Origin of the sequence: Streptomyces sp. NPDC058812 (genome assembly GCF_042744565.1) — a bacterium.
Taxonomy (GTDB): Bacteria; Actinomycetota; Actinomycetes; order Streptomycetales; family Streptomycetaceae; genus Streptomyces; species Streptomyces thinghirensis.
Genome location: NZ_JBHYOB010000006.1, coordinates 1 through 227,197, shown reverse-complemented (window position 1 = coordinate 227,197; position 227,197 = coordinate 1). Strand labels below are relative to the sequence as shown.

At 70.8% G+C, this 227,197-nt stretch carries 200 protein-coding genes, 4 tRNA genes, 2 pseudogenes and 1 riboswitch (1 of these 207 cut by a window edge); of the genes and pseudogenes, 88 read left to right on the top strand and 118 right to left on the bottom strand.

The window, feature by feature from the left end; all coding sequences use genetic code 11:
- The 5 genes from ACFW48_RS14905 to ACFW48_RS14885 form a co-directional block, all read right to left on the bottom strand.
- On the bottom strand, positions 1-337 hold the start of the coding sequence (locus ACFW48_RS14905) for an extracellular solute-binding protein (protein ID WP_386314906.1). It extends 1,022 nt beyond the left edge of the window; only the first 337 of its 1,359 coding nucleotides appear in the window; it begins with the start codon at positions 335-337; its stop codon lies beyond the left edge, outside the window.
- A 116-nt stretch (positions 338-453) separates the two neighbouring features.
- Positions 454-3,108, bottom strand: coding sequence for a substrate-binding domain-containing protein (locus ACFW48_RS14900; RefSeq protein ID WP_386314456.1), 2,655 nt, complete (start codon positions 3,106-3,108; stop codon positions 454-456).
- Between the two features lie 7 nt (positions 3,109-3,115).
- Positions 3,116-3,478 (bottom strand): hypothetical protein, encoded by a 363-nt coding sequence (locus ACFW48_RS14895; RefSeq protein ID WP_386314453.1) that lies wholly within the window; start codon positions 3,476-3,478, stop codon positions 3,116-3,118.
- Positions 3,479-3,582: 104 nt separating this feature from the next.
- A complete protein-coding gene (locus ACFW48_RS14890; RefSeq protein ID WP_386314449.1) occupies positions 3,583-4,662 on the bottom strand; it encodes a hypothetical protein in 1,080 nt (359 codons plus the stop codon).
- 219 nt (positions 4,663-4,881) lie between these two features.
- Positions 4,882-6,123: a PP2C family protein-serine/threonine phosphatase gene (locus tag ACFW48_RS14885; protein WP_386314446.1), complete on the bottom strand. Its 1,242-nt coding sequence runs from the start codon at positions 6,121-6,123 to the stop codon at positions 4,882-4,884.
- A gap of 68 nt (positions 6,124-6,191) precedes the next feature.
- Here ACFW48_RS14885 and ACFW48_RS14880 point away from each other — a divergent pair, with 68 nt between their 5' ends.
- The 4 genes from ACFW48_RS14880 to ACFW48_RS14865 all read left to right on the top strand — a co-directional run bounded on the left by ACFW48_RS14880 (position 6,192) and on the right by ACFW48_RS14865 (position 9,299).
- On the top strand, positions 6,192-6,671 hold the full coding sequence (locus tag ACFW48_RS14880) for a hypothetical protein (RefSeq protein WP_386314443.1): 480 nt from the start codon (positions 6,192-6,194) through the stop codon (positions 6,669-6,671).
- Between the two features lie 153 nt (positions 6,672-6,824).
- Positions 6,825-7,763, top strand: coding sequence for a hypothetical protein (locus ACFW48_RS14875; protein WP_386314440.1), 939 nt, complete (start codon positions 6,825-6,827; stop codon positions 7,761-7,763).
- A 62-nt stretch (positions 7,764-7,825) separates the two neighbouring features.
- The gene (locus ACFW48_RS14870) at positions 7,826-8,179 is read left to right on the top strand and encodes an ADP-ribosylation/crystallin J1 (protein ID WP_386314437.1); all 354 of its coding nucleotides are present in this window, start codon (positions 7,826-7,828) and stop codon (positions 8,177-8,179) included.
- Positions 8,180-8,279: 100 nt separating this feature from the next.
- Complete coding sequence (locus ACFW48_RS14865) at positions 8,280-9,299, top strand: endonuclease/exonuclease/phosphatase family protein (RefSeq protein WP_386314434.1); 1,020 nt, start codon at positions 8,280-8,282, stop codon at positions 9,297-9,299.
- Positions 9,300-9,327: 28 nt separating this feature from the next.
- On the opposite strand, the gene ACFW48_RS14860 is transcribed toward ACFW48_RS14865, so the two are convergent.
- Complete coding sequence (locus ACFW48_RS14860; RefSeq protein WP_386314430.1) at positions 9,328-11,418, bottom strand: PhoX family protein; 2,091 nt, start codon at positions 11,416-11,418, stop codon at positions 9,328-9,330.
- A 265-nt stretch (positions 11,419-11,683) separates the two neighbouring features.
- On the opposite strand from ACFW48_RS14860, the gene ACFW48_RS14855 reads away from it, so the two are divergent.
- From ACFW48_RS14855 to ACFW48_RS14845, 3 genes are all read left to right on the top strand, one after another.
- A complete protein-coding gene (locus tag ACFW48_RS14855) occupies positions 11,684-13,066 on the top strand; it encodes a VWA domain-containing protein (protein ID WP_386314427.1) in 1,383 nt (460 codons plus the stop codon).
- A 91-nt stretch (positions 13,067-13,157) separates the two neighbouring features.
- Positions 13,158-14,774 (top strand): methionine--tRNA ligase, encoded by a 1,617-nt coding sequence (gene metG / locus ACFW48_RS14850; RefSeq protein WP_386314424.1) that lies wholly within the window; start codon positions 13,158-13,160, stop codon positions 14,772-14,774.
- A gap of 101 nt (positions 14,775-14,875) precedes the next feature.
- Positions 14,876-15,241, top strand: a complete 366-nt coding sequence (locus ACFW48_RS14845; RefSeq protein WP_055418861.1) for a PH domain-containing protein — start codon at positions 14,876-14,878, stop codon at positions 15,239-15,241.
- Between the two features lie 65 nt (positions 15,242-15,306).
- Here the strand turns inward: ACFW48_RS14845 and aspS are convergent, their stop codons facing one another.
- Complete coding sequence (gene aspS / locus ACFW48_RS14840) at positions 15,307-17,070, bottom strand: aspartate--tRNA ligase (RefSeq protein WP_386314420.1); 1,764 nt, start codon at positions 17,068-17,070, stop codon at positions 15,307-15,309.
- Between the two features lie 189 nt (positions 17,071-17,259).
- Here aspS and ACFW48_RS14835 point away from each other — a divergent pair, with 189 nt between their 5' ends.
- Positions 17,260-19,440, top strand: coding sequence for a SpoIIE family protein phosphatase (locus tag ACFW48_RS14835; RefSeq protein WP_386314417.1), 2,181 nt, complete (start codon positions 17,260-17,262; stop codon positions 19,438-19,440).
- Here ACFW48_RS14835 and ACFW48_RS14830 read toward each other — a convergent pair.
- The 3 genes from ACFW48_RS14830 to ACFW48_RS14820 form a co-directional block, all read right to left on the bottom strand.
- The gene (locus ACFW48_RS14830; protein WP_386314414.1) at positions 19,356-20,456 is read right to left on the bottom strand and encodes an AI-2E family transporter; all 1,101 of its coding nucleotides are present in this window, start codon (positions 20,454-20,456) and stop codon (positions 19,356-19,358) included. The genes ACFW48_RS14835 and ACFW48_RS14830 overlap by 85 nt on opposite strands.
- Positions 20,457-20,554: 98 nt before the next feature.
- The gene (locus tag ACFW48_RS14825; RefSeq protein WP_386314411.1) at positions 20,555-21,532 is read right to left on the bottom strand and encodes a pirin family protein; all 978 of its coding nucleotides are present in this window, start codon (positions 21,530-21,532) and stop codon (positions 20,555-20,557) included.
- Positions 21,533-21,656: 124 nt separating this feature from the next.
- On the bottom strand, positions 21,657-22,124 hold the full coding sequence (locus ACFW48_RS14820; protein ID WP_107477858.1) for an SseB family protein: 468 nt from the start codon (positions 22,122-22,124) through the stop codon (positions 21,657-21,659).
- Positions 22,125-22,286: 162 nt separating this feature from the next.
- Between ACFW48_RS14820 and ACFW48_RS14815 the strand changes: the two genes are divergently transcribed.
- The 3 genes from ACFW48_RS14815 (at position 22,287) to ACFW48_RS14805 (ending at position 25,885) form a co-directional block, all read left to right on the top strand.
- Entirely contained in the window at positions 22,287-24,113 is a 1,827-nt protein-coding gene (locus ACFW48_RS14815) for an acyl-CoA dehydrogenase (protein WP_386314407.1), read from the top strand.
- A gap of 97 nt (positions 24,114-24,210) precedes the next feature.
- Complete coding sequence (locus tag ACFW48_RS14810) at positions 24,211-25,509, top strand: M18 family aminopeptidase (RefSeq protein WP_386314405.1); 1,299 nt, start codon at positions 24,211-24,213, stop codon at positions 25,507-25,509.
- Between the two features lie 124 nt (positions 25,510-25,633).
- Positions 25,634-25,885, top strand: a complete 252-nt coding sequence (locus tag ACFW48_RS14805) for a DUF6458 family protein (RefSeq protein WP_386314403.1) — start codon at positions 25,634-25,636, stop codon at positions 25,883-25,885.
- 12 nt (positions 25,886-25,897) lie between these two features.
- Here ACFW48_RS14805 and ACFW48_RS14800 read toward each other — a convergent pair whose 3' ends face one another.
- Positions 25,898-26,290, bottom strand: coding sequence for a cupin domain-containing protein (locus tag ACFW48_RS14800; protein WP_386314400.1), 393 nt, complete (start codon positions 26,288-26,290; stop codon positions 25,898-25,900).
- A gap of 52 nt (positions 26,291-26,342) precedes the next feature.
- Here ACFW48_RS14800 and ACFW48_RS14795 point away from each other — a divergent pair, with 52 nt between their 5' ends.
- Positions 26,343-27,347, top strand: a complete 1,005-nt coding sequence (locus ACFW48_RS14795; protein WP_386314399.1) for a helix-turn-helix domain-containing protein — start codon at positions 26,343-26,345, stop codon at positions 27,345-27,347.
- On the top strand, positions 27,344-27,838 hold the full coding sequence (locus ACFW48_RS14790) for an LURP-one-related/scramblase family protein (RefSeq protein ID WP_210959909.1): 495 nt from the start codon (positions 27,344-27,346) through the stop codon (positions 27,836-27,838). Before ACFW48_RS14795 ends, ACFW48_RS14790 begins: the two co-directional genes overlap by 4 nt.
- A gap of 36 nt (positions 27,839-27,874) precedes the next feature.
- Here ACFW48_RS14790 and ACFW48_RS14785 read toward each other — a convergent pair whose 3' ends face one another.
- Both ACFW48_RS14785 and ACFW48_RS14780 read right to left on the bottom strand, forming a co-directional pair.
- Positions 27,875-28,333, bottom strand: a complete 459-nt coding sequence (locus ACFW48_RS14785) for a DUF2867 domain-containing protein (RefSeq protein WP_386314397.1) — start codon at positions 28,331-28,333, stop codon at positions 27,875-27,877.
- A 57-nt stretch (positions 28,334-28,390) separates the two neighbouring features.
- On the bottom strand, positions 28,391-29,185 hold the full coding sequence (locus ACFW48_RS14780) for a carbon-nitrogen family hydrolase (protein WP_386314395.1): 795 nt from the start codon (positions 29,183-29,185) through the stop codon (positions 28,391-28,393).
- Positions 29,186-29,403: 218 nt separating this feature from the next.
- Here ACFW48_RS14780 and ACFW48_RS14775 point away from each other — a divergent pair, with 218 nt between their 5' ends.
- Positions 29,404-30,228, top strand: a complete 825-nt coding sequence (locus ACFW48_RS14775) for a maleylpyruvate isomerase family mycothiol-dependent enzyme (protein WP_386314393.1) — start codon at positions 29,404-29,406, stop codon at positions 30,226-30,228.
- A gap of 109 nt (positions 30,229-30,337) precedes the next feature.
- Here the strand turns inward: ACFW48_RS14775 and ACFW48_RS14770 are convergent, their stop codons facing one another.
- Together ACFW48_RS14770 and ACFW48_RS14765 are read right to left on the bottom strand one after the other, a co-directional pair.
- Entirely contained in the window at positions 30,338-31,648 is a 1,311-nt protein-coding gene (locus tag ACFW48_RS14770) for a nitrate/nitrite transporter (protein WP_386314391.1), read from the bottom strand.
- Positions 31,645-32,295, bottom strand: coding sequence for a GntR family transcriptional regulator (locus tag ACFW48_RS14765; protein ID WP_386314389.1), 651 nt, complete (start codon positions 32,293-32,295; stop codon positions 31,645-31,647). Before ACFW48_RS14765 ends, ACFW48_RS14770 begins: the two co-directional genes overlap by 4 nt.
- Before the next feature lie 206 nt (positions 32,296-32,501).
- Here ACFW48_RS14765 and ACFW48_RS14760 point away from each other — a divergent pair, with 206 nt between their 5' ends.
- Both ACFW48_RS14760 and ACFW48_RS14755 read left to right on the top strand, forming a co-directional pair.
- Entirely contained in the window at positions 32,502-33,464 is a 963-nt protein-coding gene (locus ACFW48_RS14760) for a D-alanyl-D-alanine carboxypeptidase family protein (protein ID WP_386314387.1), read from the top strand.
- A 177-nt stretch (positions 33,465-33,641) separates the two neighbouring features.
- The gene (locus ACFW48_RS14755; protein WP_386314385.1) at positions 33,642-34,619 is read left to right on the top strand and encodes a Bro-N domain-containing protein; all 978 of its coding nucleotides are present in this window, start codon (positions 33,642-33,644) and stop codon (positions 34,617-34,619) included.
- A 77-nt stretch (positions 34,620-34,696) separates the two neighbouring features.
- Here ACFW48_RS14755 and ACFW48_RS14750 read toward each other — a convergent pair whose 3' ends face one another.
- The 3 genes from ACFW48_RS14750 to pdhA (ACFW48_RS14740) are packed head-to-tail and all read right to left on the bottom strand — an operon-like array spanning position 34,697 to position 38,409.
- Positions 34,697-36,163, bottom strand: a complete 1,467-nt coding sequence (locus ACFW48_RS14750) for a dihydrolipoamide acetyltransferase family protein (RefSeq protein ID WP_386314383.1) — start codon at positions 36,161-36,163, stop codon at positions 34,697-34,699.
- A 10-nt stretch (positions 36,164-36,173) separates the two neighbouring features.
- The gene (locus tag ACFW48_RS14745) at positions 36,174-37,139 is read right to left on the bottom strand and encodes an alpha-ketoacid dehydrogenase subunit beta (protein ID WP_386314903.1); all 966 of its coding nucleotides are present in this window, start codon (positions 37,137-37,139) and stop codon (positions 36,174-36,176) included.
- A 16-nt stretch (positions 37,140-37,155) separates the two neighbouring features.
- The gene (gene pdhA / locus ACFW48_RS14740) at positions 37,156-38,409 is read right to left on the bottom strand and encodes a pyruvate dehydrogenase (acetyl-transferring) E1 component subunit alpha (RefSeq protein WP_386314381.1); all 1,254 of its coding nucleotides are present in this window, start codon (positions 38,407-38,409) and stop codon (positions 37,156-37,158) included.
- 323 nt (positions 38,410-38,732) lie between these two features.
- On the opposite strand from pdhA (ACFW48_RS14740), the gene ACFW48_RS14735 reads away from it, so the two are divergent.
- Both ACFW48_RS14735 and ACFW48_RS14730 read left to right on the top strand, forming a co-directional pair.
- The gene (locus ACFW48_RS14735; protein WP_386314379.1) at positions 38,733-39,389 is read left to right on the top strand and encodes a response regulator; all 657 of its coding nucleotides are present in this window, start codon (positions 38,733-38,735) and stop codon (positions 39,387-39,389) included.
- 94 nt (positions 39,390-39,483) lie between these two features.
- Positions 39,484-39,891, top strand: coding sequence for a pyridoxamine 5'-phosphate oxidase family protein (locus tag ACFW48_RS14730; protein WP_386314376.1), 408 nt, complete (start codon positions 39,484-39,486; stop codon positions 39,889-39,891).
- Between the two features lie 70 nt (positions 39,892-39,961).
- Here the strand turns inward: ACFW48_RS14730 and ACFW48_RS14725 are convergent, their stop codons facing one another.
- Entirely contained in the window at positions 39,962-41,581 is a 1,620-nt protein-coding gene (locus ACFW48_RS14725; protein ID WP_386314374.1) for a protein kinase, read from the bottom strand.
- 359 nt (positions 41,582-41,940) lie between these two features.
- On the opposite strand from ACFW48_RS14725, the gene ACFW48_RS14720 reads away from it, so the two are divergent.
- Entirely contained in the window at positions 41,941-43,584 is a 1,644-nt protein-coding gene (locus ACFW48_RS14720; protein WP_386314371.1) for a protein kinase, read from the top strand.
- Positions 43,585-43,695: 111 nt separating this feature from the next.
- On the opposite strand, the gene ACFW48_RS14715 is transcribed toward ACFW48_RS14720, so the two are convergent.
- Positions 43,696-44,241: a bacterial proteasome activator family protein gene (locus tag ACFW48_RS14715; protein WP_386314368.1), complete on the bottom strand. Its 546-nt coding sequence runs from the start codon at positions 44,239-44,241 to the stop codon at positions 43,696-43,698.
- 160 nt (positions 44,242-44,401) lie between these two features.
- Here ACFW48_RS14715 and ACFW48_RS14710 point away from each other — a divergent pair, with 160 nt between their 5' ends.
- Complete coding sequence (locus ACFW48_RS14710) at positions 44,402-45,157, top strand: hypothetical protein (RefSeq protein WP_386314366.1); 756 nt, start codon at positions 44,402-44,404, stop codon at positions 45,155-45,157.
- Positions 45,158-45,167: 10 nt separating this feature from the next.
- Here the strand turns inward: ACFW48_RS14710 and ACFW48_RS14705 are convergent, their stop codons facing one another.
- Positions 45,168-46,157: an NAD(P)H-quinone oxidoreductase gene (locus tag ACFW48_RS14705; protein ID WP_386314364.1), complete on the bottom strand. Its 990-nt coding sequence runs from the start codon at positions 46,155-46,157 to the stop codon at positions 45,168-45,170.
- A gap of 194 nt (positions 46,158-46,351) precedes the next feature.
- On the opposite strand from ACFW48_RS14705, the gene ACFW48_RS14700 reads away from it, so the two are divergent.
- Positions 46,352-47,380, top strand: a complete 1,029-nt coding sequence (locus tag ACFW48_RS14700) for an ATP-binding cassette domain-containing protein (RefSeq protein ID WP_386314361.1) — start codon at positions 46,352-46,354, stop codon at positions 47,378-47,380.
- The gene (locus ACFW48_RS14695) at positions 47,377-48,225 is read left to right on the top strand and encodes an ABC transporter permease (protein ID WP_386314360.1); all 849 of its coding nucleotides are present in this window, start codon (positions 47,377-47,379) and stop codon (positions 48,223-48,225) included. The genes ACFW48_RS14700 and ACFW48_RS14695 overlap by 4 nt, the downstream gene beginning before the upstream one ends.
- Before the next feature lie 27 nt (positions 48,226-48,252).
- Here ACFW48_RS14695 and ACFW48_RS14690 read toward each other — a convergent pair whose 3' ends face one another.
- The 6 genes from ACFW48_RS14690 to pdhA (ACFW48_RS14665) form a co-directional block, all read right to left on the bottom strand.
- Entirely contained in the window at positions 48,253-49,350 is a 1,098-nt protein-coding gene (locus ACFW48_RS14690; protein WP_386314357.1) for a potassium channel family protein, read from the bottom strand.
- Complete coding sequence (locus ACFW48_RS14685; RefSeq protein WP_386314354.1) at positions 49,347-50,765, bottom strand: molybdopterin-binding protein; 1,419 nt, start codon at positions 50,763-50,765, stop codon at positions 49,347-49,349. The genes ACFW48_RS14690 and ACFW48_RS14685 overlap by 4 nt, the downstream gene beginning before the upstream one ends.
- Positions 50,762-51,733 (bottom strand): NTP transferase domain-containing protein, encoded by a 972-nt coding sequence (locus tag ACFW48_RS14680; RefSeq protein ID WP_386314351.1) that lies wholly within the window; start codon positions 51,731-51,733, stop codon positions 50,762-50,764. Before ACFW48_RS14680 ends, ACFW48_RS14685 begins: the two co-directional genes overlap by 4 nt.
- Positions 51,734-51,824: 91 nt before the next feature.
- On the bottom strand, positions 51,825-53,255 hold the full coding sequence (locus tag ACFW48_RS14675) for a dihydrolipoamide acetyltransferase family protein (protein WP_386314348.1): 1,431 nt from the start codon (positions 53,253-53,255) through the stop codon (positions 51,825-51,827).
- Positions 53,255-54,259, bottom strand: a complete 1,005-nt coding sequence (locus ACFW48_RS14670) for an alpha-ketoacid dehydrogenase subunit beta (RefSeq protein ID WP_386314345.1) — start codon at positions 54,257-54,259, stop codon at positions 53,255-53,257. The genes ACFW48_RS14675 and ACFW48_RS14670 overlap by 1 nt, the downstream gene beginning before the upstream one ends.
- The gene (pdhA, locus tag ACFW48_RS14665) at positions 54,256-55,425 is read right to left on the bottom strand and encodes a pyruvate dehydrogenase (acetyl-transferring) E1 component subunit alpha (RefSeq protein ID WP_386314342.1); all 1,170 of its coding nucleotides are present in this window, start codon (positions 55,423-55,425) and stop codon (positions 54,256-54,258) included. The genes ACFW48_RS14670 and pdhA (ACFW48_RS14665) overlap by 4 nt, the downstream gene beginning before the upstream one ends.
- A gap of 189 nt (positions 55,426-55,614) precedes the next feature.
- Here pdhA (ACFW48_RS14665) and ACFW48_RS14660 point away from each other — a divergent pair, with 189 nt between their 5' ends.
- Entirely contained in the window at positions 55,615-56,118 is a 504-nt protein-coding gene (locus ACFW48_RS14660) for an Lrp/AsnC family transcriptional regulator (protein WP_386314900.1), read from the top strand.
- A gap of 26 nt (positions 56,119-56,144) precedes the next feature.
- Here ACFW48_RS14660 and ACFW48_RS14655 read toward each other — a convergent pair whose 3' ends face one another.
- Together ACFW48_RS14655 and ACFW48_RS14650 are read right to left on the bottom strand one after the other, a co-directional pair.
- On the bottom strand, positions 56,145-56,756 hold the full coding sequence (locus tag ACFW48_RS14655; protein ID WP_386314339.1) for a TetR/AcrR family transcriptional regulator: 612 nt from the start codon (positions 56,754-56,756) through the stop codon (positions 56,145-56,147).
- On the bottom strand, positions 56,753-58,267 hold the full coding sequence (locus ACFW48_RS14650) for a 3-hydroxyacyl-CoA dehydrogenase (protein ID WP_386314336.1): 1,515 nt from the start codon (positions 58,265-58,267) through the stop codon (positions 56,753-56,755). The genes ACFW48_RS14655 and ACFW48_RS14650 overlap by 4 nt, the downstream gene beginning before the upstream one ends.
- A gap of 185 nt (positions 58,268-58,452) precedes the next feature.
- Here ACFW48_RS14650 and paaN point away from each other — a divergent pair, with 185 nt between their 5' ends.
- Positions 58,453-60,144: a phenylacetic acid degradation protein PaaN gene (paaN, locus tag ACFW48_RS14645; RefSeq protein WP_386314333.1), complete on the top strand. Its 1,692-nt coding sequence runs from the start codon at positions 58,453-58,455 to the stop codon at positions 60,142-60,144.
- A 33-nt stretch (positions 60,145-60,177) separates the two neighbouring features.
- Here paaN and ACFW48_RS14640 read toward each other — a convergent pair whose 3' ends face one another.
- From ACFW48_RS14640 to ACFW48_RS14615, 6 genes are all read right to left on the bottom strand, one after another.
- On the bottom strand, positions 60,178-60,945 hold the full coding sequence (locus tag ACFW48_RS14640) for a TrmH family RNA methyltransferase (protein WP_386314330.1): 768 nt from the start codon (positions 60,943-60,945) through the stop codon (positions 60,178-60,180).
- Positions 60,942-62,240, bottom strand: coding sequence for an HTTM domain-containing protein (locus tag ACFW48_RS14635; RefSeq protein WP_386314327.1), 1,299 nt, complete (start codon positions 62,238-62,240; stop codon positions 60,942-60,944). Before ACFW48_RS14635 ends, ACFW48_RS14640 begins: the two co-directional genes overlap by 4 nt.
- The gene (locus ACFW48_RS14630; RefSeq protein ID WP_386314324.1) at positions 62,237-63,181 is read right to left on the bottom strand and encodes a DUF5819 family protein; all 945 of its coding nucleotides are present in this window, start codon (positions 63,179-63,181) and stop codon (positions 62,237-62,239) included. The genes ACFW48_RS14635 and ACFW48_RS14630 overlap by 4 nt, the downstream gene beginning before the upstream one ends.
- A gap of 271 nt (positions 63,182-63,452) precedes the next feature.
- Positions 63,453-63,782: a rhodanese-like domain-containing protein gene (locus tag ACFW48_RS14625; protein ID WP_376674595.1), complete on the bottom strand. Its 330-nt coding sequence runs from the start codon at positions 63,780-63,782 to the stop codon at positions 63,453-63,455.
- Between the two features lie 49 nt (positions 63,783-63,831).
- Positions 63,832-64,683: a hypothetical protein gene (locus ACFW48_RS14620; RefSeq protein WP_386314321.1), complete on the bottom strand. Its 852-nt coding sequence runs from the start codon at positions 64,681-64,683 to the stop codon at positions 63,832-63,834.
- Positions 64,684-64,828: 145 nt separating this feature from the next.
- The gene (locus ACFW48_RS14615) at positions 64,829-66,286 is read right to left on the bottom strand and encodes a DUF2252 domain-containing protein (RefSeq protein WP_386314318.1); all 1,458 of its coding nucleotides are present in this window, start codon (positions 66,284-66,286) and stop codon (positions 64,829-64,831) included.
- Between the two features lie 360 nt (positions 66,287-66,646).
- Here ACFW48_RS14615 and ACFW48_RS14610 point away from each other — a divergent pair, with 360 nt between their 5' ends.
- Positions 66,647-67,537 carry a carbohydrate-binding protein gene (locus tag ACFW48_RS14610; protein ID WP_386314316.1) on the top strand — a complete coding sequence of 297 codons (891 nt, stop codon included), beginning with the start codon at positions 66,647-66,649 and terminating at the stop codon, positions 67,535-67,537.
- Positions 67,538-67,636: 99 nt separating this feature from the next.
- Here ACFW48_RS14610 and ACFW48_RS14605 read toward each other — a convergent pair.
- Positions 67,637-67,723: transfer RNA gene (locus tag ACFW48_RS14605), tRNA-Leu, on the bottom strand.
- A gap of 553 nt (positions 67,724-68,276) precedes the next feature.
- Between ACFW48_RS14605 and fhaA the strand changes: the two genes are divergently transcribed.
- From fhaA to pknB, 6 genes are all read left to right on the top strand, one after another.
- A complete protein-coding gene (fhaA, locus tag ACFW48_RS14600) occupies positions 68,277-69,158 on the top strand; it encodes an antibiotic biosynthesis regulator FhaA (protein WP_386314313.1) in 882 nt (293 codons plus the stop codon).
- 10 nt (positions 69,159-69,168) lie between these two features.
- Positions 69,169-69,687, top strand: coding sequence for an antibiotic biosynthesis regulator FhaB (gene fhaB / locus ACFW48_RS14595; protein WP_386314311.1), 519 nt, complete (start codon positions 69,169-69,171; stop codon positions 69,685-69,687).
- A 141-nt stretch (positions 69,688-69,828) separates the two neighbouring features.
- Complete coding sequence (locus ACFW48_RS14590; protein ID WP_386314896.1) at positions 69,829-71,376, top strand: Stp1/IreP family PP2C-type Ser/Thr phosphatase; 1,548 nt, start codon at positions 69,829-69,831, stop codon at positions 71,374-71,376.
- 27 nt (positions 71,377-71,403) lie between these two features.
- Positions 71,404-72,840, top strand: coding sequence for an FtsW/RodA/SpoVE family cell cycle protein (locus ACFW48_RS14585; RefSeq protein ID WP_386314308.1), 1,437 nt, complete (start codon positions 71,404-71,406; stop codon positions 72,838-72,840).
- Positions 72,837-74,309: a peptidoglycan D,D-transpeptidase FtsI family protein gene (locus tag ACFW48_RS14580; RefSeq protein ID WP_386314305.1), complete on the top strand. Its 1,473-nt coding sequence runs from the start codon at positions 72,837-72,839 to the stop codon at positions 74,307-74,309. The genes ACFW48_RS14585 and ACFW48_RS14580 overlap by 4 nt, the downstream gene beginning before the upstream one ends.
- 189 nt (positions 74,310-74,498) lie before the next feature.
- Positions 74,499-76,508: a Stk1 family PASTA domain-containing Ser/Thr kinase gene (gene pknB / locus ACFW48_RS14575; RefSeq protein WP_386314302.1), complete on the top strand. Its 2,010-nt coding sequence runs from the start codon at positions 74,499-74,501 to the stop codon at positions 76,506-76,508.
- 76 nt (positions 76,509-76,584) lie between these two features.
- Here the strand turns inward: pknB and ACFW48_RS14570 are convergent, their stop codons facing one another.
- The 5 genes from ACFW48_RS14570 to ACFW48_RS14550 are packed head-to-tail and all read right to left on the bottom strand — an operon-like array spanning position 76,585 to position 80,081.
- Entirely contained in the window at positions 76,585-77,358 is a 774-nt protein-coding gene (locus tag ACFW48_RS14570) for a class E sortase (protein ID WP_386314299.1), read from the bottom strand.
- Positions 77,359-77,371: 13 nt separating this feature from the next.
- Positions 77,372-78,427 (bottom strand): class E sortase, encoded by a 1,056-nt coding sequence (locus ACFW48_RS14565; RefSeq protein ID WP_386314296.1) that lies wholly within the window; start codon positions 78,425-78,427, stop codon positions 77,372-77,374.
- Positions 78,424-79,062, bottom strand: coding sequence for an aminodeoxychorismate/anthranilate synthase component II (locus ACFW48_RS14560; protein ID WP_386314293.1), 639 nt, complete (start codon positions 79,060-79,062; stop codon positions 78,424-78,426). The genes ACFW48_RS14565 and ACFW48_RS14560 overlap by 4 nt, the downstream gene beginning before the upstream one ends.
- Positions 79,059-79,256: a hypothetical protein gene (locus ACFW48_RS14555; protein ID WP_386314924.1), complete on the bottom strand. Its 198-nt coding sequence runs from the start codon at positions 79,254-79,256 to the stop codon at positions 79,059-79,061. The genes ACFW48_RS14560 and ACFW48_RS14555 overlap by 4 nt, the downstream gene beginning before the upstream one ends.
- A gap of 45 nt (positions 79,257-79,301) precedes the next feature.
- Positions 79,302-80,081, bottom strand: coding sequence for a DUF881 domain-containing protein (locus ACFW48_RS14550; RefSeq protein ID WP_386314291.1), 780 nt, complete (start codon positions 80,079-80,081; stop codon positions 79,302-79,304).
- Positions 80,082-80,202: 121 nt separating this feature from the next.
- On the opposite strand from ACFW48_RS14550, the gene crgA reads away from it, so the two are divergent.
- Positions 80,203-80,457 (top strand): cell division protein CrgA, encoded by a 255-nt coding sequence (crgA, locus tag ACFW48_RS14545; protein WP_121748040.1) that lies wholly within the window; start codon positions 80,203-80,205, stop codon positions 80,455-80,457.
- Between the two features lie 275 nt (positions 80,458-80,732).
- Here crgA and ACFW48_RS14540 read toward each other — a convergent pair whose 3' ends face one another.
- Positions 80,733-81,623 (bottom strand): rhomboid family intramembrane serine protease, encoded by an 891-nt coding sequence (locus ACFW48_RS14540; RefSeq protein WP_386314287.1) that lies wholly within the window; start codon positions 81,621-81,623, stop codon positions 80,733-80,735.
- Between the two features lie 128 nt (positions 81,624-81,751).
- Positions 81,752-82,285, bottom strand: coding sequence for a peptidylprolyl isomerase (locus tag ACFW48_RS14535; protein WP_386314284.1), 534 nt, complete (start codon positions 82,283-82,285; stop codon positions 81,752-81,754).
- Between the two features lie 337 nt (positions 82,286-82,622).
- On the opposite strand from ACFW48_RS14535, the gene ACFW48_RS14530 reads away from it, so the two are divergent.
- Complete coding sequence (locus ACFW48_RS14530; RefSeq protein ID WP_386314281.1) at positions 82,623-83,324, top strand: DUF5324 family protein; 702 nt, start codon at positions 82,623-82,625, stop codon at positions 83,322-83,324.
- 115 nt (positions 83,325-83,439) lie between these two features.
- Here ACFW48_RS14530 and ACFW48_RS14525 read toward each other — a convergent pair whose 3' ends face one another.
- The 6 genes from ACFW48_RS14525 to ACFW48_RS14500 form a co-directional block, all read right to left on the bottom strand.
- Positions 83,440-84,216, bottom strand: a complete 777-nt coding sequence (locus tag ACFW48_RS14525) for an isoprenyl transferase (protein ID WP_386314278.1) — start codon at positions 84,214-84,216, stop codon at positions 83,440-83,442.
- A 311-nt stretch (positions 84,217-84,527) separates the two neighbouring features.
- Positions 84,528-85,136 carry a D-Ala-D-Ala dipeptidase VanX gene (gene vanX, locus ACFW48_RS14520; RefSeq protein WP_386314276.1) on the bottom strand — a complete coding sequence of 203 codons (609 nt, stop codon included), beginning with the start codon at positions 85,134-85,136 and terminating at the stop codon, positions 84,528-84,530.
- Entirely contained in the window at positions 85,133-86,173 is a 1,041-nt protein-coding gene (gene vanA-Sc, locus ACFW48_RS14515) for a D-alanine--(R)-lactate ligase VanA-Sc (protein WP_386314273.1), read from the bottom strand. The genes vanX and vanA-Sc overlap by 4 nt, the downstream gene beginning before the upstream one ends.
- Positions 86,166-87,143: a D-lactate dehydrogenase VanH gene (gene vanH / locus ACFW48_RS14510; RefSeq protein WP_386314270.1), complete on the bottom strand. Its 978-nt coding sequence runs from the start codon at positions 87,141-87,143 to the stop codon at positions 86,166-86,168. Before vanH ends, vanA-Sc begins: the two co-directional genes overlap by 8 nt.
- Before the next feature lie 8 nt (positions 87,144-87,151).
- A complete protein-coding gene (locus ACFW48_RS14505) occupies positions 87,152-88,327 on the bottom strand; it encodes a lipid II:glycine glycyltransferase FemX (RefSeq protein WP_386314268.1) in 1,176 nt (391 codons plus the stop codon).
- 213 nt (positions 88,328-88,540) lie between these two features.
- Entirely contained in the window at positions 88,541-89,572 is a 1,032-nt protein-coding gene (locus ACFW48_RS14500; RefSeq protein WP_386314265.1) for an endonuclease/exonuclease/phosphatase family protein, read from the bottom strand.
- 145 nt (positions 89,573-89,717) lie between these two features.
- On the opposite strand from ACFW48_RS14500, the gene ACFW48_RS14495 reads away from it, so the two are divergent.
- Complete coding sequence (locus ACFW48_RS14495) at positions 89,718-90,425, top strand: response regulator transcription factor (RefSeq protein WP_386314262.1); 708 nt, start codon at positions 89,718-89,720, stop codon at positions 90,423-90,425.
- Entirely contained in the window at positions 90,418-91,512 is a 1,095-nt protein-coding gene (locus ACFW48_RS14490) for a sensor histidine kinase (RefSeq protein ID WP_386314259.1), read from the top strand. Before ACFW48_RS14495 ends, ACFW48_RS14490 begins: the two co-directional genes overlap by 8 nt.
- 75 nt (positions 91,513-91,587) lie before the next feature.
- On the opposite strand, the gene ACFW48_RS14485 is transcribed toward ACFW48_RS14490, so the two are convergent.
- Positions 91,588-91,660: transfer RNA gene (locus tag ACFW48_RS14485), tRNA-Ala, on the bottom strand.
- 179 nt (positions 91,661-91,839) lie between these two features.
- Between ACFW48_RS14485 and ACFW48_RS14480 the strand changes: the two genes are divergently transcribed.
- Both ACFW48_RS14480 and ACFW48_RS14475 read left to right on the top strand, forming a co-directional pair.
- A complete protein-coding gene (locus tag ACFW48_RS14480) occupies positions 91,840-92,388 on the top strand; it encodes a helix-turn-helix domain-containing protein (protein WP_386314256.1) in 549 nt (182 codons plus the stop codon).
- Positions 92,389-92,475: 87 nt separating this feature from the next.
- Positions 92,476-94,113 (top strand): protein kinase, encoded by a 1,638-nt coding sequence (locus tag ACFW48_RS14475; RefSeq protein WP_386314253.1) that lies wholly within the window; start codon positions 92,476-92,478, stop codon positions 94,111-94,113.
- On the opposite strand, the pseudogene ACFW48_RS14470 reads toward ACFW48_RS14475, so the two are convergent.
- From ACFW48_RS14470 to ACFW48_RS14460, 3 genes and pseudogenes are all read right to left on the bottom strand, one after another.
- Positions 94,077-94,359, bottom strand: a pseudogene (locus ACFW48_RS14470) (integrase core domain-containing protein); the annotation flags it as partial. The gene ACFW48_RS14475 and the pseudogene ACFW48_RS14470 sit on opposite strands and share 37 nt — an antisense overlap.
- Positions 94,360-94,597: 238 nt before the next feature.
- Positions 94,598-95,977 carry a hypothetical protein gene (locus tag ACFW48_RS14465; RefSeq protein WP_386314250.1) on the bottom strand — a complete coding sequence of 460 codons (1,380 nt, stop codon included), beginning with the start codon at positions 95,975-95,977 and terminating at the stop codon, positions 94,598-94,600.
- A gap of 211 nt (positions 95,978-96,188) precedes the next feature.
- Positions 96,189-96,317: a DLW-39 family protein gene (locus ACFW48_RS14460; RefSeq protein ID WP_003999697.1), complete on the bottom strand. Its 129-nt coding sequence runs from the start codon at positions 96,315-96,317 to the stop codon at positions 96,189-96,191.
- A 339-nt stretch (positions 96,318-96,656) separates the two neighbouring features.
- Here ACFW48_RS14460 and ACFW48_RS14455 point away from each other — a divergent pair, with 339 nt between their 5' ends.
- A complete protein-coding gene (locus ACFW48_RS14455; RefSeq protein ID WP_386314247.1) occupies positions 96,657-97,031 on the top strand; it encodes a DUF6344 domain-containing protein in 375 nt (124 codons plus the stop codon).
- A 268-nt stretch (positions 97,032-97,299) separates the two neighbouring features.
- A complete protein-coding gene (locus tag ACFW48_RS14450) occupies positions 97,300-98,067 on the top strand; it encodes a glycosyltransferase family 2 protein (RefSeq protein ID WP_386314893.1) in 768 nt (255 codons plus the stop codon).
- A gap of 19 nt (positions 98,068-98,086) precedes the next feature.
- Here ACFW48_RS14450 and ACFW48_RS14445 read toward each other — a convergent pair whose 3' ends face one another.
- Positions 98,087-99,004 carry an FkbM family methyltransferase gene (locus ACFW48_RS14445; protein WP_386314244.1) on the bottom strand — a complete coding sequence of 306 codons (918 nt, stop codon included), beginning with the start codon at positions 99,002-99,004 and terminating at the stop codon, positions 98,087-98,089.
- A 35-nt stretch (positions 99,005-99,039) separates the two neighbouring features.
- A complete protein-coding gene (locus tag ACFW48_RS14440) occupies positions 99,040-99,234 on the bottom strand; it encodes a ferredoxin (protein ID WP_375906501.1) in 195 nt (64 codons plus the stop codon).
- Between the two features lie 415 nt (positions 99,235-99,649).
- On the opposite strand from ACFW48_RS14440, the gene ACFW48_RS14435 reads away from it, so the two are divergent.
- Entirely contained in the window at positions 99,650-103,765 is a 4,116-nt protein-coding gene (locus ACFW48_RS14435; RefSeq protein ID WP_386314241.1) for an AAA family ATPase, read from the top strand.
- A gap of 160 nt (positions 103,766-103,925) precedes the next feature.
- Here the strand turns inward: ACFW48_RS14435 and ACFW48_RS14430 are convergent.
- The 9 genes from ACFW48_RS14430 to dnaA all read right to left on the bottom strand — a co-directional run bounded on the left by ACFW48_RS14430 (position 103,926) and on the right by dnaA (position 116,803).
- Positions 103,926-104,002 (bottom strand) — tRNA-Ile (locus ACFW48_RS14430).
- 99 nt (positions 104,003-104,101) lie between these two features.
- Complete coding sequence (locus ACFW48_RS14425; RefSeq protein WP_386314238.1) at positions 104,102-104,830, bottom strand: DUF3566 domain-containing protein; 729 nt, start codon at positions 104,828-104,830, stop codon at positions 104,102-104,104.
- Between the two features lie 18 nt (positions 104,831-104,848).
- Positions 104,849-107,443: a DNA gyrase subunit A gene (gyrA, locus tag ACFW48_RS14420; RefSeq protein ID WP_121748025.1), complete on the bottom strand. Its 2,595-nt coding sequence runs from the start codon at positions 107,441-107,443 to the stop codon at positions 104,849-104,851.
- A 42-nt stretch (positions 107,444-107,485) separates the two neighbouring features.
- Positions 107,486-109,546: a DNA topoisomerase (ATP-hydrolyzing) subunit B gene (gene gyrB, locus ACFW48_RS14415; RefSeq protein WP_386314234.1), complete on the bottom strand. Its 2,061-nt coding sequence runs from the start codon at positions 109,544-109,546 to the stop codon at positions 107,486-107,488.
- Positions 109,547-110,035: 489 nt separating this feature from the next.
- Complete coding sequence (locus tag ACFW48_RS14410) at positions 110,036-110,608, bottom strand: DUF721 domain-containing protein (protein WP_386314231.1); 573 nt, start codon at positions 110,606-110,608, stop codon at positions 110,036-110,038.
- A complete protein-coding gene (recF, locus tag ACFW48_RS14405) occupies positions 110,605-111,726 on the bottom strand; it encodes a DNA replication/repair protein RecF (protein ID WP_386314229.1) in 1,122 nt (373 codons plus the stop codon). Before recF ends, ACFW48_RS14410 begins: the two co-directional genes overlap by 4 nt.
- Positions 111,727-111,776: 50 nt before the next feature.
- Positions 111,777-112,652: a phosphogluconate dehydrogenase (NAD(+)-dependent, decarboxylating) gene (gene gnd, locus ACFW48_RS14400; RefSeq protein WP_376673706.1), complete on the bottom strand. Its 876-nt coding sequence runs from the start codon at positions 112,650-112,652 to the stop codon at positions 111,777-111,779.
- 200 nt (positions 112,653-112,852) lie between these two features.
- Positions 112,853-113,983: a DNA polymerase III subunit beta gene (gene dnaN, locus ACFW48_RS14395; protein WP_386314226.1), complete on the bottom strand. Its 1,131-nt coding sequence runs from the start codon at positions 113,981-113,983 to the stop codon at positions 112,853-112,855.
- 870 nt (positions 113,984-114,853) lie between these two features.
- Positions 114,854-116,803 carry a chromosomal replication initiator protein DnaA gene (gene dnaA / locus ACFW48_RS14390; RefSeq protein ID WP_386314223.1) on the bottom strand — a complete coding sequence of 650 codons (1,950 nt, stop codon included), beginning with the start codon at positions 116,801-116,803 and terminating at the stop codon, positions 114,854-114,856.
- Positions 116,804-117,179: 376 nt separating this feature from the next.
- On the opposite strand from dnaA, the gene rpmH reads away from it, so the two are divergent.
- From rpmH to ACFW48_RS14345, 9 genes are all read left to right on the top strand, one after another.
- Positions 117,180-117,317 (top strand): 50S ribosomal protein L34, encoded by a 138-nt coding sequence (gene rpmH / locus ACFW48_RS14385; RefSeq protein WP_003975051.1) that lies wholly within the window; start codon positions 117,180-117,182, stop codon positions 117,315-117,317.
- Between the two features lie 21 nt (positions 117,318-117,338).
- Complete coding sequence (rnpA, locus tag ACFW48_RS14380) at positions 117,339-117,710, top strand: ribonuclease P protein component (protein ID WP_386280127.1); 372 nt, start codon at positions 117,339-117,341, stop codon at positions 117,708-117,710.
- Entirely contained in the window at positions 117,707-118,081 is a 375-nt protein-coding gene (gene yidD, locus ACFW48_RS14375) for a membrane protein insertion efficiency factor YidD (RefSeq protein ID WP_386314221.1), read from the top strand. Before rnpA ends, yidD begins: the two co-directional genes overlap by 4 nt.
- 3 nt (positions 118,082-118,084) lie before the next feature.
- Positions 118,085-119,365, top strand: a complete 1,281-nt coding sequence (gene yidC, locus ACFW48_RS14370; RefSeq protein WP_386314218.1) for a membrane protein insertase YidC — start codon at positions 118,085-118,087, stop codon at positions 119,363-119,365.
- Between the two features lie 15 nt (positions 119,366-119,380).
- Entirely contained in the window at positions 119,381-119,893 is a 513-nt protein-coding gene (locus tag ACFW48_RS14365; RefSeq protein ID WP_310872395.1) for a R3H domain-containing nucleic acid-binding protein, read from the top strand.
- A 124-nt stretch (positions 119,894-120,017) separates the two neighbouring features.
- Entirely contained in the window at positions 120,018-120,737 is a 720-nt protein-coding gene (gene rsmG / locus ACFW48_RS14360; RefSeq protein ID WP_310872396.1) for a 16S rRNA (guanine(527)-N(7))-methyltransferase RsmG, read from the top strand.
- A gap of 299 nt (positions 120,738-121,036) precedes the next feature.
- A complete protein-coding gene (locus ACFW48_RS14355; protein ID WP_386314891.1) occupies positions 121,037-122,110 on the top strand; it encodes a ParA family protein in 1,074 nt (357 codons plus the stop codon).
- Positions 122,107-123,219, top strand: coding sequence for a ParB/RepB/Spo0J family partition protein (locus ACFW48_RS14350; RefSeq protein WP_386314214.1), 1,113 nt, complete (start codon positions 122,107-122,109; stop codon positions 123,217-123,219). Before ACFW48_RS14355 ends, ACFW48_RS14350 begins: the two co-directional genes overlap by 4 nt.
- A 330-nt stretch (positions 123,220-123,549) precedes the next feature.
- Positions 123,550-124,167 (top strand): GNAT family N-acetyltransferase, encoded by a 618-nt coding sequence (locus tag ACFW48_RS14345; RefSeq protein ID WP_386314211.1) that lies wholly within the window; start codon positions 123,550-123,552, stop codon positions 124,165-124,167.
- 95 nt (positions 124,168-124,262) lie between these two features.
- Here the strand turns inward: ACFW48_RS14345 and trxA are convergent, their stop codons facing one another.
- From trxA to ACFW48_RS14310, 7 genes are all read right to left on the bottom strand, one after another.
- Positions 124,263-124,595, bottom strand: a complete 333-nt coding sequence (gene trxA, locus ACFW48_RS14340; protein ID WP_121748009.1) for a thioredoxin — start codon at positions 124,593-124,595, stop codon at positions 124,263-124,265.
- Between the two features lie 41 nt (positions 124,596-124,636).
- On the bottom strand, positions 124,637-125,605 hold the full coding sequence (gene trxB / locus ACFW48_RS14335) for a thioredoxin-disulfide reductase (RefSeq protein ID WP_121748008.1): 969 nt from the start codon (positions 125,603-125,605) through the stop codon (positions 124,637-124,639).
- 163 nt (positions 125,606-125,768) lie between these two features.
- The gene (locus ACFW48_RS14330) at positions 125,769-126,683 is read right to left on the bottom strand and encodes an anti-sigma factor family protein (RefSeq protein WP_386314888.1); all 915 of its coding nucleotides are present in this window, start codon (positions 126,681-126,683) and stop codon (positions 125,769-125,771) included.
- Positions 126,684-126,700: 17 nt separating this feature from the next.
- Complete coding sequence (gene sigM, locus ACFW48_RS14325) at positions 126,701-127,426, bottom strand: RNA polymerase sigma factor SigM (RefSeq protein ID WP_386314209.1); 726 nt, start codon at positions 127,424-127,426, stop codon at positions 126,701-126,703.
- Positions 127,427-127,453: 27 nt separating this feature from the next.
- A complete protein-coding gene (locus ACFW48_RS14320; RefSeq protein ID WP_386314207.1) occupies positions 127,454-129,154 on the bottom strand; it encodes a protein kinase family protein in 1,701 nt (566 codons plus the stop codon).
- Between the two features lie 140 nt (positions 129,155-129,294).
- Positions 129,295-131,682, bottom strand: coding sequence for a murein biosynthesis integral membrane protein MurJ (gene murJ / locus ACFW48_RS14315; protein ID WP_386314206.1), 2,388 nt, complete (start codon positions 131,680-131,682; stop codon positions 129,295-129,297).
- Between the two features lie 44 nt (positions 131,683-131,726).
- Positions 131,727-134,132 carry a DUF6049 family protein gene (locus ACFW48_RS14310; protein WP_386314204.1) on the bottom strand — a complete coding sequence of 802 codons (2,406 nt, stop codon included), beginning with the start codon at positions 134,130-134,132 and terminating at the stop codon, positions 131,727-131,729.
- A 234-nt stretch (positions 134,133-134,366) separates the two neighbouring features.
- Between ACFW48_RS14310 and ACFW48_RS14305 the strand changes: the two genes are divergently transcribed.
- Positions 134,367-135,812 (top strand): CCA tRNA nucleotidyltransferase, encoded by a 1,446-nt coding sequence (locus tag ACFW48_RS14305; protein ID WP_386314202.1) that lies wholly within the window; start codon positions 134,367-134,369, stop codon positions 135,810-135,812.
- Between the two features lie 141 nt (positions 135,813-135,953).
- Here ACFW48_RS14305 and ACFW48_RS14300 read toward each other — a convergent pair whose 3' ends face one another.
- The 4 genes from ACFW48_RS14300 to ACFW48_RS14285 all read right to left on the bottom strand — a co-directional run bounded on the left by ACFW48_RS14300 (position 135,954) and on the right by ACFW48_RS14285 (position 139,748).
- Positions 135,954-136,499 (bottom strand): hypothetical protein, encoded by a 546-nt coding sequence (locus tag ACFW48_RS14300; protein ID WP_386314200.1) that lies wholly within the window; start codon positions 136,497-136,499, stop codon positions 135,954-135,956.
- A 103-nt stretch (positions 136,500-136,602) separates the two neighbouring features.
- The gene (locus ACFW48_RS14295; RefSeq protein ID WP_386314198.1) at positions 136,603-137,865 is read right to left on the bottom strand and encodes an MFS transporter; all 1,263 of its coding nucleotides are present in this window, start codon (positions 137,863-137,865) and stop codon (positions 136,603-136,605) included.
- 78 nt (positions 137,866-137,943) lie between these two features.
- The gene (locus ACFW48_RS14290) at positions 137,944-139,026 is read right to left on the bottom strand and encodes an inositol-3-phosphate synthase (protein WP_121747999.1); all 1,083 of its coding nucleotides are present in this window, start codon (positions 139,024-139,026) and stop codon (positions 137,944-137,946) included.
- A 44-nt stretch (positions 139,027-139,070) separates the two neighbouring features.
- Positions 139,071-139,748 (bottom strand): PadR family transcriptional regulator, encoded by a 678-nt coding sequence (locus tag ACFW48_RS14285; RefSeq protein ID WP_386314194.1) that lies wholly within the window; start codon positions 139,746-139,748, stop codon positions 139,071-139,073.
- Positions 139,749-140,412: 664 nt separating this feature from the next.
- On the opposite strand from ACFW48_RS14285, the gene ACFW48_RS14280 reads away from it, so the two are divergent.
- Positions 140,413-142,797 carry a transglycosylase domain-containing protein gene (locus tag ACFW48_RS14280; protein ID WP_386314191.1) on the top strand — a complete coding sequence of 795 codons (2,385 nt, stop codon included), beginning with the start codon at positions 140,413-140,415 and terminating at the stop codon, positions 142,795-142,797.
- A 121-nt stretch (positions 142,798-142,918) separates the two neighbouring features.
- Complete coding sequence (locus tag ACFW48_RS14275) at positions 142,919-144,427, top strand: glycosyltransferase family 87 protein (RefSeq protein ID WP_386314189.1); 1,509 nt, start codon at positions 142,919-142,921, stop codon at positions 144,425-144,427.
- 82 nt (positions 144,428-144,509) lie between these two features.
- Here ACFW48_RS14275 and ACFW48_RS14270 read toward each other — a convergent pair whose 3' ends face one another.
- The 3 genes from ACFW48_RS14270 to ACFW48_RS14260 all read right to left on the bottom strand — a co-directional run bounded on the left by ACFW48_RS14270 (position 144,510) and on the right by ACFW48_RS14260 (position 147,190).
- Positions 144,510-145,541: an alanine racemase gene (locus tag ACFW48_RS14270; protein ID WP_386314186.1), complete on the bottom strand. Its 1,032-nt coding sequence runs from the start codon at positions 145,539-145,541 to the stop codon at positions 144,510-144,512.
- Between the two features lie 60 nt (positions 145,542-145,601).
- Entirely contained in the window at positions 145,602-146,723 is a 1,122-nt protein-coding gene (femX, locus tag ACFW48_RS14265; protein WP_386314184.1) for a peptidoglycan bridge formation glycyltransferase FemX, read from the bottom strand.
- Positions 146,724-146,884: 161 nt separating this feature from the next.
- Entirely contained in the window at positions 146,885-147,190 is a 306-nt protein-coding gene (locus ACFW48_RS14260; RefSeq protein ID WP_386314182.1) for a hypothetical protein, read from the bottom strand.
- Positions 147,191-147,467: 277 nt separating this feature from the next.
- Here ACFW48_RS14260 and rpsF point away from each other — a divergent pair, with 277 nt between their 5' ends.
- The 4 genes from rpsF (at position 147,468) to rplI (ending at position 149,179) form a co-directional block, all read left to right on the top strand.
- The gene (gene rpsF / locus ACFW48_RS14255; RefSeq protein WP_003975025.1) at positions 147,468-147,758 is read left to right on the top strand and encodes a 30S ribosomal protein S6; all 291 of its coding nucleotides are present in this window, start codon (positions 147,468-147,470) and stop codon (positions 147,756-147,758) included.
- Between the two features lie 77 nt (positions 147,759-147,835).
- Positions 147,836-148,435, top strand: a complete 600-nt coding sequence (locus ACFW48_RS14250) for a single-stranded DNA-binding protein (RefSeq protein WP_375906419.1) — start codon at positions 147,836-147,838, stop codon at positions 148,433-148,435.
- 42 nt (positions 148,436-148,477) lie between these two features.
- Positions 148,478-148,714: a 30S ribosomal protein S18 gene (rpsR, locus tag ACFW48_RS14245; protein WP_003949403.1), complete on the top strand. Its 237-nt coding sequence runs from the start codon at positions 148,478-148,480 to the stop codon at positions 148,712-148,714.
- Between the two features lie 18 nt (positions 148,715-148,732).
- Positions 148,733-149,179 (top strand): 50S ribosomal protein L9, encoded by a 447-nt coding sequence (gene rplI / locus ACFW48_RS14240; RefSeq protein ID WP_121747978.1) that lies wholly within the window; start codon positions 148,733-148,735, stop codon positions 149,177-149,179.
- Positions 149,180-149,289: 110 nt separating this feature from the next.
- Here rplI and ACFW48_RS14235 read toward each other — a convergent pair whose 3' ends face one another.
- Positions 149,290-150,627, bottom strand: a complete 1,338-nt coding sequence (locus tag ACFW48_RS14235) for an MATE family efflux transporter (protein WP_386314180.1) — start codon at positions 150,625-150,627, stop codon at positions 149,290-149,292.
- Between the two features lie 460 nt (positions 150,628-151,087).
- Here ACFW48_RS14235 and dnaB point away from each other — a divergent pair, with 460 nt between their 5' ends.
- On the top strand, positions 151,088-152,566 hold the full coding sequence (dnaB, locus tag ACFW48_RS14230) for a replicative DNA helicase (RefSeq protein WP_121747976.1): 1,479 nt from the start codon (positions 151,088-151,090) through the stop codon (positions 152,564-152,566).
- A 160-nt stretch (positions 152,567-152,726) separates the two neighbouring features.
- Here dnaB and ACFW48_RS14225 read toward each other — a convergent pair whose 3' ends face one another.
- From ACFW48_RS14225 to ACFW48_RS14215, 3 genes are all read right to left on the bottom strand, one after another.
- Positions 152,727-153,305 (bottom strand): TetR/AcrR family transcriptional regulator, encoded by a 579-nt coding sequence (locus tag ACFW48_RS14225; RefSeq protein WP_386314177.1) that lies wholly within the window; start codon positions 153,303-153,305, stop codon positions 152,727-152,729.
- Between the two features lie 72 nt (positions 153,306-153,377).
- Positions 153,378-154,769, bottom strand: a complete 1,392-nt coding sequence (locus tag ACFW48_RS14220) for an amidase (protein WP_386314175.1) — start codon at positions 154,767-154,769, stop codon at positions 153,378-153,380.
- Complete coding sequence (locus tag ACFW48_RS14215; protein WP_260220923.1) at positions 154,756-154,965, bottom strand: hypothetical protein; 210 nt, start codon at positions 154,963-154,965, stop codon at positions 154,756-154,758. The genes ACFW48_RS14220 and ACFW48_RS14215 overlap by 14 nt, the downstream gene beginning before the upstream one ends.
- Positions 154,966-155,093: 128 nt before the next feature.
- Between ACFW48_RS14215 and ACFW48_RS14210 the strand changes: the two genes are divergently transcribed.
- The 3 genes from ACFW48_RS14210 (at position 155,094) to ACFW48_RS14200 (ending at position 158,974) form a co-directional block, all read left to right on the top strand.
- On the top strand, positions 155,094-156,392 hold the full coding sequence (locus tag ACFW48_RS14210; protein WP_386314172.1) for an MFS transporter: 1,299 nt from the start codon (positions 155,094-155,096) through the stop codon (positions 156,390-156,392).
- A gap of 48 nt (positions 156,393-156,440) precedes the next feature.
- A complete protein-coding gene (locus ACFW48_RS14205; protein ID WP_386314169.1) occupies positions 156,441-157,343 on the top strand; it encodes an MBL fold metallo-hydrolase in 903 nt (300 codons plus the stop codon).
- Positions 157,344-157,588: 245 nt separating this feature from the next.
- Positions 157,589-158,974 (top strand): serine hydrolase domain-containing protein, encoded by a 1,386-nt coding sequence (locus ACFW48_RS14200; protein WP_386314167.1) that lies wholly within the window; start codon positions 157,589-157,591, stop codon positions 158,972-158,974.
- Between the two features lie 80 nt (positions 158,975-159,054).
- Here ACFW48_RS14200 and ACFW48_RS14195 read toward each other — a convergent pair whose 3' ends face one another.
- Positions 159,055-159,507 carry a GNAT family N-acetyltransferase gene (locus tag ACFW48_RS14195; protein ID WP_386314165.1) on the bottom strand — a complete coding sequence of 151 codons (453 nt, stop codon included), beginning with the start codon at positions 159,505-159,507 and terminating at the stop codon, positions 159,055-159,057.
- Between the two features lie 58 nt (positions 159,508-159,565).
- Positions 159,566-160,030 carry a MarR family winged helix-turn-helix transcriptional regulator gene (locus ACFW48_RS14190; RefSeq protein ID WP_386314163.1) on the bottom strand — a complete coding sequence of 155 codons (465 nt, stop codon included), beginning with the start codon at positions 160,028-160,030 and terminating at the stop codon, positions 159,566-159,568.
- Positions 160,031-160,170: 140 nt separating this feature from the next.
- Between ACFW48_RS14190 and ACFW48_RS14185 the strand changes: the two genes are divergently transcribed.
- Both ACFW48_RS14185 and ACFW48_RS14180 read left to right on the top strand, forming a co-directional pair.
- Positions 160,171-161,382 (top strand): MFS transporter, encoded by a 1,212-nt coding sequence (locus ACFW48_RS14185; protein ID WP_386314160.1) that lies wholly within the window; start codon positions 160,171-160,173, stop codon positions 161,380-161,382.
- A gap of 111 nt (positions 161,383-161,493) precedes the next feature.
- Positions 161,494-161,913, top strand: a complete 420-nt coding sequence (locus ACFW48_RS14180; protein ID WP_386314157.1) for a heme-binding protein — start codon at positions 161,494-161,496, stop codon at positions 161,911-161,913.
- A gap of 99 nt (positions 161,914-162,012) precedes the next feature.
- Here the strand turns inward: ACFW48_RS14180 and ACFW48_RS14175 are convergent, their stop codons facing one another.
- The 6 genes from ACFW48_RS14175 to ACFW48_RS14150 form a co-directional block, all read right to left on the bottom strand.
- The gene (locus ACFW48_RS14175) at positions 162,013-162,879 is read right to left on the bottom strand and encodes a GNAT family N-acetyltransferase (RefSeq protein ID WP_386314155.1); all 867 of its coding nucleotides are present in this window, start codon (positions 162,877-162,879) and stop codon (positions 162,013-162,015) included.
- Positions 162,880-163,024: 145 nt separating this feature from the next.
- Positions 163,025-163,507 (bottom strand): NUDIX domain-containing protein, encoded by a 483-nt coding sequence (locus ACFW48_RS14170; RefSeq protein ID WP_386314152.1) that lies wholly within the window; start codon positions 163,505-163,507, stop codon positions 163,025-163,027.
- A gap of 68 nt (positions 163,508-163,575) precedes the next feature.
- Positions 163,576-164,481: a LysR family transcriptional regulator gene (locus ACFW48_RS14165; RefSeq protein WP_386314150.1), complete on the bottom strand. Its 906-nt coding sequence runs from the start codon at positions 164,479-164,481 to the stop codon at positions 163,576-163,578.
- A 229-nt stretch (positions 164,482-164,710) separates the two neighbouring features.
- Positions 164,711-165,889 carry a cystathionine gamma-lyase gene (locus ACFW48_RS14160; protein WP_386314147.1) on the bottom strand — a complete coding sequence of 393 codons (1,179 nt, stop codon included), beginning with the start codon at positions 165,887-165,889 and terminating at the stop codon, positions 164,711-164,713.
- Positions 165,886-166,380 (bottom strand): low molecular weight protein-tyrosine-phosphatase, encoded by a 495-nt coding sequence (locus ACFW48_RS14155; protein WP_386314144.1) that lies wholly within the window; start codon positions 166,378-166,380, stop codon positions 165,886-165,888. Before ACFW48_RS14155 ends, ACFW48_RS14160 begins: the two co-directional genes overlap by 4 nt.
- 5 nt (positions 166,381-166,385) lie before the next feature.
- Positions 166,386-166,763 carry a phage holin family protein gene (locus tag ACFW48_RS14150; protein WP_386314141.1) on the bottom strand — a complete coding sequence of 126 codons (378 nt, stop codon included), beginning with the start codon at positions 166,761-166,763 and terminating at the stop codon, positions 166,386-166,388.
- A gap of 59 nt (positions 166,764-166,822) precedes the next feature.
- Between ACFW48_RS14150 and ACFW48_RS14145 the strand changes: the two genes are divergently transcribed.
- The 4 genes from ACFW48_RS14145 to ACFW48_RS14130 all read left to right on the top strand — a co-directional run bounded on the left by ACFW48_RS14145 (position 166,823) and on the right by ACFW48_RS14130 (position 169,108).
- Positions 166,823-167,140 (top strand): cupin domain-containing protein, encoded by a 318-nt coding sequence (locus tag ACFW48_RS14145; protein WP_053133839.1) that lies wholly within the window; start codon positions 166,823-166,825, stop codon positions 167,138-167,140.
- Positions 167,141-167,314: 174 nt separating this feature from the next.
- On the top strand, positions 167,315-167,527 hold the full coding sequence (locus ACFW48_RS14140) for a DUF5326 family protein (protein ID WP_007388908.1): 213 nt from the start codon (positions 167,315-167,317) through the stop codon (positions 167,525-167,527).
- A gap of 330 nt (positions 167,528-167,857) precedes the next feature.
- Positions 167,858-168,571, top strand: a complete 714-nt coding sequence (locus tag ACFW48_RS14135; RefSeq protein ID WP_386314137.1) for an IclR family transcriptional regulator — start codon at positions 167,858-167,860, stop codon at positions 168,569-168,571.
- Between the two features lie 99 nt (positions 168,572-168,670).
- The gene (locus tag ACFW48_RS14130; protein ID WP_121747963.1) at positions 168,671-169,108 is read left to right on the top strand and encodes an SsgA family sporulation/cell division regulator; all 438 of its coding nucleotides are present in this window, start codon (positions 168,671-168,673) and stop codon (positions 169,106-169,108) included.
- A gap of 60 nt (positions 169,109-169,168) precedes the next feature.
- Here ACFW48_RS14130 and ACFW48_RS14125 read toward each other — a convergent pair whose 3' ends face one another.
- The gene (locus tag ACFW48_RS14125; RefSeq protein WP_386314134.1) at positions 169,169-170,668 is read right to left on the bottom strand and encodes a YibE/F family protein; all 1,500 of its coding nucleotides are present in this window, start codon (positions 170,666-170,668) and stop codon (positions 169,169-169,171) included.
- A 71-nt stretch (positions 170,669-170,739) separates the two neighbouring features.
- Positions 170,740-170,929: riboswitch (TPP riboswitch) on the top strand.
- Between ACFW48_RS14125 and thiC the strand changes: the two genes are divergently transcribed.
- On the top strand, positions 170,922-172,715 hold the full coding sequence (thiC, locus tag ACFW48_RS14120) for a phosphomethylpyrimidine synthase ThiC (RefSeq protein ID WP_386314131.1): 1,794 nt from the start codon (positions 170,922-170,924) through the stop codon (positions 172,713-172,715). It overlaps the preceding riboswitch by 8 nt.
- A 151-nt stretch (positions 172,716-172,866) precedes the next feature.
- A complete protein-coding gene (locus tag ACFW48_RS14115; protein WP_386314129.1) occupies positions 172,867-174,405 on the top strand; it encodes a VWA domain-containing protein in 1,539 nt (512 codons plus the stop codon).
- Positions 174,406-174,444: 39 nt separating this feature from the next.
- Here the strand turns inward: ACFW48_RS14115 and ACFW48_RS14110 are convergent, their stop codons facing one another.
- The 3 genes from ACFW48_RS14110 to ACFW48_RS14100 all read right to left on the bottom strand — a co-directional run bounded on the left by ACFW48_RS14110 (position 174,445) and on the right by ACFW48_RS14100 (position 178,048).
- The gene (locus ACFW48_RS14110; protein ID WP_386314127.1) at positions 174,445-175,314 is read right to left on the bottom strand and encodes a hypothetical protein; all 870 of its coding nucleotides are present in this window, start codon (positions 175,312-175,314) and stop codon (positions 174,445-174,447) included.
- A 182-nt stretch (positions 175,315-175,496) separates the two neighbouring features.
- On the bottom strand, positions 175,497-176,603 hold the full coding sequence (locus ACFW48_RS14105) for a metallophosphoesterase (protein ID WP_386314124.1): 1,107 nt from the start codon (positions 176,601-176,603) through the stop codon (positions 175,497-175,499).
- Between the two features lie 332 nt (positions 176,604-176,935).
- Positions 176,936-178,048: a LacI family DNA-binding transcriptional regulator gene (locus tag ACFW48_RS14100; RefSeq protein WP_386314121.1), complete on the bottom strand. Its 1,113-nt coding sequence runs from the start codon at positions 178,046-178,048 to the stop codon at positions 176,936-176,938.
- A gap of 392 nt (positions 178,049-178,440) precedes the next feature.
- Between ACFW48_RS14100 and hisC the strand changes: the two genes are divergently transcribed.
- Positions 178,441-179,520 (top strand): histidinol-phosphate transaminase, encoded by a 1,080-nt coding sequence (hisC, locus tag ACFW48_RS14095; protein WP_386314118.1) that lies wholly within the window; start codon positions 178,441-178,443, stop codon positions 179,518-179,520.
- Between the two features lie 75 nt (positions 179,521-179,595).
- Here the strand turns inward: hisC and ACFW48_RS14090 are convergent, their stop codons facing one another.
- Positions 179,596-179,970: a cyclophilin-like fold protein gene (locus ACFW48_RS14090; RefSeq protein WP_386314115.1), complete on the bottom strand. Its 375-nt coding sequence runs from the start codon at positions 179,968-179,970 to the stop codon at positions 179,596-179,598.
- Positions 179,971-180,180: 210 nt separating this feature from the next.
- On the opposite strand from ACFW48_RS14090, the gene ACFW48_RS14085 reads away from it, so the two are divergent.
- The 5 genes from ACFW48_RS14085 to ACFW48_RS14065 all read left to right on the top strand — a co-directional run bounded on the left by ACFW48_RS14085 (position 180,181) and on the right by ACFW48_RS14065 (position 189,221).
- A complete protein-coding gene (locus ACFW48_RS14085) occupies positions 180,181-181,686 on the top strand; it encodes a cytochrome ubiquinol oxidase subunit I (protein ID WP_386314112.1) in 1,506 nt (501 codons plus the stop codon).
- A 20-nt stretch (positions 181,687-181,706) separates the two neighbouring features.
- Positions 181,707-182,711 (top strand): cytochrome d ubiquinol oxidase subunit II, encoded by a 1,005-nt coding sequence (gene cydB, locus ACFW48_RS14080; protein ID WP_386314110.1) that lies wholly within the window; start codon positions 181,707-181,709, stop codon positions 182,709-182,711.
- A gap of 72 nt (positions 182,712-182,783) precedes the next feature.
- Positions 182,784-186,284 (top strand): thiol reductant ABC exporter subunit CydD, encoded by a 3,501-nt coding sequence (gene cydD / locus ACFW48_RS14075; protein ID WP_386314885.1) that lies wholly within the window; start codon positions 182,784-182,786, stop codon positions 186,282-186,284.
- Between the two features lie 82 nt (positions 186,285-186,366).
- Positions 186,367-188,049 (top strand): GAF domain-containing sensor histidine kinase, encoded by a 1,683-nt coding sequence (locus tag ACFW48_RS14070; protein ID WP_386314108.1) that lies wholly within the window; start codon positions 186,367-186,369, stop codon positions 188,047-188,049.
- Between the two features lie 122 nt (positions 188,050-188,171).
- Complete coding sequence (locus tag ACFW48_RS14065; RefSeq protein WP_386314105.1) at positions 188,172-189,221, top strand: peptidoglycan DD-metalloendopeptidase family protein; 1,050 nt, start codon at positions 188,172-188,174, stop codon at positions 189,219-189,221.
- Positions 189,222-189,347: 126 nt separating this feature from the next.
- On the opposite strand, the gene ACFW48_RS14060 is transcribed toward ACFW48_RS14065, so the two are convergent.
- The 6 genes from ACFW48_RS14060 to ACFW48_RS14035 all read right to left on the bottom strand — a co-directional run bounded on the left by ACFW48_RS14060 (position 189,348) and on the right by ACFW48_RS14035 (position 194,989).
- On the bottom strand, positions 189,348-190,235 hold the full coding sequence (locus ACFW48_RS14060) for an HAD family hydrolase (RefSeq protein WP_386314103.1): 888 nt from the start codon (positions 190,233-190,235) through the stop codon (positions 189,348-189,350).
- Positions 190,236-190,283: 48 nt separating this feature from the next.
- Positions 190,284-191,189 (bottom strand): LLM class flavin-dependent oxidoreductase, encoded by a 906-nt coding sequence (locus ACFW48_RS14055; protein ID WP_386314101.1) that lies wholly within the window; start codon positions 191,187-191,189, stop codon positions 190,284-190,286.
- Between the two features lie 52 nt (positions 191,190-191,241).
- Entirely contained in the window at positions 191,242-191,700 is a 459-nt protein-coding gene (locus tag ACFW48_RS14050; protein ID WP_386314099.1) for a hypothetical protein, read from the bottom strand.
- Positions 191,701-191,706: 6 nt separating this feature from the next.
- Positions 191,707-192,255: an RNA 2'-phosphotransferase gene (locus ACFW48_RS14045; protein ID WP_386314882.1), complete on the bottom strand. Its 549-nt coding sequence runs from the start codon at positions 192,253-192,255 to the stop codon at positions 191,707-191,709.
- A gap of 125 nt (positions 192,256-192,380) precedes the next feature.
- On the bottom strand, positions 192,381-194,138 hold the full coding sequence (locus ACFW48_RS14040) for an SDR family oxidoreductase (protein ID WP_386314097.1): 1,758 nt from the start codon (positions 194,136-194,138) through the stop codon (positions 192,381-192,383).
- The gene (locus ACFW48_RS14035) at positions 194,135-194,989 is read right to left on the bottom strand and encodes a M24 family metallopeptidase (protein WP_386314095.1); all 855 of its coding nucleotides are present in this window, start codon (positions 194,987-194,989) and stop codon (positions 194,135-194,137) included. Before ACFW48_RS14035 ends, ACFW48_RS14040 begins: the two co-directional genes overlap by 4 nt.
- 284 nt (positions 194,990-195,273) lie before the next feature.
- Between ACFW48_RS14035 and ACFW48_RS14030 the strand changes: the two genes are divergently transcribed.
- The 5 genes from ACFW48_RS14030 to ACFW48_RS14010 all read left to right on the top strand — a co-directional run bounded on the left by ACFW48_RS14030 (position 195,274) and on the right by ACFW48_RS14010 (position 199,165).
- A complete protein-coding gene (locus ACFW48_RS14030) occupies positions 195,274-196,236 on the top strand; it encodes an ABC transporter ATP-binding protein (RefSeq protein ID WP_386314879.1) in 963 nt (320 codons plus the stop codon).
- Positions 196,226-197,134 carry an ABC transporter permease gene (locus tag ACFW48_RS14025; RefSeq protein WP_386314093.1) on the top strand — a complete coding sequence of 303 codons (909 nt, stop codon included), beginning with the start codon at positions 196,226-196,228 and terminating at the stop codon, positions 197,132-197,134. The genes ACFW48_RS14030 and ACFW48_RS14025 overlap by 11 nt, the downstream gene beginning before the upstream one ends.
- Positions 197,131-198,042 (top strand): ABC transporter ATP-binding protein, encoded by a 912-nt coding sequence (locus tag ACFW48_RS14020; RefSeq protein ID WP_386314091.1) that lies wholly within the window; start codon positions 197,131-197,133, stop codon positions 198,040-198,042. Before ACFW48_RS14025 ends, ACFW48_RS14020 begins: the two co-directional genes overlap by 4 nt.
- 11 nt (positions 198,043-198,053) lie before the next feature.
- On the top strand, positions 198,054-198,773 hold the full coding sequence (locus ACFW48_RS14015; protein ID WP_121747941.1) for an ABC transporter permease: 720 nt from the start codon (positions 198,054-198,056) through the stop codon (positions 198,771-198,773).
- A 101-nt stretch (positions 198,774-198,874) separates the two neighbouring features.
- Entirely contained in the window at positions 198,875-199,165 is a 291-nt protein-coding gene (locus tag ACFW48_RS14010) for a hypothetical protein (RefSeq protein WP_386314087.1), read from the top strand.
- 249 nt (positions 199,166-199,414) lie between these two features.
- Here the strand turns inward: ACFW48_RS14010 and ACFW48_RS14005 are convergent, their stop codons facing one another.
- The 9 genes from ACFW48_RS14005 to ACFW48_RS13965 form a co-directional block, all read right to left on the bottom strand.
- A complete protein-coding gene (locus ACFW48_RS14005; RefSeq protein ID WP_386314084.1) occupies positions 199,415-200,257 on the bottom strand; it encodes an HAD family hydrolase in 843 nt (280 codons plus the stop codon).
- Positions 200,254-201,531 carry a serine--tRNA ligase gene (gene serS / locus ACFW48_RS14000; protein WP_386314082.1) on the bottom strand — a complete coding sequence of 426 codons (1,278 nt, stop codon included), beginning with the start codon at positions 201,529-201,531 and terminating at the stop codon, positions 200,254-200,256. Before serS ends, ACFW48_RS14005 begins: the two co-directional genes overlap by 4 nt.
- 581 nt (positions 201,532-202,112) lie before the next feature.
- Positions 202,113-203,045: a prephenate dehydratase gene (gene pheA, locus ACFW48_RS13995; protein WP_386314080.1), complete on the bottom strand. Its 933-nt coding sequence runs from the start codon at positions 203,043-203,045 to the stop codon at positions 202,113-202,115.
- Between the two features lie 80 nt (positions 203,046-203,125).
- Complete coding sequence (gene efeB, locus ACFW48_RS13990) at positions 203,126-204,442, bottom strand: iron uptake transporter deferrochelatase/peroxidase subunit (RefSeq protein ID WP_386314078.1); 1,317 nt, start codon at positions 204,440-204,442, stop codon at positions 203,126-203,128.
- A gap of 8 nt (positions 204,443-204,450) precedes the next feature.
- The gene (locus ACFW48_RS13985) at positions 204,451-206,445 is read right to left on the bottom strand and encodes a copper resistance CopC/CopD family protein (RefSeq protein ID WP_386314075.1); all 1,995 of its coding nucleotides are present in this window, start codon (positions 206,443-206,445) and stop codon (positions 204,451-204,453) included.
- A 13-nt stretch (positions 206,446-206,458) separates the two neighbouring features.
- Positions 206,459-206,944, bottom strand: coding sequence for a copper chaperone PCu(A)C (locus ACFW48_RS13980; protein WP_386314073.1), 486 nt, complete (start codon positions 206,942-206,944; stop codon positions 206,459-206,461).
- Positions 206,941-207,591 carry an SCO family protein gene (locus ACFW48_RS13975; protein ID WP_386314070.1) on the bottom strand — a complete coding sequence of 217 codons (651 nt, stop codon included), beginning with the start codon at positions 207,589-207,591 and terminating at the stop codon, positions 206,941-206,943. The genes ACFW48_RS13980 and ACFW48_RS13975 overlap by 4 nt, the downstream gene beginning before the upstream one ends.
- A 130-nt stretch (positions 207,592-207,721) precedes the next feature.
- On the bottom strand, positions 207,722-208,480 hold the full coding sequence (locus ACFW48_RS13970) for a YcnI family protein (RefSeq protein WP_386314067.1): 759 nt from the start codon (positions 208,478-208,480) through the stop codon (positions 207,722-207,724).
- Positions 208,481-208,634: 154 nt separating this feature from the next.
- On the bottom strand, positions 208,635-209,483 hold the full coding sequence (locus ACFW48_RS13965) for a hypothetical protein (protein ID WP_386314065.1): 849 nt from the start codon (positions 209,481-209,483) through the stop codon (positions 208,635-208,637).
- Positions 209,484-209,716: 233 nt separating this feature from the next.
- On the opposite strand from ACFW48_RS13965, the gene ACFW48_RS13960 reads away from it, so the two are divergent.
- Positions 209,717-210,181 (top strand): ATP-binding protein, encoded by a 465-nt coding sequence (locus tag ACFW48_RS13960; protein ID WP_386314063.1) that lies wholly within the window; start codon positions 209,717-209,719, stop codon positions 210,179-210,181.
- Between the two features lie 96 nt (positions 210,182-210,277).
- Here the strand turns inward: ACFW48_RS13960 and ACFW48_RS13955 are convergent, their stop codons facing one another.
- From ACFW48_RS13955 to ACFW48_RS13945, 3 genes are all read right to left on the bottom strand, one after another.
- Entirely contained in the window at positions 210,278-211,672 is a 1,395-nt protein-coding gene (locus ACFW48_RS13955) for a PLP-dependent aminotransferase family protein (RefSeq protein WP_386314876.1), read from the bottom strand.
- A 136-nt stretch (positions 211,673-211,808) separates the two neighbouring features.
- On the bottom strand, positions 211,809-213,266 hold the full coding sequence (locus ACFW48_RS13950) for an aminopeptidase P family protein (protein WP_386314059.1): 1,458 nt from the start codon (positions 213,264-213,266) through the stop codon (positions 211,809-211,811).
- A 167-nt stretch (positions 213,267-213,433) separates the two neighbouring features.
- Positions 213,434-214,921 (bottom strand): PP2C family protein-serine/threonine phosphatase, encoded by a 1,488-nt coding sequence (locus ACFW48_RS13945; protein WP_386314056.1) that lies wholly within the window; start codon positions 214,919-214,921, stop codon positions 213,434-213,436.
- A 637-nt stretch (positions 214,922-215,558) separates the two neighbouring features.
- Here ACFW48_RS13945 and ACFW48_RS13940 point away from each other — a divergent pair.
- Together ACFW48_RS13940 and ACFW48_RS13935 are read left to right on the top strand one after the other, a co-directional pair.
- Positions 215,559-216,224 (top strand): bifunctional DNA primase/polymerase, encoded by a 666-nt coding sequence (locus ACFW48_RS13940; RefSeq protein WP_386314054.1) that lies wholly within the window; start codon positions 215,559-215,561, stop codon positions 216,222-216,224.
- Positions 216,225-216,280: 56 nt separating this feature from the next.
- Complete coding sequence (locus tag ACFW48_RS13935; RefSeq protein ID WP_386314052.1) at positions 216,281-217,066, top strand: hypothetical protein; 786 nt, start codon at positions 216,281-216,283, stop codon at positions 217,064-217,066.
- Positions 217,067-217,310: 244 nt separating this feature from the next.
- Here the strand turns inward: ACFW48_RS13935 and ACFW48_RS13930 are convergent, their stop codons facing one another.
- The 3 genes from ACFW48_RS13930 to ACFW48_RS13920 form a co-directional block, all read right to left on the bottom strand.
- Positions 217,311-218,282, bottom strand: a complete 972-nt coding sequence (locus tag ACFW48_RS13930) for a DUF5926 family protein (RefSeq protein WP_386314873.1) — start codon at positions 218,280-218,282, stop codon at positions 217,311-217,313.
- Positions 218,283-218,567: 285 nt separating this feature from the next.
- Entirely contained in the window at positions 218,568-219,119 is a 552-nt protein-coding gene (locus tag ACFW48_RS13925) for an ATP-binding protein (RefSeq protein WP_386314049.1), read from the bottom strand.
- A 273-nt stretch (positions 219,120-219,392) separates the two neighbouring features.
- Complete coding sequence (locus tag ACFW48_RS13920) at positions 219,393-220,220, bottom strand: glycerophosphodiester phosphodiesterase (RefSeq protein WP_386314046.1); 828 nt, start codon at positions 220,218-220,220, stop codon at positions 219,393-219,395.
- Between the two features lie 270 nt (positions 220,221-220,490).
- On the opposite strand from ACFW48_RS13920, the gene ACFW48_RS13915 reads away from it, so the two are divergent.
- From ACFW48_RS13915 to ACFW48_RS13905, 3 genes are all read left to right on the top strand, one after another.
- Positions 220,491-221,996 carry a S1C family serine protease gene (locus tag ACFW48_RS13915; protein ID WP_386314043.1) on the top strand — a complete coding sequence of 502 codons (1,506 nt, stop codon included), beginning with the start codon at positions 220,491-220,493 and terminating at the stop codon, positions 221,994-221,996.
- Positions 221,997-222,058: 62 nt separating this feature from the next.
- A tRNA-Ser gene (locus ACFW48_RS13910) sits at positions 222,059-222,143 on the top strand.
- 198 nt (positions 222,144-222,341) lie between these two features.
- Positions 222,342-222,749 (top strand): hypothetical protein, encoded by a 408-nt coding sequence (locus tag ACFW48_RS13905; protein WP_386314041.1) that lies wholly within the window; start codon positions 222,342-222,344, stop codon positions 222,747-222,749.
- Between the two features lie 74 nt (positions 222,750-222,823).
- Here ACFW48_RS13905 and ACFW48_RS13900 read toward each other — a convergent pair whose 3' ends face one another.
- Positions 222,824-223,282 carry a hypothetical protein gene (locus ACFW48_RS13900; RefSeq protein WP_386314038.1) on the bottom strand — a complete coding sequence of 153 codons (459 nt, stop codon included), beginning with the start codon at positions 223,280-223,282 and terminating at the stop codon, positions 222,824-222,826.
- 110 nt (positions 223,283-223,392) lie between these two features.
- Positions 223,393-224,259, bottom strand: coding sequence for a bifunctional DNA primase/polymerase (locus ACFW48_RS13895; RefSeq protein WP_386314035.1), 867 nt, complete (start codon positions 224,257-224,259; stop codon positions 223,393-223,395).
- 419 nt (positions 224,260-224,678) lie between these two features.
- On the opposite strand from ACFW48_RS13895, the gene ACFW48_RS13890 reads away from it, so the two are divergent.
- The 3 genes and pseudogenes from ACFW48_RS13890 to ACFW48_RS13880 form a co-directional block, all read left to right on the top strand.
- The gene (locus ACFW48_RS13890) at positions 224,679-225,005 is read left to right on the top strand and encodes a hypothetical protein (protein ID WP_386314033.1); all 327 of its coding nucleotides are present in this window, start codon (positions 224,679-224,681) and stop codon (positions 225,003-225,005) included.
- 370 nt (positions 225,006-225,375) lie between these two features.
- Positions 225,376-225,981, top strand: coding sequence for a SigE family RNA polymerase sigma factor (locus ACFW48_RS13885; protein WP_386314030.1), 606 nt, complete (start codon positions 225,376-225,378; stop codon positions 225,979-225,981).
- Positions 225,982-226,227: 246 nt separating this feature from the next.
- Positions 226,228-227,046 (top strand): annotated as a pseudogene (locus ACFW48_RS13880) (AMP-binding protein); the annotation flags it as partial.
- Between the last annotated feature and the right edge of the window lie 151 nt (positions 227,047-227,197).

Below are 227,197 nucleotides of genomic sequence, written 5' to 3'. Positions count from 1 at the left end.
CCGCGGCGGCGAACTCCGGGACCCAGGTGACGTCGAGGTTGACCACGTCGTAGGCGGCGCTGCCGGACTGGAGCGCGCCGAGCAGCTGGCTGCGCTGTTCGTCCGCGTTGCCGGGGAGTTCGACGAGCCGGGCGCGGTAGCCGGTGCCGGCCTTCTCCTGCTCGGTGTTCCAGGCGTCGATGAGCCGCTGGCGGATGCCGTTCTTGCCGGTGACGTCCCGGCCGCTGGCGACCACGATGTCGCCGGGCACGTCGCCGGAGGGCGTCGCCGCGGTCCCGCCGCCGTCACCGTCGCCACTGCAGGCGGTCGGCAGGATCAGGAGCAGCGGGGCCAGCAGGACGGCGGACCGCCGGTGCCGTTGTCGCCGTCGTTGCCGTTGCCATTGCCATTGCCATTGCCATTGCCATTGCCATCGTCGTTGCCGTTGTCGTTGTCGTTGTCGTCCTCGGAGCATCAGGCTTCCCCCGTACCGGTGCGCGCGACCTCGTCGTGCAGGGCGGCACCGAGGTCGTCGTCGGCGTCCACGCAGCGGCCGCCGCTCGCCTCGGAGACCAGGGCGTCCGGCTTCCCCTCGTCGCAGGCGCCGCTCTTGAGGGAGACCATCGCGACGGGCGTCTCCCCCGCGCGGGCGAGGGCCAGCAGGTCGCCGAAGCCGTCGCCGGTGAGCCGGCCCGCGTCCTCGTCGTCGGTGACGAAGACGATCAGCCCGGGGCGCTCGTCACCGGCGCCGCGTTGCGCCATGCTGTCGAGCGCGTCCCGCAGGGCTCCGCGCGGGTCGGCCTCGGCGTCCCGGACCTCGGCCTCGCGGTCGACGGTGCGCTCGGCGTCCTTACGGGTGTGCCGGCCGAAGGGCAGCAGGGTGTCGTACGTGTCCCCGTCGGTGCCCGACACCGCCCACACGCCGTACTCGTCCCGGTCGCCGAGCCCGCCCAGCGACTGTTTCAGCAGGCCCGGACCGCCGCTGGGCCCCTCCCACTGGCCGGCCATCGAACCGGAGCTGTCCAGCAGGAACAGCACCCGCCCGGGACCGTTGGCACCCCGGTAGCCCTCCAGGGCCGCCTCCATCGCGTCCCGTCCGGCGGACTCGGTCAGCGGGGACGGCGCCCGCAGCACCCCGTCGCCGACCTCGCCGGTGTCCAGCAGGGCGCGGTCGCCGGTGCTCGCGCGGAAGCCGTCCCGGGCGAACGCGGCGCGGCCCCCCTCGCCGGTGAGCCACGTCCGGAAACCGTCCGCCGCGCTGTCGCGGTCGGCCGTGTCGCGGTCGGCGCCCTGCCAGCGGACGCGGACGAAGAGGGGCTCCAGGCCGGGTACGTCGCCCGGGTACTGCGCCATGCGCGGGGTGCGGCGGGCGCTGTCGCAGCCGACGCCGCTCTTCAGCAGGAACTCGGGGACCAGGGCCGCGGTGCGGTTGTCGACGGCGTCGTCGTCGGGCAGCGCGCACAGCAGCTCGGCGGCGGTCGGCGAGGGCGGGCCGGGCCGGGCGACCCGGTCCTCGGCGCGGCGGGGGTCCGGGGCGGCGTCGCCGGTGCCGCGGTACAGACCGATCGTGGCGAGCAGCCCGGTGTCGGCGTACTCCGGGTCGGGTCGGCGCACCTCGGTGTCCGCGTGCCGGTCGCGCAGGTCGTCGATCATCCGGGTGAGCGGGGGGCCGGTGCGCTCGTCGCGGTCCTCGGCGGCGATGTCCTGGGGGACGGCGAGCACGATCGGGGAGTACGCGAAGGGCTCCTCGTCGGGGTCGAGTTCGGCCACGGCGTCGGTGTCCTGCCCGGCGGTGACCCGGGCGGCGTCGGCGGGGGAGCCGGGTATCCACACGTCGGGCTGCGGGCCGACGTCGCGCTGCGGGTTGGTGTCGTCGTCGCGGGGCTCCTGCCAGGCGCCGGTCTGCCTGCGCAGGGCGGTGACCGCGTCGGCGGCGCCCGCGCTGTACACGGTGATGCCGCTGCGCCGGCAGCCCTCGCCGGTGGTGTTCTCCCCGGACGTCAGATACGCGTCGGCGGCGGCCCGGACGGTCGGCTCCAGGTCGGGGTCGGTGAGCACGCGCAGCTCCAGGGGCGGGGCGCAGGAGGCCGGGCCGCCGGTCCGGCCGGCGAGCTGGTGGACGCCGATGCCCGCGGCGGCGGCCAGAACCAGCAACACCGCCGCCCAGGTGACCGGCCACCGCCACCGCTCGAACCAACGTCTCACCGCCTCCCCCACCGCCCGGAGCGTCTCGGAGTCACGGATGCGACGGATCAGCGCACGCCCCGCCGCGCCCACCCCGCCCAGCAGCACGGCCAGACCGGCCCGGACGCGGCGGACGATGCCCGGCCCGGGCGGCCCGGGCGGCCCGGGCGGCGGGGGCGGCGGCGGTACGGGCGGACGAGCGGCCCTCGGCCGGGCGGCGAGGAGCAGGTCCTCCCCAGGCTCGACGCGGCTCTCCGGCTCCCAGGCGTCCCCGCGTACCGTCCGGTGGCCGGCGGCGGACATCCGGGCCCGCAGGTCGTCCGCGAGAGCGCGGAACGACACGTCGCCGCCCGCCTCCAGCAGCGCTGCGAGCTCGGCGGTGAACGGCGTCGGGGTGCCGGGCCCGCCCGCGTCGATGCGGTGATTGGCCTGCACGCTCATCAGCAGCAGCACCCGCCGCTTGTCGCGGGGCTCCGGACGGATCCAGGCGGCGTTGCCCGCGAAGCAGCAGTCGAGGACGACCACGATCCGCCGCGCCGGGCCGGCGGCGAGCACCGCCTGCACGGTGCTGAACATCTCCGCGCCGGGGAAGACCGCGTGTCCGCCCGCGACCACGCGCGCGTTGCGCATCTGCAGGAACAGCTCGTCGCCCGCGTTCGGTATCGCCCCGTGCCCGGCGAAGTACAGCAGCAGGACGCCCTCGGCCTCCTTGGCGGCCGTCCACAGCTCCCGGCCGAAGGTGACCTGGTCGGGGGAGCGGCACACCGCGATCTCCCGCTCACCGAAGACCCCGCCGTGCCGCAGCGCCTCCCCCAGCCGGTTCAGGTTGTGCTTGACCGCGGGGAGATCGCCGGGCACGCCGTCCGGCGGCGCCGTGTTGTCGTACTCGGACACTCCGACCAGCAGCGCCCGGTTCGCCTTCCCCCGCGGGTCGTAACCGGTCACCGGCCGCCTACCTGTCGTCGGGTCGCACCGGCTCGACGCGCGCCTGGGGCGGCTCGCCGTCCTCCACCTCACGGCGGTTGGCCCGCCAGGCCTCCACGGACCGCCTGACCTGGTCCACCACTCCCTGGAAGAGCGCGCCCGCGGCGCCCCCGATCACCGCCACCACGATGTCCATGCCGACGCCCATCGGGGCGCCCGCCTCGTCGGTCCGGATCCGTTCGTCGATGCGCAGTTGGTCGGTCCGGGCCAGATCGGCGAGCGGTTTCTCCCGTTCGAGCCATTTGTGCAGGGCGCCGATGTCACTCTCGCTCGCGGTCCCGTCCAGCCGGACGCGGATACCGCGCGTCACCACTCCGTCCCCCTCAGCCATGACTCACCATCATGACACCGCTGTTGCGTACAGGGGAGGGTCCGTACGCCGCTGTCGTGACGCGCACGCGGGCACGCGCACCGGGCCCGAGGCCCCCGGAGGCCTCAGCCCTGGACCTGCAACCGGCTCAGCTCCCGCCGCACATGGTCCAGCGCGCCCTCGCGCCGTCCCGGCACCCGCCCCCGCAACGCGGCGAGCGCCCCACCCAGCTCCCGGGCCCGCCCGGCGTCACGGACCTGCCCCCACTGGTGGTGGGCCCGGTCGACGGCCGCCTCCACCGCCGGTGCCTGCGGCGGCTGGCCGGCGCCCAGCCGGGCCTCGGCCACCGTCAGCCAGGTCCGGCAGCTGCGCACCGGGTCCCCCGCGAACATCGCCAGGTCGGCGCGGACCTCCGTCCAGTGCAGCGCGTCCTCGGAAGCGGGCCCGTGCGCGTGGGCGGCGGCCCGCTCGTGCCGGGCGGCGAGTTCGTCGGCGTCCGCGTGCCTCCCGGACCGCACGGCGGCGGCGATGACGGCGTGCGGGTCGCCCGCCTCCGGCCCCGGCGCGGCCAGCACCAGGTCCGCGCCGGCCGCCGCGCCACTGCTCGCGCCCTCGGCCGCGGCGCGGGCCAGCGCCTGCTGGTGCAGCTGGTCCGGCGGCGGCCGGTGCCCGCTGCGCAGGATCGTCGCGACGGCCCGCATGTACGACGGGGCCGCCACCGTCCGTCTCGACGGCGGCGGCGCGATGCGACCGTAAACGGCGTTGTTGCGCCCGGAGTCCAGCGGGCTGGCCCGCAGCCACTGCCAGGTCTCCTGGTCGGCGTGCAGGTCGAGCAGCAGCGTCGTCGCGCCGCTCGGCCGCAGCCGCAGTTCCTCGCGGATCCAGTGCCAGGGCAGGGCGGTGTAGCGGACGGTCGCCGGTGTCGTACGGGCCAGCGCCAGATGCGGCAGGCGCTGGCGCCGGTCCAGCTGGAGCTGGCCGGCGACGTAGACGGTGAGCGGCCCGGGGGCCGCCGCGGCGGCGCGCAGCCGGGTGAGGACGGCCTGCGGCTCCAGCGGGTCGGCCAGCTCGACGACGTTCGCGGTGTCGGTGCCGGAGAGCACGGCGGGCGGCACGGCCGCGAGCACGGGAAGCACGGAGGCGGCGTCCACCAGGCACCCCCTGCCCACGGGCGACGCCGCGAGCAGCAGCACGGTTCCGGGCATGTCCCCTCCCCCTGTCGATCACGTACGGCAGCACCGTAACCGCTGCGGCTGCAAAGCGGGGCACCTAGGGCCGGTCGTTCGGATCAGGGCGGCTGAGGGAGAGTGCGCCTTTCAGCCCGCCCGAGCGGGGCGTGGTGCGTGCGGCCGCAAGGCGGAGGAGGGCGTCGACGCGATGGGGCTCCCCCGCGGCCGCGGCAGAGTTCGCCGGACAGCTCCTGCTTACGGCCACTCCGGCGGCCGTCCGGTCCGCCGTACCGCGAAGACCGTGGTGTCGTCGGCCAGCCGTCCCCGGCAGTGCCGCAGCGTGCCGTCCCGGACGAGCGCCACCAGCTTCATCGGCGCCGCGTTCGACGGGTCGGCGGCGACCGCGCGGGCGACGTTCTCGGCGTGCCGGTAGAAGCACCCCTGGGCATCGCGGGCCTCGGTCACCCCGTCGGTGACCACGAGGAGCGTCTCGTCCGCGGCGAGGGCCAGCCGGCGCACCAACACCGACGGGCCGGACGCCAGCTCGCCCATGCCCAGCGGCAGCCCGCCGGCGTCCGCCAGGGGCCGCACGCCCCCGGGGCCGGCCGCCAGCGGGGGTTCGTGGCCGAAGAAGACGGCGTCCACGGCGTCGGGCAGGTCCTCCGAGAAGCCGATCAGGACGGCGGTGGCGAAGCGGTCGCCGTCGGAGCCGCCGACGGCCGCGGCGTGCGCGCGGTGGCGCCGCATGCGGGTCTCCAGACGCTCGGCGACCGTCGCGAGGTCCGGCTCGTGGTAGGCGGCCTCGCGGAAGGTGCCGAGCAGCGCGGCGGCCGTGTCCACGGCGCCCAGGCCCTTGCCCTGCACGTCGCCGACGAGGACGCGGGTGCCGTGCGGGCCGGGCTGGATGTCGTAGAAGTCGCCGCCGACGCGGGCCTCGGTGTCCGAGGAGAGGTAGACGGCGGCGTGGTCGAGGCCGCCGAAGCCCACCGGGAGCGGGCGCAGCACGGTGCGCCGGGTGGTCTCGGCGATGTCCCTCATGTGCAGCATGCGCTGCTCGCCGCCGACCCGGAGCGCGGCGGCCACCACGGCGATCGATCCGCCGAGGGCGACGAGGATCAGGCCGGGCAGCCCGGTCTGCTCGCGGTGCTGCCAGGTGGTGTCGGCGAGGACGTAGACGACGACGGCGGCCACCGCGTACACGGCCGTGGACCGCACCCCGCAGATCGCCGCGGCGACACCGGGCACGAGCACCGTCCAGGAGATGATGTGGAACGCGCCGGTGGTGATGTCGGCCGCCACGATACCGACGAGCAGCAGCAGCGGGAACAGCCAGGCCACACTGTGCCCGCGGACACTGAGCAGTTCGTGACGGGACACGGCGTCGCCCCGGCCGGCGGCCTGGACGAGTCGGCCGAGCGGCCGCCACCGGCCGCGCACCGGCCTGCGGTCGCGACTGAACACGGGGCTCAGCGAAACACGTGCCCCCGCGGCCCGCATCCTGACTTGCCGGTCGGCCCGCCCCGGTGTGCCCTGGTAGACGGGGGGCGAGGCGAGAGGAGTGCGCTATGGCTCACGCGGTACCGGCACGCGGAACATCCACCGGAACGTCTCCCGGAACGCCCCCCGGGACGGGCACGCGCGGCCGTACGACGACGCCCGACGTCTTCGGCGAGCGGGCCCACAAGGTGGCGAAGTGGGCGGTGCCCGTCGGTATCGGGCTGGTCTACGGCTACTGGGCCGCGTCCATCAACCGCCACGGCGGCCCCATCACCGGCTGGAACCTGCTGTTCGGCTTCATGACCGTGCTCGCGTTCGTCGTGCTCTACGCCGTGGTCCGGGCAGTGGCCGGACGGCTGCCGCGCGAGGGCCACGCGGTCCTGTGGGGCGCGTTCGCGGGCAGTGCCCTGGGGTTCCTGTACGCGCAGAGCGGCGTGGCCGTGTTCACCTGCGTCGTCGTGTCCCTGCTGCTCGCGGCGGCGGTGTCCGCCACGTTGTTCTACCGCTACTACACCCACGAGGACGCGAAGGGGCACCAGGTCACCTGACGGACCGCACGACCGGGAGGCCGGAGCGCCGGGCCGGGCGGCCACTCGTCCGCGGCCCCCCGGTCCGGGCGGGGCGCCCGTTCGGCTCGTCGTGGGGGGCCATATGCAGTCACGCCGGTCGCCCGCACCGCTCCCGGGGCCTTGCCTGGAAGGGTGTCCCCACGTCACCGGAACGCCCTGTCGGCCGTCCTGATCGCCCTCGCCTGCCTGCTCGCACCGTGCGGCACGCTGGCGGGCTGGGCGGTGCACGGGCCGGCCGACACCGGACGGTATGTCGCCGCCATGTCGCCGCTCGCCGACGATCCGGACGTACGGGACGCGGTCGCCGACGCGGTGGGCGACACGGTGGGCGACGGGGTCGTGGACGAGGTCGCGGCCGGCCCCGCGAGCGGCACCGTACGGCTCTTCGTGCAGGACGCGGCACGGTCCTTCGCCCGGACCGAGGCCTTCCGCGAGGGCTGGGACGCGGCCAACCGCACCGTCCACGACGCCGTACTGCGCGCCCTGCGGGACGAACGGTCGCGCGGACGCGCGGTCACCGTCGACCTGGCCCCCGTCACCGCCCGCGTCAAGGACCGGCTCGCCCACGACAACGTGCCGTTCGCGCGGCGCATCCCGGTCCGGCACACCGCGGTCACCGTGCTCCCGGCCCACGAGGTGGACCGGCTCAGGAAGGGCTACCACGTGCTCGACGTCGCCGCCTTGTGGCTGCCGCTCGCGGCCGTCGCCTTCGCGGTCACCGGCATCGCCGTCGCCGCCTGCCGCCGGCGCGCGGTCACGGCCGCCGGGATCGGCACCGCCCTCGGCGGGGCGCTGCTCGCCCTCGCCGTCGTGGTCGGCCGCCGGTTCACCGTCGCCGAACTCCCCGGCGCGGTGGACGGCGCGGTGGACGGGCCGGCCGCGGGCGCCGTCTACGACGCCCTCACCGACACCCTGCGCACGGCCTCCTGGCTCCTGGTCGCGCTCGGCCTCACGGTCGCCCTGGCCTCCTGGCTCACGGGCCGGTACGGACATCTGCTGCGCCGGCGCCGGGCACCCGCGGGGACCGCCGCCGACCCGGCACCGCCCCGGCGGACGCGGGCCCGGCTCTGAGCCGCCCGGCGCCGGGTAATTGCTTGGCCGGGCTCCCGACCGGGCGGCTAGGGTCGGCGACCATGTCCAAGACGACGACCCTGTGGCGCCCCACCGGCCCCGAGGAACTGGCGCTGGTCGAGGCCTCCGACTGGACCACCTGGCCGCCCCGCCTGCCCGAGCAGCCCATCTTCTACCCCGTGCTCAACGAGGACTACGCCGTCCGTATCGCCCGCGACTGGAACGTCCCCGCGTCCGGCTCGGGCTACGTCACGCGCTTCGAGGTCGACGCCGGGTTCCTGGAGCGCTACCCGGTACGCCGGGCCGGCGGCGAGACGATCCTGGAGCTGTGGGTTCCGGCGGAGGAGCTGGAGGAGTTCAACCGGCACATCGTGGGGCGCATCGAGGTGGTCCGGGAGTTCCACGCGGAGGCGTAGGCCGCCCGGTACGCAACTTTCGGCTCCCGGCGTCCGTCTTAGACGGAGGATTCGGGCACCGCACAGGGAGGCGCCGTACCCGCGAGCGAAGGGCCGGGACTTGAACACGGACACCGACACGGCGACCGGTGCGTGGACGGACTCGCGCGAGCGGCCGACTGCCCGCCGGGCCGGACGGCGGTTCGGTGCCTGGTGCGCGGGGCTGCTGTTCGCCGTGGTGAGCGTGGTCGTCGGCTACCGCCTCGCCGACAGCGACGGCGTCACACCCGTACCGCAGCTGCTCGCCTTCCTGCCCTGGCTGCTCGTGCCGACGGGCGCCGGGCTGCTGCTGACACTGCTCGCCCGGTGGTGGACCGGCGCGGTGTGGGGGGTGGCGCTGCTCGGGCTGCTGGCGTGGTTCATCGAGCCGTACGGCAAGACGGGCGACCCCGTCGGGCTGCCCGTCGCCGAGCTGCGGGTGCTGACCTCGAACGTCGAGTTCGGGCAGGGCACCGGCGAGCTGATCTCCGCCGTGCGGCGCGAGAAGCCCGACATCGTGTTCGTACAGGAGTGCGAGTACACGTGCGACGCGGCGCTGCGGCGCGACCTCGCCGCCGACTACCCCCACCGACAGGCCGTCGAGGGCGGCGGCTCCGAGGGGTCCGTCCTCCTGAGCGCGTTCCCGCTCAAGGCCACCCCCGGCGTCCCCGGCACCATGGGCATGCCCGGCGCCGTCGCCGACGTGCGCGGCAACGCCGTACGGCTCCAGCTCGCCCATCCGATGCCGCCGCTGCCGGACCAGGTCGGCCTGTGGCGCGAGGAGCTGGACGCACTGCGCGACGCCGCCGCCGAGGCCGAGGGCAGCGGGGCCCCCAGCATCCTCGCCGGCGACTTCAACGCCTCCCAGGACCACGCCGCCTTCCGCCGCATCCTCGACACGGGGCTGCGCGACGCGGCCCGGCTGGCCGGGGCCGACCGGACGGCCACCTGGCCGGCCCGGACCGCCCCGGCGTTCGGCGTGCAGATCGACCACGTCCTGGTGTCGGAGGACTTCACCGCGCACCGCGCCCGGTTCCTGGACCTGGCCGACACCGACCACCGCGCACTGGTCGTCGACCTCACGCTGCACAGGGCCGGCTGACACCGGCCCCGGACGACGCGGTGGGCGCTCAGACGCCGATGTCGCGGCCGTCCGCGCGCCACACGGCGACGACCGCCGGACGCACGAGCGTCCCGGGCCCGTCGGGCCAGGTGCTGGCCGGCTCCTCCACGGAGGCGCCGTCGACCTCGCCCGGGTGCTGCACGGCGACCAGCACGCGCCGGTCCTGGATGAGCGGGCCGCAGGTCTCCGCGCCGTTCGGCACGGTCAGGAACTGCTTCAGCTCACCGCGCCGGTCGCCCTTGGTCGCGACGCCGAAGAGGCCGTCGTGGGTGCCGAGCGCGTTGCCGTCGGTGGACAGCCACAGGTTGCCGTGGTCGTCGAAGGCGACGTTGTCGGGGCAGGAGATCGGGCTGACCCGGTCCTTCGGGAAGCCCGCGAAGTAGGTCGCCGGGTCCTCCGGGTCACCGGCGACGAGGAACAGCGACCAAGCGAAGGAGGTGGCGTCGGCCCGGTTCCAGCGCTCGGTCAGCTCCAGGACGTGGCCGTGCTTGTTGCTGCCCCGCGGGTTGGCCTCGTCGGGACCGGCGTAACCGGCCTTGCCGCGGTTGGAGTTGTTGGTGAGGGCGACGTACACCTTGCCGGTCGTCGGCGAGGGCTCGATGTCCTCGGGGCGGTCCATCTTCGTCGCGCCGACCTTGTCACCGGCGAGCCGCGTGAAGACGCACACTTCCTCGGCGCTCATGCCCTCGACGTGCGAGACGGCGCCGTCCTCGGTGGCGGTGACCAGCGGGATCCAGCGACCGCTGCCGTCGAACTCGCCGTCGCGCGGCAGCTTGCCCGTGCCGTCGATCTCGATCGCCGGGGAGTCGCCGCTGAGCTTGGCGACGTAGAGGGTGCCCTCGTCGAGCAGCGACAGGTTGTGCTCGCGCGCCCAGCGGCTGTTGCCGTGCCGCATCCGCTTGCTGCCGACGAACTTGTAGAAGTAGTCGAACCGCTCGTCGTCGCCGGTGTAGACGACCGGGCGCCCGTCGTGGGTCAGCCGCACGGTCGCCGCCTCGTGCTTGAAGCGGCCGAGCAGCGTGTGCTTGCGCGGGGTGGACTCCGGGTCGTACGGGTCGAGTTCGACGACGTACCCGAAGCGGTGCACCTCGTTCGGCTCCTGGGCGACGTCGAAGCGCTTGTCGAACCGCTCCCACTTGCGCTCGGTGGCGCCGGTGCCGATCCCGTACCGCTTGTCCGTCGCCCGGCCGCTGTTGGCGAAGTACTGGTTGAAGTTCTCCTCGCCGTGCAGCGTCGTGCCCCACGGGGTGGTGCCGCCGGAGCAGTTGTTGAGGGTGCCCAGCACCTTCCGGCCGGACCGGTCGGCGGAGGTCTTGACCAGGTCGGACCCGGCGGCCGGGCCGGTGAGCCGGAACTCGGTCGTCGCGGTGACGCGCCGGTTCAGGCGGTGCCGCGTGACGGGCGTCAGCTTCCCGCTCCGGCGCTCCTCCTCCACCACCACGGCGGACAGCCCGTGCGCGGCCCAGGCGATCTCGACCTGCTCACGGGTCGGGTTGTCGGGGTCGTAGCCGCGGAACATGAGCAGCTCGTCGGTGTACTCGTGGTTGGCGACGAGGACCTGCCGGCCGTGCTCACCGCGCAGCGGCAGCAGCGCGAGGAAGTCGTTGTTGTACCCGAACTGCCCGGCCTGGGCCTCGGCGGTCTGCTTCTCCGGGTCGAAGGCGGGCGCCCCGCGCAGAATGGGTTCACCCCAACGGATCACGACGTCCTGCCGGTAACCCTCCGGGACGGTGACGGCGTCGTCGGTGTTGGGCGCGACGGGCGTGAACCGCAGCCCGCGCGCACCCCCGGTTTTCGACGGCTTCCCGTGCCCGGCCCCGTCTCCCCTCCCGGCCACCGGCGCGGCCTGCGCCGACGGCGCCCCCGCCACACCCACGGCCCCGGCACCCGCCGCGGCCACGGTGACGACGGCCGCGGCACGCATCATGGAACGGCGGCTGAGCGCACCGGCGATCACGTCGCCGACGTACTCGTTGGAGCTGGTGTTGGGCACCTCGTGGAAGCAGGCGTCACCACACCGGAAACGGCAGGTCATGGCGGACCGGCCGCCGGGATGCGAACCGGACGGTGTTCCGATCAACGGCAGCAGCTTGCGCACTGTGTTCTCCCCTTGAGAATCCCTGGACGCCCTTGGTATCAGCGCGACCGTAGGTGCACATACGTGCGGGAGACGGGCGCCGCGGTGAACGGCGGGTGAACCCGCGGAAGCGGTAAGGGAATTACCGCGGCGGCTCGATCCCGCCTTGACGCGCCCGGGGTTTCATGGCAGACCCTGCACAAGATCACAATCCAGGGCCGCTAACCTTACGTGTCCGTCCTGGCCAGGGATTGACGGGCATCAACTCACGCGAAGGGTTGCGCACATGGGCATTCTCACCTCTCTGCGGAACGTGTTCGGCCGGTCACGCAAAGAACGGGCCGCCCAGGCGGAGGGTGTGACGCAGGAGACGGCACCGCCGGCCACCACGCCGGAGCCGAAGCTCCCGTCCCAGCCCACCGCACCCCCGGAGCCGACCGAGGCACCGGAGCAGACGGCGGCTCCGGAGCAGACGGAGGCCCCCGCCCCCGCCCCGAAGCCGGCGGCCCAGGTCCCCGAGCCCCGCACGGCGACCTCGACCTCGACCTCCTCCGACGAGCACGAACTCGTCAAGGCCGCTTTCGCCAACATCACGGTCCCGAAACCGACGGATTCCCCGGACACGGATCCGGCCCCGGTGGCGAATCCGGAGCCGGAAGCAAAGCCGGAGGCGGAAGCGAAGCCGGAGCCGGAAGCGAAGCCGGAGCCGGAAGCGAAGCCCGAGGCAGCCCCGACGCCGCAGGCGAAGCCCGAGGCGGAAGCGAAGCCCGAGGCGGCAACCCCGGAACCGGCCCCCGGACCCGAGGCGGAGCCGGCACCGGCCTCCGGACCGCAGCCGAAGCCGGAACCCGCAGCCGCCGACGGCGTGGAAGCCCCACAGGGGCCACCCGCACCCGACGACGAAAGCAGCACGGGCGGTGCGGGTGGGAACACAGGGGCCGAAGGCGAAGCCGAGGCCGAACCAACCCCCCAGCCGGAGGCAGACGCACCCGCCGAGGCCGCGAAGCCGGCGACCACCGCCGCCCGCCTCCGCTCCCGCGCCCCCGGCCTCGCCACCGCCTACAAGGCCGCCGGCACCGCCCTCAAGCAGCACGACCTCACCGGCACCCGCGCCAAGGTCCACCTCGTGCTCGACCGCTCCGCCTCCATGCGCCCGTACTACAAGGACGGCTCCGCCCAGGCCCTCGCCGAGCAGACCCTGGCCCTCGCCGCCCACCTGGACACCGAGGCGACGGTCCACGTCACGTTCTTCTCCACGGAGGTGGACGGCACCGGCGAGCTGACCCTCACCGATCACGAGAACAAGATCGACGAGCTGCACGGAGCCCTCGGCCGCATGGGCCGCACCAGCTACCACGCCGCCGTGGAAGCCGTCCTCGCCCACCACGCCGAGGAAGCGGCCCCCGGCACCCCCGCCCTGGTGGTCTTCCAGACCGACGGCGCCCCCGACGCGAAGACCCCGGCCACCCAGTCCCTCACCAAGGCGGCGGCCGACCACCCGAACGTCCACTTCTCCTTCGTGGCCTTCGGTGACCCGGAGAACAAGGCCTTCGACTACCTCCGCAAGCTCAAGACGGGCAACGCGTCCCACTTCCTCGCCGGCGAGACCCCCAAGGAACTCACCGACAAGGAGCTGTACGAGGGCGTACTGGCCACCTGGCGCCCGTAGGGAGCCACGAGGGCGGGCAGGGAGGAGACCCTCTGTCCGCCCCCCGAAACGCGTGTGAGTCGATCTCCATCCGACCAGTAGGATTTCGACCATGGCGGCCACTGGAAACGAGAAGCAGGGGGCGAAGGCGTTCTACGTCTCGACCCCCATCTACTACGTCAACGACGCTCCTCACCTGGGCCACGCCTATACGACCGTCGCAGGCGACGTGCTCACCCGCTGGCACCGCCAGCGCGGCGAGAAGGTGTGGTACCTCACCGGCACGGACGAGCACGGTCAGAAGATCATGCGCACGGCCGAGGCGAACGGGGTCACCCCGCAGGCCTGGGCCGACAAGCTCGTCACCGAGGCCTGGAAGCCCCTGTGGGAGCACCTCGACATCGCGAACGACGACTTCATCCGCACCACGCAGAAGCGGCACACCGACCGCGTCCAGGAGTTCGTGCAGGACCTGTACGACAAGGACGAGATCTACAAGGGCGGCTACGAGGGCCCGTACTGCGTGGGCTGCGAGGAGTACAAGCTCCCCGGTGAGCTGCTTGAGGGCGAGGGCGAGTACGCGGGCCAGAAGCTGTGCCCGATCCACAAGAAGCCGGTGGAGCTCCTCAGCGAGGAGAACTACTTCTTCAAGCTGAGCGAGTACAGCGAGAAGCTGCTCGCCCACTACGAGGCGAACCCGGGCTTCATCCAGCCCGAGTCCGCGCGCAACGAGGTCGTGAACTTCGTCCGCCAGGGCCTCCAGGACCTCTCCATCTCCCGCTCGACCTTCGACTGGGGCGTGCCGGTCCCCTGGGACGACAAGCACGTCATCTACGTGTGGATCGACGCCCTGCTGAACTACGCCACGGCGGTCGGTTACAACGAGAACCCGGAGAAGTTCGAGGCCACCTTCCCGGCCGACGTCCATCTGGTCGGCAAGGACATCCTCCGCTTCCACGCGATCATCTGGCCGGCGATGCTGATGGCGCAGGGCCTCCCGCTGCCCGGGAAGATCGCCGCGAACGGCTGGCTGATGGTCGGCGGCGAGAAGATGAGCAAGTCCAACCTGACCGGCATCAAGCCGCAGGACCTGACCTCGCACTTCGGCGTGGACGCGTACCGCTGGTACTTCCTGCGCGCGATCGCGTTCGGCCAGGACGGCTCGTTCTCCTGGGAGGACTTCTCCGCCCGCTACACCAGCGAGCTGGCCAACGACTACGGCAACCTCGCCTCCCGCGTCGCGGCCATGGTCGGCAAGTACTTCGGCGGCGAGCTGCCGGCCTCCGCGGCCGACGGGGACGCGGAGAAGGCGATCCACGACGGTCTGGCCAAGGCCGTCACGGAGGCCGACCGGAAGATCGGCGAGGAGCTGGACTTCCAGGGCGGCATCCTGGCCGTCTTCGACTTCGTCAAGCAGGTCAACGGCTACATCACCGAGCAGGAGCCCTGGAAGGTCGCGAAGGACGATTCCCCGGAGGGCAAGGCCCGCCTGGCGACCATCCTCTACACGGCCGCCGAGTCGCTGCGTGCCGTGGCCGTCCTGCTCAACCCGATCATGCCGGACACCTCCCAGAAGCTCTGGGACTCCCTGGGCGCCGAGGCGTCCCTCGGCGGCCTCGCTGACCAGAAGGTCCAGGAAGCGGCCGACTGGGGCCGGCTGCCCGCCGGTTCCACGGTCACCAAGGGCGCGGTGCTCTTCCCGCGTCTCGAGGAGAAGCCGGCCGCGTAACGCGCTCGCTACAGCATGGGGCCCGGGAGAAGCAGACCTTCTCCCGGGCCCCGCGCTTTGCGAAGATCGGACCCATCGCGAGTCCACGTGGGGGATGATCCATGGCACTGTTCGGCAACGCACACAGCATCGACCCGGCCCAGGCGCAGCAGGAGTACGCGCGCCTGCTCGGCCACGGTGAGCAGATCCACGCGGCCTACCTGCTGATCCGCGACACCATCCTCTTCACCGACCGGCGGCTGATCCTGGTCGACAAGCAGGGCATCACCGGCAAGAAGACGGAGTACCACTCGATCCCGTACCGCAGCATCACGCACTTCGCGGTCGAGACGGCCGGCCACTTCGACCTCGACGCCGAGCTGAAGATCTGGCTCTCCGGCTCCCAGGCCCCCATCCAGAAGACCTTCACCAAGGGCGTCGACATCTACGAGGTCCAGGCGATCCTGACCCAGTTCGTGGCGCGGTAGGTCCGTCACGGAACACACAGGGGCCCGGCATCGGTGACGATGCCGGGCCCCTGTGTACGTACCGCCTACTTCGGCTGCGGCTTGCGCACCGTCAGGTGCAGCTCCCTCAGCCGGGTCTCGTCCAGCTCGGTCGGCGCGCCCATCATCAGGTCCTGGGCGTTGCCGTTGAGCGGGAAGGCGATCGTCTCGCGGATGTTGGGCTCGTCGGCGAGCAGCATGACGATGCGGTCGACGCCCGGGGCGATGCCACCGTGCGGCGGGGCGCCGAAGCGGAGCGCGCGCAGCATGCCGGCGAACTCGCGCTCGACGGTCTCCGCGTCGTAGCCGGCGATCGCGAAGGCCTTGAGCATGATGTCCGGCTCGTGGTTCCGGATCGCGCCGGAGGACAGCTCGACACCGTTGCAGACGATGTCGTACTGCCACGCCAGGATGTCCAGCGGGTCCTGGTTCTCCAGGGCGTCCATGCCGCCCTGCGGCATCGAGAAGGGGTTGTGGGAGAAGTCGATCTTCCCCGTGTCCTCGTCCTTCTCGTACATCGGGAAGTCGACGATCCAGCAGAACCGGAAGACGTTCTCCTCGAAGTGCCCGGCGCGCTTGGCGGCCTCGACCCGCACCGCGCCCATGATCTTCGAGACCTCGTCGAACTCGCCCGCACCGAAGAACACCGCGTGGCCGGAGGCCAGCGAGAGCCGCTTGGTCAGCTCGGCGACGTTCTCCTCGGTGAGGAACTTCGCGATCGGACCACTCAGGGTGCCGTCCTCGCCGACGCGGACCCAGGCCAGGCCCTTGGCGCCCTGCGAGACGGCGTAGTCGCCGAGCTGGTCGAAGAACTTGCGGGGCTGGCCCGAGACGTCCGGCACCGGCAGCGCGCGGACGTGCTTGCCGGCGAAGGCCTTGAACTCCGAGCCCGCGAAGATGTCGGTGATGTCGACGAGCTCCAGCTGGGCGCGCAGGTCCGGCTTGTCGGAGCCGTACTTCAGCATCGCCTCGCGGAACGGGATCCGCGGGAAGGGGGAGGTGACCTCGCGGCCGCCGCCGAACTCGGTGAACAGCTCCGTCATCAGCCGCTCGACCGGCTGGAAGACGTCCTCCTGCTCGACGAAGCTCATCTCGACGTCGAGCTGGTAGAACTCGCCCGGCGAACGGTCGGCGCGGGCGTCCTCGTCGCGGAAGCAGGGCGCGATCTGGAAGTACCGGTCGAAGCCGGAGATCATCAGCAGCTGCTTGAACTGCTGCGGCGCCTGCGGCAGGGCGTAGAAGCGGCCCGCGTGCAGACGGGAGGGCACGACGAAGTCGCGGGCGCCCTCGGGGGAGGTGGCGGTGAGGATGGGCGTCGCCATCTCGTTGAAGCCGAGGGCCACCATCTTGTGCCGGATCGCCGAGATGACCGCCGTACGCAGCATGATGTTGCGGTGCATGCGCTCGCGGCGCAGGTCCAGGAAGCGGTACTCCAGGCGCCGCTCCTCGTTGACCCCGTCCTCGGCGTTGATGGTGAAGGGCAGCGGCTGGGCGGCGCCGAGCAGCTCGACCTCGCCCACCTCGACCTCGACCTCACCGGTGGGCAGGTCGGGGTTGATGTTGTCGGCCCCCCGGGAGACGACCTTGCCGTCGACACGGACGGTCGACTCCTTGGTCAGTTTGTCCAGCGCCTCGTAGGCCTCGGTGCCCGGACGGGCGACGAGCTGCGTGATGCCGTAGTGATCGCGCAGATCGATGAAGAGGATGCCGCCCAGGTCGCGCCGATTGTGCAGCCAGCCACTCAGTCGGACGTCGGTGCCGACGTCAGAGGAGCGGAGCTCGCCGCAGGTGTGGGACCTGTACCGATGCATCGTCGTTCATCCAGCCTTCGTGGATCGGGGATGGTGTTTCGCGTTTCACGTGAAACAACCCCAGCGTACCGGGCACCCACAGCTGTCTTCCTCCCCATTGACACGAGGGGCGGAGGCGAGGGCGGGCGTGACGGCGGACGCGAGGGCGAGCGGTGGCAGCGTTCGATCACCTCTTCTTACAGTGGGGAAATGCGCACTGGTGAGCCCCTGCCCGAGGTGGGGGACGTCCTTGCCGCTCTCGCGACCGGTCTGTGGCACTGGGACACCGCCGCGGGGGAGGTCACGGTCGACGCGGAGGCGGCCCGCCTGCTCGGGCTGCCCGCCGAAGGGGCGAGGCTCACCGAGGCCCAGGTGCGGGCCCGGCTGCATCCGGTGGACTGGAACGAGATCACCGGGGTGGTCCAGCTGGCCGTCGCCGAGGGCACCCTCGCCGAGGTCCGGATCCGGATCATGGACGAGCAGGGCCACATCGTCCGGATCGTACGCAGCCGCTCCAAGCCGTCGTTCGACCCCGTGCGCAAGGGCTACGAGCTGATCGGCACCCTCCAGGAGGTCGCCGAGCCGACGCCGGGCACGCCCGCCGGGCGCAGCGCGGTCACCGGCGACTGGCGCCGCTCCCGGGAGGCGTTCCTCCTGGACGCGGGCCGGGCACTGGCCGAGGCGCGGTCCACCGAGGAGGTGCTGCGGGTCGCGGCGGGGCTGTCGATGCCGGGGTTCTCCCCGGACGGGCTCGCGGTGTTCGGGGTTTCCGGCGACCGCCTGACGGTCATCGGCCACCACGGACAGCCGCAGAACGACATGAACCCGTTCGTGAACATGCCGCTGGACACGGACTACCCGGCCGCCGAGGCGGTCCGCACCGGCCGGGCCGTCTATCTCTCCTCCCCCGGGCAGTACCGGTCCCGCTACCCCCTCACCTGGCCGCTCGCCGAGCGCTTCGGCCGCCGCTCCTGGGCCTTCCTGCCGCTGACCGTGGCCGGCCGCCCGATGGGCGCCTGGATGGCGGCCTTCGCCTACCCGGTCGCGTTCACGCCGGACGAGCGGTCGGTGCTGACCACCGTGGCGCGGATGCTGGCGCAGGCCCTGTCCCGGGCGGGCGCCGCCGAGACCCAGCGGGAGCTGACCGACGGGCTGCAGCGCACCATGCTGCCCGTGCTCGGCCCGGAGATCCCCGGCATGGGCGTCGCCGCCCGCTACGTCCCCACCGGCGGCGGCCTCCAGGTCGGCGGCGACTGGTACGACATGATCCAGTTGCCCGGGGGACGCTTCGCCCTGGTCATCGGCGACGTCCAGGGACACGACGTACGCGCGGCCGGGCTGATGGGCCAGCTGCGCATCGCCCTGCGCGCCTACGCCGCCGAGGGCCACCGCCCCGACGCGGTGCTCTCCCGCGCCTCCCACTTCTTCCACGACCTCGCCCAGTCCGACGACGACCCCGCGGACATGCGCTTCGCGACCTGCTACTACGCCGAGGTCGACCCCGCGACCGGCACCGTGGAGAGCGCCCGCGCCGGGCATCTGGACCCGGTCGTGCGCATGGCCGACGGGACGGCGCTGATCCTCGCCACGGCGGGCGGGCTGCCCCTCGGCATCGACCCGGACTCCGACTACCCGACCACGCGGCTCGCCCTGGAACCCGGGGACACCCTGATGCTGTGCACGGACGGCCTGGTGGAGACCGGCGGCCACGACCTGCAGACCGGCTGGCACCGCCTCCGCGTCATCCTGGAGGAGCACGACGGCGGCTTGGAGGAGCTGGCCGACGCACTCGTCCAGGCCGTGCACGGGCCCTCCTCGCACCACACCACCGGCCCGCTCGCCGACCGGCGGGAGGACGACATCGCCCTGTTGCTGCTGTGCCGGCAGGGCGAGGGCTGCGGCTGCGGCGACAGCACCGTGGCCAGGCCCTCGGTGCGCCGCACGATGCTGACGGTCGCGCAGGCCGAGCCCGCCCGGATCGCCACCGCCCGGCAGCACCTGCGCGACCTGCTGCACGACTGGCCGAACGAGGAGCAGCGGGACGCCGCGGTGCTCCTGCTCTCCGAGATGCTGACCAACGTCCTGGTGCACACCGACGCCGACGCCCTGCTGGTCGCCGAGGTCGTCGGCGAGCCGGGCGAGCGGCTGATCCGGGTGGAGGTCACCGACAGCGGCGACGACCTGCCGCACAAGCGCCGGCCGGGGGAGATGGCGTCCTCCGGACGCGGCCTGATGCTGATCGAGCTGCTCGCGGACGCGTGGGGAGTCGCCCCGCGCGGCGAGGGCAAGAGCATCTGGTACGAGGTCTACGAGACCGCGGGACCGGAAGGCGGACCCGGAGACGGCCCCGAAGCCGGCCGCGGTCCCACCGGCGACCCCGAAGCGGCGTAACGCCCCTGCAACTCGTGGACGACCCCGAACGCCGCCGCGGTGAGGGGAACGGCGAGGAGCATCCCCAGGATGCCCGCCACCGACGCCCCCGCGGTGAGCGCCAGCAGCACGATCGCCGGGTGCATCTGCACGGTCCGGCTCTGGATCATCGGCTGGAGCACGTGCCCCTCCAGCACCTGCACGGCCAGGACCACCCCGAGGGCCCACAGCGCGATGACGAACCCCCGGTCGGCCAGCGCGACCAGCACGGCGACGGCTCCGGAGATGAACGCGCCGAGGTAGGGGATGTAGGCGCCGACGAAGACCAGCGCGCCGAGCCCGACGGCGCCGGGGACCCGCAGGACGAGCAGCCCGACGGTGATGCAGACCGCGTCGATGAGGGCAATGAGGGTGGTGCCCCGCATGAAGCCCTCGACGGCCCCGAAGGCCCGCCGGGACATCGCCTCGACCATGTCGGCGCCGCCGGGCGGGGCGATGGCCCGCACCGTGCCGACGGCCCGGTCGGAGTCGCGCAGGAAGAAGAAGACGAGCAGCAGGGCGAGCACGGCCATGGCGAGCATCTCGCCGACGACGCTGATCCCGGTGACCACCCCCGAGGCGGCCGTACCGCCGAACTTGCCCAGCAGTTCGCGCGCGTTGGACGCGATGTCGTCCAGCGAGGTCCCGGCCGCCCCGAAGTGGTCGGTGATCCCCTTGGCCGCGTCCCGGAGCGAGGCGATGATCTGGTCGCCGGTCTCGATGAGCGCGGACACCACGATGTACACGGCCCCGCCGACCACGGCCACGACCGCGACACAGGTGAGCCCGGCGGCCAGCGACCGCTGCACGTGCGCCTTCACCAGCCACCGGTGCAGCGGCCTGAGCAGGGCGGTGCCGAGCAGCGCGAGCAGCGCCGGCGTCACCGCGGTGCGGAACTCGACGCAGAGCCGGATCGCGACGTAGACGACACCGCTGGCGAGCAGGATGACGGCACACCAGGCGGCGAACCGACGGACCGGACCGGGAAGCAGCTGCACGCTCCCAGCCGATCACGCACCGGGCGGGCTGTCCTGCGCGGACGGCCCGCCCGGGTGACACGGCGTCAGCGTGACGTCCTGTCAGCGCGCGGCCGGCATCAGGCCTCCGGCCCCACCGCCGACATCCCGTGCACGGCCGGGACCGTCCCCAGCCGCCCCTTCTGGAAGTCCTCGAACGCCTGCTGGAGCTCTTCCCGGGTGTTCATGACGAAGGGCCCGTAGTGCGCCATCGGCTCCCGGATCGGCTGCCCGCCGAGCAGCACGACCTCCAGGTCGGGGGTGTGCGAGTCCTGCTTCTCGTCCGCGCGGACGGTCAGCGAGCCACCGGCCCCGAAGACGGCCGTCTGCCCCAGGTGGACCGGCCGCCGCTCGGCGCCCACCGACCCGCGCCCGGCCATCACGTACGCCAGGCCGTTGAAGTCCTCCCGCCACGGCAGGGTGACCTCGGCGCCGGGCGCGAGCGTCGCGTGGACCATCGTGATCGGCGTGTGCGTGATGCCGGGACCCTCGTGACCGTCCAGCTCACCGGCGATGACGCGCATCAGCGCGCCGCCGTCCGGGGAGGTGAGCAGCTGGACGGAGCCGCTGCGGATGTCCTGGTACCTGGGGGCCATCATCTTGTCCCTGGCCGGGAGGTTCACCCACAACTGGAGCCCGTGGAAGAGCCCGCCCGACATGACCAGCTGCTCCGGCGGCGCCTCGATGTGCAGCAGACCGGAGCCCGCCGTCATCCACTGGGTGTCGCCGTTGGTGATGGTGCCGCCGCCACCGTTGGAGTCCTGGTGGTCGAAGATCCCGTCGACGATGTAGGTGACGGTCTCGAAGCCGCGGTGCGGGTGCCAGGGCGTGCCCTTGGGCTCACCGGGCGCGTACTCCACCTCGCCCATCTGGTCCATCATGATGAACGGGTCGAGATGGCGGTAGTTGATCCCGGCGAACGCGCGGCGAACCGGGAAGCCCTCGCCCTCGAAGCCGCTGGGCGCGGTCGTGACGGTGAGTACGGGACGTGCGACGGCGTCGGCGGGTGCGGATACGCGGGGCAGCGTCAACGGGTTCTCGACGGTCACTGCAGGCATGTCGGTACCTCCTCGGGTACGCCCACTTTAGTTGAGCGTTGAACTTCTTGCCACCTGGAACCGAGAAAGCCCGGAGGGCATTCCCTCCGGGCTCGCGAAGCGGTGACATCCAGCCACAGCGCGTCTAGCCGTACATGCGACGCATCGCAAAATCGACCATCTGTTCGACGGCCTTCGCGTCGAACACCATCCGGTGCTCGCCCTCCATGTCCAGTACGAAGCCGTAGCCGGTCGGCAGCAGGTCGATCACCTCCGCGCCGGTGATCACGAAGTACTTGGACTCCTTGCCCGCGTACCGGCGCAGCTCCTTGAGCCCGGTGAACATGGGGATCACCGGCTGCTGGGTGTTGTGCAGCGCGAGGAAGCCCGGGTTGTCGCCGCGCGGGCAGTAGACCTTCGAGGTCGCGAAGATCTGCTGGAAGTCCTCGGCGGACATCTGGCCGGTGGTGAAGGCGCGCACCGCGTCCGCGAGCGAGGGCGGGGACGGCTCGGGGTACAGCGGCGGCTGCTGCCCGTATCCGCCGGACATCGGCTGCTGCGGCGGGGCGTACTGCTGCTGCTGTTGGCCCGCGGTCTGGTCGTAGCCGTACATGCCGCAAAGAGTAGCGAGTGACGGGTCACAGATGACCGGCTCGGGGTTGCTTCTTATTACCGACGGGTAGCATCATCGTAGCTACTGCTTGGTACGCGCAGTCGGTATGTGTACAGATGCGAGGATTCAGTGCCTCGCCGATCTCTCAACGGAGCCGTCGCCATGGGGCACTACAAGCCGAATCTCCGGGACATCGAGTTCAACCTCTTCGAGGTGCTCGGCCGTGACAAGGTGTACGGCACCGGCCCGTTCGCGGAGATGGACACGGACACCGCCAAGAGCGTCCTGGAGGAGCTGACCCGCCTCTCGGAGAACGAGCTGGCCGAGTCCTTCGCCGACGCCGACCGCAACCCGCCGGTCTTCGACCCGGAGACCAACACCGCGCCGGTCCCGGCGTCCTTCAAGAAGAGCTACCAGGCCTTCATGGACTCCGAGTACTGGCGCCTGGGCCTGCCCGAGGAGATCGGCGGCACCACCTCGCCGCGCTCCCTGATCTGGGCCTACGCGGAGCTGATCCTCGGCGCCAACCCGGCCGTGTGGATGTACTCCTCCGGCCCGGCGTTCGCGGGCATCCTCTTCGAGGAGGGCAACGAGGCGCAGAAGCACATCGCGTCCTTCGCCGTCGAGAAGCAGTGGGGCTCCACCATGGTGCTCACCGAGCCGGACGCGGGCTCGGACGTCGGCGCCGGCCGCACCAAGGCGGTCCAGCAGGAGGACGGCTCCTGGCACATCGAGGGCGTCAAGCGCTTCATCACGTCCGGCGAGCACGACATGTCGGAGAACATCCTCCACTACGTCCTCGCCCGTCCCGAGGGCGCCGGACCCGGCACCAAGGGCCTGTCCCTCTTCCTCGTCCCGAAGTACGAGTTCGACTTCGAGACCGGCGAGCTGGGCGAGCGCAACGGCGTCTACGCCACCAACGTCGAGCACAAGATGGGCCTGAAGGCCTCCAACACCTGCGAGATGACCTTCGGCGACCGCCACCCCGCCAAGGGCTGGCTGATCGGCGACAAGCACGACGGCATCCGCCAGATGTTCCGCATCATCGAGTTCGCGCGGATGATGGTCGGCACGAAGGCCATCTCGACCCTGTCGACCGGCTACCTCAACGCGCTCGAGTACGCCAAGGAGCGCGTCCAGGGCCCCGACCTGGCCAACTTCATGGACAAGTCGGCCCCCAAGGTCACCATCACGCACCACCCGGACGTCCGCCGCTCCCTCATGACGCAGAAGGCGTACGCCGAGGGCATGCGCGCGCTGGTGATGTACACCGCCTCCGTCCAGGACGAGATCCAGGTCAAGGAGGCGAACGGCGAGGACGCCGCCACCGAGCACGCCCTCAACGACCTGCTCCTGCCGATCGTCAAGGGCTACGGCTCGGAGAAGGCCTACGAGCAGCTCGCCCAGTCGCTCCAGACCTTCGGCGGCTCAGGGTTCCTCCAGGAGTACCCGATCGAGCAGTACATCCGCGACGCCAAGATCGACACCCTGTACGAGGGCACCACGGCGATCCAGGGCCAGGACTACTTCTTCCGGAAGATCGTCCGCAACCAGGGCGCCGCGCTGAACTCGCTCGCCGAGGACATCAAGAAGTTCCTCGCCCTCGGCACCGGCGGCGAGGAGCTGTCCGGCGCCCGCGAGCACCTGGCCAAGGCCGCCGTCGAGCTGGAGGCCATCGTCGGCCTGATGCTCACCGACCTCGCGGCCACCGAGCAGGACGTCAAGAACATCTACAAGGTGGGGCTCAACACCACCCGCCTGCTGATGGCCTCCGGTGACGTGATCGTCGGCTACCTGCTCCTCAAGGGCGCCGCGATCGCCGCCGAGAAGCTGCCGACGGCGAGCGCCAAGGACAAGACGTTCTACACCGGCAAGATCGCCGCCGCGAAGTTCTTCGCCGCGAACGTCCTGCCCGGCGTCACGATGGCCCGCAAGGTCGCCCAGGGTGTCGAGCTGGACCTGATGGAGCTGGACGAGGCGGCCTTCTAGGACCCGTCCGCCCCCTCCACCAATTCCACACAGCCTGACGAGGGTCCGCTCCCGCGCCACGGGAAGCGGGCCCTCGCACGTCGTTAAGGTGAACCCCATGAGCGCACCCTCCCGCTTCGACCGCGGCCACACCGACGACCTCATGTCCTTCCTCGCGGCCGGCCCCACGCCGTACCACGCCGTGGCCACCGCCGCCGAGCGGCTGGAGAAGGCCGGTTTCCGGCAGGTCGCGGAGACGGACGCCTGGGAAGGTACGACCGGCGGCAAGTACGTGCTGCGCGGCGGCGCGATCGTGGCCTGGTACGTCCCCGAGGGCGCCGACCCGCACACCCCCTTCCGCATCGTCGGCGCGCACACCGACTCCCCCAACCTGCGCGTGAAGCCCCGCCCGGACACCGGGGCGCACGGCTGGCGCCAGGTCGCCGTGGAGATCTACGGCGGGCCGCTGATGAACTCCTGGCTCGACCGCGACCTGGGCCTGGCCGGCCGGCTCACGCTGCGCGACGGCTCCACCCGCCTGGTCAACATCGACCGCCCGCTGCTCCGCGTCCCGCAACTCGCCATCCACATGGACCGCAACGTGTCCGCGGAGGGCCTCAAACTCGACAAGCAGCGCCACCTCCAGCCGGTCTGGGGCCTGGGCGACACCGTCCGCGACGGCGACCTGATCGCCTTCCTGGAGGAGGAGGCGGGTCTCGCCCGCGGCGAGGTCACCGGCTGGGACCTGATGACGCACTCGGTGGAGCCCCCGGCGTACCTGGGCCGCGACCGGGACCTGGTGGCCGGGCCCCGCATGGACAACCTCCTGTCCGTGCACGCCGGCGTGGCCGCCCTGGCCGCGGTCGCGGCCTCCGGCGCGGACCTCCCGTACATCCCGGTCCTGGCCGCCTTCGACCACGAGGAGACCGGCTCCCAGTCGGACACGGGCGCCGACGGCCCGCTCCTCGGCAGCGTGCTGGAGCGCTCGGTGTTCGCGCGGGGCGGCTCGTTCGAGGACCGGGCGCGCGCCTTCGCCGGCACGGTCTGCCTGTCCTCCGACACCGGCCACGCCGTGCACCCCAACTACGCGGAGCGGCACGACCCGACGCACCAGCCGCGGGTGAACGGCGGCCCCATCCTCAAGGTCAACGTCAACAACCGCTACGCCACGGACGGTTCCGGCCGCGCGGTGTTCGCCGCCGCCTGCGAGAAGGCGAACGTCCCCTTCCAGACGTTCGTCTCCAACAACTCCATGCCGTGCGGCACGACCATCGGCCCGATCACCGCGGCCCGGCACGGCATCAGCACCGTCGACATCGGCGCGGCCATCCTCTCGATGCACAGCGCCCGGGAGTTGTGCGGCGCCGACGACCCGCACCTGCTGGCGAACGCGCTGGTGGCGTTCCTGGAGGGCTGAGCCCCGAGCGTGCCCGGGCCGGAACACCCCTGCCTCGCATGTGTGTTCCGGCCCGGGGTACTCGCACGGAACCGGATCGACCGGAAACCCGGAACCGACCGGATCTGACAGGGAGGCGACACTCATGGGCCTCGGCGGGTGCATCATCCTCATCGCCGTGGGAGCCATCCTCACGTTCGCGACCGACTGGGACATGCAGGGCGTGAACCTCGACCTGGTCGGCGTCATCTTCATGATCGTCGGTCTGATCGGTGTCGCGACGTTCAGCAGCATCGCCCGGCGCCGTCGCGTCGTGATGCCGCCGACGACCCCGGTCGTCGAGGACCGGCCCCACCACCACACCCGGGACGGGTACCACAACGGCTACGGCGCCTGAGCCCCGCCGGCATCACGTCAAGGCGTGCCCCGTCGTCGCGTCCACGTGGTCGGGCACCTCGTCGTGCCGGTCGCCCACGGTCAGGGTCCCCGTCGGTTCGAGGAGCAGGATCGCCGTGGGGGCGGGGGCGTAGGGCTTGTGTTCCGTGCCGCGCGGGACGGTGAAGACCGAGCCCCTGGGCAGGACGACCGTGCGTTCGCCGCCGGGTTCGCGCAGGGCGATGTGGAGTTCGCCGTCGAGGACCAGGAAGAACTCGTCGGTGTGGTCGTGCACGTGCCAGACGTGCTCGCCCTCGACCTTGGCGATGCGGACGTCGTAGTCGTTGACGGCGGTGACGATGCGGGGGCTCCACTGCTCGGTGAAGGACGCGAGGGCGGAGGCGAGGGACACGGGTTCCTGTGACATGACGTCATCGTGCGGGGTGTCGTGTCCGCCGGACGAGTGCTAGAAATCGCACATGCCGCAAGGATCCTCTCAGCGCCCGCGTCCCCACCGCGTCGCCGTGATCGTCGACGAGGGCACCAACCCGTTCGAGGTCGGCTGTGCCACCGAACTGTTCGGACTCCCGCGGCCCGAGCTGGGGCTGAGCAGCCCGCTGTACGAGGTGGTGGTGTGCGGGCCGGCCTCCGGGATCCGGATGAACCACGGGTTCTTCACGCTCACCGACGTACCCGGCCTGGAGGCCGCGGACGGGGCCGACACGGTCGTCGTACCCGGCCGGCCGGACAACGTCGTACCGCGCGGCCCGGCCGTCCTGGACGCCATCCGGCGCGCGCATGCGCGCGGCGCCCGCGTCATGAGCCTGTGCACCGGCAGCTTCGCACTCGCCGAGGCGGGGCTGCTGGACGGACGGCGGGCCGCCACCCACTGGTTGTGGGCCGCCTCCTTCCGCCGGCTGCATCCGCGGGTGCTGCTGGAGCCGGACGTGCTGTTCGTGGACGAGGGCGACGTGCTCACCGCCGCGGGCAGCGCGGCGGCACTCGACCTCGGGCTGCACATCTGGCGCAAGGACCACGGCGCCGAGATCGCCAACGCCGTTTCCCGGCGGCTGGTGTTCGCCACGCACCGGGACGGCGGGCAGCGGCAGTTCGTGGAGCGGCCGGTGCCCCACGTCCCCGACGCGTCGCTGGCGCCCCTGCTGGAGTGGGCGCAGGAGCGCCTCGACGAGCCGCTGACGGTGACGGACCTCGCGGAGCGCGCGGCGATGTCACCGGCGACCTTGCACCGGCGTTTCCGGGCGCAGCTGGGGACGACGCCGCTCGCCTGGCTGACGGCCGAGCGCGTGACCCTCGCACGGCGCCTGATCGAGCGCGGTGAGGAGCGGCTGGACGTGGTGGCGGCCCGCAGCGGGCTGGGGACCGCCGCGAACCTGCGGGCGCTGCTGCGGCGCGAGACCGGGCTCAGCCCGTCGGCCTACCGACGGCGTTTCGGAGCGGGCGCCGGGGAAGCGATCACGCCATGAGATTCCTCGTGTACGACCGGCTCCTCGGCTTCGGCGACGACTACTGGATCGAGGACGACAACGGCAACAAGGTGTACCTCGTCGACGGCAAGGCGATGCGGCTGCGGGACACCTGGGAGCTGAAGGACGTCCAGGGGCGCGTGCTCATCGACATCCACCAGAAGATGTTCGCCCTGCGCGACACGATGGTGATCGAGCGGGGCGACGAGCCGCTGGCCCGGATCAAGCGGAAACGTCTCTCCCTGCTGCGCAACCACTACCGGGTCTCGCTGGCCGACGGCACCGAACTGGACGTCAGCGGCAAGATCCTCGACCGGGAGTTCGCCATCGAGTACGACGGTGAGCTGCTGGCCGTCGTCTCGCGCCGGTGGCTGACCCTCCGGGACACCTACGGCGTGGACGTCGTCCGGGACGACGCGGACCCGGCGCTGCTGATCGCGCTGACGGTGTGCGTGATCCACCTGGCGGAGAAGGAGCGGGAGGACGAGTAACGCGTGACGCGTGGCAGGCGGGCCCCCGGCTGCTCCTCACCCCGCGCGACGGACGGCGCGGCCGAGGAGCAGGGGCACGGCCAGGTGGTGCACCGGTGCGGCCAGGGACCACAGCGCCCGGCCGGCCGGACGCTCGTAGCGCACGTACGTCGCCCAGAGCAGCCGTGAGCCATCGAGGGTCAGCACGTTGCGGACGGTCAGCGACGGGGCACGGGCCTCCAGGGCGAGCCGGTCCGGCCCCGACTCCACCATGCGCCACCCCACCACGTGCCGCGCCGAGGACCGCGGTCCCAGCCGCAGACCGAGCACGCCGGCCCAGCCCGTCCGGAACAGCTCACGCAGCAGCGCCGGGGTGTCCTCGTAGGCGGCGCGCGCCCATTGCTCGGGCGTCAGCCGGGGCAGCCCGGCGGCCGGGAGCTCGAACGCCGACGCGAAGTGGGTGTCGGCGGGGTCCACCCGGACGCGACGAATGGCAGGGGTACCGGTTGGTGCCATGCGCGGGAGTCTAGGGCGGGAGCCGGGCCGCACACCGTGTGTCCGGGGGTGCGCTCGCTAGCGCCGCGGCGCCGCGAGGCCCAGCACCCGGTCCTTCAGCGCGGGGAACTGTTCCCTGGTCCGCGCCACCTTCGCCGGGTCGAACTCCACCGTGAGGACCTCCTCGTCCGCGCCGGCCTCCGCCAGCACCTCGCCCCACGGATCGACCACGATCGAGTGACCGGCCTGCGGAACTCCGGCGTGCGTCCCGGCCGTTCCACACGCGAGGACGAACGCCTGGTTCTCCACCGCCCGTGCCCGCGCCAGGAGCGTCCAGTGGGACCGGCGGCGCTCCGGCCAGCCCGCCGGGACGACGAGGGTCTCGGCCCCCGCGTCGACGAGTGAGCGGAAGAGTTCGGGGAAGCGGAGGTCGTAACAGGTCGCCACGCCGAGGGTCGTATCCGGCAGACGGACCGTCACCGGCTCGCGCCCCGCGCCCATCAGCACGGCCTCGCCCTTGTCGAAGCCGAACCGGTGGATCTTGCGGTAGGAGGCGGCCAGGTCACCGGAGGGGGAGAAGACGAGAGAGGTGTTGTACAGCTGTCCGTCGGGGCCACGCTCGGGGATCGACCCCGCGTGCAGCCACACGCCCGCGTCGCTCGCCGCCTTCGCCATCGCCTCGTACGTCGGGCCCTCGAGCGGCTCGGCCTGCGAGCCGAACTCCTCGAAGGCGAACGCGCCCGTGGTCCACAGTTCCGGCAGTACGACGAGGTCGGCACCCGCCTGTTCCCGTACGAGCGCCGCCGCTCGCACACGGCGTACTTCCGCCGACTCGTCCTCATTCACAGCGATTTGGAGCAAAGAGGCGCGCACACTACCACCGTCCTGGCATTCGAGCCGTCCACACGGGCCTACGATCGTCACACGAAAGCACTGCCGGGGTGCCGCACAGCAGCGTAACTTGGGGGTCCTCCCGGATCGAGCGCAGCCGAGAGCCGGGGGAGTCCCAAGCCGACGCCGACCGCAGCCACCTCCCACTGGCACCGCCGCCACAACCCGCCCGTGTACCGACCGCCGAGGGGTCCCGTTCCGTGAGTCTGCATCCCACCCTCCAGCCCTACGCCGACGCCTGGACTCACTCCATCGAGGCGATATCCGAGCTGGTTCAGCCGCTTGTGGAGGCAGAGTGGAACCGCCGCACCCCCTGTCCGGGCTGGTCGGTGCGCGACATCGTCTCCCACGTGCTGGGGCTGGACTCCGAGATGCTGGGCGACCCGCGGCCCATCCACACGCTCCCGCGCGACCTCTTCCACGTCACCAATGACCACCAGCGCTACATGGAGATGCAGGTCGACGTCCGCCGCCACCACACGGCACCGGAGATGACGTCCGAGCTGGAGTACATGATCATTCGGCGCAACCGCCAGCTGCGGAACGAGTCGCGCGACCCCGGCACGAAGGTGCGCGGCCCGCTCGGCACCGAGCTGACCCTCGGAGAGGCGATGCGCCGGCACGCCTTCGACGTCTGGGCGCACGAACAGGACCTGCGCACGGCCCTCGGCCGCCCCGGCAACCTCGACTCCCCCGGCGCGCACGTCGCCCGTGACGTGCTGCTCGACGAGCTGCCGGGGGTCGTCGCCGAGCGCGCGGACGCCCCTCGCAGCTCCGCCGTCGTCTTCGACGTCCACGGCCCGGTCGAGTTCCTGCGCACCATCCGCGTCGACATCCAGGGCCGCGGCACCCTGGAAACGGCCCCCGCCCTCGGCCCCGCCGCCACCCTCACCCTCGACTGGGAGACCTACGTCCGCCTGGCCTGCGGCCGCGTGACCCCGGAAGCCGCGGCGGACCGCATCAAGACGGAGGGCGACCAGGACCTGACGGCGGCGATCCTGCGGAACTTCACGGTGACGCAGTAGCGCCGGTAGTGAAACCAGCCTGTCCGGCGTTCGAGGACGAGGCCGTTCAGGCCGAAGCGGGGGTCTGGGGGCGGCAGCCCCCAGCAAGGCCCGCACCCACGCCGGGCACCTACACAGGTACGTGCACCGTCTCCACCCGGCTCGCGACCAGCCGCTCCCGCTCCCTTCGCGCCGCCCGCTTCCGCAACCGCAGAATCTGCGACACCCCGACCGCCTGGAGCACGAACACGGACGAGAACGCGACGGCGTAGTCGTCCCCGGTCGCGTCCAGCAGCACCCCCACCGCGAACAGCGTGGTCATCGACGCCACGAAACCACCCATGTTCGTGATCCCGGACGCCGTCCCCTGCCGCTCCGGCGGATTCGCCGGCCGTGCGAAGTCGAAGCCGATCATCGACGCCGGCCCGCACGCGCCCAGCACCGTGCACAGCACCACGAGCAGCCACATCGGCGCGTGGTCGGCCGGGTAGGCGAGCGTCGCCGCCCACAGGAGCGCCGTCGCGCCGACCGTGCCGAGCGCCAGCGGCAGCCGCGCAGCGTGGTGCCGGGCGATGATCTGGCCGTAGACCAGGCCGACCGTCATGTTGGACAGCACGACGAGGGTGAGCAGGCCGCCGGCCGTGGCCCGGGACAGCCCCTGCGCCTCGACCAGGAACGGCATCCCCCACAGCAGCAGGAACACCATCGCCGGGAACTGGGTCGTGAAGTGCACCCACAGCCCGAGCCGTGTCCCCGGCTCCCGCCACGACGTGGCGATCTGCCGCCGTACGTACGCGGCCCCCTGGTGCGGCAGCGGCTCCGGCTCGTGCCCCTCGGGGTGGTCCTTCAGGAAGAGCAGCAGCAGGACGAAGACGACCACGCCCGCCAGCGCGCTGCCCGCGAACGCCGCCGTCCAGCCGATGCCGTGCAGCAGCCGGGCCAGGACGAGGGTGGAGACCAGGTTGCCCGCCATGCCGACCAGTCCGGCGAGCTGGGCGACCATCGGCCCGCGCCGGGCCGGGAACCAGCGGGTGCCCAGCCGCAGCACGCTGATGAACGTCATCGCGTCCCCGCAGCCGAGCAGCGCTCGCGAGGCGAGCGCCATGCCGTACGACGGGGAGAACGCGAAGCCCAGTTGCCCGGCCGTGAAGAGCACGACACCGATGCCCAGCACCTTCTTCGTGCCGAGCCGGTCGACCAGCAGGCCGACGGGTATCTGCATCCCGGCGTAGACCAGCAGCTGGAGGATGGAGAAGGTGGACAGGGCGGAGGCGTTGACGTGGAAGCGGTCGGCGGCGTCGAGGCCGGCCACCCCGAGGGACGTACGGAAGATGACGGCGACGAAGTAGACGGCGACGCCGATGCCCCACACGGCGATCGCGCGCCGTCCGCCCGGCGGATCCCCGGGCAGGGTCTTCCCGGCCGACGTGGCCGAACTCATCGCGCCTCCCCACGGGCCAGGTGCGAGAACCAGCCCACGTGCCGGTGGACCACTCCGACGGCCGCCTCCGCGTCCCCGGCGCGCAGCGCGTCGAGGATCTCCTCGTGCTCGGCGAGGGTCTTGGCGATCCGGTCGGGGTGGGAGTGCATGACGGCGACGCCCATGCGCAGCTGGCGGTCGCGGAGCTGGTCGTAGAGGCGGGAGAGGATCTCGTTGCCGCCGCTGCGGACGATCTCGGCGTGGAAGCAGCGGTCGGTGACGGAGGCGGCGGCGAGGTCGCCGGCGGCGGCCTGCTCCTTCTGCCGGGCGAGCAGTTCCTCCAGCCGTTCGACGAGGCCGTGCGGTGCGGGTACGGCCTTCCTGGCCGCGTGTTCCTCGACCAGCAGCCGGGTCTCCACCACGTCCGCGATCTCCTGCGCGGAGACGGGCAGGACCAGCGCGCCCTTCTTCGGGTAGAGCCGGATCAGGCCCTCGGCCTCCAGCCGGAGCAGCGCCTCGCGCACCGGCGTGCGGGAGACGCCCACGGCCTCGGCGAGCTCGCCCTCGGTGAGCAGGGTCCCGCCCTCGTAGCGGCGTTCGAGGACGCCCTGCTTGACGTGGGTGTAGACGCGGTCCGCCGCCGGTGGTTGCCTCACTGCCGTGGTCATGCCGACAGGATAGATACAACAGGGACGCAATACGGGGCCCGTCCAGCATGCGGACCCACGGCCACCCATCAGGAGGACCCCGCGCCCCGCCCCGGCCACCGCACAACCATCCGTGCTATTCACGTGTCGCACAGACGCGGCCGAAGCCCGACCGACCACAACTCGGCCGCGCTCCAGGGGAATTCACCACAATCGGGGTAATCGACTTGATAAACAGCATTCACGGCATCCGGCTCCGCAAAGCCGTCGCCGTCGCCCTGACCAGCGGCGCCGTACTCGCGACCGGAGCCCTCTCCACCGCGCCCGCGCAGGCCGCGCCCGCCCAAGCCGTGCCCGCGCAGGCCGCGTCATCCGCACAGGCCGCGCCCGCACGGGCCGCCGCCGCGCCCTCGATCGTCGCCAAGGGCGGCTTCGTGATGAACAACGCGAACGGCAAGGCGCTCTACACCAAGGCCGCGGACACCCGGCGCTCCACCGGCTCCACGACCAAGATCATGACCGCCAAGGTCGTGCTCTCGCAGCCGAAGCTGAACCTGGACGCCAAGGTCACGATCCAGATGGCGTACAGCGACTACATCGTGTCGAAGAACGCCTCCTCCGCCCGCCTGATCGTCGGCGACAAGGTGACGGTCCGGCAGCTGCTGTACGGGCTGATGCTGCCGTCCGGCTGCGACGCCGCGTACGCGCTGGCCGACAAGTTCGGCTCGGGCAAGACGCGGGCGGCCCGGGTGAAGTCGTTCATCGGCAAGATGAACTCCACCGCCAAGAGCCTCGGCCTGAAGAACACGCACTTCGACTCGTTCGACGGCATCGGCAACGGCAAGAACTACTCCACGCCGCGCGATCTGACGAAGCTCGCGAGCAGTGCGATGAAGAGCTCCACCTTCCGCACCGTCGTCAGGACGAAGAAGTACACGGCGAAGACGGTCACCAAGAAGGGCGGCACCCGCACGATGGCGCCCTGGACCAACACCAACACGCTGTTGGGCAGTTACAGCGGCGCGATCGGTGTGAAGACCGGGTCGGGCCCGGAGGCCAAGTACTGCCTGGTCTTCGCCGCGACCCGGAAGGGCAAGACCGTCATCGGCACGGTCCTGACCTCCTCGTCCTCGTCCCAGCGCGCCAAGGACGCGACGAAGCTCATGAACTACGGGTTCGGCAGGGTCTGACACGCACGAAGCCGTCCGAAGGGGCTCGCCTGTGCCGGTGGGCCCCTTCGCCATACACCCGACCCACCGGCCGACGCAGCGGTACTCGATCATTTTCGCTCGCAGTCGTGAACGTCCCGGAGACCGCTGGCATATGCCATCGGTCCGGTCCTACGTTCCGCGACGGAGGTGGTTCACGTGAACGAACCCAGTAAGCGGCGGAACTCCGCCGAGCGGCACGAGGCGATCGACGTCAACGATTTCGTGTACGCGGCCACCGGCGCCCGAGTACGGAGGCTGACCATGCCGGACGGAAGCCACTGGTTCCCGGCGGCGGACGTGTGCAGGGAGTTGGGATACACCACGACCCGAAAGGCGCTTCTCGATCACGTTCCGGAGGAGCATCGAGACAATCTCGAGACTGTGACTGGAAGTCACAGTCTCAGCGTTCCCGCAGGTAGGAGTTGGCGACGAGACCTGCAACTCATTGATCTCCAAGGCCTCATCCTCCTCGTCAACGCCTGCACCAAACCGGCCTGCGCCCCCTTCAAGCAGTGGGTCGCCGAAGTCATCGAGACCGTGCAGCGCGAGGGTTCGTACTCTCTGGACGAGGCCGAAGTGCAGCCCGCCACACCCGGCGCGCCCATCGCCTACGCCATGCCGGACCAGGTGGCCGAGGCGATCGTCCGGCTGGAGGCGCACAATCTGCAGCTGGACGAGGAGCTGGCCGAGGGCCAACGTACGTCGATCGCGTTGCAGAAGGAGATGCTGTCCACGCAGCAGGCCACCCTCGCCGCCCAACAGGCCACCCTCGCCGTGCAGCAGGCCATGGTGCACGCCTTGGAGCGCATCGCGGACCGGTTCGACACCCTGGTCCTCCACCAAGGGGGAACCCTCGGCCACCTCGCCCCGGCACCCACCACGGAGTCCGTACTGGCCGACTGGCGGCAGCGGTTGGCCGTGACGGAGGACGTGTGGACGGTCGCCCTGGTCATCGCACCGGTGCTCGTCGAGAAGGGTGAGCTGCGGGAGCCGCTGGAGTCGATCGCCGCCCGTACTGGGCTCTCCGTGCGGCGGGTCAACGAGTGCCTGCGGCTGCTGCGCACCCACGCCTGCATCCGCTCGCGGGGCGGGGCCGAGAACGGGGCTCCGGTGTACGTGCTGAACCGGAGCTGAGCCCGGCACGACAAGAGGGGCGTCGCAACTGGAACTTGCGGCGCCCCTCCCAACATGAACCTAGTCGATTCGTGGCTTCACGCCCAGCTGATCAACCGCTTCGGCTGCTCCAGGATCGCCGCCACGTCGGCGAGGACCTTGGAGCCCAGCTCGCCGTCGACCAGACGGTGGTCGAAGCTCAGCGCCAGGGTGGTCACCTGACGCGGCTTCACCTTGCCCTTGTGCACCCACGGCTGGAGCTTGATCGCGCCGACCGCGAGGATCGCGGACTCGCCCGGGTTGAGGATCGGTGTGCCGGTGTCGACGCCGAAGACGCCGACGTTGGTGATGGTCACCGTGCCGCCCTGCATGGCGGCCGGGGAGGTCTTGCCGTCCCGGGCCGTCGTCACCAGCTCGCCCAGGGACCCCGCCAGCTGCGGCAGCGTCTTGGCGTGGGCGTCCTTGATGTTCGGGACGATCAGGCCGCGCGGGGTCGCCGCGGCGATGCCCAGGTTGACGTAGTGCTTGACCACGATCTCCTGCGCCGCCTCGTCCCAGGACGCGTTGACGTCCGGGTTGCGCTTGATGGCGACCAGCAGGGCCTTGGCGATCAGCAGGAGCGGGTTCACCCGCAGGCCCGTGAACTCCTTGTCCTGCTTCAGCTCCTCGACCAGCTTCATCGTGCGCGTCACGTCGACCGTCACGAACTCGGTGACGTGCGGCGCCGTGAACGCCGAGCCGACCATCGCCGCCGCCGTCGCCTTGCGGACGCCCTTGACCGGGATACGGGTCTCGCGCGCCGTGTCGTACGACACCGCGGTCGCCGGGGAGGGGGCCGCGGGGGTGGCCGCGGCGGCTGCCGCCGGTGCCGCCTCGGGCTCCGGGGCCTGTGCCGGGGCCACCGCCGCGTGCACGTCCTCGCGCGTGATGATGCCGTCCGGGCCGGTCGGCGCGACCGTGGCCAGGTCGACGCCGAGGTCCTTGGCCAGCTTGCGCACCGGGGGCTTGGCGAGCGGGCGCCCTCGGGTGACGGCCGGTGCGGATCCGTGGCCGTTCATCTCGGCCTGGATCGCGGCGGAGGCGGCCGAGGCCTCCTGGGCCGGGATCTCCGCGCCCTTGCGGGGGCGGCGGCGGGTCGCGGAGGTGGACACCCCGTAGCCGACCAGGACCGGCTGGCGGCCCTCCGGCTTCTTCTCCTCGGCCTCGGTCGCGGCCGGCGCGGTCGGCGCGGCCGACTCGGCCGCCGTGCCCGCCGCGCCCTCTACGGGATCCTGCCCCGGTTCCGGCACGGGCGCCGCCGCCGCGTCGCCGACGGCCACCGCGATGATCGACGTACCCACGTCGACCGTGGTGCCCTCGGGGAAGTGCAGCTCGCGGACCACTCCGTCGTAGGGGATGGGCAGTTCGACGGCGGCCTTCGCCGTCTCGACCTCGCACACCACCTGGCCGTCGGTGACCGTGTCACCGGGCTGGACGTACCACTTGAGGATCTCGGCCTCGGTGAGTCCCTCGCCCACGTCGGGCATCTTGAACTCGCGTACGGACCCTTCGGTCATTGTCGTCACGACCCTCTCCTCAGTACGCCAGCGAGCGGTCGACGGCATCCAGCACCCGGTCCAGATCGGGCAGGTACTCCTCCTCCAGGCGGGCCGGCGGGTACGGGGCGTGGTAGCCGCCGACCCGGAGCACCGGGGCCTCCAGGTGGTAGAAGCAGCGCTCCGTGATCCGGGCCGCGATCTCCGCGCCCGAGCCCAGGAACACCGGTGCCTCGTGGACCACGACCAGGCGGCGGGTCTTCTCCACCGACGCCTGGATGGTGTCGAAGTCGACCGGGGAGATGGACCGCAGGTCCACCACCTCCAGCGAGCGGCCCTCCTCGGCCGCCGCGTCGGCGGCCTCCTGGCAGAGCTTCACCATCGGGCCGTACGCGGCGAGCGTGAGGTCGCTGCCCTCGCGCACCACCCGCGCGGTGTGCAGCGGGCCCGGGATGGCCTCGCTGTCGACCTCGCCCTTGTCCCAGTAGCGCCGCTTGGGCTCGAAGTAGATCACCGGGTCGTCACTCTGGATGGCCTGCTGCATCATCCAGTACGCGTCCGCCGAATTCGACGGGGAGACCACCTTCAGGCCCGCCACGTGCGCGAACAGCGCCTCGGGGGACTCGGAGTGGTGCTCGACCGCGCCGATGCCGCCTCCGTAGGGGATGCGGATGACGACGGGCATCTTGACCTTGCCCAGCGAGCGGGCGTGCATCTTCGCCAGCTGGGTGACGATCTGGTCGTAGGCCGGGAAGACGAAACCGTCGAACTGGATCTCGACCACCGGCCGGTACCCGCGCAGGGCGAGACCGATGGCGGTGCCCACGATGCCGGACTCGGCCAGCGGGGTGTCGATGACCCGGTCCTCGCCGAAGTCCTTCTGGAGACCGTCGGTGACCCGGAAGACGCCGCCGAGCTTGCCGACGTCCTCTCCCATGATCAGGACCTTGGGGTCGGAGTCCAGCGCGCGGCGCAGCGACTCGTTGATCGCCTTGGCCAGCGCCATCTTTTCGGCTGCCATGTCAGACCCCCTCTGCCTCTGCGAACGACGCCTGGTAGGCGGCGAACTGGGCTCGCTCCTCGTCGACGAGCGCGTGCCCGTCCGCGTACGCGTTCTCGAAGATGGCGAACCGATCCGGGTCCGGCATGGCACGGACCACTTCGCGCACTCGTTTGCCCAACGTCTCGCTCTCCGCCTCCAGTTCCCCGAAGAATCCCTCGTCCGCGTGGTTTGCGGACTCCAGGTAGCGGCGAAGGCGCAGGATCGGGTCCTTCGCCTCCCAGGCGGCGCGCTCGTCGTCGTGCCGGTAGCGGGAGGGGTCGTCCGAGGTGGTGTGGGCGCCCATGCGGTACGTGTACGCCTCGATCAGCGCCGGGCCCTCACCGCGCCGCGCCCGCTCCAGCGCCCACCGGGTGACCGCGAGGCAGGCCAGCGCGTCGTTCCCGTCGACGCGGACGCCGGGGAAGCCGAAGCCCTGGGCGCGCTGGTAGAGCGGCACCCGGGTCTGCTTCTCGTTGGACTCGGAGATCGCCCACTGGTTGTTCTGGCAGAAGAAGACGACCGGGGCGTTGTAGACGGCGGCGAAGTTGAACGCCTCGCTGACGTCGCCCTGGCTGGAGGCGCCGTCGCCGAAGTAGGCGATCACCGCGGAGTCCGCGCCGTCCTTGGTGATGCCCATCGCGTAGCCCGTGGCGTGCAGCGTCTGCGAGCCGATGACGATGGTGTAGAGGTGGAAGTTGTTGCTGTTGGGGTCCCAGCCGCCGTTGTTCACGCCGCGGAACATGCCGAGCAGGTTGGTCGGGTCCACCCCGCGGCACCAGGCGACGCCGTGCTCGCGGTAGGTCGGGAAGACGTAGTCGTCCTCGCGGGTGGCCCGGCCGGAGCCGATCTGGGCGGCCTCCTGGCCCAGCAGCGAGGCCCACAGGCCCAGCTCGCCCTGGCGCTGCAGGGCGGTGGCCTCGGCGTCGAAGCGCCGGGTGAGCACCATGTCGCGGTACAGGCCGCGCAGCTCGTCGGGGGTGATGTCGGCGACGAACCCGGCGTACTCGGCGTAGGCGGGATCCTCGACGCGTTCGCCCTCGGGCGTCAGCAGCTGCACCAGCTCCGTCTCGGAGCCCTTCTTGGCGACAGCGGTGCGGGTGGTGCGCTTGGTGCCGGTGGTGCCGGTCTTGGCGCCGGTCTTGGCAGCCGCGGCGCCGGCCTTGGTGCCGGTGGTACCGGTCGCCTTGCTTCCGGCGCTGCGTCGCGGCTTGCGCGCGGCAGTGCTCTCGGTCACGTGTGCTCCTCCGTCGGTCCGGCCCCCGGGTTCGCCGGAAGCCAGTGCGGCTCACCTGCGGCCCGGCGGTCGCACAAGGGTGGGTGCGGCCCGATCGGGAACAGGCGTGACAGGTGCCCCGGCGAGCGCCCTGCGAACAGCACGTTACCCAGTGCTCCACATTTCTGTGAAACCCCACCTGACCTGCGTTTTTACTCGGATTTCCAAGTAAATCGGCGAAGTACGGAAGTTTTACTGGTCACAGCCTCGCAGGGGGCCGGAACAACGGCACGTTATCCCGGCCACCCCGGGCACGGGAAGAGTTGGTGTGTGAGACTGAGCCCGTGCGCGAAGACGGAAAAATCCGGGTATTCCTCCTCGACGACCACGAGGTCGTCCGCCGGGGGGTGCACGATCTGCTCGCGGGCGAGGCCGATATCGAGGTGGTCGGCGAGGCCGGCACGGCGGCCGACGCCCCGGCCCGGGTGGCGGCCACCCGCCCGGACGTGGCGGTGCTGGACGTCCGGCTGCCGGACGGCAGCGGCGTGGAGGTGTGCCGCGAGATCCGCTCCCGGGACGAGTCCGTCCGGTGCCTCATGCTGACCTCCTTCGCCGACGACGAGGCCCTCTTCGACGCGATCATGGCGGGCGCCTCCGGCTACGTCCTCAAGGACATCCGCGGCGCCGAGCTGCTGAGCGCCGTACGGGAGGTGGCACGGGGGAAGCCCCTGCTCGATCCGGCGGCCACGGCGCGCGTACTGGAGCGGCTGCGCGACGGCGGTACCCGGGCCGACGACCGGCTCGCCCGTCTCACCGAGCAGGAGCGGCGCATCCTGGAGCTGATCGGCGAGGGGCTGACCAATCGCGCGATCGGCGAGCAGCTGCACCTGGCCGAGAAAACGATCAAGAATTACGTGTCGAGTCTGCTGGCCAAACTCGGAATGCAGCGGCGTTCACAGGCGGCCGCGTTCGTGGCCCGGCTGCAGGCCGAGAACCGCTGAGAAACGCGAGCCGGACTTATTCGGGACCTATGTCCCCTCACGCCGGGGCGGGCGACTCTGTTCCCGTCGCCTCCCGCTCCCGCACGGTAATGCCATGCCCTCCGACGAACAGCTCGCCGTCGGCCTGCTCGGCCGCACCGCCCACGGCCGTGCCGCCACCAGCCTGCGTGCCCTGCCCTTCCTCGCCTTCGCGCGGCACATCGTGGCCGACGGCCGGGTCCTGCTGCGCATGCCCAGGAGCTGCGGGTACCACCAGGTGTGCGCCGGGAGCGTCGTCGCGTACGGCGCCGACAACCTGAGCTCCGCCGGGCCCGGCGAGAGCCTGTGGACCGTGCAGGTCGTGGGCCGGTGCGACGTCCACGAACCGAGCGCCGACGAGATCGAACGCTTCGGCCCCGCGCCCCGCCAGGTGGACGGCGAGCCCTTCGAGCCGGTCTACCTGCGGATCGAGCCGCAGTTCGGCTCCGTGCACTTCACGGACGGCGCCGCCGGCTCTCTGTGACCTCCCCGAAACGCGACGCGCGCGTGAAGCCCGTTTCCGGGCCGCACGCGCGCGTGGGGAGCGGTTCGGCTCAGCCCTCGCCCTCTTCGTCGCCCGGGGCACCGGTCTCGCCGCCACCGGTGCCGCCCGTCGGGGGGCCGCCGGTCGGGTCACCCGTCGGATCCGTCGTCGGATCCGTCGTCGGGTCACCCGTGGGCGTCGTCGGGTCACCCGTCGGGTCACCCGTGGGATCGCCCGTCGGGTCCTCCGTGACACTCTGCGACGGCGTGTACGACGGTGTGTACGACGGCGTGTAGTCCCCGCCGCCCGTGCCTCCGCCGCCGTTGCCCTGCTCCGTGCCCGGGTCGGTGGTCTCCTGCGTCTCCTCGTCGCTGGGCGACGGGCTGGGCGACTCCTCGTCGGAGCTCTGCGAGGTGGACGCCGACGGGCTCTTGTCGGTCTCGGTGCCGCCCTTGCCGCCGTCGCCGTTGTTCAGGGCCAGCGCGACGCCCGCCGCGATGGCGATCACCGCGAGGACGGCCAGGATCCACAGCTTGCCGCGGCCGCTGCCCTTGTTGCCGCGGCCCTCGAAGCCACCGTCGTCGCCCCCGCCGTAGCCGCCGTTCGGCAGGATCGGCTGGGGGATCTGCTGGGTGCCCGACGCGCCGTGGCCGGGGTGCGGCAGCACCGAGGTGCCCGCGAGGCCGAGGCCGGCCGCCGGGGTGTGCCGGCCGTCGTGCGCGGCGACCGGGCCGGTGTTCCAGGTGCCGGTGTGGCCGCCCTGCTCGTAGAGCATCTGGAGCCCGTACTGGACCAGGCCGCGCATCTCCTCGGCGGTCTGGAAACGGTCGTCGGGCTCCTTGGCGAGCGAGCGCATCACCAGGCCGTCGAGCTCCGGCGGAGTGGCGTCGGAGACCTCGGAGGGCGGCGTCGGGATGTCCTGGACGTGCTGGTAGACCACCGACAGCGGGGTCTCGCCGGTGAACGGCGGACGCAGCGCGAGCAGTTCGTAGAGCAGGCAGCCCGTCGCGTACAGGTCGGAGCGGTGGTCGACGGCCTTGCCGAGGGCCTGCTCCGGGGAGAGGTACTGCGGGGTGCCCATGACCATGCCGGTCTGCGTCATCGTCGTGGACGCGCCGTGCAGGGCGCGGGCGATGCCGAAGTCCATCACCTTCACCGCGCCGTTGTGCGTGATGATGACGTTGGCGGGCTTGATGTCGCGGTGCACGATGCCGTGCTGGTGGGAGTAGGCGAGCGCCTCCAGGACACCGGAGACGATGATCAGCGCCTGCTCGGGGCCGGGCGCCTCGGCGTTGAGGAGGAGGTCGCGGATGGTGCGGCCCTCGACGATCTCCATCACGATGTACGGCACGGACTGGCCGCCGACGAAGTCCTCGCCGGAGTCGTACACGGCGACGATCGCGTGGTGGTTGAGGCCGGCCACCGACTGGGCCTCGCGCGTGAAGCGGGCCTTGGAGACCGGGTCCTCGGCGAGGTCGGCGCGCAGCAGCTTGACCGCCACGGTGCGTCCGAGGCGCACGTCCTCGGCGGCGAACACCTCGGCCATGCCGCCCCGCCCGAGCCTGCGGGTCAGCCGGTACCGGCCGTCGCCGACCAACCCGCCGTTGCCCCAGGTCTCCGGCGCGTCAGCCATACCGCCGCCAGTCGCCTCGGGTTCGGACGGGCCCTGGGCGCGCTGCTGCTGTGCCATCAGTCCTCGCCGTCGTTTCTGCCCGCGGTGCGCGCGGTGTTGTTACGGTCTCCGTCGGCCACGCTACAGCCTTCGCGGGGGCCTCCGGTCCGAGATGGGCGCCGCGACCGGCATCGAGACGGACCGGTCATGAAACCCTGAATCCGTACTGTCGTGCAAATTCTGTGTACCGGCGGTACGTCGGCTGTAACGCTTCCGCGACGCTTCTTTCGCGTACGGTCACGGAACGGGCACCGCGCTTGACGTGTCAGTGCCCTGGGGCAGACTTGGCCGGGAATCGCACTTTCGATCACGATCACGAACGCGAGCGCGCGTGCCGCTGCCACCGGCGTCGCGGCGCCTATGGGGGACGCAGAGACATGAGCCAGGACGCCGGACAGGGCCGGTACGCGGGGCGGGCGCTCGCCGGCGGCCGCTACCAGCTGCGCGACTTGCTCGGCGAGGGCGGCATGGCCTCCGTGCACCTGGCGTACGACTCCGTGCTGGACCGCCAGGTCGCGATCAAGACGCTGCACACCGAGCTGGGCCGGGAGCAGGCCTTCCGCGAGCGCTTCCGCCGCGAGGCCCAGGCAGTGGCCAAGCTCACGCACACCAACATCGTCTCCGTCTTCGACACCGGCGAGGACGACCTTGGCGGCATGACGACTCCGTACATCGTCATGGAGTACGTCGAGGGCCGGCCGCTCGGCTCGGTGCTCGACGAGGACGTCCGGCAGCAGGGTGCGATGCCCGCCGACAAGGCGCTGAAGATCACCGCGGACGTGCTGGCGGCCCTGGAGATCAGCCACGAGATGGGCCTGGTCCACCGGGACATCAAGCCGGGCAACGTGATGATGACCAAGCGCGGCGTGGTCAAGGTGATGGACTTCGGCATCGCCCGCGCCATGCAGTCCGGCGTGACCTCGATGACGCAGACCGGCATGGTCGTCGGCACCCCGCAGTACCTCTCGCCGGAACAGGCCCTCGGCCGCGGCGTGGACGCCCGCTCCGACCTGTACTCGGTCGGCATCATGCTCTTCCAACTGGTCACCGGCCGCCTGCCGTTCGACGCGGACTCGCCGCTGGCCATCGCGTACGCGCACGTGCAGGAGGAGCCGGTGGCTCCTTCGTCCGTCAACCGCGCCCTGCCGCCGGCCGTGGACGCGCTGGTGGCCCGCGCGCTGAAGAAGAACCCCAACGAGCGTTTCCCCAGCGCCGAGGCGATGCGGGACGAGTGCCTGCGCGTGGCCGCCTCCTTCCAGGCGGCCCCGCCGAGCATCGTGCCCGGCGCGCACGCGTCGAGCGGCGCGGGCGTCGGCTCCGCGGTCTTCCCGCCGGTCGACCAGAGCGGACCGGTGCCCACCGGCCCCGTCCAGACGCCGTACCAGCCGACACCGGCCCCGGGCCCGAACCCGTACGGCACCCCGGCGCCCGCCCCGCACTCGCCCGCGTACGGCTATCCGCAGCAGGGCGGCTACCCGACGCCGGCCGCGTACTCCCCCCAGGGCCCGTCGACCCCGCCGCCGTACAACCTCACGCCGTCGGCCCCGGCGTCCGGTTCCCCGGGCGGTCGCAAGAACAACAAGACGGTGATCATGGGATCGATCGTCGTGGCCGTCGTGGCCGTTGGCGGTCTGGTCGGCGCGCTGATGATGAACAGCGGCGGCGGTGACGATCCCAAGGGCGGCGGAGAGACCAGCGCCAGCGCGTCGGCGTCGAAGGCGGCGGGCTACCGCGGGCCGGACAAGACGAAGACGATCGAGAAGGACGAGTGCACCGAGCCGGAGGAGTCGTACAACGACCCCGACAAGATCAAGGTGCCGGACTTCACGTTCAAGTACATCGGTTCGGTCAAGGAGTGCTTCAACGCCGCGGGCTGGCGGATGAAGGTCGTGGACGTCGACGAGAACACCTACGGTGAGGGCTCGATCCGCGACCAGTTCCCCGCGCCCGGTACGGACGTCGACCCCGAGGACATGCCGGAGATCCAGCTCAAGGTCTCGACGGGCAACCCGCCGTCCTGATCGCGCGACTCGCGTGGCGCGGGGCCCGGTGTACGGCGAAGGGCCCGGCAGCAGGTGCTGCCGGGCCCTTCGTGGTGTCGGTGGGTCGTTGTCCCTGCCGGTGCCGGCGGCCTACAGGTAGGGGCCACCCGAGCGGCCGCCGGGGTGGGGCGGCTCCTCACCGTCCTGGCCGACGCCCGGCGGCAGCGCGCGGCGCATCTGCTCCAGCTGGGCCCGTGCGGCCATCTGCTGGGCGAACAGCGTGGTCTGGATGCCGTGGAACAGGCCCTCCAGCCAGCCGACCAGCTGCGCCTGCGCGATCCGCAGTTCGGCGTCGGTCGGGGTGACGTCGTCCGTGAAAGGCAGGGAGAGCCGCTCCAGCTCCTCGACCAGCTCCGGCGCCAGGCCGTCCTCCAGCTCCTTCACCGAGCTGGCGTGGATCTCCTTGAGCCGGGCCCGGCTCGCCTCGTCCAGGGGCGCGACGCGCACCTCCTCCAGCAGCTGCTTGATCATGCTGCCGATCCGCATGACCTTGGCAGGCTGTTCCACCTGCTCGGTCACCGGGATCTCGCGGGACTCGTCGTCCCCGCCGGCACCGCCGCTGAGCGCCATTCCGTCCTGGCCGACGACCAGGATCTGGGGGTTCTCCGGCGACCTGTCGTTCCTCGGCATCTCCATGGCGCCATTCTCTCGCACCGGTGCACCGCGACGGGGTGGCGCCCCCGCGGAAGCGTGCTCCACACATTCGGCGGCGTCCGGAATGCCGGTATGGCGGGGCGGTGTGAGGCTTGTTCCGTCGATTTCTGCGACTGGTTATCACCGGGAGGGGGTCACCGACGTGACTCCATGGCTGCGCACACTTCGAGCGACGGGACTGGTGGGGGTCCTGGGGGCGAGCGCGCTGGTGTCGCCGTGCGGGGTGGGGGTGGCGCACGGCGCCGGGTTCGCGACGGTCGGGGCGGCCGGGGCGGTCGCCCCCGCTGTCGGGCCGGCCGCCGTGTCCCCGGCTCCGTCCGGGTCGGCTCCGGCTTCGGTTCCGGGGGCGGCCGACTCGGATGGCTCCGGCGGTCGCGACGGGCACAACGGTCACGAGCGCCCCCAGCACGACGACGGTCACGACGGCCCCGACAGCTCGGATGCCGGCACCGCCGCCCCGTCCAGCGAGGAATCCGGCCCGGCGGGCAGCGCGGCGCGTGGCTCCGCGACGGCCTCCCCCTCCGCCTCTGCCTCCGGGTCGGGCGCATCGACGGCCGACCCGGAGCCCTCCCGGGCGGGGAGCCGGCCGGGCGAGGGGCGGCAGCGGCCCGGGCGGCCCGAGGAGCGCGAGCCGGAAGAGGGCGGCGCGGACGAGAACGCCCGCCACCGGGCGGACGGTGACGAGGGCCTGCCCGACGATGCGGAGACCGCCGTGCCACCCGGGGAGGCCGCCCTGGTGCCCTCCCCGTCCCCGTCCCGTTCCCAGCCGCAGACCGGCACGCAGGCCGACGACGCCACCGAGCCCGTGGTGCGAGCCCTGCCCCTGGGCAGCGGACTGGTCCTCATCGGCCTCGGCCTGGCCCTGGCCTTCGTCGGCCTCCGCCTGCGGCGCGGCTGACGCACAGCCGCTACGAGGCGATCAGCAGCACCTTGCCGATGTGGCCGCTCTCCTCCACGACCCGGTGGGCGGCGGGGGCGTCGCTCATCGGGAGTTCGCGGTCGACGATCGGGCGTACACGAGCACCACTGCCGCCGTCGAGCAACGGCCAGACGTGCTCGCGTACGGCCGCCACGATGGCCGCCTTCTCCTCCCGTGGGCGGGTGCGCAGTGAGGTCGCGCTGACGGCGGCGCGCTTGGCCAGGAGCGTGCCGATGTCCAGCTCGCCCTTCCGGCCGCCCTGCATGCCGATGATCGCGAGCCGGCCGTTGACGGCGAGGGCCCGGACGTTGCGGTCGAGGTACTTGGCGCCCATGTTGTCGAGGATGACGTCGGCGCCCGCGCCGCCCGTCGCCTCCTTCACCTCGGCGACGAAGTCCTGCTCGCGGTAGTTGATCAGGATGTCGGCGCCCAGTTCGGCGCAGCGCTCCAGCTTCTCCTTGGTGCCCGCCGTCACGGCGACCTTCGCGCCGACGGCCTTGGCGAGCTGGATCGCCATGGTGCCGATGCCGCTGGAACCGCCGTGCACGAGCAGCGTCTCGCCGGGGCGCAGGTGGGCGACCATGAAGACGTTCGACCAGACGGTGCAGACCACCTCGGGCAGCGCCGCCGCCCGCTTGACGTCGATGCCCGCCGGAACCGGCAGCAGCTGACCGGCCGGAACAGCGACCTTCTCGGCGTAGCCGCCGCCTCCGAGCAGCGCGCACACCTCGTCGCCCACGGACCAGCCGGTCACGCCCGTTCCGAGGGCGGCGACGCGCCCGGAGCACTCCAGGCCGGGGTAGGGGGAGGCGCCGGGCGGGGGGTCGTAGAAGCCCTGGCGCTGCATGATGTCGGCGCGGTTGACGGCGCTGGCCGCCACCTCGACCAGGACCTCGCCCTCGCCGGGCACCGGATCGGGGACCTCGGCCCAGACCAGCGCCTCGGGGCCTCCGGGTTCGGAAATCGTGATCGCATGCATGAGGGCGACGCTACTCCTCCACCCCTGCTCGGGCCCCTCCGCCTGGGTCCCCGGTCGGAGCGCTCTCCGTCTCCCGGTCGCGGCGCCCTCCGACTTCGGGACCGTCCACCGGAAAATCCCTGTGCGCGACCGATGAGTTTGCGCGACGGTAAAGGTCTTCCCATGCGTAGCCCAAGAACGCGGAAGGACCACCAATGAGCACGCACACGTCCGGACTCGCGATCGAGACCGCGGGACTGGTGAAGACGTTCGGCGAGACCAGGGCCGTGGACGGGGTGGACCTCGCGGTACCCGCCGGCACGGTCTACGGCGTCCTCGGCCCGAACGGCGCCGGCAAGACCACCACGGTGAAGATGCTCGCCACCCTCCTGCGGCCGGACGGCGGCCAGGCCCACGTCTTCGGCCACGACATCGTGCGCGAGGCCGACGAGGTGCGCAGCCGGGTGAGCCTCACCGGGCAGTACGCGTCCGTGGACGAGGACCTCACCGGCACCGAGAACCTGATCCTGCTGGGCCGGCTCCTCGGGCACGGCAAGACGGCAGCGCGGGAGCGGGGTGCCCAGCTGCTGGAGGCCTTCGGGCTGACGGACGCGGCGACGAAGCAGGTCAAGCACTACTCCGGCGGCATGCGGCGGCGCATCGACATCGCCGCGTCCATCCTGAACACCCCCGATCTGCTCTTCCTCGACGAGCCGACGACCGGCCTCGACCCGCGCAGCCGCAACCAGGTGTGGGACATCGTGCGCGCGGTCGTCGCCCAGGGCACGACCGTGCTGCTGACCACGCAGTACCTGGACGAGGCCGACCAACTGGCGTCCCGGATCGCCGTCATCGACAAGGGCAGGGTGATCGCCGAGGGCACCAAGGGCGAGCTGAAGGCGTCCGTCGGCGCGGGCTCCGTCCATCTGCGGCTGCGGGACGCCGACCAGCGGCCCGAGGCCGAGCGGCTGCTGCGGGACCTGCTGGTCGCCGAGGTGCAGCTGGAGCCCGACCCGGTGGCGCTGACCGCGCGCCTCGGGGTGGCGGCGAGCGACACGGCCGCCGACCAGGCCGCCAAGGCGCTGGGCGAGCTGACCAGGGCCGGCATCACCGTCGACAACTTCTCCCTGGGACAGCCCAGCCTCGACGAGGTCTTCCTGGCGCTGACCGGGCACGACACCGGCCAGAGCACCGGCAACGGCACCGGCGCCGGCCCTGACACGAAGGACGAGGTGGCGGCATGAGCACGGCCACGAGCACCGAGAGCAAGGAACTCGCCGCGGTCAGCACCGAGTCGCTGGCGGCCCTGCTGGTCACCAAGGAGCGCCCGCCCCGGCCCAGTGCCCTGTCCACGTCCCTGACGTTCGGATGGCGCGCGATCCTCAAGATCAAGCACGTGCCGGAGCAGCTCTTCGACGTCACCGCCTTCCCGATCATGAACCTGTTGATGTTCACGTACCTCTTCGGCGGTGCGCTGGCGGGTTCGCCGAGCGACTACATCCAGTTCGTGCTGCCGGGCATCCTCGTGATGTCGGTCGTGATGATCACGATGTACACCGGGGTCTCGGTGAACATCGACATCGAGAAGGGCGTCTTCGACCGCTTCCGCTCGCTGCCGATCTGGCGGCCCTCGGCGATGGTCGGCTATCTGCTCGGCGACGCGCTGCGCTACACGATCGCGTCCGTCGTCATGCTCGCCGTGGGTCTGCTGCTCGGCTACCGGCCGGACGGGGGGCTCGGCGGTGTGATCGCCGGAATCGCGCTGCTGCTGGTGTTCTCGTTCGCCTTCTCGTGGATCTGGACGATGTTCGGGCTGATGCTGCGCACCGAGAAGTCGGTGATGAGCGTCAGCATGATGGTGATCTTCCCGCTCACCTTCCTGTCCAACGTCTTCGTCGACCCCAAGACGATGCCGGGCTGGCTGCAGGTGTTCGTCAACAACAGCCCGATCACGCATCTGGCGTCCGCGGTGCGCGGACTGATGGCGGGCGACTGGCCCGGCGTCGAGATCGCCTGGACACTGGGCTGGGCGGGTCTGCTCCTCCTGGTCTTCGGCCCGGTCACGATGCGGCTCTACAACCGCAAGTAGCCTCCGCGGTACGGGATCGGCGCCCCGTCAGTCGCGGGGCAGCGGGCGGGCGTCGGGGGCCACATGGGTGGCCGGCGTCGCCCGCACGATCGTGATCAGGCGGTCCGTCAGCTCCAGTCCGCCGACGGCCGGGTCGTCGTAGCCGAGCACCCGGTGTCCGCGCAGGACGCTCACCACCAGGTCGTCCGTCTCGCGCGGGTTCCTGCCCACCTCGGCCTTTATGACCGGCCGCTCGACGAGGTCCAGCCCGCTGCCCTGGCTGATGAGATCCTCCATGACCATGCCGGCGGCGGGGCTGAGCACGGAGAGCCCGAGCAGGCGGCCCGCGGCGCTGGCGCTGGTGATCACGGCGTCGGCGCCGGACTGCTTCAGCAACGGCGCGTTCTCCTCCTCGCGGACCGCGACCACGATCTTCGCCCCGCGGTTGAGCTGCCGGGCCGTCAGCGTCACCAGTACGGCCGTGTCGTCGCGCTGGGTGGCGACGATGATCTGCCTCGCCCGGTACACCTCGGCGCGGTTCAGCACGTCGCTGCGCGTCGCGTCACCCACCACGCCCGCGTAGCCGTAGGCCGTCGCCGCCTCGATGGCCTTCCCGCTGGGATCGACCACGACGACCTGCTCCTTGCGCAGCCCGGTCGCACAGACGGTCTGGATCGCCGACCGTCCCTTGGTGCCGAAGCCGACGACGACGGTGTGATCGCGCAAGGTGGACCTCCAGCGGTTCAGGCGCCACTCGTCCCGCGTGCGCTCGGTGAGGGCTTCCAGCGTGGTGCCGACCAGGATGATCAGGAACATCACGCGCAGGGGGGTGATGACCAGGATGTTGGTCAGCCGGGCGGCATCGCTGACCGGGACGATGTCGCCGTATCCGGTGGTGGAGAGGGTGACGGTGGCGTAGTAGAAGATGTCGAGGACATCGACGACGTCGTCGGAGTTGTCGGTGTAACCGTCACGGTCGACATAGACGACCAGGACGGTCACCAGAAGGACCAGCAGGGCGATGGACAGCCGTTTGCCGACCTGGCGGATCGGGTGCTCCACCAGCTTCCTCGGGAGTTTCACCCGATGGGTCATGAGGTGTTCGTCCGCCTGGCGGGCGATCGCGTCCTGGCCCGGAAGTTTCACGTGAAACACACTCCGATTCCGCCGGTGGCCCAGGGCAGATCGAGCAGTTCGGCCTCCTGGCCCGGACGCGCCCCGCCCGGGGGTACGACGGCCAGGGCGTCGGCGGCCGCGATGCCGCGCAGCATGGCCGGACCGTTGTAGTGCAGCGGCACGGCACCGTCGCCGCGCAGCACGACGGGGACGAGCCGGGTGTCGTACGGGTGCCCGTGCACCGCGTCCCGCAGCGGCAGCGTGTACGGCTCGGGCGCCGGGCGGGCGGCGAGGGTGCGCAGCAGCGGTTCGGCGAGCGTGAGCAGTCCGGAGACGGCGGCGAGCGGGTTGCCGGGCAGGCCGACGAGGTGCTGGTCGTCCTTGAGCCGGGCCAGCAGCATGGGGTGGCCGGGGCGCACCTTGACGCCGTCCACGAGGAGTTCGGCGCCGATGCGGCTCAGGACCGGGTGGACGTGGTCGAGGGGACCCGCGGCGGTACCGCCGGTCGTGACGACCAGGTCGGCGTCGGAGGTGGTGACGGCGCGGTGCAGGGCCTTGGCGTCGTCGCCGATCCGGCGGACCACGCGGACCTCGGCGCCCAGGGCCCGCAGCCAGGGCGGCAGCATCGGGCCGAGCGCGTCCCGGATGAGGCCGTCGTGCGGCCGGCCCTCGGTGAGCAGTTCGTCGCCGAGGACGAGGACGTCGACGCGTGGGCGGGCGACCGCGGTGACGCTGTCGTAGCCGGCGGCTGCCGCGAGGCCCAGCACGGCCGGCGTCACCAGGGCGCCGATGGGCAGCAACTGGTCGCCGCTGCGGCACTCCTGACCGCGCGGGCGGATGTCCTGGCCGTGGACGACCTCCCGGGTCGCCTGCAGCCGGTCCCTGCCGTCGGTACGGCCGTGCTCGGTGCGCAGTACGGCGGTGGTGTCCAGGGGGACGCGCGCGCCGGTGGCGATACGGACGGCCTCGCCGTCGGTGAGGGGCGCGGGTTCCGCGTGTCCGGCCAGGACACCCTTGTCCCGCACCGTCCAGGGGCCCGGGCCGGCGACGGCCCAGCCGTCCATCGCGGAGGTGTCGAAGGAGGGCAGGTCGGTCAGGGCGGTGAGCGGCGCGGCCAGGGTGAGGCCCAGGGCCGCGTCGAGGGGCGCGGCGAGCGGGGCGCGGCGGGCGGCACGGACGGCGGCACGGGCGGCGCGCTCGGCGGTCGCCCGGGCTTCGGGCCAGGAGGTCGCGCGGTGGTGGGAGTCGGCCTGCTGGTGCGGGCCGCCGTGGGGCCCGTGGTGACGGTGGTCGCCGTGGTGCGTGGCGTGCGCGGGCGTCTCCGCGTGGTCGTGGTCGCCGTGGGGCGGGCCGGACGGGCCGGGGTTCTCCTTCACGAGGGCGAGCGCCTCCTCGACGTCGAGGTCTTCGGCTTCCTCGTCGGTCCGCGTGCCGTGGGAGGTCATCGCGCGTCCGGGCGGGTGTCGGGGGTGGCGTCCGGAGCCACGTCGGGCTTGCCCGCCGCGGGGGCGGACTCGGCGTCGGCGGCCTCCTCGGCCCAGCGCTGGGCGAGGGCGGCGGCCTTGCGGGCGGCCTCGGCGACGGCTTCGGGGCCTCCTTGGGCCCGCCCGGCCGCGTAGCCGACGAGGAAGGTGGTCAGCGGCGCCGCGGGCCTGGCCACCCCGTGGGCGGCGTCCCGGGCGAGGTCGAGCAGAACGCCGGTGTCGACGTCGAGGTCGATGCCCAACTCGTCCTTGGCTGCGGTAATCCATTCGTCCAACACGTGACCATGCTCCCTGATGCGTGCCCTTGCGGTGGCGATGTCGTCCCAGGTGTCGCAGTCGAAGGAAGCGACGGCGTCGGGGACACGGGTGAGGCGGAGCGCGCCGGTCAGCCGGCGCAGAGGCAGCCCGGTGAGGTTCGCCCGGACCCGGGCGAGCGCGGCCAGTTCGCGGCGCAGCGCGGGCGCACGGTAGGCGGCGACGAGGGGCTGGTCGCGGCCATCGGCGTCGGTGAGCAGCACGCCGTCGGTGTCGCTCGCGGCGAGGGCCGACAGCAGTCGTCCGACGGTGGGGCCGGCGAGGAACGGCAGGTCGGCGGAGACCACCACGACGTGCTCGGCAGTGGTGTGCCGCAGACCGGCGGCGAGGGCGGCGAGCGGTCCGCCGCCGGGCGGGTCCTCGCGCGCCCAGGTCACCGGGCGGGCGGTGGGCCGCTGGGCGGCGACCACGACGGTCGTCCGCGCTCCGGCGCAGGCGGCGAGCACCCGGTCCAGCAGCGCGCGACCGCCCACGCGGAGGCCGGGTTTGTCGGCGCCGCCGAGCCGCCGCGCGGCCCCGCCCGCGAGCACGACGGCGTCGTACCCGGCGGAGGCCGGACCCGGCGCGGGGTCGGTGCCGGCGCCGGGATCACCGGAGGGCTCGTACGCGGTCACCCCCCGAGTATGCGTTGCCGGGCGATCACAGGGAACGTGGGGGAGCCCGCGCGATCGGAGTGCGCGGACCGGCTTCGGCGTCGGACCCTCGTCACAGGGTCCGCAGCAGCACCGCCGGCTGTTCCACGCAGTCCGCCACGTACCGCAGGAAACCGCCCGCCGTACCGCCGTCACACACCCGGTGGTCGAAGGTGAGCGACAGCTGGACGACCTGACGCGCCGCCAACTCGCCCTCGTGCACCCACGGTTTGGGGACGATGCGGCCGACGCCGAGCATGGCCGCCTCGGGGTGGTTGATGATCGGCGTGGAGCCGTCGACGCCGAAGACTCCGTAGTTGTTCAACGTGAAGGTGCCGCCGGTCAGTTCACCGGGGGTCAGCCGGCCGGCCCGGGCCGCCTCGGTCAGCCGGGCGAACTCGGCGGTGAGCGCCTCGGCGTCCCGCGCGTGCGCGTCCCGGACGACCGGCACGACCAGTCCCCGGTCGGTCTGCGCCGCGAAGCCGAGGTGGACGTGGTCGAGCTGGACGACCTCGCGGGCCTCCGTGTCGACCGTGGAGTTCAGCTCCGGGAAGCGGGCCAGGGCGGCCGTGCAGATCCGGGCCAGCAGCGCGACGAGGGAGATCTTCGGCCCGCCCGCCGCGTTCATGGCCGTGCGCGCCCCCATCAGCTCGGTCGCGTCGGCGTCCACCCAGCAGGTCGCGTCCGGGATCTCGCGCCGGCTGCGGGAGAGCTTGTCGGCGACGGCGCCGCGGACGCCCTTGAGGGGGGTGCGGACACCGCCGGACCGCGCGGCGGGGGCCACGGGTGCCGGTGCCCGGGTGGTGTCGGCCTGTCCCTCCCGGACCGCCGTACGGCCGCCGTGCGCGGCGGCGGCACGCAGCGCGTACTCCACGTCCGCCCGCAGGATCAGCCCGTCCGGGCCGGAGCCGGTCAGCTCGCGCAGGTCCAGGTCGTGCTGCCGGGCCAGCCTGCGCACCAGCGGGGAGATGACGGGGACGGGGCCGTCCACCGGGTCCGCGGTACGGACCCGGCCGTTCACCCGTCCGGTCGCCGCCGCGGTGGACGTCTGCCGGTCCGGCCGGACCCGGCGCCGGCGCGCGGGCGCCTCGGAGGTGCCGTATCCGACGAGGACGTTGCCCGAGCCCCCGGCCTTCGCCTGCCCGGCTTCCGGCTCCGCGGCTCGCGCCGGATCCGCGGCTCGCGCCGGATCAGCCGCCTCGCCGCCGGTGTCCGAGTCCCGCGCCGGGAGGCCGGCGGCGCCCTCGCCCACCGCCACCGTCAGCAGCGGCGCTCCGACGGGCAGCTCCGAGCCCTCCTCGCCGAAGCGGGCGGTGACCACGCCCCCGTAGGGGCAGGGCACCTCGACCATCGCCTTGGCCGTCTCGACCTCGACGACCGGCTGGTCGACGGCCACGACGTCGCCGACCTCGACCATCCAGCGCACGATCTCCGCCTCGGTGAGCCCCTCACCGAGGTCGGGGAGCTTGAACTCCAGGCTGCGCCCATCAGAAGCGTGTGCCATCAGCTTTCGGCCTCCCACTGCAGGCGCCCCACGGCGTCCAGGATCCGGTCCACACCGGGCAGGTGGTGACGCTCCAGCATCGGCGGCGGGTACGGGATGTCGAACCCGGCCACACGCAGCACCGGTGCCTCCAGGTGGTGGAAGCAGCGCTCCGTGACCCGGGCCGCGATCTCCCCGCCCGGGCCCCCGAAGGAACCCGACTCGTGGACGACGACCGCGCGTCCCGTCCGCCGCACCGAAGCGCACACCGTCTCGTCGTCGAACGGCACCAGGGAGCGCAGATCGACGACTTCGAGGTCCCAGCCCTCGGCCCGGGCCGCCTCGGCCGCCTCCATGCAGGCGACCAGCGACGGTCCGTACGTGATGAGTGTGGCGCTCCTGCCCGAGCGCCGCACCACCGCGCGGCCTGCCGGTTCAACGGGCGTCGGCTCCTCGGGGTTCCAGGCGTCCTTCGACCAGTACAGACGCTTGGGTTCGAGGAAGACCACCGGATCGTCGGAGGCGATGGACCGGCGCAGCAGCCCGTAGGCGTCGGCGACGGTCGCGGGCGTGACGACATGGAGCCCCGGAGTCGCCATGTAGTACGCCTCGGACGAGTCGCTGTGGTGCTCGACGCCGCCGATACCGCCGCCGTAGGGCACGCGAATGGTCAGCGGCAGGGGCATCCTGCCGCGGGTGCGGTTGCGCATCTTGGTGACGTGGCTGACGACCTGCTCGAACGCCGGGTAGGCGAAGGCGTCGAACTGCATCTCCACGACCGGGCGCAGCCCGTACATCGCCATGCCCACGGCCGTGCCGAGGATGCCGGCCTCGGCGAGCGGGGTGTCCGTGCAGCGGTCCTCGCCGAACTCCTCGGCGAGTCCGTCGGTGACCCGGAAGACGCCGCCGAGGGCGCCCACGTCCTCGCCCATGACGTGCACGCTCGGGTCGGCGGCCATGGCGTCGCGCAGCGCGCGGGTGAGGGCCTGCGCCATGGTGGCCGGCTTGACGGCGACGGTGGTCATCGGTGTCCCCCTTCGGGCGCCCCGGACGCGGACCCGGTCTCCGCCTCGGCCGCCGCCGCCAGCTCCGCCCGCAGCAGGTCACGCTGCTCGCGCAGCTGCGGCGTGGGCTCGGCGTAGACGTGGTCGAACAGGTCCATGGGGTCGAGTTCCGGGTCCTGGTTCATGCGGGCGCGCAGGTCGGCGGCCATGGTCTCGGCGTCCTCGCGGGCGGCCCGGACACCCTCCTCGTCGAGCAGGCCGCGCTCGGTCAGCTCCCGCTGAAGCAGCTCGATCGGGTCGTGCCGGCGCCAGGCCTCGACCTCGGCGTCGCCCCGGTAGCGCGTCGCGTCGTCGGCGTTGGTGTGCGCCTCGACCCGGTACGTCACCGCCTCCACCAGCGTGGGACCGCCGCCCGAGCGCGCGCGGCGTACGGCGTCGGTCAGGACCTCGTGCACGGCGGCGGCGTCGTTGCCGTCGACCAGGCGGCCGGGAATGCCGTAGCCGACGGCCTTGTGGGCCAGCGACGGGGCCGCGGTCTGCTTGGCGAGCGGGACGGAGATCGCGAAGCCGTTGTTCTGCACGAGGAAGACGACCGGTGCCCGCCAGACGGCCGCGAAGTTCAGCGCCTCGTGGAAGTCGCCCTCGCTGGTGCCGCCGTCGCCGACCATGGCGAGCGCGACCACGTCGTCGCCCTTGAGCCGGGCGGCGTGCGCGAGGCCGACGGCGTGCGGCAGCTGGGTGGCCAGCGGCGTGGACAGGGGCGCGACCCGGTGCTCGTAGGGGTCGTAGCCGGTGTGCCAGTCGCCGCGCAGCAGGGTGAGGGCCTCGACGGGGTCGACCCCGCGGGCGACGACGGCGAGCGTGTCGCGATAGCTGGGGAAGAGCCAGTCCCGCTCCTCCAGAGCCAGCGCGGCGGCGACCTCGCAGGCCTCCTGACCGGTGCTGGAGGGGTAGACGGCCAGCCGGCCCTGCTTGGTCAGCGCCGTGGCCTGCGCGTTGTAGCGCCGGCCGCCGACCAGCCGGGCGTACAGCGTGCGCAGCAGCTCCGGGTCCGCCTGTTCGGCGGCCTTCGTGCCGAGGACGCGGTACGGCTCCGCGTCGGGCAGCAGCGGCGCGGGGTCGGTACGGGGCTGCCAGGCGGGCGGCGGTGTGGGCCGGTAAGCGCCCCGCTGCTCCATGACCGTCATGACGGCACCTCCTCGTGGGAGCGGCTGTGGACTCGCCACGGGTGTGACGGGCCTCACCTACCGATTGTTCGGTCGTCGGCGCATTTTGGCTACAGGCGGCCCCAGGCTGTGGACAAACGGTTCTCCACAGCCTGAGATGGACGCAGTACGTCCATCGTAAGAAGGCGGGGGCACATGGCATCTGAACAAATGGCCGAACGCCCGGAGGAAGCCGACGGCCCGGACGACGCCGGCGCCCCGCCGCCCCCGCGCCCGCTGGACGCCATCGATCAGGACATCCTGCGCATGCTCCAGGCGGACGGCCGCGCCTCGATACGCTCGGTCGCCGAGCGGGTGCACGTCTCGCGCGCGAACGCCTACGCGCGCATCAACCGGCTCGTCGAGGACGGCGTCATCCGCGGCTTCGGCGCCCGCGTCGACCACGAACGCGCCGGGCACGGCACCTCGGCGTACATCACCCTGAAGATCGTGCAGAACACCTGGCGCACGGTCCGCGCGCAGCTCCGGCAGCTCCCCGGGGCCTCGCACATCGCCCTGGTGGGCGGCGACTTCGACGTCCTGCTGCTGGTGCACACCCCGGACAACCGCGCCCTGCGCGAACTGGTGCTCAGCCGTCTCCAGGCCATCCCGGAGGTGCTCAGCACGCGCACCCTGCTGGTGTTCGAGACGGAGGACCTGGAACCGCAGAGCTGACCGCCGGGCCGGAGACGAGTGGCCGCTCAGGACGCCTTGCGCAGACCCCCGAAGACCAACCGCGCCACCGCGTCGACCACTTCGCGCTCGCCCGCGCCGCCGCGGCCGCCGCAACCGTGGGGACCGTCGGGCCGGTACCACTCGACGATCGAGTTGATCATGCCGAAGACCAGACGCGTCGCGAGCCGCACCTCCACGTCCGCGCGCACGTCCCCCTCGGCCGCCGCGGCCTTCAGCAGGTCGGCGACCCGGTGGTCGAACTCGCGCCGCCGCTCCAGCGCCCACCGCTCGGTGCCGGTGTTGCCGCGCACCCGCAGCAGCAGCGTGACGTACGGCAGTTCGGCCATGAGCACCTCGACCATGCGCCGCACGACGTACTCCAGCCGCTCGGCGGCGGACCCCACGCGCGCGTGGTCCTCGTCGAGGATCCCGAACAGCTCGTCCAGGGCCCGGCTCACGGCCCGGCGCAACAGCTCCTCCTTGCCCGTGACGTGGTGGTAGATCGACGACTTGGAGATACCGGCCGCCCTGGAGAGGTGCTCCATGGAGGTGCCGTCGTAGCCGCGCTCGATGAAGACCTGCACGGCGACGGACAGCAGTGTCTCGGGCGTGTACGTGTCGCGCTTGGCGGTGCTCATGAGGGGATGCCCTCCCCTGCGTCGGAGGCGTGCGCGTGACGGCGGAGCGCGAGGGACGGGGCGTGGCGCCCGGAGGGCTCGCGTTCGTGCAGCTCACCCAGCAGCTCGTACACCCACCACAGGCCCAGTCGGCGGCCCCACTCGACGGGCCCGAGCGGGTAGTTCACACCGAGGCGCATCGCGGTGTCGACGTCCTCCGCCGAGGCCACGCCCCGGGCGACCGCGTCGTACGCCAGGTCGACGATCCGCGCGACCGTCCGCGCCACGATCATGCCGGGCACGTCGCCGACGACGCTGACCTCCTTGCCGAGCGCCTGGAACAGGCCGGTGGCCTCGGCGAGGGCGCGGGGCGAGGTGGCCTCGGAGGGCGCGAGGGCGAGGCGGGTGGCCCGCCGGTAGTCGAGGGCGAGGTCGAAGTGGACGACGCCGCCCAGCTCGGCCGAGGTCTGCCCGTCGGTGAGGCGCAGCCGCCCGCCGCTGGGCAGCACGAGCGACCCGGTGCCCTGGTCCTCCTCGCGGACCTCGATGCCCGCCTCGCGGATCAGCGTGACCAGCTCGGCGGCCGGTCCCAGGTCCCCCTCGACGACCACGTACGCGGGCCGGTCGGCCGGTTCGGCGGTGTGCGGCTCGGGCCGCTCGGCACCGTCCCGGTAGTCGTACCAGCCCTGCCCGCTCTTGCGGCCGAGCCGGCCGGACTCGACCAGGCGGCGCTGAGCCAGCGACGGCGTGAAGCGCGCGTCCTGGAAGAACGCCTGCCACACGGAGTGCGTGACCGACTCGTTGACGTCCTGCCCGATCAGGTCGGTCAGCTCGAAGGCGCCCATCCTGAAGCCGCCGGACTCGCGCAGCACCGCGTCGATGGTGGCCGGGTCGGCGGCCCGCAACTCGTGGACCGCGAGGGCCTCGGCGTAGAAGGGCCGGGCGACACGGTTGACGACGAAGCCGGGGGTGTCGGCGCAGGCGACCGGGGTCTTCCCCCAGGCGCGGGCCGTCTCGTACGCGCGCGTGGCCGACGCGGCGTCGGTGGCGAACCCGGAGACCACCTCCACCAGCGGCAGCAGCGGCGCGGGGTTGAAGAAGTGCAGGCCGACGAAGCGGCCGGGGGCGCGCAGCGCGCCGCCGATGGCGGTGACGGACAGGGAGGAGGTGTTGGTGGCGAGCAGGCAGTCGTCGCCGACGACGTCCTCCAGCGCCCGGAACAGCTCCTGCTTGACGTCCAGCCGTTCCAGGACCGCCTCGACGACCAGCGCGCAGTCGGCGAGGTCGGCGAGGGTCTCGGCGGGCCGGAGCCGGGCACGGGCCGCGTCCCGCCCGGCGCCGGTGAGCCGTTCCTTCTCGACGAGCCGGTCGAGCCGGGCGCCGATCGCGTCCGCCGCTTCCCGGGCCCGCCCGGGGACGGCGTCGTACAGCCGCACGGGATGGCCCGCGACCAGCGCCACCTGGGCGATGCCCTGGCCCATGGTGCCGGTGCCGACGACGGCCACGGGGCTGCTGAGGTCGAGTGCTGTCATGTGCGCGATCCTCCCGCACGGGGTTTTCCACAGATGCGGCGGTCCCCCTTGTCCCGACCGATCGTTCGGTTACTCTAGCCGTGTCCGCCTGTTTCTGCCCAGGTTTTCCCCCAGGTCCACGGACTCGACGAAGCGTCGACGAGGAGTCGACGGCGAGTTCGTGAGAGACGAGGAGTTGGTCCCGCATGGCCGCCGAACTCACCGCACACCAGCTGATCGCCCAGCACCGGCCGACCCTGGACCTGGCGCTGGAGACGATCCGCACGCGCGCGTACTGGTCCCCCCACCCCGAGCACCCCAAGGCCTACGGGGAGAACGGCAGCCTGGACATGCCCGCGGGCAAGGCCGCCTTCGACGCCCTGCTCGGCACCCGCCTCGACCTCGACCAGCCCGGCACCGACGGCTGGGTCGGCGGCGAGATCTCCCCGTACGGTGTCGAGCTGGGCGTGGAGTACCCGCACGCCGACCTCGACGTGCTGCTGCCCGCCATGAAGGCCGGCCAGAAGGCGTGGCGGGACGCGGGCGCGGAGCTGCGCGCGATGGTCTGCCTGGAGATCCTCGGACGGATCGCCGCCCGGACGATGGAGTTCGCGCAGGCGGTCATGCACACCTCCGGGCAGGCCTTCATGATGGCCTTCCAGGCGGGCGGCCCGCACGCGCAGGACCGCGGCATGGAGGCCGTGGCCTACGCGTACGTGGAGCAGGTCCGCACGCCCGACACGGCGGAGTGGACCAAGCCGCAGGGCAAGCGCGACCCGCTCGCGCTCACCAAGCAGTTCACGCCGGTCCCGCGCGGCATCGGCCTGGTCATCGGCTGCAACACCTTCCCGACCTGGAACGGCTACCCGGGCCTGTTCGCCTCCCTCGCCACCGGCAACGCGGTCCTGGTCAAGCCCCACCCGCGCGCGGTGCTGCCGCTCGCGCTCACCGTGCAGGTCGCCCGCGACGTCCTCACCGAGGCCGGTTTCGACCCGAACCTGGTCGCGCTGGCCGCCGAGCGCCCCGGCGAGGGCATCGCCAAGACCCTGGCGACCCGCCCCGAGATCCGGATCATCGACTACACCGGCTCCACCTCCTTCGGCGACTGGCTGGAGGCCAACGCCCGCCAGGCCCAGGTCTTCACCGAGAAGGCCGGCGTCAACACGGTGATCGTCGACTCCACCGACGACTACAAGGGGATGCTCGCCAACCTGGCCTTCTCCCTCTCCCTCTACAGCGGCCAGATGTGCACCACCCCGCAGAACCTGCTCATCCCCCGCGACGGCATCCGCACCGACCAGGGCCCCAAGACGTACGACGAGGTGACCGCCGACCTCGCGCGCGCCGTCGACGGACTCCTCGGCGACGACGCCCGCGCGAACGCCCTGCTCGGCGCGATCGTCAACCCGGACGTCAAGGCCCGCCTGGAGGCCGCCGCCGGCCTCGGCGAGGTCGCCCTGGCCTCCCGCGAGGTGACCAACCCTGACTTCCCGGACGCGGTCGTGCGCACCCCGGTGATCGTCAAGCTGGACGGCGCCAAGCCCGACGACGAGGCCGCCTACACCAGCGAGTGCTTCGGCCCGGTCTCCTTCGCCGTCGCCGTCGACTCCGCACAGCACGCCGTGGACCTGCTGCGGCACAGCATCCGGGAGAAGGGCGCGATGACGGTGGGCGCCTACACGACCGACGCGGAGGTCGAGCAGTCCGTGCGGGAGGCCTGCCTGGAGGAGGCGGCCCAGCTGTCCCTCAACCTCACCGGCGGGGTGTACGTCAACCAGACGGCCGCCTTCTCCGACTTCCACGGCTCGGGCGGCAACCCGGCGGCCAACGCCGCCCTGTGCGACGGGGCGTTCGTGGCCAACCGCTTCCGGGTGGTGGAGGTCCGCCGACAGGCCTGAGACGGCAGACCGGCGACCGGCAGACCGGCAGACCTACGGCACCCGCGGTGCGCCCCCGCCGGCGCTCCAGTGGTACAGCGTCATGGCCACACTGGTCGCGAGGTTGTAGCTGGAGACCTGGGGGCGCATCGGCAGCGCCGCCAGATGGTCGGCACGCGCGCGCAGCTCCCGCGACAGCCCGCTGCGCTCCGAGCCGAACGCGAGCAACGCGTCGTCCGGCAGCTTCAGCCCGCGGATGTCCTCGCCCTCCGGGTCCAGCGCGAACACCGGCCCCGGCGGCAGCTCCCCGACCTCCAGCCGCTCCACGGCGGTCGCGAAGTGCAGCCCCGCCCCACCGCGCACCACTGTGGGATGCCACGGATCGAGCGTGCCCGTGGTGACCACACCGGTCGCCCCGAAACCGGCGGCCAGCCGGATCACCGCCCCCGCGTTGCCGAGGTTGCGCGGCTGGTCGAGGACCAACACGGGCGTACGGCGGGGCGTGTGCGCCAGCGCCCGCAGGCTGGCCGCACGCGAGGGCCGCACGGCCAGGGCGGCCACGGCGGTGGGATGCGGACGCGGAACGAGGGAGGCGTACGTCTCCTGCGACACCTCTGCCAGCAGAGCGCCCATGGCGTCCCGTACGTCGGGCGCCAGCTCCTCGGCGAGGGCCAGGGCACCCGCGCGGTCGGCGGTGACGGCCACCGGAACCTCGGCGCCGAAACGCAGCGCGTGCTTGAGGGTGTGGAACCCGTCGAGCAGCACGCACGGTCCGGCGTGCCGGCGCCAGACGGCCGGCGGGTCGAGGTCTGGGTCGGTCATGCCCGGAAGCCTACGTGCGTGTGGCCGGGGTCCTTGTCGTTCTCCGCGGCCTCCTGGGAGCGGGGCCCGGGCACCGCCGCCGTACGGCCGTCACCACCGCCGTCACCACCGCCGTCCCCACCGCCGTCACCACGCCCGGCCGTCGGCCGACCCGGCAATCGGCCCGGCCATCGGCCCAGCAGCCCGGCACGCGCGCGTGCCGCCCGGCCGCCCAGCCGGCGCAGGAAGGAGGTCGGCAGGAAGACCGCGTCCGCGGCGATCATCGCCAGCGAGAAGAACGGCAGCCCCAGCACCACGGCGATCACCGCGTGCTCGGTCATCATGGCGGCCAGCAGCACGTTCTTGACCCGCCGGTTGAACAGCGTGAACGGGAACGCGACCTGCACGGCGACCGTGCCGTAGGTGATGAGCATGACCATCGTGCCGTTGGCGGCCAGCGCGTCGGAGAGCGCGGGCCAGGGCGAGAAGTACTCCAGGTTGAGCGGGTAGTAAACCGCGGTGCCGTCCTGCCAGCGCGACCCCTGGATCTTGTACCAGCCCGCGGTCGCGTAGATCAGACAGGCCTCGGCCATGATCACGACCAGCGCGCCGTTGTGCACGATGTTGGCGACCACGTCGAGCAGGATCCTCGGCTCACCGCCACCGGCCCAGCGCCCCACGGCCCACCACAGGCCCTGCGCGGCCCACACCGCCCACAGCAGCGCCGGAACGAACCAGTCGCCGTCCAGCCCGCCCGCCGACGTCATGGTGAGCAGTACGAACCCGAACACCCACCACAGCGCCGGCCCGACCCGGTCCCCACGCGCGCGTGCCCCACCCGCACGCCGCGCCCGGCGCGCGTCCAGCGACCACACCTGGCCGCAGCGCGTGAGCACCAGGTAGATGCTCATCAGGTGCAGGACGTTGTCGCCGCCGTCCCCCATGAAGACGCTGCGGTTCTGCAGCGAGAGCACGCCGACCATGAAGATCACGGACATGGTCCGGGTGCGCCAGCCCAGCAGGAGCAGCACACTGCTCAGGACGGCCAGCGCGTAGACGATCTCGAACCAGACCCGCCCGTCGGACCACATCAGCACCGTGAAGGCGCCGTTGTCCGCGATCAGCTGCTCGGCGAGGTCGTGGCCCCAGGGGCTCTCGGGACCGTACAGCTCGTGGCGGTGGGGCAGCTCGCGCAGCAGGAAGAGCAGCCAGGTGGCGCTGAAGCCGATACGGATCACGGCGGTCTGGTACGGGCCGAGCGCGGCGCCGGTGACGCGGGCGATGCCGCGGGAGACCGAGGGGGCGATGCCGGTCACGCGGCGTCCCCTTCCTTCTCACGGGCAGCCACCGGCCACCAGGGCAGCTCACGGTAGGTCGGCCGGTCGGAGACCTTCTCACCGCTCCACGAGGGCGGCTCCACGTTGGTGGTCCGGGAACGGTACTGGACGCGCTCGACGACACCGCCCGGCCCGGCGGCGTCGTTCCGGTCCAGGCGCAGGACGGCGATGCGGCGCAGATAGTCCTCGGACAGCGTGCCCCGCAGGTCCACCGGGCGGTCGTCGGAGTCGTGGGTGGCGACGAAGAAGTCCCAGGCCCGGCGGAGTTCGTTCTGCTGGGTGTGGCTCGGCAGCGGATTGCCGTCGATGCCCCGGCCGTCCTCGGCGGACAGGTCGAACCAGCCGGTCGTGCGTATCGCGCCGTCCGCCGTGCTCACCTCCGCGCGGACCTGGACGGAGACGTTCTGCTGGAGCGGGTTGGGCGCGAAGAGCTTCCAGTTCTGCTCGAACTCCGGGAAGACCCACTCGTCCACCGCCTCGCCGTGCTGCTTGGTGAGGGTGTTCGACGGTGCCACGTGCAGGAACACCAGGCCGAGGTGGGCGCAGACGGCGACGACGACGACCGCGAGGGCGGCCACGGCACCGACCTGATAGCGCGTGGAGAGCGCGGAGACACCGGTACGGGGCGCCGCGGTCGCCTGCCGGGGCACCGCGGTGGCCGTACGGGTGCCGGCTCGCATGCCGGCCTCGGACCCGGTCCCGGTCCCAGCCCCGTCTGATCCGTCGGACTCATCGGGCCCGTCGGCCCCCTCCGTCCCGGCACCGCCGGCTTCCGCACGACCGCCGTCCGTCCCGACCGGGACCTCCGGCCGATCCAGCCGATCCGGCCGATCCGGCCGATCCGGCCGATCCGGTGCGCCCCGTCCCCCCTGCTCGTCCCGCCCCCGCGGGACGTCCGAGCCTGTGTCGTACGCGTCCATTCCGCCCCGTTCCGGTCCCGATCCGTCGTACCGCCCACCCGCCGCGGGGCTCGCCCGCGCGCCACTCGTGCGGCTGCTCGGCAGCGTCCGAACGGGAACGGTACTCAGGACCGTCCGCCCGCACAGCCCCCGGCGGACCGACCGCGCAGTGGCAGTCACCACATCGTCACCGCGCGGCGGCGCGCACGGTGACACGGAGATGACCCGGAGACGAGCCGGAGGCAACCCGGGGAGACGGCCCGAAGACGACCCGGAGACGACCCGAGCGGCCCTAGAGAACGTGCCCCGGCTCGCCCTTCCCGTCCACCACCGGGCGGCCGGCCGCGGCCCACACCTGCATGCCGCCGTCGACGTTCACGGCGTCGATGCCCTGCTGGGCCAGATACATGGTGACCTGGGCCGAGCGACCGCCGGAACGGCAGATCACGTGGATCCGGCCGTCCTGCGGCGCGGCCTCGGTCAGCTCACCGTACCGGGCCACGAACTCGCTGATGGGAATGTGCAGCGCCCCGGCGGCGTGACCCGCCTGCCACTCGTCGTCCTCGCGGACGTCCAGCAGGAAGTCGCCGTCCTTGAGGTCCGTGACCTCGACCGTGGGCACACCAGCTCCGAAACTCATGCCCCAGACGCTACCGGAGCCCCCGCCCGGCTCAGTCCCGCCCGAGCGCCGCCGCCAGTTCGGCCTCGCGCTCCCGCACCTGGGTCGCCAGCTGCTCGGCGATCTCCTCCAGCAGCCGGTCGGGGTCGTCCGGGGCCAGCCGGAGCATGCCGCCGATCGCGCTCTCCTCCAGCTCCTTGGCCAGCAGCGTGAGCATCTCCTTGCGCCGGTCGAGCCATTCGAGGCGGGCGTACAGCTCCTCGCCGCGGCTCGGACGCCGCTCGGGCGCCGGACCGGCGGCCCACTCCTCTGCCAGCTCCCGCAGCTGAGCCGCGTCACCACGGGCGTAGGCGGCGTTGACCCGGGTGATGAATTCCTCGCGCCGGGTCCGCTCCTCGTCCTCCTGCGCCAGGTCGGGGTGGGCCTTGCGGACCAATTCGCGGTAGAGCTTGCGGGCCTCCTCGCCGGGCCGGACCCGCTGCGGGGGACGTACCGCCTGGTCCGTGAGCATCGCCGTGGCCTCCGGGAACAGTCCGTCCCCGTCCATCCAGCCGTTCAGCAGTTCCTCGACCCCGGGGATCGGCATCAGCCGGGCCCGCGCCTCGTCGGCCCGGCGGCGGTCCTCGGCGTCGCCGGTGCCGGCCGCCCTGGCCTCCAGGATCTGCGCCTCCAGCTCCTCGAGCCGCGCGTACACCGGGCCGAGCCGCTGTTCGTGCAGGCGTGAGAAGTTCTCGACCTCCACACGGAAGGTCTCCAGCGCGATCTCGTACTCGATGAGTGCCTGCTCGGCGGCCCGTACGGCCTGTTCCAGCCGTTCCTCGGGACGCGGCGCACCGTCCTCGGGCGTCGCCGCCGGCTCCGCACCGGCGCCGCCACCACCCTGCTCAGCTTCCGGGGTCGTCACCCGACCAGCGTAGGCCACACCCCGTCCGGCGCCGCCCGGCCCGCCGTACCCGGCGCGCGCCCTGGCCGCCCGCGCACGACGTACGCCGTCCGAGGCGGCCACGCCCCGCCGCCTCCGGGGCGCTCCGGCACGGGCGGCGGGAGCGTCACACCCCCAGTTCCGCCGCGACCCGCCCCGCCCGCACCGCGCCCACCAGTTCCGCGTGGTCCGCCTCCGTACGGTCGGCGTAGGCCACGGCGAAGGCGGACACCGCCTCGTCCAGCTCGTCGTTCTTGCCGCAGTAGCCGGCGATGAGCCGCGGGTCGGCGCTGTGCGCGTGGGCGCGGGCCAGCAGGGCGCCGGTCATGCGGCCGTAGTCGTCCATCTGGTCGGCGGCCAGGGCCGTGGCGTCGACGCTGCCCTTGCGGTTGCGGAACTGCCGCACCTGGAACGGCCGCCCGTCGACCGCCGTCCAGCCCAGCAGCATGTCGCTGACCACCTGCATCCGCTTCTGCCCCATGACCACCCGGCGCCCCTCGTGCGGGGCCTCGGGGGCGTCGAAGCCGACGGCCGCCAGATGGGGCAGCAGCGCGGAGGGCCTGGCCTCCTTCACCTGGAGCACGAGCGGTTCACCGCGGTGGTCCAGGAGCAGCACGACGTACGACCGCGTGCCCACGCTGCCGGTCCCGACGACCCGGAAGGCGACGTCGTGCACCGCGTACCGGGCCAGCAGCGGGAGCCGGTCCTCGGAGAGGGTGGCCAGATAGGGCTCCAGGGCGGCCGCGACCGCCGCCGCCTCCCCGGCCGGGACCCGCCGCAGCACCGGCGGGGCGTCGGCGAAGCGCCGCCCGCCGTCCTCGGTGGACTCGGTCGACTTGGCGGCGAAGCGCCCGCTGGTGTTGGCCCGCGCCTTCTCGGAGACCCGTTCCAGCGTGCCGAGCAGGTCGTGGGCGTCGGTGTGGGAGACGAGTTCCTCGTCCGCGATGGCGTTCCAGGCGTCCAGCGTGGGGAGCTTCGCCAGCAGCCGCATGGTGCGCCGGTAGGCGCCCGCCGTGTCGTGGGCGGCCTCGCGGCAGGTGTCCTCGTCGGCGCCGGCCTCCCGGCCCGCGAGGACGATCGAGGCGGCGAGGCGCTTGAGGTCCCACTCCCAGGGGCCGTGGACCGTCTCGTCGAAGTCGTTCAGGTCGATGACCAGGCCGCCGCGGGCGTCACCGTAGAGACCGAAGTTGGCGGCGTGCGCGTCGCCGCAGATCTGGGCGCCGATCCCCGTCGTCGGCGTACGCGCCAGGTCGTACGCCATCAGCCCCGCCGACCCGCGCAGGAAGGCGAACGGTGTGGCGGCCATCCGCCCCACCCGTATCGGGGTGAGCCCGGGTATCCGGCCGCGGTTGGACTCCTCGACCGCGCTCACCGCGTCCGGCCGGGAGGCGTCCAGGACGAGCTCGGCGTGCGCGGACCGCGGAACGCGCGTGCGCAGCGCCTTGCCCTCCGCCTTCGGCGAGCCGCCGACGGGCCACCGCGCGAACCCCGGCACGAACGGCACCCGCACGCCCTCCGCCGCGTCCGCGACCGCGCCCACACTCGCACTCGCCCCCGCCGTCGTCCCCGCCGTCGCCTCGGTCATCGCGACCGCCCTCCCCGTACTCGTACCCGTACGCGCACCCGTGCCGTACCCGTGTCCGCGCCGCCCCTCCCGGGCGTCGACGCGCCACGACCGTACCCCCGGGCGATCCGCCCGTACACGGGCCCGCCCGCCCCGTCCCGCCGCCCGCATAACGCCGGGCAGGGGGCGAAACAGGAGGTGCCCGGGCCCCCACCGGCCCGCATACGGTTTCCAGCGATCACCACGGAGCGCGCCCGCCGAAGCAACGACAGCAGCCTGCCCCGCGCGGCGAGCGCGCTCCCTGTCCCCGAGGTCCCGCATGTCGCACGTCCCGTCCAGCTTCCCCAGGGACCACCCCACCGACGAGACCGAGGAACCGCCATGACCTCCGACGCCCCCACCACCCCCGACGAACCCGGCACCGGGCCCGGACCGGACACCGACACCGGCACCACCGCCGACCGCGGCATCAGCCGCAAGACGCTGCTCAGGGCGGCCGTCGCCGCCGGCGCCGCCGTCCCGCTGCTCGCCACCGGCTCCATCGCGCTCGCCCGGGACGCCGCCCGCTCCTCCACCGGGAAGGCCCTGCCGCCGACCCCGTTCTGCGACGACGGCGACGACCCGACGCCCGACCAGATGGAGGGCCCCTACTTCAAGCCGAACTCCCCGCTGCGCACCAACCTGGTGACGCCCGGCACCGCCGGTACCCGGCTGACCGTCAGCGGCTACGTCTTCGGCCGCAACTGCGCCCCGCTGCCCGGCGTGCTCCTCGACTTCTGGCAGGCCGACAACGCCGGTGCCTACGACATGGCCGGATACACCTTCCGCGGCCACCAGTTCACCGACGCCACGGGCGCGTTCTCGCTGCGGACGATCGTCCCCGGCCTCTATCCGGGCCGCACCCGGCACATCCACGTCAAGGCACAGGCGCCCGGTGAACCCGTACTGACCACCCAGCTGTACTTCCCCGGCGAGCCCCGCAACAGCACGGACGCCCTCTTCGACCCCGCGCTGCTGATGAACGTCCGCGGCGTCGGCGGCGGCAAGGAGGGCAGCTTCGACTTCGTCCTGAACGTGGACGGCGATCCGGGCCCCGGCCCCACCGACCCGCCGACCGACCCGCCGGGCGGCACCTGGGCGGCCGGCCGCTCCTACGCCGCCGGCGACGGGGTGACGTACGGCGGCGGCTCCTACCGCTGCCTCCAGGCGCACACCTCGATGACGGGCTGGGAGCCGCCCAACGTGCCGGCCCTGTGGCGCCGCGAGTCCTGAGACCTTCCTCACAGCGCACCGCGGCCGCACGGCGCCCCCACAGCGCCGTGCCCGAGCATGCGGAAGCCCCCCAGGTCCGAGACCTGGGGGGCTTCCGGCTGGTGCGCGAGGGGGGAGTTGAACCCCCACGCCCTTTCGGGCACTGGAACCTGAATCCAGCGCGTCTGCCTATTCCGCCACCCGCGCATTGGGTGTGTCCTCGGGGCCTTTCCTTGCGGTCCGGCACCTTCCGACACGAGAACATTAGCACGCTGGATCGGGTGGATTCACATCCCTTTCCAGGCGGGGCAGGCAGCGCGCAAGGCCCGGGGAGCAGGGCGCCCGCCCTCCTTCGGACACTCGGGCACTCGTATCGACCCGGGTCCGTTCACGTATCAACCTCGTACCGGTCCGGCCCGTCTCCCCAAGAGCCGGTAGGGGTCCACAGTCAGGTGCGGGACACTGGTCTGCGGCCGCCTCTACGATCCTGGGCATGAGTACCTGCGGGAGAGCATCCCGAAGGACCCCGAGAGTTCGAAGGGGAGCTCCGGCGGGAACTCCGAGAGGCGTCGACACCCGTCGACCGGGCCGACAGGGGGAACCAGCCGATCGACCGGCGCGTGGATACGATCAGTAAGCAGTACCAAGTAAGCAGTGCGCGGGTGAGCGGTACACGCGTAAGCAGGACGCAAGGCAGCAGTGCGCACGGCAGCAGTACGCAAGGCAGTGGACAGGACGGCAGCGACGGAGGAGGTGCCCCATGGGAGTCCTGAAGAAGTTCGAGCAGCGTCTCGAAGGTCTGGTCAACGGCACCTTCGCGAAGGTGTTCAAGTCCGAGGTGCAGCCCGTGGAGATCGCGGGAGCGCTCCAGCGCGAATGCGACAACAACGCGACCATCTGGAACCGCGACCGCACCGTCGTACCCAATGACTTCATCGTGGAACTGAGCACGCCCGACTTCGAGCGCCTCAGCCCCTACTCCGGCCAGCTCGGCGACGAGCTCGCCGGCATGGTCCGCGACTACGCCAAGCAGCAGCGCTACACCTTCATGGGACCGATCAAGGTCCACCTGGAGAAGGCGGACGACCTCGACACCGGCCTGTACCGGGTGCGCAGCCGTACGCTCGCCTCCTCCAGCAGCCACCAGGGCGGCCCGGCTCCCGCGGGCCCCACCGCTCCCCCTGCCCCCACCGGGCGGCCCGGCGGCCCGGGCGGTGGCTACGGCTACCCGCCGGCCGCCGCCCCCGCGGGCGCCCCGCCCATGCCGGCCGCGCCGCCACCCGGCGGACGCCCCGGCGGATACGGCTACCCGCAGCCCGCGGGCGGCCAGCAGCCCCCGCCCGCACCCGCGGCCGGCGGACGCACCCGCCACTGGATCGAGATCAACGGCACCCGCCATCAGATCTCCCGCGCGACGCTCGTGCTCGGACGCAGCACCGAGGCCGACGTGCGGATCGACGACCCCGGCGTCTCCCGCCGGCACTGCGAGATCCGGACCGGAACGCCCTCGACGATCCAGGATCTCGGGTCCACCAACGGCATCGTGGTGGACGGGCAGCACACCACCCGCGCTACGCTCCGCGACGGCTCGCGGATCGTCGTGGGCAGCACCACCGTTATCTACAGGCAAGCCGAAGGGTGATCCGGGGGCAATGTCAGAGCTGACCCTCACGGTCATGCGGCTGGGTTTTCTCGCCGTATTGTGGCTGTTCGTGATCGTGGCCGTGCAGGTCATCCGCAGCGACCTGTTCGGCACGCGGGTCACCCAGCGCGGAGCGCGGCGCGAAGCCGCCCGACCGCAGCAGGCCGCCGCGCGCCAGGGACAGGCGCCTCCACCGCAGCGCCAGCAGCAGAGCGGCGGCCGGGGCCGCCGGGGCGCTCCCACCAAACTGGTCGTGACGGAGGGCACCCTCACCGGCACCACCGTTGCCCTCCAGGGCCAGACCATCACGCTCGGCCGGGCACACGACTCGACGATCGTGCTGGACGACGACTACGCCTCCAGCCGCCATGCCAGGATCTACCCCGACCAGAACGGCCAGTGGATCGTCGAGGACCTGGGCTCCACCAACGGCACCTACCTGGACCGGTCCCGGCTGACGACCCCCACACCGATCGGGCCGGGGTCGCCGATCCGCATCGGCAAGACCGTCATCGAGCTGCGGAAGTAGTGCTACACCAATGAATGAGCGCGAGCGGAGCGAGCACGCAGCGGCGGCCGGCACCCTGGGCCCCGGCGCGCTCCCGACCGGAGGGTGGGCAGTGTGGCTCGACACGACCGGCTGTACCCGGAGCCGACGGGCGAGGTGCGCATGAGTCTGTCACTGCGCTTCGCCGCCGGATCGCACAAGGGCATGATCCGGGAGGGCAACGAGGACTCCGGTTACGCCGGTCCGCGCCTGCTCGCCATCGCCGACGGCATGGGCGGCCAGGCCGCCGGCGAGGTCGCCTCCTCCGAGGTGATCTCCACCATCGTCGCCCTCGACGACGACGTGCCCGGCTCCGACATCCTCACCTCCCTCGGCACCGCCGTACAGCGCGCCAACGACCAGCTGCGGCAGATGGTCGAGGAGGACCCCGCCCTCGAAGGCATGGGCACCACCCTCACCGCCCTGCTCTGGACCGGCCAGCGCCTCGGCCTCGTCCACGTCGGCGACTCCCGCGCCTACCTCCTGCGCGACGGCGTCCTCACCCAGATCACGCAGGACCACACCTGGGTTCAGCGCCTGGTCGACGAGGGCCGCATCACCGAGGAGGAGGCCGGCACCCACCCGCAGCGCTCCCTGCTGATGCGCGCGCTCGGCAGCGGCGACCACGTCGAGCCCGACCTGTCCATCCGCGAGGTCAGGGCCGGCGACCGCTACCTCATCTGCTCCGACGGACTCTCCGGCGTCGTCTCCCACCAGACGATGGAGGACACCCTCGCCAGCTACCAGGGCCCCCAGGAGACCGTCCAGGAGCTGATCCAGCTCGCCCTGCGCGGCGGCGGGCCCGACAACATCACGGTCATCATCGCCGACGTCCTCGACCTCGACACCGGTGACACCCTCGCCGGCCAGCTCTCCGACACCCCGATCGTGGTCGGCGCCGTCGCCGAGAACCAGGCCCAGTTCGGCGACAACGGCATCATGCAGACCCCGGCCGGCCGCGCCGCCGGACTCGGCCGCCAGGGCGGCGGGCAGCGCGGCGGCGGCGAGTTCGGCCCGCCCGGCAGCGGCGACACCACCGGCTACATCCCGGCCGGCGGCTTCGACGACTACGGCCCCGACGACTTCACCAAACCCCGCAAAAGCCGCAAGTGGCTGAAGAGGTCCCTCTACACCGTGCTCGCCCTCGCCGTCATCGGCGGCGGCACGTACGGCGGCTGGCGCTGGACCCAGACCCAGTACTACGTCGGCACCAACAACGACCACCTCGCGCTGTACCGGGGCATCAGCCAGGACCTCGCCTGGGTCTCCCTCTCGAAGATCCAGAAGGATCACCCCGAGATCGAACTCAAGTACCTGCCGCCCTACCAGCAGAAACTGGTCGAGGCCACCATCCCCGAGAGCGACCTGGCCGACGCCCGGGCGAAGATCGAGGAACTGGCGGTGCAGGCCTCCGCCTGCAAGAAGCAGGCCGACCGGCGCACCGCGGAGACCGAGAAGAACGCGAAGACGGGCGAGGGCGAGGCCGGAGGCACCACGGGAACCACACCCGCCTCCTTCACGTCCAAGGCCTCACCGACCCCGAACCCCTCGGGATCACCGAAGGCACCCGAATCGTCCGAGTCCCCGTCCACGACCGCACCCACTCCAGGCTCCGGCCCGACCCTCTCGGAGGAAGAGCAGAAGGTCGTCTCGCTGTGCGGTAAGCAGTAGGCAAGCCGTGAGAGGCCCTGTCACACGATGAGCAGTTCTACCAACTCGCCGACGCACCACACGTCCACGATCGGCGCCATCGGCGCCCCGAGCCGGCGCAACACCGAGCTGGCTCTGCTCGTGTTCGCCGTCCTCATCCCGGTCTTCGCCTACGCCAACGTGGGCCTGGCCATCAACGACGAGGTGCCCGCCGGCCTGCTGAGCTACGGCCTCGGCCTCGGCCTCCTGGCCGGCGTCGGCCACCTCGTCGTGCGCAAGTTCGCGCCGTACGCGGACCCGCTGATGCTGCCCCTGGCCACCCTGCTCAACGGACTCGGCCTCGTCGCCATCTGGCGACTCGACCAGTCCGAACTCCTCCAGGACATCGAGCAGGCCGGCACCGCCGCACCCCGGCAGTTGATGTACACCGCGATGGGTATCGCCCTGTTCGTCGCCGTGATGATCTTCCTCAAGGACCACCGCGTCCTGCAGCGCTACACCTACATCTCCATGGTCGGCGCCCTGTTCCTGCTGCTGCTCCCCCTGGTGCCGGGCCTCGGCAAGAACATCTACGGCGCCAAGATCTGGATCCAGGTCGGCTCCTTCTCCATCCAGCCCGGAGAGTTCGCCAAGATCGTCCTGGCGATCTTCTTCGCCGGCTACCTGATGGTGAAGCGCGACGCGCTCGCACTCGCCAGCCGCCGCTTCATGGGCCTCTACCTGCCCCGCGGCCGCGACCTCGGCCCCATCCTCGTCGTCTGGATGGTCTCGATCCTCATCCTGGTCTTCGAGACCGACCTCGGCACCTCGCTGCTGTTCTTCGGCATGTTCGTGATCATGCTGTACGTCGCCACCGAGCGGACCAGCTGGATCGTCTTCGGTCTGCTGATGTCCGCCGTCGGCGCCGTCGGTGTCGCCAGCTTCGAACCCCACATCCAGCAGCGCGTCGACGCCTGGCTCGACCCGATGAAGGAGTACACGCTCTCCCGCGCGGGCGTCGGCGGCCACTCCGAGCAGGCCATGCAGGCCCTGTGGGCCTTCGGCTCCGGCGGCACCCTCGGCACCGGCTGGGGCCAGGGCCACTCCGAGCTCATCCGGTTCGCCGCCAACTCCGACTTCATCCTCGCCACCTTCGGCGAGGAACTCGGCCTGGCCGGCCTCATGGCCCTGCTCCTGCTCTACGCGTTGATCGTGGAACGCGGCGTCCGCACCGCCCTCGCCGCCCGCGACCCGTTCGGCAAGCTCCTCGCCATCGGCCTCTCCGGCGCCTTCGCCCTCCAGGTCTTCGTCGTCGCCGGCGGCGTCATGGGCCTCATCCCGCTCACCGGCATGACGATGCCCTTCCTCGCCTACGGAGGCTCCTCGGTCATCGCCAACTGGGCCCTGATCGGCATCCTGCTGCGCATCAGCGACACCGCCCGCAGACCAGCACCCGCCGCTCCCGCCAACCCAGACGCCGAGATGACCCAGGTGGTCCGACCGTGAACAAGCCACTGCGCCGAATCGCGATCTTCTGCGGCCTCCTCGTCCTCACCCTGCTCATCCGCGACAACTGGCTCCAGTACGTCCAGGCGGACGAGCTCAAGGAGGACGAGCACAACCGCCGCGTCGCCATCGAGCGGTACGCCAGCCCGCGCGGCGACATCATCGTCGACGGCCAGGCCATCACCGGCCACGCCACCACCAAGGGCGACTTCAAGTACAAGCGCACCTACAAGAACGGCGCCATGTGGGCGCCCGTCACCGGCTACGTCTCCCAGGCCTACGGCGCCACCCAGATCGAAGCCATCAACGACGGCATCCTCACCGGCAACGACGACCGGCTCTTCTTCCGCAACACCCTCGACATGATCACCGGCAAGAAGCGCGAGGGCGGCAACGTCGTCACCACCCTCAACAGCGCCGCCCAGAAGGCCGCCTACGACGGTCTGAAGAAGCAGGGCGCCAAGGGTGCCGTCGTCGCGATCGAACCGTCCACCGGCAAGATCCTCTCGATGGCCTCCTACCCCTCCTACGACCCCACCTCGATCGCCGGCAGCAACGAGGCGGCCGGCGAGGCCTGGAACAAGCTCCAGAAGAAGAACAACCCGAACGACCCGATGCTCAACCGCGCCCTGCGCGAGGTCTACCCGCCCGGCTCCACCTTCAAGGTGCTCACCGCGGCCGCCGCCCTGGAACACGGCCTGTACGACTCGGCGGACGAGAAGACCGACTCCCCCCTGCCCTGGACGATGCCCGGCACCACCACCGAGCTGCCCAACGAGGGCGACCTCCCCTGCGAGGACGCCACCCTGCGCGAGGCACTCCGCGTGTCCTGCAACACCGTCTTCGGCAAGGTCGGCTCCGACCTCGGCAACGACAAGATGCTCGAGACGGCCAAGAAGTTCGGCTTCACCGAGGAGCAGTTCGTCCCCGTGCGCTCCAGCGCCTCCGTCTTCTCGGACGACATGAACAAGTCGCAGACCGCGCTCTCCGCCATCGGCCAGTACAACACCGCCGCCACCCCGCTCCAGATGGCCATGGTCACCTCGGCCATCGCCAACAACGGCACCCTGATGAAGCCGTACATGGTCGACGAACTCCAGGCCCCCAACCTCGACACCATCGAGAAGACGGACCCCGAGGAGATGAGCAAGCCGCTGTCCGCGGACAACGCCCAGATCCTCCAGGACATGATGGAAACCGTCGTCAAGGACGGCACGGGAACCAACGCACAGATCGACGGCGTCACGGTAGGCGGCAAGACCGGCACCGCGCAGCACGGTGTCGACAACAGTGAGAACCCCTACGCCTGGTTCATCTCGTACGCCAAGGGCGAGGACGGCGGCTCGCCCGTCGCCGTGGCCGTGGTGATCGAGGACGAGAACGCCGTCCGTGACGACATCTCCGGCGGCGGGCTCGCGGCGCCGATCGCGAAGAACGTCATGGAGGCCGTTCTGGAGAGCAAGAAGTGACCACGGGCTGAACAGGACGTGACTCCGGTCACGTCCCCTTCACATAGGCGCACGTTGCGATACCGGTCCTGTATCGGGTATCGGGCTTGGCCAGGTCACTCGGAGCGAGCCGGGTACGGTAGGCCGGACGGCAGCCTCCGACCGTACAAGCATGCCGGTCGGGACCGACGGAGAGGGCTGGTAGTAACCATGGAAGAGCCGCGTCGCCTCGGCGGCCGGTACGAGCTGGGCCCGGTGCTCGGCCGTGGTGGCATGGCGGAGGTTTACCACGCGCATGACACCCGGCTCGGACGCCAGGTGGCGGTGAAGACGCTGCGCGCGGACCTCGCGCGCGACCCGTCCTTCCAGGCCCGCTTCCGCCGGGAGGCCCAGTCGGCCGCCTCGCTCAACCACCCCGCGATCGTGGCGGTCTACGACACGGGCGAGGACTACATCGACAACGTGTCGATCCCGTACATCGTCATGGAGTACGTCGACGGTTCCACACTCCGTGAACTGCTCCACTCCGGCCGCAAGCTGCTGCCGGAGCGGACGCTGGAGATGACCATCGGCATCCTCCAGGCGCTGGAGTACTCGCACCGGGCAGGCATCGTCCACCGCGACATCAAGCCGGCCAACGTCATGCTGACGCGGGGCGGCCAGGTCAAGGTCATGGACTTCGGCATCGCCCGCGCCATGGGCGACTCCGGCATGACGATGACGCAGACGGCCGCGGTGATCGGCACCGCCCAGTACCTCTCGCCGGAGCAGGCCAAGGGCGAGCAGGTCGACGCGCGATCCGACCTGTACTCCACGGGCTGCCTCCTCTACGAGCTGCTCACGGTGCGGCCGCCCTTCGTCGGCGACTCCCCGGTCGCCGTCGCCTACCAGCACGTGCGCGAGGAACCGCAGGCGCCCAGCGTCTTCGACCCCGAGATCACGCCCGAGATGGACGCGATCGTGCTGAAGGCCCTGGTCAAGGACCCCGACTACCGCTACCAGTCGGCCGATGAGATGCGTGCCGACATCGAGGCCTGTCTCGACGGCCAGCCGGTCGGCGCCACCGCCGCGCTCGGCGCCATGGCCGCGGGCGGCTACGGCGCCTACCCCGACGACCAGCCGACCACCGCCCTGCGCTCGGACGCGGGCGGCGGCGCCACGACCATGCTGCCGCCCATGAACCCGGACGACGGCGGCTACGGCTACGACGACCGCCCCGACCGGCGCCGCCAGCAGCCGCGCAAGTCGAACACCTCCACGATCTTCCTGGTCCTGGCCGGCATCCTCGTCCTCGTGGGCGCGATCCTGATCGGCAAGTACGCGTTCAGCGGCAGCGGCGGGCCAGGCAACGACAAGGTCGACGTGCCGGCCTTCGTCGGCCAGACCAGGGCCGACGCCCAGCAACTGGCCACCAACGCCGACCTGGAACTGGCCTTCACGCAGAAGCCCTGCGAGGACCAGAAGAAGGGCAGCATCTGCTCGCAGGACCCCGCGCAGGGCACCAGCGTCGACAAGAAGTCCACCGTCAACCTGGTCGTCTCGACCGGCGCCCCCAAGGTCGCCGTGCCGAACGTCATCGACAAGAACGTCGACGAGGCCACCCAGCAGCTCAAGGACAAGGGCTTCGAGGTCGAGACCAAGCAGACCGAGTCCTCCCAGGACGAGGGCACCGTCCTCAGCCAGGACCCCGACCCGGGCAACGAGCTGGAGAAGGGCTCCACGGTGACCCTGGAGGTCGCCAAGGCCGAGGAGAAGTCCACAGTGCCGGACGTCCTCGGCCGCAGCTGCGACGAGGCCAAGGCCCAGATGGAGAGCAGCGACCTCGAAGCCACCTGCACGGACCAGCCGACGACCGACCCGAACCAGGACGGCAAGGTCATCTCCACGACGCCCACGGCGAACACGCAGGTCGACAAGGGCTCCCCGGTGCAGATCTTCGTGGGCAAGGTCGCGGAGAAGACGAAGGTTCCGGAGATCAAGCTCGGGACCCCGCTGGGTCAGGCCAAGCAGACCCTGCAGCAGGCCGGCTTCACCAACATCCAGGTCTCCGGTCCCGGCGACGACAACGCCCTGGTGATACAGCAGAACCCGCCGGCGGGCACCGAGGTCGACGACCCGGCCGCCACGCCGATCACCCTCACCACCGCGGGTGGCAACGGAAACGGCAACGGCGGTAACAACGGCGGCGGCTTCATCGGCGGCCTCCGCGGCGACGACTGACGCACCCCGGCAACTCACCGGTACGGCAAGAGCCCCGGCCCCTCAGCGGAGGGACCGGGGCTCTGTCGTAGTCACCTCACCGCAACTCAACCGGCGGAGTCCGCTCCCCGTCCACCTTCTCCGTGCGCACCAGCTCCCCCCACACCACGTACCGGTACCGGCTCGTGTACACCGGCGTGCAGGTCGTCAGCGTGATGTAGTGGCCGGCCTTCTTCTTGCCGGACTCCTCGGGGACCGCGTCGAGCACCTTGACGTTGAACTTCGACGTCTCGGGAAGGACCGCGTAGGTCTTGTAGACGTACCACTTGTCCTTCGTCTCGAAGACGATCGGGTCGCCCTTCTCGATCTTGTCGATGTTGTGGAACTTCGCCCCGTGCCCGTCCCGGTGCGCCGCCAGCGAGAAGTTGCCCTTCTTGCCGGAGGTCGGCAGCGCCGACTTGACCGGGTCGGTGTAGTAGCCGGCCACGCCGTCGTTGAGGATCTTCATCGACGTGCCCTTCTCCACCAGGATGTCGCCGTTCCCCATCGCCGGCACGTGCAGGAAGCCGATGCCCGCCCTGGTGTCCAGCGCCCCCGGACCGTCCGGACCGACCCGGTCCTGGGCCCAGTCGTCGCGGACCTTGTCGGCCTGCTCGTCCGCCGCGCGGTCGGCGACCACGTTCGTCCACCACAGGGAGTAGACGACGAACAGGCCGAGCACCAGGCCCGCGGTGATCAGGAGCTCGCCGAAGACGCTGACGGCCCGCGCGACGATCCGCCCCGGGCCGCGACCGCGGCGGGGTGCCGCGGGCTCCGGTGGGCCGTCCGCGCCGGTGTGCTCTTCGTGCTCCGTGTCGGTGGTCGCTGCCACTGGTCATCCGCCCTTAACTGACGAGCGCATCCGGCTTGCCCTTGCTGCGCGGCCGTTCCTCGATCATCTTGCCCCAGACGATCATCCGGTACTTGCTCGTGAACTCCGGCGTGCAGGTCGTGAGGGTGATGTAGCGGCCGGGTTCCTTGAAACCGGACTGCTTCGGCACCGGGTCGAGGACGCTGACGTTGCTCGGCGAGGTCACCGGCAGTATCGACGCCATCTTGTAGACGAAGTACTCGTCCTGCGTCTCCACGACGATCGGATCGCCCGGGCTCAGCTTGTTGATGTACCGGAACGGTTCGCCATGCGTGTTGCGATGCCCCGCCAGCCCGAAGTTGCCCGTCTTCGCCTCCGGCATCGCCGTCTTCAGCGCACCCTCGGCGTAGTGCCCGACCATGCCCCGGTCCAGGACCTTCTCGTCGTCGATGCCCTCCGCGATCGGCACCACGACGTCCAGCTTGGGAATGTGCAGCAGCGCGAACCCCTGCCCCGGCTCGAACGTCCCCGGATTCCGCTTGCCGCTCGCCCAGTCGTCCTGGAGACTGCTCGCCGCCTTGTCCGCCTGCGCCTGCGCCCGCACGTTCGTCCACCACAACTGGTACGTGACGAACAGCAGCATCAGCACACCGGTCGTGATGAAGACCTCACCGATCGCACGGCTGGCGATCACCGCGGCACCCGGCTTGCGCGCACGAGCCTGCCGACGCGCCTCTACGCGCGACAGAGGCGCTTTCGGCGCCTCGACCGGCTCCTGTGCCGCCGACGGGCCCCGGGAGGCCCCACGACGTCCGTGACGCCCTTTCGCGGCCTTCCTGCGGGCCGCGCGACCGCCGCCCGCGGGAGAAGCCGTGGTCCTCCGCTCCGGCGGCGGGTCCGGAACCCACAGCGCCACCGTCTCGTCGTCGCCGACGACCGACCGGTACGGCTCCCCGGAGGAGAAGTCCCCAGAAGCGGAGCCCTCGTGCCAACCGCCCCCGAACGCACCGGAATCCCCGTACGGCCGCCCGTACGAGGATCCCTGGTCACCGGCCGCGCCGGAGTCACGCTCGGGGCGCAGCGCGGTCACGCCGTGGCCCTGCCCACCACCGGGGCGAGCCCCGCCGACCTCGCCACCGCGTCCTGGTCGCCGCACTCCGCCAGCCAGTTGGCCAGCATCCGGTGCCCGTGCTCGGTCAGCACCGACTCCGGATGGAACTGCACACCCTCGACGGGCAGTTCACGATGGCGCAGCCCCATCACGATCCCGTCGTGCGTGCGTGCCGTCACCTCCAGCTCCGCCGGAACCGTGGCCGGCTCCGCCGCCAGCGAGTGGTACCGCGTCGCCGTGAACGGAGAGGGCAGGCCCGCGAAGACGCCCTGGCCCGCGTGCTCGACCGGCGAGGTCTTGCCGTGCAGCAGCTCCGGCGCCCGGTCCACCACACCGCCGTACGCCACCTGCATCGACTGCATGCCGAGGCAGACGCCGAAGACGGGCACCCCGGTCGCCGCGCAGTGCCGGACCATCTCGACGCAGACCCCCGCCTGCTCCGGCGTACCCGGGCCGGGGGAGAGCAGCACGCCGTCGAAGCCGTCCTGGGCGTGCGCCGTCGACACCTCGTCGTTGCGCAGCACCTCGCACTCGGCGCCCAGCTGATACAGGTACTGGACCAGGTTGAAGACGAAGCTGTCGTAGTTGTCGACGACGAGGATGCGCGCACTCACTGGTTGTCCACCGTCACATCGTTGAAGGGGAGCAGCGGCTCGGCCCACGGGAAGACGTACTGGAAGAGGACGTAGACCACGGTCACCGCCAGCATGAGTGAGAGCAGCGCCTTCACCCACGCGCTCCCCGGCAGATGCCGCCAGATCCAGCCGTACATGCCGTCCCTTCCGTCGCACCACGGCGCCAGACTCACGCCGTACCGCACCAGACTAGCGGCGCGGGGCCCTCCGGAAAGGCGTCAATCCACAGGCTGGGCATAGTGCAGGTCCGCCGTGCCCGAGTAGCCCGGCAGCGTCACCCGCCCCTCGTCCTCGACCTTCCAGCCCAGCCCGTAGACGTTGACGTACACCATGTAGTTCTGGATCGCCGGGGACGCGGCCAGCGCTTCCTTCAGCCGCTCCGGATCCCCCACCGCCTGGATCTTGTACGGCGGGGAGTAGACGCGGCCCTGGAGGATCAGGGTGTTGCCCACACAGCGCACCGCGCTGGTGGAGATCAGCCGCTGGTCCATCACCTTGATGCCCTCGGCGCCGCCCTGCCACAGCGCGTTCACCACGGCCTGGAGATCCTGCTGGTGGATCACCAGGTAGTCGGGCTCGGGTTCCGGGTAGCCGGGGAGCTTGGCGGTGGCGTCCGGCGGGGCGTCATCGAGCGTGACCGAGATCGACTCGCCCTTCAGCTTCTGCGTACCCGCCTTCTTCTTCAGCGCCGCGAGCTTGTCCGCCTCCGCCTTCGTGCTTCCGTTGTCGCGCTCGGCGAGCGCGTCGATCTCGTCGCGCAGAGCCGCGTTGGACTCCTCCAGCTCACCGTTCTCCCCGCTGCGCTCGTGGATGAGATCGGACAACTTGAGCAAAGAGGCGTCCGTGCGGATATTGGTGCCCTTGGCGGTATTGAAGCTGGTGAAGAATATGAGTCCCGCGAGAGCGAAGACGGCCGCCGTGAGTACGCGCACGGGCCGGAATCGGCGCCTGCGGGCAGGACTGGATCCCGTCCCGGGGGAGTCGGCAGAATTGCTCAACGTACCCTTATCTCCTTCGGCGCCACGGAAGCACTACGCTAACGGACGCCCGGGGGAGCGCTCAGAGTCCCCGACCCCGTTCCCTGCGCGGCCACGCAGCGCATCGACAGGAGAGACCCTCGTGCCGAAGTCACGTATCCGCAAGAAGGCCGACTACACGCCGCCGCCGTCGAAGCAGGCGACCAGCATCAAGCTGACCAGCCGCAGCTGGGTGGCACCCGTCATGCTGGCCATGTTCGTCATCGGCCTCGCCTGGATCGTCGTCTTCTACGTCACCGACGGTTCACTGCCCATCGACGCGCTGGGCAACTGGAACATCGTGGTGGGCTTCGGTTTCATCGCCGCCGGATTCGGTGTCTCGACGCAGTGGAAGTAGCCGGCCAGTAGTCCGGCAGCAGCCCGCTCGCGGGCTGGACGCAGCTCTCCCCAGGGCTATCCACGGAGTTATCCACAGGCGTTATCCACATGGGGAAAAGAAAGACGATCTGTGGATAACCCACTGGACATTGACGCCGGTGTGACGGAAGTACTGGCAACCGAAAACACGTTCGCCCCCTGCCTGACCTGCGGAAACCCAAGTCAGCTACAGGGGGCACACTTGTTCCCGCACGCTGTGCACAAGATCCGCCACCCGCTGTGGACAACGCGTGCTCAGGTGAGCTGGGCGGTTCTCAACAGGGTCAGGCCGACGACGGCCACGAGGACCAGCGCGCAGGTGCCGTACTGCACGAGCGTCCGCCGCTCGCGCGGGGCGTGGAGCATGGCGTAGCCGATCGCGGCGCCGGCGACGAGGCCGCCGACGTGGGCCTGCCAGGCGATGTTGGCCCAGGTGAAGGTGAAGACCAGGTTGATCACCAAGAGGATGGCGATCGGCCGCATGTCGGCGTTGAGGCGGCGGACGAGTGCGGCGGTGGCGCCGAAGAGGCCGAAGACCGCGCCGGAGGCGCCGAGGGTGGCCTGGGTGGGCGAGGCCAGCAGATAGGTGAGCGCGCTGCCGGCCAGACCGGAGACGAGGTAGAGCGTGAAGTAGCGGGCTCTGCCGAGGGCGGCTTCCAGAGGGCCTCCGAGGAACCAGAGGCTGAGCATGTTGAAGCCGATGTGCCAGATTTCCTCGTGGGTGAACATCGTGGTCACCAGGCGGTACCACTCGCCCTCGGCGACGCCCTCGTTCGGGATGTAGTAGGGGGCGGGAGGCCATTGCCCGACCAGGACCATGCCGCCTAGGAAGGACTCCGACAGGGCGTGTACGGCGATGAACACCGCGACGTTGATCCCGATGAGGATCTTGGTGAGGAGGTGGGGGTCCGCGGCGACGGTACCTCCGGCCAGGGTGCGCGGCCGGGACGCGGCCGGGGCCGGCCCGCCGCCGGTGCGGCCGCTCGCGCAGTCGGGGCAGTGGAAGCCCACGGAGGCGTTGACCATGCAGTCCGTGCAGATGGGGCGTTCGCAGCGGGTGCAGCGGATGCCGGTCTCCCGGTCGGGGTGGCGGTAGCAGCCGGGTGTGCTCTGGGCGTCCGGTGGGCCGGCTGCCGCGTGGTCCATGGCTTCCCCTCGGTCGTCCTGTGAGCGGTGTGGGCACATGTACCGCCCCGCCCTTTTTTACGGATGGGCGGGGCGTTTGGTTCCTGCCCTGCGGGCGGGGAGGTAGTCCTTGTGGCCAGTGCCGGTGATCAGCCCTGGCGGGTCTCGACGACGACCGACTCGATGACGACGTCGTTGAGGGGGCGTTCGGTGCGGGGGTTGGTCTGGGTGGTGGCGATGGCGTCGACGACCTTCTGGCTGGCCGCGTCGGTCACCTCGCCGAAGATCGTGCGCTGGCGGTTCAGCCAGGTCGTCGGGGAGACGGTGATGAAGAACTGCGAGCCGTTGGTGTCGGGGCCGGCGTTGGCCATGGCCATCAGGTAGGGCTTGTCGAAGGCGAGGTCGGGGTGGATCTCGTCCTCGAACTGGTAGCCGGGGCCGCCGGTGCCGTTGCCGAGCGGGTCGCCGCCCTGGATCATGAAGCCGCTGATCACCCGGTGGAAGGCCGTGCCGTCGTAGAGCCTGTCGGTGGACTTCTCGCCGGTGGCGGGGTGGGTCCATTCCCGGGCGCCCTGGGCCAGCTCGACGAAGTTCCTGACCGTCCGGGGGGCGTAGTCCGGAAGAAGCCGGATCTCGATGTCGCCCTGGTTGGTCTTCAGGGTGGCGTAGAGCTGCTCGGCCACGTTGTGCCTTCCGTCGTCCTGTCGTGCTCGTCGATCCTTGCACGGTCGGGGGTGCGTGCAGCGCCCCGCGACGTTTCCTGCTCCGATCCGGTGGTTCCGAGCGCGGGGCGCCGATCCGTGGCATTGTCGTCGGCAGGCTCCCGTTGCCCGGTATTCATCCGTTATTGATGTTGATCGACTCTTGTTCGCAACTTCATCACCACTTGCCCCAGAGGGCCCGAAGGCATCGCCCGTGACCCGGATGCCCGCCCTCACATGCCTGGCAGTGCGTCCGCAGGCATGATCCGTAAAAGGGTGGAAAGTCGAATTACCGTACGCCACCGAGGAGGAGGAACCCGTGACCCGCATCGACAGCGTGCGCGCCGCGACCGGTTCGGCGAAGGACAGCGTGCTGCACGCCGCGGAAGTGGTGGCGCCCTACGCCGACACGGCCAAGGACAGGGCCGCTCACTACGCACAGGAGGCGCGCGGACGGCTGGCGCCCAAGGTGTCGCAGGCCGCGTGCCAGGCCCGTCACCAGTACGGTGCGCATGTCGCGCCGCGGCTGGAGCAGGCCCGTACGCATGTGCCGCCGAAGATGGACGCGGCCGCTCAGGAGGCCGCCGTCCGTACCCGTCTGGCCGCCCGGCAGGCGGCCGAGTACTCCAGGCCGAGGATCGAGCAGGCGGTGGCCGCGGCAGGACCCGTCAGGGACGAGGCCGCCGCGCGGGGTGCCGCCGCGCTGGCGGCGCTGCGGGGTGAGGTCACGGCCAAGGAGATCCAGAAGCTGACGCGTAAGCATCAGCGTCGGGCCAGGGCCGGGCGTATCGCCAAGATTCTGGCGGTGGCGGGTGTCGTCGCGGGCGGTGCCTTCGCTGCCTGGAAGTGGTGGGACAAGCAGGCCAACCCGGACTGGCTGGTGGAGCCGCCCGAGGCGACGGAGGTTCCCGAGTCGGGGCGGCTGACGTCGGTGGACGGCACCGGCGAGGCGATCCTCGATCCCGAGGTGCAGGCCAAACAGGCGCAGGACGAGGCGGCGGAGGGCGACGAGCCCCGCTGACCTTCGCCGGACGGATCTCGCATCGCCGCGGGGCGGGAGACCTCAGGGTCTCCCGCCCCGCGGCGATGTTTCACGTGAAACGGTTGCCGGCCTCGAAGGACGTCGAAGGCCTCACTCAGCGGCCGTAGCGGCGTTCGCGCAGGGAGTAGGAGCGCAGGGCGCGCAGGAAGTCGATCTCGCGGAAGTCCGGCCAGTAGGTCTCGCAGAAGTGGACTTCGGCGTAGGCGGACTGCCAGAGCAGGAATCCGGAGAGGCGCTGTTCGCCGGAGGTGCGGATGATGAGGTCGGACTCGGACCGTGTCTTGGAGTACAGGTGCTTGGAGATGTGCTCCATGGTGAAGGTCTCGATGAACTCGTCGATGTCCCCGCCCTGGGAGCTGTGCTCGGTGAGGGCGGAGCGTACGGCGTCGACGATCTCTCGCCGGCCTCCGTAGCCGACGGCGACGTCGACCTTGGTGCCGCCCTTGCGGTCCTGGGTGGCGGCGGTGGCGGCCTTGAGGCGGGTCGCGGATTCGGCGGGCAGCAGGTCCAGGGCGCCGACCGCTTCGACGGGCCAGGGGTTGCCCGGCGCGGCGAGCTGTTCCACGACCTCGGCGATGATGTCGATGAGCGGGTTCAGCTGGTCTTCGGGCCGGTGGAGGTTGTCGTCGGAGAGCATGAACAGGGTGACGTGCTCGATCTGTGCGGAGTCGCACCAGCGCAGGAAGTCCAGCACCTTCGCCCCGCCGGCCCGGTAGCCCTCGCGTGGGTCGTCGATGCCCGACATCTTGGCCCACCGGCGGTTGCCGTCGAGCATGATGCCGATGTGCTGGGGGCGTGGGCGTCCCTCCAACTCCCTGACCAGCCGCTTCATATAGAGCGCATCGAGAGCGGCCCGTACCTTCGCCCGCATGGTTACCCCTTCCACCTCGTCGGTAGCGACCGGACGCCTTCCGACGGCGATGAGCCACGTGGCACCGCCCCGCAGGGGTGTGGCGCTGGTGCCCTGTGGGGTGACGATATCAAGAGCAGACAGCACCTCCGTGGTGCTCGGCGGGGCCCCGGGGGGTCGGTGCACGCCCAGCAGCCGCGGTCGCTCCGGTGCGGCGGTGCGGCGAGGCGGTCCGGCGGCGTGCTCGGCCAACTGTCTTGCCTGGTGGGGCGGTTGCGGAGACCGTCGGCGCCCGCTGTCGAGGGCCCTTCAGACGGCTCGGCCCGGATGGGCTACGCGACGGGGAAATCAAAATAGGTGTCCGGATAAGGTTCGCCCTTGAGGGTGTAATGCCACCATTCGCAATCATATGCACTGAAACCACAGGCCTCCATGATGGATCGAAGGTGCTGGCGGTTCCGTGCCTCGGCTTGCGGGATTCCTTTTGCTCCATGATGCGAGATGGCATCCATCAGGTCATGGCCGCCGCCCATGGGGGCGAGTTCACCGGTGGCCAAGTCATACAGTGTGAGGTCAACGGTGCTGCCCCGGCTGTGGCCCGACTTGGCGGCCACGTATCCCTTTTCGAACATCTCGGCCCTGTCGATATTCGGATAGTGCCGTGATTTCGTCCGGCCATCCTCCGGCTGCGTCGACCAGCGCAGAAAGCAGTCGACGGCGCGCTGCGGGCGGTAACCATCCCAGAGGAGCAAACCGAATCCAAGGGATGCGGCCTTCTCCCGCGCGCTTTCGAGGGCCGCACGCAAGGCCCTCGTACCGACGACTCGATTTGCCAGGTACCCGTCCACCGGTTTGCCGGTGAAGTTGTCCCACGTCGCGTACTTGGCATCCCAGCGTATCCCGGGTCCAAGCTCGTCCACGAAGACGAAGTCATCCTTCATCGGCTTTTCCCCGTCAACGCCAGTGACACCGTCCGGTCGATCACTTCGGCAAGCGGCATTCCCGCGGCCGCCATCATTCTCGGATAACGGCTGTACGAGGTCAGGCCGGGCAGTGTGTTGACCTCGTTGAGGACTACTTCCCCGTCTTCCTTGAGGAACATGTCCACCCGTGACAGGCCCCGGCATCCCAAGGCGCGGTATACGGCCTTGGCGGTCTCCTGAACGAGCCATCGCGACTCTTCCGGAATGTCGGCGGGAACAATCGCTGACGAGTTCTCGGAACCGGTCTCCGGCTCGTCCTCCTGATGGATTCTGAAGAAGCCGTGGGAGAGTGCGATCCGATCCACCTCGCCCGCGACCAGTTCCGTGTCGTTCCCCAGGATGGCGCATCCGATCTCGCTGCCGACGACGGCCTCTTCGATCAGCACCTTCGAGTCGAACTTTCTCGCGGTTTCCACCGCGCTCGGCAGGTCATCTTCTCGGGATACCTTGGTGACACCGAAGGATGATCCCGAACGGGCCGGCTTCACGAACACCGGGTAGGTGAGGCTGTCGGGATCGATGTTCTCGTTCGGCGTGACGGTCCAGAAATTCGGCGTCGCGATGCCCGCGCTCCTGGCGACGAGGTAGGCAAGCGACTTGTCCATGCACAGAGCGGAGCTTTGGATGTCGCAGCCGATGTAGGGGATGCCGGACAGCTCGAGCAAGCCCTGGATCGCGCCATCCTCGCCGAGTGTGCCGTGCAGGACGGGCAACACGACGTCCAGGCGGATCGTTTCGTGCCGGCCCTGCTCCTGGACGAGCAGTCCGTGCACGCTGCTGTCCGGTGACAGCACGGCCGGTCGGCGGCTGCCGTCCTCCCGAGCGGCGTCGGGCCCGTCACAGAGCTGCCAGGCACCGCTCTTCGCGATCCTGATGTAGAAGGGTTCGTACTTCTCGATGTCGAGGTTCCGTGCGACCTCTCGCGCGGACTTGACGGAGACGTGGTGCTCTTCGGAACGACCCCCGAATATGATTCCGATCTTGAGCCTATCCATGCTGCTTCCTGCTTTCGAATTTCAGGCAGTTGGTGAGGGAGTTTTCCACGGTGTCGCTCAGGGCGTGGTCCGTGTAGTAAGCGGTGTGCGGGCTGATGAGTACGTTCGGCAGCTCCTGCAGCCGCAACAGCGGCTTGCTTTCGATGGGTTTGTCTCGGCAGTCGGCGTAGAAGATTCCTTCCTCTCCTTCGAGGACATCCAACGCCGCGCCGCCCAATCTGCCGCTTTCCAATGCCTGCACCAGGGCCTCGGTGTCGACAAGCGCACCACGTCCGGTGTTGACGATCAGCGCGCCGTACTTCATCTTCTCCATACGCTGCCGATTCAGCAGGTGGCGCGTATCCGCGTCGAGCGGTGCGTGGAGCGTGACCATGTCGCTCCGCCGCAGCAGCTCATCGAGAGGAACGTAATCGGCGGCGGTACTGGGCCGATTGTCATGGGCCAGGATTCGGCAGCCGAAACCCCGCAGCCTGTCCATGACCGCTGCGCCGATGCGGCCTGTTCCGATCACCCCGATGGTCAGATCGCGCAGCTCCTTCCCACGTACTTCACTCAATCGGTAATCGTGTGTGTCTGCGCGACGGATGATGGACTTCGCGTCTCGCACCGTCATCAACATCAGCATCAGCGTGTAGTCGGCCACGCTGTCTGGCGAATAGGTGACGTTTTCGACCGAGATGCCGACGCTGTCCGCGTATTCCACGTCGATATGGTCGTACCCGATGCTTCGCGTGGAGATATACGTCACGCCGACTCGACCGAGCGCGAGAAGAGTGGCGTTGGTGATGCGAGCCTTGTGGCCGACGCTGATGCACCGGCTTCCGTATGCCAGTTCAATATTGGCTTCGGAGACCGGTGCGTCCGTGATGGCCGGCGTCACGCCGAAGCGGGGCGCCAGCTCTCGGAACAGAACGGCTTCATCCGGGCCGCACCCGTACATGGTGATGCGGGGCGGTTCGCTGTAGGTCATGCCTACAGTCAAGGCGGCGTGACGTTGCCGGGACGTATGTGGTTTTCGATATGCCGGCGATACACCCCGCGCCGCCTCATATAGAGATCGAAAACCCGGTAGACCATCGGCCGCAGCGGCAGGTCCCACTCGCCGACGTACCGCACCGCCCGACCGCCGGTGCCGACCTTGAACCGGATCAGCCCGACATGCGGGTCGCCGGCGTCGAGGGTGGGGGTGATGCCGCGCAGGTCATAGACATCGCAGCCGGCCGCCAGCGAGTCGCGGATCATCGCCCACTGGCAGGCGTTGGAGCCGCGTACCTCGCGCTTCTCGGTGGAGGAGGCGCCGTAGGAGTAGCACGCGTGGGCGCCTACGCGGACCAGGACGGTGGCGGCGACCGGATCGCCCTGGTGGTGGGCCAGGTAGAGCTTGATCCGGTCGGGGTCCTCGGCGCTCAGCGCCGCGAACATGGTCTCGAAGTACCGCAGCGGCCGGGGCGTGAAGCCGTCGCGCTCGGCGGTGTGGACGTAGAGGCGGTGAAACACCTTCAGGTCCTCCTTCAGGTCTTCACCGACCGTGACCTCGACGCCCTCCTTGGCCGACCTCTTGATGTTGCGGCGCCACTGCTGGTTCATGCCGCTGAGCAGGTCGGCCTCGGTCCTGCCGGCCAGCGGAAGCTCGTACTTGAACTGCGGATGCCCGACCCCGAAGCCGTCCTCCGGGCTCCGCGGCAGCCAGCCGGCGTCCCTGAGCCGGCTGGTCACCCGGGCGCCGACCGGGTCGGCCCACTGGCTCCGCAGCTCGGTGAGCCGCTGGACGTCCGAGTCGGCGATGCCCTCCTTGACCTGGCCGGTGCTCCAGGTGTCCGTACACACCGGCGGGCCGAGCCGGATCGCGAACGCGCCGTGCGCCTTGAGATACGCCGCCAGCGGATCGAGCCACGCGTCGATCTCGCCGGCCCAGTCGATGACCGGGCCCTCGGGCAGGTAGGCCAGCGTGAAGCGGTCGAGCCGCGGCACCGGGCGGTGCAGGACGAGCCCGGCACCGACCAGCCGCCGACCGTCGAACCAGCCGAGGGACTCGCTGCGCCACTCCGTCTTGACGCGGCCCCATGCCGGGGTCTGCAGGAAGCTGACCGACCGCTGCGTCCGCACGAACGCCAAGTGCTCGACGGCGCTGATCGGCCCGACGGTCAGCCTCATGCCCGCCCCCTGCCGGCCGAGGAGGACAAGGGCGCCGAGGACTGGGCTGCTGTTCGTGCCGGTTCGCTGTAGGACATGCCGTCAGTCAAGGCAGCGTGGTGTTGTCGGCGCGTATGCGGTTTTCGATATGCCGACGATATGCACCGGATATACCGGGCTGTTCTGGGACGGCGCCGTACGAGGCCGGTCTCCTCCGTCGGCTGTGCGCGATGTTCACCAGCTGATCCCGGCCGCCACCGGCCGGTGGTCGCTGCCGGTGGCCGGCAGCAGCCACGAGCTCTCCGGCCGCACGCCGCGGACCAGGATCTGGTCGATCCGCACCACCGGGAACTCCGCAGGCCAGGTGAACCCGAAGCCGTCCCCGGCCGCGTCCTGGACCGAGTGCAGCTGCGAGGTGATGCCGTCGAACGCGCGGTCGTCCATGGTGCCGTTGAGGTCGCCGAGCAGCACCACCCGCTCGTTCCGCTCGGCGGCGAGGGCTGTGCCGAGCGCCTGCGCGTTCCTGTCCCGCGAGTCCGTCCAGAAGCCCGCCCTGGGGTTCACCCGTACGGAACCCAGGTGGGCCACATACACCGCCAGCGGCCCCTCGTCCGTGGCCACCGTGGAGCGCAGCGCCCGGTAGTCGGTCATCTTGGCCTCGGCCGGCTTGGCGTCCCCCAGCGGCCCGACGTCCTGCTCGATGTCGACCGGCCGGGTGTCGGAGAGCGGGAGCCTGCTCCACAGCCCGACCGTGCCCCGCACTTCGTGGTACGGGTACGCCTTCGCCAGTTCCCTCTCGTACGTGCCCCTGGCCTGCGGGGTGATCTCCTCCAGTGCCAGCACGTCCGCGCCGGAGGCGGCCAGGTCGCGGGCGGTGCCGGCCGGGTCGGGGTTGTCGGCGCCGACGTTGTGGCTCACCACGGTGAGGTCGCCGCCCGGGTGGGACTTGTCGCCGAGCAGCCCGCCGAAGAGGTTCAGCCACACCGTGACCGGCAGCAGCAGCGCGATCACCGCGGAGGCGGAGCGGCGCCACAGCGCCCCCGCCAGCAGCACCGGGACGAACAGGCCGAACCACGGCAGGAAGGTCTGCGCCAGGCTGCCGAGGCCACCGATCCGGTTCGGGATCTTCGGGTGCAGCAGCATGAGCAGGCCGAGGAGCAGTGCCAGCGCCGCGAGGACCGGGCCGCGCTTCCAGGGCCCCGGCCGGCGGCCGTTACGGACCGCCCGGCGGCCCTGTGCGGTCTCCGCCGTGTCCACCTGCGTCATCGTCCGTCCGCCCTCGCTCACCGCTGTGTTCGTTCGTTCTCTCCGGGCCCGGGGCCTGGGGACGAGTGAAAGCGACACGGTGTTGCCGGCACGTATGCGGATTTCGATACGCCGACGATATGTACCGACTCGTAGCCTTGAGGCCATGCGTGTCTTGGTGGTCGAGGACGAGCCCTACATGGCGGAAGCCATCCGCGCCGGTCTGCGCCTGGAAGCGATCGCCGCCGACCTCGCGGGTGACGGTGACACCGCTCTGGAACTGCTCGGCGTCAACACCTACGACATCGCCGTCCTCGACCGCGACATCCCCGGCCCCTCCGGCGACGAGGTCGCCAAACGCATCGTGGCCTCCGGCAGCGGTATGCCGATCCTGATGCTCACCGCCGCCGACCGTCTCGACGACAAGGCTTCCGGGTTCGGACTCGGCGCGGACGACTACCTCACGAAGCCGTTCGAACTGCAGGAGCTCGTACTCAGGCTCAGGGCACTCGACCGCAGGCGTGCGCTCCCCAGGCCCCCCGTACGAGAGATCGCGGGCCTGCGGCTGGATCCGTTCCGCCGCGAGGTCTACCGCGACGACCGCTACGTCGCGCTCACCCGCAAACAGTTCGCGGTGCTCGAAGTCCTCGTCACCGCCGAAGGCGGTGTGGTCAGCGCCGAGGAACTCCTGGAACGGGCGTGGGACGAGAACGCCGACCCGTTCACCAACGCCGTGCGCATCACGGTCTCCGCACTGCGCAAACGCCTCGGCGAGCCCTGGATCATCGCCACCGTGCCAGGCGTCGGCTACCGCATCGACACGGGGCCCGGCACCGGACGTGAGGACGGTGAGGATGGTAAGGGCCGTGGATAGGCGGCCCGGGCTGAGTGTTCGCCTCAAACTCACCCTCAGCTACGCCGGCTTCCTCATGCTCACGGGTGCCTTGCTGCTCGTCGCGGTAGGAGTGTTCCTCCTGCGACAGGGGTGGTGGCAGACCAACGAATCGGGGGCGGTGCGGGTGACTCCGGGCACCATCTTCGTGCGCGACTTCGCCCCGACGGCAGCCGCGGTAATGGTGTTCCTCCTGGTATTCGGGCTCCTGGGAGGTTGGTTCCTCGCCGGCCGCATGCTCGCCCCCCTGACCCACATCACACACGCCACGCGCATGGCCACCGACGGATCGCTCTCCCACCGGATCCGGCTGCCGGGCCGCGCGGACGAGTTCCGCGAACTCGCCGACGCCTTCGACATGATGCTCGCGCGGCTCGAAGCACACGTCGCCGAACAGCGCCGGTTCACAGCCAACGCCTCTCATGAGCTGCGCACCCCGCTGGCGATCTCGAAGGCACTGCTCGACGTGGCCCGCACCGATCCGGACCAGGACACCGGTGAACTCGTCAACCGCCTCCACGCCGTCAACGCCCGAGCCATCGACCTCACCGAGGCACTGCTCCTGCTCAGCCGCGCCGAGCAGCGGTCCTTCTCCCGAGAACGCGTCGACCTGTCCCTCGTGGCGGAAGAGGCCACCGAGACGCTCCTGCCCCTCGCGGAGAAGCACGGCGTCACCATCGAGACCTACGGAGACATCGCCCCCACGATGGGATCGCCGACGCTGCTGCTGCAGCTGACCACGAACCTCGTGCAGAACGCGATCGTCCACAACCTGCCGGAACACGGCAACGTACGGGTCCGCACCAGCGTCCGCCCCAGGAGCGTGGTGCTCACCGTCGAGAACACCGGCGAGCGCCTCGATCCACAGGTGGTCTCGACCCTCACCGAGCCCTTCCAGCGGGGCACCGAACGCGTCCACACCGACCAGGCAGGCGTCGGTCTGGGCCTGGCGATCGTCAATACCATCGCCCAGGCACACGACGGGACTCTCACCCTCGCCCCACGCTCCGCCGGCGGAATGCGCGTCACCGTGGAACTGCCCCTGATGTCCCCGTACGCCGACAGGTGAGAGACCAGGGGCACACACCAGCACACAAAAAGCCCCTCCGAACTGCTTTTCCGCAGGTCAGAGGGGCTATATGAGTGGAGCCTAGGGGAGTCGAACCCCTGACATCTGCCATGCAAAGACAGCGCTCTACCAACTGAGCTAAGGCCCCGAAGGAGGCGTCCGGCCGGTAAGCCTCGTGCCGGCGGGGCGCCGCAGACAAGAGTACCGGGTCGCCCCCCGTATCTCACAAACGATTGGGGCTCCCGGGGAAACACCACGCTCCGTAAGATGCTCGGCGTGGTTCGCTGGAGCGAACTGCGGTTTTTGGGGAAGCGATGGGGAGACGCAATGGACGCCGCACAGCAGGAAGCCACCGCAAGAGCGCGGGAACTGCAGCGGAACTGGTACGGGGAGCCGCTGGGGGCGCTCTTCCGCAGGCTGATCGACGATCTTGGTCTCAACCAGGCTCGTCTCGCGGGGGTGCTGGGGCTGTCCGCGCCGATGCTGTCGCAGCTGATGAGCGGCCAGCGGGCGAAGATCGGCAATCCCGCGGTGGTTCAGCGGGTGCAGCTGCTGCAGGACCTCGCGGGACAGGTAGCGGACGGCAGCGTGAGCGCGGCCGAGGCGACTGAGCGCATGGACGAGATCAAGAAGTCGCAGGGGGGCTCGGTGCTCAACAACACCACCACGACCACGAGCAGTTCGGGAGCGCCGACGGTCAAGCGGGTGGTCCGCGAGATCCAGTCGCTGCTGCGCTCGGTGGCGGCCGCCGGGGACATCATCGACGCGGCGGACGCCCTGGCGCCGTCCCACCCGGAGCTGGCGGAGTTCCTGCGGGTGTACGGCGCGGGCCGCACCTCGGACGCGGTGGCGCACTACCAGTCCCACCAGAACTGACCCCGGGGTCCGGTCGCCGGAAGGGGGTACGGCGGCCGGGCCGCGGGAGTGGCGCGACAGGTCCCAGGGGAGGAGCGGCGCACAGCCATGGGTGAGGTCTTCGCGGGCCGGTACGAGCTGGTCGACCCGATCGGCCGGGGCGGGGTCGGTGCCGTCTGGCGTGCCTGGGACCACCGCCGCCGGCGGTACGTGGCCGCCAAGGTGCTCCAACAGCGCGACGCGCACTCGCTGCTGCGGTTCGTGCGCGAACAGGCGATGCGGATCGATCATCCCCATGTGCTCGCGCCCGCGAGCTGGGCCGCCGACGACGACAAGGTCCTGTTCACCATGGACCTGGTCACGGGCGGCTCGCTCGTCCACCTGGTCGGGGACTACGGCCCCCTGCCGCCCGCCTTCGTCTGCACCCTTCTCGACCAGCTGCTCGCGGGCCTGGCGGCGGTGCACGCGGAGGACGTAGTGCACCGCGACATCAAACCCGCGAACCTGCTGCTCGAAGCGACGGGGACGGGCCGGCCCCGGTTGCGGCTGTCCGACTTCGGCATCGCGATGCGGCTGGGCGAGCCCCGGCTGACGGAGACCAACCTCGTGGTGGGGACGCCGGGTTACCTCGCGCCGGAGCAGATGATGGGCGCGGAGCCCGACTTCCCGGCCGACCTGTTCGCCGTGGGCCTGGTCGCCCTGTACCTGCTGGAGGGGGCCAAGCCGGACGCCAAGGCGCTGGTGCGGTACTTCGCCGAACACGGGACGCCGCCCGCGCCGCAGGGGATTCCCGAGCCGCTGTGGCAGGTCGTGGCGACGCTGGTGCAGCCGGACCCACCGGCGAGGTTCCGCACCGCCACGGGGGCGCGCAAGGCGCTGGCCGCGGCGGCGGAACTGCTGCCGGAGCCGGGACCCGACGACGAGCTGATCGAGATCTTCGACCAAGTCGGCCCGCTGCCCACGGGGTTCGGGCCCGACGGGCCACACAGGCGCGCCACGGGCGTGGACGACGCCCCGACGGACCCACGACGGCCGCTCGACCCGGGATCGGCGCCGGACGCTACGCCGTCGACGCTGGACCGTACACCGGCGGCCCAGGGCCGTACGCCGTCGACGCTGGGCCGTACGCCGCACGCCCCGGACGGCATGGCGGTCCGGGACCATACGTCGCCCGGCCCGGACGGCATGGCGGTCCCGGCCGGAACCCCACCGCAGCTCGACCACAGGCCGCCCGCCCCGGCCGAAACCCCACCGCCCCACAACCGAACGCCGCCCGCTGAAGACGAAACCCCGTCGCCCCACGACTGGCTCCCGCCCGCCCCGGACGGCACGCCGTCGGCGCCGTCTCCCGGGCCTGCCCGGCCGTCCGCCATGTCGGAGACCGGCAGTTTCCATCTGCCGCCCCCGCAGCCGACCGTCACCTCCTCGCCCGCGCCCGGTCCCCCGCAGGCGCAGGCGCACGCGCAGACCCCGGACTTCCCGGGCGGCCCGCAGTACCGGCCCCCGTACGCGCCTCCGCTCCCCACCCAGGCACTGACACCGCTCCCGCAGCAGCGAGCCGACGTCCCCACCGCCTCGTACACCGCTCGGAGCCCGCAGTCGCGCCCTCCCGCCCAGGCGTATCCGCAGCACCGCGCGGCACGGCGGCGGCGCCGCCCCGGCCCTCCGGCCAGGTTGGCGGTTCCGCTGCTGCTCCTCGCGCTGGCCTGCTACGCCGTGGGCTTCTGGGCCCTGGCCCGTATCTGAGCCCGGGCGGCCGCCACTAGTTGTATTGACCCCGCAGGGTTGTTGACGCGGGTGATCGGTGGTTGGCCGCCGAGTGCGGTGTGGCAGCGGTGGTGGTTGTAGGTGTGCAGGAAGTCTGTCAGGGCTGCTGTTCGTTCGTCGTTGCTGGTGTGGGGCCGCAGGTAGGGCCCATTCGTCGAGCAGGGTGCGGTTGAAGCGTTCGGCCTTGCCGTTGGTCTGCGGCCGGTAGGCGCGGGTGAGCTTGCGGCTCGCGCCGAGGTCGGCCAGGGCGTCGCGCCAGGCGGAGCTCTTGCGCCCGGCGGAGCTTGCATACCTGGGGCTCGTTGTGCGGACACGCTCGATGAGCAGCCGCCTGCCGTGAACAGTTAGCCGGACAGGGACACGAAGACCTCCGCGCGGTGCAGTCCTAGACAGCTCCACCACACCGGAGGTCTTCGCCATGATCAAGCCCCGCCAGCATTAACAACGCTCGTGATCAATACACCTAGGGCCTGCCCGGCCCGCGCCGCGCCGCCGCCGTCCACACCCCCAGGCCCACGAGCAGCAGGCTGCCGGTGCCGATCCCGCCCACGGCGACCGCCTTCATGGCGAGGTCGCCGCCCCCGGCACCACCGCCCCCGGCACCGCCCTCCGGCGCGGCCTTCCGGTCCTGTGCCGAGACCTCGAAGACGCCCTTCGGCTCGGACTCCCCCGCGTACTCCGGGCCGGTCTTCGCCGCTCCCCCGAGCCGTACGCGCAGCGTCAGCCCGAAGGGGCCGTCGCCGAAGTCGTCGGCCACCTGCGCCGCGAGGTGCACCACGAGGTAGTAGGAGCCGGCGAACCGCATCGCGCCGGCCTGTCCGTCGGTGGCGTACCGGTTGGCGTAGGCCACCGGCGGCAGAGGAGCGAGGCCGACCGACGTCGGACGGCCGGTGTATCCCCTCGCGGCGTCGTCGACCTCGCCGCGCACGGGGTTGTGGAGGGCCAGGTGCAGGGCGCTGGTGGCGTAGCCGGAGCCGTCGCCGGAGCTGCCGAGTTCGGCGGTCGCGTACAACTGGCGGCCCCAGTCGACCGGCACCTTGTAGAAGAGGGTCTGCCCGGGTCGGATGCCGTCACGCCAGACTCCCTGCCCGACGGGGGTGGCGTGGGCGAAGCCGCTGCCGCCCGGGCGTCGTTCGGGCTCGCCGGTGAGGGGGGCGGGGGAAACGGAGTCCCAGGCGTCCGGTGCGGTGGTCGCGCCGGTCCGTTCCGGGCGCGGTTCGGTGACGGCGGTGAGCTCCAGGTCCCAGGCCCCCGGCGGGGAGTCCTGGGGCCGGGACCGCTCCACCGCGACGTAGTAGGTGCCGGGGTCCTGGCACCGGGTCTCGCCGGGGCCGATCTCGCGCATGCCCCGGGCCGTGACGGGGCGGGGGCTGTGGGCGGCGCCGAAGGTCGCGCTGTCGGACGAGCAGGAGCCGCCCTCGGCGTCCTGTACGGAGACCCGGATGCCGTCGACGGCGGTGACCTCGCCGCCGGGGCCGGGTGCGGCGGTGACGGAGACGTATGCGTCCGACGCCGCGTCGAGTTCGAGGCGGTAGTAGAGAGTGCCGCTTCTCGGCAGGGAACTGCGGTACGTGGCGCCGGGTTCCAGGCGTACGGCGTCCGAGGTGCCGCTCGCCCCCTCGATCCGCCGGGCGTCCTCGGCGAAGGCGTAGCCGGGGGGCGTACCCGCCGCGAGCGAGGCACCGGCGGGCAGGGCGGCGGTCGTGGCCAGTACGACGGTCACGACCGCCAGCCGCACGGGCGTACGCGGTCGGTCAGACCCTGATCCCGCACGCCCCGCCCGCCCTGATCCGCCACGCCCCGCCCCGGCGCCGCCCCGCCGAGCCGTACACCACCGTCCCATCACCCGCCACCCCTCGCGCTCACCGGCGCTGTCGCCGCCGCCCGGACCGGGCCGTGGCCCATCCTGCCGCGCGGCCCCACGCTTCCGCGCCCCCGCACGGAATCCCGGCAGCGGAATCCGGGCAACGGAATCCGTGCAACGGCGTGCGGGCAACACAAAACCCCGACCGTATGACGGCCGGGGTCTGCTCAGGACCGGATGTCGGTCGTACTCACGAACCCGTGGGCACGGAGTCAGTCGCCTCCGTCCACAGATCCTGCTCGGCGCGATCCGCCTGGATCTGGCGGTACACGAGGAGCCCGCCGATGGCGGCCAGTGCGACCAGGAGAAGCTTCTTCACCGCGCTACCTCGTCTTTCCTTGACGTAGGGGACCTCTGGCGCCCGACTATACACACCGGCCGATACCGATCGGTGACCTGTGTCGGCGGCCCAACTGCCCGCCGTCAGAGCCCAGTAAGCGCGGACGAAGCCGTTCCGATCGGAGGGTGATCGCACCCTCACAGAATGCGACCTTTGCCCGCATCCCTCCCGTCTGGGCACCTTTTCAGGCTCCTTGCACCCATCCGGGTGGTGTTCATCTGAACATCGACGCGCCACGGGCGTCGGTCCACCACTTCGCGGCCCACATACACATCATGAGGAAAGTACGCAAATCGCCCAACCCGAAAGTGAGGGGTTATGGCCCGGAACAAGGTCATGACGCTGTGGACCGCCATCGTCACCGCCTTCCTCGCGCTGTGCACGGCGCTCGGACTCATCACGACGACCGCCTCCGCGGCCGTACCGCAGACCGGAACGCACAGCAACACCGAGAACGCCTCCCCCGAGGCGGCCCCCGCGGCGGCGGCACCCTGGTCCTGGTCACGTACCGGCTCCCTGCCCCCCACGATGAAACAGCGCATCCGCGCCGAGGCCCACGGCAAGGCCCCCACGTGCCGCCACCGTCCGACCGCCGACGCCACCGCGACGTCCACCGCCCTCCTGTGCGACGACACCGCGGAGGTCCCGGCCCGGCACTCCACCGCCCAGCACACCGAGCCGCTCCAACGCTGAGCGGTCCGGCGCGCGCACGGCACCCGCCGCGGCGCCCGCACCGCCCGAACCCGACGTCACGGCGATCTGCGTACAGCACCACACGCGAGAAACGGCCCGGCCGCTCGACAGAGCAGCCGGGCCGCCGCCGTGTACCGGGCCGCCCGACCCAACTCATCAAGGCCTCTTGAGGAGTGGCTAGGCTGAAGCCGCATCACAACGGACAGGAACCGGTGAAGTGCCAGTACCGAAGGCGTACGAAGTGATCGCGGACGACCTGAATGCGCCCGTGAGCCGGCGCGTCATCATCGTCACGGCCGTCCACGGCCCCTCGGCACCCTTCCTGCCGGAGGCCTACGCGTCACTGCGCGCGCAGGAGTTGCCCGCCGGCTGGGAGTGGCGCTGGGTGATCCAGGAGGACGGGCGGACGGACGACGTCCGCCCGCACGTGCCCGACGACCCGCGCGTCGTCTTCCGGCAGGGACGGCCGGGGCAGCAGGGCGGCCCGGGTGTGGCCCGCACGATGGCCCTGTCCCACGCGGACGGCGAGTACGTGAAGATCCTCGACGCCGACGACCGGCTTCCGCCGGGAGCCCTGGCCCGCGACCTGGCCGCCCTGGAGGCCGACCCGGCGCTCGGGTGGGCGACGTCGCGGGCCCTGGACCTGCTGCCCGACGGCTCGACGGCCGGTTTCCCTGGTGATCCGGACCACGGGCCGATCGAGCGCGGAGCGGTGCTCGACTACTGGAAGGCGAACGGTTACCGCGCCCAGGTCCACCCGGCGACGCTCTTGGTAAGGCGCGACCTGCTGCTCGCGCTCGGCGGTTGGATGGCCCTGCCGGCGTCCGAGGACACCGGCCTGCTGCTGGCGCTCAACTGCGTGAGCCGGGGGTGGTTCTCCGAAGAGGTGGGCCTTCTCTACCGCAAGTGGGAGGGCCAGGCGACCGGGCAGGCGGCCCACGTGGACCCCGCCGAACGGGAAGCCCGGATGGCGGTCGTGGAGGCCAGGGCGCGGGCGCTGGCGTCCTTCGGATGGCGTTGTCCGGCCGGTGCCTGAGACTCGCGGGACCGTCGGGTCAGGGGAGCGTCTCCGCATCGACCCGGGAGAAGATCAGGTCGCTCTCCTCCACGACGGGGCCCCGCCACCGGACCGGCACGCCGGGCTCACCGCCCAGCGCCGGGGGGTAGCTCTCGGGCGCGTAGTCGTTGGCCAGCCGGTAGACGTGGAAGCCCGCGTCGCGCATCACCGTCAGCAGTTCGCCGATGGAGTCCCCGAGCCGGGCCATGCGCTCGGGCGTCACCTCGACACTGATCTCCGCGTCGGGCCGCAGGCTGCCCAGCATCGGCGCCAGCCCGCGGACGACGCTCCCCTCCGCGCCCTCGACATCGATCTTGATCACCCGGGCGTTCGCGATCTCCGCCGGATCGAGGAGTTCCGGCAGCGGCCGCGCCTCGATCTCGAAGGTGGACTCCGCCGGGCCGTCGTACGGGACGATGCTGTTCGCGCCCATGTTGCGTGAGCTGGCGAGGACGAAGGTCAGGGTCTTGTGGCCGTCCGAGACGGCGGCGTTGAGGGCGCGGATGTTCCCGCGGGCGTTGAGCCGGCCGTGCCGCACCAGGCGGCGGTGGAAGACGGGGGAGGCCTCGATCGCGACGACCCTGCCCTCGTCGCCCACGAGCTGCGACGCGAGAACGCTGAAAACGCCGATGTTGGCCCCGACGTCGACGAAGCCGTCCCCCGGTCGCAGCCGGCGCCGCAGCCAGGCCGTCATGTGCGGCTCCCAGGTGCCGAACAGGTACAGGTACCGCTGGATGAGGTCCTGCGTGTCCACGGCGAACAGGCCGCCGGAACGCACTTCGACGACTCGCCGGCGGGGGTGCTCGCGCAGATGGGGGTTGAGCCAGCGTGCGGCGAGCGCCGCCTTCCCGAACGTACCGGGGGCGGTCCGCACGTAACGACTGCCGAGCGTGACCAGGACCTCCGACACGGGCATGCTCAATCCTCGGATACTCAGTGCTCCTCGGATGCTCAGTGCTCCCCTGTGATGGTGATCGCGGCGGAGGGACACCCCTCGGCCGCTTCGCGCACCCGTGGCGCGTCGACCTCGTTCTCGCGTCCGGGTATCACGGCCCCCAGGCCGTCGACCTTGGTGAAGACGGACGGGGCCCGGTGGACGCAGTCGCCGGAGCCATAGCACTGCTCGGGGTCGACGGAGATCCTCATACACACTCCAGCGGCGCTCGAATCGGAACCATCACGAGGTGCCTGCCCGCAGATCGCCGCGCTGAATCCGCCCTGGCCGCCCGCCCGTCGGCATGGTTCGGCACCGGTCCCTCCCCTCGTGGGGACCGGAGCCGAGCCATGCCGACGGCGTGTGGTACGCGGTACCGGACCGGGTCGGGGAGGGCTGGGCCACCAAAAAGCTGACCGAGAACGTGCGGCCGCATGGGGTGGCTCTCCGGGCGCTGGGCCGCTGACCTGTCCGGGTGTCGGGCGGGCGACTCGCCACTGCGACGTCATCCTGCCAGCCGAGGTCGCCACCGAGGAGATTCCGGTGCAGCGGCCATGACGTAGCCGCAGGTCAGGCATATAGAGTGAGTTTTCCGGTCCGGACGTCCAAGTGCGGGGGAAGTAAGGAGTGGAGACCTTGAGTTTCGACTCAGGGGCACGCACGGCCTTCGCGGAACGTCTCGCTCTGCTGTACAGGGAGGCAGGCAACCCTCCCCTCAAACGCGTGTCCGAGGCGGTCGTCCGGCTCCAGCGGGTCGACGAACGAGGGCGGCCCGTGCGGGTCTCCGCCCAGCGGATCAGCGACTGGCGGCGGGCCAAGAACGTACCCGCCCAGTTCCCCGCCCTCGCGGCGGTGCTGCATGTGCTCATCCCCCTGGCGCGGCGCGCGCGACCCGCACCGGTGTGCGCGGGCCTGTACGACCTGACCCAGTGGCAGCGCCTGTGGGAGCGGGCGGTGGCCGACCCGACCGGCGAACGCCCCGCGCCGTCCGCCGCGGACGAGGAACACCCCCCGGCCGAGGCTGCCCAGGCAGTCCCCGGCGGTGTCTGTCCCTACCGTGGCCTGGCCGCGTACCGCCAGCAGGACGCCGACTGGTTCTTCGGGCGGGAGCGGAGCACGGACGCTCTCGTCGCCCAGCTCCGCGCGGCGGAGGACACGGGCGGCCTGGTCATGCTCGTAGGCGCCTCCGGGGCGGGCAAGTCCTCCCTGCTGAACGCCGGCCTGGTGCCTGCCCTGCGAAAGGGCGCGCTGGGCGACGGGGGCGGCGGGAGCGACGGGGACGGCGGAGACGAGGGGCCCGGTCGGCCGAGGGAAGTACTCCAGCTCGTACCGGGAGGCGATCCGCTCGGGGAGCTGACCCGCCGGATACCCGAACTCGCACCCGTAGTGGCGGAACCGGACGCTCCGGAAACCGCGCGGGCGGCCCGGGACGCCTTCACGGCGTGGGCCCGCGGCAGAGCGGAAGCGGCGGCGGAAGCAGCGGCGGACTCGGCGACGGAAGCAGCGGCGGACTCGGCGACGGAAGCAGCGCCGGAGTCGGCCTCGGCAGTGGCAGCCCGTCCGGTCGTCATCGTGGACCAGTTCGAGGAGATCTTCACCCTCTGCGCCGACGATTCGGACCGGCGCGTGTTCGTCCAGCTCCTCCAGGCCGCCTGCGCGCCCGGCGATCCGGGAGACCCGGCGCCCGTGCTCGTGGCCCTCGGTGTACGCGCGGACTTCTACGACCAGTGCCTGCGCCATCCCGAACTGGCCGACGCGCTGCAGCACCGGCACATGGTGCTGGGGCCGCTGACCACGGCGGAACTGCGCGAGGCGGTGAACGGACCGGCCCGGGCCGTGGGCATGGAGCTCGAACCGGGGCTGGCGGAGCTGATCATCCGGGAGGTGAGCACCGGCGGCCCGCGGGGGGCGCACGACGCGGGCGTGCTGCCGCTCCTCTCCCACGCCCTGCTCGCCACCTGGCAGCGCCGCAAGGCGGGCCGGCTGACCCTGGCCGGGTACCGCGCGGCCGGCGGAATCCAGGGAGCGGTGGCGGCGACCGCCGAGCGGGCCTGGTCGGGCCTCGACCCGGCGGCGCGCACGGCCGCACGGCTGCTCCTGCTCAGGCTGGTCCGGGTGAGCGAGGACACCCAGGCCACCCGCAGGCGCGGCACCCGGCGCCGGCTGGCGCAGGAGTCGAGGGACCCCGGCAAGACGGAGGAGTCGCTCGAAGCGCTGGTGCGCGCCCGGCTGGTGACACTCGACGCGGAGACCGTGGAGATCACCCATGAGGCGCTGCTCCACGCCTGGCCGCGCCTGCGCGACTGGATCGACGAGGACCGCACCGGCAACCTGCTGCGCCAGCGGCTGGAGGAGGACGGCCGGGCCTGGGAGGAGTCGGACCGTGACACTTCGCTGCTCTACCGGGGCTCCCGACTGGAGCGGGCCCGCGGCTGGGCGGAGTCGGCCGACGGCACCTTTCTGACCCGCAGCGCGGTGGATTTCCTGGCCGCCTCGGTCAGGCTGCGCAAACGCTCCGTCCTGATCAGTCGTGCCGCGGTGTCGGCACTGGTCGTCCTGGCGCTCGTGGCGGTCGGTTCTGCGGTGGTCGCCTGGCAGCAGCGGAACGACGCGGTGTTCGAGCAGGTGGTGGCCGAGGCGGACCGGGTCCAGTACACGGACCCGTCGCTGTCGGCGCAGCTCGACCTGGCGGCGCACCGCCTGCGGCCGGACGACGAGGACGTGAAGAACCGGCTGATCTCGATCGTGAACGCGCCGCTGGCCACACCGCTCCTCGGACACACGGGCGCCGTCTACCTCACCTCATTCAGCCCGGACGGGCAGACCCTGGCGACGGCGAGCTACGACCGGACGGTGCGGCTGTGGGACGTGTCGGACCCCGCGCGTCCCGAACCGCTGGGCGAGCCTCTCACCGGCCACACGAGCTGGGTCAGCTCCGCGGTGTTCAGCCCGGACGGCCGCACCCTGGCCAGCGCTTCGGACGACGGGACGATCCGGCTCTGGGACATCAGCGACCTCAGCCGCCCGCGCCCCCTCGGCGCCCCCCTGACCGGCCACGGCGGCACCGTCTACCTGCTCGCGTTCAGCCCGGACGGCCGCACGCTGGCCTCCGCGCACGACGACCACGCCGTCCGGCTGTGGGACGTGGCCGACCCGCGCCGGCCGAAGGCGCTGGACACCTTGACGGGTTCCAGCGCGGCGGTGCGCTCGGTGGCGTTCAGCCCCGACGGCCGGACCCTGGCGTCAGGCGGCGACGACGAGACGGTCCGGCTGTGGAACGTCACCGACCCGGGCGCCGCGACGCCGATCGGCGAACCGCTGGTCGGTCACACCGGACTGGTGCACTCCGTGGCCTTCAGCCCCGACGGCCGCACGCTGGCCAGTGGCAGCGCGGACGACACCGTACGGCTCTGGGACGTGGCCGACCCACGCGACGCGGCACGGATCGGCTCGCCGCTGACCGGCCACACCGGGCCCATATGGTCCGTGGCCTTCAGCCCCGACGGGGACATGCTCGCCGCGAGCAGCGCGGACAGCACGGCGAGCCTCTGGAACGTCAGCGACCCGGCCTACCCGTCCCAGATCGGCATGCCCCTCGCGGGAAGCAGCGGAGAGATGTACGCCCTCGGCTTCAGCCCCGACGGCCGCACGCTCGCCACCGGCAGCGGAGACAGCAAGGTCCGTCTGTGGTCGCTGCCGACGTCGGACATGATCGGCCGCAGCGGAGCGTTCCGCCCGGACGGTCACGTCCTGGCCACGGCGGCGCGCGACGGACGGGTCCGGCTGTGGAACGTGACGAGCCCCGGCCGGCCCGTGTCACTGGGCGAACCCTTCCGCCCGGCGGAGGGCGACGTACGCTCCCTCGTGTTCTCCCCGGACGGCGACACCCTCGCGGTGCTGACGGGAAGCAGCGCGGTACAGCTGTGGAACGTCACGGACCCCGCCCGGCCCACCGCCCACGGGCCACCCGTGGCACTGCGCACCCGCTACGCGGGCCCCGACGCCCTGGCGTTCGGCCCGGACGGCCGTACGCTGGCCACGGCCCACGACGACCGCACCGTCCAGCTGTGGAACGTCGCCGACCCGTCCCGCCCCCGCCCGCTCGGCAAGCCGCTCACCGGCCACACGGGCTACGTCAACGCACTCGCCTTCAGCCCGGACGGCCGCACGCTGGCCAGCGGCAGCGCGGACGACACCGTACGGCTCTGGGACGTGAGCGACCCCCGTCACGCCGCCCGTCTCGGCGCACCCCGTACGGGACACCTCGGCCCCGTCAACGCGCTGGCCTACAGCCCGGACGGCCATACGCTGGCCAGCGGCAGCGACGACGGCACGGTCCGGCTCTGGAGCGTCGCCGATCCCCGCCGAACGGACCCGCCGGACTCCACGCTCGCCGGCCACACCGACTCGGTGGTGTCGCTGACGTTCAGCCGGGACGGCGACACCCTGTCCAGTGGCGCCAACGACAACACGGTCCGGCTCTGGGACGTCCACGCCCCCGCCGGGGCCGCTCCCATCGGGGAGTCGATGAGCCCCAACGCCAAGACGGGCGGTTTCCTGTCCTTCAGCCCCGTCAGTCACATGCTCGGGGTGTCCAGCGGCACGGACACCGTACGGCTGTGGAACCTCGACGTGGACGACGCCATCGACCGCATCTGCTCGGCCACCCGAGGCGTGCTGACCGAGGAGAAGTGGCGCGAGTACCTGCCGCGCCTCTCGTACGAGCGCCCGTGCGATGGGTGAATGTCTCCCGCCACGCACCCGGCCTTGTTAGCCTTGGCCACAGCCCGACCGCTGGCGCATCCCCCGTCGCCAGCGGTCGGGCGTTGATGCAACCGGAGACACCGGAGATGCCCGAAGACGCAAAAGACCCCCAGCCGCTACCGACTGGGGGTCTTCTCGCTGGTGGGGCTAACAGGATTTGAACCTGTGGCCTCATCCTTATCAGGGATGCGCTCTAACCAACTGAGCTATAGCCCCGCCGCGCTCTGCGGTGTATGTCCCGCGCGCTGACTCCTGAAGATTAGCGCACGAGGCGGGCAGTCCCAAAATCGGTTGTCGCGAGACCGCGAGCGACGATCACTCGTCCTCGGCGAGCGTCAGCTCCACGCCGCCGACGAAGCCGGCGGACAGGTTGTAGATGAACGCGCCGAGCGTGGCGAGCGCCGTCGCGAGGACGACGTCGACGACCGCGATGACCGTCGCGAACAGCAGCACGTTGGGCAACGACAGGAACGACTGCAGGTCGAAGCCGTTGGACTCGTTCGAGCCGGTCGCCTCGGAGATCGTGCCGCCGACGGTCGAGAAGACGCCCATGGCGTCCATGACCATCCACAGCACGGCGGACGCGACGATCGTGCAGATGCCGAGCGCGATGGAGAGCAGGAAGCTGACCTTCATCACCGACCACGGGTCGGCCTTCGCCACCCGCAGGCGTGCCTTGCGGACGCGGGGCGTGGTGCGGGCGCCGGTGCGCGGGCGGCGCACGGCGGCGGACGCGTTGCCGCCCTGGGTCTGGTAGGCCTGCGGCGGGTGGTACGGCCCGCCGGGCTGCTGGGGCTGCCGTTCTCCCGGCAGCGGCGAGGCCGCCTGCTGTGTCTGCTGGCCTCGGGTGTCCGTCACAGTTCCCCCCTGGGATCCATGCGTCTTGGACGAGCTCGCCGAGCGGGAGTCGGTCGCGTCGTCGTCGATCTTGCGCAGTTGAGTCGTGTGCGAATCCGTCGCACGCGCGGCGGAGCCACGGCCGCCGCCGTCCGTTTCCGTACCCCTGGAGGTACCGGCCGACCCGGCGCCCGTGGCTCCGCTCACGATGACTCTCTCCTCGTGCTACTCGGCCGAGGGCGCCTCACCCTCGTCCGTGCCGGTGGTCGCGGCACCTTCGGCGGTCTCGTCGACGACCACATCGCCGTCGACCTCCTCCGCCTCGCGTCCCGCCTCGGCGTTGCGTGCGATACCGACGACGGCATCGCGCTTGCCCAGATTGATCAGTTGGACGCCCATGGTGTCACGGCCCGTCTCCCTGACCCCGCTGACTCGCGTACGAATCACACCGCCCGAGAGTGTGATGGCGAGGATCTCGTCGTGCTCCTCGACCACCAGCGCGCCCACGAGCGATCCACGGTCCTCGACGATCTTGGCAGCCTTGATGCCGAGGCCGCCGCGGCCCTGGACGCGGTACTCGTCGACAGAGGTCCGCTTCGCGTACCCGCCGTCGGTGGCAGTGAACACGAACGTACCGGCTCGAACAACATTCATCGAGAGCAGCTGGTCCCCTTCGCGGAAACTCATGCCCTTCACGCCCGAGGTGGCACGCCCCATGGGCCGCAGCGTGTCGTCCGAGGCGGTGAACCTGATCGACTGCGCCTTCTTGCTGATCAGCAGCAGATCGTCGTCGGCCGACACCAGTTCGGCTCCGATCAGCTCGTCGTCGGATCCGTCCGCCTGCTCACGCAGGTTGATGGCGATCACGCCTCCCGAGCGCGGCGAGTCGTAGTCCTTCAGCGGCGTCTTCTTCACCAGGCCCGCCTTGGTCGCCAGGACCAGGTAGGGCACCGCCTCGTAGTCGCGGATCGCGCGGATCTGGGCGATCGACTCGTCCGGCTGGAAGGCCAGCAGGTTCGCCACGTGCTGGCCGCGCGCGTCCCGGCCGGCATCGGGCAGCTCGTACGCCTTGGCCCGGTAGACCCGGCCCTTGTTGGTGAAGAACAGCAGCCAGTGGTGCGTGGTGGACACGAAGAAGTGGTTGACGATGTCGTCTTCCTTGAGCTTCGTGCCGCGTACGCCCTTGCCGCCGCGCTTCTGCGCCCGGTAGTCGTCGGTCTTGGTGCGCTTGATGTAGCCGCCCCGCGTGACCGTGACGACGATGTCCTCTTCGGCGATCAGGTCCTCGATGGACATGTCGCCCTCGTACGGGATCAGCTTGGTCTTGCGGTCGTCGCCGTACTTCTCGACCAACGCGGTCAGCTCCTCGCCGACGATCCCGCGCTGGCGGACCGGGGAGGAGAGGATCTCGTTGTACTCGGTGATCTTCGCCTGGAGCTCGTCGTGCTCCCGGACGATCTTCTGGCGCTCCAGCGCCGCCAGGCGGCGCAGCTGCATCTCCAGGATCGCGTTGGCCTGGATCTCGTCGATGGCGAGGAGGTCCATCAGGCCGCCGCGCGCGATCTCCACGGTGTCGCTGCGCCGGATCAGCGCGATGACCTCGTCGATGGCGTCCAGGGCCTTGAGCAGGCCGCGCAGGATGTGCGCCCGCTCCTCGGCCTTGCGCAGGCGGAACTTCGTACGCCGGACGATGACCTCGATCTGGTGGTTCACCCAGTGGCGGATGAACGCGTCCAGGGAGAGGGTGCGCGGGACGCCGTCGACCAGGGCCAGCATGTTGGCGCTGAAGTTCGACTGCAGGTCGGTGTGCTTGTACAGGTTGTTCAGCACGACCTTGGCGACCGCGTCCCGCTTGAGCACGATGACCAGGCGCTGGCCGGTGCGGGACGACGTCTCGTCACGGACGTCCGCGATGCCGCCGATCTTGCCGTCCTTCACCAGGTCGGCGATCTTCTGCGCGAGGTTGTCGGGGTTGGTCTGGTACGGCAGCTCCGTGACCACCAGGCACTGGCGGTTCTGGATCTCCTCGACCTCGACGACCGCGCGCATGGTGATCGAGCCGCGCCCGGTGCGGTAGGCCTCCTCGATGCCGTTGCGGCCCACCACCAGCGCGCCGGTCGGGAAGTCGGGGCCCTTGATGCGCTCGATGAGCGCGTCCAGCAGCTCCTCGTGCGAGGCCTCGTAGTTCTCCAGGTACCACTGGGCGCCGGCCGCGACCTCGCGCAGGTTGTGCGGCGGGATGTTGGTCGCCATGCCGACCGCGATCCCGGCCGAGCCGTTGATCAGCAGGTTCGGGAAGCGGGCGGGCAGGACGGTCGGCTCCTGGGAGCGGCCGTCGTAGTTGTCCGTGAAGTCGACGGTCTCCTCGTCGATGTCACGGACCATCTCCATGGCCAGCGGCGCCATCTTGCACTCGGTGTACCGCATGGCCGCCGCCGGGTCGTTGCCCGGCGAACCGAAGTTGCCGTTGGAGTCGACGAGCGGCATCCGCATCGACCACGGCTGGGCGAGGCGGACCAGGGCGTCGTAGATGGAGCTGTCGCCGTGCGGGTGGTAGTTGCCCATGACGTCGCCGACGACGCGGGCGCACTTGTAGAAGCCGCGCTCGGGGCGGTAGCCACCGTCGTACATGGCGTACAGCACGCGGCGGTGCACGGGCTTGAGGCCGTCGCGGACGTCGGGCAGCGCGCGCGAGACGATGACGGACATCGCGTAGTCGAGATACGAGCGCTGCATCTCCGTCTCGAGCCCGACGGGCTCGACACGCATCGCCAGGGCGTCGCCCTCGGGCGTCGTCACAGGAGTGTTCTCGTCGGTCATTGCTGGTGAAGGTCCTTCCTGGTGCGGTCAGCTGAGACCGACTCAGATGTCGAGGAAGCGGACGTCCTTGGCGTTGCGCTGGATGAACGCGCGCCGGGCCTCGACGTCCTCGCCCATCAGCACCGAGAACAGGTCGTCGGCCTGCGCGGCGTCGTCGAGCGTGACCTGGCCGAGCACGCGGTGCTCCTGGTCCATGGTCGTGATGCGCAGCTCCTCGGCGTTCATCTCGCCGAGGCCCTTGAAGCGCTGCACGGAGTCCTCGCGGATGCGCTTGCCGGCGTTGCGGCCCATCTCGATCAGCGCGTCGCGCTCGCGGTCGGAGTACGCGTACTCGAAGTCGTCCCGGCCCCACTTGATCTTGTAGAGCGGCGGGCGGGACAGGTACACGTGCCCGGCCTCGACCAGCGGCCGCATGAAGCGGAACAGGAAGGTCAGCAGCAGGGTGTTGATGTGCTGGCCGTCGACGTCGGCGTCCGCCATCAGGATGATCTTGTGATAGCGGAGCTTCTCGATGTCGAAGTCCTCGTGCACACCCGTGCCGAACGCGGAGATCATCGCCTGGATCTCCTGGTTCTGCAGGATCCGGTCGATGCGCGCCTTCTCGACGTTGAGGATCTTGCCGCGGATCGGGAGGATCGCCTGGTACTGCGGGTTCCGGCCGGACTTGGCGGAGCCGCCGGCGGAGTCGCCCTCGACGATGAAGATCTCGCACTTGATCGGGTCGTTCGACTGGCAGTCGGACAGCTTGCCCGGCAGCGACGCCGTCTCCAGCAGACCCTTGCGGCGCGTCAGGTCACGGGCCTTGCGGGCCGCCACGCGCGCGGTGGCCGCCTGGATGCCCTTGCGGATGATGTCCGCGGCCTCGTTCGGATTGCGGTCGAGCCAGTCGGCCAAGTGCTCGTAGACCACCCGCTGGACGAAGGTCTTGACCTCCGTGTTGCCCAGCTTGGTCTTGGTCTGGCCCTCGAACTGCGGCTCACCCAGCTTCACCGAGATGATCGCCGTCAGGCCCTCGCGGATGTCGTCACCCGTGAGGTTGTCGTCCTTCTCGCGCAGCAGGCGCTTGTCGCGCGCGTACTTGTTGATGAGCGAGGTCAACGCCGCGCGGAAGCCCTCCTCGTGCGTACCGCCCTCGTGCGTGTGGATGATGTTGGCGAAGGAGTACACGCCCTCCGTGTAACCGCCGTTCCACTGCATCGCGATCTCGAGGGACAGGCTCTTGTCCTTGTCCTCGGCCTCGAGGTCGATCACGGTGGGGTGCACCAGCTCTCCCTTGCGGGAGTTGAGGTACTTCACGAAGTCGACGATGCCGCCCTCGTAGTAGTACGAGACGGTCTTGACCTCGTGCTTCTCGTCCTCGCCCGCCTCGTCCGCGCCGGCGGTGGCCTTCGCCGACTCACGCTCGTCGGTGAGGTTGATCCGCAGGCCCTTGTTGAGGAAGGCCATCTCCTGGAAGCGCCGGGAGAGCGTCTCGAAGGAGTAGTCGGTGGTCTCGAAGATGTCACCGTCGGCCCAGAAGGTGACCGACGTGCCGGTCTCCTCGGTGGCCTCGTGCCGAGCCAGCGGCGCCGTGGGGACGCCCAGCTTGTAGTCCTGCGTCCAGCGGTAGCCGTCGGTCCTGACCTCTACGGCAACCCTCGTGGAGAGGGCGTTGACGACGGAGACACCCACGCCGTGCAGACCGCCGGAGACCGCGTAGCCGCCGCCGCCGAACTTGCCGCCCGCGTGCAGCACGGTCAGCACGACCTCGACGGCGGGCTTGCCCTCGGAGGGGACGATGCCCACCGGGATGCCACGGCCGTTGTCGACGACCCGGACACCGCCGTCGGCGAGGATCGTGACGTCGACCGTGTCCGCGTGGCCGGCGAGCGCCTCGTCGACGGAGTTGTCCACGACCTCCTGCACCAGGTGGTGCAGGCCGCGTTCACCGGTTGAGCCGATGTACATACCGGGTCGCTTGCGGACCGCGTCCAGACCCTCGAGGACGGTGATGGCACTGGCGTCGTACGAGGCGGGCGCCTCGGCGTTCGAGGTGCTCACCGCGTCGGGCACGCCGGTGTCGGTGGACGGGTTGTTCTCGTTGGGGTTGCCGGAATCGGCCACGAAGCGCCCTTTCTGGCACAGCACGAGCCGGGCTCGTCGGCGGGTTGCCGGAGCGGCTGCGGCATGTTGCGTTGGTAAGCCTTGATCAGCGTTGCTCAGCTAGTCCCGGACGGTCCCCACGTTCGGGGCGGGATTGTCTTCCATTCTACCGGTAGCACTGACACTGATGGGGGTTTGCCGGTACCTGAGTCCGCATGTGCCGCCCTGAACCAGGCTCGTCCGACTCCCGATATGGGGATGGGGGCCCCAAGAGGCTCACAACGGCACTCAGCGCTTCGAGGCGTCAACCCTTGGCTACTTGGGAGTCAGATCGGGATTCGCAACCGCGTGCGGTTGCGCGACGAAGGTGGCGCCGACGGTTCACACCCGCCGTCGCGACCAAATTATGTGAGGTACATCACCCACCCCTGACGGGGCGTCAGGTCACCCGTGGAGCGACCGCGGAGCGCCTGCGGAGCGACTCCAGCCCGCCCGCAGACCTCCCGCAGCTCACCCGTAGGTGTCGCCCGGGCCCCGGCTGCCGGGCGCACGCAGCGGCCCGTAACGACGACCGGGACCGCCGGCGCCGCCGGGCCCCAGCACCTTGATCACCCGCACCGACCCGTGCCCGAGGTCCTCGTTCAGCCGGGCCACCAGCGTCGGGGCGAGCAACCGCAGATTCGTCGCCCACGCCGTGGAGTCGCAGCGGACGACCAGCACCCGCTCGTCCTCGTCGTACCGCTCCGGCACGCAGTGCTTCGCCACGTCCGCACCGACGATCTCCGGCCAGCGGCCCATCACCCCGCCCACCGCGGCCGGGGTCTCCCAGCCGCGCTCGGTGATCAGCCGGTTGATCGCCGAACCCAACGCCATCGGATCGCGGCCGTCGGCACGCGCCCCGGAGCGCAGGCCCCCGCGCCGCGCCTGCTTCTTCTGCTGCGCGGCGTCCCCACGCGCGCGTGCCGCCTCCCGCGCCGCCCTGAGCGCCACCCGCGCGAGATCGACACCCGACGGCTCCGGGCCACCCTTGCTGTCGGTGCCCTCCTCGGGGGGCCTTGCGGGGTCCGGCCCGTCCGCGCTCATACGCGCTCCACCGCGCCCTCGGCCACCGTGAACCGCGTACCCGCCAGCACACCCGGAACATCGTCATCGACCGCGGCCGTCACCAGCACCTGCTCACCGGGCGCCACCAGCTCGGCCAGCCGCTCCCGGCGCCGCGCGTCCAGCTCGGCGAAAACGTCGTCCAGGACGAGGACCGGCTCGTTGCCCTCCGCCCTGAGAAGATCGAACGACGCCAGCCGCAGCGCCAGGGCGTAGGACCACGACTCGCCGTGGGACGCGTACCCCTTGGCGGGCAGCGAGCCGAGTTTGAGAAGCAGATCGTCCCGGTGCGGACCCACCAGGGTCACGCCCCGCTCGATCTCCTGCTTGCGGGCCTCGGCGAGCGCGGCCATCAGCTGCTCGAACAGATCCTCGCGCGTGTGCGCCTCACCGGGCGCCGACGGCTTGTACTCCAGGGCGACGGGACCACCACCCGGCGCCAGCTGCTCGTACGCCTTGTCCGCCAGCGGCTGCACGGCGGCGATCAGGTCGAGGCGCTGAGCCAGCAGTTCGGCACCCGCGCGCGCGAGGTGCTGGTCCCAGACGTCGAGCGTCGACAGGTCCATCGTGCGGCCGCCGTGGCGGCGGGCGAGCGCCGCCGACTTCAGCAGCGTGTTGCGCTGCTTCAGGACCCGTTCGTAGTCGGAGCGCACCCCGGCCATGCGCGGGGAGCGGGCAGTGATCAGCTCGTCCAGGAAGCGGCGCCGCTCACCGGGATCGCCCTTGACCAGCGCGAGGTCCTCGGGCGCGAACAGCACGGTGCGCACGATGCCCAGCACATCACGCGGCCTGACCTGGGAGGACCTGTTGATACGGGCCCGGTTGGCGCGGCCCGGGTTCAGCTCCAGCTCGATCAGCTGCTGCCGCTCACCCTGCCGGACCTGGGCGCGGATCACGGCACGCTCGGCGCCCATGCGGACCAGGGGTGCGTCGGAGGAGACCCGGTGACTGCCGAGCGTGGCGAGATAGCCGACCGCTTCGACGAGATTCGTCTTGCCCTGCCCGTTCGGCCCGACGAAGGCGGTGACGCCCGGATCCAGCGGGACCTCGACCCGGGCGTACGAACGGAAGTCGGCCAGCGACAGATGCGTGACGTGCATGGTCGTTCGCCGACCTCCCCAACCTTCGGGTGTTGATCTTCCGGTCTCGACTACTTCTTCTCGACCGCGTGGCCGCCGAACTGATTGCGCAGCGCGGCGATCATCTTCATCTGCGGCGAGTCGTCCTGCCGGGACGCGAACCGCGCGAACAGCGACGCCGTGATCGCCGGCAGCGGCACCGCGTTGTCGATCGCGGCCTCCACAGTCCAGCGTCCCTCACCGGAGTCCTGTGCATAACCCCGCAGGTCGCCCAGGTGCTCGTCCTCGTCGAGCGCGTTGACCGCCAGGTCCAGCAGCCAGGAACGGATCACCGTCCCCTCCTGCCAGGACCGGAAGACCTCGCGGACGTTCTCCACGGAGTCGACCTTCTCCAGCAGCTCCCAGCCCTCGGCGTAGGCCTGCATCATCGCGTACTCGATGCCGTTGTGGACCATCTTCGCGAAGTGGCCCGCGCCGACCTTGCCGGCGTGCACGGCACCGAAGTCGCCCTCCGGCTTGAGGGCGTCGAAGACCGGCTGCACCTTGGCGACGTTCTCGGCGTCGCCGCCGTACATCAGCGCATAGCCGTTCTCCAGGCCCCACACGCCGCCGGAGACGCCGCAGTCGACGAAGCCTATGCCCTTGGCGGCCAGCTCCTCGGCGTGCTTCTCGTCGTCCGTCCAGCGGGAGTTCCCGCCGTCCACGACCACGTCACCGGGCTCCAGCAGCTCGCCGAGCCGGTCGACGGTGGCCTGGGTGGCCTCGCCGGCCGGGACCATGACCCAGACCACGCGCGGGGCGGCGAGCTTGCCCACAAGCTCTTCCAGGCTGTGGACATCGGCGAGGTCCGGATTGCGGTCGTATCCGACGACGGTGTGGCCCGCGCGGCGGATCCGCTCGCGCATGTTGCCGCCCATCTTGCCGAGGCCGACGAGACCGAGCTCCATCAGTTGCGTTCCTTAAGGTGTGCGAGGTGGCGGGACGGCACGTCCTAACCGGCCGGATGCGTGCCGCGGGCACTTTCGTACCCACGGCCGAGCCTAAACCCGGACCCTCGTGCACAGCTGTGGGCGTACGCGCTCAGACGTACGCCCTCACCTGCGGGTTTGTCCCCACCTTGTGGACCACTGCGCTGAGCCCCCGGGGCTCAGCCGCTCAGCCGCACCGGCATGATCAGGTACTTGTAGGCCTCGTCGGCCTCGGCGTCCACCGCGGGCTTGCCGCTGAGCAGCGCCGGCTTCGTGGACGTCGTGAAGGACAGCTGCGCCACCGGCGAGTCGATCGCGCTCAGGCCGTCCAGCAGGAACGTCGGGTTGAAGGCGATCGAGATGTCGTCGCCCTCCAGCTGCGCGTCCACCCTTTCCACAGCCTGTGCGTCGTCGCTGGAGCCGGCCTCCAGGATGAGCACGCCCTGCTCGAAGGTGAGCCGCACCGGGGTGTTGCGCTCGGCGACCAGGGCCACGCGCTTGACGGCCTCCACGAAGGGGGCGGTCTCGATCACGGCGACGCTGTTGAACTCCGTCGGGAACAGCGTCTTGTACTTCGGGAGGTCGCCCTCCAGCAGACGCGTCGTCGTCCGGCGGCCCGCACCCTCGAAACCGATCAGGCCCTCGCCCGCGCCCGAGCCGGACAGCGCCAGGATGACCTGGTCGCCGCTGGTCAGCGCCTTGGCGGTGTCCTGGAGCGTCTTGGCGGGCACCAGGGCGACCGCGGAGACGTCGGGGTTCTCCGGCTTCCACAGGAACTCGCGGACCGCGAAGCGGTAGCGGTCGGTGGAGGCCAGCGTCACCGAGTCGCCCTCGATCTCGATGCGCACACCGGTGAGGACGGGCAGCGTGTCGTCCCGGCCGGCGGCGATGGCGACCTGCTGCACGGCGGAGGCGAAGACCTCGCCGGGGACCGTGCCCGTCGCCTCCGGCATCTGCGGAAGGGCCGGGTACTCCTCCACCGGCAGGGTGTGGAGGGTGAACCGCGAGGAGCCGCAGACCACCGTCGCCCGTACACCGTCTGTGGAAATCTCCACCGGCCGGTTGGGGAGGGCGCGGGAGATGTCGGCGAGCAGGCGGCCGGAGACGAGGACCGTGCCCTCCTCCTCGATCTCCGCCTCGACCGAGACCCGCGCGGAGACCTCGTAGTCGAAGCTGGACAGGCTCAGCTGCCCCTCCTCGGCCTTCAGCAGCAGGCCCGCGAGGACCGGCGCCGGCGGACGGGCCGGGAGGCTGCGAGCCGCCCAGGCCACTGCCTCCGCGAGTACGTCGCGTTCCACCCGGATCTTCACTGTTGCCGCCTCCTGCTGTTGCCGGCGCTTCTCGCCCTGCCTGGCCTTCGTCGTCTGGGTCGGTGTCGTCGGTCCCGGTGAGGGGCAGAACACCGGGGACCAGTCTGACGCACCCCACTGACAGTAGGTGCCGTTCGGGGTCAAGTCGTGACGAGGGGCGGTCGGGCTCGAGAGGGCGAGTTATGCACAGGGCCCGCTTCGAAACGAATTCCGCACTCTCTCTAGTCGGGAGTAGTAGTAGGGCCTGTGGATACCGTGGATAACCTCGTTTCCCCAGGTCAGAGCAGGAATTTTGTCCACCGTGCCTGTGGGCGGAGCCGGTGGACAACCGGGCGTATCTGTGGAGAACAGAAAGTTCTGCACACACCGTGCACAGGCAGAGGCGACTTCTCCCCAGAGCTGTCCCCAGCTTTACCCACGTTTCCCACAGGCCAACCAGGCACCTTGATGTGACGCCTTTCACTCGACGCGGTGACAGGGCGCGTCGCGTTGCCGAACAGTGGACAGGCATGTGGAGAAGCTGGGGATCGCTGGGGACAACCCGCTCCAGCCTGTGGGTTGCCCGTGGACAACTGGATGCACAGCCTGTGGATCATTTCGTCGTCCACAGGCTGTGGAGATCGTTCGTCCACGAATCCACAGGGAGCTGACCTGCCCTGATGTTCTCTCAACACCCTGGCCTGTGGACGGGATCGGGACAACTTCCCAGTCCCCAAGGTGTGGACGGAAAAAAGTAGCCGAATCTGTGGAGGACGCCCGTAACCCGGCAGGTATTCGAACAGCGGGCAGGACGGCAGTGCGATGCCCTGAGCACGCGAAGGGCGCCCCCGGGGTGTCCAGGGGCGCCCGTGCGGCCGGTGCCGGCGGCCGTCAGCCGTTCTTGATGCGGTTGGTCAGCTCGGTCACCTGGTTGTAGATGGAGCGCCGCTCGGCCATCAGATTGCGGATCTTGCGGTCGGCGTGCATCACCGTGGTGTGGTCCCGGCCGCCGAACAGCGCGCCGATCTTCGGCAGCGAGAGGTCCGTCAGTTCCCGGCACAGGTACATGGCGATCTGCCGGGCCGTCACCAGCGCCCGCCCGCGCGAGGTACCGCACAGGTCCTCGACGGTGAGGCCGAAGTAGTCGGCGGTGGCGCCCATGATGGCCGTCGATGTGATCTCGGGGGCCGAGTCCTCGCCACCCGGGATCAGATCCTTCAGGACGATCTCCGTCAGGCCCAGGTCGACCGGCTGCCGGTTGAGCGAGGCGAACGCCGTCACCCGGATCAGCGCGCCCTCCAGCTCGCGGATGTTGCGCGAGATGCGGGAGGCGATGAACTCGAGTACCTCGGGCGGGGCGTTGAGCTGCTCCTGCACCGCCTTCTTGCGCAGGATCGCGATGCGGGTCTCCAGCTCGGGCGGCTGGACGTCGGTGATCAGGCCCCACTCGAAACGGTTCCGCAGCCGGTCCTCCAGCGTGACCAGCTGCTTGGGCGGCCGGTCGGAGGACAGCACGATCTGCTTGTTGGCGTTGTGGAGCGTGTTGAAGGTGTGGAAGAACTCCTCCTGCGTCGACTCCTTGTCCGCGAGGAACTGGATGTCGTCGACGAGCAGGATGTCCATCTCGCGGTAGCGCTTGCGGAAGCTGTCGCCCTTGCCGTCGCGGATGGAGTTGATGAACTCGTTGGTGAACTCCTCGGAGCTCACGTACCGCACGCGCGTGCCGGGGTAGAGGCTGCGGGCGTAGTGCCCGATGGCGTGCAGGAGGTGGGTCTTGCCCAGGCCCGACTCCCCGTAGATGAACAGGGGGTTGTAGGCCTTCGCGGGTGCTTCGGCGACGGCTACGGCGGCCGCGTGGGCGAAGCGGTTGGAGGCGCCGATGACGAAGGTGTCGAAGAGGTACTTCGGGTTCAGGCGCGCGGTGGGCTCACCCGGCCCGGTCGCCGGTGCGGGCTGTGCGGCCAGCGGACCGGGGGCGCCGGTGGCGGGGCCGGGCCCGACGGGGCCGCCGCGGTGGACGTGGCCGGAGCCGGACGGCGGCTCGGGCAGGTCCCGCCGGGGGCTGCGCTGGTCGTAGTCGCCGCGTGGCTGGTCGTAGTCGTTGCGCGGCTGGTCGTAGTCGTTGCGGGACTGCTGCTCGCGGTCGCCGCGTTCGTAGTCGCCGCGTTCGTATTTACCGCGCTGGGAGTCGTACGGCGGGCGGTCCGGCGACTGCGGACGGTAGTCCTGCTGGTACGAGTCCTTGGGATAGGGCTCCTGGCCGTAGGACTCCTGCGGCGGGGTCGCGTAGGGGTCGCGCTCGGGGAAGCCGAGGCGCTGCTGCTGCCAGCCGTAGTCGTCCTGCTGCGCCGGGCGCGGCCAGGAGCCGGGCTCGGGGCGCTGGTACTCCTGCGGGTAGGCGGGGCGGGCGGTGGGGAGCTGATCGGCGCGGTGGCGGCCGTATCCCTCGTACTCGTCGCGGCCGCCGCCCTGGCCCTGGTGGCCGGGGGCAGGAAGCTCGGGCTCCTCGTAGCGGGGCTGGGGGCGGGCGGGCTGCGCCTGGGGGGCGGGCGGCGCGGGGTCGCCGGCGGTGTCGTCGACGGTGATCGCGATGCGGATGGGTCGGCCGCATTCGCGGCTCAGGGTCTCGCTGACGACGGGGGCGAGGCGGCCCTCCAGTACGCCTTTCGCAAATTCGTTCGGTACGGCGAGCAGAGCGGTGTCGGCGACCAGCGCGAGGGGCTGGCAGCGCCGGATCCAGTGCTCGTCCTTCGACTCGACATCCTGCCCGCGGCCCTCCCCGAGGAGTTGCTCCAGTACGCGTGGCCACACTGCGGCAAGATCGGCAGGTACGTCAGCCACAGGGCACGCTCTCTCACGAGTCCCTCGAAGGTGTGATTCGGGGACGGGTCGGGATGAAACTCGAGTGGGGCAGGGATAAGGGAACGAATCGGAGTCCAGTCACGGTAGTCAGCGCGGCCGGTAGGGTTCAAGTTGTTGTCCCCAGCCTGTGGACAAGTGTCTCCCGGTCACCGCTGGTTTGACCGAATGGCGCAGTCCCACGTACCGTAACCAGGTCGAGTTGTCGATGGCTGCTGCCGCCTGCCTCCGATGGGCACAGGTCACGTAAAAGGTGATCGAAAAGCGGTGCACTCGGGCGTAACGCGAGCTACTCGTGGGCGCACGGTGACAGCCAGGACGGCACCCCGCCAACCCCGATTCTTTCTGGAGCCCCCGAGTGAGCAAGCGCACCTTCCAGCCGAACAACCGTCGCCGCGCGAAGACCCACGGCTTCCGGCTGCGTATGCGTACCCGTGCCGGCCGCGCGATTCTCGCGACTCGCCGTAGCAAGGGTCGCGCCCGTCTGTCCGCCTGATCCCGGTCAGGTCATGACATCGTGCTGCCCACCGAGAACCGGCTGAGGCGGCGCGAGGACTTCGCGACCGCGGTACGACGAGGCCGCCGGGCCGGCCGCCCGGCCCTCGTCGTCCACCTTCGAAGCGGTGCCACGGACCCGCACGCGCCTGGGGAGAGCGCTCCCCCGACACGTGCGGGTTTCGTCGTGAGCAAAGCCGTGGGTGGTGCGGTGGTGCGCAACAAGGTGAAGCGCAGGCTTCGCCATCTGATGCGCGACCGGATCGACCTGTTGCCCCCCGGTAGCCTGGTAGTCGTACGAGCGCTACCCGGTGCGGGTGACGCCGACCATGCACAGCTGGCCCGAGACCTGGACGCCGCCCTGGAGCGGCTACTGGGAGGGGGCGCGCGATGAAGTACCCGCTGCTGGCTCTGATCAAGCTGTACCAGTGGACGATCAGTCCACTGCTGGGGCCGGTGTGCAAGTACTACCCGTCGTGTTCCCACTACGGCTACACGGCCATCGACCGGCACGGTGCTCTCAAGGGCACGGCGCTCACCGCTTGGCGCATCCTGCGGTGCAATCCGTGGTCGCTGGGCGGCGTGGACCATGTTCCGCCGCGTAAGCGCCCGCGGTGGCACGAAATGCTGCGTGACGCCTGGCGTGCACGCAAGGGCGGGCCCTCCGCCGCCGAACCGGCCATCGAAGGACAGGCTTCTCCCGCGAGTCCGTCCGGTCCTCCGAGCCCGGCCGCAGAGACCCAGTCCCATGCCCAAGGAGCATGATTAGTGGACACGATTGCCAGCCTCTTCAGCTTCATCACGACACCTGTCTCCTGGGTCATCGTCCAGTTCCACAGCGTGTACGGCGCCATCTTCGGCCCGGACACCGGATGGGCCTGGGGCCTGTCCATCGTGTCCCTGGTGATCCTCATCCGTATCTGCCTGATCCCGCTCTTCGTGAAGCAGATCAAGGCGACGCGCGGGATGCAGACGCTCCAGCCGGAGATGAAGAAGATCCAGGAGCGCTACAAGAACGACAAGCAGCGCCAGTCCGAAGAGATGATGAAGCTGTACAAGGAGACGGGCACCAACCCGCTCTCCTCGTGCCTTCCCATCCTGGCGCAGTCCCCGTTCTTCTTCGCCCTGTACCACGTGCTCAACAGCATCGCGTCGAACGACACCATCGGCGTGATCAACGACCGCCTGCTGGAGAGCGCCCAGAAGGCCCACATCTTCGGTGCGCCGCTCGCGGCGAAGTTCACCGACGGCTCCTCCAAGGTGGAGGCCCTCGGGTCCTCGCTGACGGACGTCCGTGTTGTCACCGCGATCATGATCGTGCTGATGTCGGCGTCGCAGTTCTTCACTCAGCGCCAGCTGATGACCAAGAACGTCGACACGACGGTGAAGACGCCGTTCATGCAGCAGCAGAAGATGCTGATGTACGTCTTCCCGGTCATGTTCGCCGTCTTCGGCATCAACTTCCCCGTCGGTGTCCTCGTCTACTGGCTCACCACGAACGTGTGGACCATGGGTCAGCAGATGTACGTCATCCGCAACAACCCGACACCGGGTTCCAAGGCCCAGGCGTCCTACCTGGAGCGCCTGCACAAGAGCGTCACCCACCACGGCAAGACGCGTGGCCGTGGTGAGAAGGCCATCGTCAAGGCCATCGTCGCCAAGGGCCGGGACCGCAACGAGTTCGAGCGGAAGTTCATCAACGGTCTGAACAAGGCGGGCCTGGCGGCTCAGCCCGACGGCACCGTGCTGAAGAGTGACACCGCTGTCGCCACCCAGACCGAGGACGGCGCGACCGCCACTCCGGCCACGCCCAAGCGCCAGCAGCCCAAGCGGCAGAGCAAGTCTCAGCGCCAGTCCGTGAAGGCGGCCGGCGAGTCCGAGCCCAAGACCTCGCTGACCAAGTCGGACGAGCCGCAGGACGGCAAGCAGGATGCCAAGCCTGCCGCCGCCAAGAAGCCGGCGCAGAAGTCCGGCGGCGGTGGCCGCAGCAAGGCCCAGTCCGGACAGCGCAAGGGCCCGCAGCGGCCCAAGTCCCCGTCGAAGAAGTAAGAAGGAGTCCATCCCGTGACGGAAGGCACCACCTCCGCCGCTGCCGAGGGCGCAGACACCCTGACTCGCCTCGAGAACGAGGGCGAGATCGCCGCGGACTACCTGGAGGGTCTGCTCGACATCGCCGACCTCGACGGCGACATCGACATGGACGTCGAGGCCGACCGTGCCTCTGTCTCGATCATCAGCGACTCGAACAGCCGTGACCTGCAGAAGCTGGTCGGCCGGGACGGCGAGGTGCTGGAGGCTCTCCAGGAGCTCACGCGCCTGGCCGTGCACCGGGAGACCGGCGACCGCAGCCGGCTGATGCTCGACATCGCTGGTTACCGGGCCACGAAGCGGGCCGAGCTCTCCGAACTGGGCGCCAAGGCCGCGGCCGAGGTCAGGAGCAGCGGCGAGTCCGTGCGAATGAAGCCGATGACGCCGTTCGAGCGCAAGGTCGTGCACGACGCGGTCAAGGCGGCGGGACTGCGCAGCGAGTCCGAGGGCGAGGAGCCGGAGCGCTTCGTCGTCGTGCTTCCTGCCTGATCGGTCCTCTCGTTCTCCGGCCCCGTCTGTTGCGCAGGCGGGGCCGAACTTTGTCAGCCTGATAGTTCTGGTGGTTCTGATAACGGCGACTGGTACGCCGGTGCCGTACGGAAGGACGGTCCCCGTGACGGAGGCAGCGGAGCTTCCCCCTGTGCCCGAGCAGGCACGTGACGTGTTCGGCGATCGGTACGCGGACGCGGTCCGCTACGCGGAATTGCTCGCCGAGGCAGGGGTGAAGCGCGGTCTGATCGGTCCGCGTGAGGTTCCCCGCCTGTGGGAGCGGCATCTGCTGAACTGCGCGGTGCTCTCGGAGGTCGTGCCCGAGGGCGTGACGGTGTGCGACGTCGGTTCGGGTGCCGGATTGCCGGGGATCCCGCTGGCGCTCGTCCGGGAGGACCTGAAGATCACGCTCCTGGAGCCGCTGCTGCGGCGCACGAACTTCCTGACCGAGGTCGTGGAGCTGCTGGGACTGGACCATGTCACCGTCGTGCGTGGCCGGGCCGAGGAGGTCATGGGCAAGATGCCGCCGGTGCATGTGGTGACTGCGCGCGCTGTTGCTCCGCTGGACCGCCTGGCCACGTGGGGGGTTCCGCTGCTGCGCCCGTACGGCGAGATGCTCGCTCTCAAGGGCGACACGGCCGAGGAGGAACTGAAGGCCGCGGCCACGGCGCTGAGCAAGCTGGGCGCGGTGGAGACGTCCATCCTGCATGTCGGCGAGGGGGTCGTGGACCCCATGTCCACCGTGGTGCGGGTCGAGGTCGGGGAGAGTCCGGGTGGCGTGCGTTTCGCTGCCAAGCGGGCCAAGGCGGCCCGGACGGGGCGTGCCCGGCGGCGTCGCGGATAGCCTGATTCGGTTGCTGCGGCACCGGCGGCGCTGATGCGTCCTGATGGGGAGCCGTACTCCACACAAGCTGCCAAACCTATGCATGCCGGAGTGTCGCGGCATTTCGGCATCGGCTGCTGTGCATCGTGTTTCACGTGAAACGTCGCTCACTGCTGCACGGCATCATCAGTCGCGGCCGCGCTGCGGCCGACCCCCGCGATCGAAAGCCTCTCGGGTCGCTCGGAGAGGGCGGGGAGTTGTCCACAGAGGTGGATTTCTCCACAGAAGGCCAGGCCTCACTGGTTCATGACCCCGAAGACATGGGAGGCTCTGTTCATTGCGAGCCTGAAGTCGAGGAGAGTGAATCCTTGCGGTCCGACGCCAATATCGCGGGACCGATGACCGATCCGGTCCCCGGTCCCCGTACCGAGTCGATGGGGGCGGATGTTTCACGTGAAACACCGCCTCCGATGGACGACACTCCGATCGGTCGTGCTGCCCAACTGGCGGTGGAAGCCTTGGACCGCGCCGGCGAGGGATTGCCGCGGCCCGAGCAGACCAGGGTCATGGTGGTCGCCAATCAGAAGGGCGGTGTGGGCAAGACGACGACGACCGTCAACCTCGCCGCGTCGCTTGCCCTGCATGGTGCCCGGGTCCTGGTCGTCGACCTCGACCCGCAGGGCAACGCCTCCACTGCGCTGGGCATCGACCACCACGCCGACGTCCCATCCATCTACGACGTGCTGGTCGAGAGCAGGCCGCTGTCGGAGGTGGTCCAGCCGGTCCCCGACGTCGAGGGCCTCTTCTGTGCGCCCGCCACCATCGATCTCGCCGGTGCGGAGATCGAGCTGGTCTCTCTGGTGGCACGCGAGAGCCGGCTTCAGCGGGCGATCCAGGCATACGAGCAGCCGCTGGACTACATCCTCATCGACTGCCCACCCTCCCTCGGCCTGCTGACGGTCAACGCGCTCGTCGCGGGCCAGGAGGTGCTGATCCCGATCCAGTGCGAGTACTACGCGCTGGAAGGGCTGGGACAGCTGCTGCGTAACGTCGACCTGGTTCGCGGGCACCTCAATCCCACCCTGCATGTGTCGACGATCCTGCTCACCATGTACGACGGCCGGACGCGGCTTGCGTCCCAGGTCGCCGACGAGGTGCGCAGCCACTTCGGCGAAGAGGTGCTGCGGACGAGCATTCCTCGCTCGGTCCGTATCTCCGAGGCCCCGAGCTACGGGCAGACGGTACTGACCTACGATCCAGGATCGAGCGGAGCCCTCTCCTATCTGGAGGCGGCACGCGAGATCGCGCTGAAGGGCGTGGGCGTCGGCTACGACGCGACGCATGCCCATATCGGCGCACAGAACGACCCGAGCATGGTGGAGGGGATCCAGTGAGTGAGCGACGAAGGGGGCTGGGCCGCGGTCTGGGCGCACTGATCCCCAATGCTCCGACGGAGAAGTCGGTGGCGTCGGCGGCGTTGGGGAATGCGGCTTCCGCCTCCCCGGGGGCGATGCCCCTGCTGCCGAACGACCGCGGTGTGGCCGCGGCGAAGGTAGCCACGCTGCCGCCTGTTCCACGTGAAACGGAGGAGTCGGCGGCATCCGGTACGGCATCGAGCGGGGTGGACTCGCTCAGGTCGCCCGTGGGGGCGCACTTCGCGGAGGTTCCGCTCGACGCCATCACGCCGAACCCGAAGCAGCCGCGTAAGGACTTCGACGACGACGCGTTGGCCGAGCTCGTCACCTCCATCAGGGAGGTCGGCCTCCTCCAGCCCGTCGTCGTCCGGCAGACGGGGCCCGGGCGCTACGAGCTCATCATGGGTGAGCGCCGGTTCCGGGCGTGCCGGGAGCTGGAGATGGAGGCCATCCCGGCGATCGTGCGGGCCACGGAGGACGAGAAGCTCCTCCTGGACGCGCTGCTGGAGAACCTTCACCGGGCTCAGCTGAATCCGCTGGAAGAGGCCTTCGCCTACGACCAGCTGCTGAAGGACTTCAACTGCACGCACGACCAGCTGGCGGACCGCATCGGCCGCTCCCGCCCACAGGTCTCCAACACGCTGCGTCTGCTGAAGCTCTCGCCGAAGGTTCAGAACCGGGTGGCTGCCGGGGTGCTCTCCGCCGGGCACGCGCGTGCGCTGCTCTCCGTGGAGGACCCGGAGGACCAGGACCGGCTGGCCCATCGGATCGTGGCCGAAGGGCTTTCGGTGCGGTCGGTCGAGGAGATCGTGACCCTGATGGGGTCCCGACCGCAGAAGGCGCAGCGGGCCAAGGGGCCGCGGGCCGGTTCTCTGGTCTCGCCGGCGCTCTCTGACCTGGCGACGCGGCTCTCGGACCGCTTCGAGACGCGGGTGAAGGTCGACCTGGGACAGAAGAAGGGCAAGATCACCGTGGAGTTCGCTTCCATGGAGGATCTTGAGAGGATCCTTGGGAGCCTCGCTCCCGGTGAAGGGCCCGTGCTGCAGAAGGGACTTCTGGAGGGCGAAGCGGAAGAGTTCGACTCCTGAGACTCGGGCCCGGTGGAGCACTCGTCGGTGCTCCACCGGCCGATGGGGCGGGTCGTGTCCGGTGCGTACCGGAACACGGCCCGCCCTTTGCTTTCCGTCGGTGTCGGGGTCACCGCATCGTGGATACGATGCGATCGGGAAGGCGCAAGCACCTGGCAGTACCTCTGAGAGGAAGGCAGGGGCCATGCGATCGATGAGCCGCACCGGACTGGTGAGCGCAGGCTTGGGGCTGGGCGCGGTCGGTGGGTTCATCGGCAGCCTGCTCAGGGAACGGAGCGCTCTGACAGCCGCCCGCGACGCGGCGGGCGAAGGAAGCGAGGAACAGCCTTCATGGGGCGCCGGCTCGTACCGCTCACGCTGGACAACCTTCAGGACCTTCCCCAGCGCTGTCGCTCGTGCGTCTTCTGGGAGCTGGACCCCGTCAGCGGCGAAGCCGCGGTAAAGGCGGGCACGCCGACCCTGGAGAAGGAGTCCTGGATCTCCGCCGTCCTGCTGGACTGGGGATCATGCGGCCGGGTGGTCTACGTCGACGAGGTTCCGGTGGGCTTCGTCCTCTACGCACCCCCCGCGTACGTACCGCGCTCGACGGCGTTTCCCACAAGTCCCGTCTCGCACGACGCTGTGCAGTTGATGACCGCGTTCGTGATGCCGGGCTATCAGGGGCAAGGGCTGGGCCGGGTGATGGTTCAGACGGTCGCCAAGGATCTGCTGCGTCGGGGCTTCAAGGCGATCGAGGCGTTCGGGGACGCCCGCTGGAAGGAGCCCGCCTGCGTCCTGCCGGCGGATCATTTGCTGGCTGTGGGCTTCAAGACGGTTCGGCCCCATCCCAGCCATCCGCGGCTGCGGCTGGATCTCCGGTCCACGCTGTCCTGGAAGGAAGACGTGGAGATGGCACTGGACCGGCTGCTCGGAGCCGTCCAGAAGGAACCCGCGTTGCGACCGCTGTAGCGGAGTGCAGTGTGGAGGACTGCAGTGTGGAGGATCGCTGTACAGCGAATGGGCCGACCCGGACGGGTCGGCCCATTCGTGTTTCACGTGAAACGTCAGTCAGCGATGAAGTCCTCAAGGTCGCGAACGATCGCGGCCTTCGGCTTGGCGCCGACGATGGTCTTGGCGACCTCGCCGCCCTGGTAGACGTTCAGGGTCGGGATGGACATGACGCCGTACTTGGCGGCCGTACCCGGGTTCTCGTCGATGTTCAGCTTGACGATCTCGATCTTGTCGCCGTACTCGGCGGCGATGGCCTCGAGGGACGGCGCGATCTGACGGCACGGACCGCACCAGGCGGCCCAGAAGTCCACCAGGACGGGCTTGTCGTTCTTGAGGACGTCCTGCTCGAAGGAGTCGTCGGTCACTTGCTTCAGGGTGCCGGCCACGGCGGGCTCCTTAACTGGTTGATGCGTGGGGTGGATGGGGGTCAGACGGTGGTCTTCTCGGGCTCGGCCTTGTCCTCGTCGGTGAGCGCGGCGAGGAAGCGCTCGGCGTCGAGTGCGGCGGAGCAGCCGGTGCCGGCGGCGGTGATCGCCTGGCGGTAGGTGTGGTCGACCACGTCTCCGGCGCCGAAGACGCCGGTCAGGTTGGTGCGGGTCGACGGGGCGTCGACCTTCAGGTAGCCCTCCGGGTCCAGGTCGAGCTGGCCCTTGAAGAGCTCGGTACGCGGGTCGTGGCCGATCGCGATGAACAGGCCGGTCACCGCCAGGTCCGAGAGCTCGCCGGTCTTGACGTTGCGCAGCTTCAGGCCCGACAGCTTCTGGTCACCCTGGACCTCGGCGACCTCGCTGTCCCAGACAAACGAGATCTTGGGGTCGGCGAAGGCACGCTCCTGCATCGCCTTGGACGCGCGCAGGGTGTCACGGCGGTGGACGATCGTCACGGACTTGGCGAAGCGGGAGAGGAACGTGGCCTCCTCCATCGCGGTGTCACCGCCGCCGATCACGGCGATGTCCTGGTCCTTGAAGAAGAAGCCGTCGCAGGTCGCGCACCAGGAGACGCCGCGGCCGGAGAGGGCGTCCTCGTTGGGCAGGCCGAGCTTGCGGTGCTGGGAACCGGTGGTGATGATGACGGCCTTGGCCTGGTGGACGGTACCCGCGGTGTCGGTGACCTTCTTGATCTCGCCACTCAGGTCGACGGCGACGACATCGTCCGGGATCAGCTCGGCGCCGAAGCGCTCGGCCTGGGCGCGCATGTTGTCCATGAGCTCGGGGCCCATGATGCCGTCCTGGAAGCCCGGGAAGTTCTCCACCTCGGTGGTGTTCATCAGGGCACCGCCCGCGGTGACGGCGCCCTCGAACACCAGCGGCTTCAGCGACGCGCGCGCGGTGTAGAGCGCCGCCGTGTAGCCGGCGGGCCCGGAGCCGATGATGATCACGTTTCGGACGTCGCTCACGGCTTCATTCCTCGTCTCTGGACTGCGTCTTCAGGGCCGGGTGGAGCTTCTCTCGGAACTCTCACCCCACCCAACGGATCCTACGGGGCGCGCATTCCCGCTGTGTCCGGGCACACGGGGCTGAGGGAGCCAGGCATGCGGGAAGAGTGCAGGACGCGAGCGCTCAGGGTCGCGCGTACGAGTGCTTCAAAAGGATCTCGGCCTTGCTGACAGCAGGCTGAGCCACACAAGCCGACTCGACGATGTAGGCGGTCACACGGTTGTCGTTGGAGGCGTCGGGCAGCACCACGAGGAGTGCTTCCTTGCCCTTGTAGACGCCGTCCTTCGTGGCCAGCGCCGCGTCGTCGCGTCCGATGCTCCTCTGGATGCACTCCGGGACCGTCGGCTGCTTGAAGACACGGTTCTCACCACCGGTCTCGGACTCCATGCCGAAGCTACGCGGTGTACGCGGTCCGTTCTGCGCGCCGCCCTGCTCGTCGGCGAGGAGATCGGCGACCTGCTCCTTCAACTTTCCTTCGGAGAAGGTGTCCGCAAGCGCGGTGTCGTCGGACGGGCTGCCCCCGGTGACCGAGGAGACGATCACGGAGCCGAGCCCGATGGCGGCAGCGGCGGCCACGGCGCCGAGTACGGCGATCCTGCGCCGCCCGCTTCGCTTGCGGTCCTTGCGGCCCGGACCGGTGGAGGAAGGACGGGCGTGCCCGGAGGGTCGGTCCGTCGTGGCCGATGTTTCACGTGAAACACGACGGGCGCTGGCATTCTCGTCGGATGCGGCGGGCGCGGCAGCGGCAGGCGTCGGTGTCGGCGTCGGTGTCGGTGCCGGCTCCAGGGAGTTCGGCACGGTGGCGCTCAGCAGTTCCTCGGCCGCCAGGGCGGCGTCGATACGGCCGGCCACGTCGTCAGGCATCCGCGTCGGCCCGGGCAGCGTGCCGAGCAGACTCTGGATCTCCTCCAGCGACGCGTACACGTCCGCGCATAGCTCGCAGGTCTCCAGGTGCTGTCGTACGTCCGTGGTCCGGGACGGCGGGAGCAGGCCTTCGGCGAGGTCGGAGATCTCCGCGACGTCCGGGTGCCCGGTCATGTCTGTCGTCGACGACGTCACGCTCGTCCACCTCCGCCCTTCACTGCGGCTGAATCGCTCGGCCCTGCGTCCTGCGGGTCCGCACGGTGGGGTCCCGCTGCGGGTGGGACGGATGTCCCCTGCGTCCGGTTCCGTTTCGCTCCCGGCTGGGTGTCCTTGCCGCTGCCGTCCGGGCGCAGGTGGGTGAGCAGTGGCAGGAGTCTGGCTCTGCCTCGGGCGCAGCGGCTCTTGATCGTGCCGGTCGGCACGTCGAGGATCCGGGCGGCTTCGGCGACGGGGTAGCCCTGCATGTCCACCAGGACGAGGGCGGCCCGCTGGTCGGCGGGCAGGGTGCCCAGGGCCTCCAGCAGCTGGCGGTGCAGGTCGTTGCGCTCGGCGGGGGCCGATGCCGACTCGTGCGGCTCCAGGAGCTGCTCCAGGCGCTCGGTGTCGTCGACGGGAGCGGTCTTCCGGGAGGCCGCCTTGCGGGCGCGGTCCAGGCAGGCGTTCACGGTGATCCGGTGCAGCCACGTCGTGACGGCTGCCTGGCCGCGGAAGGTGTGGGCGGCCCGGTAGGCGGAGACGAGCGCGTCCTGAACGGCGTCAGCGGCCTCCTCACGGTCTCCCAGCGTCCGCAGGGCCACGGCCCAGAGACGGTCGCGGTGGCGGCGGACGAGCTCAGCGAAGGCGTCGGGGTCGCCTTCTACGTGGCGGGCGAGGAGGTCCTGATCGCTCACGCCGTCACGACTCGCGCTGTCCGCCATCGCACCCCCTCCCCGCGGCAGATGCCGTCAGCTGGTCACCTTGATGTCCGCCAGGCGGCCGCGCCATTTCCCGTCCGACTGCATCGGTAGATCATCGGTGAGCCACACCAGGAGGTACCGGCTCTGGACGGCCTTGCCCGGCTTGAGTTCCACCGTGGTGCCCGAGCCCTCGGCAACCTTGCGGTACTCGTCGAAGGACGCCGGTTCCGCGGTGGCGTCCTTGCTCGCGCTGCGCAGTTCGACGGAAGTGTTCCCGATAAAGGTGACGGTCACCTTTCCGACCTGCTGGACCTTGCCGAGGTCCACGATGACGCCGACCCCCGGCTTGAGGCGGCCGAAGTCGGAACTGAGGTAATAGTCCGTCTGCCAATAGCTGGACGTGCTGTCGTCGTAGACGTTCCCTATCTCGGACGGCTTCTCGGACTGGTCGCCGAAGGGGTCGAAGTCCCGGGCGTCGACGATGGGTACCGACTTACCGGCCACCGGGACCTTCGGGTTCTTGTCGTTGTCGCCGTCGGTGGTCTGCGTCTGGTTCTGGTCGTCGGCCTTGCCGCCCCGTTCCATGATCGCGTCCGCGAGCTGCCAGCTGCCCAGGCCGAGCGCGGCGATCAGCAGAGCGGAGACGCTCCACTTCAGTGCCTTGCCGGTGCGGCTCTGCAGCGGGGGCGGCGGGGTCTGCACCGGCTGGGTGGCGCCGGGGTGCGGTGCCGGACGGCCGTAGGCACCCTGCTGGTAAGCCGTGCGCTGGTACTGGGGCGGGGTGGTGTACGTCGGCTCCGGCGGGCGGATGCGGGGCATCTCGCTGATCGCCTTCACCAGTTCCTCCGGCGTGGTGCACGGGGACTCGTGGCGGGAGGCGGTGGCGCCGTCGTTGGCGAGCGCCCGCATGGCGAGCTCGGACAGGCCGCGGTGGACACCCGCGCGCACCTGGTCCGGGGGGATGAGCCCGATGTCCTTGGGCAGACCTGCCAGACCGTGGGCGTCGCTCTCGTACGGCCAGCGCTGGGTGAGCGTGGCGTACAGCAGGGCGCCGATGGCCTCGGTGTCCGTGCGCTGCGGGGTGTCGGAACTGATGCCGCGCAGCGCGGCGTTGACGGCGAGTCCGCGGATCCGCCACTGGCCCGTCGACGTCCGCAGCACCGCTGTGGGGCTCAGGCGCAGATGGGCGAGGCCCTCGCGGTGGGCGGCCGCCATGGCGCCCGCGACCTGACTCACCATCTGGTAGGCGTCGTACACCTCCAGCGGGCCGGAGGCGAGAAGAGCGGTCAGCTCGGTGGCGTCGGGGAGCCACTCGTGCACGACGTAGACGATGTCGTTGTCCTCGACGGCGTCGAGGACCTGGACGAAGCGGGGGTCGCCGAGAAGGGCGGAGGAACGTGCCGCGGCCAGCACGGTGCGGGCGCGTGTGTGGTCCGCCGGAAGGATGTGGACCCCGACGGCGCGGCGGAGCTTCTCGTCGACGGCCCGCCAACTGCTGAAGCCGTCCAGACGGGTGACGCACTCCTCGAGGCGGTAGCGTCTGGCGAGTTTGTGCCCGCTGTGCAGTTCGGGAGGCGAGGTCTTGCCGGAATCCTCGCTCGTGGGGCTCCCCTGTGCCTCGTCGCTGTCCGTGTCCCGCTCCCGGTTGTTGGCCACCCCGTCGGCCGTGGACTGGTCCGCCTGGGCGGTCAGCGGCTCATCGCCACTGTTGTCTGCCACGTCGACGGCAGCTGTGCTCCGTTCCGCCACCGTCGTTCCTGCCTCCCCATTCGATGCGCGCCGGCCGACTCCCGATGCGCGCAGTCCGACGCCGAACCCAATTGTGCCCACAGTCCGCCGCTATGCACGACACACGGCGGATGACGATGGTTGTGCGCCTACCCCGGGTCTCAGCGTCCCAGGCGTCCGCGCACCATGCCGACCAGCGAGTTGACTTCCTCGATACGCATCCGGCGGGCGGCGACGAAGAAGACGCCGAACAGGAGCAGCCCGCCGGCCAGCAGCGCCGCGAACGACCCCAGTACGCCCTGGCCGAGCGCACGGCTGATCGCGTAGCAGGCCGCACCGCTGAGCAGGGCGGCCGGGACGGACGCGATGCACAGCCGGGCGTACGTCCGCAGCACCCGGGCGCCGTCCAGGTCCCCGCCGAGCCGCTTGCGCAGCCTGCGCCAGGCGACGCCCACGCCGATCATGTAGGCCAGGCCGTAGGAGGCGGCCATGCCTACGACGGCCCAGCGCGCCGGGAGCAGGAAGAAGCACAGTGCCGAAGCGGCGGCGTTGAACACGGCCACAATGACGGTGTTGTAGAAGGGAGTCCGGGTGTCCTCGTAGGCGTAGAAGGCGCGCAGGACGACGTACTGCACCGAGTAGGGGATGAGACCGAGGCCGAAGGCCATCAGCATGAAGCCCATGTTGGTGGCTTCGCTGGTACCCGAAGAGCCGAACATGAGCGTGCACATCGGGATGCCGAGTGCAACGAAACCGAAGGAAACGGGAACGATGGCGACGGCTGTGGTGCGCAGCCCCTGGGAGATGTCGTCGCGGACCGCGCCGCCGTCTTCCTCGGATGCCGATCGGGAGATGCGGGGCAGCAGGGCCGCCATCAGGGAGACGGTGATGATGGCCTGGGGCAGGCCCCAGATCAGCTGCGCGTTGGCGTAGGCGGCGAAGCCGGTGCCGTCGACGGGCGACGCCTTACCCGCGGCGGTGGACAGCTGGATGACGATCATGGCACCCGCCTGGTTGGCGAGCACGAACAGGACCGTCCACTTGGCGAGGGTGATGGCCTTGCCGAGCCCGTGGCCCTTCCAGTCGAAACGCGGCCGAACCCGGAAACCCGTCTCCCGCAGATACGGGATCATGGCCAGGGCCTGCACGATGAGGCCAAGCAGTACCCCGATGCCGAGCAGCCGCTCGCCCTCCGGCGGGATGCTCGTGACCTTCATCCCCGAGTTTTCCGCGGTGCCGTAGACCCAGATGAACATTCCTAGGGTCACGATGATGACGATGTTGTTCAGGACCGGGGTCCACATCATCGCGCCGAACCTGCCGCGGGCGTTGAGGATCTGCCCCATGACCACGTGGAGGCCCATGAAGAAGATCGAGGGCAGGAAGTAGCGGACGAAGGTGATGCCGACCTCGTTCGCGGCCGGGTCACTGGCCACCGGGTTGGACAGGAGCCGGATCAGTAGTGGCGCGGCGAAGACCGTGATCACGGTGAGCGCGCCGAGCGCCACCATGACGAGGGTGAGCAGGCGGTTGGCGAAGGCCTCGCCGCCGTCGTCGTCCTCCTTCATGGCCCGCACGAGCTGCGGAACAAAGACCGAGTTGAGGCCGCCACCGACGGTGAGAATGTAGATCATCGTCGGCAGCTGGTAGGCGACCTGGAAGGTGTCGCCGAGCAGGCCGACGCCCAGAGCCGAAACGATCAGGGCCGACCGGATGAACCCGGTAAGCCGCGACACCATCGTGCCCGCCGCCATCACGGCGCTCGACTTCAGCAGGCCCCCCGCACGCCCGCCCTTCTTGGGCGCGGCGGCCGGTGCGGCGGCGGGCTCGGGCTCCTGGAGGGGCGCCTCGGCCGCTTCCGGAGTGGGCGCCACCGAGTACTGGCCCGGCGCGGGCGCCGCGTGCTGCTGCTGCCCGGGCGCTGGAGCGGGGCCACCGTACTGACCGTACGCCGGAGCGTTCCCGTACGGGTCGGGTCCCTGGTGCGCGCCGTACTGTCCCGGCCCCGGTGTCGCGTCGTACTGCCCCGGTGCCGGCGCGGGGGCGGGCACGGAGGCGTGGTCGTCGTAGGCGGGGTGGCCGCCGCCCTGCTGCTGGTCCCGGAAGAGGTGGGCGAAGGCGTCCGGCTCGTGGCGCTGCTCGCCGGCCTGGGTGACCAGGTCGTCCACGCCGACGAACTGGGTGGTCCGCGGGTCGTCGCCGTACGGCAGGTACTGCGTCGGGCCCTCCGGCTCGGGGGCCGGGGTCTGGGCCCAGACGCGTGGGTCGGGGGCGTAGGGAGACTGGGAGGGCTGGGAGTACAGCGGCTGCTGCGGCGGATACGTGCCCGGGGGCGGCGGGGGATGCGCGGCGCGGTCGTAGAGCGCCTCGGAGACAGGGTCCTGGGCGGAGAGGTCCTGCGCCCGGTAGGGATCCTGGTCGTAGGCGTCCTGGAGGTACATGTCCGCGGGCGGCTGCGGCGGTTCCTGGCCGGGGTCGGGCGGCGGACCCTCGGGGTGACCCGAGCCGTCCACGGTCTGACCGCGGTCACCGTCGTACGGCGCGTTCATGGTTACCCCACCTCATCGTCCCGGGCCCACCGGCCACGACATCCTCAACGGTCCACTCTCTCACCCGTGCCGGACGGGTCGGCGCTTTCCGCTGCGGTGTCCGGTGTCGGGTCACTCGGCTGCTCCGGGTCGCCTGCCCGGGGGCGTGCCTCGGGCTCCTCCTTGAGACGTTCGTCGGAGCCTTCCGGGTTCTGCGGGCCGTCCTCGGAGTTCTCCGAGTCCTCGGGCTCCTCCGCCTCGCCGGTTTCGCTCTTCTCCGCGTCGCGGGCAGCGGCCCGCTTGCGCTGTGTGTACATCCGGAAGCCGGCGAGGACGAGCAGCAGGACACCGCCGCCGATGACGAGCATCACCGTGGCCGTGATCTCGGTGACCTTCACGTCGAAGGTGACGGGCTCGCCGTACTTCCGCCCGTCCATCGTGTACAGCTGGGCGATCACCGTCGCACGGCCGTTGGCGTTGGCCGACGTGGTGAACTTCACCGACTGGCTGTGGCCGCCGGAGACCGAGATCGGCTGCTCCTCGTAGTCGGCACCACCGATCTCGAGCCGCGTCGGGTTGGTCGAGGTGAGCCGCAGGACCAGGGGCCCGACGTCCTGCACCAGGTTGTTCTGCACCGTCACGGGGATCGTGGCGCTGCGACCGGAGAGCTTCGTCTCCGACTTGTCGATCAGTCTGACCCGCCCGGTCAGTCCGTCGAGGTACTTCTTCACGCCGGCGCGGAACGACTCCGCCTCGGCGGCCCGGCCTCGCCATGACGCGGACATCTCCCGGTTCAGCGCGCGCCCGAACGGCGTCACCACCCGGGACGGGTCCGACAGGACCACCTTGAAGTTGTCGAGCGTGTCCTGCGTCCGCGCGGTCTGCACGAACGCCGTCCGGGGCAGTTCGTTCTTGCGCAGCGCCGAGGGGTAGGAGGAGGTTCCGGGCACCTTGGTGGTGGCGTCCGCGTCCGGCTTGGCCGTGGCGGCCGCCGCCAGCTTCTGGGACTCGGACCAGGTGCCGCCCTGCAGCGCCCGCAGCGCCTCGGCCATCGCGCGTGCCTGGTTCCCGGAGGGCATGCGCTGCGGGGCGATGACGACGCTGCGCTGCTGGCCGGTTTGGAGGCCCAGGGACAGGCTCTGGGCGAGGAACCGCTGCACCGCGAGCGTGGAGGAGGAGGCTCTCGTCAGATCGCCCTCGAACGCCGTGGACAGCCGGGCGTCCGCGACGACAGCCGTCGTGCCGCCGCCGATGGGGCGGGCCGCGGAGGGCGTGTACGGCAGGCCGCTGGTCTCCTGGAGGCTGTCGCTGCGGGCGATCACCTTGTCGGCGCCCGCGGAGGTGGCGACCTTGACGATCGACCCGTCGACGGCGCCCTCCACGGGCCAGGCGAAGTCGGTGTTCGGCTTCACGTGGAGGATCGGCTCGACCGTGTTGTCGATGACGTCCGTGGCACTCTTCAGCTGGTTCAGCGATCCGGTGACGTCCGTGCCGTTGTGGGCCAGGGACGCCAGGTCCGGGTCGGCGAAGGGAAGGGCGACGACCTCCTTGTCGGCCACCGCGTCCTGCAGTTCGGCGAGCCACTGCTTGGCGACCGCCTGATGGGTGCCGGCGACCGTCTTGTCCCCGTCCCGGACGCGGTAGCTGCCCGTCATCGCGTCGACGGAGGCCAGCAGGTCCGGGTCGACCACCCAGGTGACGTCGAGGTCCTTGCCCAGCGTCACCATCTGGTTCAGCCGGCCCCCGGGGGAGATCTCCTTGGCCAGGTCGTCGTTGAGGAAGACCGGTGTCTGCTCCTCGTTCGGTCCCGTCTCGGCGGCCATGTGCGTGGTCGATACGAGCGGCCACAGAGCCGTCGTCTTCGTTTTGGGGTCGGCCTCGTCGGGCTGCCAGGGCAGGAAGGTCCGCTGGATGCCGAGGATCTGCTCCCAGGGCTGCGCGGAGGTCTCCCCGGACAGCGAGACGGCGAATTCGTAGACGCCGTTTTCGCCCAGGTCCAGGTCGTCGACCGGCACGGAGATGTTGAAGTGCTCGGCGACGCCGGGGCTGAGCTTGGAGAACTTCTCGGTGTACTTGTCGTCGATCTCCGGGGCGATGGTTCCCTGGAGGTCGTTGCTGTCCTTGGCGATCGCGTCGAGGGACGAGCGGGTGTTGACCTCGGGCCCCACGCGCAGGCCCACGTGGGCGTCGGTGACGGCCTGCTTGCCGTGGTTGGTCACGGTGCCCGACACGGTCACCGTGTCTCCGTCCGCGGGCGCGGAGGGGGTGAGCGAGTCGACTGCGACGGCCACCGAGCCCGAATCGGCGTCGGCCTTGGCCGAGGGCTGTCCGTCGGCGTGTGCCGGTCCGGCGGCCGGCAGCTGGACCAGGCCGGCCAGCAGCGGCGCCCCGGCGATCAGCACCGTGGTGCGCCGTAGCCACCGGCGGGCAGGTGAGGGACTGGTCCCCTGGAAGTCTGCCGCCTCGGCCACGCGCTCGCCCGTCCCTCGTCGTCGTCAGTGGTCGTCGGAATGTGCGTCCACGAATGGTAACGATGCGCGCCGAGGGGAAGTGCCGCGGAGTACGCCACAAGATCCGCCACCGAGCGAGGCTGCCCCGTATGTGCGCCTATAAAGGGAGCACCGCAGAAGTGGGGGGTTCCGTGCGTGATCACCCCGATCAATGGGGGCGCCGGTGTCCGCCCGGGCCACGTACCCTGTTCTGTTGTGCCGAACGCCAACGAAGTCAGCCCCAGTGCCCTCAGCCAGGAGCAGCACCGTGCGGTGAGTGAACCGCTGCGGGTCGCCCCTGTCGCAGACGACCTTGCCCGCCGCTTCCAGGAGGCCGGGTTCTCTCTTGCCCTGGTCGGTGGCTCGGTCCGGGACGCGTTGCTCGGCCGGCTCGGCAACGACCTGGACTTCACGACCGACGCCCTCCCGCAGGACGTGCTGAAGATCGTGCGGCCCTGGGCGGACGCCGTCTGGGAGGTCGGGATCGCGTTCGGCACTGTCGGGGCGCAGAAGGACGGCTGGCAGATCGAGGTGACCACCTACCGGTCGGAGGCGTACGACCGCACCTCGCGCAAGCCGGAGGTGTCGTACGGCGACTCCATCGAGGAGGACCTCGTCCGGCGTGACTTCACGGTGAACGCGATGGCCGTCGCGCTCCCCGAGCAGAAGTTCATCGATCCGCACGGCGGGCTCGACGATCTCGCGGCGCGTGTGCTGCGTACTCCGGGCACCCCCGAGGAGTCCTTCTCCGACGACCCGCTCCGCATGATGCGGGCCGCGCGCTTCGCCGCGCAGCTGGACTTCGAGGTGGCTCCCGAGGTGGTCGCCGCCATGAAGGACATGGCCGGACGCATCGACATCGTCTCGGCCGAGCGGGTCCGGGACGAGCTGAACAAGCTGGTCCTCTCCTCGCACCCGCGCAAGGGGCTGAGCCTGCTGGTGGAGACCGGTATCGCCGAGCGGGTCCTGCCCGAGCTGCCGGCGCTGCGCCTGGAGCGGGACGAGCACCACCGGCACAAGGACGTCTACGACCACACACTGATCGTCCTGGAGCAGGCGATGGCCCTGGAGAACGAGGGCCCCGACCTGACTCTGCGCCTTGCGGCCCTGCTGCACGACATCGGCAAGCCGCGCACGCGCCGCTTCGAAAGGGACGGCCGGGTCTCGTTCCACCACCACGAAGTGGTCGGGGCCAAGATGACGAAGAAGCGCATGACCGCGCTCAAGTACTCCAACGACCTGGTGAAGGACGTCTCGCGCCTGGTCGAGCTGCACCTGCGTTTCCACGGTTACGGCACGGGCGAGTGGACGGACTCCGCGGTCCGTCGGTATGTCCGGGACGCCGGGCCGCTGCTCGACCGGCTCCACAAGCTGACCCGTTCGGACTGCACGACCCGCAACAAGCGCAAGGCCTCTGCGCTCTCGCGTGCGTACGACGGGCTGGAGGAGCGGATCGCGCAGCTCCAGGAGCAGGAGGAGTTGGACGCGATCCGCCCGGACCTGGATGGCAACCAGATCATGGAGATCCTCGGTGTCCGTCCCGGACCGGCCGTCGGCCAGGCCTACAAGCACCTGCTGGAGCTCCGCCTGGAGAACGGGCCGATGGAGTACGACGCGGCGGTGGCGGCGCTTCAGGAGTGGTGGGCCGAGCAGGAGGCGTGAGCCGTGGACCGGCGTCATGTTTCACGTGAAACATGACGCCGGTGACGGAACGTGAGGTCGATACGAACAGGTGAAGGGGCGGTGTTTCACGTGAAACACCGCCCCTAAGATCCTCCGCTTGAAGCGTCCGGGATCTCTGCCTTACTTCTTGTAGTCCTTCAGGCAGAGCAGGAAGTCGCTGCCGCTACCGCTCTCGGTGTACGAGTACTGGAAGTCCTTGGCTTCTTCCGAGCACTTGCTCTCGGCGGTGACGGCGGAGTAGGAGCCCTCGACCTTGGCCAGCACCACGTACTGGGCCTTCGAGTCGCCGCAGTCGACGACCTCGAGGTCCGGGTTGCTGTCGCTGCTGCTACCACGGTGCATGCAGTCGCCGACCGCGGCCGAGGTGGCGTCGTCCCGGCTGGCGATGTAGCCACCGACGGCCACACATACGACGATCACGGCGATGACGATGTTCTTGATCGTCTTGAAGCTCAGCTTGCGTCGGGCCGGCTCCGGCGGGACCGGGGCGTACGGTGCACCCTGCTGGGGGTAACCGGGCTGGCCGGTCTGCTGCGGGAAACCCGGCTGGCCCTGGGCGAAGGGGTTCTGTCCGTGGGGCTGCTGCGGAGCCTGCGGCTGGCCCTGCGCGAACGGGTTGCCCTGGGGCGGCGGCGGAGTGGTCACTGGGGGTCCCCCTGAAAACATAGGTACGTGTCGCGGACATGGCGCGAGATAAGACGCACGTAAGTTATCGGGTCCCACTGACATCTCTGTAGTCCGGTGGGGCTCTGTGGCACTGATGTGACACTTACTGGCTCTCAAACCTGGCCATAGCCGTCGCAACCGCTCCGTAGACCAAGGCGACTGTCACGACCAGCGGCACCGACCGTCCGTCCGGCGGCAGCATCAACGCGGCCACCCCGGCGGCGCCGACGAAGGCGGCATTGAACAGCACGTCATACACGGAGAAGATTCGGCCACGGAAGGCATCGTCGACCGAGGACTGCACGACCGTGTCGGTCGCGATCTTCGCCCCCTGCGTCGTCATGCCCAGGACGAACGCCGCGGCGAGCATCGGCACGGTGGCGAACGGCAGGCCGAGTGCCGGGACCAGCACCGTGGCGGCCCCCGCGCACACCGCCATCCAGCGGCCGGGCCCGAGCCGTCCCGCCGCCCAGGGAGTGACTAGCGCGGCCGCGAAGAAGCCCGCACCGGAGACGCCCAGCGCCAGCCCCAGCAGAGCGAGCCCCTCGTCCGTGTCCGAGGTCAGGGCGTACCGGCACAGCATGAGCAGCATCACCAGCAGGGCGCCGTAGCAGAACCGCATCAGCGTCATGCCCGCGAGCGACCAGGCCGCTTCCCGGCGTGCGGGCGCGGCGAGGTGACGTACCCCCGCCACCAGGTCGCGGGCGGTACCGGCGAGCGCCGAGGCCAGCCGAGGCGGTCCGAGCGCGGGGTCGGGGCCCAGCAGCTCCACGGCGATGCGAAGCGACGCCATCGCCCCGCACAGGTACAGGGCGGCCCCGAGCAGCACCACGGCGGCATCGGAGTCCGCGATCACGAGGCGTACGACGAAGGCGAGGCCTCCGCCCGCCGTCGCGGCCAGGGTGCCGGCCGTCGGAGAGAGCGAGTTGGCGATCACCAGACGCTCCTCGTCCACCACACGCGGCAGCGCGGCGGACAGGCCCGCGAGAACGAAGCGGTTGACGGCGGTGACGCAGAGGGCCGAGACGTAGAAGAGCCAGTCCGGGACGGAGGCGATCATCAGCACGGCCGTCACCGATGCCAGTACGGCGCGCAGCAGGTTGCCGTACAGAAAGACCTGGCGGCGGCGCCACCGGTCCAGCAGGACGCCGGCGAAGGGGCCCACCAGGGAGTACGGGAGCAGCAGGACCGCCATCGCGGAGGCGATCGCGGCGGGCGAGGTCTGCTTCTCCGGGGAGAAGACCACGTAGGTGGCGAGCGCGACCTGGTAGACGCCGTCGGCGCCCTGGGAGAGCAGGCGTACGGCAAGCAGGCGCCGGAAGCCCTTCAGGCGCAGCAGGACGCGCAGGTCACGGACGACGGCCATGGGGCACAGCCTCACATACGGGAAAGGCCCCCGGGTCATGCGACCCGGGGACCTCCGACGGACCGGAGTCCGCGCTTGTCAGCGCTCGACCTCGCCGGCGATGAACTTCTCGACGTTGGCGCGGGCCTCGTCGTCGAAGTACTGGACCGGCGGGGACTTCATGAAGTAGCTCGACGCCGAAAGGATCGGGCCGCCGATGCCGCGGTCCTTGGCGATCTTCGCGGCGCGCAGGGCGTCGATGATGACACCGGCCGAGTTCGGGGAGTCCCAGACCTCGAGCTTGTACTCCAGGTTCAGCGGGACGTCACCGAACGCGCGGCCCTCCAGGCGGACGTACGCCCACTTACGGTCGTCCAGCCAGGCCACGTAGTCGGACGGGCCGATGTGGACGTTGTCCGCGCCCAGGTCCCGGTCGGGGATCTGGGAGGTGACGGCCTGCGTCTTGGAGATCTTCTTGGACTCCAGGCGCTCGCGCTCGAGCATGTTCTTGAAGTCCATGTTGCCGCCGACGTTCAGCTGCATCGTGCGGTCCAGGACGACGCCCCGGTCCTCGAACAGCTTCGCCATGACGCGGTGCGTGATGGTGGCGCCGACCTGCGACTTGATGTCGTCACCGACGATCGGGACGCCCGCCTCGGTGAACTTGTCCGCCCACTCCTTGGTGCCGGCGATGAAGACCGGGAGGGCGTTGACGAAGGCGACCTTGGCGTCGATGGCGCACTGGGCGTAGTACTTCGCCGCGTCCTCGGAGCCGACGGGCAGGTAGCAGACGAGAACGTCGACCTGCTTGTCCTTGAGGATCTGGACGACGTCGACCGGCGCCTCGGCGGACTCCTCGATGGTCTCGCGGTAGTACTTGCCGAGACCGTCGTGCGTGTGGCCGCGCTGGACCTGGACGCCGCTGTTCGGGACGTCGCAGATCTTGATGGTGTTGTTCTCGGAGGCGCCGATGGCGTCCGCGAGGTCCAGGCCGACCTTCTTGGCGTCCACGTCGAAGGCGGCGACGAACTCGATGTCACTGACGTGGTAGTCGCCGAACTGGACGTGCATGAGGCCGGGGACCTTGGCCGCCGGGTCGGCGTCCTTGTAGTACTCGACGCCCTGCACCAGCGATGCGGCGCAGTTGCCCACACCGACGATGGCTACGCGAACCGAACCCATTCCGGTTGCTCCCTGTGTGTACGAGTGAGGCCCTGACTGGGCGCTCACGTGGCGGTGTCGCCGGGCGTATCCGGCCGGGGGTCGTCCCCGGGCCGGGGCAGGCCGCCCGTCGCTCCAGATGTCCTGTCCTGTTGAGCGGTCCCCTCCGAAGCGGAACCCCGCAGGTCCCGCCCCGCCCGCTCGCTCTCGATGAGCTCGTTCAGCCAGCGCACCTCGCGCTCCACGGACTCCATTCCGTGGCGCTGGAGCTCAAGCGTGTAGTCGTCGAGCCGTTCCCGGGTGCGGGCCAGGGAGGCCCGCATCTTCTCCAGGCGCTCCTCCAGCCGGCTGCGCCGGCCCTCGAGCACGCGCATGCGTACGTCACGCGACGTCTGCCCGAAGAACGCGAAGCGAGCCGCGAAGGTCTCGTCCTCGTAGGCGTCCGGGCCCGTCTGGGAGAGGAGCTGCTCGAAGTGTTCCTTACCGTCGGCCGTCAACCGGTAGACGATCTTGGCGCGGCGCCCCGTGAGGGACGCGGCGGCCTCGTCGACGTTGCCCGGCTCCTCGATCAACCAGCCGTTGGCGACCAGCGTCTTGAGGCAGGGGTAGAGCGTCCCGTAGCTGAACGCCCGGAACACACCCAGTGACGTGTTGAGTCGTTTGCGCAGCTCATAGCCGTGCATGGGGGATTCGCGGAGCAGGCCGAGTACGGCGAACTCGAGGATGCCGGAACGTCGGCTCATCGTCGCCTCCTCTCGTCCTTATGCCGCGCTGATGTATCGACTCGATACATCAGCACGATAGAACGAGCTTCCGCGTGCGACAAGAGGGGAACTCGTGAACGGGATCACATCAGGGATTCATCGAGTGCAAGTTGCCTGATTTGAGGTGAACTTCGGGGCTCGGGGGTTTTGGCGGTGCGTAGTCTGTGCGCCATGCAGACCACAGGGAACCGAGTGACGCGTGGGGGCGTCCCTGTCCCTGGTGCAGTACGGGTGAATGCGGGAGGGATCGCATCCGTACTTCGGGGGGACCGGAAACCAGCCGCCTTTACCAGGCGCGCAAAGGTGCGCCTGCCCGAGGAGTAGTCGTTCGATGAGCGAGCACCGTCGCAAACCGCCGCAGCCGCAGGGAGGCGGACGTGCCGCGGCCCGACGCGGCCAGTCCGGCTCGTCCTCCGGTCGCCGTGCGGCACCGCGAGGCGCCACAGGGTCTCCGTCCGGCTCGTACGGCCCGGAGGGCGAGGAGCGTCCGTACGGCAGCCGTGCCGAAGCCCGGCGCGCGGCACAGCGGGGCGGAGGCGGTCGCCGTAGAGCGGCCGAGCCGGGCCGCGGCGGCCGGCGAGCCGCTCCTGCTGGGCCGGTCGTCGTCGGCAGAGGGCGCGCGGCCCCGTCCGGCAAGAAGCGGATGATCGACTATCCGCGCGGAGACCGGGATGGGTGGCGACGCTGGATGCCCTCCTGGAAGCTTGTCTCCGGGCTGTGCATCGGCTTCTTCGGCAGTCTGGTGGCCGCCGCAGGCATCGCGTACGCCATGGTGGGCATCCCTGACGTCGCCAAGATCGCGAAAGCTCAGAACAACGTCTACTACTGGTCCGACGGCACCCAGATGGTCGCCACGGGCGGTGACCGGAACCGCCAGAGCGTCAACCTCTCCCAGATCCCCGTGGAAATGCGCAACGCGATCATCTCCCAGGAGAACAAGACGTTCTACTCCGACAGCGGCATCGACCCCAAGGGCATCGCCCGCGCCGTGTTCAACATGGCCAAGGGCGGTGACACGCAGGGTGGTTCCACCATCACCCAGCAGTACGTGAAGAACGCGATGCTGAACGACCAGTCGCAGACGATCTCCCGCAAGGTCAAGGAGATTTTCGTCTCGATCAAGGTCGGTACCGAGGTACCCAAGGACGAGATCCTCGAGGGCTACCTGAACTCCGCGTACTACGGCCGTGGCGCCTATGGCATCCAGGCGGCCGCACGCGCGTACTTCAACGTGGACGCCGTCGACCTCAACGCGGGCCAGTGCGCCTTCCTGTCCGCGGTGCTCAAGGGCGCCACGTACTACGACCCGGCGGGCGCGACCTCGATCGACCCGGCCGCCACGCAGAAGGCCAACAGCAAGCGTGCCAAGGCCCAGATGCAGGACACGCTCGACAAGATGGTGGAGTACGGGCATCTGAGCCAGGAGGACCGGGCGAGGTTCACGGAACTCCCCAAGGTGGAGAATCCGCAGGCGAACTCGCAGCTGGGCGGCCAGATCGGTTACCTCGTCAGGCTTGCCAAGGCTTCCGTGGTCCGGAGCGGCGTCGCTACGGAGCAGAAGCTGGAGAAGGGCGGCTACTCGATCTACACGACCTTCGACAAGAAGAAGGTCGCGGAGCTCGAAAAGGCCGTCAAGAAGGTCTACGAGCAGAACATCGACCCGAAGAAGCGGCCCGGGACGGACACACACGTCCAGTTCGGTGGCGCTTCCGTGAACCCCGAGACCGGTGCCATCGAGGCCATCTACGGCGGTGAGGACGCCACCAAGCACTTCACCAACAACGCCGACGTCACCGGCGCCCAGGTCGGTTCGACGTTCAAGCCGTACGTGCTCGCGGCCGCGATGAAGTGGGGTGTGCGCGATCCCGAACTCGGTGAGACGCAGGCGCAGGACGAACGCACCGTCGTCTCCCCGAAGAGCCTCTACAGCGGCAAGAACAACCTCAAGATCAACAACTACGACGGCTCGGTCTGGGAGAACGAGAAGGGCGAGCAGTGGCGCCAGGAGAACGACGGCAAGAAAGACGTCGGTGAAGCGCCGGACTACAAGATCGACCTACGTGAGGCCATGCGGGAGTCGGTGAACTCCGCCTTCGTGCAGCTCGGCATGGATGTCGGCCTGGACAAGGTGAAGGAGGCGGCCGTCGACGCGGGACTCCTGGAGGACAGCCTGGCGGGCTCCGGCTACCCGTCCTTCTCCCTCGGTGTCTCGGACCCGAGCGCCATCCGTATGGCGGGCGCGTACGCCACCTTCGCGGAGAGTGGCAAGCAGCGCGAGCCCTTCTCCGTCACCAAGGTGTCGAACAAGGACGGCACGGTCTACACGCACAAGGTGGAGACCAAGCAGGCGTTCACCGCGAAGGTCGCGGACAACGTCACGGACGTCCTGAAGACCGTCGTCGAGGACGGAACGGGTTCCAACGCCCAGTTGCCCGGCCGAGAGGTGGCCGGTAAGACCGGTACCACGGACGGCAACCAGTCCGCCTGGTTCGTCGGCTACACCCCGCAGCTGTCGACCGCGATCAGCATGTTCCGCTACCCGGACGACGAGACCATCAAGAACCGCTCGTTCCTGGAGATGTACGGAACGGGTGGCGAGAAGAAGATCCACGGTGCGTCCTTCCCGTCCGTCATCTGGCAGGACTACATGGAGGACGCGCTGAAGGGCACCAAGGCGGAGAAGTTCCCGAAGCCGGAGCCCATCGGCGAGGTCATCAACGACACCCCGCCGCCCAGCCCGTCACCCTCTCCCTCCCAGACGGAGGAGGAGGAGACGAGTCCGTCGCCGACGCCGTCGCCCAGTCAGACCGAGACCAGTCCCTCGCCCTCGCCGAGCAACACCTGCGGCGTCTTCGAGTTCAACTGCGAGGACGGCGACAACAGCGGCAACGAGAACGCCGGCAACGAAAACGGTGGCTCGGAAGGCAGTCCGACCCCTTCGACGTCGCCCAGTGGGACAGGGGAAGAGGACGACAGCAGAGGCAACCAGAATGGAGGCAGCGGCTTCATCGCCGGCCAGAACGGCTAGCCGCCGGAATATCCGGCATGGGTGTTTCACGTGAAACACCCGCAAGTTGCACGTGAAACAGAGGCCGCCGCATCCACGAGGGTGCGGCGGCCTCGCCGTATTCCCAGGTGCGTACGGCAGGATGTGCCCCATGCCCAGTGCAGAATCGACGCCAGCGAGCGTGCACGAGCCGGACACGGTGCGGCCGACCAGGGAGGACACGGTCGCCGCGGCCGGCAGCGAGCTGATCGGCGGCCCTGTCGGCCGCCGGGCCCTGCTCGGGACGTCCTGGTGGACCCCCGTGCGGGTGATCGCGCTCGTGGCGATCGGCATGTTCGCCCTCGGCCTGGTCCAGAAGGCGCCCTGTTACGACGGTGCCTGGTTCTTCGGTGCCAGCTCCCAGTACACGCACGCGTGCTACTCCGACATCCCGCACCTCTACCAGGGGCGCGGGTTCGTCGACGGCCTGGTGCCGTACTTCGACAAGCTCCCCGGTGACATGGAGTACCTCGAGTACCCGGTGCTGACCGGCGTGTTCATGGAGGTCGCGTCCTGGCTCACGCCGGGCAGCGGCACCATTCAGGACCAGGAACAGTGGTACTGGATGGTCAACGCCGGGATGCTCATGGTGTGCGCGGCCGTCATCGCCGTCTGCGTGACCCGCACGCACACCCGGCGCCCCTGGGACGGTCTGCTGGTCGCCCTCGCGCCCGCCTTCGCGCTGACCGCGACCGTCAACTGGGACCTGCTGGCGGTCGCCCTGACGTCCGCCGCGATCCTCATGTGGTCGCGGGGGCGCTCGCTGGCCTTCGGCGTTCTGCTGGGCCTGGCCACGGCCGCCAAGCTCTATCCCTTCCTGATCCTCGGCCCGCTGCTCGTACTGTGCTGGCGGGCGGGCAAATGGCGGGAGTTCGGAAAGGCTCTGGGGGGTGCGGCCGTCGCCTGGCTCGTGGTGAACCTGCCGGTGATGCTCTTCGCCTTCGACGGCTGGTCGAAGTTCTACACGTTCAGCCAGGAACGCGGCGTCGACTTCGGGTCCTTCTGGCTGATCCTGGTCCAGAACACCGACAATCCGCCCAGCACCGAGACCGTCAACACGCTCGCCACACTGCTGATGCTGCTGTGCTGCGGCGCCATCGCGGCGCTCACACTGACCGCCCCCCGGCGTCCGCGATTCGCCCAGCTCGCCTTCCTGATCGTCGCGGCGTTCATCCTCACCAACAAGGTCTACTCACCGCAGTACGTGCTGTGGCTGGTTCCGCTGGCCGCGCTGGCCCGGCCGAAGTGGCGTGACTTCCTGATCTGGCAGGCGTGCGAGGTGGTCTACTTCCTGGGTATCTGGATGTACCTCGCGTACACGACCAGCGGCGACGCCCACAAGGGGCTGCCGACGGACGGCTACCACTGGGCCATCGGCGTGCACCTGCTGGGAACGCTGTTCCTGTGCGTCATGGTCGTGCGGGACATCCTCATGCCGGACCGGGACCCGGTCCGGAGGAAGGGCGACGACGATCCGTCGGGTGGGGTGCTCGACGGTGCGGAGGACGTCTTCGTCCTGGGGTCCGCGGCTCAGACCGAGCAGCCCGCTGCCCACTTCGAGGGGCCACGGGTGAGATGGGGCGGGAGACAGCAGACGGGCGGTTCGCTCTGAGCGAACACGTGAAAGGCCGTACACGGATGCACCGTGTACGGCCTTTCTCCAGCTCGAGCCAGCAGTCGAGCCAGTGGTCGAGCTAGCGGTCGAGGATCCGGTCGAACTGCGTGGTGGTGTGCCGCAGATGGGCCACCAGCTCGTCACCGACCTTGGGCTCCGGCGCGTCGGAGGGCACGAACAGGATCGAGACCTGCATGTGCGGCGGCTCCGCGAACCAGCGCTGCTTGCCGCCCCAGACGAACGGCGCGAGATTGCGGTTGACCGTGGCGAGGCCGGCCCGGGCGACGCCCTTGGCGCGCGGCATGACGCCGTGCAGCGCCTTCGGGGCCTCCAGACCCACCCCGTGCGACGTCCCGCCCGCCACGACCACCAGGAAGCCGTCGGAAGCCGCTCTCTGCTGCCGGTAGCCGAAGCGCTCGCCCTTGGCGACACGGGTGACGTCCAGCACCGCGCCGCGGTACTCGGTGGCGTCGTGGTCCCCCAGCCACAGCCGGGTGCCGATCCGGGCGCGGAAGCGGGTCTGCGGGAACTGCTGCTGGAGCCGGGCGAGTTCGTCCGCCTTGAGGTGGCTGACGAACATCGTGTGCAGCGGCAGCCGGGCCGCGCGCAGCCGGTCCATCCAGCCGATGACCTCCTCGACGGCGTCCGAGCCGTCGGTACGGTCCAGCGGCAGGTGGATGGCGAAGCCCTCCAGCCGGACGTTCTCTATGGCGGCGTGCAGCTGCGGCAGGTCCTGCTCGCTGATGCCGTGCCGCTTCATCGAGGACATCACCTCGATGACCACACGTGCGCCCACGAGGCCGTACACGCCGTCGATGGACGACACCGAGCGCACGACGCGGTCGGGCAGCGGTACGGGCTCCTCGCCGCGCCGGTACGGCGTCAGGACCAGCAGGTCACCGCCGAAGAAGTCCTTGATCCGGGCGGCCTCGTACGTCGTGCCGACGGCCAGTACGTCCGAGCCCAGCCGCGTGGCCTCCTCCGCCAGCCGCTCGTGCCCGAAGCCGTAGCCGTTGCCCTTGCAGACCGGGACCAGCCCGGGGAACTGCTCCTGCACGTGCTTGTGGTGCGCCCGCCAGCGCGCGGTGTCGACGTAGAGGGTGAGCGCCATGGCCGGACCTGGAACCTTTCTCTGGCTGTCAGAGGTGCGGGATAAGGATGAGCTGTGGGGTCAGCGGCGCGACATGTAGATGTCGAGCGCCTTGTGGAGCAGCTTGTTCAGTGGGAAGTCCCACTCGCCGAGGTACTCGGCCGCCTGCCCGCCCGTGCCGACCTTGAACTGGATCAGGCCGAAGAGGTGGTCGCTCTCGTCCAGCGAGTCCGAGATGCCGCGCAGGTCGTAGACGGTGGCGCCCAGGGCGTAGGCGTCGCGGAGCATGGCCCACTGCATCGCGTTCGAGGGCCGGACCTCGCGGCCGATGTTGTCGGAGGCGCCGTAGGAGTACCAGACGTGGCCACCGACGACCAGCATGGTCGCCGCCGACAGGTTCACCCCGTTGTGCCGGGCGAAGTACAGCCGCATGCGGTTGGGGTCCTCGTTGTTGAGGGCCGCCCACATGCGCTGGAAGTACGACAGCGGGCGCGGCCGGAAGTGGTCGCGCACGGCCGTGATCTCGTACAGGCGCTGCCACTCCTCGAGGTCGTGGTAGCCGCCCTGGACGACCTCGACGCCGGCCTTCTCGGCCTTCTTGATGTTGCGGCGCCACAACTGGTTGAAGTTCTTGTGGACCTCTTCCAGGGAGCGGTTGGCCAGCGGCACCTGGAAGACGTAGCGGGGCTGGACGTCGCCGAAGCCGGCGCCGCCGTCCTCGCCCTGCTGCCAGCCCATGCGACGCAGCTTGTCGGCCACCTCGAAGGCGCGCGGCTCGATGTGGTCGGCCTCTATGTCGCGCAGGCGCTTGACGTCGGGGTCCTGGATGCCCTTCTTGATGGAGGTGGCGTCCCAGCGCCGGATGATCACGGGCGGGCCCATCTTCACCGAGAAGGCGCCCTGCTGCTTGAGGTGCGCCAGCATGGGCTCCATCCAGTCCTGGAGGTTCGGCGCGTACCAGTTGATGACCGGGCCCTCGGGGAGGTAGGCGAGGTACCGCTTGATCTTGGGCAGCTGCCGGTACAGGACGAGGCCCACGCCCACCAGCTCACCGGTCCGGTCGTCGAACCAGCCGAGGTTCTCCGAGCGCCATTCCGCCTTGACGTCTGCCCATGCCGGGACCTGCATGTGACTCGCCGCCGGCAGGCTCTGGATGTGGGCCAGATGCTGCTCGCGACTGATGGTCCTCAGGGTCAGGCTCATTCGGGGCGCTCCTCGGGCTGGTGTGTCCCCATGGGTACAGGGGCTCCGGCTCTCGCGCGAAGCCTACTGCGCCCTGTGAGCGCCCCGTCCGGCGTACGGGTGGAAGGCGGGTGGAAGCGGTGTCCGGCGGGCGGGCGGAGAGCGGCCGGGAACGGCCGTGATCAGCCGAAGAGCCCGCCGTGGTAGATGCCGAAGAACAGACCGAGCGCGGAGGCTCCGAGGCCCACCACCAGGCCGAAGCGCTCACGCGTCGTCTCGGAGATGAGCTGGCCGTACCCGCCGGTCAGGACACCGAGCAGCCCGGCCCAGGAGGTCAGGACATGGAGCCCTCGGAAGCTCGCGGTGGCGAGGGCGAGGATGCCGAGCACCAGGGTCACGGCCAGCAGCGTGTCCTGGAGGGGGTGCGGTCTGCCGTCGGTGGCCAGCAAGCCGGTCCGGGGCTTGGCGGGTCGCATGATCTGTGCCATGGGGAACCTCCTGCCATAGGCAGTGCGTCTTCGCCCTTCACATCCGCTGAGTACCGATTGTGTCCCCTCACAGCCGGATTTCAACCGCAAGCGGGTGGCCGGGTACTCTGTACCTTCTGCACTGGTGTCTGCTGCCACCCACGGCCGGGCCGCTTCCTCGGAGGAGGCCCGATTGTCAGTGGGTCCTGGTTTACTCGTTGATACCGGTGCCAACGCATCGCAACCCTCCTGCCACGGAACGACCGTGGCCGCTGAGTCCAAAGGAGGTGGGTTCCACATGCGTCACTACGAGGTGATGGTCATCCTCGACCCCGATCTCGAGGAGCGTTCTGTCTCCCCGCTGATCGAGAACTTCCTCTCTGTCGTCCGTGACGGCGGCGGAAAGGTCGAGAAGGTCGACACCTGGGGCCGTCGTCGTCTCTCGTACGAGATCAAGAAGAAGCCCGAGGGCATCTACTCGGTCATCGACCTGCAGGCCGAGCCTGCGGTCGTCAAGGAGCTCGACCGCCAGATGAACCTGAACGAGTCGGTCCTCCGGACCAAGGTCCTCCGTCCCGAGATGCACTGAGCCCTTCCGCTCAGCCGATCCCGGGATTCGAGTAGCAGCACAAGCAGCCAGCAGCAAACCCGCCGAGAGGTTCCCCCATGGCAGGCGAGACCGTCATCACGGTCATCGGCAATCTTGTCGATGACCCCGAGCTGCGCTTCACCCCGTCCGGTGCGGCCGTCGCGAAGTTCCGTGTCGCGTCGACCCCCCGCACCTTCGACCGTCAGACGAACGAGTGGAAGGACGGCGAAAGCCTCTTTCTCACCTGCTCGGTCTGGCGTCAGGCGGCGGAGAACGTCGCCGAGTCGCTCCAGCGAGGCATGCGCGTCATCGTGCAGGGCCGGCTGAAGCAGCGGTCCTACGAGGACCGTGAGGGCGTCAAGCGCACGGTCTACGAGCTGGACGTCGACGAGGTCGGCGCCAGCCTGCGCAGTGCCACGGCCAAGGTCACGAAGACCTCGGGCCAGGGCCGCGGAGGCCAGGGCGGTTACGGCGGCGGTGGCGGTGGCGGCCAGGGTGGCGGCGGCTGGGGCGGCGGCCCCGGCGGTGGCCAGCAGGGCGGCGGCGCTCCGGCCGACGACCCCTGGGCGACCGGCGCTCCCGCCGGTGGCCAGCAGGGTGGCGGCGGCCAGCAGGGCGGCGGCTGGGGCGGTGGCTCCGGCGGCGGTGGCGGCTACTCGGACGAGCCCCCCTTCTAGGCGGGCTCCACTCACACTTCTTGATCACACAGGAGAAACATCATGGCTAAGCCGCCTGTGCGCAAGCCGAAGAAGAAGGTCTGCGCATTCTGCAAGGACAAGGTCACGTACGTGGACTACAAGGACACGAACATGCTGCGGAAGTTCATTTCCGACCGCGGCAAGATCCGTGCCCGCCGCGTGACCGGCAACTGCACTCAGCACCAGCGTGACGTCGCCACGGCCGTGAAGAACAGCCGTGAGATGGCGCTGCTGCCCTACACCTCCACCGCGCGATAAGGGAAGGGTGACCGAATCATGAAGATCATCCTCACCCACGAGGTCTCCGGCCTCGGTGCCGCGGGCGACGTCGTCGACGTCAAGGACGGTTACGCTCGCAACTACCTGATCCCGCGGAAGTTCGCCATCCGCTGGACCAAGGGTGGCGAGAAGGACGTCGAGCAGATCCGTCGTGCTCGCAAGATCCACGAGATCCAGACCATCGAGCAGGCCAACCAGGTGAAGGGCCAGCTCGAGGGCGTGAAGGTCCGCCTGGCAGTCCGCTCCGGCGACGCCGGTCGTCTCTTCGGTTCCGTCACGCCGGCCGACGTCGCTTCGGCGATCAAGGCCGCCGGTGGTCCCGAGGTCGACAAGCGCCGCATCGAGCTGGGCTCGCCGATCAAGACCCTGGGCGCCCACGAGACGTCCGTGCGTCTGCACCCCGAGGTTGCCGCCAAGGTCAGCATCGAGGTCGTCGCTGCCTGAGCTTTGCTCTCGCTGAAGCGATGAGATGGGGCCGCATCTCCCGGTCGGGAGGCGCGGCCCCATCTTCATGGTCGCGTTTCACGTGAAACATCGTGTTTCACGTGAAACCGTCAGCGCGTCGCGCCTGTGACGATCCAGCGACCTGATCGGGTACGAAGCCACAGCGTCACCAGGCGCATCGCCATCATCAGCGTCATGGCCGCCCACAGGGCGGTGAGCCCACCGCCGAGCGTGGGGACGAGAAGCGCCGCGGGAGTGAAGACCGCCAGGGTAAGCAGCATCGCCCAGGCGAGATAAGGGCCGTCGCCGGCACCCATGAGAACCCCGTCCAGGACATAGACCACTCCGCAGATCGGCTGCGAAAGGGCCACGATCACCAGAGCGGGCAGCGCGGTGTCCTTGACCGCGGGGTCTCCGGTGAACAGGGGAAGGAACGCTGGGCGGGACAGCACCACGAGCAGGCCGAGTGCGACCCCGACCGCGACACCCCACTCCACCATTCTGCGGCAGGCGTCGCGGGCGCCCTGGGTGTCACCGGCTCCCAGATAGCGTCCGATGATGGCCTGACCGGCGATGGCGATGGCATCGAGGGCGAAGGCGAGCAGACTCCACAGAGACAGGACGATCTGATGGGCCGCGATGTCGGCGTCACCGAGTCGGGCAGCTACGGCTGTGGCGATCATGAGAATCGCTCGCAGCGAGAGGGTGCGTACCAGCAGCGGCGCACCGGCCTGGGCGGAGGCCCTGATGCCCGCGAGGTCCGGGCGCAGCGAGGCACCGTGCCGGCGTGCCCCGCGGACCACTACCCAGAGGTACACCGCGGCCATGCCGCACTGGGCGATGACGGTGCCCCAGGCGGAGCCCGCGATGCCGAGGTCGGCGCCGTAGACGAGTACGACATTGAGGACGGCGTTGGCGACGAAGCCTGCGATGGCGACGTAGAGCGGGGGCCGGGTGTTCTGCAGTCCGCGCAGGACACCGGTCGAGGCCAGTACGACGAGCATGGCGGGGATGCCGAGGGCGGAGATCCGCAGATACGTGATGGCGTACGGGGCCGCGGTGTCGGAGGCGCCGAAGAGTTCTACGAGGGAGGGCGCAGTGGGCAGGACGACGGCTATGACTGCGGCGCCGAGCAGCAACGCCAGCCAGATGCCGTCCATGCCCTGGCGGATCGCGGATTGCAGGTCGCCCGCGCCGACGCGCCGGGAGACGGCCGCCGTGGTGGCGTAGGCGAGGAAGACGAAGACGCTGACGGCTGTGGTGAGCAGGGCCGAGGCGATGCCGAGTCCGGCGAGCTGCGCGGTGCCGAGATGGCCGACGATCGCACTGTCGGCCATGACGAAGAGGGGCTCGGCGACGAGTGCGCCGAAGGCCGGGACGGCCAGCGCGACGATCTCGCGGTCGTGCCGGCGCCGGACGTTCCGGGAGCGCGCGGGGGCCTGTGTCATGAGCACCAATCTAATCGTCCACAGGTAAGAGATGCAAAGCCTTTGCGGCCCTTACGGTCCGTCTCATCGTGTGTGCTTCCGGGTACCGTTCGAAGCGATCTTGATCCGACTGGGCAAGTTTTTCTTCTGCACAGGTCGTGGACGACGAAGGCGCAGCTCAGAGCGGTTTCGCAAGTGGGGACGAGGGCTTGTTCACAGGGCTGTCCACCGGGTCGTGCACAGGTTTCGGCGAGTTCTCCACAGCATCTGGCCGCTCGTCCACATGGCCTGTGGATAACCAGATTGGCTGACGGTGCCCGCGGGCCTACGGTGGTCCGGCGCCTGCTCCGTCCATCGGCTTGTGAACCATCACAAAACCGACGCGCCAGAACCGGAGTTGGGCGTCTTATTTGTCAGTGCCGTGCCGTAGAAATGAGGGGCACGGCGAGGTCCGTCTCGGCGGACGGGAGGAGGTGGCTCGGTGAGCATTTCCGAGCCCTTGGACGACCCGTGGGCCGACAGCGGCCCCAGTGATCGTCTGCCCGCTTCCCGTCGTCGCGGTGACGGGGGCCGCAGCCGAGACGAGCAGCACGAGCGCGGTCCGGACAACGCCGCCTGGGACGGCGGCGGGCCGTCGTTCGAGCGGGTGCCGCCGCAGGACCTGGACGCCGAGCAGTCCGTCCTCGGTGGCATGCTCCTGTCCAAGGACGCCATCGCCGATGTCGTAGAGATCCTCAAGGGCCACGACTTCTACAAGCCGGCCCACGAGACGGTCTACCAGGCCATTCTCGACGTCTACGCCAAGGGAGAGCCGGCCGACCCCATCACGATCGCCGCCGAGCTCACCAAACGCGGTGAGATCAACAAGGTCGGCGGGGCCTCGTATCTGCACACCCTCGTCCAGACCGTGCCGACGGCCGCGAACGCCGCGTACTACGCGGAGATCGTGCACGAGCGTGCCGTCCTGCGCCGCCTGGTGGAGGCCGGCACACGGATCACGCAGATGGGTTACGCGGCCGACGACGACGTCGACGAGATCGTCAATCGTGCCCAGGCCGAGATCTACGCCGTCACCGAGCAGCGCACGAGCGAGGACTACCTGCCGCTCGGCGACATCATGGAGGGCGCGCTCGACGAGATCGAGGCGATCGGGTCGCGCAGCGGCGAGATGACCGGTGTGCCCACGGGGTTCACGGACTTCGACTCGCTGACCAACGGCCTGCACCCCGGTCAGATGATCGTCATCGCGGCGCGTCCCGCCATGGGTAAGTCGACGCTCGCGCTGGACTTCGCTCGGGCCGCGTCGATCAAGAACAACCTCCCGAGCGTCATCTTCTCGCTCGAAATGGGGCGCAACGAGATCGCGATGCGGCTGCTGTCCGCCGAGGCCCGCGTCGCGCTGCACCACATGCGGTCCGGCACGATGACGGACGACGACTGGACCCGCCTGGCCCGCCGGATGCCGGATGTCTCGGCCGCCCCGCTCTACATCGACGACTCCCCGAACCTGTCGATGATGGAGATCCGCGCCAAGTGCCGGCGCCTCAAGCAGCGCAATGAACTCAAGCTGGTCATCATCGACTACCTCCAGCTGATGCAGTCCGGCGGCTCCAAGCGCGCCGAGAGCCGTCAGCAGGAGGTCTCGGACATGTCCCGTAACCTCAAGCTCCTGGCCAAGGAGCTGGAACTCCCGGTCATCGCGCTCTCCCAGCTGAACCGTGGTCCCGAGCAGCGCACCGACAAGAAGCCGATGGTCTCCGACCTGCGTGAGTCCGGCTCGATCGAGCAGGACGCCGACATGGTCATCCTGCTGCACCGCGAGGACGCCTACGAGAAGGAGTCGCCGCGCGCGGGCGAAGCCGACCTGATCGTGGCCAAGCACCGTAACGGTCCGACGGCGACGATCACCGTGGCCTTCCAGGGGCACTATTCACGTTTCGTGGACATGGCGCAGACCTGATCCCCGGCGGAGTCACACACCCCATGCAGCTGACCAGCCTTGGCGAGAAGGTCGTGACCGCCGCGGCGCCGTATACCGACCAGTTCTGCGATAGCCCGCGGGCATGAGCAACGGTGAATCTGGGCGATCCTCCTGACGGGCGGGCCGCGAGGAATGTGGATCATGGGAGGGGATGTTCTCCGCCCGCGTCGAGGAACTCGGTCACGAGCCGACGGGCGTACGCGGCGTCGAGTCCGGCCGGGCGGAAGAGGATGCGGTACATCATGGGGGCGACCACGCGGTCCATCGCCGTCTCGACGTCGGGAGGGTTCTCCTCGCGGCCGATCGCGCGGGCGAGTATGACGTCGACCTGTTCGGCCGCGTAGGCCGAGCACTGACCGGCGTTGGTGCCGTCCGGGTCGCCGAGCAGAGCGTCACGGATGTAGGCGCGGCCGGAGGGGGACGACATCTCGTCGAGGAACTGTTCGGCCCAGGCCGTCAGGTCGGACAGCAGGTCGCCGTGGTCCTCCGGCGCGGTGTCGGGCCGCAGGCGCTCCACCGCGACGTCCGACAACAGCTCCTGAAGGTCGCCCCAGCGGCGGTAGATCGTCGAGGGGGTGACTCCGGCGCGCTGGGCGACCAGCGGGACGGTCACCGCGTCGCGGCCCCGCTCCGACAGGATTTCGCGGACAGCGGTGTGCACCGAAGCCTGGACCCGGGCACTGCGCCCGCCGGGGCGCACCATCGGCTTACGACTCATGACTTCACCTTAAAGCACGGTTATTGCTTTTAGGGGGAGCATGCTGGCTCGACGGCCGCGCCAGGGCGCCTCTCAGGCGGTCGGCGCGAGCGCTCGGGCGGACTGCGTCCGCTCGTAGGCGTGGCCCACCCGCAGCAGCTGCCGCTCGCCGAAGGGCCGCCCGAGCAGCTGCATGCCGATCGGCATGCCCGCCGTGTCGTGGCCCACCGGGACGGACAGAGCGGGCACTCCGGTGATGTTGGCCGGGGAGGACAGGCGCACGTAGGCGTCGGAGACGGCCTCGGTCGAGCCGTCGGACCAGGTGACGCTCTCCTGACCGGCCTTCACCGCGGTCATCGGGACCGCCGGGGCGGCGATCACGTCGACCTTCTCCAGAATGCGGGCCCATTCCTCCTGCATGAGCGTCCGGGAGCGCTGGGCACGCAGATAGTCGCCCGCGCCCATCAGCTCACCGGCCTCCAGGAGGATGCGGACGTCCGCCTGGTACAGCTCGGGGACCGTACGCAGCGTGCCCTCGTGGTAGGCGGTGGCCTCCGGCACCATCAGCCCCCACTGGGTGGCCTGGATGTACCGGGTCATCGGGATGTCGATCTCGACGAGATGGGCGCCGAGCGTCTCCAGCTGCGCGATGCCCCGGCGGACGGCGGTCTCCACCTCCGCGTCGACATGGTCGAAGTAGTAATTGCGCGGCACCCCGACGCGCACGCCCGCCAGGTCCGGCTCCCGTTCCGGCCGGTGGTCGACGGCGGGGGTGTCCACCGAGGCGGGGTCACGCGGATCGTGCCCGGCCAGGACGGTCAGGACCAGGGCCGCGTCCTCGACGGTGCGGGTGACCGGGCCGACGTGGTCCAGCGACCAGGACAGCGATGTGACGCCGTGGCGCGGCACCAGCCCGTAGGTCGGCTTGAAGCCGACGACCCCGTTCAGCGCGGCGGGAACCCGGATCGACCCGCCGGTGTCGGTGCCGAGGGCGAAGGTCGCCGCCCCGGCCGCCACCGCGACGGCGGACCCGCCGCTGGAGCCTCCCGCGACCCGGTCGCGGTCCCAGGCGTTGCCGGTCTGCGGGGTGGTCAGGCCGTAGGCGAACTCGTGGGTGTGGGTCTTGCCGACCAGGACGGAGCCTGCGGCCCGCAACCGGGCGGCGACCGTGCTGTCGGCGGCGGCGCGGTGGCCGGCCCGGACCCGGGAACTGGCGCTGGTGGGCGAACCGGCGACGTCGATCAGGTCCTTGAGCCCGGCCGGGACGCCGTGCAGCGGCCCACGGAACACGCCGCGGGCCGCTTCCTGCTCGGCCTCCCGCGCCGCGTCGCGGGCCTGCTCAGCGGTGACCGCGACGTACGCCTCGACGTGCGGGTCCACCTGGTCGATGCGGTCGAGCACCGAGTCCACCAGCTCGACGGGGGACAGCCGGCGGGCCCGGATCTGCTGCGCGGCGTCGGTGAGGGTCAGCTCATACGGCTGCATCGTGCTTCTCCTTTCCGGCGCGGTAGGCGCCGGCGGGCGGGGTGTCCCCGAAGTCCAGCTCACGCAGGACCGCGACGACGGAGTGGATGTGGTTGGCGGTGGCGGCGACCGCGGCGTGGCGGTCATCGGGCAGCGGAAGTCCGGCACGGGCGGCCCAGCGGGCGGCCTCGGGCGGCGTGAGTTCCACGGAGGGCACAGGTTTCTCCTGAATCAGAGGGCGTGGCAACGAAGCACTCGCACCAAAAGCTAACGGTTTGCTTTAACCCGACCGTAGGTCCTACGGTCGGGTTAAAGCAAATGCGTTGCATTTACGGAAGGAGTCCCATGCCCGGCGTAATCTCCGACGTACAAGCGGTGGCCGACGCACCCGCGATCTCCGACGCACCCGCGCCCGTCGCTCGCCAGGCCACCCGCACCGGTACGAAGAGGCGCACGGCTTCTTTCGCCCTCGACGTGTCGATACTCGCGGCCCTCCTGGCCGCGTCCAGCGCTCCGACCCCGCTCTACCCTCTCTACCAGGACCAGTGGGGCCTCTCCGCGCTCGCCGTCACCGTGGTCTTCAGCGCGTACGCCCTGGCCCTGTTGCTGGCCCTGCTCACCACCGGAGCGCTCTCCGACCACCTGGGGCGACGCCCCGTCCTGGCAGGCGCCCTGCTCATGGCGGCCGCCTCCATGGTCCTCCTGGCCTCAGCGGACGGCGCGGGCTCCCTGACCATCGCCCGGGTCCTGCAAGGAGCGGCCACCGGCGCGGCCACCAGTGCCGCGGGCGCGGCGCTCCTCGACCTGGAAAACCCCCGGCGCCCGGGTCGGTCCGCCCTGGCCAACAGCGTCACCCCGGTCGCCGGCATGGCCACCGGCGTACTCGTCTCCACCCTGCTCGTCCGTTTCGCCCCCGCCCCCACCGTCACCGTCTACGTACTGCTGGCGGCGTTGTTCCTCGCCCAGGCGATCGAGGCCGCCTTCACCACGGAGACGGCCCACCGCCACGCGGGAGCGCTGCGGTCGCTGCGCCCGCGGGTCAGCGTCCCGCCCCCGGCCCGCCGCACCCTGCTGGCCGCGGGCGCCGCTGTCGGCACCGTCTGGGCGCTGGGCGGCTTCTACTCCTCCCTCGGCCCGGCCCTCGTACGCCTGGTGGCCCCCGACGCCCCGCAAGCAACCCGCGGCATGGTCTTCTTCACCCTCAGCGCCACCGCCGCGCTCACCGTGTGGGCGCTGCGGCGCAGGCCGCCCCGCGCCACGGCGATCGGCGGCTGCCTGTCCGTTCTGCCCGCCGCGGCCCTGACCCTGAGCGGTCTGCACGGCGCCGGGCTGACCGCCGTCTACGGCGGCGCGGTGCTGGCCGGCATCGCCTTCGGCGCCGTTTCCCAGGGGGCGCTGCGTATGCTCCTCGCCTCGCTCGACGAGTGGGACCGCGCCGCGACACTGGCCGCCTACTACATCCTCAGCTACCTCTCCATGAGCCTGCCCGCCGTCGCCGCGGGCGCCGCCACCCAGCACCACGGGCTGGGGGCCACCTCACACGCCTACGCCGTCACCGCCGCTCTCCTCGCCCTGGCGGCCCTGGCGGCACTCACCGCGTCACGACGCGGGGCGGCCCGCCCCGAAGCCGACCGCTCCCACTGAAGAGAACGACCGACCGCTCCCACTGAAGAGAACAAAGGAAACGACACAATGCACGCCTCCCCCGCCGCCACCCCCATCCCCTCCTGGACCGTGGGCGGCGTCACCGTCCACCGCATCGACGAAGTCGCCCTGCCACCCGCGACCGGACCCTGGCTGCTGCCCGACGCCACCCCTGAGGTGGTGACCGCCCAGGACTGGCTGCACCCCCACTTCGCCGGCCAGGACGGGATTCTGCACATCGACAGCCACAGCTTCGCGTTCGTCGTGAACGGGCTGCGCGTTCTCGTCGACACCGGCATCGGCAACGGCAAGGAGCGGGCCAACCCGGCCTGGCACAACCTGCGGACCGACTTCCTGGAGCGCCTCACCGCCGCCGGTTTCCCCCCTGACTCCGTCGACCTGGTGATTCTCACTCACCTGCACGCCGATCACGTCGGCTGGAACACGCGGCAGGTGAACGGCGAATGGGCCCCCACCTTCCCCAACGCCCGCTACCTCACCTCCCGCGCCGAGCGGGAGTTCTGGGCCACGTACGACATGGAGGAGGCGCGCGAACAGATGTTCCGCGACTCCGTGATCCCGGTCGAACAGGCGGGTCTGCTGAGCACGGTCGACGTCCCGCACAAGGGGGCCGAGATCGCCCCCGGCCTGCGCTTGGTCCCGACACCCGGCCACACCCCCGGCCACGTCGCCGTGGAGCTGACCAGCCAGGGGGAGACGGCGCTGATCTCCGGCGACTGCGTCCACCACCCGGTCCAGCTCGCCCACCCCGTCATCGGCGCCTGCGTCGACATCGACCCGCGGCAGTCCGAGGCCACTCGCCGCAAGCTGCTCGGCTCCCTCGCCGGCACGGACACCCTCCTCCTCGGCACCCACTTCGCACCGCCCACCGCCGGCCGCGTGGTCGCCCACGGGGACGCCTACCGGCTGGAGCCCGTCCCCGCTTCCTGATGCCGTTGGCCACGCCGCCTCGGTCGCCGCAGGCATGGCCCAGCCCCTCGGACCCCACCAGGGCCGCTCCTCTCGAATGCGCCGCCAAGGTCGTGTCTGGCGGGGACCGAATCGGACGACGCTGACCTGCATCCTCAAAAGGACAAGATCGTGAGACAGCAAGTGGTGTCGGGACATTTCGACTGCGGGCCTACACACGGGGAAATCGGCTCGACGTGGGGTGCCCGGGCCTATGGACTGAGGGCATGACGACACATCAGGAAGAGTTGCTCCCCACCACCCGCCGGGCGCTGCTGCACCGGATTGCCGTGGCCCAGGCCGAGGGGCGCACGCCGTCGCTCGTCGCGGCGGTGGTCCGGGGCGGACGCACCGTGTGGCACGGAGCGCGGACTTCGGTCGACGGGCATGGCCCGGACGAGAACGTGCAGTACCGGATCGGCTCGATCACCAAGACGTTCACCGCCGTTCTCATCCTGCGACTCCGGGACGAGGGGTTGCTCGACCTTGGGGACCCGCTGGAGAAGCACCTGCCGGGTACCGGGGCGGGGGAGGCCACGATCGCCGAGTTGCTGGCGCACTCGGGCGGGTTGGCTGCCGAGTCCCCCGCGCCGTGGTGGGAGCGGACGCCGGGCTCGCTGCGGCCCGAACTCGCCGATGTGCTGGGCAAGCAGCCGCTCCTGCACCCGGTGGGCCGTCGGCACCACTACTCCAACCCCGGCTACACCCTGCTCGGTGCGCTGGTCGAGAAGTTGCGCGGCGCTCCGTGGGAGGACGTGCTGCGCGGGGAGGTGCTGGAACCGCTGGGTCTGGACCGTACGACCGGGCGTCCGCGAGCGCCGCACGCCGGTGGCTGGGCGGTGCATCCGTGGGCCGACGTGATGCTGGCCGAGCCCGCCGAGGACCTCGGCCGGATGGCCCCGGCAGGTCAGCTCTGGTCCACCACCGGAGATCTGGCACGGTTCGCCGTGTTCCTGGCGAGGGGGGACGACAGGGTGCTGAGCGCGGACACCGTGCGGGAGATGCGGGCGCCCGCGGCGGCGGCCGAGGCCGCGGATGTCCTGGACGGCGCGGCGTACGGCCTCGGCCTGCAGATCCAGCGCTGGGGCGGGCGGCTGCTCGTGGGGCACTCCGGCTCCCTGCCGGGTTTTCTGGCCAACCTCACCCTCAGCGTGGAGGACGACGTGGCCGCGGTGGTACTGACCAACTGCACTTCCGGGCCGCTGCCGGCCGGGGTCGGTGCCGATCTCGTGCGTATCGTCGCCGAGGCGGAACCCCGGATCCCCGAACCGTGGCGTCCGCTGCCGGAAGTCGACGCCTCTGTGCTGGAGTTGGCCGGGCAGTGGTACTGGGGGACACACGCTTTCGCCCTACGGCTGACGACCGACGGGGGAGTCTCGCTGGAGCCGCTGTCGGGCAACGGCCGCCGCTCGCGCTTCCGGGCGAATGCCGACGGTACGTGGACAGGGCTTGAGGGCTACTACGCCGGGGAGCTTCTGCGAGCCGTGCGGCGTCCGGACGGGACCGTGAGCCATCTGGACCTCGGATCGTTCGTGTTCACGCGTCAGCCGTACGACGAGGGGGCCCCGGTACCGGGAGGGGTGGATCCCGAGGGGTGGCGGGGGATCGGCTAGGCACTTTCCCGCCGCGACGTGGGGCCCTGTTTCACGTGAAACAGGGCCCCACGCCATGGCCGCTCACCGCGCGAGCCTGGTCAGAGCTGAAGCTTGAAACCCGTGTGCGAGGCCGAGAAGCCGAGGCGCTCGTAGAAGCGGTGGGCGTCGGTACGAGTCTTGTCGGAGGTGAGCTGCACGAGGTGACACCCTTGCCGACGGGACTCATCGACCGCCCACTCGATGAGCTGAGTACCCAGGCCGCTGCCGCGTTCGTCGGCGTGGATGCGGACACCTTCGATGATCGACCGGATGGCGCCGCGCCGGGAGAGACCGGGGACGATCGTCAGCTGGAGTGTGCCGACGACGCGGTCGTCGCGGACGGCGACGACCAGGTGCTGGTTCGGGTCGGCGCTGAGCCGTTCGAACGCGGCCAGGTAAGGGCCCAGGTCGTGCGGTGACTCGCGCTGGGCGCCCAAGGGGTCGTCGGCGAGCATCGCGACGACCGCTGGGATGTCGTCCTCGGCGGTGGGTCGTATTTCAAGATCTCCCATGACCGCACCCTACGCAGAGGCGGTAGGACAGGCCACGGTGCGCTCCGGCAGCCTCCCGCTAGCCGGGTACCGGTGTCTTGAGTGTCTCCACGACCCGGACCAGAGGTGCCAGGTCGGGGTTCGTGGCCGCTTCGTCGAGGGCCTCGCGCAGGGCGGCGTCATTGGTGGGCCGCGCCTCGTCCAGCAGCTTGAGGCCGGCCGCGGTGACGTTGGTGTAGATGCCACGCCGGTCGGTGGGGCACAGGTAGCGCTCGAGCAGCCCCCGGTCCTCGAGCCGGGTGACCAGACGCGTGGTGGCGCTCTGGCTGAGGACGACGGCGTCGGCGACCTGCTTCATCTGCAGATGCCCTCCGTCTCCTTCGTGCTGCCGGCTGAGCACGTCGAGCAGGGAGTACTCACGCACGCTCAGGTCGTGTCCGGCCTGCAGAGCGCGCTCGATGTGGGCCTCGATCCTCCCGTGCAGCAGGGAGAGGGCGCACCAGCCCTGGGAGAGGGCGGTGAGCGCGGGGTCCGTCGCTGTCATGTGTTTCCTCCGTCCCGGAGCGGCTGAGACCAGGGTAGACCAGTCGCGCAATTGCCTGCGTTTGCATATAACCGGCGTCTGCAATTATCGTGAACGCACGTAAAGCGCTTCTGCAATCGTCTGGGAAGGTGTCCCCCTCCATGCCTCTCGCGCTTTTGGCCCTCGCGATCGGGGCCTTCGGAATCGGAACGACAGAGTTCGTGATCATGGGCTTGCTGCCCGAGGTCGCGAGCGACTACGGGGTCTCCATCCCCACCGCCGGCTTCCTGGTGACCGGATACGCGCTCGGTGTGATGTTCGGCGCTCCGCTGATGACCGTGCTCGGCACCAAGGTCCCGCGCAAGCGAATGCTCATGCTGCTGATGGGGCTGTTCATCGTCGGCAACCTGCTCTCCGCCCTCGCCCCGGCCTTCTCCGTCATGCTGGCCGGCCGTGTGGTCGCCTCCCTCGCCCACGGCGCCTTCTTCGGCATCGGCTCGGTCGTCGCGGCCGACCTGGTCGCCCCGCACAAGAAGGCCGGCGCGATCGCGATGATGTTCACCGGACTGACCGTCGCCAACGTCGTCGGGGTCCCGCTGGGGACGCTCGTCGGACAGTCCGTAGGCTGGCGCGTCACCTTCGCCGTCGTGGCGGTGCTCGGTGTCGTCGGCCTGGCCGGTGTCGCCAAGCTGGTGCCCGACGTGCCCAAGGCCGAGGGAGTGCGGCTGCGACACGAACTGGCCGCGTTCAAGAACGTCCAGGTCCTGCTCGCGATGGCCATGACCGTCCTCGGCTTCGGCGGTGTCTTCGCGGCCGTCACCTACATCGCGCCGATGATGACCCACGTCGCGGGCTTCGCCGACGGCTCGGTCACCTGGCTGCTGGTCCTCTTCGGCCTCGGCATGGTCGGCGGCAACCTCGTCGGCGGCAGGTTCGCGGACCGCGCCCTGATGCCGATGCTGTACATCTCCCTGGGCGCCCTGGCCGTCGTACTCGCCCTCTTCACACTCACCGCGCACAACAAGATCGCGTCGGCCGTGACCATCTTCCTGATCGGCGCCCTGGGCTTCGCCACCGTCCCGCCGCTGCAGAAGCGCGTCCTGGACCATGCGCACGGCGCCCCGACGCTGGCCTCGGCCGTGAACATCGGCGCCTTCAACCTCGGCAACGCGCTCTCCGCGTGGCTCGGGGGCGTCGTCATCGCCGTCGGCTTCGGCTACACCGCCCCGAACTGGGTGGGCGCCGTGCTCGCCGCCGCGGCGCTGGTCCTCGCCTTCCTCTCGGCCGCTCTCGAACGGCGCGACGGCGCTCCCGGCGAGGCCGTCGCGGGTTCCGCACCCGTCGAGCAGCCGGCCGCCGTCGCACATCGCTGAACGGCCCCGGACGCGGGTGCGGGGCCAGGGCCGTCCCCGCACCCGCGGCTCCCCCGCCTCGAAGACCACCGAGGCACCGCACCACTCAGCAGCAACCAAGGAGAAAGCCCCATGAGCACCACCGCTGTCGCCCCGCTCACCATTCAGGACGCCGAAATTCTCGTCGCCGCGGCCCACCGCGCCGCCGAGGCCGCCGGAGCCACCGTCAGCGTCACCGTCCTCGACGCAGGCGGGCACCTTCTCGCCTTCCGGCGCGACGACCGAGCCGTGCTGATCTCCGGGGAGACCAGCACCCGCAAGGCCTACACGGCGCTTCAGCTGAACGCTCCCACCGCGGACCTCGTGGAGGCCGTTCAGCCCGGAGGTCCCTTCCACACCCTGCCCACCGCGCTCGACCGGCCGCTTCTGTTCATCGCGGGTGGCGTGCCCGTGCACCGCGACGGCCGGCTGATCGGCGCGGTCGGCGTCGGCGGCGGTGCGCCCGAGCAGGACCACGCCTTCGCCAAGGCCGCCGTGGAGGCCCTCGCCTGACGTCGGCCGCCGCTCCACGAAGCCGGTTTCCGGGATCTCACCGGGAACCGGCTTCGTCGTACCGGCCGCCGTCGTACCGCGAGGGGACGCCGCGCAGGGTCAGCCCGCCGCCACCGTCAGCGGAGCGAACCGCCGGTTCCAGTCGCCTGGCAGCTCCGTGATCCCGCACGTCATGACCGCGTTGGGCGCGATGGAGGCGAGGCCGTGCGCCTTCGCCCAGGCCAGCAGCTCTTCGTGCCGTACGTCGATGTCCGTGCGCAGCGGTCGGTCCGTGCGGGCGGCGAGGGAGCTGATCAGCGCCTTGGCCGTCTCGGTGTCGCGTGCGATCAGGGGGCCCACGACATGGGTATCCATGTTGGGCCAGGCCGCGGCGTACCCGATGAGACGACCGTCCTCCTCGGCGACCCGCAGTTGGTCGGCGAAGGCAGGCAGCCGCGTGATGATGGGGGTGCGGTCGGTGCCGAACACCTCCTCGTCGAGCCGGAGGATCGAGGCGAGGTCGTCGGCAGTGGCCGCGCGCGTCGTGGTCCTCGGCTCGGGCCCGCCCGGAGTGAAGCGCCCGCGCACCATCTCCGCCCGGCCGATGGCCTTGAAGCCGAGTTCCTCGTAGAGCGGCCGGCCGTACGGGGTCGCGTGCAGGGTCAGGGGGGTGGTGCCCAGAGCGGCGACGATGTGACGCATCAGCCGGCGTCCGACTCCTTGACGGGCGTGCCGCTCGGCGACCAGCACCATGCCGATGGCGGCGAGGGAGGGGCGTTCGGGCGGCCCGTACTCGGTGACGGTGCAGGCGCTGACGAGACCGCCACCGGGATCGTCGATGCCGTACCCCTTCCCGGCTGTCAGGAGGAACCCCCACTTGTGCTCCTCGCGCGGCCACCCCCGATCCTCGGAGAGGTCGGCGCAGGCGGTGAGATCGCGGAGCGTCAGACGGCGGATCGGCAGAGAGGCGAGGGAAGGTGTCGGCACGCAGGTCAGGCTGTACGACAGCGGCCGTCCGCGTCCACCACTTTCCGAGGGAACACGCGAGCTTTTGGCCATGTGGTGGCCCAGTGCACAGGGCCTCGTCATCCGCTGGACGCCGTACGGGCCGGCAGGCCGGCCGCCGCCGGTGTCAGCCGAGGTCGGGAGCGTGCATGGCACGCACACCCTCGATGTTGCCGTCCAGATAGTGCCGCAGCGACAGCGGGACGAGGTGGACGGAAGCGATCCCGACCCGCGTGAACGGCACTCGGACGATCTCGTAGTCACCGGCGGGCTCGTCGACCTCGGGGCCGTGCCGCAGGGCCGGGTCCATGGACTCCAGGTGGCAGACGAAGAAGTGCTGCACCTTCACCCCGGTCGTTCCGGCGTCCTCGCCGATGTGCTCCACCGTGTCCACGAAGCACGGGACCACGTCGGTGATCTTGGCGCCGAGTTCCTCGTACACCTCGCGGTGCAGGGCGTCCACGACGGTGGTGTCGTCCGGCTCGACCCCGCCTCCGGGAGTGACCCAGTAGGGGTCGACACCGGGCTTGGTGCGCTTGATCAGGATCAAGTGGTCGCCGTCCAGGAGGACGGCGCGGGCGGTGCGCTTGACCACGGGTCGGACGGTCATGGAAGAAATGTGGCCCGGCTGGTTCCACGTGAAACATCGCGGCATGCCCACTCGCGGGATCGCCGGGCTCAGTTCCAGCCGGCGGCCGCACGCAGCAGCCACTCATGGGCGCGGGCGATGTGCGGCATCGCCAACGTGCCGGTCCGCACCACCAGGAAGTACGTCCGCAGCGGCGGCACCGCCGGTTCATGCAGGGCGACGACCTCTCCGCGCTCCAGTGCCCCAGCGCACAGATAGCGGGGCAGTACGGCGAGCCCGGCGCCCGCGACCGTACAGGCGAGGACCGCACGCAGGTCGGGGGCGACGACCGTGCCGGGGGCGGCCGGGCGGGTGTCGAAGACAGACGCCCAGTAACGGGCCACAAAGGGCAGCGACTCGTGGACCTCGACCACGGGGACGTGTTCCAGAGCGGGTGCGGCGGAGCCGCGGAGCCTTTCGGTGCCGGTCCGCTCCGCCCAGTGGGGCGCGGCGACCAGGATGTGCTCCTCGTCGCAGAGCGGAGTGGCCGTGAGCAGCGCGCCGCGCGGCCGGGCCGTGCCGATGGCCAGATCGTGGTGCCCGGCGGCCAGTCCCTCCAGGGTCTCCTCGGCGTTTCCGAACGAGGCGCGCAGCGCGAAGGCCTGCCCGTCCTCGCCGGTGAGTTCCGTGAGCACGGGAAGCGCCCGCTCGGCGGTGAACTCGGGTGGTCCGGCGAGATGCAGGGTCCTGAACATGGAGTCGTCGTCCACCCCGGTTTCGGCGATCTCGACCAGGGCGTCGAGATGCGGAGCGGCCTTGTGTGCGAGTTCGTCACCGATCGTCGTCGGGGTGACGCCGCGGGCCTGCCGCAAGAAAAGGGGACGTCCGAGCTGCCGTTCGAGCGTGCGGATCTGTGAGGTGACGGCCGGCTGGGAAAGGCCGAGCAGGGCCGCGGCACGGGTGAAGGAGCCGGCTCGGTGCACGGTCACGAAGGTGCGCAGCAAGGCCAGGTCCATGAAAAACCTCCCCTCTTCTGTACTCTCCCAGCCCTCCGGCCGCGCCCAACTATAAATATGTCGATAGGTCGCTGCCGCTACTGTGATTGGACACTGACACAGAGTCAATTAGCCTTAATCGCGCGGTTCTTCGCCCGCGGAACCGGAGGACGGTCCGAGCCACGAGGGGGGAGGCTCGGACCGTCCGTCGTACCTGGCCGGAAACAGCACGGCGGCTGCGCGGTGGCGCTCAGTCCGCCGATTCCTCCAGCGCACGCAGCAGGTCGGCCACCAGGTCCGCGGGATCCTCCGCACCGACCGAGAGGCGCACGAAGCCCTCGGGCACCGCGTCGCCGCCCCAACGCCCACGCCGCTCGGCCGTGGACCGCACCCCGCCGAAGCTCGTCGCTCCCTCCACGAGTCGCAGCGCGTCGAGAAAACGATCGGCACGCGCGCGCGTGGGCAGCGTGAAGGAGACGACGCACCCGTAGCGCAGCATCTGCTGCGAGGCGATCTTGTGGGACGGATCGTCGGGCAGCCCCGGGTACCGCAGGCCGGTGACCTCGGGCCGCGCACGGAGGGCTTCGGCCACCTTCAGCGCGGTGGCGTTCTGCCGGTCCACCCGCAGTTGGAGGGTGGCGATCGAACGATGTGCGAGCCAGGCCTCCATGGGCCCGGGAATCGCACCGACGATCTTGCGCCAGCGCCGTACGGCGGTCATCGCCCCGGCATCGCGGCCGGCCACGTAGCCCAGCAGGACGTCGCCGTGGCCGGTGAGCTGCTTGGTGCCGCTGGCCACCGAGAAGTCGGCGCCGAGCTCCAGCGGGCGCTGCCCCAGCGGCGTGGCGAGCGTGTTGTCCACGGCGACCAGGGCGCCGCGCGCGTGGGCCGCCTCGGCGAGTCGCCGGACGTCGCACACGTCGAGGCCGGGGTTGGACGGCGTCTCGATCCACAGCAGCTTCGCCCCGTCCAGGACGTCGAGCTGGGCGTCCCCGCCGGTCGGCGCGGTGCGCACCTCGATGCCGTACGCCTCCAACTGGTCGCGGACCAGCGGCAGCGCCTGGTAGCCGTCGTCGGGCAGGACGGCCACGTCACCGGCGCGCAGCTGAGAGAAGAGCACCGAGGAGATCGCGGCCATGCCGGAGGCGAACACCAGCGTCTCGACGTCGCCCTGCCCGGGCGCCTCCAGCTCACCGATGGCACGCTCGAGGTGGGTCCAGGTCGGGTTCTCGTCGCGGCCGTACGTGTACGGGCCGGTCGGCTCACCCGGCAGATGGAAGTGGGCGGCGAACACCGGGCCGGGCAGCGTCGGCTCGTGCTTGACCGGCTCGGGCAGCCCGGCCCGCACCGCACGCGTGCCGTCACCGGCGCCGTAAGGGGCGCCCTCCGCGCCCGTGCCGGCCCCGTTGTTCGTAGCGGAATCACTCATGCCGCCCGTCCTTCCACTTGCTCGCGTACCGCGGCGAGCAGTCCGGTGCTCGCCGCCTCCACCATCTCAAGGCATTCCTCGAAGCCGTCCACGCCCCCGTAGTAGGGGTCCGGTACGTCGAGGTCGGCGCGGTCGGCGGCGGGGTCGTAGGACCGCAGCAGCCGTACCTTGGCCGCGTCCTGCTCCGTGGGCGCGAGTCGGCGCAGTGCCCGCAGATGGCCGGCGTCGAGGGCGACGACGAGGTCGAGGCGGGAGAACCAGGACGGCTGGAACTGGCGGGCCGTGTGGTCGAGGCCGTAGCCGTTCTCCTCCAGGACGGCCATGGTGCGAGGGTCGGCGCCCTCGCCCTCGTGCCAGCCGCCGGTGCCGGCGCTGTCGGCCTCGACCAGGCCGTCCAGCCCGGCGTCCGCCACGCGCGCGTGGAAGACGGCCTCGGCCATCGGGGAGCGGCAGATGTTGCCCGTGCACACGAAGCAGACGCGGTAGGTCATCGGGATCAGTCCTTGTCGGGCAGGAACGCGTTGAGGGCCCAGGAGACGATCGAGATGATCAGGCCGCCCAGGACGGCGGTCCAGAATCCGTCGACGTGGAAGCTCAGGTCGAGCGTGTCGGCCAGCCACGACGTGAGCAACAGCATCAGCGCGTTGACCACCAGCGTGAACAGGCCGAGGGTCAGGATGAACAGCGGGAAGGTCAGCACCTGCACGATCGGCTTCACCAGCAGGTTCACCAGGCCGAACACCAGGGCGACCACGATCAGGGTGACGGTCTTCTCGCCGGTGCTGCCCCCGGTCAGGGTGATCTTGTCGAGCAGCCACACGGCGACCGCGAGGGCGCCCGCGTTGGCGATCGTCTTGACTAGGAAATTCTTCATGTGTCTGATCGTGGCAGACGCGATCGGAAACGAACGGTGAGGCAGGGGCGGACGAGGCGATGAAGGCATTCCGGCTGGACGAACTGGAGGCGGAGCGCGCCGCCAATGACGGTGCCTACCTGCAGTTCTTGCGCGAGCGGAACATGTCGGTCGGTCTGTACGCCCTCGACGCGGGCACGGCCGACCCGCAGAAGCCGCACGCGCAGGACGAGGTGTACTTCGTGGTGAGCGGGCGGGCCGCGATCACCGTGGGCATGGAGACCACCCAGGTCGCCCGCGGCAGCGTGGTGTACGTGCCGGCCGGGGTCGCCCACAAGTTCCACCACATCAGCGAGGATCTGCGGGTTCTGGTGGTGTTCTCTCCGCCCGAGAGCTGAGCCGCGACCCCGGGATTCCCTAGGGGACCGGTCAGGGGGAGACAAGGGATGCGAGGGCCCTGCCGGGGCTCTCGCGGCCCTAGCATCGGGTGCAGGACATCAGATGACCCAGCGGGACCCCGGGCCGTCGAAGGACCCGGCTCTCGAACGGGCGGAAAGGTAAGGACGAGGGCGATGCGAGAGATCTTCACGGGACTGCCGTGGTGGGTGAAGTGGATCGCGGTGCCGGTCATCGCCCTGGTCGTGTTCGGCGGGCTGATCGCCAGCGTGGTCGGCTTCGTGATCGGACTGCTGTTCAAGCTGCTGGTCTTCGTCGCGCTCGTCGGCGGACTGATCTACGTCGTACGCAAGTTCATGTCGAGTTCATCGTCGCGCAGCGACTGGTGAGAGCCGTGGGACACCGGTGGCGGTAACAGGAATCACCGGTTCCCTCGCGCGAGGGAAGTTTCCCGGACGGGCGGTCGGCGAGCGGTGACCGGCGAATAGAGTCCGGAACTCCACGCGGGGGCGACCCCGCGAGTGGCGTACACCCCCACCCGTGCTCCCCGCACGGGCTGCCCCCTCGCGTTCCGGGAGTGACTCTTGGCCACGGCTGACACCGCGTTCGTTCCACTGCGCGCACTGCCCGAGCAGCCCCGTTCGACGTCTCGGACACCCCCCGCGGCTCCCTCCGCGGGCCCTCCGCCCGCGACCCTCATCGGCTCCGTGCAGCGGGCGATGCGACTTCTGGAATGCGTCGCCGAGCACGAGTACGGAGCCCCCGCCAAACAACTGGCCCGTGAGACGCGGCTGGCGCTCCCCACGGCGTACCACCTGCTGCGCACTCTGGTGCACGAGGGATATCTGCGCCGTGAGAAGGGCCTGTTCTTCCTCGGCGAGGCCGCCGAGCGGCTCGGCGGCAGCGGAGCCGAGCAGAAACGTCGCAGCACGGTGGTCGACACGCTGGCCCGCTGGCGCGATGCGATCGGTGTCCCCGTGTACTACGCCATGTACCGCGACGGCGAGATCGAGGTCATGTGCGTCTCCGACACCCCGGGCAATCCGGCCGTCGAGGAGTGGGCGGACTTCCGCGAGACCGGGCACGCGCACGCGATCGGACAGTGCCTGCTGTCCCAGCTGGACGAGGACGCCCGCCGCGACCACCTGGACCGCTACCCGGTGCGGCCCGTCACGCCGTACACGGTGCGTGATGGCAATGCCCTGCTGAAGCGTCTGGAACGCATGCGGCGGATGACGCCGGTGACCGAGCGCCAGGAGTACGCCCTGGGGACCGTATGCGCGGCGATCCCGATCACCGTGGGCACCACGGCCGCGACGATGGCCATTTCCCTGCCCCTCCATCAGGCCGACCGGCTGCTGCCCGCGGCGGAGCGGTTGCAGGACGAGGTGGGTCGGCTTCTGGGGTCGCTCGCGATCTCTATCAGTATCTGAAAACTCACTCCTTGTGATCTGGTGTGTACGTTAAGCAAGATGCCACCAGTGTTAGAGGTTTGATTCCCGGCCAGTCGACGGCGAATGACGGGGTAGGCGATGGGCGAGTCCGTGCAGGCAGAGGTCATGATGAGCTTTCTCGTGTCCGAGGAGCTCTCTTTCCGCATTCCGGTGGAGCTGCGCTACGAGACCTGTGATCCCTATGCCGTGCGACTGACCTTCCATCTCCCCGGGGACGCGCCGGTCACCTGGGCTTTCGGCCGGGAGCTGCTGGTCGACGGGGTGGGCCGGCCGTGCGGTGACGGTGACGTGCGCATCGCCCCCGTCGATCCCGAGCCGCTGGCGGAGGTGCTGATCCGGCTTCAGGTCGGCAGCGACCAGGCGCTGTTCCGTTCGTCTGCGGCACCCCTGGTGGCGTTCCTCGACCGGACCGACAAGCTGGTGCCGCTGGGGCAGGAGGGCGCGCTCGCCGACTTCGACGCCCACCTCGACGATGCCCTGGACCGCATCCTGGCGGAAGAGCAGAGCGCGGGCTGAACCGTTACGGCAGCTCTACGACCGTGGCGTAACGCTTCGCCGCGATCGGCTGTCGATGGGTCAGCGCTTACGCCGACGGCCTCGCCCACGTACGGGAGCCGAACCTGCGCCCGGCGTCGTCCCGGCGGCCTGTGCCGCCGGTGGGCCGGCCGGACGGTCGGCCGATACGACGAGGGCCGCGAGGGCCGTGGTGACCGGAACGGATGCCACCAGGCCGATCGAGCCGACCAGCGTGCGCACGATCTCCTCCGCCACCAACTCGCTGTTGGCGACCGTCCCCACCCCGCTCTGCGCGATCGAGAACAGCAGCAGCAGGGGCAGCGCGGCGCCCGCGTAGGCGAGGACGAGCGTGTTGACGACCGAGGCGATGTGGTCGCGGCCGATCCGGATGCCCGCCCGGTACAGCCCCCGCCAGCCCATCGTCGGGTTGGCCTCGTGCAGTTCCCAGACCGCCGACGTCTGGGTGACCGTCACGTCGTCGAGCACACCGAGCGAACCGATGATGACCCCGGCGAGCAGCAGGCCGCTCATGTCGATCGTCGGATACAGGCCGTGGATGAGGCCGGTGTTGTCGTCCGTGTTGCCGGTGAGCGCGGCCCAGTCGATGAACAGCGATCCGAGCACACCGATCAGCAACAGCGAGATCAGGGTGCCGAGCACCGCGACGGACGTACGGGCCGACAGGCCGTGGCACAGATACAGCGCGATCAGCATGATGGCGCTGGCCCCGACCACCGCCACGGCCAGCGGGTTCGACCCCTGCAGGATCGCGGGCAGGATGAAGAAGTTCAGCAGCAGGAAGCTGATGGCCAGCGAGACCAGCGCCATGAGGCCCCGCAGCCGTCCGACGACCACGACGGCGAGCGCGAAGATGCCGGCGAGCAGGGCCAGCGGCAGCCCGCGGTTGATGTCGGTCACCGAGTACTGCAGGTCCTTCGGTGCGGAGGGCTCGTAGGCGACCACCACCTTCTGGCCCTCGTGCAGCTGCCGTGACTGGTCCGGCTGCACGATCTCGGTGAACGTAAGGCCCTTGTCCTTGCCGCTGTCGACACGGATCGTCGCCCGCTTGCAGTCGCCCTGCGCCTGTTGCACCGCGGAGGAGCCCTCGGCGGTGGAGGTGTCGCCGGTCGGAGGGACGCCCGAGGCGTTGACGGACTGGCAGCTCAGCTCGACCACCTTGGTGACGGTGGCATCCTGCGTCTGCCGGTCGAAGCCGACCCCGGTGCGTTCGTGCGGCGGCGCACCGCCCGGCCACAGCAACGCGAGCCCGACCAGCACCGCCGCTGCGAACGGGATGAGTACCGCGGCGATGACCTTCCGCAGATGCCGGGAGACAGGCGCCGCCGGTCCGTGACTGTGGGAGTGCCCGTGCCCACCGGGACCGCCGGGACCGCCGGGACCACCGTGCCCACCGGGACCGCCGCCCGCGTCAAGTCTGCCGCCGCCCGCGCCGTGAGCGTCGGAAGGGGTGGGGCCGGCTCCGTGGCCGTTGCCGTCCTCGGTGCCTGGTCCGCGGCGGGGCTCGTGTGGCGGAAACGGGGGATGCTGCGGTGTGGTCACCGACCGATCATCGCAAGAACGAGGGGGGCCCTCTGTTCACCGCGCCCGAATTGACGCTAGCGTGGAGGCACCTTTGTACACGCGGGAGCTCGGAGCACCGGGCTGAGAGGGCGCTGACCTCCGTCCCAGCGATGTTTCACGGGAAACGTCACCGAATCCGAGTGATGTATCCCACGAAGCGTCGCCAGACGGAAGCCGCTGCGTCGACCGCCGAACCTGTTACCGGGTAATGCCGGCGTAGGGAGTAGGTCTCATGACCATCAAGGACGCACGCACGCCTGCCTCCGCGCAGAACTCCGCCCAGGAGGAGACCACGGAGGCCGGGAAGTCCATCGGCTGGCACAAGGCGTACGTCGAGGGCTCGCGCCCCGACCTGCGCGTGCCGGTCCGTCAGGTGCACCTCACCAACGGGCAGTCGGTCACGCTGTACGACACTTCGGGCCCGTACACCGATCCGCTCGTCGACACCGATGTCCGCAGGGGGCTGCCGCCGCTGCGGGAAAACTGGATCATCGCCCGAGGAGACACCGAGGAGTACGCGGGCCGCCCCGTCCGCCCCGAGGACGACGGAATCAAGCACACCTCTCCGCGCGGCGGCCTGCGCAACCTCGACGCCGTCTTCCCCGGACGGCCGCGCCAGCCGCGCCGGGGGAGGGACGGCAACGCGGTCACGCAGCTCGCGTACGCACGCCGGGGCGAGATCACGCCGGAGATGGAGTACGTGGCCCTCCGGGAGAACGTCTCGCCGGAAGTGGTCCGGGAGGAGATCGCGGCGGGCCGTGCCGTACTGCCCGCCAACGTCAACCACCCGGAGATCGAGCCGATGATCATCGGCAAGCGGTTCCTGGTGAAGGTCAACGCCAACATCGGCAACTCGGCGGTGACCTCCTCCATCGAGGAGGAGGTCGACAAGATGACCTGGGCGACCCGGTGGGGCGCCGACACGGTCATGGATCTGTCCACCGGCCGCAACATCCACACCACCCGCGAGTGGGTGCTGCGCAACTCCCCCGTCCCCATCGGCACCGTGCCGCTCTACCAGGCCCTGGAGAAGGTCGACGGCCGCGCCGAGGAGCTGACCTGGGAGGTCTACAAGGACACCGTCATCGAGCAGGCCGAGCAGGGCGTGGACTACATGACGGTCCACGCGGGCGTGCGCTTGGCGTACGTACCGCTGACCGCGAACCGCAAGACGGGCATCGTCTCGCGCGGCGGCTCGATCATGGCGGCGTGGTGCCTGGCGCACCACAGGGAGTCCTTCCTCTACGAGAACTTCGACGAGCTCTGCGAGATCCTCGCCGCCTACGACGTCACGTACTCGCTCGGCGACGGCCTGCGGCCGGGCTCGATCGCGGACGCCAACGACGAGGCGCAGTTCGCCGAGTTGCGTACGCTCGGGGAACTCAACACGATCGCCAAGCGTTTCAACGTACAGACCATGATCGAGGGCCCGGGCCATGTCCCGATGCACAAGATCAAGGAGAACATCGACCTTCAGCAGGAGATCTGCGATGAAGCTCCGTTCTATACGCTCGGACCGCTGACGACGGACGTCGCGCCGGCGTACGACCACATCACCTCCGGTATCGGTGCCGCGATGATCGCCTGGTGGGGCACGGCCATGCTCTGCTACGTCACGCCCAAGGAGCACCTGGGCCTGCCCAACCGTGACGACGTCAAGACCGGCGTCATCACCTACAAGATCGCCGCCCATGCCGCCGACCTCGCCAAGGGGCACCCAGGCGCGCAGGAGTGGGACGACGCGCTGTCGGACGCCCGTTTCGAGTTCCGGTGGGAGGACCAGTTCAACCTGGCCCTCGACCCGGACACGGCACGGGAGTTCCACGACGAGACACTGCCGGCCGAGCCCGCCAAGACGGCCCACTTCTGCTCGATGTGCGGTCCGAAGTTCTGTTCCATGAAGATCTCGCAGGACATCCGACGTGAGCACGGAGGCAGCAAGGCCGAGATCGAGGAGGGCATGGCCCAGAAGTCGAAGGAGTTCGCGGCACACGGAAACAGGGTCTACCTGCCGTTGGCCGACTGAGTCCCTGCTCCGGCCTCACGCTGAGCGATCCCGTGCACGGAGGGCGGGGGCGCTTGGCGTGAGCCGGGGACGGCGGGACGAGTGATCTCCCGGACGGGACGCCGGGTCTGCCCCCTCCCCACCGAGGGGTACGTCTCGGCAGACTGGACGCATGACAGCCACCTCCCTGAGCAAGGGCGCCAATCTCGCCGTCGACTCCCCCGCGGTGCGCGTCGAACTCGTCTGGTCCGCCGGGCCGGGTGTGCCCGAGGTCGACGCCTCCGCGCTGCTGCTCACCTCGGCCGGACGCGTGCGGGACGACGGCGACTTCGTCTTCTACAACCAGCCCCGCCACGCGTCCGACGCGGTGAGGCACCTGGGCAAGCAGGCCGACTCCGGTGCCGGCGCGGGTGTCACGACCGACGCCGTCGAGGTGGAGCTGCGCTCGGTGGAACCGGCCGTCGACCGCGTCGTCCTGTGCGCCTCGGCGGACGGCGGGACGTTCGGCCGGGTGCCGGGGCTGTCACTGCGGCTGCTGGACGCCGGGACCCGCACCGAACTGGCCCGGTTCGACATGGCGGCCGGGACGGAGACCGCCCTGGTCGGCGGCGAGCTGTACCGGCGCCAGGGGAAGTGGAAGTTCCGCGCGGTCGGGCAGGGGTACGCCTCCGGACTCGCGGGGCTGGCCACGGACTTCGGCATCACCGTGGACGACGCTCCCCCGGCGGCCGCGCCCGCCGCCCCGGCGACTGCGGCGACCCCGCCGGCGCCCATGCCGTCGGCCTCACCGGCCTCACCGGCCTCACCGGCCTCACCGGCCTCACCGGCCTCACCGGCCTCACCGGCCTCACCGGCCTCACCGGCCTCACCGGCAGCACAGGCGCCGCCCGCAGCACAGGCGCCGCCCGCAGCGCCGGCCGCGCCACCGGCGCCCACCGGCGCGGGCCCCCGCCTCACCAAGGGGGAGGAACACCTTCCCGTCGACATGCGCAAGCGATTGTCCCTGCGCAAGGAACAGGTCGCGGTCAGCCTGAGCAAGCACGGGGCGGCCGGGGTCACCGCGCGCGTCGTCCTGGTCCTGGACGCCTCCGGGTCCATGTCCTTCCTCTACTCCAAGGGTGTGGTCACGGACGTCGTGGAGCGGATGGCCGCCGTCGCCGCGCAACTGGACGACGACGGTGAGATGCAGGCGTGGACCTTCGCCTCGAACCCGGCCCGGCTGCCCGACCTCCGCCTCGGCGAGCTGCCCGAGTGGCTGCGGCTGCACGTACGCGTGGGGGAGATCAGCCTCTTCCGCCGCGGCAGGAAGAAGGGCCTGCACCCCGAACAGGTCGACATGCGGGCGGTCGGCATCCAGAACGAGGAACAGAAGGTGATCGCCGAGGTCCGAGCCTACGTCCGGGACAACCCGGCGTCGGCTCCGACCCTGGTGCTGTTCTTCTCCGACGGAGGCGTCTACCGCAACGCCGAGATCGAGCGGGAGCTGCGGGAGGCGGTGGAGGAACCCGTCTTCTGGCAGTTCGTGGGGCTCGGGCGGTCCAACTACGGGGTGCTCGAGCGCTTCGACACCCTGCCGGGCCGCCGCGTGGACAACGTCGGCTTCTTCGCCGTGGACGACATCAGCACCGTCCCGGACCCGGAGCTGTACGACCGCCTGCTGTCCGAGTTCCCGTCCTGGATCGCTGCCGCCGGCCGGGCGGGCATCCTCTGATCCCCTGCCCGCCCGGGCCGGTGGCTCCTCGGCCGGTGGCTACTCGGGCCGGTGTTCCGGGCCGCCGAAGTCCGGGCTGCTGTAGTCCGGGCTCGAGTAACGCGGAGGCGGGCCCGCTTCGGGACCGCCGTCCGGGCTCGTGAACCCGGGACGGCCGTAACCGAGGTGCGGCATACGGTTGGCCGGCGCCGCCGGTGCCGTACGGTGCAGTGCCGTGGCGCCCGGCTCGGCGAGTGCCTCCCGAAGGAAGGGCAGGATGCCGCGTTCGAGCAGGGCGTCGTGCCAGGCGTCCCTGGCCCGGACCACTTCCTCGTCGAGTTCGCCGTAGCAGCCGGACTCGGCGGAGGGGCGGTTGCGCAGCGCGGTGAGCAGCAGCCCCACCGCGGCGACGAGGATCGCCACCGCAGTGAACGCGCCGAACACCCATCCGGTGGTGAGCATGGTCTGCGCGAAGGTCTGCCCCGGATCGAGCATCTTCAGGATGTAGCCGACGAGCAGGAAGATCGCCGCGGCGGTGCCGGCCAGGACGGGTGCCAGGACGGCGACGACGGCGACGGCGCCCGCGCCGGTCGCCTCGGCGACCTCGCCCATGGTGGCGGCGAGTCCCGCCGCGCCCGTGCCCGGCTCGTCGGAGCCGGATTCGCGCGTGGACGGCACCTGGGCGGGCGGCGCCGGGTGGCGCAGTTCCTCGCGGACCTTCACGTAATGCTGGTACTCGGTCGTGGCCGCCGCAGTGATGAGGGCGGTGGCGTTGAGTGCCATGGTGCGCAGTTGTTCGGAGTTGAGCCGCTGTCCCACAGCGGCCAGTTCCGGGCGGTGTGGTGCGGAGCGCAGCGCCTCTTCGAGGATCCGCTCGTACTCTTGGCGGTCCTCGTTCGACAGGTGCTGCGGAACGCTGTTCATGTGCATCCCCCGATGCTCCGTAGGGCTTGGGGCTCGCATGCCAACGAGCCGTCGGGCAGAAACGGAGGGGAGCCTGCTACGGATAAGCCGATGGTAGAGCGGTGACGGTGGGTGGTGACAGGGGGTTTCCAGAAATTGGGTGCCGGGCTGTACGGACGCCGCCGCGTGCAAACCCGTCCGGTGAACGGTCAGGTGTCGAGCGGAAGTTGCTGGACCAGCAGCTTTCCGGCCATGGTCACGCCGCCGTCCATCGCGATGGCCAGTCCGTCCGCGTAGACGTGGGGTCCCTCGACCGCGGTACGGGTGTCGTCCTCGCCGTCCTCGGAGCCGACCTCGCCCAGCAGGTAGGGGATGGGGCTGTGGCCGTGAACGATCCGGGTGCCGCCGTACGTGTCCAGCAGTGAGCGCACGGCGTCGGCGCCGCCCTCGTCGCGGAACGAGAAGCGCTTGGTGAACTTGCGGAACAGGTCCCACACCTCTTCCGCGTCGTTGCGCGTGAGCGTCTCGCGGACGGTGTCGTTGACCTCCTCGATGGAGCCGCCGTAGTCGAGGTAGGTGGTGGTGTCGGAGTGGACCAGGAGGTGGCCGTCGACCGCTTCGAGGGCGTCGAGGCGGGCCATCCACTGGAGGTGGTGGTCCTGCAGTCGGTCCATGTCGGTCTTCTGGCCGCCGTTCAGCAGCCAGGCCGCCTGGAAGGTGGCGGTGCCCGCACCGGAGTTGACGGGCGTGTCGCCGAATCGCTTGGCGCCGAGCAGCAGCAGTTCGTGGTTGCCCATCAGCGCCTTGCAGTAGCCGCCGGCCGCGGCGGCCTCGGCGGACAGCCGCATCACCAGGTCGATGACGCCGATGCCGTCCGGGCCCCGGTCCGTGAAGTCGCCGAGGAACCACAGGCGAGAGGTGCCCGCGCACCATTGTCCGGCGGCGTCGACGAGGCCCTTCTCCTGGAGGGCGGCCAACAGCTCGTCGAGGTAGCCGTGCACGTCGCCGACGACGAACAGCGGCCCCTGGCCCGTGGCGGACTGCTGCACCACGACCGGTTCGGGGTCGACGGCCACCTGGACCGTGTCACCCCGACGGATGACGGGCAGATCCCGCTGAGTGGGCGTGTACCCCCCCGGAAGGTTCTCCTCGTACTCCTCCTCGGAGGGCGGCACGGCCTCGGCCGCGTGCGTGCCGGTGGCGGCGTACGGAGCGGTCTCGTGGACGTACGCGGGCACCCGGAAGTCGCGTACCGTCGCCGTCCGCTCCACCTCGGGTCCCTGACCGGCCCCCTGAGTCATCGACCCCTCCACCATCGCGCCGCATCTGCACCGCTTCGGACTGCCTGGTCGCAGCGGCCCACGGTGTGTGGGCCCATCATAGGAATGCGGATCGCGCTGTGTGATGACCCAGGGGTGGTGAATCGGAACGGGACCCCGGTTCACCGCGGCTTTCGCCCCGATTGGGCCGGTCTTCGACCGTCCGCTACGGCGGTGTGATCGTGCTCCGGGCGTGCCGGGTGCCGTCTCCGCCGCCCTTGCCGCCACTCCCGTACGGGGATGGCGCCGCACCCGCTGGGCGGCTGCCGGCGCTCCCGAGCGGACGCGTTCGGCCGGGCCCCCGCCTTCCCGCTCCCGAGGGGGTGGCCCTACTTGCCCTCGGGTGACCGCGGCGGGCTGACCGTCGTCCGGTGCGGGCGGCGCTGCGAAGACGTACGCACGATCAGTTCGGTCGGTATCACCTGCTCGACCGGCTGGTCCGAGTCGAGCCCTTCGATGGCGTCGATGAGGACCTGGATCACCGCCGTGCCGATGCGGCGGGGCTTCAACGACAGGGTGGTGATGGGCGGTTCGGTGCTGGCGTACACGGTGGACTCGCTGCAGCAGACCAGCAGCAGGTCCTCCGGGACGCGCAGCCCGTAGCGGCGGGCGGCGGCGAGCAGGTCGGTGCCGTTCGGGTCGAACAGACCGTAGACGGCGTCGGGCCGGTCGGGGCGGGCGAGCAGCCGGTCGGCGGCGACCGCGCCGGCACACGGATCGTGCGCCGGATAGGCCTCGTAGACCGGGTCCTGGCCGACGCGCTCGCACCAGCGCAGGTAGGCGGTGGTCGACAGATGGGTGTACGTGTCGGTCGTGGTGCCGGTGAGCAGGCCGATCCTGCGGGCACCGGCGTCGGCCAGATGGTCGAGGATGCCGAGTACGGCGGCCTCGTGGTCGTTGTCGACCCAGGCGGTCACGGGGAGCGAGCCGGCCGGGCGGCCGTCGGAGACGACCGGTAAACCCTGGCGTACCAGCTCGCTGACGACCGGGTCGTGGTCCGAGGGGTCGATGACCACCGTTCCGTCGAGCGCGACGTTCGACCACACGTCGTGACGGGAGGTCGCCGGGAGGATGACGAGGGCGTAGCCGCGTGCGAGCGCGGCGGACGTGGCGGCGCGCGCCATCTCGGCGAAGTACGCGAACTCGGTGAAGGTGAAAGGTTCATCCCCGTACGTCGTCACGGTCAGGCCGATGAGTCCGGACTTGCCGGTGCGGAGCGTGCGGGCGGCGGCCGAGGGCCGGTAGCCCAGTCGGTCGGCGACCTCGCGCACATGGCGCCGGGTGGCATCCGGGAGTCGGCCCTTGCCGTTGAGGGCGTCGGAGACGGTAGTGATGGATACTCCGGCGGCGGCGGCCACGTCCCTGATGCCCGCCCGGCCCGGCCGGCTGCCTCGACGTGAGGTTTCCGCGCGGCTCACCTGGTGCTTCCCTGCTGCTGTCATGGCGAGCCGATAGTAGGGCTCATGGGGTGGGGTAGGGCGGACGCATATGCACGCGTTGACAGTCACGTTTCTGCATGATCATTAAGTGCCAACGGCCTTCGAAAGCAAGCCAGTTGATTGAATGCATCCCATTACCTGGCGTGTCAACCAGTGAGGGCCTGCCAAGTGGCAGATGTTGCGAAGAGGTCTCAACTCACCTGCACGAGGGATGCGCGCCACGGCGCGAGCCACCGGCGCGTAGATATATGTGCGGCGCGCCCCCCGAATCGTGCGCCTTCGTGCCCTGATGCCAGTGTGACGGACGAGGTCTGGCCTCACCTATACGCAGCGGCGCTGAATCCTCATAAGGTGAGAAGTATTCGATGCCGGTGGTGGTCACGAGGAGGACTGCGGTGAGCGAGACGAGCCCCAAGCTGCGCGCCGAGCTGGAGGGAATTCCCACCTACAAGCCGGGCAGGCCCGCCGCGGCCGACGGTCCGGTGGCCTACAAGCTGTCCTCGAACGAGAACCCCTACCCGCCCCTGCCGGGAGTGATGGAGACGGTGACGGCCACGGCCTCGTCGTTCAACCGGTACCCGGACATGGCCTGTACGTCCCTGATGAACGAACTGTCGGACCGGTTCGGCGTGCCCCTCTCCCACCTGGCCACCGGCACCGGTTCGGTCGGTGTGGCCCAGCAGCTCATCCAGGCGACCTCGGGCCCGGGCGACGAGGTGATCTACGCCTGGCGTTCCTTCGAGGCGTACCCGATCATCACGCAGATCAGCGGCGCGACGTCCGTGAAGGTGCCGCTGACACCGGGCGACGTGCACGACCTGGATGCGATGGCGGCCGCGATCACGGACCGGACCCGGCTGATCTTCGTCTGCAACCCCAACAACCCGACGGGCACGGTGGTGCGGCGGGCCGAGCTGGAGCGGTTCCTCGATCAGGTGCCGAGCGACGTGCTGGTCGTCCTCGACGAGGCCTACCGCGAGTTCATCCGGGACCCCGAGGTGCCGGACGGCGTCGAGATCTACCGTGAGCGGCCCAACGTCTGCGTCCTGCGTACCTTTTCCAAGGCGTACGGCCTCGCCGGCCTGCGGGTCGGGTTCGCGATCGCCCACGAGCCGGTGGCGGCGGCGCTGCGCAAGACGGCGGTGCCCTTCGGGGTCAGCCAGATCGCGCAGGAGGCGGCGATCGCCTCGCTGCGCGCCGAGGACGAACTGATCGGCCGGGTCGGTTCGCTGGTGTGCGAGCGCACGCGCGTGGTCGACGCGCTGCGCGCGCAGGGCTGGACGGTGCCCGAGACCCAGGCCAACTTCGTGTGGCTGCGGCTGGGGGAGCGCACGGTCGCTTTCGCCGACGCCTGCGAGCAGGCAGGCGTGGTCATTCGACCGTTCCCGGGCGAGGGTGTGCGGGTGACGGTCGGCGAGAGCGAGGCGAACGACATCTTCCTCAAGGTGTCGGAGGAGTTCCGCAACGAGCTGTAGGTCGCTGTAGGAACTTCCCAAGACCGCTGCAGCGGTTGATGACCGCTGAAGAGGTGGAAGATCGCTGTAGTGGTTCTACGCGTCGACGCGTTCGACGCGTATCGGGTCGCCGTCGCGCACCGTCGCCAGCAGGCGCGGGTCGCCGTCGAGACGACCCAGGACGTTGCAGGGACTCGCGAGGCGGCATTCGTCGCCTCGCGAGATCGGCGTGGGCCCGTACGGCAGCGCCAGAGCGTCGCCGTCGGTCCAGAAGGCGACCGTGCCCGGTTCCACGACCTCCCGGGCGTCCGTTTCACGTGAAACCGACACACCCGTGTCGAAGTACACCTCCTCGCCCCATGTGTGGGCGGAGGCAGTGAACGGCACGGCCTTGAGGAGCGCCTGCGTGGTCGGGGTGTCGTCGAGCGCTGCGGTGAGGTGACCCGCAGGCCATGAGATCCGTATCTTCATGCGGCGGATTCAACAAGATGTTGAAGTTCTTGCCAAGGGGTTGACGTCACAGGGGACCCCCCTTCCGGTGTCGAAAAGCTGTACGTCATAATTGCTTGTGAATGTGAACGCGTTCACAAGCGTGTCCCGGTTGCGCCCAAGATAGGTGTGACATACACGCTCAAAACGCCGCTGACCACGGCGATGTGGCGATGTAAGGAGACTGACGACGTGGACTTGGCTCTGGCGCCGGAGACGCTGGCGCGATGGCAGTTCGGCATCACGACCGTCTACCACTTCCTGTTCGTCCCGCTGACGATCTCGCTGGCCGCCCTTACGGCCGGACTGCAGACCGCCTGGGTCCGCACGGAGAAGGAGAAGTACCTCAGAGCGACCAAGTTCTGGGGCAAGCTCTTCCTGATCAACATCGCCATGGGTGTCGTCACCGGCATCGTGCAGGAGTTCCAGTTCGGCATGAACTGGTCCGACTACTCCCGCTTCGTCGGCGATGTCTTCGGTGCACCGCTCGCCTTCGAGGCGCTGATCGCGTTCTTCTTCGAGTCCACCTTCATCGGCCTGTGGATCTTCGGCTGGGACAAGCTGCCCAAGAAGGTCCACCTGGCGTGCATCTGGATGGTCTCGATCGGCACCCTGCTGTCGGCGTACTTCATCCTCGCGGCCAACTCCTGGATGCAGCACCCCGTCGGCTACCGCATCAACGAGGAGAAGGGCCGCGCCGAGCTGACCGACTTCTGGGCCGTCCTGACCCAGAACACCACGCTCAACCAGGTCTTCCACAGCTTCTCGGCGGCCTTCCTGACGGGCGGCGCCTTCATGGTCGGCATCGCCGCCTTCCACCTGATGCGCAAGAAGCACATCCCGGTGATGCGGACGTCGCTCCGGCTCGGCCTGGTCACCCTCGCGGTCGGTGGCGTGCTCACCGCGGTCAGCGGCGACACCCTCGGCAAGGTCATGTACGAGCAGCAGCCGATGAAGATGGCCGCTGCCGAGGCCCTGTGGGACGGCGAGGAACCGGCGCCGTTCTCCGTCTTCGCCTACGGGGACGTCGACAAGGGCCACAACAAGGTCGCCCTGGAGATCCCCGGACTGCTGTCCTTCCTCGCTCACAGCGACTTCGACTCGTACGTGCCGGGCATCAACGACACCAACAAGGCGCTGCAGGAGAAGTTCGGCCCCGGTGACTACAAGCCCATCGTCCCCGTCGCCTACTGGGGCTTCCGGTGGATGATCGGTTTCGGCATGGCCTCCTTCTCCCTCGGCCTGCTGGGCCTGTGGCTGACGCGGAAGAAGTTCCTGCTGCCGGCCGCGCTGCGGACCGGGGAGGACGAGGTGCCGCACCTGGTACTGCTGCGCAAGCCGCTGGGCACCAGACTCACCCGCCTGTACTGGCTCCTCGCCCTCTGGACGATGGCGTTCCCGCTGATCGCCAACTCGTGGGGCTGGATCTTCACCGAGATGGGCCGGCAGCCCTGGGTCGTCTACGGCGTGATGCAGACCCGGGACGCGGTCTCCCCCGGTGTGTCCCAGGCGGAGGTCATCACCTCGATGGTCGTCTTCACCACGCTCTACGCCATCCTCGCCGTCATCGAGGTCCGGTTGCTCGCCAAGTACGTCAAGGCGGGCCCGCCCGAGCTCACCGAGGCCGACCTCAACCCGCCCACGAAGATCGGCGGCGACCTCCGTGACGCCGACAAGCCGATGGCCTTCTCGTACTAGGCCGAGGGAGCTGCACAGTCATGGAACTGCACGACGTCTGGTTCGTTCTGATCGCCGTCCTGTGGACGGGCTACTTCTTCCTGGAGGGCTTCGACTTCGGGGTCGGCGTGCTCACCAAGCTGCTCGCCCGGAACCGGGCCGAGAAGCGGGTTCTGATCAACACCATCGGGCCCGTGTGGGACGGCAACGAGGTGTGGCTGCTCACGGCCGGCGGTGCGACCTTCGCCGCCTTCCCCGAGTGGTACGCCACTCTCTTCTCCGGCTTCTACCTGCCGCTGCTCGTCATCCTGGTCTGCCTGATCGTCCGGGGTGTCGCCTTCGAATACCGGGTGAAGCGGCCGGAGGAGCGCTGGCAGCGCAACTGGGAGACCGCGATCTTCTGGACCTCGCTGATCCCGGCGTTCCTGTGGGGCGTGGCCTTCGGCAACATCGTCCACGGTGTGAAGATCGACCGGGACCTGGAGTACGTCGGTTCCGTCTGGGACCTGCTCAATCCGTACGCCCTCCTCGGTGGCCTGGTCACGCTGACGCTGTTCACATTCCACGGGACGGTGTTCACGGCGCTCAAGACCGTCGGTGAGATCCGCGAAAGGGCGCGGACCCTCGCGCTGCGCGTCGGCCTTGTCACGGCCGTGCTGGCTCTGGCTTTCCTGGTCTGGACGCAGGTCGACAGCGGGGACGGCAAGAGCCTGGTGGCCCTCGTGGTGGCCGTCGCCGCCCTGGTCGTCGCCCTGATGGCCAACCAAGCCGGTCGTGAGGGCTGGTCGTTCGCGCTGTCCGGCGTCACCATCGTGGCCGCCGTGGCGATGCTCTTCCTGACGCTCTTCCCGAACGTCATGCCGTCCACGCTCAACGCGGACTGGAGCCTCACTGTCACCAACGCTTCGTCCAGCCCGTACACCCTGAAGATCATGACTTGGCTGGCCGCGGTCGCCACGCCGGTCGTCCTGCTCTACCAGGGCTGGACGTACTGGGTGTTCCGCAAGCGGATCGGCACCCAGCACATCGCCGACCCCGCGCACTGAGTCCGGCAGGGCGTGTTTCACGCGGCTCGTTTCACGTGAAACACATCCTCTGGACGGGAGGGCATGTTTCACGTGAAACCCATCGATCCACGTCTTATGCGGTACGCCCGCGCCACCCGGTTCTTCCTGACGGCGGTCGTCGTCCTGGGCGCCGTCGGGGCCGGGTTGCTCGTCGCGCAGGCGATGCTCATCGCCGAGGTGGTGGTGGGCGCCTTCCAGCACGGCATGGCAACCAGCGAACTCCGTACTCCCCTGCTGCTGTTGGTGGCTGTCGCCTGCGGCCGTGCGCTGGTCGGCTGGCTCACCGAGCTGGCCGCGCACCGGGCGAGCGCGGCAGTGAAGTCGGAGCTGCGGTCCCGGCTGCTGGAACGGGCCACGACGCTCGGTCCCGGCTGGCTGAGCGGGCAGCGGACGGGGTCGCTGGTGGCGCTGGCCACCCGTGGAGTCGACGCCCTCGACGACTATTTCTCGCGCTATCTGCCCCAGTTGGGTCTCGCGGTGGTCGTACCCGTGGCGGTGCTGGCCCGCATCGTCACCGAGGACTGGGTCTCGGCGGCCATCATCGTCGGCACCCTGCCTCTCATCCCGATCTTCATGGTGCTGATCGGCTGGGCCACGCAGTCCCGGATGGGCCGGCAGTGGCGGCTCCTGTCCCGGCTCTCCGGACACTTCCTGGACGTGGTCGCCGGGCTACCGACGCTGAAGGTCTTCGGGCGGGCCAAGGCACAGGCCGAATCGATCAAACGCATCACCGGCGAATACCGGCAGGCGACCATGCGGACGCTGCGGATCGCCTTCCTGTCGTCCTTCGCGCTGGAACTGCTCGCCACGCTCTCCGTGGCACTCGTCGCCGTCACCATCGGCATGCGGCTCGTCCACGGCGACATGGCCCTGTACGACGGCCTGGTGGTACTCGTGCTGGCGCCCGAGGCCTATCTGCCGCTGCGGCAGGTGGGGGCGCAGTACCACGCGGCGGCGGAGGGACTTGCCGCCGCCGAGGAGATCTTCGAGGTGCTGGAGCGGCCCGTACCAGCCTCGGGGGCCGGACCCCTGCCGGCGGACGGTGCCCTGTCCTTCGAGGGCGTGACCGTCCGGTATCCCGGACGCGCCGCGGCCGCCGTGACGGACGTGAGCCTCACCGTCGAGCCCGGGGAGACGGTCGCGCTCGTCGGACCGAGCGGGGCGGGCAAGTCGACGCTCCTCAACGCCCTCCTCGGGTTCGTGCATCCGGCCGGCGGACGAGTCCGCATCGGGGGAGCCGACCTCGCCTCCCTCGACCTGGCGCAGTGGCACGCCCGCGTCGCCTGGGTGCCTCAGCACCCGCACCTGTACGCCGGCACCATCGCCGAGAACGTACGGCTGGCCCGGCCCGACGCCGACGACACCGCCGTACGGCGAGCGCTGCGGGACGCGGGCGCGCTGGAGTTCGTGGACGCGCTGCCCGAGGGGATGGGGACCGTGCTCGGGGAGGACGGCGCCGGGCTGTCCGCCGGGCAGCGGCAGCGGCTGGCACTGGCCCGGGCCTTCCTCGCGGACCGGCCGGTACTGCTGCTCGACGAGCCGACGGCCGCCCTGGACGGGGCCACCGAGGCGGAGGTCGTGGCCGCCGTGCGAAGGCTGGCGGAGGGACGGACGGTACTGCTGGTGGTGCACCGCCCGGCGCTGCTGGAGGTGGCCGACCGGGTGGTGCGACTGGAGGAGCCGACGCCCGTCCCCGCGGTCGACGGTACTTCCGTGGCGCCCGCTGCCCGCCCCCTCGACGAGGCTGTTGGAGCCGCTGCTCCAGCCTCCCTTGAGGACCCGGCTTCCTCGACGCGCGCCGGAGGAGGCGTCCTCGCCCGGGTGCGGGCGATGTCCGGCGCCCGGCGCGGACGGCTCGTCCTCGCGCTGCTGCTCAGCAGCCTGGCGCTCGGCAGCGCCGTCGGTCTGATGGCCACTTCCGGCTACCTCATCTCGCGGGCCTCCGAGCAGCCGCCGGTGCTGTATCTGATGGTGGCCGTGACGGCGACGCGCGCCTTCGGAATCGGGCGGGCCGTGTTCCGCTACGCCGAGCGGCTCGTGTCCCACGACGCCGTGCTGCGGATGCTGGCCGACACCCGGGTCGCCGTGTACCGGCGTCTCGAGCGGCTGGCACCCGCGGGGCTTCGCCGCAGCCGCCGGGGCGACCTGCTGTCCCGGCTCGTCGCCGACGTCGACGCCCTGCAGGACTACTGGCTGCGGTGGCTGCTGCCCGCCGCGTCCGCAGTCGTCGTCTCCGCCGCGTCGGTCGGCTTCACGGCCTGGCTGCTGCCGGAGGCCGGCGTCGTGCTCGCGGTCGGTCTGCTGGCGGCCGGAGTCGGGGTCCCGCTGGTCACCGGCGCGGTGGCACGGCGGGCCGAGCGCAGGCTCGCCCCCGCCCGAGGCGTGCTCGCCACCAGGGTGACCGATCTGCTCACCGGCACCGCCGAGCTGACCGTCGCCGGCGCTCTGCCCGGGCGGGCCGCCGAGGCGCGCCGGGCCGACGGCACGCTCACCCGGATCGCCTCGCGTGCCGCCACCGCCACCGCGCTGGGTGACGGACTCACCGCGCTGATCTCCGGCCTGACCGTAGCCGGGGCCGCCCTCGCCGGGATCCAGGCGGTCGCCGACGGCCGGCTCGCCGGAGTGGCCATGGCCGTCGTCGTGCTCACTCCGCTGGCCGCCTTCGAGGCCGTACTCGGGCTGCCGTTGGCCGTGCAGTACCGGCAGCGCGTGCGCAGGAGCGCCGAGCGGGTGTACGAGGTGCTCGACGCCCCCGAGCCCGTACGGGAGCCGGAGGCGCCCCGGCAGGCACCCGCGTCGCCGTTCCCCGTCGTGCTGAAGGGGCTGGCCGCGCGCCACGCCGGGCAGGACCGGGAGGCCCTGGCGGGGCTGGACCTGACTCTGGCTGAGGGCCGGCGTATCGCCGTGGTCGGTCCCTCCGGGTCCGGCAAGACGACGCTGGCCCAGGTGCTGCTGCGGTTCCTCGACGCGGACGCGGGCTCCTACACGCTGGCCGGCGTGGACGCCTACGCCCTGGCCGGTGACGACGTACGGCGCCTCGTCGGGCTGTGCGCCCAGGACGCGCACCTCTTCGACAGCTCGGTGCGCGAGAACCTGCTTCTGGCCAGGAAGGACGCCACCGAGGGCGAGCTGCGCGACGCGCTGGCGCGGGCCCGGCTGCTGGAGTGGGCCGACAGCCTGCCCGACGGCCTGGACACGCTGGTCGGTGAACACGGGGCACGGTTGTCCGGCGGGCAGCGGCAGCGGCTGGCACTCGCCCGGGCGCTGCTCGCCGACTTCCCCGTCCTCGTACTCGACGAGCCCGCGGAGCACCTCGACCTGCCGACCGCCGACGCGCTCACCGGCGATCTGCTGGCCGCCACCGAGGGCCGGACCACCCTGCTGATCACACACAGGCTGGCGGGTCTGGAGGCCGTGGACGAGGTGATCGTCCTGGGCGAGGGCCGGGTCGCGCAGCGGGGCACGTACGCGGAGCTGGCCGCGGTGCCGGGGCCGCTGCGGGCGATGGCGGAGCGGGAGGCCGCGTCGGAGCTGCTGGTGGGAGCCCAGTGACCGGCAGACCCGGGCCGAGGCCCGACGAAATTCTCAGTGAATCCGACTTTCCTGAACAAAAGGGTCTCATTAGGCTCGGGTCATGCCCCCAGCACCGTCTCCCGGCCCCCCGCCGCACCGCGAGGGGGTATCGGCCGAGCTCCTGGCACGGGTACCGAAACTGCTGGACGCGATGCGGTCCGTCGGCAGTGGACTGGAGCTGCACTCCACGCTGAACCGGATCTGCGAGACGGCGGCCGACCTGGCGAACGCCCGGTACGCGGCCATCGGCGTCGTGGGCGAGGACGGCGACGGCCTCGCCGACTTCGTGCACCACGGTGTCGACGAGGCGACCGTCCGACGCATCGGCCACCTGCCCGACGGCCGCAAAGGCCTGTTGGGCGCCCTCATCCGCGACCCGGAGCCGGTCCGGCTCACGGATCTGAGCGAGGACCCGCGCTCGTGCGGTTTCCCCGAGCACCACCCGCCGATGCGCAGCTTCCTCGGCGTCCCCATCCGCGTACAGGGTGAGATCTTCGGCAACCTCTACCTGACGGACAAACACGCGGGTGAGCCGTTCAACGACTACGACCTCGCCATGGTCCGCGTCCTGGCCACGGAGGCCGGTATCGCCATCGGCAACGCGCGTCTGTACGAGGCCGCCCGGCAGCGGGAGCGCTGGATCGACGGGTCGGTCGCCGTGACCACCGCGCTGCTGTCCGGCGGCGACATCGACGACGCCCTCCAGGTCGTCGCCGAGCAGGCCCGTCGGCTCTCCGGAGCGGCCGCCGGCATCGTGCTGCTGCCGGCCGACGGGGGTGGCCTGGAGATCGCGGCTGTGGCAGCGGAGCATCCCTCGAACGGCCTGGGCAGGGTCATCCCGCCGGACAGCGGCATCGTCGCCGAACTGCTCGCAGGGCGAGCCCTGTTCGTGGACGACGCCGCCACCGACCCGCGCCTGGAGGCCGGGCCGGTGCGCGCCTACGGACCGGTCATGCTGCTGCCCCTGTGCCGGGACGGGCGGGTCCTCGGGAGCCTCGTCATGCCCCGCGCCCGGGGGGACCGTCCGTTCACCCGGGCGGAACGCGCACTCGGCGACCGGTTCGCCTCGCAGGCCGCGCTGGCGCTGATGATGGCCGACGCCCAGCGCGACCGGGAGCGGCTCGCGGTGTACGAGGACCGCGACCGCATCGCCCGGGACCTGCACGACCTCGTCATCCAGCGGCTGTTCGCCACGGGGATGATGCTGGAGAGCGCGCAGCGCAGGTCGGTCGTCCCCGAGGTGCGCGACGGGGTGGGCGGGGCCGTCGACGAACTCGACGTCACCATCCAGGAGATCCGCTCGGCGATCTTCGCGCTGCGGCAGCCGGCCGAGGCCCCCGCGGGGCTGCGCACCCGTGTACTGCGCGAGATCACCATGGCCGCGGTCCCGCTCGGTTTCACGCCCTCGCACCGCTTCGTCGGCCCGGTGGACGCCGCCGTCGGCGAGCTGACCGGCAAGAACCTGATCGCCGCGCTGCGCGAGACCCTGTCCAACGCCTTCCGGCACGCCCACGCCACCCGGATCGAAGTGGTCGTCGACGCGACGGCGACTCTGGCGGACGGTCGGCGGGGCGTGCGGCTGACCGTCGCGGACGACGGCGTCGGCATCCCCGAGGGCGGTCGGCGCAGCGGCTTGCACAACCTCGAGCGGCGAGCCGAGACCGTCGGCGGCGCCAGTCGGCTCAGGCCGGGCATCGGTGCGGACGGCGCCGGCACGACGGTGCTGTGGGAGGCACCGTACTGAGGGCCGGTGACGCCGTGTTGCCCCATGTGCAGCACCCGCACTGAGCCGAGTGCAGCAATCGGTCCCCCACTCGTACGACGTGAACAAGACCGCGCGCCCCCGTTCGGTCCACGATCGCTGACATGCGCTCACCCCGCCGCCATCCGCTGCTCGTACCGGTGTTGCTGTGCGCGCTCGCCGTGCTCGCGGCCCGCCCCACCGACGCCACGGACGAGGACGGCGGCTCCGACTCCGCTCTCGGCGCGCAGGTGGCGCGGTTGTACGAGGACGCGGGCAGGGCCACCCAGCAGTACGAGGAGGGGCGTCGCGAGGCCGAGGCGCAACGGTCGAAGGTCCTCGAGTACGAGAAGCGGCTCGACCGGCAGCGGCAGAAGATCGACGCCATGCACGAAGACCTGGGCCGGATCGCCCGCGCCCAGTACCGCAGCGGCGGCGGGCTCCCGCTCACCGCGCAGATGATCCTCGCGGAGGACCCCGACGAACTGATGCGTGGCCAGCGAGCGCTTTCACGCGCGGATCTGGCTGTCAACAACGCCATCGGCAAGAGCCTGCGGGCCGAGGCCCGCCTCGCCGCCGACGAGGCCGAGGCACAGGCGGCCTGGCAGGCGTTGGAGGAGCGCAACGCCGGTCTCGCGGAGCTGAAGAAGAAGATCGAGGCCAAGCTGGAGGCGGCGCGGTCGCGGCTGGAGGGGCAGGCGGACGCCTCTGTCGCGGCCGGTTCGTGTCCCGGCGCGGTCCGCCTCGACCAGCCGGGCGGGCGCTCCAGCCGGTCCTGGGTGGCCCCGGTGGAGACGTACGAGCTGTCGGCGTCCTTCGGCAGCGGCGGGAGCCGGTGGGCGAACCGGCACACCGGCCAGGACTTCGCGGTGCCGGTCGGTACACCGGTGCGGTCGGTCGGCACGGGCCGGGTGGTGAGGGTGTCGTGCGGCGGCGCCTTCGGCATCCAGGTCGTGGTCCAGCACGCGGGCGGCTACTACACGCAGTACGCCCATCTCGCCGCTGTCGCCGTCGACCAGGGCGACCGGGTCCGGCCCGGCCAGTGGGTCGGGCAGTCGGGCAGCACCGGCAACTCCACCGGACCGCACCTGCACTTCGAGGTACGGGTCACCCCGGAGTTGGGCTCGGGGCTGGACCCGGTGCCGTGGCTGTCGCAACGTGGTGTGCCGCTCTGACGGGGCCGGGCGCTGGGCGGGACTCGGCGCCTGCGGGGCTCGCGCCCTGCGGGGCTCGGCGCCTTGCGGGACTCGCGCCCTGCCGGACCGCACGCGCCGCCGGACCGGCGGCTGCGGGACCGGCCGCTAGGGCAGGTCCGTCAGCATCCGCTCGATCACGACCGCCACCCCGTCGTCGTTGTTGGCCACCGTCCGCCCCGACGCGGCGGCGATCACGTCCGGGTGCGCGTTGCCCATGGCGTACGACCGCCCCGCCCAGGTGAGCATCTCCACGTCGTTCGGCATGTCACCGAAGGCGACGACCTCCTCGTGCGAGATGCCGCGCTCGGCGCAGCACAGGGCGAGCGTGCTGGCCTTGGAGACCTCCGGCCCGCTGATCTCCAGCAGGGCGCTGGGGCTGGACCGGGTGACGTTGGCGCGGTCGCCGATGGCGAGGCGGGCCAGCGTGAGGAAGCCGTCGGGGTCCAGCTCGGGGTGGAAGGCGAGGATCTTGAGGACCGGCTCGGCGGCGGCGCGACCGCCCGGCGCCAGGATCTCCTCGGCGGGCAGGAGGTCGTCGGGGACCTCCATGTGCATCTTCGGATACGCCGGCTCCTGGTGGAAGCCGTACGTCTGCTCGACCGCGTACACCGTGCCGGGCGCCGCCTCGCGCAGCAGCCGTACGGCGTCCAGCGCGTTGTCCCGGGCCAGCTCCCGGACCTTCACGAACCGGTGGGCGCCGGGGCCGCCGTGCAGGTCGACCACGGCGGCGCCGTTGCCGCAGATGGCGAGGCCGTGACCGTGGACGTGGGCACTGACGACGTCCATCCAGCGGGCGGGGCGGCCGGTGACGAAGAAGACCTCGATGCCCGCCTTCTCGGCGGCGGCCAGCGCGGCGACCGTGCGCGGTGAGACCGACTTGTCGTCGCGCAGCAGTGTGCCGTCGAGGTCGGTGGCGATGAGCCGCGGGCGGGTGGCGGCGGCCGGGGGCTCGGGCTGTCGGGTCGCTGAGGTCACCGGGTCATTGTCACGCATATGCCTGCACGACCGTGCGCGAGTCCGCACATCTGTGAGCTACGGCTCTCACTCCTTCAGCTGCGCCGGGGCCTCCATGGCGATCCGCTCGAAGATCTTCTCGTCCGCCGTGAAGTCCGAGTCGGGGATCGGCCAGTGGACGACGAGTTCGGTGAAGCCCAGATCGCGGTGCCGGCCCGCGAAGTCCACGAACGCGTCCACGGACTCCAGCGGCCGACTGCGGTCGGGTGTGAAGCCGGTGAGCAGGACCCTGTCCAGCTCACTCACCTCGCGGCCGATCACGGCGCAGGCGTCGGCCAGCTTGTCGCTCTGCTCCCGCAGTGCCCGGTCCGACTGCGCAGGAGTGCCGTTCTCGTACAGCTTCGGGTCGCCGGTGGTCACCCATGCCTGTCCGTACCGCGCGGCGAGCCCCAGCCCGCGCGGACCGGTCGCGGCCACCGCGAACGGCAGCCGGGGACGCTGCACGCATCCCGGGATGTTGCGCGCCTCGTGCGCCGAGTAGAAGTCGCCCTCGTACGACACGGCGTCCTCGGTCAGCAGCCGGTCGAGCAGTGGGAGGAACTCGGCGAGTCGGTCGGCCCGCTCTCGGGGGGTCCACGGCTCCTGGCCGAGCGCGGTGGCGTCGAAGCCCGTGCCGCCCGCTCCTATGCCGAGCGTGACCCGGCCGCCGGAGATGTCGTCGAGGGAGATCAGCTCTTTGGCGAGCGTCACCGGGTGCCGGAAGTTCGGGGAGGTCACCAGGGTGCCCAGGCGAAGCCGCTCGGTGACGGCCGCGGCAGCGGTGAGCGTCGGCACGGCACCGAACCACGGGCCGTCCCGGAAGCTCCGCCAGGACAGATGGTCGTAGGTGTAAGCGGTGTGAAAACCGAGCTGCTCGGCACGCGTCCAGGTCGAACGGCCGCCTTCGTGCCAGCGGCGGTACGGGAGGATGACGGTGCTCAGACGCAGACTCATGCCTCCGAGCCTATGCGGCCGACCCGGGTTTCACGTGAAACAGCCAGCGGGGTCACCGTACGCGACTGCTCAGCCACGGGGTGAGGAGGAGCATCGGCACGAACTCCTTGTGCGTGCGATCACCCGGCAGCGGCACGATCAGGCGGTAGCCGGGCGGAAAGCGGCGGCCCCTGACGAAGGCGAGACCGCCGAAGACGGAGCGCAGGAAGGCGGGGACGTCGTCGCGCGGGATGTCCGGGCACTCCACGTTCTCGACGGTGATCAGTGCGTCGCCCTCGGGAAAGAGCCGGACGCTCACCCGTGGCACTCCGCCGAACTCGACGAAGGCCTCATGGGGGAGGGAGCCGTCGGCGTCGGTGGTCACTCCCACGCCCGCGGCGCTGCGGCGGGCGGTCTGGTCGGCGCCGATGTCGTCGGTGACCTCGATCTCCAGCGCGTACTCCGCTGCGATGGCGCGGAGAGCGGTGACGGCGGCTTGGGTGGTGGGCAACTGCTCCATGCCACCGATCATGTGGGATCAGTGCCGAGCGGGAAAGCGCAAGTACCGCGGTGGCACGTTCTTCGTCAGCCAGACCCCGTTGGCGCTGACGTGGAAGACATGGCCGTCGCGGAGCATGGCGGCGGCGTCCACCGACAGCACGACCGGCCGGCCGCGGCGGGCACCGACCCGGGTCGCGGTCTCGCGGTCCGGCGAGAGGTGGACGTCGTGCCGGTTCATCGGCCTCAGCCCCTCGGCGCGGATCGCGTCCAGGTGCCGGGCCACGGTTCCGTGGTAGAGGTACGGTGGCGGGGCCGCCGCGGGCAGTGCGAGGACCACGTCGATGGTGTGGCCCTGGCTGGCGCGGATACGGGTGCCCTCGATCGCGAAGCGCCGCTTGTCGTTGGTGGCGACCACGTGGTCGAGTTCCTCGCGGGTGAAGCGGAAGCCGTGCGCCGCGGCTGCGGCGATCAGCGTGTCGATCTCGACCCAGCCGGCCTCGTCGAGTGCGAGCCCGATTCTCTCCGGCTGGTGGCGCAGATGCTTCGACAGATACTTGGACACCTTCACGGTGCGCCTGTCGTCCATGTGTTCCTGTTGCATGGAATCAGCGTGCCGAGAGAGACACGCGTCACGCGATCGATTTTGCGGCCGATGTTTGATCCACAGCCAAGTGCGGTTATCCACAGGCTGGTTGAGGCGTCCTGTGGAAACTACAGTGGCGGCTTCACACGCGCGAGGCGCCTCAACGCCCCCGGAACGAACCGGGACATGAGATGGGCGCCACGCGCCTCCGGCGTCACCGGGACCACGGCCCTGTTGCGCACGACCGCCTCCAGGACGGCGTCGGCCACCTTCTCCGGCGGGTAGTTGCGCAGCCCGTACAACCGCGCCGTACGCCGCTGCCGTCGCTTCTCCTCGTCGGCGTCGACCCCCGCGAAGTGCGCCGTGGAGGTGATGTTGGTGTTGACGAGGCCGGGGCAGACCGCCGTGACGCCGATTTCCTGCCCGGCCAGCTCGGCGCGCAGACACTCGCTCAGCATCAGCACCGCCGCCTTGGAGGTGCTGTAGGCGGGCAGCGCCCTGGAGGGCTGGAAGGCCGCCGCCGACGCGGTGTTGACGATGTGGCCGCCCTGCCCGCGCTCGGCCATCTGCCTGCCGAAGAGGCGGCAGCCGTGGATCACGCCCCACAGATTGACGTCGAGGACCTTCTTCCAGTCCTCCGGCGTGGTGTCGAAGAAGGAGCCCGACATGCCGATCCCGGCGTTGTTCACCAGGACGTCCACCACGCCGTACTCGGCGGCGACCTTGTCCGCCAGCTTCTCCATGGCCTGCTCGTCGGAGACGTCGACGGTCTCCGCCCAGGCCGCGGGCGCACCGATCAGCCGGGACAGCTCCGCGGTGCGGGCGGCGGCCTCGGCGTCCCGGTCGACGGCCACCACGCGGGCGCCGGCCTCGGCGAAGGCGAACGCAGTGGCCCGCCCGATGCCGTTGCCCGCGCCGGTGACCAGCACCAGCTGCCCGCCGAAGCGGTCGGCGTACTTCCCGCTCGCCGCGGCCTCGGGCCGTCCGCCGTCGACGGCGGTGACGAACTCCGTGATCCAGTCCGCCAGCCGGTCCGGACGGGTGCGCGGCGCCCAGTGCTTGGCGGGCAGCGTGCGGCGGGTCAGCCGCGGTGCCCACAGTTCCAGTTCGTCGTAGAGCCGCTCCGACAGGAACGCGTCGCCGAGGGGCGTGATGAGCTGCACGGGCGCGTGCGCGTAGGCGTCGTCGCGCGGGCGGCGCAGCCGGGGCCGGACGTTGTCCCGGTACAGCCACGCCCCGTGCGCCGCGTCCGACGGCAGGGACGGGGTGGGGTAGTCGCCGCCGGGCACCTTCTCGACGCGTCGCAGGATGCCCGGCCAGCGCTTCCCCAGGGGGCCGCGCCAGGCCAGTTCGGGCAGTACGGGCGTGTGCAGCAGGTAGACGTACCAGGACTTCGCGCCCTGGCCGAGGAGCTGGCCGACCCGGCGCGGGGTGGGGCGCCTCAGACGCCTGTTGATCCAGTGGCCGAAGTGGTCGAGCGACGGACCGGACATCGAGGTGAAGGAGGCGATGCGGCCCTCGGTGCGCTTGACCGTGACGAACTCCCAGGACTGCACCGAGCCCCAGTCGTGGCCCACCAGGTGCACGGGCCGGCCCGGACTGACGGCGTCCGCCACGGCCAGGAAGTCGTCCGTCAGCTTCTCCAGCGTGAACCCGCCGCGCAGCGGGCTCGGCGCGGTGGACCGGCCGTGGCCCCGGACGTCGTAGAGGACCACGTGGAAGCGGTCGGCGAGGCGGGCGGCGACCTCGGACCAGACCTCCTTGCTGTCCGGGTAGCCGTGCACCAGGACGACCGTGGGCTGGTGCGGGTCGCCCAGTTCGGCCACGCACAGCTCGACCCCGCCCGTGCGCACCCAGCGCTCCCGCGCACCGTCCAGCACCGTCATTTCTCCTCCGCCCAGCGCCGCACGTGCGGCAGATCGTCGTCCAGCCAGAAGGCACTCTGCTCGGGATCCGCGGAGTCGGTGACGACCAGGATCTCCTCGAACTTCGCGCCGGTGCCCCGGAAACCGAGGTGGGGTTCGACCGCCCACAGCCCCGGCCGGGGCGGGTGGTCGGAGAAGCGGTACGGCGACCACAGCGGGGACCAGCCCTCGCGGTGGCCGTGCAGCGCGTCGCTCGCCAGGCCCTTGAGCGACTGCGTGCCGAAGCCGAACAGGCGTGGGGACAGGCGTCGTTCCCGTACCCGGTCCACCTTGTGGGCGATCACGCCGAAGGGGTAGGCGCGGTGCCGGTTGGCGTAGCCCTGGCGGACCATGAGCCGGTCCACGTCCTCGTAGATCTCCCGCAGCGGGCGGCGTTCGCGCACCTCGCGCAGGATCAGCTCGCGGTGCGCCTCCAGGTCGGCCATCAGCCGCTGCTGCACGGGATCGGGGCCGAGCGAGCCGGAGTAGCCGATGTCGGCGGTGAAACCCCCGTGCACCGGGGCCATGTCCAGAATGAACGGCATGCCCGGCTCCAGCCGACGCCCAGTCGGAAAGAACTGCAGCGGAACGCGGAAGTCCGTGAAAGCCGTGCGGTCGCCGAACCAGGCGAAGGGCAGGTGGAACCAGTCCCGCACGCCCCGCTCCCGCAGCCACTCGCGCTGCATGCGGGCCGCCTCCCGCTCGGTCACCCCCGGCTCCAGCCGGGCCGCCACGGCCTCGGCGCACTCGTAGGCGAGGCGCTGCACCTGCCGGAATCCCCGCAGCTCCGTGCGGAATTCCGCACCCAGGTCCGATGTCACTGCCGTCGTCATGCCACCCCGTCCCACCCGTCGGTCCGTCCACCCGCCCACGAGCCGGGCGCGGTCCGTGCCGACCTAGCTACTCGCGCGTAACGTGACGTCGCCGAATCTCCCAGCTGTTAGACCTCGCGTCAATAGTGCGGGACGAAGGGCGGGGCGCACGGCCCCGGAAGACCGTTCCGTAGCTCTCAGGCACGGCATCCCCTACGGGCCCGTACTACTCGAGTCTGACTCCAAGACGGCTCTCCGGTCTGACGACCTCAGTGGCGCGCGTCACTACTGTCGTGGATGTGACTGTGATCGCGACCGAAAGCCTGAGCAAGCGGTATCCCCGGGTGACCGCGCTCGACCGGCTCTCCGTGGACGTCGGACCCGGTGTGACCGGACTCGTCGGTGCCAACGGCGCCGGCAAGTCCACCCTGATCAAGATCCTGCTGGGTCTGTCTCCCGCCACCGAGGGCCGGGCCGAAGTGCTCGGACTCGATGTCGCCACCAAGGGCGCCGACATCCGCGAGCGAGTCGGCTACATGCCGGAACACGACTGCCTGCCGCCCGACGTCTCGGCCACCGAGTTCGTCGTCCACATGGCACGCATGTCCGGCCTGCCACCCACCGCCGCCCGCGAACGCACGGCCGACACCCTGCGCCACGTCGGTCTGTACGAGGAGCGCTACCGGCCGATCGGCGGCTACTCGACCGGCATGAAGCAGCGCGTGAAGCTCGCGCAGGCCCTCGTCCACGACCCCCAGCTGGTCTTCCTCGACGAGCCCACCAACGGCCTCGACCCGGTCGGCCGCGACGAGATGCTCGGCCTCATCCGCCGCATCCACACCGACTTCGGCATCTCCGTCCTGGTCACCTCGCACCTGCTGGGCGAACTGGAACGCACCTGCGACCACGTCGTCGTCGTGGACGGCGGCAAGCTGCTGCGCTCCAGCTCCACCACGGACTTCACCCAGACCACGACGACCCTCGCGATCGAGGTCACCGACACCGACGAGCACCCCGACGGCACCCGCGTGGTGCGCGACGCGCTCGACGCGCGCGGGGTGGCCGTCCAGGACGGCAGCGGCCTGCCCGGCGCCGGCCACGTCCTGCTGCTCACCGCGGCGGGCGAAGAGACCTACGACCTGGTCAGAGACGTCATCGCCGACCTCGGCCTCGGCCTGGTGCGCATGGAGCAGCGCCGGCACCACATCTCGGAGGTCTTCCAGGACAGCGACGCAGAACGGAAGGAGGCGGTCGGCCATGGCAGCTGAACAGCCCACAGCCACGGTCCCGGGAGACCAGACCCGCATCCACAACATCGGCTACCGCAGCTACGACGGCCCTCGCCTCGGCCGCGCCTACGCCCGCCGCTCGCTGTACTCGCAGTCCCTGCGCGGCGCCTACGGCCTCGGCCGCTCGGCCAAGTCCAAGGTGCTGCCGATGCTGCTCTTCGTGGTGATGTGCCTGCCCGCGGCCATCATGGTCGCCGTCGCCGTCGCCACCAAGGCGAACGACCTGCCCCTGGACTACACGCGCTACGCGATCGTCCTGCAGGCCGTCATCAGCCTCTACGTCGCCTCGCAGGCTCCCCAGTCCGTCTCGCGCGACCTGCGCTTCAAGACCGTGCCGCTGTACTTCTCGCGGCCGATCGAGACCGCCGACTACGTCCGCGCCAAGTACGCGTCGCTGGCCTCGGCCCTGTTCGTCCTCACCGCCGCCCCCCTGCTGGTGCTCTACGTGGGCGCGCTGCTCGCCAAACTCGACTTCGCGGACCAGACCAAGGGGTTCGCACAGGGACTCGTCTCCGTGGCACTGCTCTCGCTGCTCTTCGCCGGCCTCGGCCTGGTGGTCGCGTCGGTCACCCCGCGCCGCGGCTTCGGTATCGCGGCCGTCATCGCCGTCCTGACCATCACCTACGGCGCGGTCTCCACGCTCCAGGCCATCGCGGACGTCCAGGGCAGCTCCGGGTCCGTCGCCTGGATCGGACTGTTCTCGCCGATCACCCTCATCGACGGAGTGTCGTCGGCCTTCCTGGGCGCCACCTCGGCCTTCCCCGGCGGGGTCGGCCCGAGCAACGGCGAGGGCGCGGTCTACGTCCTCGTCACCCTGGGCCTGATCGCCGGCGCCTACGGCCTGCTGATGCGCCGCTACCAGAAGGTGGGACTGTGACCACGCTGAACATCGACCACGTCTCCCGCTGGTTCGGCAACGTGGTCGCCGTCAACGACATCACCATGACGATCGGCCCCGGCGTCACCGGCCTCCTCGGCCCCAACGGCGCGGGAAAGTCCACCCTGATCAACATGATGGGCGGCTTCCTCGCCCCCTCCACCGGCAGCGTCACCCTCGACGGACAGCCGACCTGGCGCAACGAGACCGTCTACAAGCACATCGGCATCGTCCCCGAACGTGAGGCGATGTACGACTTCCTCACCGGCCGCGAGTTCGTCCTCGCCAACGCCGAACTGCACGGTCTCGGTGCCAAGGCGGCCCACGAAGCGCTCGCCACGGTCCAGATGGAGTACGCGCAGGACCGGAAGATCGCCACGTACTCCAAGGGCATGCGGCAGCGCGTGAAGATGGCGAGCGCCCTCGTCCACAACCCCTCGCTGCTGCTGCTGGACGAGCCCTTCAACGGCATGGACCCGCGCCAGCGCATGCAGCTGATGGACCTGCTGCGCCGCATGGGCGACGAGGGCCGCACGGTGCTGTTCTCCTCGCACATCCTCGAAGAGGTCGAACAGCTCGCCTGGCACATCGAGGTCATCGTCGCCGGACGGCACGCGGCCAGCGGCGACTTCCGCAAGATCCGCCGCCTGATGACCGACCGGCCGCACCGCTACCTGGTGCGTTCCAGCGACGACCGGGCGCTCGCGGCGGCGCTGATCGCCGATCCGTCGACGTCCGGCATCGAGGTCGACCTCGCCGAGGGCGCGCTGCGTGTCCAGGCCGTCGACTTCGGCCGGTTCACGGCCCTGCTGCCGAAGGTCGCCCGTGACCACGGCATCCGGCTGCTCACGGTCTCGCCGTCCGACGAGTCCCTCGAGTCCGTCTTCTCGTATCTCGTCGCGGCGTAGGAGGCCGAAGAATGTACGACCCCACAGTCGCCAGGCTCACCTACCGAGCCCTGCTCGGCCGCCGCCGGGCCCTCATCCTGGGCGCGTTGCCCCTGCTGCTGCTCGTCATCGCCGTGGCGGTGCGCGCACTCGCCGGCGCCGACGACCAGACGGCGGCGGACGTGCTGGGCGGATTCGCCCTCGCCACCATGGTGCCGATCATCGGTGTCATCGCCGGTACCGGAGCCATCGGCCCGGAGATCGACGACGGCTCGGTGGTGTACCTGCTGTCCAAGCCGATCAAGCGGCCGACGATCATCTTCACCAAGCTGATCGTCGCCATCGCCGTGACGATGGTCTTCTCCGCCGTGCCCACCCTGCTCGCCGGCCTGATCCTCAACGGCAACGGCCAGCAGGTCGCCGTCGCCTACACCATCGCCGCGCTGGTCGCCTCCATCGCCTACGCCGCGCTGTTCCTGCTGCTGGGCACGGTGTCCCGGCACGCGGTGGTCTTCGGGCTCGTCTACGCCCTCGTCTGGGAGGCCCTGTTCGGCTCCCTGGTGCCCGGCGCCCGGACCCTGAGCGTCCAGCAGTGGTCGCTGGCGGTGGCCCAGAAGGTCGCCGACGGGAACCTGGTGACCTCCGACGTCGGTCTGCCGACCGCGACGGTTCTGCTGGCCGGGGTCACCGTGCTCGCGACCTGGTACGCGGGCCAGAAGCTGCGGACGCTGAAGCTCGCCGGTGAGGAGTGACCGGGCCCCGGTCCTGACGGGGCCTTCACCCCGGCCCGGGCACACTGGACCGAGGGACGTACGGGGGAGACACGGGGGACCCAGGGCTGGGAGGAACCGGGATGGCGGGCCAGGCACCTCAGCAGGACGGCCGCGGACAGCCGGAGGACGGCGCCGGTGACGACACCGGGACCGGCATCACGGACGGCGCCGGTGACGACACCTGGGACGGCCTCGTCCTGGACGAGGAGTTCGTACGCGACGCCGGTACCTCCGAGCCGTCGGCCCGCGCCCGGATGCTCGCCGCCCGCTGGCGCCGTGAGAAACCGGAGCCGCAGCCGTGGCGTTCCGACGAGCCGCCCGCCGGATGGTTCTTCAGCAAGGGCCGCCGGCGCAGGTGGCGCCGACGATAAGGCGGCGTACGTCCGCTTTTAATCGGTGGCGCCCGGCTTTCCGTACCGGCACTGTGGTGCATGCACGAGGCCGGACGGCGTCGGCGAATCGGGCGGCCGCTTCGAGCACGCGAGACGCCTCGCGTGGGCCGACCGACGGGGACGCCGGCGCCGTCCGGACCGTGCGGCCGGAGACCCTGGTCTCAGAGACTTGGTCTCACAGACCTGGGGTGAGACCTGGTCTCACAGACCCGGGTCTCGGGGCCCGGGTCAGGCCGCCAGCCGCTCCAGCACCACCGCGATACCGTCCTCGTCGTTCGAGGACGTCACCTCGTCGGCCACCGCCTTCAGCTCCTCGTGGGCGTTGGCCATCGCCACACCCCGGGCGGCCCAGCCGAACATCGGGACGTCGTTGGGCATGTCGCCGAACGCGATCGTGTCCGCGGCCTTCAGGCCCAGCCGGCGCGCCGCCAGCGACAGCCCGGTGGCCTTGGACAGACCGAGGGGGAGCAGCTCGACGACGCCCGCGCCCGCCATGGTCACCGTGACGAAGCCGCCCGCGGTGCGCCGGGCAGCCTCGGCCAACTCGTCGTCCGACAGGGTCGGATGCTGGATGTAGATCTTGTTCAGCGGCGCCGACCACAGGTCCGAGGCGTCGGTGAACGGCACCGCGGGCAGGTCGCCCCCGACCGCGTAGCCCGGGCCGACCAGGACGTCGCCGTCCAGGCCGTCACGGCTCGCGGCCAGGTACAGCGGGCCGGTCTCCGCCTCGATCTTGGCCAGTGCCACCCCGGCCAGCTGACGGTCCAGCGTGACCGAGGTCAGCAGCCGGTGCTCCCCGGCGTGGTAGACCTGACCGCCCTGACCGCAGACGGCCAGCCCGTCGTACCCGAGGTCGTCGAGGATGTGCCGGGTCCACGGGACCGCGCGGCCGGTGACCACGATGTGGGCCGCGCCCGCCGCGGTGGCCGCGGTGAGCGCGTCGCGGGTGCGTCGCGAGATCGTGTCGTCACCGCGCAGCAGCGTGCCGTCGAGATCGGTCGCGATCAGCCGGTACGGGAAACCCCCGGCCGAACCGGTGTCGGGACCCGTGGTGGAGCCGGTGTCAGTCACTTGGCCACCGGCTCCAGGACCTCCCGGCCGCCCAGGTACGGGCGCAGCACCTCGGGCACGCGCACCGAACCGTCGGCCTGCTGGTGGTTCTCCAGGATCGCCACGATCGTGCGCGGTACGGCGCACAGCGTGCCGTTGAGCGTCGCCAGAGGGCGCACCTTCTTGTCCTCACGGACCCGGATCGACAGCCGGCGCGACTGGAACTCGGTGCAGTCCGAGGTCGAGGTCAGCTCGCGGTACTTGCCCTGGGTCGGGATCCACGCCTCGCAGTCGTACTTGCGCGCGGCCGAGGAACCCAGGTCGGCCGAGGCGACGTCGATGACCCGGAACGGCAGCTCCAGCGACGTCAGCCACTGCTTCTCCCACTCCAGCAGGCGCTGGTGCTCGGCCTGCGAGTCCTCGGGGAGGACGTAGGAGAACATCTCGACCTTGTCGAACTGGTGCACCCGGAAGATGCCCTTGGTGTCCTTGCCGTGCGAGCCCGCCTCGCGGCGGAAGCAGGGCGAGAAGCCGGCGTAGCGCAGCGGCAGGCGGTCGGCGTCGAGGATCTCGTCCATGTGGTACGCGGCGAGCGGCACCTCGGACGTGCCCACCAGGTACAGGTCGTCCTTGTCGAGGTGGTAGACGTCCTGGGCGGCCTGGCCGAGGAAGCCGGTGCCGGCCATGGACTGCGGGCGCACCAGCGCCGGGGTCAGCATCGGGGTGAAGCCGGCCGCCGTGGCCTGGGCGATCGCCGCGTTGACCAGGGCGAGTTCCAGGAGCGCGCCGACGCCGGTCAGGAAGTAGAAACGCGAGCCGGAGACCTTGGCGCCGCGCTCGACGTCGATGGCGCCGAGCAGCTGGCCCAGCTCCAGGTGGTCCCTGGGCTCGAAGCCCTCGGCCGCGAAGTCGCGGTGCGTGCCGTGCGTCTCCAGCGTGACGAAGTCCTCCTCGCCGCCGACGGGCACGTCGGGGTGGACGAGGTTGCCGAGCCGCTGGAGCAGTTCCTGGGTCTCGGCGTCGGCCGCGTCGCGCTCGGCGTCGGCGGCCTTGACGTCGGCGGCGAGCTGGCTCGCGCGCTTCAGCAGCTCGGCCTTCTCGTCTCCGGTGGCCTTCCCGATGAGCTTGCCGAGGCCCTTCTGCTCGTTGCGCAGCTCGTCGAAGCGGACGCCGGACGACCTGCGCCGTTCGTCGGCGGACAGGAGGGAGTCGACGAGCGCGACATCCTCTCCACGGGCGCGCTGCGACGCGCGCACACGGTCGGGGTCCTCACGGAGCAGGCGAAGGTCAATCACGCGGTCAAGGCTACCGGTGTGCGGTCACGGGTCTCGACTCACTATTGCCGAACGCGGGTCTCACGTTCCGTTCTGCGGGAATTGCCGCATATGTGCTTCATGTAAGCGCGTGGTTCGCGCGTGTCAATGAAAGGCGCCCTATTCCCCGGAACGAGGCGGCCGACGAGTGGAGGGTTGACCGGATTTCCTTGTGGAGAACGGGACTTGGGACCTCCCGCGCGCCCGTCTGTCCACAGGAATCCCCAGTCCGGAAAAGTTATCCACAGGCTGTGCGAAAGATCTGTGGACTCGCGAGAATGATCATTCCCGATTCCCGAGATGACCCGCCCAAACCCTTCACGCCCCCACTTTCGAGTGGAAACAGGACACCCGGTGTCACTCTGGAGGATGGCGGGCGAGAAACAGGTGGACGAAGGGTGACCCGGGCGCCTGTGGGCGAAGTGGGGGCTGTAGAGGGATTTGTCGACTGAGTACCACTTCGTTGTCGACTTGTCCCCAGGTCGAGAAGCGGACCTGTGGATAACTCGGAGTGCTCCTGTGGACAACGAAAATCAGCAGGTAGGACTGGCCGGTTCCGGCCGTCAGAAACGGCCGTCCTGGCAGCGCGCCACCCAGTCCGCCGCCGCTGCGAACTCCTCGTCGGAGGTGCCCGGCCGCAGCGCGTCCACGTCCGCCGGCTCGACCTCCGCCCGCGGGTACGACCCGAGGTAGCGCACCTGGAGACAGGTCCGCTTCAGGCCCATCAGGGCATCGGCCACCCGGCGGTCGGAGATGTGCCCCTCGGCGTCGATGCAGAAGCAGTAGTTGCCGATGCCGGCACCGGTGGGCCGGGATTGCAGCAGCATCAGGTTGACGCCCCGGGTGGCGAACTCGCCCAGCAGGTCGCGCAGGCCGCCGGGGTGGTCGTCGCGCTGCCAGAGCACGACGGACGTCTTGTCCGCGCCGGTCGGTGCCGCGGGCCGGGCGGGCCGGCCGACCAGCACGAAGCGCGTCTGGGCGTTCTCCGCGTCGTGGATGTCGGCCTCCAGGACCTCCAGGCCGTAGCGGGCCGCGGCGAACTCGCCGGCGAACGCCGCGTCGTAACGGCCCTCCTGCACCAGGCGGGCGCCGTCGGCGTTGGAGGCGGCCGACTCCCAGGCGACGTCCGGGAGATGCGCCTTGATCCAGTTGCGTACCTGGGGCTGGGCCGCCGGATGGGCGGTGACCGTCTTGATGTCCGACAGCTTGGTGCCGGGGCGGACCAGCAGCGCGAAGGTGATGGACAGCAGCACCTCGCGGTAGATCATCAGCGGCTGCCCGGCGACCAGCTCGTCGAGGGTGGTGGTGATGCCGCCCTCCACGGAGTTCTCGATCGGCACGAACGCGGCCTCGGCCTCGCCGGTGCGGACCGCGTCGAGCGCGGACTGGACGGAGACGTAGGGGACCAGCTCCCGGGTCGCCGTCTCCGGAAGTGTGCGCAGAGCGACTTCGGTGAAGGTGCCTTCGGGGCCGAGATACGCGTAACTGGCTGGCATGACCTCACCCTAATAGGCCCCGGGAGACCGGGCTCACGTGTCCCGCGCAACCCGCTCCCCGGGGTGGCTCCCCGCCGGTTTCACCCCTCCAGCAGCCGCTGTCCCACGTACTCTCCCTCCGCCGCCCCGCCCGGCACCGCGAACAGACCGCTCGCCTCGTGCCGGATGAAACGCGAAAGCGCGTCACCCCGGTCCAGCTTGCGCTGCACCGGTACGAAGCCGCGCAGCGGATCGGCCTGCCAGCAGATGAAGAGCAGTCCCGCGTCGGGGACGCCGTCCGCGTCGAAGCCGTCGTGGTAGGAGAAGGGTCGGCGGACCATGGCCGCGCCGCCGTTCTGGTCGGGGCGGGTGATGCGGGCGTGGGCGTTGATCGGGACGACCAGGTTCCCGGCCTTGTCCGTCTTCTCCAGGTCCATCTCGGTCGTCTCGCTGCCCCCGGACAGCGGGGCCCCGTCGGACTTGCGGCGCCCGATGACGTCCTCCTGGGCCTTGACCGAAAGCTTCTCCCAGTCGTCGAGGATCATGCGGATGCGGCGTACGACGGCGTAGGAGCCGTTCGCCATCCATGTCTGCTCGCTCCTCCCGGGCTTCTCGGGGACGAAGATCCGCTGGTCGAAGTCGGCGTCGGCGGGCTTCGGGTTGCGGGTGCCGTCGACCTGACCCATGAGGTTGCGGGCCGTCATGGGGTGGGCGGTGGCGCCCGGTGAGCGGTTGAAGCCGTTCATCTGCCAGCGGACGCGGGCGGCCGACCCGGCGTCCTGCTGGATCGCGCGCAGGGCGTGGAAGGCGACCAGGGCGTCGTCGGCGCCGATCTGCACCCACAGGTCGCCGTTGCTGCGGTTCTTGTCGAGGTGGTCGGAGGAGAAGTCGGGCAGCGGGTCGAGAGCTACCGGGCGCTGCTTGTCCAGGCCGGTCCGGCCGAAGAAGCTGTGCCCGAATCCGAAGGTGACGGTCAGCGAGGAGGGCCCCGCGTCCCGGGCCACGCCCGTGTCACGGGTACCGGCGGGCTTCCCCGCCATCAGCCGCCGGGCTGTCTCGGACCAGCGGCGCAGCAGCGCGGCGGCCTCCCTGCGTCCGGCGCCCGCCGCCAGGTCGAACGCGACGAGATGCCCGCAGGCCTGCATCGGGGTGGTGATGCCTGGCTGATGTTTCCCGTGAAACATCACCTCCTCGTCACCCAGCGAGGTGAGCGGCGTGGCCGAGGAGGGCGCGGCGGCGTAGCCCGCGGCGCCACCGGCCGCGCCGAGTACGAGCCCGGTGGCACCGGCGGTGCCGAGCAGCCGCCGCCGCGAGACGCCCTGGCGCGTGGTGTTCTCGGAGTCGAGCGGCCCGGGACCGCCGGGCGCCCCGCGGGGCGCCTCGGGGGTACGGGCCTCCGGGATGGACTGGTCAGCCATGGTGCGGTTCAGCCGATCTGCGCGTTCTTGGAGACGGTCGCCTGGTCGATGTCGGAGGTCCGGACGGTCACGGCGACCTCCCAGTCCCCGGCGATCGGGATCTGCACCCCGCTCGCCGACCAGTGTCCGGTGGTGATGTGGTCGGGGACGACGGGGAGCGGCCCGATGTCCTTGGCCTCCTGGGTGAAGGCGACCTTCACCTCGGGGATGTCGAAGGCGTTGCCGTCCGGGCGCTCGACGTAGAGGTGCATGTCGTTGGCGCCCACCCGGGCGGGGTCGAGTTCGACCCGTACGACTCCCTTGCCGTTCTGGCCGCCGGTGTCGAAGGGCATGTCCAGGGTGACCGCACCGGAGGAGGGGCCGGTCGTGGCGGCGGAGGACGGGTTGGCGGCCTTGGCCTCCTCCTCGGTCCGGCCAGGCTCGGTCTGGGTCAGGACGGTCGTGACGGCGAGCAGGACGACGGCGATGCCCGCCTCGGCGAGCACGGAGCGGCGCAGTCCGAAGCGGTGGGGGTCGGCGTCGCGTTGCCGCTTCTGCCGGGCGGCGTCCACGGCCGCGCGCTGCCGGGCGAGCTGGGCGGCGCGCTGGGAGGTACCGGAGCCCTTCGCGGCCCCGGACGCCTGTCCGGAAGCCTTCGCTGCCCCGGCCCCCTTCGCTGCCCCGGGCACCTTCTCGGCGGACTTCGCCTCCTCGGCGGGCCTCGCCTTCTCGGTCCTACGGCCGTCGGGCGCCCCGACCTGCTCCTTCTCCCGCTGACGGGCGATGGCCGGCACCGTTTCCGCCAGCTGTGCCGTCCACCGGCGCGAGAGGTAGGCGATGCCGACCAGCACCGCCACGAGTCCGATCTTGACGAGGAGCAGCTGCCCGTACCGGGTGTCGGTGAAGGCCGTCCAGGAGCCGAGCTGGCGCCAGGACTGGTAGGTGCCGGTCACCACCAGCGCGACCACGCTGCCGAAGGCGAGGCGCGAGAACCGTCGTACGGCAGAGGCCGCGACGGGCGTGTCCGCGGGCGCCCGGTACAGGGCGACGAGCAGGGTGGTGAGCCCGCCGAGCCAGGCGGCGACGGCGAGCAGGTGAACGATGTCGACGGGCATGGCGAGACCGGCCTGGAGGCCGACTGAGGCGTGCTCGGACATCGCCCAGGTCGCCGCGAGTCCGGCCGCCACGACGGCTCCGCCGACCGCGAGCCCGAAGGTGAGGTCCCGTTTCTCCTCGTCCTCCCGCTTGTCGTAGGCGCCGAAGAGTACGGCGACGAAGAGCGCGGCCGCCGCGAGCAGCAGCAGCCGGGAGACCAGCGCGGCGCCGGTCTTGGTCTGCAGCGCCTCGCCGAGCAGGTTCAGGTCGAAGACGTCGCCGAGCTTCCCGGAACCGGTGTAGGAGCCGCGCAGCAGGAGCAGCACGAGGGTGGCGGAGGTCAGCGCGAGCCAACCGGAGACGACGAGCCGCTGCACGGCCCGGACGCCGGAGCCGCGCGGCCAGCAGGCGAGGACGAAGGCGGCGCCGCCCACCAGCACCGTGAACCCGGCGTACGACACGTACCGTCCGAGGCCGTACAGCCAGCCGACGGCCCCGCCGCCCGCCTCCGTGCCGTAGACGGAGACGGAGGTCTCGGACGGGGCGCCGATGGAGAAGGTGTAGGCGCCGGCGACCGGATGGCTGTCGGCGGAGACGACCTGGTAGGTCACCGTGTACGTGCCGTCGGGCAGCCCCGCGTGCAGTTTCACGGTGTACGTCGTGCCGCTCGTGCCGGACGGCCTGCCGTCGTCGACGCGCTCGCCCTTGGGGTCGAGGACGCGCAGCGAGTCGTCGTCCATGGAGACCGACTCGGAGAAGGTGAGCGACACCTGGGCCGGAGCCTTGTCGACCACCGTCCCCTGCCGGGGGTCGCTGCCGGTCAGCGCGGCGTGCGCGGAGGCCGGCCCGGCGCCGGCGAGCAGCGCGCAGGCCGCGGCCAGGAGCAGCAGCACCACGGTCCGGACGCGCGGGGCGATGGTCTGCGTCAAGGTGGTCCCTCCCTCAGTGTCCGGAGTGTCCGGTGGTGGGCCGGTAAGTGGCCGCCTTCACGGGCAGCTTGGCCATGACGGGGCCGGAGTGGGCGAAGTGCAGTTCGACGGAGACCGTCTGTCCCTGCTTGAGCTGCTGCTTCAGCTTCTCGAACATCAGGTGGTTGCCGCCGCTCTTGAACACGAGTTGACCGTGGGCGGGGATCGGGAGGCGGTCGACCTCCTTCATCGTCCCGTCGACGGTTTCGTGCACGGTGACGTCACCGGCCTCGCTGGTGACGGAGGTCAGCTCGTCCTTGGCGTCGCCCTTGTTGGTGATGGTGAGGAAGCCCGCCGCCATCGAGTCGGAGACCGGCTGCGGTATGTAGGCGGCGCCGACGGAGAGTTCGGCACCAGCGGCCGAGGATCCGGAGCCGGCGCCGGAGTCCGAGTCGCCGCAGCCCGCGAGGACCAGGGCGCCGATCACCGTCACGGCGGCCAGGGTGGGACGGCCGCTCACGGGTTCTCCCCCATGACGAGCTTGGGGAGGTCCTTGGTGTAGTCCTCGACGGTGGCGTCCTCGCCGTAGAGGACGTAGCCCGCGTCGGACTTCGGGGAGAAGGCGACGACCTGGGTGCCGTGCGACGAGACGACCTTGCCGTTCTTGTCCTTGGTCGGCGGGTCGATGGAGATGCCCAGGGTGCGGGCGCCGGCCTGGATGGTGTCGAACTCGCCGGTCAGGCCGACGATCTGCGGGTCGATGCCCTTGAGCCACTTGCCGAGCGCGGCCGGGGTGTCGCGCTCCGGGTCGGTGGTGACGAACACGATCTGAAGCTTGTCCTGCTCGGCCTGGGACAGCTGCTTCTTGGCCACGGCGACGTTGTTCATGGTCAGGGGGCAGACGTCGGGGCAGTGGGTGTAACCGAAGTAGATCAGGGTGGGTTTGCCGGCGGTCCGCTCGCGGAGGTCGTACTCCTTGCCCTGGGTGTCGGTGAGGACCAGGTCGGGCTTCTCGAACGGCTTGTCGAGGACGGTGGCGGCCTGCTGGCCGGTGTCCTCGGAGACCACGGTGACGGGCGCGTCACTGTCGGCGCCGCTGCCGCAGGCGGACAGGGTCAGGGAGGCGGCGGCGAGCAGTGCGGCCGCGGCGAACGTCTTCTTGCGCATAGAAAAATGTCCCAGATGTGAGGTGCTCCGGTGCGCGCCGGGGTCCGTCGGACCGACGGAGGGTGCCCGGCGCGCACCGGACGAGAGGTTGCGGCGGCGTCGCTACGCCGCCGCACCGGCACGGGCGTCGCTACGCCGACGCACCGGAGTCGCGCCGGCGTCCGGCCAGCACGCCGTACGCGACGCCCGCGGCGCCGACGACGATGCCGACGATGCCGAGGACACGGGCGGTGGTGTCGCTGCCGTCACCGGAGCCGGAGTCGGAGGAGGCGGAGGTGTCCGCGGCGGTGTTCTGCGCGGCCGCCTCGGCGTCGTCCTCGGCCTTCGCGCCCGACGATCCGTGGGCGTCGTCCTCGGCGGCGGCCAGCTCCAGCACGGGCGCCGGGTTCTCGGGCTCCTCCTGGCCCTCCTGCGGCACCTCGATCCAGCGCACGACCTCCTTGTTGTCGTAGGTCTGGATCGCCTTGAACACCAGCTCGTCGGCGTCCTCGGGCAGAGCGCCGAGGGAGACCGGGAACTTCTGGAAGTAGCCGGGCTCGATCCCCTTGCCGTCGGCGGTCCAGGTCACCTTGCTGACGACCTCGGTGATCTGCTTCCCGTGCGACTCCAGCGGCTTGGCCGGCTTGGACTTGGTGACCACTGCCTTCCAGCCGGGGACCGGCTGGGGCATCACGGACGCCAGCGGCTGGTCGGTGGGGAAGTTGACCTCCAGCTTGGTGGTGGAGGCGTTGTCGCGTTCGTTGGGGACCTTGAAGCCGACGACCGCGTAGCCACCCTTGGCGGCCGTGCCCTCCGGCTGCACGCTGACGTGCGCGAAGGCGGGTGCGGACAGGGCGAGGACGGCGATGCCGGAGACGGCGCCGACGGCGGCGATACGAGAAACCTTCATGGACGGATCACTCCGCTTCGAGTGGGTCACCGGTGCTGGTGCTGGTGCCGGTGACGGGTGACGGGAGGGAGGCGCGCACGCGCGCGTGCCGCACGACGGCGCCCCCTCCGCACGGCGGCCGATGAGGCCGGAGCGGGGTGGTGGTCGCGTCGTGTCAGGCGGTGAGGGCGAACGCGTCGCTCGGCGGGCCGCGTCTGATCACCGTGTGCTGGAGTGCGGTGGTGCGGGGCCGGGGCGGCGCCAACCGAGCGGTGTGCGGCAGGCGCGGGCCCGTTCCGGGAACGCCGGCGAGCCCGGCGTGCAGGGCACGGACCAGGGAGAGTGCCGCGCGCAGGGCGCGTACGAACGCGGCCTCGGCCACCGAGTGGGCCGAGTGTGCCGACAACTCGACGAGCCGGGCCAGGGCCAGGTCGCCGCGCCGCAGCAGCCAGCCGGCGGCCAGGGCCGCGAGGACGTGAACGAGCAGCATCGGCAGGGACGGCAGCAGCGATGCCGAGGAGTCGGCGGTCGACAGGGCGTCGGCGGGGTGGTGCGCCGTGCCGGTGCGGACGTCCGGCGCGATCCGCGCGTCGGTGAGGATCTGCTGGGCCTGGGCCGGGCTGATCGCCGCCGCGGTGGTCCCGCACACCAGCCGTGCGGCCTGCTGGACCAGTGATGCGTCGGACAGCGCGCCCGACCCGCCGGTGGACGCGGCGGTCGTACCGGACGCCGTGACCGCGGTGGCACCGTGCTGGCCGAGACCGAACAGGGTGTGCAGCGCGGTCTGCCCGACGGTGAGCAGCATCGCGATGCCGGGCAGCGAGCGCTCGCGTCCGGCGAGGGGCGCGGCGACCACGACCGCCCCGAGGAATCCCGCGCCCAGCGACCACAGCGGAACACTGGCGCAGGAGGCGAGGGTGTGCCCCGCCGCGGCCAGCACGACGCAGACCGCGGCGAACACCGCGGCCCGCAGGATCCGGAGATCGTTTCCGGAGCGCGCCGTAGGCGGGTGGGGGGCAGTCATGGCGGCCTCATCATCGCACTGGCACCCCCCACGCCGTACGGCAGGTCCACAAGATGCCGTACGACCGGAAGAGCGCCGGAAGATCACTCTCTGGTGCGAGCCGCCCCACATACACCGATCGGCGGCATGGACACATCCGCCATATGGGCGGTCTCACGCGGAGACCGCGCTTACGCCCGGCCATGGGGGGCAATACGTAACGGTATGTCGAGCCGCGGCCGGGAGGCTGGAGCATGAGCATCTGGTGGTCACTCCATTTGCGGCGCGAGGCTGCGAGCGTGCCCCTGGCCCGCCGCCTGCTGATCGGCACCATGGAGACCGCGGGCGTCGACCCCGACATCTCCTTCGACCTCTCCATCGCGCTGAGCGAGGCCTGCGCAAACGCCGTGGAGCACGGTGGGGACGACGTACCCGACGGATCCTCGGAGGCGTACCGCGTCACGGCCTACCTCGACGGCGAACTGTGCCGCATCGAGGTCGCCGACACGGGCCCGGGATTCCCCGCGTCCGCTCCGGGCCGACCAGGGGGAGTGGCCCGCCCGGTGTCCGACGACGCCGAGGACGGCCGCGGCCTGTGCCTCATCCGGGAACTCGCCGACCACGTCCACATCGGCAGCACGCCGGGCCGGTCCGGTGCCGTGGTGAGCTTCGACAAGATCCTCAAGTGGCGTGAGGGCACTCCGCTGCTGGCGGTCTGACGGCACCTCGGTGGGCTCCGTCGCCCTCGGCTCGGGCGTCCCCGCAGGCTCCCGCTCCCGCTCACCTTTGGGCCCACGACCGCCCGTCGGCCCGCCTCACGGCGCCGCGTCCAGCACCCTCCCCAGCACCTCCAGCGCCTCGGGATACACCCGCTCCCGGGGCGTCCCGTACCCCACGACCAGCCCCTGCGGCCCATCGGAGCCGCTCGGGGACGAGGAGGACGGGGACGGGGACTGCCAGTGGTCACCGAGTCGGCCGACCGCGAGGTCCTCCTTCTCCGCCCGCGCCAGGACCTCGGCCTCGTCGTCGACCTCCACCAGCGCGTGCAGCCCGGCCGCGATCCCGCGCACCCGCCGCCGCCTGCCGAGCCGGTCCACGAGTTGGTCGCGCCGGCGCCGGTACCGCAGCCGGGACGCGCGTACGTGCCGGTCGTAGGCGTGCGTGTCGATCAGTTCGGCGAGCGCGAGCTGGCCGAGGGACTCGGTGTGGTGGTCGCTGTGCAGCTTGGCGTCGGCGACCGCGTCGACCAGGTGGGGTGGCAGCACCATCCAGCCCAGCCGCAGCGCGGGTCCGAGCGTCTTGGACACGGTGCCCAGGTAGGCGACGTGGCCCGGCGCCATGCCCTGGAGCGCGCCGACGGGCTGCCGGTCGTAGCGGAACTCCCCGTCGTAGTCGTCCTCGACGATCAGGCCGCCACGCGCGCGTGCCCAGTCGGTGAGCGCCCGCCGCCGCTCAGGACGCAGCGTCACGCCCGTCGGGTACTGGTGCGCGGGTGTGACGACCACGGCCGCGGCGTCCCCGAGGTCGTCGGGGCGGGCCCCCCGCTCGTCGACCCGCACCGGCAGCACGCGCCCGCCGGCCCGCCGTACGACCTCACGGTGGAAGGGCAGCCCGGGGTCCTCCATGGTCACCTCGGCGCCGTCCAGCACGCGGGAGAGGAGCGCGAGGCCCTGCACATAGCCCGAGGTGATCACGATGCGTTCCGGCGGCGCGATCACCCCGCGTGCCCGGCCCAGGTAGCCCGACAGCGCCGTTCGCAGCTCGATGCGCCCGCGTGGGTCCCCGTAGTCGTACGCCGGCAGCGGCGCCGTGGCGACCGCGCGGCGCAGGGCCCGCAGCCAGGCCGCCGCGGGGAACGCGCCGACGTCCGGGCTGCCGGGGCGCAGGTCGAAACGTGGCGCACGCGCGCGTGCCGTTCCCCCGGGCGGCTCCGTGTCGACGGAGGGCAGTTGCGCCACGCGGGTGCCGGATCCCTGTCGCGCCGTCAGGTAGCCCTCGGCGACCAGCTGGTCGTACGCCGCCTTCGCCGTGCCCCGCGAGATGCCGAGCTGGCCGGCCAGCCGCCGGGTCGCCGGCAGCTGCGACCCCGGGGCCAGCCTGCCGTCCCGTACGGCGTCCCGCAGCGCCCGTTCGAGCCCGGACCGACGCCCCTGCCCGGCGTCCGGCTCCAGATGCAGGTCCACACCGATGCCGGACCAGAAGTCGTCCACGTCCACGAAAATGCCTCCCCCTGGGCGCCTGGGCGCGTCAAAAACCCAGGGAGCCTTCCCGCGGGCCCGTGCCGCGAACCCCTGGGCACGCCGATGGCCGGGTACCCCGTGCGGTACCCGGCCATCGAACCGTGGTTCAGCCCTTCAGCGCCGCCATCCACTCCTCGACCTCGTCCGACCGGCGGGGCAGCCCGGCGGACAGGTTCCGGTTGCCGTCCGCGGTGACGAGGATGTCGTCCTCGATGCGGACGCCGATGCCCCGGTACTCCTCGGGCACGGTCAGGTCGTCGGCCTGGAAGTACAGGCCCGGCTCGACGGTGAGCACCATGCCGGGCTCCAGCGTGCCGTCGACGTAGGACTCGACGCGCGCGGCGGCGCAGTCGTGGACGTCCATGCCGAGCATGTGGCCGGTGCCGTGCAGCGTCCAGCGGCGCTGCAGACCCAGCTCCAGCACCCGCTCGACGGGGCCCTCGACCAGGCCCCACTCGACGAGCCGCTCGGCCAGCACGCGCTGGGACGCGTCGTGGAAGTCGCGGTACTTGGCGCCCGGCTTCACCGCCGCGATACCGGCCTCCTGGGCGTCGTACACGGCGTCGTAGATCTTCTTCTGCAGCTCGCTGTAGCGGCCGTTGATCGGCAGCGTGCGCGTGACGTCCGCGGTGTAGTACGTGTGCGTCTCCACGCCCGCGTCGAGCAGCAGCAGGTCGCCGGCGCGGACCGGGCCGTCGTTGCGCACCCAGTGCAGGGTGCAGGCGTGCGGTCCCGCGGCGCAGATCGAGCCGTAGCCGACGTCGTTGCCCTCCACGCGCGCGCGGAGGAAGAACGTGCCCTCGATGTAGCGCTCGCTGGTCGCCTCGGCCTTGTCGAGGACCTTCACGACGTCCTCGAAGCCGCGCACGGTCGAGTCGACGGCCTTCTGCAGCTCGCCGATCTCGAACTCGTCCTTGACCAGGCGGGCCTCGGAGAGGAAGACGCGCAGTTCCTCGTCGCGCTCGGCGGTGACCTTGTCGGTCAGGGCCGCCTCGATGCCGGCGTCGAAGCCGCGCACGACGCGCACCGGGCCGGTGGCCTCGCGCAGGCTGTCGGCCAGCTCGCGCACGTCGGAGGCGGGGATGCCGTAGTGCTTCTCCGCCTCGGTGAGGGAGTGGCGGCGGCCGACCCACAGCTCGCCCTGGCCGTCGAGCCAGAACTCGCCGTTCTCGCGGTCGGAGCGCGGCAGGAGGTAGATCGTCGCGGTGTGGCCGTCGCCCTTGGGCTCCATGACCAGGACGCCGTCCTCGGTCTGGTTGCCGGTCAGGTACGCGTACTCGACCGAGGCGCGGAAGGAGTACTCCGTGTCGTTCGAGCGGGTCTTCAGGTTGCCCGCGGGGATCACCAGGCGTTCGCCCGGGAAGCGTGCGGACAGCGCGGCGCGGCGGGCGGCGGTCTCGGCGGCCTGGGCGATGGGCTCCAGGTCGCGCAGCTCGGTGTCGGCCCAGCCGGACTTCATGTTCTCGGCCAGCTCGTCGGACACGCCCGGGTACAGGCCGTTCTTGCGCTGCTTGATCGGCTCTTCGGACTCTTCCGGGGTCTCCGGGGTGAGCTCCTCCGCCACGGTCATCCTCCTTGATACGGCACTGGACCACCCCCCATCGTACGGTCGTACGGAAGGGGGCCCAGGGCCGAAGGGCCTGTTACACGGAGGCGCTACCGTCCGTTATGGGTGGCGTGCATGGCGTCAGTGTCCGTTATTCGGATCGGGCCCTTTTCTGACCGGGCCCGTCATTCGAACCGGACGGCCAGCAGAACCACGTCCTCCTCGGAGTCGGCCTCGGCCTTCCCGTCGGGCAGCACCGTGCGCAGGACGTGCTGGGCGACGGCGTCCGGGTCGTGGCGCTTGGCCCGGGGAACGCCGGCCGCCGCCGCGTGCAGCCGGGCGAAGGCTCGGTCGGCCGGGTCGCCGGTGCGGTGCAGCAGTCCGTCGGTGTACAGCAGAACCGTCTCTCCGGGTTCGGCCTGGAACTCCGCACTCGGCGCCTCCCAGCAGGCGAGCATGCCGAGCGGCGCGGAGACGGAGGTCTCGACGAACTCCGTGCGCCGCTCCCCGATCAGCAGCGGCGGGCTGTGCCCGGCGCCCGCCAGCGTGATCCTGCGCAGCGCGGGCTCGCAGTAGCCGAACAGAGCGGTGGCGGAGCGGGCGGGCTCGGTGAGGCGCAGCAGCAGCTCCAGGTCGGACAGGACGGCGACGGGGTCCTCGCCCTCCATCACGGCGTACGCCCGCAGGGAGGCGCGCAGCCGGCCCATCGCGGCGACCGCGCTGGGTCCGGACCCGGTGACGGACCCGACGGCGAGACCGAGCGCGGCGTCCGGCAGCGGCAGGGCGTCGTACCAGTCGCCGCCCCCACGCGGGCCGGTGCGGTGCCGGGCGGCGAGCTGCACGCCGGGCACCCGCGGCAGGCGGGAGGGCAGCAGTTCCTCGGCCATCGTCGCCATGCACGCGCGCGTGCGCTCGACTTCCAGCAGGCGGGCCAGGTGCTGGGCGGCGTACCGGGCGTAGAGGCCGGCGAGATGGCGTTGCCGGTCACCGGGTTCGGCCGGCTCGTCGTACAGCCATACGGCGGCGCCCAGGCGGCCGGTGGTCATCGCGGCCGCGGTGGGCCCTGGGGTCCCTGGGGTCCCTGTGGTCCCGGTGTCCACGGCGGACAGGGGGAGCGCGTAGCTGGCGGCGTAGCCGAGGCGGGCGGCGACCTCGCGGTGGCGGGGGTCGAGGTTCTTCTCGGCGAACAGGTCGGGCTCGGCGACCCCGTCCGCACCGACCGGCAGCCCGTCCAGAATCCGCCCGTAGGAAAGGGCACTTCGGGGGACGGTCTCGATGTGGCCGAGGTCGGCGCGGGCCAGCCCGAGGCCGATGGTGGTGTCCGGGCCGAGTCCGTCGGCCGGTTCGAGGACGACGAGACCACGCCGGGCGCCCACCAGGGCGGCTCCGGCACGCAGGACTTCCTGGAGGCCTTCGGTGAGGGAGTCGGTACGGATCAGGCGCTCGGTCAGCTCGTGCAGGGTCGTCAGGTCCGACACCCAGCCGGCCAGCCGGTCCTGGAGCAGGGCGCCGGGGGCGCAGGGGGCTCCCGGCGCGGCGGTGACTTCTGCGGCGTCCGTGGTGTCTGACGCGGTGGCCGGGGAGACACCCGGGGCGGCGGGCGCGACAGTGTGTGCGGGGGACGGAACCGTTGAATCGATTCCAGCCACTTTCGCAGGGTGCGGGGCGTTCATGGCGTCCGGCCTTCCGACCGGCGCTTACTGCTCCAAAGCATCGCAAACCCCCATGTCATTCTGCGCCGCTAGCAGTGTCTCCACATGTACACGCACTCGTAAGGAGATGTCCAGCATTGTCCTGCCGGGATTCCTGGTGTCCGTGAGGTGTGAGTGGCCTCCTTCCTGACCTCTTGCGGAAATGCAAAATTGGCTTGAAACTGCTCCAGGGGACGCCTTGTTGCGGTCGACTGGGGGTGCTTTACGGAGCGTCACAGCGGTCGCGATGGGTACGTACTCGGAGAAGGCCAGGGGTGGTTGGGGGCCACCTGGAACCTGGCGGCGGACCCGGGCGTCCTATCCACCGACGACCGTGCCCCATCCTCCCGTGGCGGAGGCGGAGAGAAATACGCGGGACGGTAAACGCCAGACTTCGCCACCCCCGCGCCAGCCCCATGCTTTTGACAGACGCAGTGTGGACGGAACCGCCGCGGACGCAGTCAGTGCTCGACCCACAGGGGTTTCCCTTGCCCTTGGCAGTGATGCCCTTCCCGGCAGGGGTGTGATGCACCACCAGCTACGCACAGCGAAGAGATCGCCACATGGTGTGATGTGACCACGGTGTTGCCAGGCGTGCAACGGAAAGGAACGAGCGCTCATGCGCGAGATCCTCGGAAGGCGACGCAGGCTCTTGTCCCAGCACGACGACGGACGGCCTGAGCTGATCGGCGCGGCCCTGACCTACGCGACGCAATGGCAGTGGCCCGTACTCCCGGGCGTGGCGGCGGACCCGCGGTCGCGGTCGCGCTGCGGCTGCCCCGACCCGGAGTGCGCGGTGCCCGGCGCGCACCCCTTCGACCCCGGCCTCCTCGCCGCCACCACCGATGGGCGCATGGTGCGCTGGTGGTGGACCAACCGCCCCACCGCGCCGATCGTCCTGGCCACCGGGGGAATCGCCCCGTGCGCCGTCTCCCTGCCCGCCCTGCCGGCCGCCCACGCCCTTGCCGCGCTCGACCGCGCGGGCCTGCGGCTCGGCCCGGTCGTCGCCTCGCCCACCCGCTGGTCGCTGCTGGTCAAGCCGTACTCGATGGAGCAGCTGGGCGAGCTGCTCTACGCCAAGGACTTCGTGCCCGGCTCACTGCGCTTCCACGGCGAGGGCGGCTATCTCGCGCTGCCCCCGTCGGAGACCGGTGGAGGCACCGTCCGCTGGGAGCGGGCGCCGCTGCCCGGCTCCGCCTCACCCTGGGTGCCCGACGTGGAGGCCGTGGTGGACGCCGTGGTCGACGCCCTCACTCGTACGGGTGTGAGCGCGCCCGAGTTGTAGGGGTGTCCGGCGTGCGCGGAAGTCCGCGCGCGCCTGTGGTCGTTATCGTCCGCCCCATGCCGCTTCATGCTGGGGAGCACCGCGCCGCCGGGTCGCACCGCGCCGCCGGGTCGCACCGCGCCGCCAGGGAGCACCGCGCCGCCGGGCCGGACCGTGCGGGGTCGCGCCGCGAGGGGCCGGGCCGACGACGGGTCCGTCTGTACGGGCTCGCCGGCTTCGTGGTGTGCGCGGTCGTGCTGCCGTTCGCCGTGGCGTCCGCGGGGCCCCCGGGTGACGGGGAGGAGGAGAACCCTCCGGCCGTCCGTCTCCTCTCGCAGGGCGGGGACGGCAAGGCGCCCGAAGGAGCCGACCCTGCCCCGGCCGAGGCCGCCCGTTCCCCGCTGCCCCCCGGTCCGGCCACCGCCGTGCGCTGTGGCCCCGAACTCACCTCGCCCGAGGGTGTCGAGGCGCAGACCTGCGTCGTGACGCAGGGGACGGAGACCTGGGCACGCACCTACTACCGGAACGCGACCGGTGGCCCGCTCGAATCGGTGCTGAGCCTCATGGGGCCCGACGGACGCAGCGTGCGGACGCGCTGCGCGGTGGGTGCCGAGGACGCTCCGGGCACCTGCGAGACGCCCAGGGAACGCACCCGGGGCGGGCCGACGGCCTACACCGCGATCGCGGAGTTCGCGGCACGGGCCGGGTACGGCCCGCTGCTGCTGCGTACCGGCAGCAACCGTAGCGACGGGAACGACGGAAGCGGCGGGATCAGTGGCGGCAACGGAGGCGCCGGGAGCGGTGGAGCCGCTGGGCACCGCGGCGACGGGACGAGCAACTCACCTGCGGGAACGGGGAGTTGACGGGCGACTGCGGTGCGTGTGCGACCGGGCGCATGGAAAGACCCGGTTGCTGGCGACGGGGGATGCACCAGCAACCGGGCTACTCGAACGGTAACAAGAGATCGGCGGTTAGCAAATTCGATCTCTTGTTTTCCGGTCACTGATTGGCCTGTCTCCGACGGGAGTCGTGACCGGAGTCACGCCTCCCCGGACCGGAGCCCCGGCTGACCGGTCGGTCAGCCGGGCCGGCCCCCGCGGCTGTGCGTCAGCTGAGCGTCACCTGTCGGTTGGTCAGGCCGCCGCGTGCCCGGCGCTCGTCGGGGGTGAGCGGGGCGTTGGTGGTCAGGGCCTCGGCGAGGCGCTCGGCGAACTCGGCCGCCGGCTTCTCCATGTCCTGCGCGGTGGTCTCGCTCGGCAGGTCCCACACCGGGACGGTGAGCCCGTGAGCACGGAAGGAGCCGACCAGGCGGGTGCCCTCGCCGAGAGACGACCGGCCTGCGGCGTGCAGCCGGGCAAGAGCGTCCAGAAGCCGCTCCTCCTCGTGCGGCATGACCCAGCGCAGGTGGTTCTTCTCCGGCGTCTCGCACCAGTAGGCGGCGTCCACGCCCTGGAGCCGGACGGTCGGGATGGCGGCGGCGTTGGCCCGCTCCAGGGAGGCGGTCACCTCCGGCGTGGCGTTCTCCGGGTCCGGGACCCAGAACTCGAAGCCCTCGTGCACGGCCGGCTCGAACGCCCCCTCGGGGGCGAGCAGGTCCTGCAGCCGGGGGCCGTCGGCCGGCGCGCGGCGGCCCTGCACCGGAGTACCCGGTTCGGCGGTCAGCGCCCGCTGGAGGGTGTCGGCGAGGTCGCGGCTGATGTCGCCCGACGCCGTGTCGTTCTGCAGGCCGAGCAGGACCGAGCCGTCGTCGCGGCGCAGGGCCGGCCAGGCCATCGGCAGCACCGTGGCCAGGGTGACGGAGGGGACTCCGTCGGGCAGGCCGTCCTTCAGCGTCAGCCCGACCGTGGCCGCCGGCACCAGCTCGCGCAGGGCCACCCAGTCGCACTCGCCGGGCAGCCCCTCGAACGGGCGCTGTACGAGCTCGGTCGTGGCCTGGGCGGCGGCCCGGCCGTGGCAGGCCTTGTAGCGGCGGCCGCTGCCGCAGGGGCAGGGCTCGCGGGCGCCGACGACCGGGAAGTTCCCGTCAGCGCCGGTGGGCTGCGGGCGCTTGGCCTTCGTCTGGGGTCGCTTCTTGGCCATCGTGGGTGTCTCCCGGTTGCGGCTCATCTCGTACGGCGCGAGCCTAGCCGTTCACAACCTGGCCGACGTGACCCTGTGGACAACGGGCCTTCCGTGGACACCCCGCCCCGGGGGCTCCCTCGGCTTCCCTTCGCTGCCCTTCGGCTTCCCGCGCGCGCCCACTCGGTGGCTTCCCGCGCGCCTACTGCGGCATGTCGGCGCGTGCCTACACGCCGGGTCGGCGCGTGCCTACACGCCGGGTCGGCGCGCCAGGGCCCGCCGGGGCGGGGTGTGCGGTCAGCGCGGTCAGCCCAGGTCCTCGAAGGCCTCCGCGAAGCCCAGGCCGGGGATCTCCGACACCGCCGGTGCCGTGATCCGGGTGGCGAAGTCGTCGCGCCGGTGCCCGGCGTCCGGGTCGTGCACGTCGTCGTGGACGACGACCCACACCGTGACCTCGCCGCGCGCGTCGTCCCGTACGCCCCAGTCGTCGGCGAGCGCGGTGATGATGTTCAGCCCGCGGCCGCCGTGCGCGGTGACCGAGGGGGTCGCCGGGGCCGGGCGGGTCGGCCCGCCGCCGTCCGTGACCTCCACGACGAGCCGGCCGCCCGCGTCCACCTGCCACGCGGCGCGCACGTCGCCGTCACCGGCCAGGGCGTCGCCCAGCGGACGGCCGTGTTTGCACGCGTTGCTCAAGAGTTCGGAAAGGACCAGTACGGCGTCGTCGATGACCGATTCCGCGACACCGCCGCTGCGCAGCTGCTCCCGCATCCGGTGCCTTGCTTTCCCCACGCCCGCAGGGCCATGGGGAACGGCCATGCTCGACGACGTGGGCACCTCCTGTGCCACCACCAACGCCACCCCCGAGACCTCCTTCGCCCCACGCCACGGTGTGGATGCCCCTCTGGCCTGAACCGGAAACCGGCCGGTCCCCGCCCAGTGACGCATTCGACACGGTCGAACACGTACCGAACGCGCCGGAGCACTCCCCGTAACCGCGTGGCTGGATTTCGTCGGTGTGGCCGAGACCGGAGAATGCGGGAGACGGGCCGTCGGGTCAAGACTTCCGGACGAATCACGGGACGAAGCGCGGGACGAATCACGGGACGAATCACGGGGCGAAGCGCGGGCCAATCAGTGGCCCAGGTGGTCCAGTACCGCGCGGGGCCGGTTGGTGATGATGGCGTCGACGCCCAGGTCGGCGCAGAGATCCACGTCCGCGGTCTCGTTCACGGTCCACACGTGCACCTGGTGACCTGCCCGCTTCAGGCGTTCGATGTAGGCGGGATGGTTCCGTACGATCCGGATCGAGGGGCCCGCGATCCGGACACCCACGGGCAGCCGCCCGTCCCGCAGCCGCGGTGAGACGAACTGCATCAGGTAGACGGTCGGCAGGGTCGGCGAAGCGGCCCGCACCCGGTGCAGCGAGCGGGCCGAGAAACTCATCACGCGCACCGGCGACTCGGCGGCCGAGGCCGGGGCGTCGAGTCCGAACCGCTTCAGGAGCACCAGCAGCCGCTCCTCCACCTGTCCCGCCCAGCGCGTGGGGTGCTTGGTCTCGATGGCCAGCTCCACCCGCCGCCCCGCGTCGGACACCAGCTGGAGCAGCCGCTCCAGGGTCAGGACGGAGGTCTCCTCCCGGTCCTCGGGCCGGTGCTCCCAGTCGGGCTGCTCGTCGCGCGTCCGCCAGAACTCCCGGGTCCTGCGGGCGCCGAAGTCCAGGGCGGCCAGATCGGCCAGCTCCAGCGCCGACACCGCGCCGCGGCCGTTGGACGTACGGTTGACGCGCCAGTCGTGAACGCAGACGAGATGACCGTCGGCGGTCAGGCGCACATCGCACTCGAGGGCGTCCGCCCCGTCCTCGATCGCTTTCCGGTACGCGGCCAGGGTGTGCTCGGGGGCCTCCTCGGAGGCTCCCCGGTGGGCGACGACCTGGATCCGGTGCTGTCGTGCGTGGTTCACCGCGTCATGGTGCCACCGCGGGCGGGTATACGTGCCACCGGAGTCATCGACCGCACGTCCGTTTAGTCTTGGATGACCCATATAAAGGTCGACCGTGAACCCACAGCAACCGCTTATGGTGCTCTGACGGCCCGTGGGAAAAGCTGATGGCATACGAAAACACTGCACATCAGCGTCGCGCCGGACCGTGGAGCGCCGCGTGAGCGTCGCTGAGCGCGACCAGTGTGACCAGTGCGACCGACAAACAGCCGTGGAACGAGGAGAGAAGCTGTGAGCACCGAGAACGAGGGCACCGCGGTACCCCCGGCCCCGTCCGCGCCTCCCGTGCCGGTGGAATCTCCCGCAGCCTCCGCCCAGCCGGCCGCGCCGCGCCCCGACCAGCCGCCGGCCCACGCCCCCGCGGAACCGCAACCGCACGACGGCTTCGGGCAGGCCGCCGCTCCCACCGACGCCCCGCACCAAGCCGCCCCACAGGACCCGGCCGCCTCCCACGGTTCGCCTGCCGCCCACGGCCCGGCCGCGCCCCAGGGGTACTCCGCCCCCGACGCCTCCTGGCCGCCGCCCCCGCCGCCGGGCACCCCGTCGTACGGCGGCGGAGGCGGTGACGGCTCCGGCGGCGGCTGGGGCTCCTCGTACCAGCCGCCCGCGCCGAAGTCGGGCCGCGGCCGTGGCGGCGTGGTCGCCGCGCTCCTGGTCGCCGCGCTGGTCGCGGGCGGTCTGGGCGGCGGCCTCGGCTACACCCTGGCCAAGAACAACGACGAGTCCGGCTCCACGACGGTCTCCGCCTCCGACACCGGCGGCTCCGTCAAGCGCGATGCGGGTACGGTCGCCGGCGTGGCCGCCAAGGCGCTGCCCAGCACGGTCACCATCCAGGCGGAGGGCAGTAACGGCGAGGGCGGCACCGGCACGGGGTTCGTCTTCGACAAGCAGGGCCACATCGTCACCAACAACCATGTGGTGGCGGAGGCGGTGGACGGCGGCAAGCTCAGCGCGACCTTCCCCAGCGGCAAGAAGTTCGCCGCCGAGGTGGTCGGCCACGCCCAGGGCTACGACGTGGCGGTCATCAAGCTGGAGAACGCCCCCTCGGACCTGAACCCGCTGCCCCTCGGCGACTCCGACAAGGTCGCCGTCGGCGACTCCACGATCGCCATCGGCGCCCCCTTCGGGCTGTCCGACACGGTGACCACGGGCATCATCAGCGCCAAGAACCGCCCCGTGGCCTCCAGCGACGGCAGCGGCAGCAGCAAGGCGTCCTACATGAGCGCCCTGCAGACCGACGCGTCGATCAACCCGGGCAACTCCGGCGGCCCCCTCCTCGACGCACAGGGCAACGTCATCGGCATCAACTCGGCCATCCAGTCGACGAGCAACGGCGGCTTCGGCACCGGCCAGGCCGGCTCGATCGGCCTGGGCTTCGCCATCCCGGTCAATCAGGCCGAGTTCGTCGCCAAGCAGCTGATCAAGACCGGCAAGCCGGTGTACGCGAAGATCGGCGCCTCCGTCTCCCTCGAGGAGACGACGAACGGCGCCAAGCTCACCGAGCAGGGCGTGGGCGGTTCCGAGCCGGTCGAGCCGGGCGGCCCCGCCGCCGACGCGGGCCTCAAGCCCGGCGACGTCATCACCAAGCTCGACGACCGCGTGATCGACAGCGGCCCGACCCTGATCGGCGAGATCTGGACCCACAAGCCCGGCGACAAGGTCACGGTCACCTACGAGCGTGGCGGCAAGGAGCGCACGACCGAGCTCACCCTGGGCTCCAAGATCGGCGACGACTGACCCACGCACCCGCGCGCCGACCCGCTACCCTTGTCCCGCGCCGTCGATCACGAACGGCGCGGGGTGGGTTGCCCGAGCGGCCTAAGGGAACGGTCTTGAAAACCGTCGTGGCGCGAGTCACCGTGGGTTCAAATCCCACACCCACCGCGGTGCTTGACGGCCCCTGACCAGGCGTTACGGTCGGGGGCCGTCGCCGTGCGCGTTGCGCGCTGTCGAGCTCCGGGCCCATGTGCGTGGTCCTGACGGTCGACGGCGACAGCCTGGCGTGGACGGTCTCGCGTACTCGGATTGAGCTGAGTACTTGCGCTCTGGCCGGCCGGGCGGGCGTGCCTGAACGCTTGGGGCATGGAACAACGACAACCGAAGCCCGTCTCCCAACTGGTGTGGGGCCTCGTACTGGCCGGCGTGGCGTCGGCGCTGTGGGCCGCCTGGCTGGGGTGGGACCAGGAGCGTGATGTGCACGCCGACGGTACGACGACCGGGCCGTACGAGGCGTGGCAGGTGGTCGGGCTCGTGCTGACTCTGCTGGTGCCGGTGTACTGGGGGGCGTCCCGGCGCTACGCCGCAGGCGCCGTGGCCGGCGTCACCGTCGGTCTGACCGCTTCCGCCTACTACGACTGGTCGGACGACTCCAGTGGCCTCTTCGTGGTGGGTGCGGGGATGGTCATGGTGGGGAGCCTCGCTGTGACCGCCTTGCTCGCCGCCGTGATCGCCTCCGTAAAGCGACGGGGTGGGGCTGCGAGAGGGATCTGATCGGAGATGTGGCTTCCGCCATGGTCGTAGCGGGGTTGGGCGGAATTGGGCGAGGGTGTGCGGCGGCCGCGGGGCTAGAGTGCGTAGTCCCGGGCCAGGGACGTCCAGTCGACGTCCCGCAGCGCGGCTTCCGTGTCGCAGGGGCTCGGCACGCGCGGGGTGGGCTGGAACCAGATGACGGTCAGTCCGGAGCGGTGGAGGACCGGGTCGTTGGCCGGGTCGAGGGCCGCGGAGGAGAAGCGACCCACGCAGGCCACGCGCGGCAGTAACTCGACGGGGCCGAAGGCGCCCGCGTACTGGTGCGGGTACTCGCGAGGCGGCGGCACGAGGTGCACCGGTGTGGTGGGGGACATCCGCTCGGCGGTGCGCTGGAGCGCCTTGATGCGCAGGTCGTTGACGGGGCGGCAGGGGTAGCCCTCCAGCAGGCCGCCGTACGTCGGCGTGAGCCGCAGCTCGGCGAGGTCGACGCTGCGGCCGGATGAGAGGACGACCCGGGTCAGCGACATGGTCGGCGCTTTGGAGCGGTCGTGCATGTGGGTCTTTCGGATTTCAGGGTTCGGTTCGGTTCGGGTTTCGGGTTCTGTGTTTCGTGCCGAGGAGGGCTTGTGTCTTCGGGCCGGCCGGTGGGTGTCCCGGTCGTGTGTCAGGGGTGGTGGCCCGTCATGCGGGCCGCTGACGCGATCGTCGCGCGGGCCTCGCGTTCGCCCAGGCCCGTGTTGAGGGCCGCCTCGACCAAGGGGTCCATGAGGGCGGGGCCGATGCCGTCCTCGTAGGCGCGGCAGGCGGCCCAGAACAGGCGGGTGTTGCGCTGGCCCTCGTGGGCGGCGAGGACGAACTGGACGAGCCCCTCACCGTGCGCTTCCGCCGTGGAGAGGGCCGGCTGGTGTGCGCGTGGCGGCGGGAGCAGGAGGCGCAGGAGCGCGGGCGGGCAGGGCGCGGGGGCGAGGTGGGCCGTGCCGGGCGCCGCGGCGTACGCGCCGTGCCGGGTACGCGAGCCGGGGCCGACCAGGTAGCCGCCGGCGCCGCGGATGTCGATGCCGGGGGCTAGGCGGCCGGCCGAGTTGGGGACGACGCGGTCGGGCGGGCCGCTCAGCCAGAGGTGGCGTCCTCCGCTGGGGGTCAGTACGACGACGGTGGGCGGGATCGTGAACAGGTGGCGCACGGCGAGTTCGCGCAGGGCGGCCGAGGAGTCCGTCTCCGACTTCGTGTCCAGGTCGATGCCGATCAGGTGGTGCGGCGGCAGACCGCAGGCGATGCCGTAGCCCGTCGCCCAGGGTGCGGCGGCGAACAGTTCGCGGATGCGGGCGGGGTCGGTGGAGGCGTCGTAGACCCCGTGGCCGAAGCGGCCGCACTCGCCGTGGCAGGGGGCCGGTGCCGGGTCGTCGCGGTGGGGGGAGCGCAGGGCCGGGAGCTTCGTCCGGGACAGGGGGATGACGGCCAGTCCGCGTTCGGCGGCTGACAGGGCGTGTGCGAGGGCCAGCGTCGTGGCCTGCCGGTCGGTGGTGGCCATGGGTCTATGTTCGTACGTACGTTCGAAAAAGGGAAGAGTGGGTGCGCGCGACGCGCCGGGGAGGGGTGGTGGGCGGAAAAAGTGCCGGAACGCTTCACCCCTTGCGGCGCTTGGGGTGGAGCTGCCCGCACTGCCCTGAGTTGGGACGGAAGGGAAGCAAAGGGGTTTATCGACTTGTCATCACGCTTGAGGGCGAATCAGGGCTTCAGGGGTGGTTCGCCGGGGATTCGGTGGGCAACTCTGATCACGCGACGTCGTGCACAGCGTCGAGGCGGTCGGCCAACTGCCTTGGCGAAAGCTCCACTTCGGATCCGCTTCGGACCCGCTTCGGATCCACTACAGCTCTACTGCCGCTCTACTTCACGTACTTCTCGCGCTGTCGGCCACAAGCCGGTGCGCACTTGTTCTGGAGGAACAACATGGCAAGCATCCGTACTGCCCGCGTCGTCGCCGCTGTCGCCGCCCTTCCGCTCGCCGCCGCCCTCTTCAGCGGCGTGGCGACGGCGGACAACGGAGCCATCGCGGACAACGGATCGAACGCGACCGCTTCGGAGGCCTTCGCGGGCATCCTCGGCAGCGGCGTCGGCGGGGACAACAACGGCAACTCGTCCACCACGCAGCAGCAGGCGGTCGGCTCGGGGGCCTCGAACCAGAGCAACACCGCGCAGGTCGACGGCTCCGCGTTCACGGCGATCAATCAGGGCAACGAGAACGTGGCCGTCAGCTTCTCCCCGCTGTGGTGGTGAGCTGAGGGACCGGCGCGGGCGCGCTCCCGCGCCGGCCCCTCAGTCTCTGTGCGGGTGTGCTTCATGGGGTCGCAAGGCGCCTGGGCGGCGGTACTCCGGTATCGCCGCCCAGGCATTTCCGCATGCGCACGTCGAGCGCGCGACGGGCGCATGACGCGGGCACGACGGGCGTACGACGCGCACACGACGTGCGTACGTCTTGAAGGGCTCTGCCTGCCGGGGAGCCCCCAGGGGTGAACCCGCAGTACCCCTGCTCCCCTCGTCCACCTACAGGAGGTGCAGCCGACACCACCCCTACAACCTGAGGCGGACTCCGCTTCGGGACCTGCGGCCGATCCGCCGGACACTCCCTCGCTCATAGCGTTGAGCCATGACCACACCCGTCTGCACCAGTGCTTCGAACGCCGCCACGGCCTCGGCCCCGGCCAAGGCTCCGGTCAAGGCCACAGCCATGGCCGCAGCCAAGCCGCAGACCTTCCCGTACCCGTCGTTCTCGTCGTACGTGAAGGCCCGCCAGCCGGTGCTGCTGCGTACCGCCCGGTCGCTGACCGCGAACCCGAGCGACGCGGAGGACCTGCTGCAGACCGCGCTCACCAAGACGTACGTGGCCTGGGAGCGCATCGAGGACCATCGCGCGCTGGACGGATATGTGCGCCGGGCGCTGCTGAACACCCGGACGTCGCAGTGGCGCAAGCGCAAGGTCGACGAGTTCGCCTGCGACGAGCTGCCGGAGCCGGAGCCCGTCCTCGCCGGCGACGACCCGGCGGAGCGGCAGGCCCTGCACGACGCGATGTGGCGGGCGATCATGAAGCTGCCCGCCCGGCAGCGGGCGATGGTCGTCCTCAGGTACTACGAGGACCTCAGCGAGGCCCAGACGGCCGAAGTGCTCGGAGTTTCCGTGGGCACGGTGAAGTCGGCGGTGTCGCGGGCGCTCGGCAAGCTCCGTGAGGACTCTGAGCTGGGGATTGTTCGGTAGCGAACCGCTTTGTGGACCGTCGGCGAGTGCATCTGTCGGACACCTTGCCGGGCAACGCCCACTGATCGATCACCCGGGAGCAGTGACATACCGCGCGGTATGTGCGCAGAGTCAGCGCAATCCTTACCGCCGCGTAGGCAATGCCGCCCCGGGAGTGCACCGTGCTGAGCACGGTGCAGGACGTACCGCTGCTGATATCGAGGATCCTGACCCACGGGTCGACGATCCACGGCAGCTGCCAGGTGACACGAGTACGAGGACCTGATCGCCGGGAAGCCGACCACGTACGACTGGCCGGAGCTGGACGAGCGGGCCGCCGCCGCCATGTGCTACACCTCCGGCACCACCGGCGACCCCCAAGGGCGTGGTCTACAGCCACCGCTCCATCTACACGTCAACGCCTGGGGCCTTCCGCACGCCACCTTCAGGACCGGCGTCCAAATGCTGATGCCGGACCGCTTCCTGCAGCCCGTGCCCGCTCGCCGAGATGATCGAGAGCGAGAAGCCGACGCACGCCGCCGCCGTCCCCACCATCTGGCAGGGCCTGCTCGCCGAGCTGACCGCCAAGCCCCGCGACGTCTCCTCCCTCACCCAGGTCACCATCGGCGGCTCCGCCTGTCCGCCGCCCCCGATGGACGCCTTCGACGCGCTCGGCATGCGGATCTGCCACGCCTGGGGCATGACGGAGACTTCGCCGCGTGGGCACGGTCGCCCGCCCGCCGGCCCACGCGGTCGGCACGCCGGAGGAGTTCGCCTACCGCCTCACCCAGGGCCGTTTCCCGGCCGGCGTCGAGGCCTGCCTCACCGGGCCCGGCGGCGAGTGGATCTCCTCAGTCGAGCTGGAGAACGCCCTGATGTCCCCCCTCGGACGTCGCCGAGGCCGCCGTGGTCGCCGTCCCCGACGACAAGTGGGGCGAGCGCCCGCCGGCCACCGTCGTCCTCAAGGAGGGCGCGAGCGTCGGCTTCGAGGACCTGCGCGCCTTCCTCGCCGAGGGCGGCAAGTTCGCCAAGAAGGTGCTGCGCAGGCAGGACACCGACGGGGGACTGGACGTCACCCGGCTCTGACGGATGTTCCGGCACCCTCACCTTCCGACGCGCTCACGCCGGGCGGCACCCGCCCCCGCGCTCACGCCGGGCGGCACCCGCCCCCGCGCTCACGCCGGGCGGCACCCGCCCCCGCGCTCACGCCGGGCGGCACCCGCCCCCGCGCTCACGC

Excerpts from the sequence above, each read along its gene's own strand:
- ACFW48_RS14670 (WP_386314345.1), bottom strand. The coding sequence starts at position 54,259 with ATGACCACCGTCGCCGTCAAGCCGGCCACCATGGCGCAGGCCCTCACC.
- rpsF (WP_003975025.1), top strand. The coding sequence starts at position 147,468 with ATGCGTCACTACGAGGTGATGGTCATCCTCGACCCCGATCTCGAGGAG.
- ACFW48_RS14270 (WP_386314186.1), bottom strand. The coding sequence starts at position 145,541 with ATGGCGCTCACCCTCTACGTCGACACCGCGCGCTGGCGGGCGCACCAC.
- ACFW48_RS14795 (WP_386314399.1), top strand. The coding sequence starts at position 26,343 with ATGCCGCAAGGATCCTCTCAGCGCCCGCGTCCCCACCGCGTCGCCGTG.
- ACFW48_RS13905 (WP_386314041.1), top strand. The coding sequence starts at position 222,342 with ATGGAACAACGACAACCGAAGCCCGTCTCCCAACTGGTGTGGGGCCTC.
- ACFW48_RS14105 (WP_386314124.1), bottom strand. The coding sequence starts at position 176,603 with ATGGTGGAGGGGTCGATGACTCAGGGGGCCGGTCAGGGACCCGAGGTG.
- thiC (WP_386314131.1), top strand. The coding sequence starts at position 170,922 with ATGACCATCAAGGACGCACGCACGCCTGCCTCCGCGCAGAACTCCGCC.
- ACFW48_RS14475 (WP_386314253.1), top strand. The coding sequence starts at position 92,476 with ATGGGTGAGGTCTTCGCGGGCCGGTACGAGCTGGTCGACCCGATCGGC.
- ACFW48_RS14870 (WP_386314437.1), top strand. The coding sequence starts at position 7,826 with ATGTCCAAGACGACGACCCTGTGGCGCCCCACCGGCCCCGAGGAACTG.
- ACFW48_RS14785 (WP_386314397.1), bottom strand. The coding sequence starts at position 28,333 with ATGGCACCAACCGGTACCCCTGCCATTCGTCGCGTCCGGGTGGACCCC.
- ACFW48_RS14465 (WP_386314250.1), bottom strand. The coding sequence starts at position 95,977 with ATGGGACGGTGGTGTACGGCTCGGCGGGGCGGCGCCGGGGCGGGGCGT.
- ACFW48_RS14220 (WP_386314175.1), bottom strand. The coding sequence starts at position 154,769 with ATGCAGCCGTATGAGCTGACCCTCACCGACGCCGCGCAGCAGATCCGG.
- ACFW48_RS14210 (WP_386314172.1), top strand. The coding sequence starts at position 155,094 with ATGCCCGGCGTAATCTCCGACGTACAAGCGGTGGCCGACGCACCCGCG.
- gnd (WP_376673706.1), bottom strand. The coding sequence starts at position 112,652 with ATGGAGCTCGGTCTCGTCGGCCTCGGCAAGATGGGCGGCAACATGCGC.
- ACFW48_RS13960 (WP_386314063.1), top strand. The coding sequence starts at position 209,717 with ATGAGCATCTGGTGGTCACTCCATTTGCGGCGCGAGGCTGCGAGCGTG.
- gyrA (WP_121748025.1), bottom strand. The coding sequence starts at position 107,443 with ATGACCGACGAGAACACTCCTGTGACGACGCCCGAGGGCGACGCCCTG.
- ACFW48_RS14495 (WP_386314262.1), top strand. The coding sequence starts at position 89,718 with ATGCGTGTCTTGGTGGTCGAGGACGAGCCCTACATGGCGGAAGCCATC.
- ACFW48_RS14790 (WP_210959909.1), top strand. The coding sequence starts at position 27,344 with ATGAGATTCCTCGTGTACGACCGGCTCCTCGGCTTCGGCGACGACTAC.
- ACFW48_RS14685 (WP_386314354.1), bottom strand. The coding sequence starts at position 50,765 with ATGACCTCCCACGGCACGCGGACCGACGAGGAAGCCGAAGACCTCGAC.
- femX (WP_386314184.1), bottom strand. The coding sequence starts at position 146,723 with ATGAGCCTGACCCTGAGGACCATCAGTCGCGAGCAGCATCTGGCCCAC.
- ACFW48_RS14300 (WP_386314200.1), bottom strand. The coding sequence starts at position 136,499 with ATGTTTTCAGGGGGACCCCCAGTGACCACTCCGCCGCCGCCCCAGGGC.
- ACFW48_RS14185 (WP_386314160.1), top strand. The coding sequence starts at position 160,171 with ATGCCTCTCGCGCTTTTGGCCCTCGCGATCGGGGCCTTCGGAATCGGA.
- rplI (WP_121747978.1), top strand. The coding sequence starts at position 148,733 with ATGAAGATCATCCTCACCCACGAGGTCTCCGGCCTCGGTGCCGCGGGC.
- ACFW48_RS14855 (WP_386314427.1), top strand. The coding sequence starts at position 11,684 with ATGGGCATTCTCACCTCTCTGCGGAACGTGTTCGGCCGGTCACGCAAA.
- paaN (WP_386314333.1), top strand. The coding sequence starts at position 58,453 with ATGGCCGCCGAACTCACCGCACACCAGCTGATCGCCCAGCACCGGCCG.
- ACFW48_RS13930 (WP_386314873.1), bottom strand. The coding sequence starts at position 218,282 with ATGGCCAAGAAGCGACCCCAGACGAAGGCCAAGCGCCCGCAGCCCACC.
- ACFW48_RS14630 (WP_386314324.1), bottom strand. The coding sequence starts at position 63,181 with ATGGACGCGTACGACACAGGCTCGGACGTCCCGCGGGGGCGGGACGAG.
- ACFW48_RS14640 (WP_386314330.1), bottom strand. The coding sequence starts at position 60,945 with ATGACCGACCCAGACCTCGACCCGCCGGCCGTCTGGCGCCGGCACGCC.
- ACFW48_RS14035 (WP_386314095.1), bottom strand. The coding sequence starts at position 194,989 with ATGACGACGGCAGTGACATCGGACCTGGGTGCGGAATTCCGCACGGAG.
- ACFW48_RS14715 (WP_386314368.1), bottom strand. The coding sequence starts at position 44,241 with ATGGAGATGCCGAGGAACGACAGGTCGCCGGAGAACCCCCAGATCCTG.
- recF (WP_386314229.1), bottom strand. The coding sequence starts at position 111,726 with ATGCACGTCACGCATCTGTCGCTGGCCGACTTCCGTTCGTACGCCCGG.
- ACFW48_RS14835 (WP_386314417.1), top strand. The coding sequence starts at position 17,260 with ATGCGCACTGGTGAGCCCCTGCCCGAGGTGGGGGACGTCCTTGCCGCT.
- ACFW48_RS14040 (WP_386314097.1), bottom strand. The coding sequence starts at position 194,138 with ATGACGGTGCTGGACGGTGCGCGGGAGCGCTGGGTGCGCACGGGCGGG.
- ACFW48_RS13900 (WP_386314038.1), bottom strand. The coding sequence starts at position 223,282 with ATGCACGACCGCTCCAAAGCGCCGACCATGTCGCTGACCCGGGTCGTC.
- ACFW48_RS14355 (WP_386314891.1), top strand. The coding sequence starts at position 121,037 with ATGGGAGGCTCTGTTCATTGCGAGCCTGAAGTCGAGGAGAGTGAATCC.
- fhaB (WP_386314311.1), top strand. The coding sequence starts at position 69,169 with ATGTCAGAGCTGACCCTCACGGTCATGCGGCTGGGTTTTCTCGCCGTA.
- ACFW48_RS14890 (WP_386314449.1), bottom strand. The coding sequence starts at position 4,662 with ATGCCCGGAACCGTGCTGCTGCTCGCGGCGTCGCCCGTGGGCAGGGGG.
- ACFW48_RS14280 (WP_386314191.1), top strand. The coding sequence starts at position 140,413 with ATGATCGACTATCCGCGCGGAGACCGGGATGGGTGGCGACGCTGGATG.
- ACFW48_RS14540 (WP_386314287.1), bottom strand. The coding sequence starts at position 81,623 with ATGGACCACGCGGCAGCCGGCCCACCGGACGCCCAGAGCACACCCGGC.
- ACFW48_RS14065 (WP_386314105.1), top strand. The coding sequence starts at position 188,172 with ATGCGCTCACCCCGCCGCCATCCGCTGCTCGTACCGGTGTTGCTGTGC.
- ACFW48_RS14015 (WP_121747941.1), top strand. The coding sequence starts at position 198,054 with ATGTACGACCCCACAGTCGCCAGGCTCACCTACCGAGCCCTGCTCGGC.
- ACFW48_RS14050 (WP_386314099.1), bottom strand. The coding sequence starts at position 191,700 with ATGATCGGTGGCATGGAGCAGTTGCCCACCACCCAAGCCGCCGTCACC.
- ACFW48_RS14590 (WP_386314896.1), top strand. The coding sequence starts at position 69,829 with ATGAGTCTGTCACTGCGCTTCGCCGCCGGATCGCACAAGGGCATGATC.
- yidD (WP_386314221.1), top strand. The coding sequence starts at position 117,707 with ATGAAGTACCCGCTGCTGGCTCTGATCAAGCTGTACCAGTGGACGATC.
- vanA-Sc (WP_386314273.1), bottom strand. The coding sequence starts at position 86,173 with ATGGATAGGCTCAAGATCGGAATCATATTCGGGGGTCGTTCCGAAGAG.
- ACFW48_RS14330 (WP_386314888.1), bottom strand. The coding sequence starts at position 126,683 with ATGACCGGGCACCCGGACGTCGCGGAGATCTCCGACCTCGCCGAAGGC.
- ACFW48_RS14825 (WP_386314411.1), bottom strand. The coding sequence starts at position 21,532 with ATGCCTGCAGTGACCGTCGAGAACCCGTTGACGCTGCCCCGCGTATCC.
- ACFW48_RS14655 (WP_386314339.1), bottom strand. The coding sequence starts at position 56,756 with ATGAGCACCGCCAAGCGCGACACGTACACGCCCGAGACACTGCTGTCC.
- ACFW48_RS14445 (WP_386314244.1), bottom strand. The coding sequence starts at position 99,004 with ATGCCCGTGTCGGAGGTCCTGGTCACGCTCGGCAGTCGTTACGTGCGG.
- pdhA (WP_386314342.1), bottom strand. The coding sequence starts at position 55,425 with ATGACGGTCATGGAGCAGCGGGGCGCTTACCGGCCCACACCGCCGCCC.
- ACFW48_RS14100 (WP_386314121.1), bottom strand. The coding sequence starts at position 178,048 with ATGACAGCAGCAGGGAAGCACCAGGTGAGCCGCGCGGAAACCTCACGT.
- cydB (WP_386314110.1), top strand. The coding sequence starts at position 181,707 with ATGGAACTGCACGACGTCTGGTTCGTTCTGATCGCCGTCCTGTGGACG.
- ACFW48_RS14810 (WP_386314405.1), top strand. The coding sequence starts at position 24,211 with ATGAGCGCACCCTCCCGCTTCGACCGCGGCCACACCGACGACCTCATG.
- ACFW48_RS13945 (WP_386314056.1), bottom strand. The coding sequence starts at position 214,921 with ATGAACGCCCCGCACCCTGCGAAAGTGGCTGGAATCGATTCAACGGTT.
- ACFW48_RS14845 (WP_055418861.1), top strand. The coding sequence starts at position 14,876 with ATGGCACTGTTCGGCAACGCACACAGCATCGACCCGGCCCAGGCGCAG.
- ACFW48_RS14295 (WP_386314198.1), bottom strand. The coding sequence starts at position 137,865 with ATGGCCGTCGTCCGTGACCTGCGCGTCCTGCTGCGCCTGAAGGGCTTC.
- ACFW48_RS14650 (WP_386314336.1), bottom strand. The coding sequence starts at position 58,267 with ATGACAGCACTCGACCTCAGCAGCCCCGTGGCCGTCGTCGGCACCGGC.
- ACFW48_RS14585 (WP_386314308.1), top strand. The coding sequence starts at position 71,404 with ATGAGCAGTTCTACCAACTCGCCGACGCACCACACGTCCACGATCGGC.
- vanX (WP_386314276.1), bottom strand. The coding sequence starts at position 85,136 with ATGAAGGATGACTTCGTCTTCGTGGACGAGCTTGGACCCGGGATACGC.
- ACFW48_RS13940 (WP_386314054.1), top strand. The coding sequence starts at position 215,559 with ATGCGCGAGATCCTCGGAAGGCGACGCAGGCTCTTGTCCCAGCACGAC.
- ACFW48_RS14160 (WP_386314147.1), bottom strand. The coding sequence starts at position 165,889 with ATGAGTGATTCCGCTACGAACAACGGGGCCGGCACGGGCGCGGAGGGC.
- ACFW48_RS14135 (WP_386314137.1), top strand. The coding sequence starts at position 167,858 with ATGCGACTTCTGGAATGCGTCGCCGAGCACGAGTACGGAGCCCCCGCC.
- ACFW48_RS14765 (WP_386314389.1), bottom strand. The coding sequence starts at position 32,295 with ATGACCACGGCAGTGAGGCAACCACCGGCGGCGGACCGCGTCTACACC.
- ACFW48_RS13885 (WP_386314030.1), top strand. The coding sequence starts at position 225,376 with ATGACCACACCCGTCTGCACCAGTGCTTCGAACGCCGCCACGGCCTCG.
- ACFW48_RS14880 (WP_386314443.1), top strand. The coding sequence starts at position 6,192 with ATGGCTCACGCGGTACCGGCACGCGGAACATCCACCGGAACGTCTCCC.
- vanH (WP_386314270.1), bottom strand. The coding sequence starts at position 87,143 with ATGACCTACAGCGAACCGCCCCGCATCACCATGTACGGGTGCGGCCCG.
- ACFW48_RS14730 (WP_386314376.1), top strand. The coding sequence starts at position 39,484 with ATGCCCTCCGACGAACAGCTCGCCGTCGGCCTGCTCGGCCGCACCGCC.
- ACFW48_RS14070 (WP_386314108.1), top strand. The coding sequence starts at position 186,367 with ATGCCCCCAGCACCGTCTCCCGGCCCCCCGCCGCACCGCGAGGGGGTA.
- ACFW48_RS13965 (WP_386314065.1), bottom strand. The coding sequence starts at position 209,483 with ATGACTGCCCCCCACCCGCCTACGGCGCGCTCCGGAAACGATCTCCGG.
- metG (WP_386314424.1), top strand. The coding sequence starts at position 13,158 with ATGGCGGCCACTGGAAACGAGAAGCAGGGGGCGAAGGCGTTCTACGTC.
- ACFW48_RS14675 (WP_386314348.1), bottom strand. The coding sequence starts at position 53,255 with ATGGCACACGCTTCTGATGGGCGCAGCCTGGAGTTCAAGCTCCCCGAC.
- rpsR (WP_003949403.1), top strand. The coding sequence starts at position 148,478 with ATGGCTAAGCCGCCTGTGCGCAAGCCGAAGAAGAAGGTCTGCGCATTC.
- ACFW48_RS14260 (WP_386314182.1), bottom strand. The coding sequence starts at position 147,190 with ATGGCACAGATCATGCGACCCGCCAAGCCCCGGACCGGCTTGCTGGCC.
- ACFW48_RS14205 (WP_386314169.1), top strand. The coding sequence starts at position 156,441 with ATGCACGCCTCCCCCGCCGCCACCCCCATCCCCTCCTGGACCGTGGGC.
- ACFW48_RS14060 (WP_386314103.1), bottom strand. The coding sequence starts at position 190,235 with ATGCGTGACAATGACCCGGTGACCTCAGCGACCCGACAGCCCGAGCCC.
- ACFW48_RS13975 (WP_386314070.1), bottom strand. The coding sequence starts at position 207,591 with ATGCGCAAGAAGACGTTCGCCGCGGCCGCACTGCTCGCCGCCGCCTCC.
- ACFW48_RS14180 (WP_386314157.1), top strand. The coding sequence starts at position 161,494 with ATGAGCACCACCGCTGTCGCCCCGCTCACCATTCAGGACGCCGAAATT.
- ACFW48_RS14145 (WP_053133839.1), top strand. The coding sequence starts at position 166,823 with ATGAAGGCATTCCGGCTGGACGAACTGGAGGCGGAGCGCGCCGCCAAT.
- ACFW48_RS14055 (WP_386314101.1), bottom strand. The coding sequence starts at position 191,189 with ATGAGTCTGCGTCTGAGCACCGTCATCCTCCCGTACCGCCGCTGGCAC.
- ACFW48_RS14410 (WP_386314231.1), bottom strand. The coding sequence starts at position 110,608 with ATGAGCGCGGACGGGCCGGACCCCGCAAGGCCCCCCGAGGAGGGCACC.
- ACFW48_RS14480 (WP_386314256.1), top strand. The coding sequence starts at position 91,840 with ATGGACGCCGCACAGCAGGAAGCCACCGCAAGAGCGCGGGAACTGCAG.
- ACFW48_RS13935 (WP_386314052.1), top strand. The coding sequence starts at position 216,281 with ATGCCGCTTCATGCTGGGGAGCACCGCGCCGCCGGGTCGCACCGCGCC.
- murJ (WP_386314206.1), bottom strand. The coding sequence starts at position 131,682 with ATGAACGCGCCGTACGACGGTGACCGCGGTCAGACCGTGGACGGCTCG.
- ACFW48_RS14275 (WP_386314189.1), top strand. The coding sequence starts at position 142,919 with ATGTGCCCCATGCCCAGTGCAGAATCGACGCCAGCGAGCGTGCACGAG.
- ACFW48_RS14110 (WP_386314127.1), bottom strand. The coding sequence starts at position 175,314 with ATGCACATGAACAGCGTTCCGCAGCACCTGTCGAACGAGGACCGCCAA.
- ACFW48_RS14720 (WP_386314371.1), top strand. The coding sequence starts at position 41,941 with ATGAGCCAGGACGCCGGACAGGGCCGGTACGCGGGGCGGGCGCTCGCC.
- ACFW48_RS14695 (WP_386314360.1), top strand. The coding sequence starts at position 47,377 with ATGAGCACGGCCACGAGCACCGAGAGCAAGGAACTCGCCGCGGTCAGC.
- ACFW48_RS14130 (WP_121747963.1), top strand. The coding sequence starts at position 168,671 with ATGGGCGAGTCCGTGCAGGCAGAGGTCATGATGAGCTTTCTCGTGTCC.
- aspS (WP_386314420.1), bottom strand. The coding sequence starts at position 17,070 with ATGCATCGGTACAGGTCCCACACCTGCGGCGAGCTCCGCTCCTCTGAC.
- ACFW48_RS14225 (WP_386314177.1), bottom strand. The coding sequence starts at position 153,305 with ATGAGTCGTAAGCCGATGGTGCGCCCCGGCGGGCGCAGTGCCCGGGTC.
- ACFW48_RS14895 (WP_386314453.1), bottom strand. The coding sequence starts at position 3,478 with ATGGCTGAGGGGGACGGAGTGGTGACGCGCGGTATCCGCGTCCGGCTG.
- ACFW48_RS14885 (WP_386314446.1), bottom strand. The coding sequence starts at position 6,123 with ATGCGGGCCGCGGGGGCACGTGTTTCGCTGAGCCCCGTGTTCAGTCGC.
- ACFW48_RS14770 (WP_386314391.1), bottom strand. The coding sequence starts at position 31,648 with ATGAGTTCGGCCACGTCGGCCGGGAAGACCCTGCCCGGGGATCCGCCG.
- ACFW48_RS14190 (WP_386314163.1), bottom strand. The coding sequence starts at position 160,030 with ATGACAGCGACGGACCCCGCGCTCACCGCCCTCTCCCAGGGCTGGTGC.
- ACFW48_RS14505 (WP_386314268.1), bottom strand. The coding sequence starts at position 88,327 with ATGAGGCTGACCGTCGGGCCGATCAGCGCCGTCGAGCACTTGGCGTTC.
- ACFW48_RS14440 (WP_375906501.1), bottom strand. The coding sequence starts at position 99,234 with ATGAGGATCTCCGTCGACCCCGAGCAGTGCTATGGCTCCGGCGACTGC.
- ACFW48_RS14285 (WP_386314194.1), bottom strand. The coding sequence starts at position 139,748 with ATGAGCCGACGTTCCGGCATCCTCGAGTTCGCCGTACTCGGCCTGCTC.
- pheA (WP_386314080.1), bottom strand. The coding sequence starts at position 203,045 with ATGCCAGCCAGTTACGCGTATCTCGGCCCCGAAGGCACCTTCACCGAA.
- ACFW48_RS14025 (WP_386314093.1), top strand. The coding sequence starts at position 196,226 with ATGGCAGCTGAACAGCCCACAGCCACGGTCCCGGGAGACCAGACCCGC.
- ACFW48_RS14170 (WP_386314152.1), bottom strand. The coding sequence starts at position 163,507 with ATGACCGTCCGACCCGTGGTCAAGCGCACCGCCCGCGCCGTCCTCCTG.
- ACFW48_RS14700 (WP_386314361.1), top strand. The coding sequence starts at position 46,352 with ATGAGCACGCACACGTCCGGACTCGCGATCGAGACCGCGGGACTGGTG.
- ACFW48_RS14165 (WP_386314150.1), bottom strand. The coding sequence starts at position 164,481 with ATGGACCTGGCCTTGCTGCGCACCTTCGTGACCGTGCACCGAGCCGGC.
- ACFW48_RS14800 (WP_386314400.1), bottom strand. The coding sequence starts at position 26,290 with ATGTCACAGGAACCCGTGTCCCTCGCCTCCGCCCTCGCGTCCTTCACC.
- sigM (WP_386314209.1), bottom strand. The coding sequence starts at position 127,426 with ATGGCGGACAGCGCGAGTCGTGACGGCGTGAGCGATCAGGACCTCCTC.
- ACFW48_RS13895 (WP_386314035.1), bottom strand. The coding sequence starts at position 224,259 with ATGGCCACCACCGACCGGCAGGCCACGACGCTGGCCCTCGCACACGCC.
- ACFW48_RS13970 (WP_386314067.1), bottom strand. The coding sequence starts at position 208,480 with ATGAAGGTTTCTCGTATCGCCGCCGTCGGCGCCGTCTCCGGCATCGCC.
- ACFW48_RS14290 (WP_121747999.1), bottom strand. The coding sequence starts at position 139,026 with ATGGGTTCGGTTCGCGTAGCCATCGTCGGTGTGGGCAACTGCGCCGCA.
- fhaA (WP_386314313.1), top strand. The coding sequence starts at position 68,277 with ATGGGAGTCCTGAAGAAGTTCGAGCAGCGTCTCGAAGGTCTGGTCAAC.
- ACFW48_RS14455 (WP_386314247.1), top strand. The coding sequence starts at position 96,657 with ATGGCCCGGAACAAGGTCATGACGCTGTGGACCGCCATCGTCACCGCC.
- efeB (WP_386314078.1), bottom strand. The coding sequence starts at position 204,442 with ATGGCTGACCAGTCCATCCCGGAGGCCCGTACCCCCGAGGCGCCCCGC.
- ACFW48_RS14150 (WP_386314141.1), bottom strand. The coding sequence starts at position 166,763 with ATGAAGAATTTCCTAGTCAAGACGATCGCCAACGCGGGCGCCCTCGCG.
- ACFW48_RS14235 (WP_386314180.1), bottom strand. The coding sequence starts at position 150,627 with ATGACACAGGCCCCCGCGCGCTCCCGGAACGTCCGGCGCCGGCACGAC.
- pknB (WP_386314302.1), top strand. The coding sequence starts at position 74,499 with ATGGAAGAGCCGCGTCGCCTCGGCGGCCGGTACGAGCTGGGCCCGGTG.
- ACFW48_RS14805 (WP_386314403.1), top strand. The coding sequence starts at position 25,634 with ATGGGCCTCGGCGGGTGCATCATCCTCATCGCCGTGGGAGCCATCCTC.
- ACFW48_RS14610 (WP_386314316.1), top strand. The coding sequence starts at position 66,647 with ATGACCTCCGACGCCCCCACCACCCCCGACGAACCCGGCACCGGGCCC.
- ACFW48_RS14200 (WP_386314167.1), top strand. The coding sequence starts at position 157,589 with ATGACGACACATCAGGAAGAGTTGCTCCCCACCACCCGCCGGGCGCTG.
- ACFW48_RS14705 (WP_386314364.1), bottom strand. The coding sequence starts at position 46,157 with ATGCATGCGATCACGATTTCCGAACCCGGAGGCCCCGAGGCGCTGGTC.
- ACFW48_RS14500 (WP_386314265.1), bottom strand. The coding sequence starts at position 89,572 with ATGACGCAGGTGGACACGGCGGAGACCGCACAGGGCCGCCGGGCGGTC.
- ACFW48_RS14155 (WP_386314144.1), bottom strand. The coding sequence starts at position 166,380 with ATGACCTACCGCGTCTGCTTCGTGTGCACGGGCAACATCTGCCGCTCC.
- ACFW48_RS13890 (WP_386314033.1), top strand. The coding sequence starts at position 224,679 with ATGGCAAGCATCCGTACTGCCCGCGTCGTCGCCGCTGTCGCCGCCCTT.
- ACFW48_RS14815 (WP_386314407.1), top strand. The coding sequence starts at position 22,287 with ATGGGGCACTACAAGCCGAATCTCCGGGACATCGAGTTCAACCTCTTC.
- ACFW48_RS14820 (WP_107477858.1), bottom strand. The coding sequence starts at position 22,124 with ATGTACGGCTACGACCAGACCGCGGGCCAACAGCAGCAGCAGTACGCC.
- ACFW48_RS14140 (WP_007388908.1), top strand. The coding sequence starts at position 167,315 with ATGCGAGAGATCTTCACGGGACTGCCGTGGTGGGTGAAGTGGATCGCG.
- ACFW48_RS14115 (WP_386314129.1), top strand. The coding sequence starts at position 172,867 with ATGACAGCCACCTCCCTGAGCAAGGGCGCCAATCTCGCCGTCGACTCC.
- ACFW48_RS14090 (WP_386314115.1), bottom strand. The coding sequence starts at position 179,970 with ATGAAGATACGGATCTCATGGCCTGCGGGTCACCTCACCGCAGCGCTC.
- ACFW48_RS14250 (WP_375906419.1), top strand. The coding sequence starts at position 147,836 with ATGGCAGGCGAGACCGTCATCACGGTCATCGGCAATCTTGTCGATGAC.
- ACFW48_RS14345 (WP_386314211.1), top strand. The coding sequence starts at position 123,550 with ATGGGGCGCCGGCTCGTACCGCTCACGCTGGACAACCTTCAGGACCTT.
- ACFW48_RS14725 (WP_386314374.1), bottom strand. The coding sequence starts at position 41,581 with ATGGCACAGCAGCAGCGCGCCCAGGGCCCGTCCGAACCCGAGGCGACT.
- ACFW48_RS14660 (WP_386314900.1), top strand. The coding sequence starts at position 55,615 with ATGGCCGAACGCCCGGAGGAAGCCGACGGCCCGGACGACGCCGGCGCC.
- ACFW48_RS14615 (WP_386314318.1), bottom strand. The coding sequence starts at position 66,286 with ATGACCGAGGCGACGGCGGGGACGACGGCGGGGGCGAGTGCGAGTGTG.
- ACFW48_RS14525 (WP_386314278.1), bottom strand. The coding sequence starts at position 84,216 with ATGCGGGCGAAGGTACGGGCCGCTCTCGATGCGCTCTATATGAAGCGG.
- ACFW48_RS14045 (WP_386314882.1), bottom strand. The coding sequence starts at position 192,255 with ATGGACGACAGGCGCACCGTGAAGGTGTCCAAGTATCTGTCGAAGCAT.
- ACFW48_RS14195 (WP_386314165.1), bottom strand. The coding sequence starts at position 159,507 with ATGGGAGATCTTGAAATACGACCCACCGCCGAGGACGACATCCCAGCG.
- ACFW48_RS14010 (WP_386314087.1), top strand. The coding sequence starts at position 198,875 with ATGGCGGGCCAGGCACCTCAGCAGGACGGCCGCGGACAGCCGGAGGAC.
- ACFW48_RS14745 (WP_386314903.1), bottom strand. The coding sequence starts at position 37,139 with ATGGCGCTGGCCAAGGCGATCAACGAGTCGCTGCGCCGCGCGCTGGAC.